The sequence below is a fragment of the Marinobacter piscis genome (genome assembly GCF_007671655.1).
In the GTDB taxonomy this organism is placed as follows: Bacteria; Pseudomonadota; Gammaproteobacteria; order Pseudomonadales; family Oleiphilaceae; genus Marinobacter; species Marinobacter piscensis.
In genome coordinates this window covers 230,687-459,040 of record NZ_VCGX01000002.1, presented here as the reverse complement: position 1 = coordinate 459,040, position 228,354 = coordinate 230,687, and the positions used below count along the sequence as shown (strand labels likewise).

The window sequence follows — 228,354 nt, the reverse complement described above, 5'->3', positions numbered from 1 at the left end:
CTGGTTGCTGCCTCCTTCGAATTTGGCTTTATGGGTGGGTCCATGGGGCAGGTGGTCGGCGAAAAGTTTGTACAGGCCGCCAACGTTGCGCTTGCAGAGCGAATTCCTCTGGTTTGTTTTTCAGCCAGTGGTGGCGCTCGTATGCAGGAGGCCATTTTGTCCCTGATGCAGATGGCTAAAACTGCAGCCGTACTGGAGCGTATGAAACAGGAAGGCATTCCTTATGTTTCTGTGATGACCGACCCGGTCTTTGGCGGGGTCTCCGCAAGCCTGGCAATGCTGGGCGATCTCAATATTGCTGAACCGAACGCGCTGATCGGCTTTGCCGGCCCGCGTGTTATCGAACAAACTGTGCGTGAAAAGTTGCCAGAGGGTTTCCAGCGTAGTGAGTTTCTGCTGGAGCATGGGGCAATTGATATGATTCTGCATCGGCATCAGATGCGTGAACGCATTGCGCACCTGCTGGCGAAGTTTAACGGCCAGGAGCGTCCCGGCACCGATGAGCCCATTGAGTTTGAAATAACGGAAAAACCAGACGTTGACACACCTACCGAGTAATACGGGGTTGCAAGCCCCCGCAGCCCCGGAGGCGGGGGCCACTGTCGGGCAATGGCTGTCGTGGCTTGAGTCCATTCACCCGGCCGAGATAGACCTGGGACTTGAAAGGGTACTCGAGGTTTTTCAACGGCTGTTCCCCCGCAGGCCGACCGCCCGGGTCGTAACTGTTGCCGGCACGAACGGCAAGGGCAGCACCGTTGCGGCCCTTGAAGCGCTTTTGCGAGCTTCCGGTCGCCAGACAGGTGCTTACACCTCTCCCCATCTGGTGAATTACAACGAACGCATTCGCATTGACGGTACGGATGTGAGTGATGCAGCGCTCATTGCTGCGTTTGAAGAAGTTGAGGCCGCCCGTGGCTCAATTACGCTTACCTATTTCGAGTTCGGCACCCTGGCGGCCTTTGTTGTGCTCGCAAACGCGGGTGTGCAGGACTGGATTCTGGAGGTGGGGCTTGGTGGTCGGCTCGATGCAGTTAATGTGATTGACGCTGATCTGGCGGTTATCACGTCGGTGGATGTTGACCATGTGGCTTTTCTTGGTACTAACCGCGAGATAATCGGACTGGAGAAAGCCGGTATTCTTCGTCCCGGTATGCCGGCGATTGTTGCCGATACAGATCCGCCCCGCTCAGTGCTTCAGGAAGCGGTTGCCCGACAAGCGAATCTTACCCGTGCGGGTCGGGACTATACCATTGAGGAATCTTCCGATGCCTTATCGGCGACGCTGAATTTTCAGGACCGGACCATCCGGCTGCCCGCCGGGCCCTTGCCCGTACAGAGTGTAGCCGCAGCTGTTGTAGCCGCCCAGATACTAGAACCGGCTACAACGGATGCAGACACTGAGGCGGCTCTGGCAGGGGTTAGTGCGCCCGGCCGTTTCGAGCTTCTGGCGCGCCACCCCGATGTATATGCAGACGTCGGCCATAACCCCCATGCCGCACGTTGGCTGTGCGAGCGCCTGCAGAGCCTGGAAACCAGGGGTCGGAAGGTTCATGCAGTGTATGCTGCGCTGGCCGACAAGGATGTGCAGGGTGTTGCCCGGGCTATGGCCCCGGTTGTGGATTGCTGGTACCTGTCAGGACTGGACGCACCCAGAGGCCTGACCCCGGAAGCTCTTGAAACCCGACTCGCACCCTGCAAATTGAATCAGGTGCAGAGCTGCAATTCGGTTGCGGAGGCTATCACTGCCGCTAAGGGGCAGGCCGGGGTGGATGATATCCTGATTGTGTTTGGCTCGTTTTTTACGGTTGCTGAGGCGCGCACCCTGCTTTTGTAAACCTGTGGCGAGGGCCTTAAACTTTGTTCATAGCGGGGTCCGGAGCTTTGAGTTCTGTCAGGCTGGCAGTTAGTATGTTTCAGTACAAACGAACGAGGAGCCAAGAAACGTGGATGGACTGAAACAAAGAATCATTGGAGCCCTGGTTCTGATTTCACTGGCTGTTATTTTTGTGCCCATGGTGTTCGATGAGCCGCATTCCGAACGCACATCCACGTCTATAAATCTCCCTGAAGAGCCACCCTTTCCTGAGGTGGATGCTCCTGAATCAGCCGCTGCAGTTTCGCCTGAGAATCAGCAGGATAAGGCAGAGAGTTCAGGCTCGGATGTACCGGATTTCCGTATCCGTGAAGAAGACTCACCGCAGCCCGAGGCGTCGCCCGAACCTCAGGAAAATAACGTCGTCGGCGATGCAAAGCCTGCTGCAACCGAAAGCACTGAACCAACGTCAGCGGTTACCACACCGGCCAAACCTGAACCGGTTGCAGCTGAGGAACCAGCACCAGAGAAAACCGCGCCCGTTGCAGAGCCCGAACCGGAAAGCACCGAGTTTACCCGTTCGCTGAAGGGTGCATGGGTGGTTCAGCTTGGAAGTTTCGGTGATGGTGATAACGCCCGGAGGCTTCGGGACAAGGTGCGCGAAAAGGGTTACAACTCCCATCTTCAGGAGGTTGTTCGTGGTGGTAAGACCTTAACCCGGGTATTCAGTGGACCCTTCGCGGAAAAGTCCAAGGCCGAGGCTGCCAAAAAGACCCTGGACGAGACGTTCAGCCTGAACAGCCTGGTGGCCTCCGGCGATAAATAGCGCTTTTTCTGCTTTATATCATTCTGGCAGTTTGGCCCGGCGGGGTTTCCTGATAGAATCCCCGCTTCCTTTTCTCTACCGGGATTTCCATGGAAGCGCTGATCTGGATTGACTGGGTCATCATCGCCCTCATTACAGTATCTACACTTATCAGTCTTAAACGCGGCTTCGTTAAGGAAGCCTTGTCTCTGGTCACCTGGATAGGTGCCTTTATACTTGCCCGTACCTTTCATCCCCAGATGCAGGCCCTGCTTGAAAACACGGTTGAAACGCCACTGGTGCGGCTTATCGCCGCCTTCGCGATTCTCTTTTTTGGAACCCTGATTGTAGGTGCCATCATTAATAATATGATCGGGCACCTGGTTCGCGCCACCGGGCTTTCTGCGACGGATCGCGTTCTGGGCATGGGCTTTGGTCTGGTAAGAGGTCTTGTTGTGGTTGTTGTAGCAATTGCGTTCATTCGTTACACCCCACTGTCTCAGGATACCTGGTGGAGAACCTCTGTCATGATTGACCGCCTGGCAGTGGTAGAAGACTGGTCCCGTCGAACATTCGGTGATGAATTCGCCCGTTTTCTTGAACCCGAACCCCAAAAAGGCGCGGAACCCGCCTCCGCGTCTCGTTAACATTCAGACCTAACCCCCGGAGATCTCGTTATCCATGTGTGGCATTGTCGGCATCGTCAGTACTTCCAACGTCAATCAGTCGCTTTATGATGCGCTGACTGTACTTCAGCACAGGGGGCAGGATGCAGCAGGTATTGTAACCTTTCAGGATAACCGGTTTTATCTTCGTAAAGATAACGGCCTGGTGCGGGATGTCTTCCATACCCGGCATATGCGCCGGCTGGTTGGTAACGTGGGCATCGGGCATGTGCGTTACCCGACGGCAGGTAGTTCAAGCTCGGCTGAATCCCAGCCGTTTTATGTCAACAGCCCTTACGGTATAACGCTGGCCCATAATGGTAACCTGACCAACGCTGACGAACTGAGCCGTGACCTGTTTCGTACAGACTTGCGCCACATCAATACGAATTCCGATTCGGAAGTGTTGCTCAACGTATTTGCTCACGAGTTACAAAAACTGGGCAAACTTGATCCGACCAAAGAAGAAATATTCTCGGCCGTGCGCGCCGTACACAAACGATGTCGTGGTGCCTATGCAGTGATTGCCATGATCACCGGGTACGGGATTATCGGCTTTCGTGATCCCAACGGGATTCGCCCGGTCTGTTACGGCGAAAGAGTGTCCGAGAGCGGGGATAAAGAGTACATGATTGCCTCGGAAAGCGTTGCCCTGAGTGCGGCAGGCTATACTCTGGTTAGAGACATAGCCCCGGGTGAAGCTGTGTATATCGAGACAGACGGCACCCTATACACACAGCAGTGCGCCCGCGCCCCGAAGCTGCTTCCCTGTATTTTTGAACATGTTTATTTTGCCCGCCCTGATTCCATTATGGATGGCGTTTCAGTTTATAAAGCACGGTTACGCATGGGGGAAACACTGGCCGACAAAGTGCTGCGGGAGCGCCCGGATCACGATATTGATGTTGTTATGCCCATTCCGGATACCAGTCGCACATCGGCTATGCAGATGGCACACAGGTTAGGGCTGAAATTCCGTGAAGGGTTTATCAAAAACCGCTACATCGGGCGCACCTTCATCATGCCCGGCCAGAAAATGCGCAAAAAGTCTGTACGCCAGAAACTGAACCCGATCGATCTGGAATTCCGTGGAAAAAACGTCATGCTGGTGGACGATTCCATTGTGCGTGGTACGACGTGTAAGGAAATTGTGCAGATGGCCAGGGATGCCGGAGCAGAAAACGTCTATTTTGCGTCGGCGGCTCCCCCGGTCCGCTACCCGAACGTATACGGTATCGACATGCCATCCGCTACTGAGCTGATTGCCCACGACAGAACGGTCGAGGAGATTCGGGAGCTGATTGGTGCTGACTGGTTGCTGTATCAGGATCTTGAAGATCTGGTCGCCAGTGTCAGCGATGTTAATGACAACATTGAAGGCTGGGAGTGCTCGGTATTCACCGGAAATTATGTAACGGGTGATATAGACCCGGGTTACCTTGAGCGCCTTGATCAGGCGAGAAATGAGACCATCCGCACAGGTGCAGAGGATGTCGACTCTGACGACAATGGTGTTATTGATCTGCATAACGACGAAGATTGACTAAGGAGCCTGCAAGGAGACGCCCATGACTCATCACCGCGAAGAATTTGTCCGGATTCCCGAATCGGACCTTGAGGGCATGTTGCCCGATACACTGGCGGTGAGGGCAGGGCAGCTCCGTACTGCCCAGCTTGAGCACAGCGACGCCATTTTCCCCACTTCCAGCTTTGTGTATGGCAGCGCCGCACAGGCAGCCGCCCGGTTTGGGGGTGAAGAGCCCGGCAACATCTACTCCCGGTTTACCAACCCGACGGTGCAGGCGTTTGAAAGACGGATCGCTGCCATGGAGGGCGGTGAACGGGCGGTTGCGACAGCATCCGGCATGGCTGCCATTCTGAGTACCTGTATGGCTCTTCTACAAAGTGGCGACCATGTTGTGTGCTCCCGGGGCGTGTTTGGCACCACCAGTGCCCTGTTCCACAAATACATGGCAAAGTTCGGTGTCACAACAACCTTTGTCAGCCTTGTTGATGGGGAAGAGTGGGCGTCCGCAGTGCGTCCGGAAACCCGTATGTTATTTGTGGAAACGCCTTCCAACCCGCTTTGTGAAGTGGCTGATATGGAGTCACTGGCGAAGCTTGCCCATGAAAATGATGCCCTGTTTATTGTCGACAACTGTTTCTGCACGCCGGTACTGCAGCGGCCACTGGATTACGGTGCCGATATAGTCATTCACTCCGCAACGAAATACCTTGATGGACAGGGGCGCTGCGTCGGGGGCGTGGTTGTGGGGCCGGATAAGCTGCTTGAGCCGGTTTATGGTTTTTTGAGGTCGGCCGGGCCTACCATGAGTCCGTTTAATGCCTGGGTATTTCATAAGGGATTGGAAACCTTACCAATTCGTATGCGAGCCCATTGTGAAAATGCGTTAGAGTTGGCGGAGTGGCTGGAACAGCAGCCTGAGGTAGAGCATGTATATTACACCGGGCTTGAAAGCCACCCGCAGCATGCTATTGCAAAAAAGCAGCAAAAAGGGTTTGGTGGCATGTTGTCGTTTTGCCTCAGAGGAGGTCGCAACGAAGCCTGGAGGTTTATTGATGCTACCCGGATGATTTCGATTACCGCCAACCTTGGGGATGTTAAAACCACGATTACGCATCCGGCCACGACAACCCATGGGCGGTTATCTCCGGAAGACAAATCGGCAGCAGGTATAACTGAAAGTCTCGTTCGCCTTTCTGTGGGCATAGAAGCGGTTGACGATCTGAAAACGGACCTACAAAGAGGCTTTCAGGCGCTGCAGAACGCAAGTAACACTTAATCTTTGAGCATTCATGGCTGAATCCGCAAAAGCGAATAAAACACCAAAAGAGCTGACGGAAAAGCAACTACGCTTTCGTCGTCTCGCCGCCCAGGGAGCCCGGGAAGGTGCTGTGATCGGGCTGGTCGCACTGAGCATTTATCTGTTTATGGCGCTGCTCACCTTCAACCCTGCAGATCCGGGTTGGGCCAGTATCGGGCATGACACCAGTGTGCACAACGCCGCAGGGCGTTCCGGTGCCTGGCTTGCGAGCCTGTTGATGGACTTCTTTGGCCACGTGGCTTATCTGTTTCCTTTAATGGTTGCAGGCTATGCCATTATGCTGATTCGTCGCCGCAATGACTCTCTGGACCTGCACTGGCCGTTGTTCCTGATGCGGTTCGGCGGTTTTTTATTGATTCTGTTATCAGCCACCAGTCTGCTTTCCCTGTACTCGGTTTTTGGTCTCAGCGCCTCCTCAGGCGGTGTTCTGGGCACATCAGTCGCCGAAGCCATGGTGCGCTTTTTCAACCTTCCTGCAACAACGCTTCTGTTGATTGCAATTTTCCTGTTTGCACTGACAGTGACCGTTGGTCTGTCCTGGTTCTGGCTGATGGATCAGTTAGGCGGGCTGGCCATGCAGCTGGGACAATCCGTAAAAAGCCTGGTAAAACCTGGCGAATCCCGGGCATCTTCTGCAGAAAAGCCTGCTGCCCAGGCGCAGAACCCGGTTGCTGCACCACAGAAACGTAAGACTGCTCCCGCCGGATCGGATACGCGCTGGTGGCACAAGATTCCCGGATTTGGGCCCGGCAGAGCAGCCGGGCGGAAAAAGAGACAGGAACAGCGGCTGGAGCCGGGAATGGAAGGTCTGTCCGCCACAGAAGACCGGGAACCGGCACAGCTTGAGAGTTTCAGTTCCCGGGATGATACGCCAGTTCCGCAGCCGGCCCCTTCGCAGGCTGCGGAGGGAGAAAAGCAAGCGCCTGCGAGCCGTTCTCTCAAAATCTCGCCTTTCAAAAAAGACGAGCAGCCCCCGAAGAAGAAGGAAGGGAAAAAGGCGCAGGGATCGTTACTGGAAGATGTTGAAAGTCCTATTCCTCCAGTTTCATTACTCGATCCCCCGGATGAAAACAAGGAAAGTGGTTATTCGGAAGAGTCTCTGGAGCATATGTCTCGCCTGCTGGAAGAGAAGCTTGCGGACTTTGGGGTTTCAGTGGAGGTGGTTGAGGTTAACCCGGGCCCGGTGATCACCCGCTTTGAGATTAAACCGGCGGCGGGTGTAAAGGTCAGCAAAATTTCCAACCTTGCCAAGGACCTGGCGCGCTCACTGGCTGTTCTTGCCGTCAGGGTTGTTGAGGTAATCCCCGGCAAGTCAGTGGTGGGCATCGAAATTCCCAACGAAAAGCGTGAAATTGTGCGCCTCAGTGAAGTGCTGGGCGCGAGAGTGTTCAGCGAATCCAAATCTGCGCTGACAATGGCGTTGGGGAACGATATCGGGGGTAACCCGATGGTGGCAAACCTTTCGAAAATGCCCCATTTGCTGGTAGCGGGTACCACAGGCTCGGGTAAGTCGGTGGGGGTTAATGCCATGCTGCTGAGCATGTTGCTGAAGGCCGGACCTGACGAAGTTCGCTTTATCATGGTTGACCCCAAGATGCTTGAGCTCAGCATCTACGATGGCATTCCACACCTGTTGGCACCGGTTGTGACCGATATGAAAGAAGCCGCCAATGCACTGCGTTGGTGCGTCGCCGAAATGGAGCGCAGGTATCGCCTGATGGCGACATTCGGTGTGCGGAATCTGGCCGGCTATAACCGCAAAGTGAGAGATGCCGCTGCCGCCGGAGAGCCGCTTCTTGACCCGTTCTGGAAACCTGAGGAACATCTCTCAAACGATGAACAGGAGCGTCCGGAACTGGAGCCCCTGCCGTATATTGTTGTTGTGATCGATGAGTTTGCCGACATGATGATGATTGTCGGCAAGAAGGTAGAAGAGCTGATTGCCCGTATTGCCCAGAAAGCCAGGGCTGCAGGTATTCACCTGATCCTTGCAACTCAGCGGCCATCTGTGGATGTAATCACCGGTCTGATCAAAGCCAACATTCCTACCCGAATGTCGTTTCAGGTATCTTCCAAGGTTGACTCCCGCACAGTTCTGGATCAGGGCGGGGCCGAGCAGCTTCTGGGGCATGGTGACATGCTGTACCTGCCGCCCGGGTCGGGCTTGCCGGTTCGAGTCCATGGCGCGTTTGTGGATGACGATGAAGTACACCGGGTCGTCAGTGCCTGGAAAGCCCGTGGCGAGCCTGTGTACGTAGACGATGTACTTACCGGCGCTGAAAGTGAAAACCTCCCCGGCGTTCCCAAGCTATCGGATGACGGTGATAACGAAAATGATGCATTGTTTGATGAGGTTGTGGTGTTTGTAACAGAAGGGCGCCGGGTGTCCATTTCTTCTGTACAGCGAAAATTCAAAATAGGTTATAACCGGGCGGCCAACCTGGTTGACGCCATGGAAGCTGCCGGAGTAGTCAGCGCAGCCGGCCATAACGGCGCCCGTGAAGTACTGGCCCCGCCCCCACCAAGAGATTAGGAGTTGTTCTCTATGCAACAATTATTGGTTAAGCGCTTGCTGACGCTTCTTGTCATGCTGGTGTTCAGTAGTGTTCTGGTTGCTGATGAAAGCCAGGATGCGGCAGCCAGCCTGGCGTCGCTGCTGAAAAGTTATGAGACTTATCAGGCCGACTTCATCCAGATAGTGGTTAATGAAAACGGTAACAAGGTCCAGGAGACCCGTGGGTCCCTCAAGGCGAAAAGACCTGGCTTGTTTTACTGGGAAACCCGTGCTCCTTTGTCACAGTTCATTGTCAGCAATGGGGATCAGGTAGAGGTATACGACCCCGACCTTGAGCAGGTAACCGTGCATAACCTGGACGAACAGGTTCAGACCACGCCTGCACTGCTGCTTAGTGGGGAAGTTGACAACCTGGAGGAAACCTATCGGGTTTCCACTCGGGAAATGGAGGGGGAGATCCGGGAGTTCACACTGAAACCCCGAAGTGAAGATTCATTATTTGTGTCTCTGCGCCTGAGATTTGACGGCAACGAATTGCAGGAGATGCGAATGCAGGACTCCCTGGCCCAGCTTAGTGTGCTTAGTTTTGACAACATTCAGCTAAACCAGGCTGTGAAAGATACCGCATTTACTCTGGACTATCCGGAGGGCGTAGACGTTATCCGGGACGAAAACTGAAATGCAGAACAACCTGTTTGCTGAACAGACCGGTTTCCGGCCTCTGGCTGCGCGTATGCGGCCGGAAAGCCTTGACGATTACGTCGGACAGACGCACCTGGTCGGGCCAGGGAAGCCGCTGCGCCGGGCTGTAGAGCAGGGTCAGCTCCACTCGATGATTTTGTGGGGACCGCCGGGGGTGGGCAAAACGACGTTCGCCCGGCTTCTGGCGACAGTGGGAGATCTCAGCTTTGAAACCGTATCGGCGGTTCTGAGCGGCGTGAAGGACATACGCGCCATTGTTGAGCGGGCTCACAACCGCAAGGTTGCCCAGGGCCAGGATACGCTGTTATTTGTGGACGAGGTGCACCGGTTCAACAAAAGCCAGCAGGACGCTTTTCTTCCGCACATTGAAGATGGCACGTTTATATTTGTGGGTGCGACCACAGAGAACCCCTCGTTCGAGCTGAACAGTGCGCTTCTTTCCCGTAGCCGTGTGTATGTGCTGAAAAACCTGGAAGAGGACGATATTCTTCGTTTGCTGAACCGGGCATTGAGTACCCCTGAAGGTTTTGACGGGGAGCTTCTGGTCGCAGATGACGTATTGCAGGTTATGGCAGCGGCATCAGGTGGCGATGCCCGCAAAGCCCTGAATATTCTTGAGGTATCGGCGGATCTGGCGGAGCCGGACAGTGACGGAAAAAACCGGGTCACCGCCGAACACCTTGAGCAGGTGATGCAAACCAGTCTGCGTCGTTTTGACAAAGGCGGCGATGTTTTTTATGACCAGATCTCCGCGCTACACAAATCTGTCCGGGGGTCGGACCCGGATGGTTCGCTGTACTGGCTGTGCCGCATGCTCGATGGCGGTTGCGATCCCTTGTACGTTGCCCGCCGCCTGGTGCGTATCGCCAGCGAAGATATAGGTAACGCCGACCCGCGCGCGCTGCACCTGAGTATGGATGCCTGGGAAGCGCTGGAGCGCCTGGGGAGCCCGGAAGGCGAACTGGCCCTGGCTCAGGCGGCCACCTATCTCGCGCTGGCGCCCAAAAGTGACGCCGTTTATAAGGCGTTCAACCAGTGCATGGCCGACATCAGGAAAGATCCCGACTACGAAGTGCCTGTGCACTTGCGAAATGCGCCCACAAAACTGCTCAAAAGCATGGGCCATGGGGATACCTACCGATATGCTCACCATGAGCCGGAAGCGTTTGCGGCAGGGGAGTCGTACCTGCCCGAGGCTATCCATGAGCGCCGGTACTATGAACCCGTCAGGCGCGGTCTGGAAATCAAACTTGCCGACAAGCGCCAGCGCCTTGATGCGCTTAACGAACAAAGCCCCAGAAAACGCCATACCTGAAAACCGGACACAGACCGGAGGCGCTAGCCAGACGTGCCGCTACAAGTATAATGGCGTGTTATTCTACATACATCGTAAACCGGAAAATCCAGGATAATCATGCTCGACCCCAAACTCGTCCGTAGCCAGACTGAAGACATTGCCCGCAAACTGGCGATCAAGAATTTTGTGTTTGATACAGCTGCCTTTGAAACGCTTGAGGAGCGTCGCCGCGCACTTCAGGTGAGCACAGAGTCTTTGCAAAGCGAGCAGAACCAGAAATCCAGATCTATCGGAAAAGCCAAGGCCGCTGGCGAAGATATTCAGCCGCTGCTGGACGAAGTAGAGAGCCTGAAATCCCGCAAGTCCGAAGCTGAAGAGGAATTGCGCACCCTCCAGCATGAGCTGAACAGTTTCCTGGCCGGCATTCCGAATCTGCCGGATGAAGACGTTCCGGCGGGCGATAGTGACGAAGATAATGTTGAAGTGCGTACCTGGGGCACACCCAAACACTTCGACTTTGAGCCGGCAGATCACGTGACTCTGGGTGAAAAGCTAGCTGGCCTGGATTTTGAAACAGCGACCCGGCTGGCGCACTCTCGGTTTGCGGTGATGCGCGGACAGGTGGCACGCCTGCACCGGGCGTTGGCGCAGTTCATGCTGAACCTGCACACCGGCGAACACAATTACTCCGAAGTCTATGTACCTTATCTGGTTAACCCTGATGCACTGTACGGTACAGGTCAGCTGCCAAAGTTTGAGCATGACTTGTTCAGAATGGATGGAGAGCATCCGCTTTACCTGATTCCGACGGCCGAGGTACCGGTGACTAATCTGGTGTCCGACACGATTCTGGATGCCGGTGAATTGCCCCTGAAAATGGTAAGCCATACGCCGTGCTTCCGCAGTGAAGCTGGCTCATACGGTCGTGATACCCGGGGCATGATTCGTCAGCATCAGTTCGATAAGGTAGAGCTGGTGCAGATTGTTCGCCCGCAGGATTCCGAGGCAGCACTGGAAGCATTAACAGGTCATGCGGAGAAGGTTCTGCAGCTGCTTGAGCTTCCCTATCGACTGGTAACTCTTTGCGGTGGCGACATGGGCTTTTCTGCCGCGAAAACTTACGACCTTGAGGTCTGGTTGCCGGGTCAGAACAAGTACCGGGAGATTTCATCCTGCTCCAACACACGCGACTTTCAGGCGCGGCGCATGGGTGCCCGCTGGAGAAACCCGGAAACCGGTAAGCCGGAGCCGGTGCATACCCTCAATGGCTCCGGCCTTGCGGTCGGCCGGGCTCTGGTTGCCGTAATGGAGAACTATCAGCAGGAAGATGGCAGCATTGTGGTTCCGGAAGTGCTGAGGCCCTACATGGGCGGTGTTGAGCGTATTCAATGAGTGCCACGACCTCCCAGAGCACAGGCGCCGGAATAGCTGCCACACCGGCGCCTGTGAGATACAGAAAAAACCCGGTGACATCCAACCCGAACAGCTCCGCCGGCGAGGTTGCTCTTGTAGGGGCAGGCCCCGGAGATCCGGAGCTGCTCACACTGAAAGCCTGGCGCCTCATCACCTCTGCTGAAATCGTACTTTACGATCGCCTGGTTTCGCCCGACATTCTTGGCCTGGTTCCAGACACTGCAGAAATGGTGCATGTGGGTAAACAGCGGGCGAATCATGCGCTACCGCAGGATCAGATTAACCAGAGACTGGTAGACCTGGCCAGACAAGGCTACAAAGTGGTTCGGCTGAAGGGGGGAGATCCGTTTATCTTTGGCCGTGGCGGCGAAGAAATTGAAACACTGGCCAGTGCCGGCGTCCGCTTCCAGGTTGTACCAGGAATCACTGCTGCCTCCGGTTGTGCCGCCTACGCCGGAATCCCGTTAACCCATCGTGATTACGCTCAGTCGGTACGGTTTGTGACCGGGCACCTGAAGAACAATACCTGTGATTTACCCTGGAAGGATTTTGTTCAGAATAACCAGACCCTCGTGTTTTACATGGGGCTGATTGGTCTGCCCATTATTTGCGAGCAACTTGTCAAGCACGGTATGGCCGCGGATATGCCGGTAGCCCTGATTTCCAAAGGGACCACTCCGGAGCAGCAGGTCGTTACCGGCAATCTGACAACCATTGTTCAGAAAGTGAATGAAGAGAAGGTTCAGGCACCGACCCTTGTTATTGTGGGTCATGTGGTTGCACTGCGAGACCGGCTGGACTGGGTCGCGGGACTGCCAACCCAGCCGGTCTGATCTGGGCTATCCGGTTCAGCCGGCTACGCGTTCGGGCAGTACGTTTTTGAGCTTGCCGTGCATTTCGCGAATGGCCGTTTCGGTGGCCTCCCAGTCAATACAGGCGTCCGTCAGAGACACACCGTATTTCAGGTCTTCCAGGTTTTCCGGGATTGACTGGTTGCCCCAGTTAATATTGCTTTCAATCATCAGGCTCTGAATGGACTTGTTGCCTTCCATAATCTGCAGGCTGACATCGTTCATAACCAGAGGCTGAATGGACGGGTCTTTGCTGGAGTTGGCATGACTGCAATCCACCATGATGGATTTGCGTAAGCCGGCCTTTTCCAGCGCCTGCTCGCAAAGCGCGACGTTCACCGAATCATAGTTGGGCTTGCCGCCTCCGCCGCGCAGGACAACATGCCCGTAGCGGTTGCCTTTGGTACGGATAATGGCCCCTTTACCCTGCTGATCAATCCCCAGAAAACTGTGGGGGTAAGAGACTGATTTCATCGCATTGACTGCGACATCCAGGTTGCCATCTGTGCCGTTTTTAAAGCCGATCGCGGTGGACAGGCCACTGCTCATCTCCCGGTGAGTCTGGGACTCTGTGGTGCGGGCCCCAATTGCTGACCAGGAAATTGTATCCTGCAGATACTGGGGTGAGATCGGATCCAGAGCTTCGGTGGCGGCCGGAAGCCCGAGTTCGTTAATGTCGAGCAAAAGGCGGCGCCCGAGATGCAGACCACGTTCAATATCGAAGGTGTCGTTAAGGTGCGGATCGTTGATCAGCCCTTTCCAGCCTACGGTTGTTCTGGGTTTTTCAAAGTACACCCGCATAATAATAAGCAGCGTATCACTGACTTCATCAGCTAGCTTCTTCAGGCGCCTGGCGTAATCGAGAGCGGCTTCCGGGTCATGGATAGAGCAGGGGCCAACGACCAGGAATAAGCGATGATCTTTGCCATCAAGAATGTCGTATATGGCCTGACGGCCTTCAGCGACGGTTTTTGCTGCTTTATCCGAGAGCGGCATGCTGTTTTTGAGCTGCTCAGGCGTGATCAGTGTTTCCTGACTTGCGACGTTCAGGTTTTCAAGACTATTGCCGGACATGTTTTGTTACTTCCCCGATTCCTACCTTTGCGCCCAGCTGTACGGTTAAAAGATTCAACAAGGCCGCAGGTTAATGCGAATAGCACCGGGCCCGGTTATGTAACCGGTTCCGGTGAATTTTGCTGTTTCAGGCTGTTACTCTTCCAATTCGCCCATGCCGGTAATATTGAACCCGGCATCTACGTACATGATTTCACCCGTAATACCGCTGGCCATGTCAGAGTTCAGGAACGCTGCGGCGTTACCAACTTCATCAATGGTGACGTTGCGACGCAGCGGTGCACGCCTGGCGTTTTCCGCGAGCATTTTCCGGAAGCTTTTGATTCCGGATGCCGCCAGTGTGCGGATAGGCCCGGCAGAAATGCCATTCACCCGTATGCCATCACGGCCCAGGCTGGCAGCCATATAGCGGACGTTTGCTTCCAGGGAGGCTTTTGCCAGTCCCATCACGTTGTAATTCTGCAGAACCTTTTCAGCACCCAGGTAAGTCAGCGTGAGCAGTGAGCTGCCTTCGTGCATCATTGACCGGGCCCCTTTGGCCAGGGCAACAAAACTGTAGGAGCTGATGTCATGAGCGGTTCTGAAGCCTTCACGAGTGGTGACATCCACGTAGTTGCCGTCAAGTTCATGACCCGGCGCGAAGCCAACAGCGTGGACTATGATATCAATGTTGTCCCAGTGTTGGCCAAGCTCTTTGAACACATTGTCGATTTCTTCATCACTGGCAACATCACAGGGGAAAATGAGGTTGCTGCCCCAGCCCTCGGCAAACTTTTCAACTCTCGGCTTCAGCTTTTCGTTCTGGTAGGTAAAGGCCAGTTCGGCGCCTTCGCGGGCAAAGGCGTCCGCAATGCCATATGCGATGGATAGTTTACTGGCTACGCCAACAATCAGCGCTTTCTTGCCACTGAGTATTCCCATGATATTCTCCGTGTGTTCCTGATTTTAATGCATTATCCCCGAAACCTTCTGGCCGGGGTAACGCTCAAATAGTCGTAGTATCAGCGGTGCTGTCCTGCCGATAGAAAAATGCTGCTTCAAGCAGATTCCGAGTGTATTCCTGCGCAGGCGCCCTGAAAATATCAGCAGCGTCTCCGTACTCCACCACCGTTCCGTGTCTCAGAACCAGAAGCTGATGGCTCAGCGCCCGGACAACGGCCAGGTCATGGCTGATAAAGATATAGCTTAAACCATAGCGAGCCTGAATATCACGAAGCAGTTCGATCACCTGTTTTTGCACCGTGCGATCAAGGGCCGATGTGGGCTCATCCAGGATAATCAGATCCGGTTGTAACACCAGAGCTCTGGCAATGGCGATGCGTTGACGTTGTCCCCCTGAAAACTCGTGGGGGTAACGGTGTCTTGCCTCAGGGTCCAGGCCCACGTCTTCAAGTGCGGTAATTACCTGTCGGTCATGGCTCCCGGGATTGTCCGGGCTGTGTATCTCCAGGCCTTCGCAAACGATTTCCGCCACCGACATGCGAGGGCTCAGGCTACCAAAGGGATCCTGAAAAACAATCTGTATGCGGCGGCGCCAGGGGCGGAATGCCCGTTGGTCCAGTGCTGACAGCTCCTGATTGTCTATCTTTATGCTACCGGTGCAGGCTGTCAGTTTTAGCAGGGCATGGCCAATGGTTGTCTTGCCGCTGCCGCTTTCGCCTACAATACCGAGCGTCTGCCCTTTATCCAGGGTAAACCCCACCTGCCGGACTGCGTGAAAGTATTCTTTTACCTTACCAAACAGCCCTTTGCGTGTGGGAAACCGGACATCGAGGTTACTCACATTCAGAAGCGGCCGGGAAGCCTCCGACTGACTCAGAGGTGCCGGCGGTGGCTCAGCACCGAGCAGTCGACGAGTGTATGGGTGCTCCGGTGAGGCGAACAGGGTTTGTGTGCGGTTCTGCTCAACCAGTTGCCCATGCTCGAGAACGGCAACGCGGCTGGCGTACCGCTGCACAATGCTCAGGTCGTGGGTGATCAGCAAAATTGCCATACCCAGTTTTTTCTGCAGACTCTGAAGCAACTCCAGAACCTGCTTTTGCACAGTGACATCCAGCGCAGTGGTCGGCTCGTCAGCGATCAGCAGCTCGGGCTCGTTTGCCAGCGCCATGGCGATCATCACCCGCTGTTTCTGACCGCCCGAGAGTTGATGTGGATACGATGTAAGGCGGGTTTCGGGGTTTTCGATACCAACCAGCTCCAGAAGCTCAAGGCAGCGCTTCCGGGCCTGTTCTGCGCGCATGCCCTTATGCAGTTCCAGAGTTTCACCAATCTGCCTCTCAACGCTGTGAAGTGGGTTCAGAGAGGTCATGGGCTCCTGAAAGATCATGCTGATCTTACGCCCACGAACCTGGCGCAAACGCTTGTCTGATGCCTGCAGGAGGTCTTCGCCATGGTAGCGGATCTCACCGCTGGGGTAGGTCGCCTGGCGCTCATCCAGAAGACGCAGAATCGACAGGGCTGTGATTGACTTGCCGGAGCCGCTTTCTCCCACCAGCGCCAGAGTTTCACCCGCCTTCAGGCTGAGCGACAACGAGTCCACGGCTTTTGTGCCCGGACTGAAGCTGATTGAGAGATTGGATATCTGCAGGAATTCAGTCATATCAACTCGCTCTTAACCGTTCTTGCGGGGATCAAAGGCATCCCGCACGGCTTCGCCCACAAAGACGAGCAGGGTCAGCATCAATGACAGGGACACGAATGCCGAAATGCCCAGCCAGGGAGCATGGAGGTTGGCCTTGCCCTGGGCAATCAGCTCTCCGAGGGAGGGGGAGCCGGAGGGCAGACCAAAACCAAGGAAGTCCAGAGAGGTCAGGCCGGTGATGGCGCCCGTAAGAATAAATGGCAAAAAGGTAAGTGTCGCCACCATGGCATTGGGCAAAATATGCCGGAACATGATTTTGCGATTACCAAGCCCGAGCGCGCGAGCCGCTTTCACATATTCAAAGTTGCGTGCACGCAGAAACTCTGCACGCACAACATCGACCAGTCCCATCCAGCTGAACAGCAGCATAATTCCCAGCAGCCACCAGAAATTTGGCTGTACTATGCCGGAGAGAATAATCAGGAGGTAAAGAACGGGCAGGCCTGACCATATTTCAATAAAGCGCTGTCCGAACAAATCGGTTTTGCCACCGTAAAACCCCTGTATGGCGCCGACCGTCACACCGACAATGCAGCTTGCAATCGTGAGTGTCAGCCCGAACAGGACCGAGATACGAAATCCATAAATAACCCTTGCTGCCACATCCCGTCCCTGGTCGTCGGTGCCCAGCCAGTTTTCACTGCTGGGCGGGGCAGGTGAGGGCACATCCAGGTCGTAATTTATGGTGTCATAGCTGAAACGGATAGGAGGCCAGAGCATCCAGCCATTGGCCCGGATCTCATCCGCGATAAAAGGGTCCCGGTAATCTGCAGCGGTTGGCAGGAAACCGCCAAAGGTTTCTTCCGGCACATTTTCGATCACCGGAAAATAGAGACTGTCCTGATAGTACACAACCAGTGGCCGATCGTTGGCAATCAGCTCCGCGGCAAGAGTCAGGCCGAAAATAAACAGGAAGAGCCACAGAGCCCAGAAGCCCCGGCGGTTATTGCGAAAATTCCGTAAACGACGTTGCTGAATCGGGGTGAGGGTTTTCATGCTACGCCCCCTCCCGGCTTTCAAAATCGATTCGTGGATCAACCAGTACGTAGGTGATGTCGGAAATCAGTTTGAGGATCAGTCCCATCAGGGTAAAGATGAAGAGGGTGCCGAAGATCACAGGGTAATCCCGGTTAAGTGCCGCTTCAAAACCCAGCAGCCCAAGACCGTCCAGGGAGAAAATGACTTCTATCAGCAGAGAACCGGTAAAAAACAGGGAAACGAGTACCCCGGGCAAGCTGGCAATTACAATCAGCATGGCATTACGGAATACGTGGCCGTACAGCACCTGTTTTTCATCCAGGCCTTTGGCCCTGGCCGTGACGACATACTGTTTGCCGATTTCATCCAGAAATGAGTTTTTGGTCAGCAGTGTCAGGGTGGCAAAGCCACCGATAACGTTTGCGGTTACCGGTAACGCGAGGTGCCAGAAGTAGTCGGCAACTTTCTGATACCAGTTGAGTTGTTCGAAGTTGGCAGAGGTGAGCCCGCGCAGGGGGAACCAATCAAAATAACTGCCTCCAGCAAACAGGACAATCAGCAGAATAGCAAACAGGAAGCCGGGAATGGCGTAGCCGATCACGATTGCAGAGCTGCTCCAGACATCGAAACGGGAGCCGTCTGAGACGGCTTTGCGGATACCCAGAGGGATGGAGATGAAGTAGATAATCAGGGTTGACCAGAGGCCCAGGGAAACAGATACCGGCATCTTGTCCAGAATCAGTTCGGTCACGCTTTTTTCACGAAAAAAGGAGTCCCCGAAATTGAACGTGGCGTAATCCCTGAGCATTTTGAAGAAACGCTCATGCGCCGGTTTGTCAAAACCGTACAGCGTTTCGATCTCTTTCAGCATTTCGTCCGGAATGCCCCGGGAACCGCGGCTGTCACCCGATGAGCTGGAAACCTCGCCTCCGGCCCCACCGCCCGATGCCCGGGCCAGGGCGCTGCCCCCATGGCCTTCCATCTCCGCAATCAGCTGTTCCACCGGGCCACCGGGTGCTGCCTGAACGATTACGAAATTGAGCAGCAGGATACCGATCAGGGTAGGAATAATCAGCGCCAGGCGCCGTAATATGTAGATCCCCATTCAGCGGTAACTCCCTCAGGGCTCAGCCCACCAGTTATCCAGGTCGGTACCGTTTTTGGGTGTGTCTTCCGGGTGCTTCAGGTGGCTCCAATAGGCAACGCGGTCTTTTGCAAGGTGCCAGTGGGGCACAACATAGTGACCGTTGAGTAAGACTCTGTCGAGGGCCCGCGTGCGCTGGACCAGTTCTTCCCGGTCCGGAGCCTGTATAACCAGCCTGACCAGCTTATCGACGACAGGATCGTTTACACCGGCGTAGTTACGGGAGCCATTCACATCGACCGTCGATGAATGCCAGTACTCACGCTGCTCGTTGCCCGGAGAGTCTGACTGACCAATGGCCTGGGTAATCATATCGTAATCGAACTGGCGTACACGCTGGACGTATTGATTGCTGTCCACAAGGCGCACGGACACATCGATACCCAGCCGGGCCAGGTTGTTTTTGAAGGGCAGTACAACTCTCTCAAAGGTTTTCTGGAACAGCAGGATTTCGAAGCTGAGTGGCTTTCCGGTCTCTGAGTGAACCATTTTGCCATCACGGATTTCGTATCCGGCCGAGCGCAACAGCTCCATGGCGGTTCGCAGGTTTTGTCGGAGACCGTGCCTGCCGCTGGTGGACGGTGCTTCAAAAGGCTCAGTGAAGACACGCTCGCTGAGCTGATCCCGGAATTGATTCAGTATTTCCAGCTCCCGGCCCTCCGGCAGGCCAGTGGACGCCAGTTCGCTGTTTTCGAAATAACTGTTTGTACGGGCATACTGACCGTAGAACAGGTTTTTGTTGGTCCACTCAAAATCAAATGCATACGAAAGTGCTTCGCGAACTTTGGGGTCACTGAAGACCTGTTTGCGGGTATTGAATACAAAACCCTGCATTCCCGTCGGGCGGTGGTGTTCAATGGCTTCCTTGGTAATGGTGCCGTTATCAAACTTGTCGCCGGTGTAGGCCGTTGCCCAGTTTTTTGCGGAGCTTTCCAGCCGGAAGTCGAAGCTGCCCGCCTTGAAGGCCTCGAGCGCAACCGTGTCATCTGTGTAGTAATCGTATCGGATTTCGTCGAAATTAAAGCGGCCTTTGCGGACGGCCAGGTCTTTCGCCCAATAATCCTCAATCCGTTCATAGACAACAGAACGCCCGGCCTCAAAATCAGAAATCCGGTAGGCACCACTGCCCACGGGCGGGGTCAGACCGTTCTTGTCAAAGTCGCGGTCTGCCCAGTAATGAGCGGGCAGAATGGGCATTTGCCCGAGAATCAGCGGCAATTCCCGATTACTGCTCTGCTGAAAATCAAAGCGAACCCGGCGCGGACCTTCCACCGTTACTTTGCTGACGTCTGCATAATAGTTCCGGTAAAACGGATGTCCCTTGGTGGTCAGTATCTCAAATGAAAACTTGACGTCTTTTGCAGTGATGAGCTCGCCATCCTGAAAGCGGGCGGACGGTCTGAGGTTGAAGGTGACATAGCTGCGATCTTCAGGTGTTTCTACTGATTCAGCAATCAGGCCATACATGGAAAACGGCTCATCGGCAGAGTATTCAAGAAGGGTGTCGTAAAGGTAGTTGCTGATACCGGCCGCGGCTACACCACGAACGCTGAACGGGTTGAAAGAGTCGAAGCCGTTAGCGACTACGGCCATCTTCAGCGCGCCGCCTTTAGGGGCATCCTTGTTGACATAATCGAAGTGGCTGAAACCTTCGGGGTAGCGAGGCTCCCCGTGCATGGCCAGTCCGTGAACGGCTTCGGTTTGTTCAGAGGAACTATCAGGGCTGGCGTCAGCTGCTGACACAAAGCCGGGAAGGCCCAGCAGAGCCAGAAAGGAAAGGGTGCTTACAAGGCGTGGGACGATTCGGGTTGTTGTCATGGGTCTCGCACATTCTGAATGTTTCAGGCCGGCGCGCCGGGCTTCCTGCCAGGCGCCGGACCCGGCAGCCCTCAGGGGCTGTTCCGGATATCAACGTAGAGTACCAGACTTTGCCCTGGTTGCAGATAACGTGCTGTATTGAGATCGTTCCAGCTTGCGATATCCCGCACATTTACAGCAAAGCGGTTCGCTATACGTGCAAGTGAGTCGCCTTTACGAACCTGATACCCGACTTTACGAACCATGGCTTTACCACGGCTGTTATCTGCGGAAGTGGCCGCAGGTTGGGCGGTTGCTGACCAGATGACCAGCTCCTTCCCGGGAATAAGCGGGTCGCCGGGCGCCATATTGTTCCAGGCTGCAACCTGGCGCACAGACACCCGGTGCTCGCGGGCGATATCCCAGAAGGTATCACCACGACGTACCCGGTAGCGCACTTTGGTGCCGTCCCGTTTTTTGCCCTGTTTGCGTTCAAGCCGCCTGGAAGCACTCAGGGCGTATGCATCAGATGCTTTTGACGCCGAGGGTATCAGCAGGCGCTGACCAACGCGGATCAGGTCACTGTTAAGGTTGTTGACCTGCTGCAGCACAGCCGGGGTGGTAGAGAACTTGCGGGAGATGGTACTCAGACTGTCGCCGGAACGGACCGCATAATTGCGCCAGGACACCCGTTCTTTTTGTGGAAGTTCAGCCAGAGCCGTGCGGAACTGTTCAGCATTTGGCCGTGGCACAAGCAAGCGGTGTGGGCCATCCGGGGCAGTTGCCCAGCGGTTATAGGAGGGGTTGAGCAGGTAAATTTCATCGATATCAACGCCCGCCAGTTCGGCAGCCTGTGCCAGGTCGAGCTGCCCTCCGGTTTCTACAATTTCAAAGTAAGGCTCGTCTGTCAGGCTCGGGAGTTCAACGCCGTAAGCTTCAGGGTCATCGAATATCTTCGCCAGAGCGATCAGTTTAGGAACGTAATGCCGGGTTTCCTTTGGCAGCTGCAACGACCAGAAATCCTGGGGTTTGTTGCTTTGCCGGTTTCGGCGCATGGCCTTGGAGACTGTGCCACCGCCGGCATTGTAGGCCGCAAGGGCCAGTGTATAGTCGCCGTCAAAACGCTGTGTGAGCCGGTCGAGATACGTCAGTGCCGCATCTGTGGCAGCAATAACATCGCGACGCTCATCATGCCACCAGCTTTGGGTAAGGCCAAAGTATTTGCCGGTAGAGGGGATGAACTGCCAAAGTCCGGCGGCCTGGCCGTGGGAGTAGGCGAAAGGGTCAAAGGCACTTTCTACAATGGGCAACAGGGCAAACTCTGCAGGCAAGCCACGATTTTCGGTTTCGTTAACAATATAGTGCAGGTAGCGGCCCCCACGCTCAACAACCCGGTTGATATAGTTCGGGTGCTTTGAATACCGGTTTACCAGACTGCTGACCCTGGGGTTGTCAATCGTATGGTCAAGGGCGAAGCCGGCCCGCAGGCGGTCCCATAAATCCCTTGGCTGCTCGCTTTCTTCGGCTGCATCATCCTTTGGGGTGTCCAGTTTCTCCCGGGCTTCTCTGGCGGCGGCCTTGAGCTCTGGCGATATGGATTCGTCGAGGGGCTGGTCACGCACAGCCTCGAGGTTATCGTCACCAACGGCGACGGTTACCCTGTCAGATTCAAGAGGGTTTGCAGTTTTTGTTTCAGTGGCCGGAAACAATGAGGTGCAGCCACCTGCCAGTAAACTGAAGAAGAACAGCAGGGGCAGTCTTTCAACCGACATAGGCACGTCCGGGTGGTGGCCGGGTCTGATCTTGAAAACCCGGCGTATTTAACAGGTTACGCGAATAAAGTTGGGCAATTCTATGGGAGTCGCTTTCTTCTGGTCAATATGCCTCTGGTTACGACAGTGACAGGAAACGCTTACCCATCAGAAATTGTCTTTGCCATGGCGTATAGCCGCAAATATGGCGCTGTCTGAATCTGCTGGCAGGCCATGTTTTGCGCAGTAGGCTTTTGCAACACTCACAACCGCCGGATCGTCCCAGCGCAGAAAAGGGTTGAGCTGTTTTTCATCTTCAAGGACGGATGGCACGGTTGGCTCACCGGCGTCCCGTTTTTCCTGACACTTGCGCTCAAAGGCTTCAAGGTCCGGGTCATCAGGAAGCCAGCTGCGGGCGAATTTCAGGTTTGCCAGCGTATATTCGTGGGCACAGTACACAGCCGTCTCGCCTGGCAAGTCCCGAAGGGATCTGAGTGACTCAAGCATCTGGGCGGGCGTGCCCTCAAACAGACGACCGCAGCCACACACAAAAAGCGTGTCGCCGCAAAACAGCACTGGCCGGCCATCAACATTCACATCGGAGTAAAACGCGATATGGTCAAGGGTATGACCCGGGACTCCCAGTACTTTAAACGTAATGTCCTCCCATACGACTTCATCCCCCGGGTGGACTTTATTGGTGCTCTCGGTAAAGGGAGACTCAGCCGGACCGGTTATCCGGCAGTCAGGAGTGTCCTGTACCAGGGTCTTTATACCGCCTACATGGTCAGGGTGGTGGTGGGTAACCAGAATGGTGTCGAGTGTCAGTCCGTTTGCATGCAGGTGTTCCTGAACCGGCTTCGCCTGGCCGGGATCCACAATCAAAGCTTTACCCGTGTCTGAATCTGCAAGACACCAGATGTAGTTATCATTGAAGGCCGGGATGGCAGAGATAGTAAGCATCAGATATCCCCGTGTATGCTTGGCATGTGTGGCTGGTATAATAGAACATAATGATCAGGGTCCCAACAACTCTCCCTTAGAGAGGCGCCACCAAAACCGTTGAACGTGGGAGTGGAAGCAGTGTGAAACAGGGTCAGGCCATTGATTACTCATCCCGGAACAAAAGTTTTGAGAACTGGTTCCAGACCCCGTTAGGGCGCCACCTCCTGGCAAACCAGCGCGCACATCTGGAGCGCAGTCTGGCGCATCTGACCGGGGCAAGGCAGCTTCAGGTGGGTGTGAGTCACCGGCTTCCTTTAACGAACAGCACAGACTTTACCCAGAAGATAATAAGCACACCTGAGCACTGTGCCGGCATACCGGACGGTGTGGTCGTTTGTGATGCTGACGAACTGCCTTTCCCCGGAGACTCCATGGATCTGGTGTTGCTTCACCATACGGCCGACTTTTCCCCTTACCCGCACCAGGTGCTGCGTGAGGCCGCCCGGGTTCTTCGGGGAGAGGGCACAATCGTACTTATAGGGTTTAACCCGCTGAGTACATGGGGTGTGCGCAAGGCAGTGTCGCAACGCAAAGCAGGTCCGTGGGGCGCGCGGTTTCTGTGGCGCCGGCGAATGGAAGACTGGCTGTACTTGCTGAACTTTAAAATTGAAGCCTCAGGTACGCACTTTTTCCGGTTACCTGTTCAGCGTGTCGGTGGCCGCTCGTCTGGCGGGCTTTGCGAGAAATTATCAGGCTATGGGGTTCTCCCTGTGGGCGCATATTACTGTATCCTAGCGAAAAAACGCGTATGTGCCCGAATCCCGCAAAGGACCGTCTGGCGCAGAAACAAGGTGATTGGATTGGTTCACACACGGGAGTATGAATGTCCGGAAAGGTAATTGTTTATACCGATGGGGCCTGCAAAGGCAATCCCGGTCGTGGCGGCTGGGGTGTGGTTTTGCGTTACGGTGAGGCCGTGAAGACCATGCACGGTGGTGAGCGCCACACTACAAATAACAGGATGGAATTACTGGCCGCTATTAAAGGGTTAAAGGCCCTGAAACGCAGCTGTGAGGTGGAGTTGTATACTGACTCCCAGTATGTACGCAAAGGTATTACAGAGTGGATGGCAGGCTGGAAGCGCAATGGCTGGAAAACCTCTGCAAAAAAGCCGGTCAAAAATGAAGACCTGTGGCGTGAGCTGGACTCGGAAACAGCCAGGCACACCGTAAACTGGCACTGGGTCAAAGGCCATGCGGGCATTCCGGATAATGAGTTGGCAGACGAGCTTGCAAACAAGGGCGTTGCCGAAATGACAGAAAGCTGAGTGCAGATCGGAATCGGATCAGTGTGGAGAATATGAGACAAGTTGTACTGGATACGGAAACAACAGGTATAGACCCGGCAGAAGGGCACCGGATTATCGAGATAGGTTGTGTGGAAATGGTGGAGCGCCGGCTGACCGGGCGAAACTACCATGTCTATATTAATCCTGAGCGGGAAGTTGAAGCAGAGGCTATCACTATCCACGGGATTACCAACGAGTTCCTTGCAGACAAACCAAAGTTTGCGGATGTTGCTGACGAGTTCTTTGAGTTCATAAAAGGTGCTGAGCTTGTCATCCATAATGCTGCCTTTGATATAGGCTTTATGGATTCGGAGTTCGGTCGGCTGAAACCGGTTCGCAAAACCGAGGATTACTGCGGTGTGGTCGACTCACTGGCAGTCGCCAGGGCGAGACACCCCGGCCAGAAAAATAACCTGGACGCCCTGTGCAAGCGTTACGGGGTGGACAACAGCAACCGGGAACTTCATGGCGCGCTGTTGGACGCGGAGATTCTGGCAGAAGTATACCTTCTGCTTACCGGCGGCCAGACGGCTCTGTCTCTGGACGCTGGCTCGGACAATGAAGGCCTTAACGGTGGTCTCCGCAGGTTGAGCGCAGATCGGCCAGCGTTACCGGTCATTTCCGCTACGAAAGCAGAGCACGAAGCCCATCAGAGCTTTATGTCAGCGCTGGAAAAGCAGGCGGGAACAACCGTCTGGAGTAAGCTGGAGGAAAGCGTGTAAGTGTAACTGTGCTTTAACCAACTGTTACACTACGGGTTTGCCGGGGCTCCGGAGTTCTATGGTATAAGGAACGCTGGCCAACCCTGCCTCACCAGGAAGGTGGGAGGTTACCGCAATTTGACAGGAAAAGTTTATGGTTCAGTCGTCTCTGGCCACAAAGTCGCAATCGTTTGACCTTGTAAAAAGTGAAATTGAGCAGACGATTAAGCAGGCAGAAACCAGTCTGGAGCGATTTCAGGAAGATCGGGAAAGCGGGCAGGATTTACAAAACTGTCTCGATTTCCTGAACCAGCTCCGCGGAATTTTTACGCTTGTAGAGCTGCGTGGCGGCACATTGTTATGCCAGGAAGCGGTTGCTATCGCTAACGATGTACCGGTTGGTGCGAGTGATGACAAAGACATTCTTCTGATTAAACTGAACAATGCGCTGTTCATTCTGCAACGCTATGTCGAGTATCACCAGCAGCAGCGTGCAGACCATCCCGAACTGCTGCTGCCGCTCATTAACGAGCTGCGCGAAGCACGTGGGGAAAGGCCTTATCCTGAATCCTGCTTCTTTGATCTGGATATAAAACAGCAGCCTGACTTTTGCGCCGGCTTGCCGGAGTCTGACGCTGTGCGCACGAACAGTGACTACGATACAACCAGCCGGCGCATGCGCCTGACGATGCAGGTAGCATTACTGGGCATGCTGCGCGACCGTGACCCGGTGATCAGCCTGAAGCTCATTGGCCGCGCAGCCAGAGGCTTTGCCCGCTTGTGTGAAGGCGCTCCTCTGGGGCAAATGTGGTGTCTGGTTGCAGTTACCGCCAACACCATGCTCGATCGGTCGATGGCTATCACCAGGGCTCGAAAGCGCATGTTCATGCGCGTTGAGAAGTATGCCCGGGAAATGGTCTACGTGGGCAGGGTGGCAACCACCAAGAACGCCCCGGACTCCCTGGTTCGCGACCTTGTTTACCTGTTGTACTTCAGTGGGTCCACTGACTCTGATGTTACCCGGATACTCTCAACTTACCAGCTAGCCCCGGCCGAATTCACCGACGATGTGATGGAAGCGCATGCGCAGCGTCTGTATGGGCCAGGTACAGATGTGCTGACTTCCTTGTCAGAGGCATTGCAGGATGAACTGAACCAACTTAAAGACAAGCTTGATATTATCGAGCGAGGTATTGAGCCGGATCTGGCCGAGTTCGCTGCCATAGCTGATTCCCTCGAACGCCTCGGAAAAACACTGATCATGCTGGATTTGAATCGCCTGGCTGCCAGTGCGCAGGAAGAGGCAGGACGGCTACGGCAGTGGGAGGCTGAGTCGCGCTTGCCAGACAGCGACGAGATTTCGCAGCTTGCTGACTCCCTGCTCGGGATCGAAGATGCTGCTATGCAGCTGGTCAGTCGTGGCATTACAGCTGAAACCGATACGCTGGCGGCAACCGGGCAGGCACCCCGGGAATCTGTGTATCTGCAGGAGGCTTTATATGTAGTGGCTGAAGAGGCTCGTAATGCGCTTGTACTTGCCAAACGTGCCATCACGGCCTTTGTAGAGTCCGGTTACGATAAACTCAACCTGGCAAACCTGCCCACAACGCTGCACAGCATATGGGGAGGGTTGCAAATGGTGAATCATTCGGGGGCGGCCAGCATACTGGAACGGGTTGCCAGCTCTATACAGGACCGTCTGCTGGATGCCGGAGGCGACCCTGAACCCCAGGTCCTTGAGGCGGTTGCAGATGCGCTGACCTCTCTTGAATACTATATCGAGAATATTGGTAAACGTGATGAAGACAGTGGGGACCTGCTCAGGCTGGCGCAGGCGTCACTGGACGATATTGGGCTGTAATCAGACCTGAAAGATCCGGGCTGAAAATAAAAAACCGCGCCAAATGATTCATGGGCGCGGTTTTTTTGAGCTCATTAAATGGGGGGGACACTCAGCCCATATTGAACAGCTCACCCAGCTTGGTTGCCAGCATCATGTCGCCTTCAGCGCGCAGCTGCCCGGCCATGAAAGCCTGCATACCGTCGGTTTCGCCAGAAACGATACCCTGCAAGGTTTCAGAGTTCATAATCAGCGTTACGGAAGGATCGTCGTGAGGGCCTTCATGCAGTTTGCATGTGCCGTCGTTGATAACCAGGTGATAGGTTTTGTCGTCTTCTATATCAAACTGAAAGACCAGATCCAGGCCCTGAGCTGCGTCTGCGTTGAAATTCTGTTCGAGTTTTTCAAAGATTTGATCTACAGACATTATTTTACCCTTTTAAAAGATTGTCTTGTCTTGATTACGGCGTTACATGCCTGGCTATGCAAGCTCAGGCGGCAGCCGGGTGGAGCCGACTTCAAGCTCCGACTTTATGGTGAGATGTGTAGGCTGTCAAGGTCGATCGAACGCTTGTTTTAATTTTTTGCTCTGCTTATCACAAGAGTTTCGGTAAGTTACACTCTCGTGCTTGCAAAACTGGCTGGAGAAGCGAATTGGAGTTCCTGACTGAGTACGGTTTATTTTTGGCCAAAGTGATCACTTTTGTGGTTGCTGCAGTGGTCGTTATTTCTATGGTTGTTTCTGCAACCCAGAAAGAAAAAGGGGAGGCTGAAGACGATGGTGAACTGCAGGTTCGTAAACTGAATGAAACCTATCGGAAGCTGAAAGAATCCATTCAGTCACGCCTCATGTCGGATCAGGAGCGCAAAGCCTGGAGCAAGGTTAAAAAGAAGAAAGACAAGCTCAAGAAAAAAGCTGGCAAAGCAAAGAAGGCAGAAGGCGAGGGCGCCGGGGCCAGTCCTGCCCGGATCTATGTTCTGGATTTTGATGGCGACATAAAAGCAAGCGATACTGAGCCTTTGCGGCGGGCTGTTTCCGCGGTATTGAGTGTCGCAGAACCCGGGAAGGATGAAGTGGTTATTCGTCTGGAAAGTGGTGGCGGGCTGGTGCATTCCTACGGCCTGGCTGCTGCGCAACTGGATCGCATACGTAATAAAGGCATTCACCTGACCGCTTGTGTCGATAAAGTGGCGGCCAGTGGTGGTTACATGATGGCCTGCGTTGCAGATCGCATTGTTGCGTCTCCTTTTGCAATCCTGGGCTCCATCGGCGTGGTAGCACAACTGCCCAACTTCCATCGTCTGCTGAAGAAGAACAGTGTGGACTTTGAAGTGCTGACCGCGGGCGAGCACAAGCGCACCATGACAGTTTTTGGGGAAAATACAGATAAAGGTCGCCAGAAGTTCCTCGAAGATCTGGATGATACTCACAACCTGTTCAAGGACTATGTCAGTGAGCGTCGCCCGAACGTTGATATAAACGCAGTCGCCACCGGCGATATCTGGTTTGGGCAGCGGGCTCTGGAGGTGAACCTGATTGACGAGATTAAAACGTCGGATGAATACCTCATAGAGGCCTGTGATAAAGCAGATGTGGTGTCTGTAACCTTCCAGCGCAAGAAGAAACTGCCGGAGAAGCTGGGGCTGGCAACCAGTTCTGCGCTCGAGCACACTGTATGGAAAGTGCTGAGTGCTTTTCGTAACCAGAAAATCCAATAGTCGATAATAAAAGGGGAAAAGGCCATGAACAATACTCAATTCAAAGCCTGGCGGGTGGAAGAAGTTGATGGGGGATATGAAGGCTCCGAACAAACGCTGGCCATCAGCGATCTTCCGTCGGGTGACGTGCTGATCAGGGTCAGTCATTCCTCTCTTAACTATAAAGACGCAATGTCCGCTTCGGGGAACAAGGGGGTGAGCCGTTCCTTTCCCCACACGCCCGGCATTGACGCGGCAGGTGAAGTGGTTGAGTCGGCCACCGGAGATCCGGCCATAGGCACTCAGGTATTAGTCACGGGCTATGATCTGGGTATGAATACAGATGGTGGTTTCGGCGAATACATTCGTGTTCCATCCGACTGGTGCATCCCTATGCCCGCTGGCTGGAGCGCAGAGACATCCATGATCTACGGTACTGCAGGTCTTACTGCCGGACTGTGTGTACAGAAACTCCTGGCTATGGGTGCACAGCCGGAGCAGGGCCGTGTTGCCGTTTCCGGCGCCTCCGGAGCGGTTGGCAGTGTTGCTGTGGAACTGTTGGCAAATCTCGGATTTGAGGTGGTAGCGATCAGTGGTAAAGCAGACCAGGCTGAACACCTCAAAGCCCTGGGCGCTGCAGATGTGGTGGGGCGTGATGCACTGGATCATGATAAAAAGCCGGTGCTGAAGCCGGCTTTCGCCAATGCCGTGGATACGGTTGGTGGCTCGCCTCTGGCTGAGCTATTAAAGCAGATTCAACCCGGCGGTTCCGTGTCGTGCTGCGGCCTGGCTGCCGGGCCGAAGCTGGATACCACTGTCTTGCCTTTCATTCTGCGCGGTATAAATCTGCTGGGTGTGGATTCGGTAGAGATTCCGCGGAACGAGAAAGAAGCCGTCTGGAAAAAGCTTGCCGGGGACTGGAAATGCCCGAAAACCGAAGCTTCGGTTAAAAAGATCGGCCGGGCAGATCTCGACAGTGCGCTCAAGGCCTTCCTGAAAGGTGAGTCCGCAGGAAAAATTGTTCTGGACCACGCCATCTGATAAAGTCGCGTCCGGAGACCTGCCACCGCAGGTCTCCTAAGACGCCCGTCGGCGGAACAGTGGCACGTCCGTGTCCGTAGCCGCCTGATACCCCTGACTGAAAAAGTTCAGGGATCTTGCCGCCTTACCAATATCCTTATCCGGGCGCAGTTCATAAGAGTCAAACCCACAGCGCTTCATGAACTGCAGCTGGTCCAGCAAAACGTCGCCAATAGCCCTCAGCTCCTTCCTGTAACCAAAACGCTCCCGTAACAAACGGGCTATGCTATATCCCCGGCCATCACTGAACCTGGGGAAGTTAACCGCAATCAGAGGCAGATCATTGGCGTACTGCGCCAACATTCCGGGTTCATCATGGCTGTCGAGCCACACCCCCACGTTGGCTTTACCCGCAAAGGTTTCTTTATCCGCAACCCAGAGGTCGGCCGGGATCAGTGTGTGCTGGTCTGTGGGCAGGCTCAGTGATTCGCCGTTTTCCGGCCGGGCCTGTATTACCCATGGGTTCTTTCGGATGTTGCCATCACGGTCGATAATGTCAGGCATAAACCCGCTCCTTGAAAGGCTGGATTCCAATACGGCGATAGGTGTCGACGAAAGATTCCTCTTCCGTGCGCGTATTGACGTACACATCAACAATTTTTGAGATCACATCAGGCATTTCAGCCCCGGCAAACGATGGTCCAAGAATCTTGCCGATTGAAGCATCATGCTGGGATGAGCCACCAAGGCTCACCTGATAGAATTCCTGGCCTTTCTTGTCTACCCCCAGAACCCCGATGCTGCCAACATGGTGATGTCCACAGGCGTTCATGCAACCGGATATGTTCAGGTTGATATTGCCCAGATCATAAAGAAAGTCGAGGTCGTCAAAACGTTGCTGGATAGCGTCTGCGATCGGGATCGACTTGGCATTGGCAAGGGCGCAGAAGTCCCCGCCGGGGCAGCAGATAATGTCTGTAAGCGTATTCAGGTTGGCTGTACCAAAGCCCATCGGGCCGAGTTGTTGCCACAGTTCCAGCAGGCGGTCCTGACGCACATCTGCCAGCACGACGTTTTGGTGGTGTGTTACCCGGGCTTCCCCGAAACTGTATTCATCGGCCAGGTCGGCAATCTGTTCCAGTTGCTGGTCGGTTACATCACCTGGCGGAGTTCCGGTCTTTTTCAGGGTCAGTGAGACTATGGCGTACCCGGGTTTTTTGTGAACATCAACATTGTGCTTCAGCCACAGGTCGAAATCCCGTTGCTCAAACCGCTGCCGGGCCAGAAGCTCCGTTGCATTATCCAGGTCCGCATAATCGGGCTCGGTGAAGTGCGCCTGAATACGCGCTATGGCTTCCGGTGTCAGTCGGCTCGGAGAATCTTTAATGTGTGCCCACTCTGCTTCAACTTTTTCCGCAAACCCTTCCGGGGTCAGTGCTTTGACCAGAATCTTTATCCGGGCTTTGAACTTGTTGTCACGGCGGCCGTAGCGATTATAGGTTCTCAGGATTGCTTCCAGATAAGTCAGCAGGTCCAGTTCCGGCAGGAACTCGCGGATGACCGGGGCCACCATGGGTGTGCGCCCGAGCCCGCCGCCCACGTGTACACGAAAACCCAGTTCGCCGGCCTGGTTACGTACAATCTGCAGGCCTATATCGTGTACACGGATGGCGGCCCTGTCTGTTTTTTCAGAGGCATTTACGGCCACTTTGAACTTTCTCGGAAGGTAAGCAAATTCCGGGTGAAAAGTGGACCATTGGCGGATGATCTCACAGTAAGGCCGGGGATCCGTCACTTCGTCTGCCTGCACGCCGGCAAACTGGTCTGTTGTTGTGTTCCGGATGCAGTTGCCGCTGGTCTGGTTCGCGTGCATTTCCACTTCCGCAAGCTCGGCCAGAATGTCCGGCACGCTCTCAAGAGCAGGCCAGTTGAGCTGCACATTCTGACGGGTTGTGAAATGCGCGTAGCTCTTGTCGTAATCCCGGGTGATCCGGGCCAGGCGTCTTAACTGGGCAGACCGGAGCATGCCGTAGGGAATACAGATGCGAAGCATGGGTGCGTGGCGCTGAATATAAAGTCCGTTCTGGAGACGCAGGGGCAGAAACTCGTCTTCTGTCAGCTCTCCGTCCAGTGCGCGTCTGGTCTGGTCCCGGAATTGTGCAACCCGCTCGACGGCCATTTGCCGGTCGTGCCTGTCGTATACGTACATAAGCAGATCCTGGATAGTGTCGTTCTGATACCAGCTCCGGGTAACGGAGCCTTATAGCTAAAAGTAAGGCTATCAGTAACCTGTTATTCCGTTTAACGATTAATTTGAAATAGGCTTATCGATTCAGGCGATAACGGGGCGGCCCGGAATGGACGAATAGAAAATGTCTGCTTAACTGAAAGAAGATATAAGGGTGGGGTGGCCTGATGTCAGGTACCGGAAACGATAAAGGAGCGGGCAATGAAGAAAAAAATGGAGTCCTCCGATAGCCGTGCCGATGCGATTGCGGCTGTGGCCGTTATTGCGCTTGTTGTTATTTTTGCAGTGATCTGGGTCTCTGGCCAGTAAACCTACTGGCCAGAGAGTACGGCTTGCACAATCAGAAGGAGGGTGCCCACAAAAAGGGCAGTAAACAGCAGACCGCCCACTATATACGGCCAGGGGCTATGGCTGCCGAAGTCTTCTTCCCGGCGCTTACTGGACTGAACTCCGAGCGCCCCGGCGGCTATGCCTTGCATGACTTTCAGTAAGCCAGGGCTTCCGGGCTTTCCATTTTTATTGTTTTCGGGTGTTTTCGCCATAATACCCCTCTCTTCAATGCATGCGTGGGGCCTTTACTCCGCCGGATCATAGGCAAGGCTTGGGGCCAGCCACCGTTCAGCTTCCGCTTTCGTCAGGCCTTTGCGTTCAGCATAGTCTTCCACCTGGTCTACGCCAATTTTACCCACAGAGAAAAACTTGGACTCTGGGTGTGCAAAGTACCAGCCGGAAACGGCGGCGGTCGGAAACATGGCGTAGTGCTCGGTCAGCTCAATGCCGGTTTTTTCTGTGGCATCCAGAAGCTCAAAGAGAGTCGATTTCTCAGTATGGTCCGGGCAGGCAGGGTAGCCAGGTGCGGGGCGAATACCGCGATAACGTTCTTTGATAAGGTCCTCGTTTTCCAGCTGTTCGCCTGCGTCATAACTCCAGAACTCCTTACGCACCCGCTCATGCATGTGCTCGGCAAAGGCTTCTGCAAGACGGTCGGCCAGCGCCTTCACCATAATGGCGTTATAGTCGTCGTTGGCATTTTTATATTCCATCGACATTTCTTCTGCACCAATACCCGTGGTTACGGCAAAGCCGCCCACATAGTCACAGTGCTCAGAACCTTCTTCTGCCACAAAATCGGACAGTGCCATCATCGCCTTGCCAGGGGCTTTATCATCCTGCTGACGCAAATGGTGCAGCGTGGTGAGCTCTTCTGTGCGGGACTCGTCTGTGTACACCACAATATCATCACCCCGACGATGGGCCGGCCAGAAACCGATGATACCTGAGGCAGTTACGCGCTTTTCATCAACCATTTTCTTCAGAATAATCTGGGCGTCATCGAACAGGTTGCGGGCTGCTTCCCCGCGCTTGGGGTCGTCGAAAACCTGCGGGTATTTTCCGGCAATGTCCCAGGAAATAAAGAAGGGCGTCCAGTCTATATAGGGCACTAATTCGTTCAGGTCGTATTCTTTGAAAACACGGGTGCCGGTGAATGCCGGTTTGGGTGGAACATAGTCTTCAAAGCTGATTTCCGGTGCCCGTGCACGGGCCTCGGCAAGGCTGACCAGTTTGGTGCGGTCACCACGCTTTTTACGACGTTCGCGGATTTGGTCGTACTCAGTCCGGGCGGCTTCTACCAGTCCGGATTTTGCGGTTTTGCTCAAAAGCTGAGAGGCAACGTTAACGCAGCGCGACGCATCAGAGACATAAAGCGCAATGTCGTTTTTATAGTGAGGTTCAATTTTAACCGCCGTATGGGCTTTGGAGGTGGTCGCACCACCAATCATCAGCGGCAGCTGGAAATCCAGGCGCTGCATTTCCCGGGCTACATGGACCATTTCGTCCAGCGACGGTGTAATCAGTCCACTGAGGCCGATAATATCCACGTTATGCTCTTTGGCGGCCGCAAGAATCTTGTCGCTGGGCACCATTACGCCAAGATCAATCACGTCATAGTTATTGCACTGCAGTACAACACCGACGATGTTCTTGCCGATATCGTGGACATCGCCCTTCACGGTGGCCATAAGGATTTTGCCCTTGGCCTGCTGATCCTCGGACTTTTCCGCCTCAATGTAGGGGATAAGGTGTGCCACAGCCTGCTTCATGACCCGGGCACTTTTAACCACCTGGGGCAGGAACATTTTACCGTCGCCAAACAGGTCGCCAACCACGTTCATGCCGTCCATAAGAGGGCCTTCAATCACATGGATAGGGCGTTCAGCCTGTTGCCGGCACTCCTCGGTGTCTTCGATGATATAGGTGGTAATGCCTTTGACCAGAGAGTGCTCAAGCCGTTTGATAACCGGCCACTCCCGCCAGGCCAGGTCTTCTTCCTGGGTCTTCCCGCCTTTACCTTTGTAGCGCTCGGCTATTTCCAGCAGGCGGTCGGTGGAATCCTCACGACGGTTGAGCACCACGTCTTCAACCAGCTCTTTCAGTTCCGGGTCTATCTCATCATAAATCACCAATTGACCGGGATTTACGATACCCATGTTCATACCTGCCTTAATGGCGTGGTAAAGAAAGACTGAGTGAATGGCTTCACGTACAACATCGTTGCCCCGGAAGGAAAAAGACACGTTGCTTACGCCGCCGGATATTGACGCGTGGGGGAGGTTTTCCCGGATCCAGCGGGCAGCGTTGATGAAGTCAACCGCGTAGTTGTTGTGCTCTTCAATACCCGTGGCAATGGCAAACACGTTCGGGTCGAAGATAATGTCGCCAGGGTTGAAACCAATGCTGAGCAGGATGTCATAGGAGCGTTTACAGATCTCGGTTTTACGCTCAAAGGTGTCAGCCTGACCCTGCTCATCAAACGCCATAACGACAACCGCGGCGCCGTAACGCATGCAGTCCCGGGCTTGCTTGATAAACGCTTCCTCGCCTTCTTTCAGGGAGATGGAGTTCACCACCGCTTTGCCCTGGATGCAGCGCAGGCCTGCCTCAATCACTTCCCACTTCGAGGAGTCGAGCATGATGGGCACACGGGAGATATCCGGCTCTGAGGCGACCAGGTTCAGAAAGGTAACCATCACCTCCCTGGAATCCAGCATGCCCTCATCCATATTGATATCGATAATCTGGGCGCCGTTTTCCACCTGGTCCCGCGCCACGCTCAGGGCTTCCTCGTACTGTTCTTCTTTGATCAGACGCAGAAAGCGTTTGGAGCCGGTTACGTTGGTGCGCTCACCGACGTTGATAAACAGGCTGTTTTCATCCGCTGTGAACGCTTCCAGGCCGGACAGTCGCAGTGCTTCCGGGCGCTCGGGTATTTTCCGTGGCGGGTACTTGGACACAGCTTTGGCAACTGCTTCAATGTGATCCGGACGGGACCCGCAGCAGCCGCCGATAATGTTGAGAAAGCCGTCCCGGGCAAAGCCTTCAATAACCTCTGCCATTTCTTCCGGCGTCTGGTCGTACTCACCAAACTCGTTGGGTAGCCCGGCGTTCGGGTGTGCGCTGACGTAGGTGTTGGCCTTGCTTGCCAGTTCTTCTACATACGGGCGCAGGGCATCTGCACCCAGAGCGCAGTTCAGGCCCACGGAAATCGGGCGGGAGTGGGCAACAGAGTTCCAGAACGCTTCCGTTGTCTGGCCCGACAGGGTGCGACCGGAGGCGTCTGTAATGGTGCCGGAGATCATCAGAGGCAGCTCTGTACCACTGTCTTCGAAATACTGTTGTACTGCGTAGATTGCCGCTTTTGCGTTAAGAGTGTCGAAAATGGTTTCGATGAGGATAATGTCGCAACCACCTTCAGTCAGACCGGCAACGGCTTCGTAATAATTATCGACCAGCGCCTGAAAATCGACGTTACGATAACCCGGATTGTTTACATCGGGTGAGAGGGACGCTGTGCGGGAGGTCGGTCCCACCGCACCGGCCACAAACCGGGGCTTTTCCGGGTTCTTTGCTGTAAACTCATCGGCCACCTGCCGCGCCAGTTGTGCGGCAGCGACGTTCAGCTCTTTGGCGATATCTTCCAGTCCGTAGTCGGCCTGGGACAAACGTGTTGAGTTAAAGGTGTTGGTTTCGATGATGTCTGCACCGGCATCCAGATACTCCGCGTGAATATTGCGCAGAAGGGCCGGTTGGGTAAGGTTCAGCAGGTCGTTGTTGCCCTGAACTTCCCGTTCGTAGTCGGCAAACCGATCGCCCCGGAACGCTTGCTCATCCAGCTTCTGGTTCTGGATCATGGTTCCCATACCGCCATCAAGAATCACAATGCGATCTTGCAGAGCTTTGTGAAGTTGTTCCAGGCGAGTGTTGCGATCAGTCATAGTCAGTATTCCGGATGTCTATTTTAACGGCGTGTTTGTTTAACTTGTGCGGGATAATAGCAAAAATGCCCGGGCGCGTCGTAACTGCGACAGAAATTCCCTTAACTTACATCAAGTACGGTTCGCGCCCGAGTGTAGGGGAAACTCATTACGAATCGAAAGACCCAGTAACGCACTTGGTCTTTCATGTTAGCGCAAACTCCCTTAAACTGAAGCTAAACTTAACAAACGGGTTGAAAACATGGCATCGGTTACTGTGACAGATCCCGCACGGGATTACCTTGCACAACTTATTGAAAAACAGGATGTGGAAGGCATGGGTGTGCGTATTTTCGTCACCCAGCCAGGCACCAGGAACGCTGAAACCTGTCTGGCTTACTGCCCACCTAATGAGATCGTTCCGACAGATGAACAGGTGGATCTCGAGAAATTTACGCTGTATCTGGACCATAACTCCACCCCTTTCCTTGAAGATGCATACGTGGATTACTCCAAGGATCAGATGGGCGGGCAGTTGACTATCAAGGCCCCGAACGCAAAAGTTCCGGCTGTTGATGAAAATGCGCCTTTGCCCGACCGGGTGAACTATATTCTGGCTTCGGAAATTAACCCGAACCTGGCCGCTCACGGGGGCGATGTGTCGCTGGTGGAAGTTGTCGATGGTTCAGTGGCAGTGCTGCGCTTTGGCGGCGGTTGCCAGGGCTGCTCTGCGGTCAGCCTCACTCTTAAACAGGGTGTTGAAGCGACGCTTAAAGAGCAGGTTCCGGAAATCACTGCAGTTCGCGACGTAACAGACCACACCTACACTGAAAACGCTTACTACCAGTAAGCCTGTACCGCCCTTTTCAGGGCGGTTACCTGCCGCACATGGTCAAAGGCAGTTTGTCGGACGGGGCAATCCCGCTATCCGGCAAGCTGTTTTTGCCGGCGTGCCAGTGAACAGCTGCATCAGATAAATACTGTTCCCCCGCTCTTCACCCAACGCCTCCTTCACAGCTTTCACAAACAGCCGATTTGACGGCGGTGACATGTCATGCTGTTTATAGAAATTGCGTAGAAACTCGATGATTTCCCAGTGGTTTTCATCAAGTTGTATGTTCTCATCTGCGGCAATAACCATCGCAATATCAGGCGACCAGTCATTCGCATTTTCAAGAAAACCTTCATTGTTTCTCGCAGGCATTACAGGGCGTGTCATAGATCACCAGCTTATTACGTTCTGAGCGGATGCTGTCAGGTTCACCATCACGGGAAAATCCACCAGCGATGCCGATGCCCCGCGAGGGCTCTGACCAAGGCCGCGGGCAACCACGTCCGGTGCCAGTGCGAAAACGGGAACAGCGACTTCTGCCTCAACTGACATTGTAATAGCCAGCACCGCATTTTCGATCAGCAGCAGTGCATCTCCGGGATTAAGCGCTTCCAGACATTGCTGGGTCCGAGGGTGTTCGGGAGGCTTGTTGAGTATGTGTAGAGTCTTGATATCGCTCATAACAGATCCTGGATATAAGAGAGGGCAGCACAGTCGGGTGGTCAGCCCGCAAAGGCCACATGAGAGTGCTGTCTCAGAAGGGCTGCACGGTCTTTTATCACGGTTACCCCTGCCATTGTATTGTCTGGCATAAGCCGATAAAGACGGCTCGCTGCTTCATCTGCATAAATTGCTTCAACCCCGAAAACAGACGCAGCTGCGAGGTTTCGTTCAACTGATTTCTGTTGGATTTCCTGTGTGTCCTGGTAGGTTCGTAACCAGTTAACGCCTGCCCCGGTAAACAGCAGTGATACAGATTGATCGAATGCCGCTAGTGAGAAAGCCATATCAAGGGCTTCACGGCCGGCCCAGCTCCCATAGGGTGGCTGGTCAATCACGATTAATGTACTCACCCTCAGCCTCCACTATGAAAATAAAGCGTGCGTGATGTCATTGTGCCTTCCACCCATTCGCCCAACCCGGCGATGACAAAGGGGCTAAGCGTGTTGCTGGCCGATAATTCATAACGCGCCTGCTCGGATTCATTAACCAGTCCGCGCCTCAGAGCCGAGGCAATGCAGGCAACGCCCGGAATGTTATTTTCATTGAGGAATGCTGCCCACTCAGTCGACCAGTGAGCCTCATCGGATGGCGGTGCTGACAGTGCAGAAGCCAGATGAACGCCGTCACCGTAGAGAAATACCCGGTCTACTGTATGACCCGCCGCAATTGCTGCACGAGCAAAGAACAGGGCGGTTTGCGGTGCCTGTGAAGAGTAGGGCGCTCCGGTAATGACCAGAGTGTAGTGTTGCGGAGGTGTAGCGGCCATGATTGCGACTCCTGCCTGAGTTGAGAGCAGTGTACCAATAGCAAAACCCCGGCAAAGGCCGGGGTTTTGCAAACTGGCTGGTGTGAACTGCCGGGTATTAATCGTTGCCTGAGAAGGCTCCGATAATATGCAGCAGGCTCACGAACAGGTTATAGATGTTCAGGTACAGGCCGGTGGTTGCCAGAATGTAGTTGGTTTCGCCACCGTTTACGATACGGCTGGTGTCGTACAGGATGAAGCCGGACATCAGAAACACGATCGCGGCGCTGATGGCCAGGCTGAAGGCGGTTGTCTCAACACCGAACATAGCGGCCACAATAGACCCCAGTGCGGCCACAAGGACAACAACCAGGCCAGCAACCAGCATGCCACGCATGAAGCTGAAGTCTTTCTTGGTTGTCAGCACATAGCCGGACAGGGCAAAGAACACCAGTGCGGTGCCACCAAGGGCCTGTGTAACAATCTGACCACCGTTAGAGAACTGCAGGTAGTACAGCAGGATTGGCCCCAGGGACAATCCAAGCAACCCGGTGAACGCGAATACGACGGCGATCCCGGCGGAACTGTTGGCGGTACGTGGCAGAACCAGCCACACCAGCGCGAGAGCGCCAAGGCTGCATACAAGGCTGGCGCCCTGGCTGAGCCCGATGGACATGGACACAGCTGCCATAACAGCACTGAACATCAGAGTCATTGCAAGCAAGGTATAGGTGTTGCGCAAGACCTTGGTCGCTGAGCCGCTGATAGGTGCCGTCGCCGAGCCACGGGCAATCATGCCTTTGTGGTTCTGCTGAGCGTTGTAATGTCTGTTTTGCATTCTGATCTCCGCTTTGATGCAGCTTATTTGACGAAGACATACATACTACAGTATTAAGTATGTGTTCATCATCTGGAATTAAACTTTATAATAATATCGAATTCCCAACTTTCAATGCCTTATGACTGCAAAAAGCTGACTGAATTCCATTAAAAGCAGTTAATGTGACGGTCTTGCACTGAATTTTATTCCGGGCGTTGACAGCGCAGGCAATTCCGGTATGATGCACACCGCTGTCGCAAGACAGTAATGGAAAAGGTGGGCTGGCTGAGTGGCTTAAAGCAGCGGTCTTGAAAACCGCCGACGGTTTGTAGCCGTCCCGGGGTTCGAATCCCTGGCCCACCGCCATTTTCCATGCCTTCCGGCAATGCCGCATTTATTCAAAGGACTTCATCAGCTAACTTTCGTCAGGAATCAAAAAGCTCGTTTTCTATTTTCGATAGTAACCAGCTATAGCCCTGATACCTCCCTTTAAGTTTCACCGCGATACCCCCATTATGTACTTAGTGATAAATAATCAGACGCTGTGTTGTGTGCGTCTTGGTGAGGGAATAGGTTATGCCAGAAGAGAAAGCACCCACTAAAAAAGACATCGACGTTATCGAACGTGGCGATCGCAAGCTGTCTGTGTCGAGTAACCGTGGCAAGGCGAGCCACAGAGTTCGCTATGTTGAGGTAGGCGGTGCAGCAGTGGATGTTGATGAATGCACGTTTTGTGAGTCTGTGCCAGACCTTTCGGATACAGCCGGCACAGCCAAAAAATAGTAAGGGTTTAGGCTCAGCGGTATGCCACCGCTGAGCCCTTCTTATTACAGGTCTCTGCCGGGGTAGACAGCCTCTTTCTGCGCATCTGCCCGTTCCTGCCGGCTGGCCAGGGTTTCTGGCTGATTGTCAGGCAGCGCCCAACCCTGAAGATTCTCTTCAATCAGCTGTACCAGAGCGTCGATGTGGTCAGGTGTCGCATTCAGTGCACTGATATAGCTGAATCCTTCACCACCCGCTTCCATGAAGTACCCGCGGTTTTCTTCATCAATCTCTTCGATGGTTTCCAGGCAGTCTGCAGAAAAGCCCGGACAAAAGACATCAATGGATTTTACACCCTGACCGGGTAACGCCTTAAGGGTTTCATCCGTGTAGGGCTTCAGCCATTCCTCTTTACCAAAGCGAGACTGGAAGGTGGTCATGTAATCGTCTTTTGCCAGCCCCAGACGTTCGGCCAGAAGCCTGGAGGTCTTATGGCACTCGCAGTGGTAGGGGTCGCCTTTGGTCAGATATTTTAATGGCACCCCATGGTAGGATAAAACAAGCTTCGCGTTACGCCCGTGCTCGGCCCAGTGATTTTCAATATGCCGGGCCATCGCCTCAATATAGGGTGGATAGTCCGGATAATGGGAGATAAAGCGGAAGTCGGGCAACCAGCGGCGTTTTGCGAAGTTTGCCGAAATCGCATCGAAAGTGGACGCAGAAGTGGAGGCAGAATACTGGGGGTAAAGTGGCAAAACCAGTAACTTTCTGACGCCTCGCTCGTGCATCTGATCCAGAACTTTGGGGATTGAGGGGTTGCCATAGCGCATAGCAAACCCGACAACCACGTCGTTGCCATATTTCACTTTCAGCGCCTTTTCTATACCTTCCGCCTGTCTGGCTGTATGCAGTAACAAAGGAGACCCTTCCGGTTGCCACACACCCGCGTAAGCCGCTGCGCTGCGTTTGGGCCGGATGCGCAGAATGACACCATGCAGAATCAGCCACCATAAGGGGCGGGGGAGTTCCACAACCCTGGGGTCGGAGAGAAACTCTCCGAGGTATCGCCGTAAAGCAGGCGGTGTCGGAGCGTCGGGAGTGCCAAGGTTGGTTACCAGAACACCTATACGTTCCGGCTGATTATGCCGGAAGTTCTCTGAGCCAATATATTGCATGGAAGGGGAAGTCCTGAGTGTTGATGTCTGTAACTGGAGAAATTATTGGTTCGTGGACTGTTGCGCCATACGTGGGGCCAGGCCGCTTATATCGTAACCTGCGTTACGGGCCTTGGTGAAAATTTCCCGGGCAGGTGTGGTTCGCGCCGCATCCAGGGCCCACAATACGGTGCAACGGGTGCCGCTGCGGCAAAATGCCAGGACTGGTTTTTCTGCCTCCTGGAATGTGGCACTGAAGTGCTGCACATCTGTATCTCTTACATTTCCCGACTCTACGGGCATGTACACCCACGTCATGCCGTTCTCGCGTGCAGCCGCCTCAATATCAGCCATGGCAGGCTGGCCGGGCTCTTCCTGATCGGGGCGGTTGGCTACAAGGGTTTTAAATCCCAGTCTGGCAGCTTCTGCTACATCATCGCGGGTTATCTGGGGGGCAACGGAAATATCGTCATCAATTTTTCGGATGTCCATGGGGGCTCCAGAGTTGGGTAAAAAAGACAGACGCCATCATCTCATAGCTGATGGCGTCTGTCAGAGGGGTGCCAATTTTATCAGCTTATTTGTGAGCCGGCAGAGCCCTCGTAACCTGTGCCTTTTCGTGCGCCTGCACGCGCACGCTCAATCAATTCAAAGATACCCATCCCCGCGACCATCGCGGCGACAAAAACAACGGACTGAATTTTACCAGCGCCCAGCCCGACAATTCCCGGACCGGGACAGATTCCGGCAATCCCCCAGCCAACACCGAACAACAGGCCGCCAATAATTAACCGTTTATCAATCTGCGACTGACCGGGGATTTTCATGGTAAATCCGAGCAGGGATAGGGTTCTTTTCCGGGCTATGGAAAACGCCAGGATGCCAACAAGTATTGCGCCGCCCATAACGAGCGCGAGGGAGGGGTCCCAGGGACCGGCGAGATCAAGAAAGCCAAGAACTTTCTCCGGGTTTGCCAGCCCCGAAATAAGCAAACCAAAGCCAAACAGCAAGCCTGCAGCAAATGAAGCGATAACCGATCTCATGGCATTAAACTCCCAATACGTGACGGATGACAAATACGGTGACAAAGCCGGCAAACATAAAACTCAGTGTCGCCATCAACGACCTGGGGGAAAACCGGGATAAGCCGCATACGCCGTGACCACTTGTGCATCCTGAACCATAGCGGGAACCTATCCCCACGAGGAGGCCCGCAATAATAATGGCAGGGTAGCCAGCTTTAATTTCGATTGGGGGCACTTGTCCCACCAGCATCCATAAAACCGGAGCGCCAACGAGGCCTGCCAGAAAGGCTACTCGCCAGCTGATGTCCCCACCAGAAGGCGTCAGTAAACCGCCAAGAATTCCACTGATGCCGGCAATTCTTCCATTTAAAAGTAAAAAACACGCAGCCGCCAGGCCGACAAGCACGCCGCCAAAGAGCGCGGACCAGGGAGTAAAATTACTCCAGGCAATATCAATCATTCGGACATTCCTCCATTACACGGTGTTTTGAGCTGGATAACAGACATTTTCTGATTATACAGTCATTTTGGAATAAGCATATAATAAAACGAGATAGCGCCAAAAAAAAGCCCGACGGGAAAGCCGGGCAAAAGCGTGCGAGTCGTATCCATGAAAGACTTCCAGACAAACCGGCGTCAGCAGAGACCCCGGTATCTTCAAGTATTGTCTAAAATTTGCACAGTTCAAGTTTTTGACAGCTGTATCTGGAAACCTTTTCTCATATTAAAAGAATCTTTATGCCTCAGCTGGATTGTGCAGGCAGCGTTATAGCCACTGAAATTGCCAGCCAGCTGTCATATACTATGGCCATAGTGAACTTACGGCTTTTCAGAGGATGCTGCATGTCTGACGAGAACGACAAAAAGCCCGAAAACGATCCACAGCTGGCTGCAAAAATTAAAGGCTCCGCCCGACAGATCTGGCTTGCCGGCCTGGGCGCGTATACCAAGGCGGAAGAAGACACGGGGCGTTTTTTTGAGCGACTGGTGCAGGAAGGCGAACAACTGGAAAACAAAACCCGCGGAGTTGTGGAGAAACAGATCCGGTCGGTAGAGGGTCGTGTAGAAGGGGTGCGCGAGCGTGCTACCGGCACATGGGACAGGCTCGAGCACCTGTTCGACGAGCGAGTGTCCGGGGCTCTGCGTCGGCTCGGCATTCACCGGCGGGAAGATATTGAAGCCCTGGAGTCGAGAATCGCTGCTCTGGAGGCGGAAGTGTCAGAGTTGAGGGCAAATCACTCCCGGGACGAAGAAGAGTAACATCAAAGGTAGGTCAGGCTCGTCAGCCTCATGCGCTCCTGAATCTCGGGCATGTAATAGGGCAGCATCAGGTGCAACATCTGGTACACGCCACGTCCGGGGTCCACGGCTTCCCGGTCATCAAGGTGAGACAGGGTATCGTATGCGCTCCAGTAACATGCGGTCAGTGTGAGCTGCTCGCACAGAGAATCCAGTTCTTCGGGGCTGATCACCATCATCTCCTGGCGCTGAAGACTTTCACAAATACCCCTGAAAGCCGCTGTTTTCTTTTTCAGAACCCGTCTGAATCGGGTCTGCAAGCGTTCATAACGGGTCAGAACATTAACCAGGTCCTGATATAAAAACCGGTAGCGAGCGACCGCCTCAAACAAAAGGTGCAGAAAAAAATCCTGCTGCTCCAGGCTGACTGTCACATCGTCCGGTACTGCCAGCAGGTCCAGCATTTCGGCTTCAAACGCCGAAAACAGCTCTTCGACAATATCGCCTTTGCTTTTGAAGTGGTAATACAGGTTGCCGGGGCTGATCTCCAGCTCATCGGAGATCAGCAGGGTCGTTACATTGGGCTCTCCCAGACTGTTGAATAACACCAGGCTGGTATCAAGAATGCGGTCGCGGGTTTTTACTTTTGTCATGTCGCGCCATCTCGTTTTCAGAGGTCGAAAGCTGCCCATACCGGACAGTGGTCTGATGGCCGCTCCATTCCCCGGAAGCCCAGGGAAATTCCTGCCTCACGGGCTTTGGGAAGCAGGCTGTCGCTGGCAAGGATGTGGTCAATGCGCAGGCCGCGTTTTGGGTCTTTATCAAAACCTTTACTACGGTAATCAAACCAGCTGTAGGTCATGTCTTCCGGGTTGAGATGCCTGAAGACATCAGTATAGCCACGGCTTTCAACCTGGCTGAACCATTCCCGCTCTTCCGGCAGGAAGGCGCACTTTCCTGTACGCAGCCACCGCTTGGCGTTCTCCGGACCTATGCCGACGTCATGATCCGTAGGTGCAATATTCATATCGCCCATTACCAGGACGTGGCCGCTCCGGGACTTCAGCCCGTCGAGGCATTTCATCAGATCTGCGTAGAATTTCTTTTTGGCCGGAAACTTGATCGGATGGGTGCGGGCTTCGCCCTGGGGGAAGTAGCCATTGATGACGGTGATCTGCTCGTCGCCTACCGTGAACTGGCCGGTAATCAGCCGTCGCTGGGCGGTCTCGTCATCTCCGGAGTAGCCCTTCATTATCTGATCCGGCTCTGTGCGGGAAAGCAGGGCGACCCCATAATGGGTTTTCTGGCCGTGAAAGGAAACGTGGTAGCCGAGCTTGTGGATGGCATCCACCGGAAACTCTTCATCTCTTACTTTGGTTTCCTGCAGCCCGATCACATCCGGTGAATGGCTTTCTATCAGTGCTTCAAGCTGGTGCAGGCGGGTGCGTATGCTATTAACGTTAAAAGACACAAACATCATAACAGTGTAGCTCTCCGGTGTTGGGTGCCGCAGAAGTCTACCACACTGCAGCTGAACGGCTCCCGGAACGGGTTATAAAACCGTTGTCTTTGTGCTTTCAGGACGTGTGTAAAAATGCGTGATAGTCCCATCGCTGAACTTGCTGAAAAAAGCGCTGACATCGGTGATTTTTTTCAGTGAGCGCGTCCGGTTTACCGGATCCCGGATCAATACTTTGATACCACTGAAGTTATCCTGGATATTGGAAAAGCGGGCATGCATGGAACAGGCCACCACGTGGGCCGGGTCCAGCTCCATTTGCTCAGCCAGCCAGGCGCTGTGGCGGCTGATAGCATTGTCGGAAAGGTCTTCCCGGGTATCCAGATAGTTCAGTTTTATCCGGTTCACGATGCAGTATGAAAAGCTCTCCGGACGTCGCCGGGCTACTTTCCGGAAGGCTTCCCAGAAAAAGTTATCTGTAAGTTCTGCAAAATACTGCATGTTGCTCAGACAGGTATCTATCCATTCAAAGCTTTCCGGATCTTCCAGAACCTCATTGATAGCTTCCCGCAGCAACCAGTCAAAGCCCAGTGCGGTTTTGTGGGCATAGACCTTGCGATACATCTGATAGCGGCTGTAAACAAAATCTTCAAGAGCGCCCAGGCCTTTCTGTGTGATGGCAAGCCCGAGCCAGGGCTCGGATTTGTCCCAGCCGAAACGCAGGTTGCTGAGAAGGTGGTCAAGGTTGAACCCGCCGATGGTTACCGAGGAGTGAAAACCATCCCGCAGCATGTAGTCGGCACGGTCAGCGTCAATTTCTCCGGATACAATGGAGGAGAGCAGATCCAGCACCAGACGGGGAATGTTCTCGCTGATCAGTTCACCGGCTTCTGCATCTGCACCTGCAATAAACTCCCAGAATGTGCGAGCGTGGCGGCAGAATATCTCGCTCGGAGCCACATCGGTGGTCTCCATGATGCCGATAACATCCCGGGCATGGAGTCCTGCGCTGTCCAGGTCTATCGCCGATAAGACCTCGTGAGCCACCCGAACTGAATAATGCTCATGCTCGAGCTCTTCTGGCTCCGCGTTATGGTAAGCGGAGTAGTCTACGCCTTCCCATAAATCTGCAAACCGGCCAGGCCGGCTCATAAGGTCGCGAATTCGCCGGGCCTGGGTGAACTGGTGTGAGAAGCTGGAGTGGCCGCTGTCATGGAGAAGGCAGCCAAGGCGGATGGTTTTGGCTAGATAATCAATGGCGTCCAGCTGATCCAGGCTCAGCTCAGTTTGTTCATTCAGCTGGCGTTCCCGAAGATACGCGTTGATCATTGACCGGAACATCCGCGTGCCCACATGCATTACACCAATGCTGTGTAAAAAACGGGAGTGGGTTGCACCCGGGAACACCAGGCTGAGAATATCGTTCTGGCAAATGTTGCGCAGTCGCTGGAAAAGCGGGTGGTCAATGACCTGAATTTCGTGGTGGTAGAGTGGAATTGCACCATGGACCGGGTCCATAATCAGCTTGTCGTAACCGCCTAGCAGGTCATTTACGGCTCTTCTCATTTGCAGGAATCTCCGGATTTTGTCAGACCGCCCTTGTTATATCACAAGGGCGTGCCAAAATAGCTGTTAAAACATTGATTTTCTTCTACCGATGGTAGTTTAGGGCAACAGCCATGACTTCGCGCACCGGGCACTTACTCATTCGAGTATTGATTATTGACGCAGACGAGCAGGCTTGCACGGAGCTGGCGCGTTACCTGGAAACCAAAGGGTTTTATATCTCCGGCTACCGTGATTTTGCCACGGCTTGTGCAGCAATTGACGATAACATGCCGGATGTGATCTTTGCAGATCTTGCGCCTTCCCTGATTGAGAGCCTTGCAGACCGGCTGGAGGAAGCCGAGTCTCTTACCCCCATTGTTGCGTTTTCATCGACCGACTCCAGTGCCGATGTTGTGAATGCCCTCCGTGCCGGGGCCGCGGATTTTGTACTCAAACCTTTCAGTTCCGACAAAAAAGCACTGAGCAATGTCATACGAAAGCTGCTCGACCGGGTACGGCTGGGTCGTCTTAACCAGTTGTACCGGCAGGAGCTAGAGGATGCCAACAGCGATCTGCGCGACGGGATTGCGGAATTACGCGCAGACCAGAAAGCCGGGCGCGAAGTGCAGTTAAGGATGTTGCCAGAGAAAGAGCAGTATACCGGCGGTCTGTTTGTGGACCACCTGGTAAAGCCTTCGCTTTTTCTCAGTGGCGACTTTCTGGATTATTTTCCTTTGAATGAGGACAAAACACTGGTTTATATTGCCGATGTTTCCGGCCATGGAGCCAGTTCCGCGTTTGTCACCGTATTACTGAAAAACCTCACCAACCGTTTGCAGCGTAACCTGCGCCGAGGGTCCAGTGACGATGTCTTTTACCCGGATCGGTTTCTCCAGCGCATAAACACCGAACTGCTGGATACCGGCCTTGGTAAACATGTAACCGTGTTTGTCGGGATTTTTTCCCGTAGCGAGCGTAAGCTAAGGTACTCGGTAGGGGCTCATTTCCCCATGCCGGTGCTTTCATTCGAAGGGGGTGAGACCCTCTTTCTTGAAGGCAACGGGTTGCCCGTAGGGCTGTTTGAATCACCCGAATGGGAGGTGTATGAAGTCCGGCTCGACCGGCCTTTTCATCTGATTCTGTTTTCAGACGGTATTCTTGAGGTTATTCACAACACAAGCCTGGATGAAAAGGAACACAGACTACTTGAACTCGTATCTGGAGGTAGTCACACTGTCGCATCTCTTAGCAGGGCGCTTAACCTTGAAGAGATAACAGAGTTACCGGATGACATCGGTATTGTGACGGTTACTGATGCAATGAACGTATCAGGCAATGCGTCGTCGACATAGTGGCAGTATAAAACATGGCTGGTTATAAAATCCTACAGGCTGAGAAACAGGGTGTTTATATCCTGAAGTTTATTGGGGAAATCCGGCTGAGCCTTTGCTGTACGCTGGATAACCTGGTGGACTCCATCACTCTGGATCCGCAGTTTAAAACGGTGATGATTGACCTCAGTGAAACCGAAGTCATCGATAGCACCACACTTGGCTTGCTTGCCAAAATTGCGATGGCTGCCCGAAAGCAGAGCCATTTTCTACCTACGCTGATATCCACCAGACCGGATATTGATCGGATAATCACCTCAATGGGCTTCGATAAGATTTTCATTATTGTGCGCGAGCCCGCCTCCCGCATCGAAGATCTCGAGGAAATTCCGGTGCTGATGGCCAGCGAGCAGGAAGTTCGCGATAAAGTACTGGAGGCTCACAAGGTACTGATGGGGCTGAGCAAAAAAAACCAGGAAGAGTTCAAGAATCTGGTGCGCGCCCTGGAATGCGAAGAGCCAGGCTGAGATACCCGGGTTGTGCAGCTTGCGGGTAAAGCGCTCAGCCCTGATTCATGACAAACGGAAGATCTATGCCAGAAAGCAACAAACCTGTGGCTGAAGTAGCCGTTCTTGGGGGTGGCAGTTTCGGCACCGCCATGGCGAAAGTGCTGGGGGAAAACGGGCACCGCGTTCATTTCTGGATGCGTGACGAGGCCCAGGCCGAAGAAGTCCGCACAACCCGCATAAACAGCCGCTACATGCCGGGTATAGAGATTACCGGCGATATCCTGCCCACCACCGATCTTGCAGACGCTGTAAGCAAGGCAGAGCTTGTCTTTGTGGCCATCCCGAGTAAGGCCTTTCGCACGGTTATCCGGGAAAACAGCGAGAAATTCCGGGAAGGGCAGGTTGTTGTCAGCCTGACCAAGGGGATAGAAGCCCATGGCTTCAAGCTCATGAGTGAAATCCTCCAGGAAGAGATCCCCCGTTGCCGCATTGGCGTACTGAGCGGCCCCAATCTCGCCAGCGAGATTGTTAATCATGACCTCACGGCTACGGTTATTGCTGCCAAAGACCCCGATGTACGTCACAAGGTTCAGCAGCTGCTGGGGTGTGAGTACTTCCGGGTCTATGCAAACGTCGATATTTACGGCGTTGAGCTGGCCGGGGCACTCAAAAACATTTATGCGATTGTTGCCGGTCTTGCCGCCGCCATGAATATGGGGGAGAACGCTAATGCCATGCTGATTACCCGTGGCCTGGCGGAAATGAGTCGCTTTGCAGTCAGTCTGGGTGCTAACCCGATGACTTTCATGGGGTTGGCCGGCGTAGGTGACCTTATCGTTACCTGCACATCGTCAAAGAGCCGTAACTATCGCATTGGTTACGCCGTTGGCCAGGGGCAGAACCTGGAGGATGCTGTGGCCGAGCTGGGGCAGGTAGCAGAAGGCATTTATACGCTCGAGCTGGTAAAGAAAAAAGCCGAGGCCATTGGAATCTACATGCCACTTGTGCGCGGCCTTTATGAGATTCTGTATGGAAACTCATCCATTAACGCCGTGATCAAAAGCCTGATGACATCTGTGCAGAACTCCGATGTGGAGTTTATTTTGCCCCGTACTATCGTTGAATAAACACTTACTTCCGGAGGTGAACTGTGCAACTGCTTATTATGCGCCATGGCGAAGCGGCTTCGCACTCTGTGGATCAGGAGCGGACACTCACTGACTTTGGCCGGCAACAGGCTGCCGAAACTGCAGCCAGAATTGCCGATTCCTCCTGGCGGCCCGCAAAAATCTGGAGCAGTCCTTATGTGCGGGCACGGCAAACCGCAGCGATTGTTTCAGAAATCCTGAACTGCCCTGTGGAAGAGAAAGCCTTCATTACGCCAGAAGACGACCCCGGGCTTTGCCTGAATGCGCTCCTCGAACATCAACAGTGGCCGCTGCTGTTGGTTTCCCACATGCCACTGGTTGGCACTCTCTCTACTTTGCTGATTGATGGGCACCGTGAAGGTGTTGCGTTTGCAACTGCTCAGGCCACAGTTCTGGACATGCCTGTGGTTGGCCCCGGCTGTGCAGACTTGAAAACCCGCTTTGTGCCCTGATGTGCAGTGTATGGCATAACAAACTTATTGACTGAGTCAGGCTATGTACAGCTTTCCTATTGATTATGTTGAGCCGGTTTTCCGTCCGCCCAGTGAAGCAAAATCGCTGATTTTACCGGTGACTAACGGGTGCTCGTGGAATAAATGTACGTTCTGTGAAATGTATACCCAGCCACAGAAAAAGTTCCGGGCCCGAAAGCCGGATGATGTTCGCACAGACATTGCAAACGCTGCTAAAAGCCTCGGAGGCGTCAGGCGTGTGTTTCTGGCAGATGGTGATGCCATGGTGCTGCCAACCCGCCGGTTGCTGGAAATCATGGGGGAGCTGAACGCAGCGTTTCCGGATTTACAAAGAGTCTCCAGTTACTGCCTGCCGCGAAATCTTGCCAAAAAGACGGTCGAGGATCTTGTACAGCTGCGCGAAGCCGGTTTGAAAATTCTCTATGTTGGCATGGAGTCGGGGGACGATGAAGTCCTGAAGCGGATCAACAAGGGTGAGACCTGGGAGTCAACACGGTCTGCACTGCAGAAAATCCGCGAGGCCGGGCTGACCAGTTCGGTTATGGTGCTTAATGGCCTGGGCGGCGAAACCCTTTCCCGTCAACACGCGATAAACACAGCAACATTGTGTAATGAGACCCAGCCGGATTATCTGTCTACACTAGTAGTAAGCTTCCCTCAGGGCGAAGAGAGGTTCCGCGCAGGTTTTGGTGAAGATTTTATTCCGCTTTCCCAGCAGGGATTGTTCGAGGAGATCCGAATGTTTCTGGAGCACCTTGAGCTTGAGCGAACGGTGTTCCGGAGTGATCACGCCTCGAACTACCTGGTTTTGAAAGGGACGCTCGGGCGGGACAAGCAGACGCTGCTTGACCAGGTTAATCTTGCCATTACCAGCCCGGGTGCGGTGCCGTTACGGCCTGAATGGCAGCGTGGTTTATAAAAGCCGGTTTGCGGAGAACAGACATGAGTCAGAATCCGGAACATCTTGTTGAGCAAGTTGAGAAAACTGTCAAAAAACCGGGCTTGCCCCCACTCGATAAGTGGAGCCCGGATCTTTCAGGTGATATGGACCTGCGTATCAACCGGGACGGCCAGTGGATTCACAAAGGCGAACCTCTGGGGCGCGAAGCCATCGTCAGGTTGTTCTCAACGATACTTCGTCGCGAGGAAGATGGTCAGTATTACCTGGTAACGCCGGTGGAAAAGTGGCGGATACAGGTAGAAGATGCGCCACTGCTGGCTCACTCCCTCGAGAAAGAGGGCAGTGGCGAGCAGCAGATACTCAGGCTGACTACCAACATGGGAGAAACTCTGGAAGTTGGCAGGGAGCACCCTCTTGAGGTGGGTCAGTATGAAGAGTCCGGGCAGCCCCGGCCCGTTGTTTACGTGCGACACGGAGTGGAAGCGCGCCTGACGACCTCTGCGTATTACGACCTGGCCGAGCATGTTGTAGAACAGGAAGTCGACGGAAAAACCGTCCTGGGCGTCTTCAGCAATAAAGTTTTCTACAAAATCGGTCAGGGCGGTTGAAAAGCCGGGGGGCACCCCCACAATTGTCGGTAGAAAACATATAAAGCCACTTGCTAAACTGTGTTTTCGTTCTTGTTGCGAGCCCGGCTCTCGAACGAGGCCCGGTGGTCGTCAGTCCCTCTGTTCAGTCTGGCTGTTCATGATTACTTGCGATTACCCTCAATCAATCAAACAGTCATAGCGACACTCAAGGAGATCACATGGCCCAACCTCGCGTTGTCACCATTCATTATACGCTCACCAACAACCAGGGCGAAGAGCTGGACTCTTCCCGTGGCGAAGGCCGTGAGCCTCTCGCTTATCTGGAAGGCGCGCAGAACATCATTGGTGGACTGGAAAGCGCCCTGAACGACAAGAGCGCAGGCGACCAGGTAAAAGTGTCTGTAGAGCCCGCCGAAGGCTACGGCGAAGTCAACGAAGAGCTGGTGCAGCCAGTCCCGCGTACCGCGTTTGAAGGCGTAGAAACCATCGAGCCGGGTATGCAGTTCCAGGCACAGACACCGGGCGGCCCTCAGGTTGTTCGCGTTGTCGAAGTGGGTGAAGAGACAGTTACCATTGATGCTAACCACCCACTGGCTGGCGAAACCCTGCACTTTGATGTTGAAGTTGTTGAAGCACGCGAAGCAACTGATGAAGAGCAGGAGCACGGCCACGCCCACTAAGGGTGCAAACCGGCTTTTACAGGTTCTGTTGATGTGGTGCCTGTTACCGATGTAACAGCTCTGCACAATAGACCCCGAAAAGCGCCATACATCTGGGTGACCAGACGGTATGGCGCTTTTTTTTGGCATACGGACTTTAGGTCAGTGTGGATATAAAGGAATCTGAACGAATGAACTTACCTGTACTGGCCGCCGTGCTTGCGGCCGTTTTTATGGGCACCATCGGTGCAATTTCTGTTTATGCCGGTGTCAGCGCCGAAACAGTGACATTTTACCGACTGTTCATTGGTGCTGTGCTAATGGGCGGATTCCTTCTGTTTACCGGTCAGAAAGACAAGTTGCTGACCTGGCCAGGCATAAAAGTTTTACTGACCGGGGCCTTCCTCGCAGGCTTTGTAGTTTTTTACGTTATGGCTATGAACCATACCAGTATGGCTAACGCTGTCATGTTGCTGTACCTGGCGCCGGTAACCGCGTCGGTGATTGCCCACTTTTTTATGGGCGAGCGATTGTCAGCCGCCAGCGCATGCCTCATCGGCGTCGCACTGTTTGGTTTCGCGATGATGATGGAGTTCAACTTCAACCTCTCCGGGCAAACAGCGGAAGCACTCGGGCTCTTTTACGCCTTGTGTGCCATGTTGTGCTATGCGGCGTTTATTCTGACCAACCGGCTGATTCATGAGCGGGTGCATGTGCTGACTCGAAGCGGTTATCAAATGCTGGCCGGTGCGTTATGCATGCTGCCATTCATGCTGCAACAAAGTGAGAGTATTGATGGAGCTCAGTGGGGCTGGCTGATTTCAGCAGGCATTTTCCCGGGGTTCCTGGCAATTATGTTTGCGGTCATTGCCTTGAGAGCACTCCCAGCGGCTACCTACGGCACCCTTGCTTACCTGGAACCGATCACCGTGGTTGCGTTGGCCTGGGTGCTTTTCGGCCAGAGTCTGAGCATATTGCAAATGGCTGGGAGTGCGTTGATTATTATGTCCGGCGTGTTTCAGGCAGTACTGTCGCAGCGGGAATCACGCCTGAGCGAGGCCAGTCTTTGTCCTGAGTAATGGGCTTCTGCGCTTATCAGGTCAATCACGCATATACGCGTTGCAACTTTGCGCTACCATAGCGCGCCAGTTTTCTATTACCAACCAGCGCACACAAAACGCGAGGTTTTCATGTTTTCTGCTTTAAGTGCTGTTTTCAGACCGGTTATGCGGCTGGGGCTTGTGTCGCAGATAGTAATAGGCATTATTGCAGGCGTGTTGCTGGTGGTTGTTTCGCCAGAGACAGCTGAGTCGGTTGCGTTGCTTGGGCAGCTGTTTGTAAAAGCTCTGAAGGCAGTAGCGCCCGTGCTGGTTTTTGTGTTGGTGGCCGCGGCAATTGCCGGCCATACGAAAGGGCAGCCCACGCACATCCGTGGCGTATTGCTTCTCTACATCATCGGAACACTGGCAGCGGCAATGGTTGCCGTGGTAGCCAGTTTCTTGATTCCCACCGAATTGTCTCTGGATCTGAAAGGGGTGAGTGGTAATCCACCCTCGAATATCGGAGAGATTATGCAAAACCTGGTGCTTAATGCCGTGAGCAACCCGGTTACGGCGCTGATGGAGGCTAACTTTATCGCCATACTGGTCTGGGCGGTGGGTCTGGGTTTCATGTTGCGTAATGCCAGTGGTCCCACCCGCCAGGTGTTTGAAGATCTTTCAGAGGCAGTGTCCGGGATTGTGCGTGGGGTGATCCGGCTTGCACCTTTAGGCATATTCGGGCTGGTCGCCAATACCCTGGCTGAGTCCGGTATCGGGGCTCTTCTTGGCTATGGCCAGCTGCTCGCGGTTATTGTTGGCTGTATGCTGTTTGTGGCACTGGTAACAAATCCGCTTATCGTATTCTGGCAGACGCGCCGGAACCCTTACCCTCTGGTGTTTGAATGCCTGCGTAGCAGTGCCATTACCGCCTTCTTTACTCGCAGCTCCGCAGCCAACATCCCGGTTAACCTGGCGCTGTGCGAACGCCTGAAACTGGACCCGGATACCTATTCAATCTCTATTCCTCTGGGCGCGACCATCAATATGGCGGGGGCCGCCGTCACCATCTCTGTGATTACGCTGGCTGCTGCCCATACCCTGGGCATCCCCGTGGACTTCGCAACTGCGTTACTGCTGTGTGTGGTTTCTGCGCTTGCTGCCTGCGGTGTTTCTGGCGTTGCCGGTGGTTCGTTGCTTTTGATCCCCCTGGCAACGAGCCTTTTTGGTATACCCGCAGAGGTGGCCATGCAAGTGGTTGCCATCGGGTTTGTGATCAGTGTGGTGCAGGACTCAACTGAAACTGCACTCAATTCTTCTACCGATGTGCTTTTTACAGCAGCCGCCTGTCGTCGCGCCGAAGCTGTTTCGGAGAAATGACATGAGTTTAGGCTCGCAAAACCTTGTTTTTGTTGGGATGCCTGGCAGTGGCAAAAGCACGGTGGGCGTTCTGGTCGCGAAACGACTCGGGCTGGGTTTTATCGATACAGACTTGTTGATACAGCAACACACCGGCCAGACATTGCAGGAAACGGTGAATCAGGAAGGTTACCTGGCGCTTCGGAAAATTGAGGAGCAGGTTCTTTTACAGCTGGATGTGCAGCAGCATGTTATCAGTACGGGTGGAAGCGCTGTATACAGCGACGCCGCCATGAGTCATCTTAAAAGCGGAGCTAAGGTGATATTTCTCGACATCACCCTGAATACAGTGCTCAGGCGGATTGGCGATTACAGCCTCAGAGGAATCTCCAAGAGACCGGATCAAACCCTGGTTGAGCTCTATGAAGAGCGCTCCGGGCTGTACGCCCGTTATGCTGACTATACAGTTCAGGGTGATACCCTGAACCAAGAGCAGGCGTGTGAAGCTGTGGTACAGTACTGTAAACATCTCTGAATAAAATTTACCGGCCGGGCCTGTATGGCGTCGGCCGGAATGCGGGGTTCAGAAGAAGCCTATGCTGACCACAGTCTCTGTTCTGACGGCTTTCATCGTTTTGGCTACACTCTTACCTTTGTGGCGCAACCCTCACTGGAGCGTTCGCAGCTTCGATTTCCCGCGTTTGCAGTTGTGCATACTGGCGCTGTTTTTAATTATTGCACAGCTGGTGTTTCTGGACCTGACCCGACCCTTGAGCCAGATGCTTGTCGCTGTGACTGTGCTGGCACTGGCCGTGCAACTCTGGTGGATCCTGCCGTACACAATGATCTGGCCGAAAGAGGTCAAAGATGCGCGGGTGTCCATCAGTCCTGATCAGACCCTGACCATTCTCACCTCCAATGTGCTGACCCCGAACCGCAATGCCGCCGCGCTCATAGCCCTGGTCCGGGAGTACAAACCGGATATTCTGGTAACACTGGAATCCGATCAGTGGTGGGAGGACCAACTCGCGGTTCTTCAGAGTGATATGCCGTACACCATCAAGTGTCCGCTGGATAACCTGTATGAAATGCATGTCTTTTCACGGTTGCCATTGCATGAGTCCGAAGTGCAGTTCCTGATCGAGGAGAAGGTTCCCTCAATGCATGCACTGGTGGAGCTGCGTTCCGGGGATACGGTGCGGGCTCACTTTGTACATCCTGCACCACCCAGCCCTACGGAAAATGATGAATCCAAAGAGCGAGATGCAGAGCTTGTAGTGGTCGGGCGAAGCGTGGCAGACAGTGACGAGCCGGTGATTGTGACCGGCGACCTGAACGATGTAGCCTGGTCTCCCACTACACGCCTGTTCCGCAAAGTCAGTGGTTTGCTGGACCCAAGGGTAGGGCGTGGTTTTTTCAGTACGTTCCATGCAGATTACTGGTTTCTACGGTGGCCTCTGGATCACCTGTTTCATAGCCAGGAATTCACAGTCGTGTCTGTCGCGCGGCTTCCGTCGATCGGCTCTGATCACTTTCCATTTCTGACGTGTCTGGCTTTTGCCCCCCTGAGAGGGCGGGATCAGGAACCACTGAAACCTGATGCTGATGATCAGGATCGTGCAACAGAGCTTGCCCGGGAGCAGCGGGCGAGTAAGCACGATGTGCCAGAGCCGGGAGAGTCGGATCCACACTGATTTATCCGCAACCAAAAGGATTCTCTCAATGAAAGTGCCCAGCCTGCTTGCATTCGCGATAGCAACAGCACCCCTGGTAGCTTATGGAGATATTACCTCAGCCACTCTGTACCCCTCCCACGCTCAGCTTACCTGGGCACATACGGCGCAGATAAACGCTGGCGCCGGCACTGTAGAAATCTCCGGGTTGCCTGTCAGTCTGCAGAACCAGAGTCTGTACGTGGTCGTTGACGGCGTTGCAGATGCACAGATCCGGCAGGTGCAGGTTCAGCGCGTGGAACAGAGTGAGTTTGTTGCTGAAGAAACCCGCGAGCTCCGGGATAAACTGGCGAAGGTCACCTTGCGTATTCAGGAGCAGGAGGATGAAATCCGGGCCTGGAATCAGCAGCTTACCTTGATGAGCAGCGCGGCCGAATCACCGCGGGACGTTCCGGTCTCGGAGCTGAACACTATGGCGCAGACTCTGAGGGAGAGCACCCGGGGCGCACTGACGGAAATACGCAATATTCGTGAGCAGATGGCTGATGATCAGGCCTTGAAGGACCGTCTGGAGCGGGAGCTGACCGCGGCAAAACAGAAAGCTCGTGCTACAAAAACAGTGCAGGTGCGGTATCAGGCATCAGAGGGAGGACAGCTCCAGGTGCACCTGAAATTTCAGACGCCGGAAGCACGCTGGTTCAGTGAGTATACAGCTCGCCTGAACACAGACCCGGAAAACCCGGCCAGCGGTAACGTGGCCCTTGAACACATTGCCGTTGTGGAGCAGTCCAGTGGTCTGGACTGGGAAAACATTGAACTGCAGCTGTCGACGGCCAGCGCCCGGAGTGGTACCGAAATTCCGCCGGTTAACGCCTGGATTGTCAGCCCGGAACAGCCTCAGGCCTATCGCGCCAAAGCCTCAGCGCCGGCCGCGGACTCGGAGTCGGCTTCGCTGATGGGGAACGTTGCGACTGTAGAGCAGCAGAGCATCTTTGCGCAGCAGTACCGGTTACACCAAGCGACGGATATACCCAGCGGCGCATCCGCGCAGCGATTAACCGTATCCACGCATCAGGTGCCAGTAAACGTGGCTACCTGGACAGTACCGGTTATGGATACAGCGGGTTATGTGCAGGCTACCGGTTTATTTGAGACCGGTATGACCCTGCCTTCCGGACGTGTAACCCTGTTCAGGGATGGTCAGAGTGTGGGCGAAAACCGGTTGCCCAGCCTGGCTGATGGTGAAGAACTCACCCTCGGGTTCGGGGTCGATCAGGGTGTGCGTGTTGAAGTGATCAACGAACTTGAGCGTAGTGGCGAAGAGGGAATCTGGAAGAGCGAAAATGTGCAGCGTCGCCAGAACCGGTTTGAGGTTACCAACCACCACAAGCAGGCTGTTCAGGTGCGAATCCTTGATCGCCTTCCTGTATCACAGGAAGACATTCTTACGGTTAAACCTCTGGATATCAGCGAGCCGGTACGCCGGGATGTGGAAAACAAAAAGGGCGTACTGGCATGGGATCGCAAAGTGCCGGCGGGAGAAACGGTGAGCGTACAATCCGGATTTGAAGTGCGCGTGCCTGAAGGTACGTCTCTGCCACGTCTGTAACCCTGTTACTCGGGATAACCGGTAATGTCCCGGATTTTCTGATACAGCGGTTGCAGTTGTGGGTACATGCGCAGGTATACCTCTGAGTACAGTCGCTCGTACAGGGCACTGGCGTCTGGATCGGGCTGGAATACATCGCCAACCCGCGTCATGGCGGCGACTGCGGTTTCAAAATCCGGGTGCAGTCCCAGGCCCACAGCGGCATCAATAGCGGCGCCCAGACCAGACGTTTCATAGGTATGAGGGCGTTCTGCCGGCAAACCAAAAACGTCAGCCGTCAGCTGCATGGCGGCATCACTCTGGGAGCCACCGCCAGCGACCCGAAGTCTGGTAATTTTTGTGCCGCTGCGTTTTTCGATCTTTTCCTTGCCTTCACGCAGGGCATAGGCCAGGCCTTCCAGGATAGCGCGATAAATATGAGAGCGGGTGTGAACGTCGCCAAAACCGATAATCGACCCTTTAGCCTCGGGACCTGGCTGCCGCACGCCGGGAGACCAATAGGGTTGAAGCATCAGCCCCATAGACCCTGCAGGTACGTCCTTGACCAGCTCATCAAACAACTCTTCCGGCGCTATGCCTCGCTCATCGGCTATTTTTTGCTCCCTTAAACCAAACTCACGTTTGAACCAGCTCACCATCCAGAAACCCCGGTAAATCATCACCTCTGTGGAGTAACGGCCCGGCAAAGCAGAAGGATAGGGCGGCATCAGCCTGATGGGTTCAACATAGCGCTTATTGGTGGTGTTGATGGTCGCTGTGGTGCCGTAGCTCATGCAGGCGGTCTCGGGGGTCAGTCCGCCGGAACCCAGTATTTCGCAGGCTTTATCAGAAGCGGCGGCGATGACCGGCAAGCCTTTCCTCACACCCAGGTGGCTGGCTGCCTCGGGCGTGAGGTGCCCCAGCGTAGCGCCGGGGCTGACCAGTTCGGGCAGCATGGACTTTTTAACGGGCATGGCTTTCCATTTAAAGTCCCGTTTATTTTCCCAGCGATGTCGCTTGTAACTGAATGGCAGGTACCCTACCTGGCTCCCGATGGAATCCCGGAGCTGGCCGGTAAGACGGTAATTCAGATAGCCGGAAAGCAACACAAAGTGCCGGGTTTTGCGCCAGATCTCAGGCTGGTTCTGAGCAATCCAGTTGGCCTGGGTTTTCTCCCGGAAACGCTTGATTGTGTCTTCCAGCCTTGCCACTTTGAATAACCAGCCCCAGGGCCCTTTTATCGGCCCATCTACGCGGGCATGGCGCTGGTCCAGCCAGATAATGGCAGGGCGCAGAGGGTTGCCGTGTTTGTCGAGGTTGATCACCGTGCCACGCTGCGTGGTAACGGTTACGCCTGCAATCCGGTCTGGCGTTACGTCGGTTGATGCCCAAAGCCGGGAACAGGCTGTACCGAGATTTTTCCAGAAATACTCGGGGTGCTGTTCAGCCCAGCCCGGGTGCTCGGAGAAATAGGGCTGGATCTCCTGCTTGCCTTTGGCAACCAGGTTACCCCGGGTATCGAACAGCAGGGCACGCACACTCTGGGTACCGTTATCGATGGCAAGAACAAGCGGATCAGAGGACATTGCCCGACTCCCGATCAATCGGCAGAGCGTAGGCTTCCTTCCAGAGTGTAAGGTATCTGCGCTCTTCCTGATGCCATTGTTCATCCGTCCAGTTCAGAGCCGACTGACAGTGTTGCTTCAGGGTCGGCAGCAATGCTTTTCCCCCGTGCGGGAGGGTCAGGCCAAGACGGGTGCGGCGGAGCATCAGATCGTCCAGATGTTGCACGTCTTCCTGCTCGCAGGCCCATATCACCTCGGCCCAGAGTAAGGTTCCCGGGTTTGCCTCGCTATCACGGACAGGTTCTGTTGGTCCGGCCGTCAGTACGTCGTTTACGAAAGAACCGTAAAATCCGGTGAGCCGTTCGCGGTTCTGGTGGCTCAGCTGCCCGGGCTGCTGTAAAGGGGGCGGAGGCTGGAATACCGGGTCGGAATCCGGCCGCAACCGGTCTGCACCCTTCAAGCCCCGGGTGAGGGCTTCACGGGCAATCAGACGAAAAGTGGTCAGCTTGCCTCCGGAGACACTGATCAGGCCGTTGTCTTCATGAAACTCATGTTCCCGGCTTTCTTTGGAGGGGGAACGGGTACTGTTGGTGGGCTTTTGCGCGGTAACCACCGGGCGTACACCGGCCCAGCTGGAAAGTATGTCGTGGTGCGAAACCTCAGCGGCAGGAAACAGGTTGCTGGCTATTTTCAGCAGATAGTCCACCTCTTCCTGAGCAATCCGGGGTTCGTTGTCCAGGCTGTCAGTATGGTCCAGATCTGTGGTTCCAAGCACGGTTGTGCCTGACCAGGGAAACGCAAAAACCGGCCGCTTATCGTCCGGGTGAAGCAGGGAAACCGAACAGGACACGGGCAATTTGTGCCAGGGGAGAACCAGGTGGCTTCCGCGCAGTGGCCGGATGCTCATGGTCTGTTTTCCGTCTCCCGGGTCCTGAAGCCGGTCGGCCCATACCCCGGTTGCATTGATCACCAGCGATGTATTGACGGTAAAGCATTCGGCATCTTCTTCAGCCTGCAATTCAAGACCGCTGACCCTGCCTTCTGTGCGTTGGACGCTTACCGCCTTGAGGTAGTTGAGGCACCAGGCTCCGTCCTGACGTGCCTCGGCTATAACCCGTTGTAACAGTCGGGCATCGTCGGTTACCGCGTCGGTAAAACCACTGGCGCCCGTGAGCCGGGTTGGATTCAGACCGGGCACCCATTGCATTAGCTGGGCCGGGGTTAAAAACTGACGGGAGCGGGAACCGGAAATCCGGTCGTAAACCCGTAACAGGGTCTGGAAAAGCAGTGGCCCGGGAAACTGACGCTTAAAGTGGGGCATAATAAAACACAGAGGGTCAATCAGCCCGGGTGCTTCGGACATCAGACGCTGGCGCTCGCTGACGGCATCCCGGGTGAGCCGGTATTGCCCACTGCCCAGGTACCGCAGGCCTCCGTGCACCATTTTTGAGGAACGGCCGGAGGTGCCCCAGGCGAAATCTTTCTGTTCAACCAGTAAGGTTTCAAGACCACTGCCAGCTGCCTCACGGGCTATCCCGGCACCGGTAATACCACCACCGATCACGACAACATCAAAGGTCCGCGGGGTGTCCTTCAGCTGTTGGAGCAGTCTGTTGCGACGACGCATTGTATTCACTCCAGCAGGGTTCCGGGGTTAAGTAGACCTTCCGGGTCGAACGTATTGCTGAGAGCATGGATGGCGAGCATTCCCAGCTCACCTTTCTCGACCGGCAGAAACGGAGCGTGATCTTTGCCCACACCGTGCTGATGGCTGATGGTGCCGCGATTGTTAACAATCAGCTCGGAGGTTGTGTTTTTCAGGTGTTGCCAGCGGGCCAGGGTTTCGGAGTAGCTGTCTGCAACGCGAAAAACATAGGTGGTGTAGATGCTGCAACCCTGGCTGTAAAAATGCGACAAGTGAGTGAACACATGGGTGCGCTCATCCCGGCTTTCCGCCCGGGATTGAAGGGCGGTACGCAGGTTGTTTTCCATCAGGTCCAGGAGGTTATCCACGTTGTCCCAGTCGGTGGCGGTTTCCAGAGTGTCCACCGCGTAACCCAGGTGCCAGAGTGCTTCGCGCAAATAGGGCATGGTAAAGCGTTTCTCTGCCCATTTTTTGCCCAGTCGTGTGCCGGTATAGACACCTTTGTGTTCCGAGCAAATGCGCTTTGCTTCTTGTCTGGCGCTGGCGCACTGGTGCTTACTGCCGGTAAGGCCGAAGGTCATCATGCACTTGCCGTCGCTGGCCCCGCGCCAGGAAAGCAGCTTTTCCATCAGGCCAATCAGGTGTGGCTGACCCGCCAGAGCCAGCTGGGTTTCTGTTTCGATGGCGTTGCTGAGTCTGAGCATGGAAAGCTGAACACGGTTTTGAACCAGTTTGCGGCATGCCGTCCGGGCACTATCCCAGTCAGGAAAAAAGACGACGTGGAAGCTTTCCTGTTCCGGTAAAGGCGTCACCCGTACCTTAACGTCGGTCACCATTCCAAGACGCCCTTCCGATCCGAGAATCATTTCGCGAACATCAGGACCGGCACTGGAGGCGGGTATGGTCGGAATATTCAGGGTACCTTTGAGGGTTTCGATACGGCCCCCGGCAAACAGCTGCTCAATCCGGCCATAGCGCAGTGACTGCTGACCACTGGAGCGGGATGCCACCCAACCTCCGATGGTGGAAAGTTCGAAGGACTGGGGGAAATGGCCAAGGGTGTAGCCATGAGCCCGCAACTGGGATTCCACAAGAGGGCCGGGAGTGCCTGCGCCGAAGGTGGCGATCTGACTGTCCTTATCCAGATCGATCAGGCGGTTCATTTTCCCCATATCGATGGTAAGAACCGGCCTGTCGCCGGCAACGGGGTTTATATGTCCGGCAACGCTGGTGCCACCACCATAAGGAATCAGTTCGACATTGTGGTTGCGGGCGTAGTGCAGCAGGCTCTGCACCTCCAGACTGCTGTCAGGGTTGGCGACGCCATCAGGAAAGACGTCAGGCTCACCACTGCGCAACGCCAGCCAGTCGGCGAGACTCTGACCACGAGCGTGGCGTACCCGTGTTTCGGGGCTGGTATCAATCAAGGCGTCTACCTGGGTGTCCGCTGGCAGCCTTGTTTCGGGCACCTTTGCGCAGACACTCTCCAGGGTTGCGTCGGTCAGTGGTTTGGCAGCCCCTACGCGCTCGGAAAGAAAGCTTTGTCCCTGTGCCGGCAACTCCAGATTAAACTGTTCGTCGCCCCAACCATTCCAGCGTCGCATCAACATACACTCCCGATTTTAGGTGAATGCAACGCACCTTACCGGGTTGTGCGTACATTACCTATGTCTCATGGCGCCATTCGCAGTGTCATTTGCCGCCATGAGACATGGCTAGCCGTTGGTGCGTAACCGGTTGCGGAGTTGTTCCAGGCGTTTGCGGATTTCTTCGCGGCGCTGTTGCTGGTTTCCATTATCCCGTTGGGTGCTCCCGGCAGATTTCCGGGCATTCCGTTCAGGTTTTGGCGCTCTGCTTGCGCGGGAGGATAGAGCCGTGGAGGCATAGTCATCCGGTTCCGGGAAAAACAGGTTTTCCAGCTTTCCGGAGCGATCAAGAATAATACGATTGGGTTGTACGGAATGCAGTGTGGCATTACCGGGCAGTTCATCGCCTACCAGGAAAACGTCTGTATTGTTTTTGCCATCTTCCACCAGCGCACTGCCCGGAAAATCACCGTCTGCGGCTAGTACGCCCCTGAGAACGAGCTTGAGGTTGGTTTCTGGCAGGTTTTCAGTGTTTTCTTCCGTTTCGGTTTCATTGGCATCAGCGGCGCCAAAAAAGTCCAGAGAGGCAAGAGGTATGGCAGGAGCACCGGGCTTTTCTGCCAGTGTCCGGGGACCATCGTGGGGCGCGCGGACCGTCTGGCGATTTTCATTTTGCCAGAAGCTGTAACCCTGCCAGGTGACGGCACCCACCATGGCGCTCCCGACTATAAATGCCAGAATAACAGGGACCTTTGGATTTATTGAAAGCATTAACGGTCTCGAGTGCTGCAAGGAAAGGTTCACAGGTTAGCAGAATCGGATCTTTTATTGGGAGTATAGTGTGGAGGTTATTCAGCAGACAGGCCTCCTGTGATAGCCTTCCCGCGTAAATCTGAACAAGAACGAGGATAACCTTGGCCACTGATACCGACCAACATTCGCAGGATGCTCCCCTGGGCCGCCTTCCTTTCACATTTGCTAAGCGCAACGGTGTCATACTGACCCGTTCTGAAGAAGGCACTCCGGTTATCCTGGTCCGGTCTGACGCGCCACATTCGGCCCTGGCAGAAGCCAACCGCATCAGCGGTGGCAGGGCGCAGTTTACCCGGATTGAAGCAGAAGACTTCGATCAGGCGTTAAACTCCGCCTATCAGAACGATTCCGCCGAAGCCATGCAGATGGTTGAAGGCATTGGTGATGATATGGATCTGGCTTCCCTGGCAGAGTCAGTCCCAGAAACCGAAGACCTTCTGGAGCAGGAAGACGATGCACCGATTATTCGTCTGATCAATGCGATTCTCACAGAAGCTGTTAAAACCAGCGCCTCCGATGTGCATATCGAAACTTACGAGAAACGCCTGGTTGTACGTTTTCGTGTGGATGGTGTACTGCGTGAAGTGGTGCAGCCCAAGCGGGCGCTGGCGCCATTGCTGGTGTCGCGGATCAAGGTTATGGCCAAGCTGGATATTGCCGAGAAGCGGGTGCCGCAGGACGGCAGGATTGCCCTCAGGGTAGCGGGGCGCGAAGTTGATATCCGGGTATCGACCATGCCGTCGTCCAGTGGTGAGAGAGTGGTGTTACGGTTGCTGGACAAGCAGGCCGGAGCCATACGTCTGGAATCACTGGGCATGGCACCGGACGATCTCAGCATTCTTCGCAAGCTGATTTACCGGCCTTATGGCATATTGCTGGTTACCGGGCCAACCGGCTCTGGTAAGTCCACCACTCTGTACGCTTCGTTACAGGAAATAAACGACCGCACCCGTAACATTCTCACGGTCGAAGACCCGATTGAGTACAACCTGCCGGGCATTGGCCAGACACAGGTAAACCCGAAAGTAGAAATGACGTTTGCGCGCGGGTTGCGGGCCATTCTGCGCCAGGATCCGGATGTTGTCATGATTGGTGAAATCCGCGATCTTGAGACGGCAGAAATTGCGGTACAAGCCAGCCTTACCGGTCACCTTGTGTTATCCACTCTGCACACCAACACCGCTGTCGGGGCCATTACCCGTCTGATGGATATGGGGATCGAACCCTTCCTGATTTCGTCAAGCCTGGTAGGGATTGTTGCCCAGCGACTCGTGCGGGTGTTGTGCAAGGAATGCTGTGAACCCTATACACCCTCAGAAGAGCACTGCGAATTTCTGCAGCAGGATATTGCAGACCCACCCACGATCTACCGTGCCAAAGGGTGCGAGCACTGTAACCATCTTGGCTATCGCGGCCGGATAGGCATCTATGAGGTAGTTGAAGTAACCGAGGAGCTGGGCGCTTTGATTCACAAACGGGCAGGGGAGCTTGACCTGGAAAAAGAAGCGCGGCTCAAGGGGCCAAGTATACACGCAGACGGTGTGCGCAAGATTCTTGAAGGGGTTACCACCGTGGAAGAGGTGCTCCGGGTAACGCACCGGGGCCAGTAAGCCATGCCTGCATACGAGTACAAAGCGCTGGATGCCAGGGGCAAACAAAAGCAGGGTGTGGTGGAAGCGGATGCGCCCCGGGCCGTTCGGCAGCAGCTTCGCGAAAAAAGGCTGACACCTCTGGCCGTTGAGCCTGCAACTCAAAAACGGACAGCTACCAACCCATTGAGCCGTGGTGGTTCCCTGGCCGCTGCGGACCTGGCACTGGTAACCCGTCAGCTCGCAACGCTGATCCAGTCGGGTATCCCTATTGAGCAGGCCCTGTCAGCCACAGCCCAGCAAACGGTGAAACCCCGCATCCGCAGCATGCTGATCGCTATCCGCGCAAAGGTCATGGAAGGGTATACCCTGGCAGACAGCCTGGGTGAGTTTCCCAGAGCCTTTCCCCGCCTGTACCGCTCCACAGTTGCCGCCGGGGAGCATGCCGGACACCTGGATCTGGTGCTTAATCGCCTGGCGGACTACACCGAAAGCCGGCAAGAGGCGCGGCAGAAAATCCAGCTTGCAGCGATTTATCCGATTATTCTCAGCTTTGTGGCGATTGCCATTGTTGTCTTCTTGCTGACTTATGTCGTACCGGACATCATTGAGGTGTTTGTTAAGCAGGGGCAGGAGTTGCCTGGGCTGACGGTTGCCATGCTGGCGGTGTCGGAATTCCTGTCCGGCTATGGTATTTATCTTTTAATCCTGATTGTTGCAGGCGTTCTGGCGTTCCGCTTTGCCCTGACCAAGCCTCCTGTACGGCTGCGCTTCCATAAGCGTCTGCTGCACTTACCCCTGTTGTCCGGGATGGTGAGAGGCGTAAACACGGCCCGCTACGCCAGTACACTGAGTATACTGACAACCAGTGGTGTTCCCCTGGTCGAGGCCATGAAGATTGCCGGCGAGGTGCTTTCCAACGACTACCTGCGCCAGGAGCTCAGGGATGCGGCACGCAAGGTCAGTGAGGGCGGCTCTCTGCACCGGGCCCTGGATCAGTCAGGGTATTTTCCGCCGATGATGCTGCATATGATTGCCAGTGGAGAGGCCAGCGGCGAACTGGACAATATGCTGGAGCGCACGGCGACCATGCAGGAGAATACCCTGCAGTCGAAAATCGCTGCCATTGTCGGGCTTTTTGAGCCCTTGATGCTCCTCGTTATGGGCGTGGTCGTACTGATTATTGTGATGGCTATCATGCTTCCCATACTGAACATGAGTAACCTTGTCGGTTAACCTCTCTACCCGGATACCCGTAAGCCAACGTTCAAAGCCAATGATGAGTAATACAATGACGATGAAATCTATGAAAACACTGCAGTCCACCCGGGGCTTTACCCTGATCGAAATTATGGTGGTCATGGTGATCCTTGGCCTGCTGGTGGCCGTAGTGGCGCCAAACATTATGGGCCGGAGCGACCAGGCGAAGGTTACTGTGGCAGAAACTCAGCTCACAAATATTACCAAGGCGCTGGACCTTTATCGGCTGGATAACAGCCACTACCCCTCGACTCAGCAAGGTCTGGAAGCTCTGGTATCCCGTCCAAGTGGCACTCCCGAGCCCAGGAACTGGAATCCGGATGGCTACATGAAAAGCATACCTGAAGACCCCTGGGGAAATGATTTCCAGTATGTAAGCCCGGGCATCGAGGGTCCTTATGATCTTTACTCCTACGGCTCCGATGGTCAGGAAGGCGGCGATGGAGATGCAGCAGACATCAGCGCCCGGAACGTCGGCAACTGATTGATGGTGCACCCCGGACCGAACCTGAATAACAGGGGATTTACGCTGATTGAGATACTGGTTGTCCTGGTTCTTGTGGGGCTGCTGGCCTCTCTGGCGGTGTTCACAATGGGTGGAAACAGCCAGCAGCGAGCGCTGAAGAACCAGGTGCGGGAGCTGTATCTGTTGATGCAGACTGCGTCGGATCAGGCGGTGCTGAACAACCTGGAACTGGGGCTTGTGCTTGAGGAAACCGGATACAGATTTGTTGCTTATGCGAATGAAACCGGCAAATGGACAGCCTCAGGAGAGCGAATATTCCAGGCCCGGGAGTTTCCGGAATGGTTGGTTGCTACCCGGTTTATTGAAAGTGAGGCCCCCCGACTGGCCACCGCAGAGGACGAATTAAAACCGGATGTGGTGTTTTTCTCCAGTGGTGAAACCACCCCGTTTGAGCTGGAGTTTACAGTTGGCAGCGAGACGGACTATACCCATGTTCTCGCTGCGGACGGTGTGTCCGCCATTGAATGGCGTCGCCCCGGCGACGATGGAGGGGGCTGGTGAGGTTACCTGACTCCGCCAGACCTGTGGGGTCGTCCAGAGGTTTCACCCTGATTGAGGTGATGATTGCGTTACTGGTGTTTGGCCTGATTGCCACGGCGGCGGCGGAGGTGGGCAGCCAGTATATTTCCAGCTATGAACGGGTTCGCGACAAAACCCTTGCCGCCTGGATTGCTGACAATCGTATAGCCGAAATACGACTGCAGAAAAAACTGCCCGCCATCTCTGAGAACGCGAAAGATGCCGACTATGGCCCCTACCGCTGGCAGGTAACCACAAAAGTGCTTGCGACGGCTGAATCGAAAATGCGACGTGTGGAGGTGGAGGTTGCCCGCTACCGTGAAGGTCGCACGAAACCTTACCCGGTGCATACGCTTTCTGCGTTTGTAGGAGGAAGCTGAGCATGCCGGTTAGCCAGCGGGGTTTTACGCTTCTTGAGGTTCTGGTTGCTATAACCATCACTGCGGTTATCGGACTCGGCGTGTGGCAGGTTTTAAGTGGCGTGATTATGTCCCGCGACCGGGTTGATGAACTTGCGGAACAATTTGAAGGCCTGCAACGTACCATGTTGCTTCTGGAGCGGGATATTACCCAGATCGTAAACCGGCCGGCCCGGGATATATACGGGGATTTTCAGCCGGCGCTGACCAGCCGCGAGACGGACTTTTCCCTGATGCTCACACGCCAGGGCTGGCGCAACCCTCTGGGTATCCGGCGCAGCCGTTTGCAAAGGGTGGCCTGGGAGTACACAGGCAGCGAATTACGGCGCCGTTACTGGCCGGTTCTGGATCAGGGCCAGGAAGAAAATAGTCGCGACGTACTACTGCTTGAAGGGGTAACTGCTTTTGACGTGCGTTTTTTAAACGAGCAGAACGATTGGGCCGCCGAGTGGCCAACTGAGAATGCCATGACCTCCCTGAGCCCCGGCAAACGACCCGATATTGTGTTACCGCAAGGAATAGAAATTACTTTGGAACATGAACGGTTCGGCGATCTGGTGCGCACATTTGTGTTTCCTGACTTCGATCCGGGCGATGCCCAACGTCTGGTTAACCAGACAAATGAGGCTCGTCGCAGTGCTGCTGAAGATGCTGACGAGGATGCAGCAGAGCAGGGAGGTGAATAATGCATAAGCAGCAGGGTGTTGCCCTGATCATGGTGCTGCTGGCCATGACACTGATCGTTATGCTGGCCTCGGGGATGACACAACAGCAGAATATAAGAGTGTTCAAGGCCGGGCACTATCTGGCACAACAGCAGGGGCAGAGCATAGCTCTGGGTGCCGAAGCCTTTGCCCGCCTGATCCTGCTCCAGGATTTTGAAAAAGACAAAGAAGATAATCTGATGGTAGACAGCCCGGACGAGTTCTGGGCCATGAATGCCGCTATCCTGCCGCTGGAAGACAATGGGGTGGCTGAAGTACAAATCGACGATCTGGGTGGCCGGATTAACCTGAACGACCTGGTGACTGGCAGTGGTCAGGTCGATCCGGTGACCAAAGACCGCGTAAAGCGTTTGTTGATTGCGCTCGGGATCACCGGCCTCTCGGTGGATGCACTGGTGGACTGGATAGATGCTGACGACCAGACCATCAGTGCCTATGGCGCGGAAGACGGGCAGTACCTGATGGCGGACCCTGGATTCCGTGCGGCAAATCAACCGTTTGTGAGTGTCTCGGAATTGCGGCTGATTGAAGGTATGACCGAAGAAATATATACCGCTTTGCGGCCACATGTCACCGCACTGCCGGTGAGTGGGCTGGGCATCAATGTGAATACGGCCACAGCGGAAGTTCTGATGTCATTACATGATGAGCTGACTGCGGTGCAGGCTGCATCCATTATAGAGAACCGCGAGGAAGAGCGGTTTGAAAGCCTGCAGGATTTTCTGGCGCTGCCGGAATTTGCGGGGCTGGGTCTGAAACCTGTAGGTCTGGGACTGCAGACCCGTTTTTTTGAAGTTGTTTCACGGATTACCTACGATAATCGTGTTGTTAATATGGTGAGTAAGGTATTCCGGAATCAGGACGGTAATGTCCAAACGATACACAGAGATACCGGACAGAAAAACCGCATAACCAAAGAGCCTTACGCCATCTCGGAAGGATAGCCATGTCTTATCGCCTCTATGTGCGACCCCTGCCGCCTTACGCGGATTCGGAAGAAAACCGGGAAAACTGCCTTTTCAACTGGGTACTGTATGATGCCGGAGGCGATACTCAGGCTCAGGGAAACAATGATAGCCGGAGTACCGTGGAGCAGACACTCAGCCAGAACGGACTTGAGGATGTTTTGCTTACAGGCCTGATTCCGGGGGACGAAGCCGTATTCTGCCTGGCTGATATTCCAGCCAGACAAAGCCGGTTTATCAATCAGGCGTTGCCTTACGCCGTTGAAGAGCAGGTTGCCCAGGACATCGATGATGTGCATCTGGCGCTTGGCCAGCATAGCCAGGAAGGCTACCGGGTGGCTGCCGTTGACCGGAGCCGGATGGCGCACTGGTGGGCACTGTTCAATGGCTGGCAACACACCAGACTGGACGCCCTTTACCCGGACGCCGCATTGCTTCCGGTAACAGAGGGCGGTTGGACAATATGCCTGGACGGTGACTCGGCAATGATGATCAGCGACCGGGGTGAGTGGCTGAGCATGCAGTCTGCCAATCTTGAGATGTTTGCCCATACTCTGGCAACACCATCGTCGGAGGATGTGACAGCAGAGGTACCCGTAGTTATTTACGGCACAGAGGCCGGGCTGGAAGAACACCAGACCATACTGAGTCAGCTGATGGTCCCGGGTCGGCTTTCGGTTCGCCAGGAAGCACTGCAACTGATGCCTCTGGAACTGTTGGCTCACGCTCACCACCACCATCTTTGCCAACCGATCAACCTGTGTCAGCGAAGCTTTTCCGTCAACGGCGGAAAAGCCAGCCCACTGAAACCCTGGAAGCCGCTGATTGCAGTGGCAGCGGTATGGTTTGTGGTTCAGATTGCACTGGAGGCCGGTATGGGTTTTTACTACAAGCAACAGGCTGAAACGCTGAAACAAGAGGCAATGTCGGTATATCGCGGCGCTTTCCCGGAGGATCAGCGAACCCATGCGGGCAACGTAAGGCGCGTTATCGAAGGCCAGCTGCGGGTGGCAGGTACACAGGGGCCGGACGCAGATTTTGTTGCGCTGATGAAATATACCGGGCAGCAGTATGCGAAAGTGTCCAGCACGGGCTCGGTGAGATTTAACTCCATCAACTATAGTCAGTCCCGTGGAGAACTGGTTGTTGATGTGCGTGCACAGAACTACGACAGCCTGAGTGCGCTACGCAACGGCCTGACAGGCCAGGGACTGAATGCCAGAATTGGCTCTGTGGTTAACGAATCCAGCGGCGCTCGCGGGCGTCTGACAGTATCCGGAGGCTAAGCTGATGTTAACCAGACTGAAACAACAACCGGCGGCGGGTAAGCTGATCGCCCAGTACGACCAGCTACCGAGGCGTGACCAGCAAGCCCTGACTATACTGGCTATTGCTGTCTTTCTCGGTTTTCTCTATTTTGCAGTATGGAGACCGGTAACAGACTTTCACAATCGGGCCGAGACCAGCAAGCAAAGTGCTTCTGAACTTGTAGCCTGGATGCAGGCCAACAGGCCGGCTATCAGACGCCTGGCCAGCAATGGGGGCGGGCCGGCATCGGTCTCTGCTGAAGTGCCTGCCGATGGCCGTGAATTGATGGGGCTGGTCACCCGCTCGGCACGAGAGTCTGGCCTGACATTGCAGCGTTTTGAACCCAGTGGTGACAATGCCATCCGGGTATGGGTTGATTCTGCTGTTTATGCGGAAGTTGCGGCCTGGCTGGAGATGCTGAGCGATCAGCATGGTGTGACGATTGACCAGGCTGCTCTGGATCGTGCAAACAAGCCAGGCCGGGTATCGGCGCGGTTAACGCTGGCTATCTGACACTGAATTACCGGGCTCCGGGGTCGCTGCCCCGGACAATCGCAGGAGCGAAATCATGAGTAGCACTACAAACAACAAACCGGAACCGATCATTGTCCGGCTGGATGTCAGCGCCCTGAATGAAGTGAAGTCAATTCTCTATGATGCCTACCGGAATGAGCCCACCTTCCGATACCTTTTTAATCACCGTCAGCCCGGCTATGATCAGCGCGTGCGGGCTACCATCCGAGAGCTGGCCAGATTGTACTTTGATCTGGATCAGGAAGCGGTGGGTGTACTGGTTGATGATACACTGGTTGCAGTGGCACTTATCGGCGACCCGGATCTGCGGCTGAATCTGGCGAATCAGGCAGGCTGGCGCCTGCGTATGGTGCTGACGGCAGGTTTTGCTTCAACCCGCAGGTACCTGGAGTATCATCGGAGGCTGCGTGCCATGCTTCCACAGCCACTTGCCCACCAATTGCCCTTGATGGGGGTTAACCCGAAATATCAGAACCGGGGATATGGGCGGCTTTTGCTTAAAGCGGTTCAGCGTCTCTGTGCAGATAACCCACGGGGAGGCGGCCTGGTGCTGGATACTGGCAATAACCGCTATCTGCCATTTTATGAATCAGAAGGCTTTCGCAGCCTTGGAAAAATGCGTGTAGGGGATTCACTGGACCATATTCTTTACCGTGAGATGCATTCCAGCCCCTGACTAACACTAACATTGTAAAAGCAACAGGAGACTCTGTGTCTGACAGCCAGGATTTCGATCTGATCATTATTGGTGCCGGCTCCGGCGGTGTTCGCCTTGCGCGCACCTCAGCTGCGCGTGGTGCACGGGTAGCCGTTGTGGAGTCCCGCTACCTGGGCGGTACATGCGTCAACGTTGGCTGTGTACCCAAAAAGCTTTTTGTATACGGGGCCAGCGTCAATGACGAACTGGAGGATGCATCGGGTTATGGCTGGAACGTACCGGTGGACGATGTCAGTTTTGATTGGCCCACACTTGTTACCAATAAAACCGCAGAGATAGAACGACTTAACGGCATTTATGGCCGCATGCTCGAGAATGCCGGCGTAACCGTCATTGAAGGCACAGCATCCATCAAAGACCCGAATACGATTGTTGTGGGTGACAAGCAATACACTACCGCACACATTACAGTGGCCACAGGCAGCTGGCCTGTGGTGCCCGACATTCCTGGCAAAGACCTGGTTCTTACCTCTAATGAAATGTTCTATCTGCCACAGTTGCCCGAAAAGGCCATTGTGTGGGGTGGCGGGTATATTGCTGTGGAGTTTGCCGGCATTCTTGCAGGCTTGGGTGTCGACACCACGCTACTGTACCGGGGCGACCTGTTCCTGCGTGGATTTGATGATGATGTGCGCCGGTTTACAGAGCAGGAAATGCGCAAAAAAGGCGTGCACCTGGAGTTTGGTGTAACCATCGAGTCAGTACGCGAGGAAGGCGCTCACTATCAGGTTCAACTGAGCAACGGCGATGTAAGAGAAACCGGTCTTGTTATGGCTGCAACCGGCAGAAGGGCGCTGGTAGATGGTCTTGGCCTGACCGAACTGGGTATTGAACTTAGTGCCTCAGGGCATGTCGTTGTCGATGATTACTTCCAGACATCTGTTCCTTCAATAACCGCGTTGGGCGATGTGATTGGTACCCCGCAACTGACCCCGGTAGCGCTGGCGCAGGCTATGGTGCTGTCCCGCCGCCTGTTCGGTGATGGCAAGGGTGAAATGGATTATACCGCCATACCGACCGCCGTGTTCTGCCAGCCACCTATCGGAACCGTCGGGTTAACGGAAGAAGAAGCGCGGGAAGCTGGACACAGTCTGAAAATATACCGCACTGAATTCCGGCCAATGAAGTACACGCTGAGCGGCCGCGATGAGCGCTGCATGATGAAGCTTGTTGTTGATGAGCCAACAGACCGTGTACTCGGTGCACATATGGTAGGTCTGGATGCCGGTGAAATCACTCAGGGCTTGGCTGTGGCCATCAAGGCAGGTGCCACCAAGGCCCAGTTTGACGCGACTATGGGGATACATCCGACCTCAGCCGAGGAGTTTGTAACCATGAGGGAACCGGTTCGCTGAGAGATATGCGGCGCCCAGGGAAGGGCGCTGTCTTCAGACACTGTCTTTTTGCGATACGTGTTTCAGCGGTAGCTCGAAACAGAAAGATGCGCTCTTCCCGGGGCCGGTATCGACCTGAACACGCCCGCCCAGAAGCTCAACAAGGCGCTGTACAAGTGACAGCCCCATGCCGGAATTGTAAGTCCGGTGAGTTTCATCAGAGGCTGACTGCTCCTCGTTACTGACTACATCTGTAACCTGTTCGTGGGCAAGGCCACTTCCGGAATCACTGATAGCGCACCTGAGCCATAGACCGTTATCATCAACCCCAAGGCAGCCTACCTCAACGCTCACCATCTCGTTACTGGTAAATTTAATCGCATTATCAATCAGGAACGCAATAATCTGCCGGATCCGGGGACCATCACCAGAAACAAGCGGAACCTCTGGCCAGTCGCCATAAAACTGCAGCCTGAGAGTCAGTTTGTGCTTCTCGGCCACGTGACGATATGAGGCGACACAGTTGGTGATCAGTGTACGCAGATTGAAGGGCTGGTATTCTCTTATCAATCCATCACTGTCCAGGCTGGCGTAATCAAGAATATCGCTTATCACAGTGAGAAGGTCTTCCGTGGATTGACGGGCTGTTTGCAGGTGTTGCTGTTGTTCCTGGCTGAGTGGTTCCTGTTCTGTCTGGTCAATCATGGCCAGCACCCCGGTTAAGGGGATGCGCAGTTCCTGACTCATGGTGGCCAGAAAGTCCGACTTGGCGTTGCTGGCACTCTCGGCTTTATCCCGCGCCTGCTCCGAAACTGCCAGTGTCTGGTCTCTTGATGCTCTCAGGTTCTCAAGGTGCTGCGCCAGTTCGTTGAGTTGTTGTTCAATCGCAATGATCTCACGGGTGTTGCCTCGTTGATTGACCGTGTTGACCTGATAGTCGCCCTCGATCAGTCGACCGATACGCCCGGATACTGCCTTAATGGGGGAGAGGACCGGCTTCAGGGTGTACTTGATAACCACGATGGTGCATACCAGTAGGAAAAGGCCCATGGCCACGGACGACCAGAAGATTTCGTTACGTCGTTCATCAAGAACACTATTGCTCACACCAACCTGCACCATACCTACACGCAGTACCCCCAGGCCCATGCCTTGTTCGGGCTGAAACCACAGCGTTTTCTGGTTGTGATCCCCCAGCGTTACAGGCTTTTGGAGGATTTCCGCCTCATAGACCTGAAACCCGTCAGCCTTGGGAGCCGGAGTGGCACCACCGGCGGACGCCATTCCAACCTGCTCCCCGGCCACGTCAATAACGCGGATCCAGTTAGCCTTACTGGAGCGGACAGACCCGGAAAGTATGTCCTGCAGAGCGGAGGTATTGCCAGAGACGACGGTGTACTCAAGCGATGGGGCCAGGCTGTCCGCCAGTAACTGGTGAGTGTCTGAAAGATCCCGCTGGGCATCGTCAAGCCGTGCTGAGGTAAAAAAGCCCATAAGCGCAACGAACATTACGATAGAAGGTACGGCACCCAGGTATAAAAGCCGGCGTGACATCGACGGAGCTTTGTAACGCTTACTCATTGCCTGCTCTCCCCTGATTGCGTCAACCAGAGTTCTACGGTTTTCTGGATGTGTTCCCGGGTTGCGATAGGTATATTCAGTGAGCGCGCAACCTGTCGGTTAACTGAAACCCGGAACTCTGCTGGATAATCCGGCTCAGGGAATTGCCCGGTTTCATTAAAAACGTTCAGGTAGGTTGCAGCCATTCGGGCCATGGCAGGATAAGGTGCATAGCCTGAGGCGAGGGCTCCGGCTTTCACGTATGCCTGGCTCGGGCCGATAACAATGCGGTTCCGGCGATACGTGGTCAGCAAAACATGCTTTATGGTTTGTGGGTTGTAGGTACTGGTATCCGGTGCTGCCAATAGAAAATCGCCGTAACTTAACGCTCTGTTGAGTGCGGGAATAAGCTGCTGCGGCGTGTCTGCGACGAACAGCCGGGCCTCCAGGCTATATTCCGCAAGCTGATCAAGGAGCGCGCTGTAAAGATCGGCACTGGCAGTTGTTGAAACCAGTGCAATCCGCGTTGCCTGAGGCAGAATAGCTTTACCGATCAACGCCTGGTGCAGGAGTGGTACGTTATGGTAAACCCCGGAAACCCGGCCCGGGGAACGGTAAATGAACTCCTCCAGGAAGTCCTGATCCACCAGTAGAGCGAGTACAGGGGCGTTGCGGCTGATTTTCTGAATTCGTGAAAACGCTCCCGCTCCTATCGTGACAATAGGAATGTCTTCAGTAAGGCTTGCCTGTTTATCTTCAATGGGAATCAGGATGCTGCTGTTACCCAACTCTTGTTCCAGCAGTGTCTGTACATGTTGATCGAGAATAAGGTTACCAGAGCCAACGACGTACACAGGGGTGGGCTTACCGTCCTTCGCCAGGGCGGCGGGGTATCCGCCGGGCATGATTGCTGTGATAATCATGCAGATTATGAAAACGGTAATATTTTTCATACCATCCCGGGTCCGAAACCTTCCTTGATCAGAGTTCAGAAGCGAACGCCCGCTTCCAGAAAGAACTGGTTTTGGTCTTTAATGTTATTATCACGACTCATAAAAGGGTCGGTATCAAGATAATGCTGCAGGGTTGCGGCCAGTTCCACCGTGTACCGTGGCTGAAAAATACGTTTCGCCAGACGAAGATCCAGTCGCTCAAAGCGGGTATCTTTAAGCTGATCCACCCAGTAGTAAGCCGTTGATGCTTTCACACCCAAGGGCAGGTCCTTAATAACAACCAGACTGCCAGAGTGCCTTGCTGAGAGGCGTGCCAGAAGGTCCACTTTTTTCTGTTGATCCGCAGCTGAATCGACACCTGTGTACCAGCCTTCCTGGTCAAGATAGCCATAACTGGCTCTGACGGTGGTTCCCGGATATTCCAGGGCAGCTTCAACTTCAGCGCCTTGCTGATCCACGCCCACGTTGTTATCAATTGTCCAGCGATCAAAGCGGATAATGCCGCTGATCATATCCCTGAGTTCGTCTTTGAACGCCCGCACCTCCAGAGTGAACTGGCCGCGGCTCATGGGGAACTGGCCAAAATAACTGATTTCACGAGATGTTATGGTTTCTTTTTCAAGTGTTCTGTTAAGCGTGTGGTAAGTGCCGGGCGGCATGATGTCTTCGCTGTTCACCCTTAAGCCTTCATGTTTTTTGTACTGGGCCGGGCGTATATTACGCAGGGTGTAGCCGTAGTCCGGGTTTTGTTCAAATTCATCGGGCGTTCTGACTGCGCGGGAATAGACAAATCGTACGGCGTGGTTTCTGGTGAAAATAACATTGGCTGCAACGCGGGGGGAGAAGTATCCTTCATCTGTTGTTGTCGTTTGTTCCCAGTTACCACCGCCATTGAGCGTAAGCCAGTTAACAGGGGAGTATTCAATATTGCCGAATAACCGGGACTGGTAACTGTTATCCCGGCCATTAAAATAGGTCTCGGAGCGAAAGGTGTTTTCCCGATAGCCCAGTCCACTCACCAGTTTCAGGTCTTCGCTTATCAACAGTGTGTCCTGTAATTCGAACTCCAGCCGTGAGTCCTCATAGTCAGCATTCACGTCAATAATAACGGGTGCTCCACCACTGTTATTGCAGGCCTGTGGGTCTTCCAGACAATGAATCGCCGATTCCGGAACAGAAATGGGCCAGCGCTGTCTGCGATCGTAGTTTTTGAAGCTCACCTGCAGGTGAAAAAAATGGGTTTTTGACGGGGTAAAGTTCAGTTGTGTCTGCAGATAATAATCCCGGACATCAATGTCGGGGTTTTCAATGGCCGGGGGCTCACTGCTTTTGTATGGGTCCTCCTCATCTGTGCCATCCACAACACCTGCACGGATATCAGCATCAATTCCGGGTTTGATCCTCAGGTTGGAGTCATAATTAAAGGTGTTTATGTCGTGACCATTGTGGAAGGGAATCTCGCGGCCATCTTTAATCTGAAAGTCGAACCCATCAAACTGTCGCTTTTCATAAGCCAGGCGCCAATCATGGTGTTCGCTGGTATTGCCAACGGATCCAAAGGTACGCAGGTAACCCCTGGAGCCAGTGGCAACCCGAACCTCTGCACCTGCAGTATCTGCAGGGTGACGGGTAATAATATTGATGGTCCCCAGAAAAGCGTTGATCCCGTAAGCTGCCGAGTTAGGCCCCCGGCTGACTTCGATTCGTTCAATGGTTTCCAGAGGCACCGGCATGGTGTGCCAGTCCATGTCAGACAAGGTTGTACGATAGGCTGTGCGACCATCCACCAGCACCTGCATGCGGCGCTGCTCATAGTGTACCGTGCCGTGATAGGTCGTCACCGGTTTATTACTGCCAACATTTGCCACAACCATCCCCGGAACCAGACGAAATACTTCAACGAGGCTCATGACACCCAGATCCCGGATCATTTCGCCTTCAATAATGGTCGTTGTTCCGGGGACGCGGGTTTTCGACTGCCGGAGGCGGGCAGTGGTAAGTACTTCCGGTACGTCAGCAGTGGCGCCATACAATTCCACAGCTTCCTGGCCCGGGGCGGAAGCCGGCGTGGCGTCGGCTGCGGGGGTAAATATTACCCATACACATAAAACAGCGCTCAGAGCGGCGGTGCAGCAGGAGCGGACAACAGGCAGATTCACAGCAAAATTCGTAACTGGCATGGGTGTCGTTCTATAATCAACGCATAACGGTTGAAACAGTTGTTGTTTTTGATGTCCTTACTATCGTAGTTGACTACATGCCGTTTGTCTCTCAAAAATGTAATGAATGCACGGGGGAGTACGCCTGATATGACAAACTCCACAGAGAGGGAGCTTGATACGACTGAGAACCAGGTTGTCCGGGAGGTAATAATTCAGGTTAAAGCGCTTCTGAATGATTCTGGCAGAAGCAAAGATGCGGGAATCTGGAAAGCAATCCTCTGCGAGCCACCCGCCGATAAGCCGCCTTTACGCCAGGAAATTGCCCGGCAACTGGAGCCACGCCTGCGACCCATGGCAGAAAATGGCAGTTTGCCGGGGCCGGTTACCGGTTTTCTGGGGGAGTGGTTTGACTGGCACAGCCTGCAAGATGTCACATTCCAGGAAGAAGAACAGGATATGTCTGGTGCAGACAAGGACAGTGAGCCTCTGGATTCCGAAGCACCGCAAATTGTTAATTTCTGGCCTGCGGTCATAGGCTGGATTGTCGGCCTTATTATACTGGCCATTCTTTTTGGTGGCATGGGAGGAGGCTGACCGGCGCGGTGCTTATTACCGGAGAGTGGTTATTCTGTCCCGGTATTTCTCGGCCAGCACAGCGCCTACAATAATCTGAACCTGGTTGTAGCACATGATTGGCAGGACGATCATGCCAAACCCCGGATGCCCGGAAAAAAGCACCTTGGCCATAGGCAACCCGGAGGCCAGACTCTTCTTGGAGCCACAGAAAACAACCGCTGCTTCATCTTCCAGGCTGAACCCGAACCTGCGTACCAGAAACCTCGCAAAGAACATGAATACCGCCAGCAGCCCGATACACAGAACAATGGTGAGCACAATAGCTCTGACAGGCAGGTTCTGCCAGAGACCACTTTCAACTGAGTGTGAAAACGCAGAGTATACAATCAGCCAGATCACCCCTTTGTCGTACCGTGTCATCAGGTTCTCGTTTCGCGCAAGATAACCTCCGATCAGTGGGCGCATGGCGTGTCCGATCCCGAATGGCAGTAATAACTGCAACACAATGTCTTTCAATGCCTCGCCTACGGCGAAGTTCCCGTCGCCCGCGGAACTGACCAGCAACAACAACAGAAAGGGCGTCAGCATCATTCCAAAGACGTTGGAGGCCGCGGCGCTGCAAATAGCAGCCGGTACGTTACCGCGGGCGACGGCCGTATAAGCTATGGAAGAAGAGACTGCAGAGGGCAGCACCCCGAGATAGAGAAATCCAAGCCCCAGATCCGCCGGCATCCATGAGGGCGCAAGGCTGCTGATGCCATTAATGGGAAGAACAATGAGCGGGAAGAAGCCGAAGGTGAGCGCTGTGATCAGTATGTGCAGCTGCCAGTGAGAAGCTCCGGCAACAATTTGCTCCCGTGAGAGTGCGGCGCCGTGGAAAAAGAAGAGCAGGGCAACCGCGACCGTTCCCGCAGTTGCCAGTGCGTTGCCTGCCGTGCCTGTGGCCGGCAGAAAGGAAGCCAGGGCAATAGCGCCAAGCAGAAGAAGTGTAAAGGTGTCAGGACGGAACCGCATTGCTCAGGGCTCTCTTTTACGCAGGGCAATAAGGCTGGGGGCAAGAAGATCCCGGGCCAGTTTTTCTGCTTTTTCCGGATCCTGGCGGCGGATAGCCGCGAGCAAAAGCTCATGGTCTTCCTGTGAGGGCTCCGGTAAATCCGCGTCGTTTTCAGTGCGCTCGATTGTTTCCGTAATGGCATGGGAAAAATAATCATACAACTCAGTCAGCGCTGAGTTGTGGGAGGCAGCGACGAGAGCATGATGAAACGTCTCGTCGTGACGAACGCGTTCGGCAAGTGAGTTATCGGCTCTGCCCCGGGCATCCAGCGCCGCCGTCATGGCGCGAATGTTCGGATCGGTTCGCCGCAGTGCAGCCAGTTTTGCCGCTTCGGTTTCCAGCATGATGCGCACCTCCAGCTGATCTGTAAGCTGTGTGCGGGCTATGCGCCTGAGGGTCTCGCCGGCATCACGGGTCGCTCTCACATAAGTGCCGTCTCCCTGCCGGGTTTCCAGCATGCCTGCGTGTGCCAGTACCCGCACCGCCTCCCGCACAGTATTACGACTTACTCCCAACGCGTCGGAAAGCTCAGATTCCACGGGTAATCTGTCGCCAACCTGCCACTGCTGGTTTTCTATTGCGTGTCTCAGGCTTTCTATGGCGGTTTCTACCAGCGAGCCTTTCTGAATTCGCTTGAGCATTGGTTTTCACCCGGTTAACCGATCATCCACTTAAATGGTCATCCAATCATCCTATGATTTTAGGCGAATAAGAAAATTAAATACAGTAACAAAGTGAGAAGGTCAGATTGTCCGGGCCGAAGGCCCGCTGCCCGGATTATTCCTGAGCAGCGTTCAGAAGCCCCGGTTTTTTGAGCGCTTTGTGGAAGAGGTCTTTGTCTTCGGCAATGGCCATGGCACATTTTTCCGCCATATCTTCGCCCAGCCCCTCAACTTCACGAATGAGGTAAACCTGAATTTCTTCCGCCAGCTCCAGTACTTTATCGCGGGCATCGGCCTCTGCTTTTGATGTGAAAAGCATGGTATCCGGATTTTTTAATGCCATATCCAGGCCGTCCCTATCAGAAAAATAAACTGCTTGTACTGCCATGGTTGTTCCTCGCAGTGAATGCTTGCTTTACTGTATAAAAAAACAGTATAGCGAATTCGCACAGAGAAATACACCCGAATGCAGGCAAAGCAGTGTTACGGGACAGTGCGGAAAGGGCGTCAGTCAGTAACGCAGCAGCGCCGAGCCCCAGGTAAAGCCACCACCAAAAGCTTCAAGCAGGACGACATCGTTGCGTTGGATACGTTCATCCCGCACCGCCACGTCGAGTGCCAACGGAATAGACGCGGCAGATGTGTTGCCGTGCTTATTGACCGTCACCACAACCTGATCCATTGCCATGTTCAGTTTTCTGGCAGTAGCGGAAATAATGCGCAAGTTCGCCTGGTGGGGAACCAACCAGTCGATGTCAGACTTTTCCATCTGGTTGGCGCTAAGGGTTTCATCAACAATCTTTCCCAGAGTGTTTACGGCAACCTTGAACACTTCGTTACCCTTCATCTCCACAAAGGCTTCTCCGGCTTTAACCCGGTCAAACCCATCCGCAATGCCGCAGGGCACATGAAGCAGTTCTTCGTATTGGCCGTCGGCATGAATATGGGTAGAAAGAATTCCGGTTTCTTCAGAGGCTTCAAGCACAACGGCGCCGGCCCCGTCTCCGAACAGCACACAGGTGCCCCGGTCTGACCAGTCAATAATCCTGGAGAAAACCTCGGCACCTATCACCAGTGCCTTTTTGCTGCTTCCGGTTTTTATGAACTTGTCGGCCACTGAAAGGGCATAGACAAAACCACTACACACCGCCTGTATGTCAAAAGCGGGACAGCCCTGAATACCCAGTCGGGCCTGGAGAATGCAGGCGGAGCTCGGGAATATTTTGTCTGGAGTGGAGGTTGCGAAAATAATCAGATCAATCTCGCTGGTATCAATGCCCGCCGCTGCAATCGCTTTTCGTGCAGCGGGCTCTGCCAGATCAACTGTTGTCTGGCCATCCACGGCAATATGTCGTTGCTCAATGCCGGTGCGTTCACGGATCCAGGCATCCGTGGTATCCACCGTCTTTTCAAGGTCTTTGTTGGTAACAATATTGTCTGGTAAATAAGAGCCGGTGCCGGCAATGCGTGCAAAGGTCATTCGCAAAAATCCCACGGTGTGTCCGATTGAGGAGCTGTATCTACTCCCTGGCTTTAGACCATGCTATACCTCTGAACCATTGTCTGTTATTAGCTGTTTGTCAAAGACGCTGTCTAAAACACTTGAAGCACCGGCTTTTTTCCGACAATGTTTGGGCCAGAACCGGGGTATTACAGGAGTTACTATGCCGTCATCCGACTCTATGCTGAAGCGTACAGGTATTCGTTATCCCATCATTCAGGCGCCTATGGCCGGGGTCTCCACACCCGGGCTGGCAGCGGCTGTAACCAATGCAGGCGGGCTGGGCTCGTTAGGGATAGGCGCCAGCTCTGCCGCAAAGGCCCGGGACATGATTGAACAGACCCGGGCACTTACAGCCGGGCCGTTCAATGTGAATGTGTTCTGCCACAAGCCGGCGCGCCGTGATGAAAGCGCAGAAGCGTCATGGCTGCGGTATCTGTCTCCGTTGTTTGAGGAAGCAGGTACTGTACCCCCGGATTCGCTTAGTGAAATCTACACATCATTTGTAGAAGACACTGAAACTCTGAACATGTTGCTTGAAGCAAAGCCTGCGGTTGTCAGCTTCCATTTCGGCCTTCCCTCCGCCCAATGCATTGCACGCCTGCAGGAGGCCGGGATCTATACATTGGCAGCAGCAACATGTCCGGCTGAGGCTGCGATGATTGAAGCCGCTGGCGTTGATGCCATTGTGGCGCAGGGTATTGAGGCCGGCGGGCACCGGGGAGTGTTCAACCCGGATGCTCCGGATGAAGGCTGGAGCACGATGGTGCTTGTTCGGGCTCTTTCAGGTCAGACAAAGCTTCCGATCATCGCCGCAGGTGGAATCATGGATGGTTTTGCAATGAAAGCCGCTCTGGAGGCAGGCGCAGCAGCCGTACAGCTCGGCACCGCGTTTGTGTTGTGCCCGGAGTCATCCGCAAACGCTGCCTACCGGGACGCACTGAAAAGTGAGAAAGCTGCGCAGACCCGTTTAACCAAGGCACTGTCCGGCAGGCCGGCACGTGGGATAGTCAACCGGCTGATCTCATTCGGCGAGGCAAACGATAGCCCGGGGCCTGCAGATTACCCGGTGGCATACGATGCGGCCAAACGCCTTAATGCTGCTGCTTCAAAAAAGGGTAATCACGAATTTGCAGCCCACTGGGCAGGCCAGGGGGCGCCTCTGGCACGGGAGCTGCCAGCGGCCGAACTGGTTTCATTGATTATGCAGGAAAGCGGTATGCAAAGGGGCGGCTAGCGACCGCCCGTCAGGCCAGCCATTCGAGAACCTGATCATGGACCACTTTGTTGTCGAGCAGGTCCAGGTGATTCAGGTTCTCGAACACCCGGCAGTCTTGCGGGCGTATGGAGAGCCTTTTTAGCTCATCACGATGATGGCCTTTGGCGCTGTCCAGCCGCACCAGGAGATCACCTATTATAGCACTGGTGAAATCGGTTGTTTTATTGCCAACGGCAGCGGCAATGAAGAAGTGGCGGGTGCCTGCAGGCAATGGCACAGGCTTGCGAGCGTCCGGAGAAAAATCGTCCGGGTTGATACCTTCCCAGTCTTCGTCCAGAAGGTTACCGTGGCGCAGGTCTTTGATGCCGGCGCTGGTATGCTGTCCCAGGGCGAAAGGACGGGCATAGCGGAACTTTTTCATGGTGGATGTCAGCAAATGACTCGCTTTCGCCAGAGCTGCGCCATGGTGCGGAGAGCCAAGGTAAACCGCTTTCTTCAAATGGTCGATCCAAGACAATTCAGGTTCACTGGCATACCAGCAGGCACTGCGGATAACCAGCCCACCCATGCTATGGCCGACCAGAATTAATTCCTCAACATCTACCGGCCAGGCTTCAATCATATTCTGAAGTTGTTGGCTTAACTCCCTGCCATTAATGGAAATATGCTTTCCGGTATTGTAAGTCAGGTACAGCGGGGTGATGCCGTGCGCACGCTCCAGTTCGGTCCCCAGATTGCCCTCATTATGGCCTTTCCAGTAGTCATGCGAGAGGCACAGGCCATGGACCAACACCACGAGACGGGAGCTGGCACCGGGTAATCTGGCACGGATATGTTCTGAATCAGACTGTACTATTTCCCCCCGGCTGTTCCGGAAGTGCATGTTTATTGCCAGGGGGTTATTGCTCGCTTCGAGATGATCCCCGCACACTCCGTTCAATGCAGCCGCAACGTTCATGTTTTGCGGTGCGGGTGAACGCGTATCCTCCACAGCAACTGTATCAAAGGACATATCCACCCCTTTCTGTAGCAAGGACAGGGTCGATTGAATAACCCGATACGTGTGCCCTTGCGGTCCCTGAGGCTCTTCAGGTGTCACGCCTACAATATCCCGCAACCGGTTCAGAGGGTTAACCTCGCGGACAATCGTGCGATGAGTCTGTTCCGTAATCCGGGTAACACCACGGGTAACATCCAGAAGCAGCCTGGCGGAGCCGTGCACCGACCTGATGGATACCATTTTGACGTACTCCCCAATAAAGACTCAGGGCGCATTAACCACGCGCTGCACCCATTATCCGGCAAAACCGGGCTTTCGCCTATGGCTGCCGCTACATCAGAGCCGGGCAGATCAGCAGTGTCAATTTTGATCGAATGATTCTATATTGTTCATATGTGAACATCGTTAAGCAGTGGGGTGCGTCATGACAGCGGTTATTGAGCGAAAGAGTGCAGAGAGTGATCGCGAGGCCGAGAAAGGCCGCGTCGCGCTTAAAGGGTTCTTTCGGATTACGGACGAATGGGGCTGTACCACTGAGGAGCGGAGCAGACTGCTTGGAGGTCCCTCCAGAACTACACTCTATAACTACGCAAAGCTCAAGCCGGTCAAGCTTTCCCGGGATACAATGGAACGCATCAGTTATATCCTGGGCATCTACAAGGCTTTACAGCTGTTGTATCCGACCCATGAACGAGCAAACCGAAGAATTCGCCTGAAAACGTCGGATATACCTTTTTGTGGCAAATCAGCCATGGAGTTCATGACCCAAGGCTCCATGATGAACCTGATGCTGACCCGTCAGTATTTCGATGCCAAACGAGGGTGGTAATGTTCGCCACCCCGCCGTTACATCGTCCCGAATGGGAAACCTACCGAATCATTCCCAGTCATTACCCGCCGATTGATCTTTTCGAGCGCATCTATGAGCCAGACGAATTTGAACTGGCGTTTGAGATTGAAAGCATGACCAACCCCCGACTGCTCGACGAAGCAGGGGATATCCGGTTGGTGCAACCCGGCGACCGGATCAGTGGCCCTGGCAGCTCACCTGTCATGGCATCGTTCACGCATATTGGGTTTGGAAGCCGTTTTGCAGATCGGCACTTTGGAGTGTACTACGCTGCCAGTTCGCTGGAAGGTGCTATTCGCGAGACGGTTTTTCACAAGGAGCGGGAAATGGCAGCCGCCAACGAAGATTCGATTGCGCTGACTATGAGGGCTTACATAGGCTCCGTAACCATGAGTATGCACGATATCCGCGGACCTGAGTTCAACGATCTGCATAATCCGGATGCGGACGATTACAGCTTAAGCCAGACGTTTGCGAGCCGATGGCGAAAAAAAGGTTCAAATGGACTGGTGTACAACAGCGTTCGCCATCCCGGCGACGAATGTATCGCAGCTTTTAAGCCGAAAGCGGTTTCCATACCCGTACAAGGACCGCACCTGAAGTACTTCTGGGATGGTGACAAGCAACGTATCACTCATTGGGCGGAAATAGGGGAGGCGCATTCCCTGCGCTAAACTGAAATCAGCCTGATTGATAAATACTCCGGGATTTTCAGCAAGAATTCAGTTTGGTGCGCGATAGTATCAAACGTTATAGCGATATATCCGCGTAGTTTCGGCTAGTCAGGCTGGCTTCAAATTCAGTTATTTTACAGGGGAAGGTTCCGACGTTAGAGTCGAGTGAAAGTGACGAAATCATCTGGAAATTCACCCAGGAAAGCATTGAGTTTGCCTACAACGTACCGGGCCACTATCAGGCAGGTATGCATGGAAATGTTAAATTTAAGTAATACTGTAAAGAGAGGTTCGCAATGAAGCGCTTTACCAAAATAATTGCAATATCTTTAGTTATGGCCACACCTGTCGCCCTGGCACAGGGAGCAGGAAATCAGCGGGGGCCTGGCGCTATGATGTCGCCGGAACAAATGCAGCAAATGCATCAGAACATGTCTCGTATGCAGGAAATGGGACCCAGGATGCATGAAAGTTCCGGGAAAAACCGACAAAAACTCATGTATCAGCATATGGGGCAAATGCAAGAACATATGCAGATGATGCGTGGCGGAATGATGAATCACCGGGGGTCGGGCCATCACCAGGGGATGATGAGTGGCCAGGGCATGCAGGGGAATTCAGGCCAGGGCCAATCCACCCGCAACTCAGGGGATCGTATTGAGCTAATGGAAGAGCGGATGGATCAGATGCAGCTGATGATGGAGCAAATGCTGAAACATCAGCAGGAGCTGCAAAAGTCACTGGAATAATTCACTGACCATACCCGGGGACCTGATCACGGTCCCCGGTCAATACACATCTTCCAGGTATCGCCCGTTGGTTTTCAGTGTTTCTACATCCAGGCCCAGCGGTTTGAGAATTGATTCAAATACCTGTTTTACTCCTGCGGCCATGTCCCGGCCGCCGCACACCAGAACCTGGGCACCTTTCATAACCAGCTGTTGCAGTGCGATTTCATCAGCAATAATGGCATCTTGCACATACGCTTGTTCCGACGATCGGGAAAAGGCAGTATTCAGCCGGGTAAGCCGTTGATCATTCAAATATCGGCCAAGCTCTGGCTGATAGAGAAAATCCGATTGCCGGTTACGACCGCCCCAATAAAGGTACATGGGGTTGCGCTCGGTATTTTTCCGGATGAAGCCGGCAAGTGGCCCGATTCCAGCGCCAGCGCCCACGAGAATAATGGGGGTTGCGCCGCCCGCAGGACGAAAGCCCGGGTTTTTCTGGATAAAGCCGCGAATCCGGTCGCCTGGTTCAAGGCTGTGCAGGTAGCCTGAACAAAGGCCATTTGTCTGTTTACGGACACAGATTTCCAGTACCCCATCCGTTGCTGAGGATGCCAGGGAATAGAACCGGGCTGCGTGATCCCCGGGAGGGGCAACTCCGAGCAGATCACCCGCCTCAAAATCCGGCAGATTTTTACGATTTCGGACCATCAGTCTCTGCAGAAAACCTGTGTTATCCTGCACCGGTTTGAACCGTAATATAGTAGTGGGTGCATTTACTGCAACGCCGTAGTCCACGCGCTCGATAAGCTTAAACCCGAAAGCGACAGCGGGTGCAGGGTTATGGGTCAGCTCCAGTGAAATACCCATATGCTCACTGATGGACTCACCCCATTCCCGGAATTGCTGCGCGGAACCGCAATTAATCCGGGTAACGGGTTGCATTTGTTTTAACCCCTTCTTGCAGAGAGCCGCATCCACATCCTGCGCGTACTGGCAGAATTTCGGGAATTGCCGGTCGCCAAATCCGAGAACCACAAATTCCAATCCGTCATTCGCCTTGAACGATTCAAGCCGGGTCATAAACTGGCTGGCAGAGGAGGGCGCATCACCGTCACCATAGGTGGATGTGAGAACGAAAAGTACGGAAGCTTGCGGATAGCATTCCGCCAGGTCATTCATTGGCGCGCAGTACACTTTCTTTCCTGCCTGGTTGAGCTTGTCCTTAAGGTCTTTCGCGAACCCCCAGGTGGAGTTGCTTTCAGAACCCACGAGCACAACAACATCTGCCGCGTCTACAGGGGCATTTTTACCCAGGTGTACGGCTGAGGAGCGTCGTTTCCACCAGATCTGCAGGCCGGTAAATGATAGCGCCGGCACGGTCAGTGCTGCTATTCCGAGGATCAGACCTAACCACCACAAGCCTTCACCCGTATGCAGGCGAACCATCCAATGCTGAAACTGGTTGCCAGCCGAGCGTGACTCATACTGCAGCAGTTCTCCGGTTGACTGATCAATGAACCCGGAGCCTCGAGTGGTGCTCAGCGAATAGACATCTTTGGGGTCATCCGGATAGGGAAAGACCAGCTCACGCAGTTCATTGACATCTACGCTCTTTAGCGCGCTCAAAGAGTCCGCCGGCGCCGGTGTGCCGCCTGAGACTTGCGCCGGAAACGATGGCTCTGTATTGGCACCTTCCGGCAACAAGCCAAACCTGATGGCAGACATGTAGGTGCCAGTCAGTGCCGACAGTAGTAAGCCAATTATCGCAAACCGTGCCAGTTCAGCATGAATCCGCGGACTACCTGAACCTGAAATGGGCCGTAACACAGACTTCCAGCCCCCCAGACGCCGGGCCAAAAGGAACATGCCAGACAGACAGATCAAGACCATCAGCGCTGCGAGGATTCCTGCCAATACCCGCCCGGTATCATCAAACAGAAATGACCGATGCAAGTTCTTTACCCAGCGCAACCAGGCCGCTGGCTGATAGGGGGCAACGCCTTCTCCAGTCAGGGGATTAACTTTATCCGCACCTGGCTGGCCATTGCGGCTGTAATAAACGACGACTTCGCCGGAAAGAGAGCGGGAGATTTGTTCGGTATCCGGGTAATGCTCCAGTACGCGGCCGGCGAGCTCGGCCGCGTTCAATTCGCCCGCTGCGGGGACAATCGAGGCCGACCGCTCAAGTGCCGGCACTATGGACAAGACAGCTCCGGAGGTCGCCAGCACCACTAATAACAATGCGGCAACCAATCCAGGCAAACCATGGAGTTTACGCAACATTAATGTGTCTCCCGTCGGTTACTTGAGGTTATAGACAAAGGACTGGACATAGCCACGGCCAGAAACCGTCTTGCCAGAGCCCTCAGTGGTCAGAGGTACAACCACATCCGAACGGTTGTCACGCATGTCTTCAACAGCGGTATCAACACGAACCTGGTAACCGGAATCAATCAGTGCGTCATCAAGTTCCAGGGTCACTTTCAGGGCGCGGCCGCTGGTTACACTGGCGCCGGTCAAGCCGTCGTATTCAGCTCGATTCAGACCACTGCCTCGCGCCCAGTCCCGCAGGTGCTTGTAATATTTGTTTTTCTCACCAGCAATCCAGAGGGTGCCCTGGTAAGTGCCATTGGCATCGGTGAGGTAGAGCGCCAGGTAAGCTCCATCACCACCATAGCTTTTCAACTGCGTGTTAAAGGTGACTTCCCGGGCCTGCGCATAAGCCGGTAACGCCATTACCGTCGCAAGTCCCAGTGCAAACAGAATCTTTTTCATGATGTAATCTCCTCGTCGTCGTCTTCCCGCTCTATGTCCATCAGCTCAAAGGTTGCCGGAGAGTACTCGGCTTCCACGCGATACCCATTCGGGTGCCTCCCTTTAACCTCGTAACAACCGTCATCCACCTTGATGCGGAACACCTTCCATCCTTCGGCTTCCAGTTGCTTTCGCAGATTTTCCCGGGGTTGCCATTGGGCAACCGGGTCATCACAGTCATCATCAGCCAGGACGTTTCCACTCATAAGCAGTAATGAAACGCTGATAACAATGGGTTTGAGTTTCATAGCGTGTCTCCAATTGAATCCGTTCAATCAACCTTAAGACTCTTACCTGACACTGACCTGAACGAGTTGTCAGGTGACAGATTGGCAGGAAGGTTATCTAGGGCATTCAGGCTGCTGTCAGGTGCGGCCTGTAGTATCTTTGAGTCGTGATCAGTTAAAGGTGACAACATGCGGATACTGTTGGTTGAAGATACAACCGGGCTGGGCGAGGCCGTGCGGGATCAGATCAGTGAAGATGGTCATGCAGTTGACTGGGTAGAGAGCCTCGGTTTTGCTGAAAGCAGCGTAAAAACCACCGAATACAACCTGATTCTGCTCGATTTGATGCTGCCGGATGGCCACGGTTTTGATTTTCTGAAGAAGCTACGCGCCGCCGGTGATGTAACTCCCGTCATTATTCTGACGGCCAGAGATCAGGTGTCAGACAGGATTGCAGGGCTGAATGCCGGTGCCGACGATTATCTGATTAAACCGTTTGATTTGTCGGAGTTGTCAGCAAGAGTGGCAGCAGTAGCACGGCGGTACCGAGGCAACCCGAATCCCGTTGTGCAGGTTGGCGACTTTGATGTGGACCTTCGTGATCATCGCATCAACCGTAACGGCCAGCCCGTGGAGCTCACCGCCCGGGAGTGGGCGCTCTTTGAGGGCTTTTTGCAGCGACCGGGAATCCTTTTATCGCGCGCTCAGCTTGAAGACCGTCTGTACCAATTCGGAGCCGAAATTGAGAGTAATACCATAGAAGTTTATATCAGTCGCTTGCGCAAAAAGCTGGGACGGGATGCCATCGTTACCGTCAGAGGTATGGGATATCGTTTAGAGTCTTATGACCACTAGAACCAGCTTACAGAAAACACTTGGCACCTGGCTGACCCTCGGGGTGACGTTACTCTGGTTGCTGGGCGTTATTGCTTCCGGAGTCATTGCGCGACATGAAATGAATGAAGTTTTTGACAGCGCCCTGGAAGAGACCGCGCAGCGTATCCTGCCATTTGCGGTGACTGATATTCTGAACAGAGAAAGCGAGACAGGCAGTCAGCGGGCATTGACGCTGAAAGAACACGACGAGTACCTCACCTACCTGGTCCGCGACGCATCCGGCGAGCTACTGCTGCAATCCCACGATGCAGACCCCCACGTTTTTGGTGCCAAACCTCAAGAAGGGTTCACCGATACGCCAACTCACCGTATATATGGGGAGGGGGCGATCAGCGATACTCTGTTCATTGAGGTAGCCGAGCCCCTGGACCACCGTCGTGAAGCCATACTGGATACCACCCTTGCATTGCTTACGCCACTGATACCTCTGATCCCTATCAGCCTGATTGGGGTGTGGTGGGTGATAAAGCGCTCGCTTCGTCAGGTGGTTGTACTGCAGCAATCAATAGAAACCCGTGGTGGTAGCGACCTTTCTCCGGTAGTGGTAGAGCGCCTGCCAAAAGAGTTTGAGCCTACCATGGTTTCGGTTAACCGCTTATTGGAACGCTTGCGCAGGGCACTTGAAACAGAGCGAAGTTTTACCGCAAACAGCGCCCATGAGTTGCGAACACCACTGGCAACGGCGTTGGCCAAGCTCCAGCGATTAAGGACCGAAACCCGGGATGCCGGAGTTAGAGCACGAGCCGGCGAAATAGAAGAATCGCTTCGCGCTTTGTCCAGGTTGTCGGAGAAGTTGCTGGAACTGGCGAAGGCCGAAGGGGCCAGTACACTGTCCGAACAGGACAACGACCTTGTGCCCATCCTGCAAATGATCGCCGACGACTACGAGCGTGAGGCACCCGGTCGCCTCCGACTGCAATTGCCAGACAGTCGCGTAATGTCATTACTCGATCCTGATGCCTTTGCCATCCTGGCAAGAAACCTGATAGAGAACGCACTCCGGCACGGTGATGCCGGCCGGCCAGTCAATATCAGCCTGACAGGTGTGGGTACCCTGAGAGTAGCCAATGCAGGTGAGATTGTACCGCCGGAAAAACTCGCCATGTTGCGCCACCGCTTTGTCCGCTCCGATACAAAAACACTGGGCTCTGGCATCGGGCTTGCCATAGTGGAAGCCATTGCCAGCGGCGCGGGTATGACTCTGAACCTCCGCTCACCCGCGTCAGGCCAAAGCGACGGTTTTGAAGCAGAAGTAAATATTGTCGTGCCGCACACAGACGTTTAAGGCTGGTGTCAGGTTAACCCTGCAGAATTCAAACAAACCCAAAACCGGAGTTTGTTTGTGCCTAACCTACGAACCAGTGTCACTCTTCTCTTACTTTTGGCGGCCCAGGTCAGCTTCTGGACGCCGGGGCTGAGCTATGAGCTGTTTCTGACACTCAGTGGCTATCTTGCCATCAACTTTATGTCCATCACCATGTTGCTGGCGACCCGGCCTCCATGGCTGGAGTCGCCGCTGGGTGGTCTGGACAGAATGTACCAACTGCATAAGTGGACCGGCATTCTGGCCGTTACTTTTGCGCTCTCACACTGGCTGATCGAAATGGCGGACGATAGCCTCGAAGCGCTGTTTGGCACCGATCGAAGCTTAAAAGAAGCTGATTTTTCGGGCCTGCTGGACAGCCTGCAGGATGGCGCTGAAGACCTGGGCGAGCCCGGACTGTATCTTCTCGCGTTTCTGGTAGTTATTACTCTCGTCCGATGGGTCCCGTATGGTTTCTGGCGGTACCTGCATCGGGTAATGCCACTGATTTATCTGGTACTGGCCGCCCATGCACTGTTGCTGGCCCCGCTCAAATGGTGGCAACAACCCACCGGTTGGCTGATGGCGTTATTGATAACGGGCGGTGCCGTCGCCAGCCTGCAATCGTTGACGGGGCAGATAGGAAAGAGTAGACGCTATAAAGGTCTGGTTCAGGCCGTGAAGCAGACATCGGCCAACATTACGGAAGTTGTGTGTGATATCGGCAACCAATGGCCTGGCCATAAGCCCGGACAGTTTGCCCTGGTAACGTTCAACCGCATTGAAGGAGCCCATCCTTTCACTCTCTCCAGTGCTGACACTGGCAGCGGACAAGTTGGCTTTCAGATCAAGGCATTGGGAGATTACACTCGCAAGATTCCGCAGCGGCTACGGAGTGGGCAGGCGGTTACGCTTGAAGGCCCTTATGGGCGTTTCGATCCCGGCCGTGGCCGAAAAAATGCACAGCAGATCTGGGTCGCCGGAGGTATTGGTATCACACCCTTTCTGGCTGCAATGGAAAGCCGGCTGACCACAACTGACCCGGAGTCTTCACCGGTTGCTCTTCATTATTGCACGTCGGGAGCGACGGAAGATCCGGTGGTGGCTCGCCTGCAGGATCTTGAGAAGCAACTTCCGGAACTGGCCCTACATATCCATGACAGTCGGCAAGGCCAGCGATTGAATGCAGACGGACTGCAAATCCAGAGCCAGAAAGTCGACATCTGGTTCTGTGGGCCGCAGGGCCTCGCCAAAGCCTTACGACGTGGACTGAAGAACCGTTCACTCTCGTTACAATTCCATCAGGAGGTTTTTGAGTTTCGTTGAGATCAGGTCAGCCATGAACAGGCTGTTTCTTTAGCTGATGTTGCGCTACCAGAAATATAATCAGGCCACCCACCGCGGTGGCCGAACCCACGTAACCGGTGACCTGCCAGCCCATGCCAGCGCTGATGGCCATGCCACCCAACCAGGGCCCGAGCGCATTGGCCAGGTTAAAAGCGGCATGGTGTGACGCTGCAGCCAGGGTTTGGGCACCGTGTGCCACATCCATCAGGTGAGTTTGCAGGGCAGGGCCCATGGCCACCATGAGTGCGACCAGAAAGCAGGCGATCAGGATGCTCCAGATAGAGCCTGTGGCCAGTGGAAACAGGGCCAGCATAACGGCGGCCCACAAAAGTATCAGCCCCACGCTTCGGAACTGGAACCGGTCAAACAGCCAGCCACCAAGCATGTTGCCAAAAAAACCGCCCAGGCCGAATACAAACAGGGCCACAGGAATCCAGAGAGGTTCTGCCTGAGTCACATTCAGCAGTGTTGGCGCCAGATAACTGAAAACACAAAACATGCCGGCAAAGCCAATGGAGCCAATCGCCAGTGGGTACCAGATTTGCGGCCGGTTAAACGCACGCAGCTCGCTCAGGGAGCTGTGGCGCACTTCGTCGCGGTTCAGAGGAAGAAAAACAGACACAAGAACCGTCGTCAAAGTGGCGATCAGTGCGACAAAAGCAAATGCATACCGCCACTCAAGGCTCTGCCCCATAATGGTGGCCAGCGGGTTACCGAACAATAGTGCCAATGCCAGCCCCATCATAATAAAGCTCACCGCCTTGGCTCGCTTATTGAGTGGCACCAGCGAAGCCGCCATCAGCGCCGCAACCCCGAAGTAGGCTCCGTGGGGCAGCCCGGCAACGAACCGTGAAATCATCAGTGTTTCGTAACTTCCGGCTACAGCGCTGGCAAAATTACCCACGGCGTAAAAGGCCATAAGCGCAATAAGCAGGTGTTTGCGAAACAGTTGGGCGCCAAACACCGCAAGCAGTGGGGCGCCAATGACAACGCCCAGTGCGTAGGCACTGATGAGGTGGCCAACCTGGGGTTCGGTAACGCCGAAATCCTGAGCCACATTGGGCATCAGCCCCATAATGGCGAACTCACCCGTGCCAATCCCGAAGCCACCCATGGCCAGGGAAAATATAATCAGGATGACTTTTTGCGGTGAATAATCCACGTCGGATGAGCGGGCAGACATGCAGCGACAGGCCTCGAGGGTGAAACTAAAGCCGGCCATTGTAGCTTAAGGCTGCCCCACATACGACCAGGTAAGGGTTACAGCGCACTTATCCGGACTCCACCTCGAAGTCCTGCAAATCCAGATTGGCAGTGGCCTTGCGGTAACTGAACGTGAACCCCGGCCAGTTGTTGGTGTTCTTTCCCGACGCTGTTTTATACCAGGAGCTACACCCGGCATCCCAGACACTTCCCTTGAGCTTCTCCTGTATACGTACCGAAAAGTCATCCTGACGTTCCGCTTTTACATGCAGATAGCGTCGTTCGGAACCCAACACCGCTTGTATGCCCTGAACGACGTACCGGAACTGCGACTCCAGCATGAAAAGAATCGAGTTATGGGCGAGGTTGGTGTTCGGCCCATAAAGAATAAACAGATTCGGAAAACCATTCACGCAGACGCCTTTATACGCTTCTGCGCCTTCAGCCCACACCTGGTTGAGCTCCCGCCCGTTGAGCCCGGTGATGTTCATGGGCGCAAGAAAATCAGTGGCTTTAAAACCGGTTGCATAAATAATGGTATCGACGTCATAACGAGTACCGTCTTTGGTAATAATGGCGTCTGGCTCAATGTGGTCGATGTCATTGGTAATCAGGTCGAGGTTATCCCGGTTAATGGCTTCATACCAGTCATTGGAGATGAGGATACGCTTACACCCAATAGGGTAGTCGGGGATGATGTTCTGGCGTTTTTCCGGGTCCTGGATTGTCCTGCGGGCAATCCACTGTGCCTGCCACTTGAAAATATTCAATATGAAGCTGAAGCGTGTGAATGCCAGCGCCCGGCTTTCGTTTTTCCAGTAAATTAACGCCCGGTACAGACGATCTGCTAGCGGGATCGCTTCAAAAACCCGCTTCTCCAGTCGGGTGAATGGCCGGTCTGGCTTCGGGATCACCCAGGCGCCGGAGCGCTGAAACAGCTTCAGTTCTTTTACGGAGGAAACAATCCGGGGCACAAACTGAATGGCGCTGGCGCCGGTTCCGACCACCGCGACCTTATCGCCGGTCAAATCATAGTCATGATCCCAGCGGGCGGAGTGAAAGACCTTACCTTTAAAACGCTCCATTCCTGCAAACCGGGGATAGGCAGGCTGGTTTAACTGGCCGGTTGCCGTGACCAGCGCACGTGTATAGACGGTGGTTCCATTCTTTGTTTTGACGGTCCACTGGGCATCCGCCTCGTTAAACGCGGCGGATGCCACTTCCTCTTTGAAGCGGATATGCTCGTGCAGTCTGTACTTGTGGGCACAGCGTTCAATGTACGCATGAATTTCCGGCTGGGCGCCAAATTTACGGCTCCAGTCACTCTTCGGCTCAAAAGAATAAGAGTAAAGGTGCGATTGCACATCGCAGGCGGCTCCCGGGTAGGTGTTGTCGCGCCAGGTGCCCCCAATGCTGCCTGCTTTTTCCAGAATGATGAAAGATCCAATGCCGGCCTTTTTCAGCTGAATAGCCATGCCCAGGCCGCCAAAGCCCGCTCCGATAATAACAACATCGATTAGCGGCGAACTGAGTGTCTTGTTATCTTTGTTGCTCACGCACACATCTCCGATACATAAATTATTCAATGTCAGACTGTTACACTTTACGACTCCGTCCCTCAATGCGTTTACGGGCCTGATCCGAGTTAACGTACACAGATTCTGTAAAAGCAGCACTGGCGTGGCCCAGTTCTTCACTGATATGCCGGATATCCGCACCGGATTCGATGGCCTGACTGGCACCGGTATGGCGCAGGTAGTGTGTTTCCGACCTGATAGCTTCTAACTGGTCGGCTTCTTCAGTGAAATCCTGATCACGCATCCGATCCACCGCAAACATGACCGCCTGTTCGTAAAGTCTCTGAATCTGCCGTTTGCCTAGTGCGTTGCCGTGGCTTGAAGGAATGATGGGATTGCGTTCGTTTTGTTCCGGCATGGCGCCAGACAAACCCAGATAGCTGCGCCAGCGCCGCAGGTAGGGCAGGTAGGCGTCCGGCAGGGTAACCGAGCGCGCTTTGTCGCCTTTACCAAAAACAAAACAGGACCAGTATTCTTCTCCCTGAATGACCTTGCGCCGGAAATCCCCGAAAACAGGCGTACGCAACACCCCATCTTCAAGCGGTCTTGGCGCAAGCTCGCCAACCCGCAGAAACAACGATTTCATGGTGACAATGATAAATAAATGCCGCTCATACCGCGGGTTTTGCGCAGCGGCGTCAGTCAGGGTTTCCAATATAAAAGACCATTGCCAGTCCGTCAGCCGGCGCACTTCGGTCTCTACATCGCTGGCCAGGCTGGCCTTTGCCTTACGGTCCCGCTTGCGCACTTCTTCAAGAGGGTTGGAAAGCAGGACGTTCCGCGATACCAGGAACCTGAAAAATGTCTGCAGTGCCGTGCGACTGGCATTCAGGCTTGCTTGGCTTGCGCTATACCGCGCATTCTTCTCCTTTGACCGCAGGGCAAAAGGGCGCCAGGCTTCATTGGGCGTGCGCAAAGTGCCTGAACCCCTGAAAGCCGCGAAAACTCCCGGGCTTATCCAGGATTCCGGCGGGGTTTTCAGGGTTTTAAAGTAGGCTGAAACCACCTCAGTATCTGTTTGCGAGAGGGTGCGCCCGGCGATCACCCAGAGGTAGTTGAGAAACCGCTGGATTTCGCTTCGAAATCGCGTAAACGTGCCTGCAACGTCACAATACCGCAGAAGAAACTGGCGACTGACTTCGTAGTCCTGCCGTAAAGTGGTCGCGGGCAGGGGCAGAGACTCGATAAAGCGTGGCACCGATGGATGGCAGTGAAAGTCGGACAGATCTTCGAGATACCGGGAGGTATCAAATAGCGGATGACCGGTAAACGCTCTGGACACGTGGATCCTTGATTAATCGGGACTTTGCAAAGAGAGTATAGTTTCAGATCAAAAATGTCCAATACTCTTAAATATTGGACATTATAGAGAGGGCGTTACTAAGGCATCTGGCGCCCGTTTTGGTTTTATTGCATGCACCGCCTGTGCCGGACGATTTGCGCATTAGCAACGCCATGCTGACCACTTTGTTGGATGTGTGCACCTGGAACTATCGTATCGGCTGCATAAAAATGAAGGACCGTTCGAGCTGCTACTTCGGGAATGTTCCAGATCGCTCGCCATTCGCAACGCTTGCTGCAAATACAACGGTACGATAGAGCCCGTCACATCACGCTGCCGCAATCATTTTGAGTACGGCTCCTTATATATGAAGAAAAGAGAACACAGGGTGTTGGTTTAATGAAGTATGCCAGCAGGACTGCCGTAGCTGTGGGCAGTATCGGTATACTGAGCTAGCCGCTTGTACGCACAGATGGTTGGAAGTTCAGACGCGTTGTAGCGAGCCTCGCTCCAGGGTTAACAGGCAAGTGCCGGATGGCAGACGGGCACACCTCTTATCTGAATATACTGCAACACCGCACTGCGCATAATGTATATTATGTTAAATATGGTATTTAATTATACAAAACACGCGGGTTCAGCCCCAGGCTTACATGGAACAGCTGGCCCTTGGGTGCTAGTCTCAAAGCTCAACTAAACGGGAAAAGGATAGCGTTTATGAAGCTGACCATCGTACTCACCAGCACTCGTCCTGGCCGTATTGGTAAATCCGTCGCCGACTGGTTTCATGAGTATGCCAAGTCGAACCCTGCCGGGTTTGAAGTCGGTTTTGCTGATCTCCAGGAGCTTAACTTGCCACTACTGGATGAGCCCAATCACCCGGCCATGCAGAAATACGAGCATGCGCACACAAAACGCTGGTCAGAGATCGTCGACGGTTCGGACGCGTTTATCTTTGTACTACCGGAATACAACTTCAGCGCGCCGCCCTCTTTCGTTAATGCCGTTGATTACCTCTACAACGAATGGAATTACAAACCAGCCGGTTTTGTGAGCTATGGCGGAGTTTCTGGCGGTATTCGTTCAACTGAAACTGCCAAGCACCTGCTGACGACAGTGGAAATGGTGCCGGTCAAGCAGCAGGTTATGATTCCGATGGTGGCGGAGCATGTGTCGGATGGCACCTTCACACCGGCGGAAATTCACGAAAAGAGCGCGCAGACGTTGCTGGAAACCCTGGCTCGCTGGGCGCAAGCGCTGCAAACCATGCGCTAGTCAGCCAAAGGCTGACCGCACGCTGATTGTTTTCCCTTTAGCCGGATCATTCCGGCAAAGGGATAAACTCTCTTTCATCGCCGATTACTTTCGGAAAAGTCCGGGCCTTCCAGTCCTTTTTCGCTTGTTCTATACGCTCGCGGCGGCTGGACACGAAATTCCATTCCACATAACGCTTGCCCAGGTTTTCACCACCAACGATGGCAATGCGGGACTCCCGTGTTGCTGTCAGCTCGATATCGGGTTTGTCTGATAAAACAGCCATCGCATGTTCGGGGATCTGTGCATCGCCTGTGCTTAGCTCGCCCTCAGCAATATAGATTGCCCGTTCATCGGCACCCGGCACAGTGATCTTTTGGCCGGGGTGCAAGTGAGCTTCTACGTAAAGTGTGTCTGCAAACGTTTTTACGGGCGATGTTACCCCATAAGCGCTGCCCATGATGACACGGATCGGAACTCCATCGACGTCAACGGCGGGTATATCAGCACTCGGGTAGTGATGAAAGGCCGGATCGGTTTCTTCATCGGCCTCAGGCAGCGCCAACCAGAGCTGAAGGCCGTTCAGCCGGTGTGCAGTCTCGGTCACTTCCGGGCGTTCACGCTCGGAATGGGTGATTCCACTGCCTGCCACCATAAGGTTTACATCACCAGGGCGAATTGGCTGAAGGCTCCCGAGAGAGTCCCTGTGTAGTATTTCGCCTTCAAACAGGTAGGTAACCGTAGCAAGATTGATATGCGGGTGTGGCCGCACGTTAATACCGTCACCAGCGGCGAAGTCCGCCGGACCCATATGATCAAAGAAAATCCAGGGCCCGACCATGCGGCGCTGCCTGGTTGGCAGCACACGCCTTACCGAAAAGCCACCCAGGTCCTTGTCGCGTGGCTCAATCAAAAGCTCAACCGTTTTGCACCCGGCTGGCTTTGCACAGTCCTGGTAAAAGGCTTCATCGGGTTTGAGAGTCTCGGTGCTCATTATGTGTCTCCGCTGTGCTGTGCATTACTTTATAATCGAAGCGCGCCTTCTATGGCGTTCAGGAATCCTGCCATATCCACCACCTGCTCCGAGTCCGGGTCAACGGTTTTTCCTTTCAGATCAGCAGTAACAACACCACTGTCGACAGTCTCTGTTAACGCTGCCTTAAGGTTAACGGCATATTGCGTCAGTGGCGCATTACCCTCGCGGTGGCCCAGAGTTTCCAGGGCGTTGGCAACGGCAAAAATCAACGCCGAGGGGTTAAAGTGGGCTTCGCGCCCTTCACTCTCCAGGTACGTCAGGTACAGATCATGGGCTGTGCCATGGGGTGCCTCAAACAGCATGGTGCCGTCTTTACTCTCAATGATAGAACTGGCTGTGGCCAGGCTGCCACCCAGAGCCGCCGAGATGTCGGAGAAGATATCGCCATCCAGGTTCTGGGATGGGTAAAGCGCATTTCTCGGGGGGTCCGAAATCATTTTCTTCAGCTGACTTGAAGGCCGCATAATCATGAACGACGGCGGTGGAGTATCTTCCAGAGCCAGTTTCCGGCGCACCTCAGTGATAACATCACTGAACACCTCGTCGTACTCCATGTATTCGCGCTTCAGGCCGAAGTAAACCTCTTTATCCTTGCGGGATGCGTCACGGAAGACCTGAGTGACCCAGTCTTTGATGGCCTGGCGGTCATTGGACATGAGCAGTATGGGGTCGCCCTTGCGCACGCGCCGTGCATGCTTTTCTTCACCATCAACGACAACCTTGAGCAGGCCGTCTTCCTGTGCCGGCATATTAAAGCTGCCGTACTGGTCACCACCGCCGGCGCTCATCCGCGAGATAGACACATGAGCACTGCGTGTCGGAATACCAAACCTGCGCAGCTCATTCACAAGCTTAAACAGTTTACGTCCGGTATTGTTATCGGGCACACCCCAAAGCGCGCGCTCTGGAGGATTAGCAACGATACGCGCAGCCTGGGCATCGATGAGTTCGTAGTTATAGCTAAGCCCCAGGTCCCCGACCTGTTTGCTATAGTGGTTCCGGTATACCTCTTCAATCACGGCACGCATAGCGCCATCGTAACCAGGGATAACCGTATCCTTGAGACCCAGGTAAATATCCCGCTTTTCATCGATCGCACGCTTAAAAAAATTGTGCGCCCAGGCTCTGATATCGTCCAGATCATTCGTCGCCAGCAGCCAGGGATCTCCTTTCCAGACACTACGGCGGTGGAGCTCAACCGGATCACCGCTGCTGCCAACAAACATGAGTTTCACCACGCCGGATGCATGTGCAAGCTGATTAAAGCTGCTTTTAATACCGCCAAACTCCATGGTTTCAACCTCAATATCCCGGTTAACCCATTCAGGCCGGCGGATCTTCAGGTTGCGAAACTGGATGTCTTCACGGGTAATGTTGCCACTGATACCTTTACGAATAGCGCCGTTCGGGGAGTTTATAGCCAGAGGATGAAGGGAGTCAGAGTCTACATCCGGATGCTTACGCAGCAACTCTTCCAGTTGCTGGCTATTGACGGTCATCCCGGCGTTTTTTACACCTACACCGTGGCGCTGGAGCGCATCAATTGCATCCGTCACAGCCTGACCATTGGTTAGCAACCGGTTTTCGGCAGACAGATCAATTTCCTCAAGCTTGATATCCAGGTGTGCGTTCACAAACTTCTCAAGTATCTGCTCAAATGCTACCTGAGCCATTTCATCGCCATGAAGGATAACCAGTGGCGACGTTACATTTATTCTGCTGTCCATAAATTACTCTCCCCCTATATAGATCGTATTGTGCGTTCCGATTAGGCCTGTGGCTCAGTGATTCCCAGCTGTTTGTTCACGGCATCGCGAATTTCCCGGTAGCGATCCGGGTTGTTAATCAAGGTGTCCAGGTCATCTTCGGGGAACATCTGGCGTTTCTTTTCGCGGGCGTCTTCTGTCACAAAAGCTGAAGGTAACAACTGTTCCAGGCAGCGCAGCATCACCTCGGGCGAAACTGAAGCGCCTGGTGATGCCCCCAGCAACGTCCCATAGGTTTTATCCTTGGACACAAGGATTTCTGTGCCCATCTGCAAATGCCGGTCTTTGATAATCTGTACCCGCTGGCCGGCATCGATCGGTTTCCAGTCAAAACGCTTACTTAACCCCGGAGCAAACTTTTCGAGTTCTTCAAACATGCTTTTTTCGCCCTTGAAGGTCTCTGAAATCAGGTATCTGACCAGGTCGGCATTCTGCAGGGCGACATTGAGCAGGCCGGGAATGTCGTGAAGACGGACCGAGCTCAGGTAATCGAAAAATCCACGGCCTTTCTCAAGAAGTGGCCTGAATGATGCAAAAGGACCAAACAGTAAATAATGCTTGCCATTCACCGCTCGCAAATCAAGATGCGGAACCGACATGGGAGGGGCGCCAACTTCGGCTTTGCCGTAGGTTTTGGCTTTGTAGTGGCGGGCCTGCTCTTCACTGATGGGCGCCTGCAGGAATCGTCCGCCCACGGGGAAACCAGTATACCGGTTCCGGAACGGCAAGTGACTTCGTTTCAGTATCGGGAAAGCACCGCCGCCGGCACCTACAAAGAGCACATCCGCTTTGTACTGTGCCGGCCCTTCTTTGCCATCTGTGCTGACAACCCATTGCCCGGTGGGGCTTCGGTGTGCCCTTTTTACGTGTGTGTCGTATTTAATAGTAACCCCGAGGCTTCGGGTTGCGTAGAGCGCCATCTGCTCTGTTAATGCGCCGAAATTTACGTCGGTACCGGTTTCAATCGAGGTGGCTGCCATTTTGTCATGGCGGGGTCGCTCATCCATGGCAAGGGAAATCCAGCGTTTGATTTCGTCGTAGTCTTCTGAAAACTGCATGTTTTCAAAAAAATGGTGCGCGGACATCTCCTCAAACCGCAACCTGAGTTCATCAATCGACGGCTCGTTAACAAGGGTGCAGTGTCGGGTCTGATTGATAAACGTGGACGGCTGTTTGATGGCGCCCTTTTCGATCAGATACGCCCAGAACTGCTTGGCAACGTTAAACTGTGCGTGAATTTTCAGGGCCTTATCAACGGAAATAACTTCGCCGTCGACGGGCGTATAGTTCAGCTCGCAGTTTGCTTCATGGCCTGTACCCGCGTTGTTAAATGCCCATGAGTTGCCTTCCCCGGCACCGCTCAGCCTCTCCAGAATGGTGATCTCCAGATCCGGGGCCAGCTCTTTTGCCAATGTGGCAAACGTGGTTCCCATAATGCCAGCGCCGATGATAACGATTTTCATAAAGCCCGCTCACCAATGTCAGATTTCTGATAGATGCCCCATAGAATAGCTCAACTCTGCATTCAGGGCTGTTATAAGATCATAACATATATAGAGTCAGGCACTTGCAGCCACAGTCAGTCCTGGCTTATCTTGCCTGCTGATTTCTGACCCTGACAGGAACCAAATTCCATGCCTTCAATCGACACCAACGAGCGCTACGTCGCAACCCCCGCCGGCAGTGTTTACGTTAAGAGGTGGGCACCAGCGACCGGATCTACTGCGTCTGACCAGAGCACCAAAAAATACCATGGCGAAAAGGCGGAATAGGTACTTCAGGCCTGGACGGGCACCTGGCTTTCAGGCGATCTTGATTCCAGAGGTGGTGATCGGGTTGGCTGTAGAAGTCCTGAGAAGTGCCCGGGCGGCACAGCGTTGCTGCATAGCCACCCGGCCCTGGCAGATTAATCCTCAGGCATTGGGGCGTGAGTTGCCCTGGACTGTCTTCCAAACTCGGCTGCGAGGTTGATCGCCATATTCAGACCACGCCGGGCATCCTCATCTTTGCTCAGTCGACGCAGGCTTTGCCAGATGGTGGGAGGAGTATCGTCTTGTGCGGCCTGGGCTGCCGCGTAACGCATGGCATTGCTGATTGCCCAGGCACCACCAATCCCTTCTTCATACAGTGCCATCAGTTTTTGCACCATTGCGTCGTCGGCCATCTCAATGACATCGGAGGTGGCTGCCAGCAGGTCAATGATGTTGTGCAAGCGCCTGCCCTGAATTAAGGGTGCTGCTTTCGTGATCAGATCCGACAAGCCGTCCAGTGTCGCCTGGTCCTGAAGTGCCGGAACGGTTTCCAGTAGCTGTTCAAGTGACTGGGTTTCTGCTGTTGTCATGGATTCGTTGCTCATCTTGTTATTCTCCTTACACCAGACCACGGGCGACTGACCAGTAAACGCCACGGTTAAAACCCTTGCGCATCAACCCACCGATTTTGGTTGGCGGGGTTGGGATGACGTCTACGTCGTAGTCGTACCAGAGCGGCATGCCAACCTCCATGCCCATTTGTGCAATTGCCTGTACTCTGCCGTCGTACTCAGCCGGTGTTTCACCAAAACGCATCAGACCGGCGATGTTGTTACAGATAACGGGCGACTGGTTGTGGCAGCTTCCACCTGCCTTACTGATGGGCAGATCGACCGTGTCGCCCATCACGAAAACGTTCTCATAGCCATCAAGCTGCAGGGACTCCCGGTCGGTTGGCAGCCAGCCTTCGTTGTTTGGCGCTTCGGAAACACCGGAATTAAGTACCGCATCCACGGCACGAATGGGCGGGGTCTGCATCAGGATGTCAAAATCTTCCTCTTCGCCCTCCTCCGAAATTGCCACCTTGCGTTCAGGGTCAACACTGGCGAGGGTGAAGCCACGCTTGTACTTGATGTCTTTGGATTCAAAAATAGACGGCAGTACTTCACCTGTATCTTTCTGTAAAAAGAGGCAGTTACGGACAAGTTGTGAAATGGTGGGATAGGTGTAAACAATCTCTACCTGGTCTCTGACACCTCGCTGACGCAGGAAGTCATCCAGCATTAATGTGGTTTCCATGGGCGCGATACCACACTGGTGCGGAACGTTCGGTGTTGTTGGGAAAGTGACCCCGATAAATATCCGCCCTTTCTCGATGGTCGAGATCTTTTTATAAAGCTCCCGGGCAGGGTCATGCTGGTAAAAATGATCGCCGGCCTCTTTGAGGCCGCTGATGCGTTCAGGTGACGGGATGCAACCGGTTGAAACAACCAGGTAGTCATAGTTATAGGTTTTCCCTGAAGACATCCTCAGACGGCTTTCTTTAAACTCGAACCCTTCCACTTCATCAAGGACGAAGTCAATCTCCGGGCGTAGCAGTGATGCCTGGGGGCGGCGCAGTTCGTTTTTGTAAAATGCGCCGAAGGCAACGTACATAAAGGCAGGCTTGTAGTAATGCCAGGGGCTGTTGGATATCAGGGTAACCTTTGCCTTGCCCCGGCTTATCTCCGGGTACAGTTTTGCGACCAGGTTATTTGCAGTCATGGTACCGCCGATACCGCCGCCAACAACGATAATATTCTGAATCATCTTTTATCTCCTACCAGGATATGGGTATCCTTTACTTGTTGTTATTCGGGGTTTGCTTTATTCCTCCTCTGCAAAAAGTTCCTGTAGTGCACGAAAGGGCAGCAACGCGGAGTCATGCCGTGATGGCATAGGCGCCGCATGCTGGAAAATGGCTAACTCGGGCCAGATTAATTCGGCTTCCGGGGGAACATCATTTTTCAGAATCCGTTCCAGCTGGTCCTGAACCGGCTGAAGCTCCCGGGAATTCATTCCGGGCGCGCGTTCATAAACAATAGCCGTAGTCGCCTGCCCCAGCGAGCAGGCCCTGACCCTGAACCCCAGCGCCTGAACTCTACCTGCCTCAAAGGTCGCATCCAGGGTCAGACGACTGCCGCACAATTGCCGGCTGTGTACGGTGGTTGTCCGTACATTGTCACCTGATAGCCTGCGATCACGCCGCACTCTGGTAATGTACTGTTTCAGGCTGAGCACGAACTCTTCGGCGCTGAGAGCGCCTTGCACACTCTCTGGATTTGCCAATGTCTGACCTCACCCGTTTGTTAGTCACCTTACTAATACACTAGCAAACCGCGCAAAATTTAGACAACTATTCGTTATATCTTAAATCAGTCTGATTTCCCGTCTTTTTGAATTTGCGCCCCGTGCTGCTCGGCAAGCTCTTCCAGACTAATGTATTCACATTCTTTCTCGGCAATAAAACTGTTCGCGGAGTCGATCAGAATGTTGTCGTCTCTCATAAAGCGGCGCCCGAGCAGCACCGGGTAGGAAAAGTTGCCGCGATCGGTCAGTGAAAACTGGGTTTCATGGCTGGTTCCGGCAATGCAGAAGTCCATCATAACCACATATCGCCTCTGGGACGGGGCACCTTTACGCTTGATTAAAACGGTGCGCTCTACCGGACGCTCCAGCTCAATAATGACCTCCTCATGGTCGATGTCACCTTCGGCCGGATGGTCCTTGTGATCCGCCAGAGGGATCTGGAACTTCACCCATTTCTGGTCGTCTTTTTTGAATTCTTCTACGTTTACAGCGTGAAGCGATGATGTTTTGGCGCCCGTGTCCATGCGTGCTTTCAGTTGCAGCCCTGTATCATTCATCACCACCCACTCTACGAAACCAAGGGTTTCTGGAACGGAGGCTTTCGTTGTTGCCGGCGATTCTGCACGTGCACCAACAGGTAGAAGGAGCGTTGTCACCAGTAATGCGGCCGTCAGTCTTTTCATTCAATCTCTCCTGCAAAGTCCTGTAAATCAGGGAAAAATGATAAAAAATGTGCTTCAAGTTCTGAGTGTAACGGTCGGATTTCTTCAATAATTCCGGCGAATGCATTCGGAAACCGGATGCGTGCTGCCACCCTGTCCAGAGCGTAGCCGATGTTCTCAAGGTCGCGGTAAGAACCAAACCAGTCGTAGACCACCAGGTGCCGGGTTGTTTTGCACATGTCAGGTGTCATCAGATTTTCATTTGTCTGCAGTTCCATATAAACGGTGTTGATAAAGGCGTGCTGATCCGCATCAGTGAACTGACTCCAGTGGCGCAACAAAAAATGGTCATAGAGAATATCCAGGGCCACGCCTGCAAACCGGCGACGCTGAGGGGAGAAAAGGCGTTTACTGGCCAGCACATCCGGGTGTTTGTCGGTGTAACTGTCTACGGCCAGGTGATGACGTACCCCCAGCCGTACCGAAGGCGGAAGTGCTTTCAGGTCCAGCCCCCGGGTAAAGTCGCCCAGCAGGCTACCCACGCGAGCTTCAGGCGAGTCGGGAGCAAGAAAAAGGTGGGCGAGATGATTCAATGTCGGGCTTCCACTTGAGTTCAGAGTTGTTAAACAGTCAGGTTGCATTAATATGCGCTACTTTTCCACACAGAGCAGCGCTTGCTGACGGTCTTTTAATGGGCAGGAAACCTGTCGCAGGCCAGCTGTTTTCTTGCGGTAGGAGCGCCTCACAGGTATTCTGTCGCCCTCTCTCGGTTCAGCTGGCGCGAGCATCCATTGAGAAACCTTTATCCAGTCGTATTTATTGTCAGCATCATGTTTGTGCTTCTGAGCATATTCATGACGTTGCCCATGCTATTGATGTTCCGTTCAGAAGCGCCCAATGCGGCAACGTTTCTGGAGTCGGCGGCCATCGTATTCAGCATCGGCCTGCTCGGTATTGCCCTCACCTACCGCAAGCCCCGGGACCTGAAGCCAAGGTTCATGTTTGTGCTGACTGTGTCGTCCTGGTTTATTGTTTCCCTGCTTGCATCGCTTCCGTTTTATCTCAGTAATGACGGTATTTCGGCAGCGGACGCATTTTTTGAGGGTGTCTCCGGTATTACCACTACCGGCGCCACGGTGTTCAGTGGCCTGGACACCATGGACCGGGACCTGCTTCTCTGGCGCTCGATTCTGCAGTGGATAGGTGGCGTCGGAATAATCGGCATGTTTGTGGCTGTACTTCCGTTTCTTCGGGTCGGGGGCATGCGGCTGTTTGCGACTGAGTCGTCGGAGTGGACCGATAAAGCACTCCCCAGAATGAAAACACTGAGCCGCGGGCTGCTGTTTGTGTATGTGACTTTTTCCGCCACTGCGGTGCTGGTGTACTGGCTGTCGGGCATGTCACTGTTTAATGCCTTCAACCATGGGCTCACAAGCATCGCGACCGGTGGCTTTTCTACGTCAGACCTGAGTATGGGTCAGTTTGACGACCTCATACTGTTAGAAGCCTCGTTTTTCATGATGCTTGGCAGTCTGCCTTTCTTTCTCTTTGTGAGGGAACTGCACGGCCAGCGTGGTGTGCTTTTCAGGGATCAGCAGGTCCGGCTGTTCCTGACCATTTTGCTGATTATTCCAGCTCTGTTGACACTCTATCGCTGGGCCGTTTCGCCTGTACCCTTTGATCCGGTTCACAACTATATTGCCACGTTATTTAACGTTACCTCGGTGGTAACAACGACAGGGTATGCATCAGAAGACTATTCAGCCTGGGGCCCCTTAGCCTTTGTGGTGTTCTTCTTTCTGATGTTTATGGGCGGGTGTTCCGGTTCGACGTCCGGTGGTATGAAGGTCTTCCGCTTTCAATTGTCGCTTATGGTGCTGCGGGAGCAAATGATCCGCCTTCTCCATCCTCGCGCCGTCCTGACTCGTAACTATAATGGACGTGCCGTCGGCGATGACATTATTGCATCAGTGATCGCGTATACCTTTATATTTTTCCTGTGCCTGGCACTGATCACTGTTGCCCTGGCTGCCATGCAGCTGGATTTTATTACGTCTTTATCGGGAGCGCTGACCGCGCTTACGAACGTTGGGCCCGGGCTGGGGCCTATTATTGGCCCGGCCGGGAATTTTGCACCCCTGCCGGACCCTGCCAAGTGGGTCCTGGCTGTGGGTATGCTTATGGGCCGGCTGGAGATTCTGAGTGTGGTGATTGTGCTTTCACCAGCCTTCTGGCGTAGCTGATTACTGATTCAGCGCAGGACCACCATGGGTTTTTTCGCCGTTTGCAGCATCTTCGTTGTGGTGCTGCCGACCAGAAAGCGACGAATCCGGGAGTGCCCATAGGCTCCCATAATCAGTATATCGATATCATGCTCTTCCTGATAAGCATGCAGTGTCTGCTCCACATTGCCATCACGAATAGCGACATGAACATCCAGGCCCTGGGGGGCAAGCGCATCCTTTGCCTGCTGAAGCTGAGTCCTGTGTTTTTCCGTATCAGCGCCAACCAATAGCAGGTGAAAAGGCATACCCTTGAACACCGGGGTACCTGCCAGTAACTCGATACTCCTGAAAGCGGTCGGGCTGCCATCAAACGCAAGCATGGCACTGCGGGGGGCAGTAAACTCATCCGGCACAAGAAACACCGGCCGATGCACGCTGCGAATCACTGTTTCCAACTGACTGCCAACGCGCCTGCCTGCCGCGGCACTGCTTTCGCCCGACAGGCCCAGCACAAACATTCTGGCATCCGGCTCCAGCTCCACCAAAGAACTCGCCAGCTCACCATGGCGCTGGTGTTTGCTGGCATCCTCAATGCCTGACTCCCGGACACGCTTTTCTGCTTCATCCAGCATCACACGGCTGTGCTCTAATGCCAGCTTACTGCGCTTTGCATCCAGGTTAACCAGCTCTTCCTGAAGTTGTTCACGGCTGCCAAGCCCGATATTGCCTGACATGTCTGTTCTGACCGGGTATTTCTCCTTGTCCAGTACATGCAGAAGCAGCAAGGGGTCACCCATGCGGCGACTTGCCCAGACAGAATAATCGCATACTGCCAGTGCTGCGCTGGAGCCGTCGATACAGGCGACCACCTGGAGAGGGCTCTGGACTTTGTTTTCCCGTGTATTAGGCGTCATTGCATTAACTCCGTCGCCCTGATTAGCGGAGGGCATACTTACGAATAAACTTCCCGATATCCTGAACTTCTTCAAGACACACGCTGTGCTCCATCGGGAAAGTCATATAGGTTGGTTCGTACCCCATCTGTTTCAGGGTTTCTGCGCTGCGTTTCCCCAGTACTTCCGGGACCATCGGGTCTCTGGTGCCGTGATAGATGCTGATCGGAATCCCGGCGTTTGCTTCCGAGGGCTGCACAGTCTTCTCTGTGGCAAAGTAAGTAGACAGTGCCACAATGCCGGCAAGACGCTTCGGGTAAGTCAGGCCAATTTCGTAAGCAACCGCCCCACCCTGAGAGAAACCTGCAATGACAATGTTCTCGGGCGGAATACCGCGTTCGATTTCCCGGTCAATCAGTTTTCCCACGGCCTGAGCCGAGTTCATCAGCTGGTCAATATCCACGGACCGGTCTATATCCATCGCTTTAATGTCGTACCAGGCGGGCATGGTCATGCCGCCGTTAACGGTAACGGGCAGGTTAGGCGCATGGGGGAAGATAAAACGCACCGCAGCGTCGTCCGGCAAACCGAGTTCTGGCACCACCGGCTCAAAATCGTGACCGCTGGCGCCCAGGCCATGCAGCCAGATAACGGCCGCTGTTGGGTTGGGTCGGGTTTCCAGTTCAATATACTGAAGATCCTGCACGCAGTACCTCGTTTATCAGTAAAAAGGGATTATCCGGATTAATGCGGTGTGCTTTGTTTGTGGTTCGCATCCAGCGCAGTTTTTACCGGGTTGGCATACATATCTAATAAATAGGGCCGAATAGCCGGATCACAAGCTTCCAGCCTTTTTTCCATCTCCGTACGGGCGGCCAGTAATTCGGCGTCTGTGTAGCGCCCGGCTGTTTCTACAGAGTCGGGAACCAGGTCTGTAGTCTCGTCAGTTGCACCAGCCAGGGCTGCGCGTTTCTCATGAGCCACCAGGTTGGATGGATGCAGATGGTAGTTGGCATGCACCTCGTTGTCGATCCGCGCAGCCAACTCCTTGGCGTTATCCGGCGCGTCAGTAATCGGCGTACCAAAGTGAACATGTACATGGCCTTTGAACTCGGTGAGGCCCTTCATGATTTGCTCTGTATCTTCCGTTTCCGCTTTTTTGTAGCCACCCGAGCGGGCTTTTGTTTCCAGCTCCCGGGCCTTGTCAGTGTCGCAGGGATCGTATTCGTAGGAAATGGAAACAGGCACAATGCGCAGTTTATTCATGGCCTCGGCAAAGCTCAGGCCACCTTTTTTGCAGCTCATATAGAACATCTTGATGATTGCTGCATCTGTTAAATCCAGGCCATCTTTGGCGCGCCCCTCACGCTGGGCAATCCAGATGTTTTCATTATTGGCAATGCTGTGGTTAATAAACCCCGAGAGTGTAATGTACGCATCACGCATTTCACGGGGGCTGGTCATGTCACGGCGAACAATAAAACTTTTGTTCAGCCGCATCATTTCAGCAAATACCCGGTTGGCGAGCAGGTTATCACCAATCGCTATACGGGTCGTACGCAACCCATTGCGGAACAACAGGTAGTTGACCACCATAGGGTCGAACACAATGTCCCGATGGTTGGAAATAAAAAGATACGCTCCCTCATTGCTCAGGTTTTCTATACCGCTGGTTGTCACCCGGGAGGTCGTGTTTTCTATAAGATCGCCGATGTAGCCGGATAACCCGGCCTGCAAGTCATCGGCGCACGTAAAGTGGCCAAAACGCCGGCTTAACCAACGACGTGTAAAAAAACGTAAAAGTGCCGGGGCCCACCGGGAAAGCACAGGCGACTTGAAGCGCCCGACCATGTCCAGAAACTCGTTGTCGTTAAGCAACCGCTGTATAGCCGGGCCGGTTTCCTCATCCGAATAGGGACGAATGGCGTCAAAATCCTGCATGTCTGCCCTGTTCTTGTGTGTAACGTCTATAGTTTTGCCGTTAAACGGTAGTTTGAAAACCGCGGCATTGTATCGTTTTTCCCTTTGGTTTGCCTCCTGAAAAACCGCCGTCCGGGCCATTACTTTTGTGGGATCTGGTATGATCCGCACACTGATACGCCTCCAGATTCGCGAGCAACCGGTTATTCTATGTATCCCGATCAGCACTTTGAACAGCTTTCTGCCGAGAGGCCTGCCACCTCGGGCAAAACTCCTGAGCAGGTTTTGCATGAGGTGTTTGGCTATGACGCCTTTCGGCCATTGCAGGGCGATGTTATTCATGAGGTAACGTCCGGTGGAGACGCCCTGGTCCTGATGCCCACGGGAGGTGGTAAGTCTCTCTGTTATCAGGTTCCGGCTCTGGTTCGCACTGGTACAGCCATCGTTATCTCACCTCTCATTGCTTTGATGCAGGACCAGGTTGCAGCACTTCGTGAACTGGGGGTTAAAGCGGCGTTTTTGAACTCAACGATGGATTTTGAGCAGGCCCGCCAGACAGAGTACGCACTGAGCACCGGCGAACTTGATCTGCTGTACTGCGCTCCGGAGCGGCTGATACAACCTCGTACTCTTGAGCTTTTGCACAATGCATCTATTGCTCTGTTTGCCATAGATGAGGCTCACTGTGTTTCCCAGTGGGGACATGACTTCCGTTCCGATTATCTGCAGTTGGCTGTTCTGGCAGACGAGTTCCCGGGCATCCCCCGGATCGCTCTCACCGCAACAGCGGATGAGCGCACCCGAAAAGAAATTGCAGAGCGGTTGTCTCTGACGGAGGCGCGGCACTTCATAAGCGGGTTTGACCGACCTAACATTCAATATCAGATATCGCCGAAAACGAATGCAAACAAGCAGCTACTGGAATTTATTAAAGCAAAACATGAAGGTGAATGCGGCATTGTTTACTGCCTCTCCCGCAACAAGGTAGATGCGACCGCGAAGATGCTCGCGCAAAAGGGCTACACGGCTCTGCCCTACCATGCCGGACTGCCGGCTGTTGACCGGGCACGCCATCAGGAGCGCTTTCTGCGTGAAGACGGCGTTATTATCGTAGCGACAATCGCTTTCGGGATGGGCATAGACAAACCCGATGTACGTTTTGTCGCGCACCTCGATTTGCCGAAAAGCCTGGAAGCCTATTACCAGGAAACAGGCCGAGCAGGCCGTGACGGCAAACCATCAACAGCCTGGATGGTTTACGGGCTTCAGGATGTCATCAAGCTCAGACAAATGCTTGAAGCCTCTCAGGGCAATGAGCACTTCAAGCGTATTGAACGACAAAAACTGGACGCTATGCTGGGTCTGTGTGAGGTCACAAAATGCCGGCGTCAGGTTTTGCTGGCCTATTTCGGCGATAAGCTTGAGACACCCTGTGGTAACTGCGATACGTGCCTCGCGCCTCCCGAAACCTGGGACGCCACGGTTGCCGTGCAAAAAGCATTGTCTTGCGTTTATCGCACCGGTCAGCGCTTTGGCGTCACCCACCTGATTGATGTTCTTCGGGGTTCAGAGAATAACCGGGTTGTAGAGCTAGGACATCAACAGGTATCCACCTACGGTATTGGTACCGAGTTGAATGCAAATGAGTGGAAATCCCTTTTTCGGCAGCTGGTTGCCAACGGTTACCTTCGGACCGATCCGGATGGTTATGGTGCACTGCAGCTGACAGAGCAGTGCAGACCCTTGCTGAAAGGCCAACAGACCATTGAATTGCGCAAAGACCCTGTTCCTCAAAAATCAGCCAGCCGGTCCCCGGGTGGAAAATCCGGAAGTTCCGTAAAAGACCTGATAACAGATCATGCCGGGTGGGAAGCACTGCGGGCGTGCCGCAAAGAGTTGGCAGACAAGCAGGGAGTGCCGCCCTACGTTATTTTTCACGACACCACCCTGTTTGACATGCTCGAACGCAAGCCGCAAACACTGGAGGAACTCGCAGGCGTAAGCGGCGTTGGCGCGGCGAAGCTGGAAAAATATGGCGAAATATTTCTCGCCACTTTGGCCCGGCTTGATCCAGCCTGAGTTAAAAGCCCGCCGGCAACAAGTCAGACCCGAAACCGGGAGACGTTCTCGTTGAGGGTATGGCCTATTTCCTCAATCTGCCCGCTGTAAACATCGTTCTCGCTTGTGGCTTCCGACGCTTCCTGGCCTTGATCCGCAATACGTGTAATTGAGGCGTTCAGCTCTTCAGTTACAGACGTCTGCTCTTCAGATGCGGTTGCGATCTGTGAGGTCATCTGACTGATGGAAGTGATGGCTTCAGCAATACGGTTCAGAGAATCCATAGCGTCCTGCGCCTTTTCCATACTGACGTTGGAAACCGCCGTTGAGGCTTTCATCACTTCCACTGCGTCATGGGCGCCCGTCTGCAGACGCTCGATCATATTGTTGATTTCTTCAGTGCTTGATTGCGTGCGCTGGGCCAGATTTCTCACCTCATCCGCCACAACCGCAAACCCGCGCCCCGCATCGCCTGCGCGCGCTGCTTCAATAGCGGCGTTAAGCGCTAACAGGTTGGTCTGTTCAGCAATGCCCTGAATCACCTCCAGAACGGAGGTAATCGAAGCAACATCTTTACCTAGTGTATCGATCACTTCGGCAGCTGCACTGACCTCATGGGACAGCTTCTGCACCGCATCACGGGAAGCCGAGACCGTGCTCAGAGACTCACGACTATCCTCATCGGCTGTATTGGCGGCATCTGCGGTTTGCTGAGCGTTTTGGGCAATCTCGTTGGCCGCAGCCGACATCTCATTAATCGCCGTCGCCACCATATCCACTTCTGCCTGCTGTTTCTCAACACTGGTGCGGCTTGTTTTTGAAGTGTTTCTGAGATCAGCTACATTCGTAGCGAGCTCCGTGCTTCCCTCCCGCACTTCGCTAACCACCTCATGGATTTTTTCGACAAACTTGTTGAAGTTCGCAGCCAGCTCACCAAACTCATCCTTCGCACTGTCATCAAGGCGTTGGGTGAGATCTGCCTCATTTGATGAGCCAATGTCCGCCATAGCAATATTCAGCCGGCGTACCGGGGCCATGAGAATACGAATCCCGAGATGCAGAACAACAAGGGAAACCAGGAGCCCAATGATTGCAATCACGATCCCCGTGATAACGGCTGTACGTACCGGCGCATTTATTTTGTCTTCATTCACAAAGGTTCCCAGGTACCAGTCTACGCCCCGTGCATCACTGATCCCATGAAAGCTGGCCGTCCAGGGCATCTCTCCGTCCTGAAAACTGTGCACTTCGCCATTAAGGTCGGGGGCTGCGCCAAGCAGATTGTTGATATTTTCACCAATCAGGCTTTCCCGTGGGTGGTATAGCACTTCTCCGTCACGGCTGATCAGTGCAGCGTAACCATTGCCCCCCAGGTCGATAACCGAAAGCATATCTTCAATGGTGTTCAGAGTGATATCTGCACCTGCGACCCCCTGGTTTTCTCCGCGCCTGACCGGTGCAAGCGCTGTAATCAGCAGTTCACCGGTGTTCGCATCGCGGTAGGGCTCAGTAAATGATGAGTGACCCAGCTCCATCGACCGTTTATACCAGGGCCGTGATCGCGGATCATAATCCGATTGCAGACTCTGCTCATCTTCTGCCGTTTCCATCAGCATATAGCCATCACTGCGCCCCACATAGACATCCTTGAACCTGCCACCGGTGGACGCTGCCTGTAAGAGTGTGCGCGCCTGACGGTCACTGGTTGATTGCTCCAGAGCTTTGGCGGTTGCTTCGGTCATGTTGAGCCGAGTATTAAGCCAGTCGGCAATACTGGCCGTATTCTGTGCAGCCGTATTTTTGATTAAAGAATCAACATAACGCTCAGTTGTGTTTTGCAGGCGAAGATTGCCCGCGATAGTAAACGCGGCCATCACCAGAATGAGCAGAACACTGAAGGCGATCAACAGTTTTTTCCCGAATGTAAGGTGCACGATGAACTCCCGGCATTGATTTACACCTGTTTACGGCCACCGCTACGAACTCTTTAATATCATCTGATAAACTGGGGTATCTATTCACCCCTACGCCATACTGGAGTCCTGCCTGATGGCCCATGAAGAACTGTATCTGAACCTCCGGAATCTCACCCTTGATGACTATGACCAGCTCCGGGTGCTCATGGACCAGGTGTATGATGACATTGGCGGCGCCTGGCCAAGGGATACAATTAAAGCCCTGGTGGAACAGTTTCCGGATGGCCAGATCTGCATTGAGGACAATGATCAACTGGTTGCGGTTGCCCTCACCGTATCGGTTAAGTATGAGCGGTTCAGCAACCCTCACACCTACGATGATTTGATTCTGCGCAATGAGCAGATCTGGCACAATCCGAAGGGTGATTCGCTGTATGGCCTGGATGTATTCATTCATCCGGAATACCGCGGCTACCGGCTGGGACGCCGTTTGTATGAAGCTCGTAAGGAGCTTTGCCGCTCGATCAATCTGCGCGCGATACTTGCCGGCGGGCGTATACCCGGTTACCACAAGTATTCGGATCAGTACTCACCGGCGGAGTACATTGACCGGGTCGACCGCAAGGATATCTACGACCCGATTCTGAGCTTCCAGCTTTCCAATGATTTCCAGGTAACCCGGCTGATGCACAAATACCTGCCGGAGGATGAGAAATCACTGGGGTACGCAACCTTGCTGGAATGGCGCAACATCCTTTATACGCCCCCCTCCTCCGTACTCAATGAGAAGAAAACCCAGGTACGCATGGGCGCTGTACAATGGCAGATGCGCGAGTTTGCTTCGGTTGAGGAGGTGCTTGAGCAAGTTGAGTACTTTGTAGACGCCCTCTCCGATTACAAAAGTGACTTCGCCCTGTTCCCCGAGTTCTTCAACGCTCCGCTAATGGGCCTCACTGACCAACTGGACCAGACCCGTGCCATTCGCTTTCTCGCAGGCTTTACAGAGCAGTTCCGGGATCGAATGTCGGAGATGGCCGTAAGCTATAATATCAATATCATCACCGGCTCCATGCCCTTGCTGGAAAATGACCGGGTGTATAACGTGTCGTACCTCTGCCATCGTGACGGCCGGGTGGATGAACAGCGCAAAATCCATATTACCCCCCACGAACGTCGCGACTGGGTCGTAGAAGGCGGTGATCAGTTTGAAGTGTTTGATACAGACGCAGGGCGTGTTGCAATCCTGATCTGTTACGACATTGAATTCCCCGAACTGGGACGCATTGCGGCCAGCAAGGAAGTGGATATTATCTGTGTGCCTTTCTGGACAGACACAAAGAACGGCTACCTGAGAGTCCGCCACTGCGCCCAGGCGCGGGCCATCGAAAATGAATGTTATGTGGTGATCACCGGCAGTGTTGGCAACCTGCCGAAAGTGGAAAACCTGGACGTGCAGTACGCTCAGTCCTCAGTGTTTTCTCCTTCGGACTTCTCATTCCCTCACGACGCTGTGATGGCAGAAACAACACCCAACACCGAGATGATTATGTTTTCTGACATGGACCTGGAAAAACTCACCCTGGTGCGCAACGAGGGTTCGGTAACCAATATTAAAGATCGCAGAACAGACCTTTATAAACTCAGCACCTTAAAGGAAACACCTCATGGCGAGAAAATTAACTGATGCAAGCGCCTGACCAGCCTGTTTTAAGGGATATCGTCTTGATTGGCGGGGGGCACAGTCATGTCGGGGTACTTAAACGGTTTGCCATGAAACCTGTTCCCGGTGTGCGTCTGACCCTGATCTGCCGTGACACTCACACCCCCTACTCCGGAATGCTGCCAGGTTATGTGGCAGGACACTACAGCTACGACGAAGTTCACATAGACCTGAGCCGCCTGGCAGAATTTGCCGGCGCCAGGTTCTATCGCACGGAAGCAATCGGTCTTGACCGGCACAACAAGCGGGTAATCTGTAAAGGCCGACCGGATGTCCCATACGATACCCTGTCCATCAATATCGGATCCTCACCCAGGGTGAATGAGGTAGAAGGCGCCTCCCGTTACTCAGTCCCGGTAAAACCCATAACCGGATTTAACAACCGCTGGCTGGCCTTGTTGTCGCGCATTGAGAATCACGACGGCCCATTAACCGTCGCGGTTGTGGGCGCAGGCGCCGGAGGTGTTGAGCTGACACTGGCAATGCAATACCGTCTGAAAAACGAACTGGCACAGCGCGGCCGGGATCCCGGGCAACTGCACTTCCATTTACTGGATGCGGCCAGTGAGATCCTGCCCACCCACAATCGCAAAGTTCAGGATGTGTTTCGCAGGACCCTTACTGAACGAGGCGTTAAATTGCACCTGGGGTCGCCCGTGCAAAAAGTCAGTGAGGGGGTGCTCCAGACTGCAGGGGGCGAATCCCTGCAAGCCGATGAGGTTCTCTGGGTAACCAAAGCCGGCGGCCCGGCCTGGCTGAAAGACACAGGGCTGGCGCTGGACGAAGGGTTATTTTTACGAGTCCGAGACACTCTGCAGGCAGAAAATGACGATGACATTTATGCGGCAGGGGATATCGCCAACATGATCAATCACCCCAGAGAAAAAGCCGGGGTGTTTGCTGTACGTCAGGGGCCTCCCCTTGCGGATAATCTGAAACGATCAGCATTGGGCAAAGCACCCAGGGATTTCCACCCCCAGAAATCCTGGCTGGCCCTGATCACTACAGGCGATAAATTTGCAGTCGCCTCCCGAAGCGACAGGTTTTTCCAGGGGGCTCTGGTCTGGCGCTGGAAAGACTGGATCGACCGTCGATTCATGAAAAAATTTACGGATCTTCCTGCCATGGAAGAATCAGCAAACCTGCCCGACACGTCCGCCGCCCAGAACCCCGAGGAAGCGTCGCAAGCCATCTCAGCTGTTGCCATGCGCTGTGGAGGATGTGGTGCCAAAGTCGGCAGTACGGTTCTTTCCAGGGCCCTGGGTGAACTCCGGCCCATTGAGCGCGATGATATTCTTGTGGGGCTGCACGCGCCGGATGATGCCGCGGTTCTGCAGGTACCACCAGGCAAAGCCGTGGTGCATACCGTCGATTTTTTCCGGTCGTTTATTGATGACCCCTATACATTTGGCCGTGTTGCTGCCAACCACAGCCTGGGCGATGTTTTTGCCATGGGAGCGGAGGCGCAAAGCGCAACGGCGGTCGCGACTGTTCCTTATGGCATTGAGTCCAAGGTGGAAGACGTGGTCTACCAGATGATGTCCGGTGCCGTTGAAGTGCTTAATGAAGCCGGCTGTGCACTGGTGGGTGGACATACCGGCGAAGGCCGCGAACTGGCTTTGGGCTTCGCAGTAAACGGACTGATTGACCCGGATGAGGTAATGAGCAAAGGCGGCTTACGGGCCGGAGATGCTCTGATACTCACCAAACCCGTGGGCACCGGAACCTTGTTTGCAGCTCATGCCCGGTTAGCGGCAAAAGGCCGCTGGATAGACAGCGCCCTCGCATCAATGATCCAGTCCAATAAAAAAGCAGCAGACTGCCTGCGATACTTCGGCTCCAGAGCCTGCACAGATGTAACCGGTTTTGGACTGCTGGGCCATCTCGTTGAAATGACCCGGCCCTCCGGCGTAGACGCCGAGCTTGATCTGTCTGCTATCCCGATTCTTCCCGGCGCAGAAGAAACGGCAGCCGAAGGTATCCTGAGCTCTTTGCAACCGGCCAACGTGCGGCTGCGCCGCGGCATCCGGAACCAGGAAAAGTGGGTAAAGCATCCACGGTACCCGCTGATTTTTGACCCCCAGACAGCGGGTGGTTTGCTGGCAAGTGTGGCTGCAGACAAAGCCGAGGCCTGTGTCCGTGAACTCAAAGCACTGGGTTACCCCCACACGACGATTATCGGGCGGATAACACCACAGGATGAAACCGGGCCAATTGAGCCGATTACCTTGAGAGACTAGGTTCAAAAAGCCTTCCCGGAGCAGCGTTTGAGGGCCAGGGAAACCGCCTGCTCCAGCGAAGCCTGTTCGTTTTCCGGTGTAAACAGGCCGGCCAGCTGATCAACCTGGCGACGCAAGAGCTGGAGAAACCCATTGTCCTGTTCAGTGCGCTCCATAAGCGCTGCAAGTGAGTGAGTGTCACCCACGGGGTAATAACCTGCATAGTCCTCACCCAGCAACCCGATGTTGCCGGGAATATCCGAGGCAATAACCGGCAGGCCTGCCCTGCATGCCTCGGATATTACATTGGCTCCGCCTTCCATAACCGAACTCATAACCAGAACCTGGCTCCGCACCATTAACTGCAGAGCTTCTGCCTTTTCCAGTTCGCCAAGCCAGCGGAACCTCGGGTTACTCTGCATTTCCTGCTCCGCAAGGGTTTGCCAATTGCGGTTGTGTGGCTTTCCCGCACAGGACACCCGGATGCGCGAGCCAGGCGATAACAATCTGGAAGCAAACGCTGCCCGCAATGAATCCTTTTCGTCCCGGAGATGCCCGATCACGCATACTTCGAAAGTATCAGCACTGGTTTCGGCGTTACCAGGGGGCTTCCTGTAACCGGCAGGTGGTTCAGCAGACTGATACAGGGTTAACAGTTTTTCCCGAAAACGCTCCGGTATATCATCACCAACGTTCGCATGAAGGCCTATGAGTGCGTCTGCGGCCTGCATGGAATGCAGGGTTTGCTCCGGGTACTCTTGTTGGTGCCGGTATATGTCCGTTCCTGTAAGAGCAACAATCAGGGGTTTATCGGGCCAGAACTTTTCAAAGATGCGTATTGCCTCATGACTTCGCCAGGCATGAAGTGCCAGGAGCAGATCACAGTGCTCACCTTTGTACTCTGTAACAACCGATACACAGTACCCTGCCTGCACAAGGAGCCGCTGCCAACGCTCAGCTGTCGCCCTGTTGCCGGCTTTGGAGCCCTGGCCGGCAGGCGTTATTATAGTGATATACATAGTCTGATTTAGTATAAAAAGCCCGTGCAGCCCTGTCTGTCCCCTGCTTATACTTGATCTGTCTGAACTTGCAACCCAACACAGCGGTTCAGGCCTGTGCAGAATCAGAGTATCCTGTTTGCCACTAGTGCAGCCCGTCTGTCTATTTTGCCTTTTCAACAAGACAACCGACAAAGGATTTCAAATGGCGTTTAATACTATACGGAAGTTGGCGCTTGCTGGCGTGTTATGTTTCACCGCTGCCTCTGCGGTTGCCGAAACGTTTGTGTTCACAGCGATTCCTGATGAAGACGAAACAAAGCTGGTGGAGCGTTTTCGGGGCGTGGCAGATTACCTCTCCGGGCAACTGGATGTCGATGTACGTTATGTTCCGGTTAAATCCTACGCGGCTGCCATCTCAGCATTCCGTAACAACCAGGTCCAGCTGGCCTGGTTTGGCGGCCTTTCCGGTGTGCAGGCCCGCAGGCTGGTTCCGGGCTCTGAAGCCATCGCCCAGGGCGTGGAAGACGAGGCCTTTCAGACCTATTTTATCGCCAACACCCATACAGGAATTGAACCGTCGGACACATTGGCAGAGTTACGAGAGCCGCTAAAGGGTAAAACCTTCACATTTGGCTCCAAGGGCTCAACGTCCGGTCGTCTCATGCCCGAGTTTTATGTGCGTGACACGTTCGACAGTAAACCTGCCGACTTTTTTAAACGAGTAGGGTTCAGCGGTAATCACACTCGAACACTTCGTCTTGTGGAAGCCGGCACCTATGACGCTGGCGCATTAAACTTCAAAGTCTGGGAAAAAGAACAGGCCGATGGAAACATTGACACAGAAGCCGTTCAGGTGGTGTGGAAAACACCCGCCTACCCGGATTATCAGTGGACCATTCGCGGTGATGTCAACGATCGTTTTGGCGATGGGTTCAAACAGCGCGTGACCCAGGCTCTGCTTGATCTGAAGGATCCTGAATTGCTTGAAAGCTTTCCGCGCTCTGGATTCATCCCGGCATCCAATGAGGACTACGAGCCCATTCGCAAAACAGCGGAAGAGATCGGAATCCTCGATTGATGTCAGGCTTTGATCTTTCTCATCTTACGGCTTCATTCAGCGGCAAGCGGGTTATTGGTCCGTTGTCGCTGCAGGTCAGCCCGGGTGACAAGGTGGCGCTGGTGGGTAAAAGCGGGGCGGGAAAATCTACGCTGATCCGGCTGATCCACGAACGTGTTAACCGTGACGCGTCACTCATTCCGCAGGAGCTTGGGCTGGTCAACGCCTTGTCTGTGTTCCATAACGTGTTTATGGGGCAGCTGGATCAGCATGCTACATGGTACAACACGCTAACGCTTGCCCGCCCGTTCGCCCGGGACCGCACCGACGTGCAGGAACTGCTTCAGGCTCTGGGTATGGCCGAAAAACTCCGGTTACCTGCAAGCTCTTTGTCTGGCGGACAGCGTCAACGGGTTGCCATTGCCCGGGCAATCTACCGTAACGCCCCGGTATTATTAGCGGATGAGCCTGTTTCGGCACTGGACGGACCTATGGCGAACTCGGTCATGACTCTCCTTCGGGATCGCTTTACCACCAGTATTATCGCCTTGCACGATGTAGAACTGGCATTGAACTACTGCACCCGGATCGTCGGGATACAGAATGGTCAGGTGGCACTGGACCAGCCCCGGGAAAACCTCGTGGCGTCTGACATCATGTCTCTTTACTAGGTAAGCCGGCCAGCTTCATGTTTACTTCCCCGACCGTTCGAGTCAGCTTTATTTTTTTAGCCATTGCACTGGCCGGGCTTCTGTTTGCCGATATTGCCATCACGGCCTCTAATCCATGGCGAGATCTGGGCAACTTCTTTCTGGGTATTATAACTCCCAGCTTTTTCAGCACCGAAGGGTTGCTTACGGCGCTTTTGCGAACCGTTGCGTTTGCGTTCGTCGGGGTTGTGCTTGGAGGCGTCGCCGGCTTCCTGCTGGCTTTGGTGTACCGGTCTCTGCCTGTGCGAATTTTCTGCGCGTTCGTCAGGGCTATTCATGAGCTGTTCTGGGCACTGATCTTTCTGCAGTTCTTTGGTTTTCATCCCCTCACCGGTGTACTGGCCATTGCCATTCCTTATGCCGGAATTTTCGCCAAAGTATATTCGGAAATTCTGGATGAAGCCGACCCGGACCCGGGCCGTGCCCTGCCTCCCGGAACCGGAATCGTCACCACATTTCTTTATACCCGGATTCCCGATTGCTGGGTGAAGATGCGCACATACACAGCATACCGGCTCGAATGCGGGCTGCGTTCCAGTGCCATCCTTGGTTTCGTTGGTTTGCCGACACTTGGTTTTTATCTGGAATCGTCCTTTTCCCAGGGCATGTATTCCGATGCCGGCGCCATGCTCATTCTGTTCTACGTGCTGATAGCCACAATGCCGCTGTGGGTACGACCTAAGCTGCTGCCGGTCTACATCATCGGGGCGCCTTTCTTTCTTGGTGAGGGCATGCCCATTATCTGGGGCAATGTGCAGCGGTTCTTCACGGAAGACATTGTGCCGGCCCCCTTGCGCAGCGGCGAAGGCGTGACCGGCCTTATGCCCTGGCTGAACGATCTGATGATTAACGAGGCCCTGCCGGGAGTCTGGAATACCATTGTACTGACCCAGATTGCCCTGGCGGCCACAGGGATTCTGACCCTGCTCGCGTTTCCTCTGATCTCAAATCATTTCGGTGGCCCCGTCCGGAGAACGGCAGGGCATGTGTTTCTGGTGATTGCGCGCTCCACCCCGGAATACATTCTGGCGTACATTCTTCTACAGCTTTGGGGACCCTCAATGCTACCGGCGGTTGTGGCTCTGGCATTGCACAATGGCGGCATTATTGGCCACCTGATTGGCCGGCAAACCAACACCATCCAACTCCGTGCCGACGCAACCACCGGGTTTAACCGATACAGCTGGGAACTGGTGCCTCGTGTATACCATTCATTTCTGGCATTTTTGTTTTACCGGTGGGAAATCATCATGCGCGAGACTGCAATTCTCGGCATATTGGGGATCTACACCCTCGGGTTTTATGTAGACAGTGCAATCCAGAACATCCGCTTTGACCGGGCTATGGTGCTGATTCTGATCACCGCCCTGCTTAACATCGGTGTGGATGCGCTCGGGCGATATATCCGTCGCAAACTGGCCCTGCAAACCATGCCTACCTGCTAAGACGTCAATGTATTTTCTTCAACGCTTACATTCGATGTGACCGGTCACCATATCCGAGCCGCCCGAGACGTTACCCAGAATGTCTGACTTGGCAAATATGCCGGAGCGATGCAACAACGACAGACCCACGTAACAGTTTCTCACGGCTTTGTTATCAAACATAAGCCGGAGTGGCACATCAAACTGCCCTTCAAGGTAGTTAAGAAAATGGGAGGTGTTACGCTCCCGCTCAGCTTGCTTCACCTTTTCTATATAGGGAACCCGGGAGGCATAGGAAAAGCCGAAACCAATGCCAAAGCGAAACCATTCTTCGTGGCTCCATGGAGAATGTGCAGTGGTCATGGCCATTACATAAGCGTTGTATTCACCAAAATCACTCTGGTTGCCATTTTCGAAGCGACGGTTCAGAGACAGCCTTCCCCAGTAGTCAATATACTTGCCATCGGAAATCAATTTACCGAACGTCAGCCCGCCCACATAAGCCTCAACGTCGTCACTGTTTCGCAGATCGCCAGTCAGCGTTCGGGTAAAGGGGCCCTCTGCCTGGTACCCATAATTCAGGCGCCATGACCACTCTCCAGAGCGTTCTGAGCTTGGCTGTTTGGTTGAATCGTTCAAGGCGTTACCAAACATATAAGCAAAGCCGAGGGTCGCAGAGTTTATCTGGGGCTCATCCACCAGCGGGCTGTTCGAGATTTCGCTATCAACATGCTCAGAGGCCATGTTAGCGAACAGCATCAGTCTGGGGGTGGCGCGGTAGGAGACATTCAGGCCAGAGCGCCAGAATTCCGCTGAGCCAGCCTGATAAAGAGGCCGGTTATCAAGCGCCTCATGCTCCTCCACTCCGTAATAGTAATCGGTCAGATCACTGTCCTGGTATATATAGCTGACAAACGGCGTCAGTGACCAGCGTCCGGATTTCCAGGAGTAGCGATAAGTGAGATCCAGCTCATAGCCGTTATGAGTGCCAAAGATGTCATTTACCCAGGTAGCAGACAGCGCGCCCCAGTTGCCGTTAACCGTGGCGGAAAAGCCTGCATCCACGGTCTGGTCCCGGTCACGCAGGCCATTAAAGTAGGTGTTCGCATCGGCTTCGAGGCGATCAAACCGATACTTTGCCAACAGGTCAACTTCCAGCCAGTCATGCTTTAAAAGGTGCGCCCCCAATGATGTACCGCGCACAAACAGATGCTTACCTTCATAGAGGTAAAGCGGAACCAGATCTGCCTTTTCACTACTGAGCACACCGGAAATATTGTTAACCCCAACGTATGGACTGGATCCTTTGCGCACAGCCGCGCCCAGCCCCACCGTACCTTCCGGTACACTATTAACATGGACGAGGGTATCGGGAAGGCTGGCAAAGCCCTCCCCGGCAACCAGAGACAGCGCCAAAAGCACACTGCCTGTTGTTAAACTTCTTCGCATTAAGCACTTCCAGTGTTTTGTACCACAGTTTTACAGAACCGGGCCGATGGTTGCGATCACGTTATGCCAGATCCGCCTGTGGTAGTGCCAGCGAAGAACAGTGGACAGTTCAACGACCTCGGAACGGCTGATGTAAGTCTGCTGACGACCGGCAATGGCCTGGGTTGTGGCCTCATCCTGTAGCAGGATGTTGTTTTCGTAATTCAGGTCAAAGCTGCGCAAATCCAGATTTGACGAGCCAATCAGACTGATTTTTCCGTCAATGGTCAGTGTTTTTGCGTGCAGCAGCCCTTCCCCGAACTCATAGATTATGCAGCCGGCATCAAGCAGCCGGTGATAATAACTATGGCTGGCCGCGGCCACAATCCAGCTGTCATTCTTTTTGGGAAAAATCAGCGACACGTTAACCCCGCGAAAGGCAGCTGCGCAGAGCGCTTCCAGTACCGTTGCATCCGGAACAAAGTAAGGGGTGGTCAGGGTCAGCTCGCTCTGAGCGCAAGCAATCAGGTTGGCAAAGAGATGTGGCGTGGCGCCGTGGCGCTCGGTCGGGCCAACTCCCATAACTTGCGCAGGAAACCCGCCTTCGACCGGTCCCCGGGATAACGCAATACCATCCAGGGATTCACTGGTGGCGTGCATCCAGTCACTGGCGAACAAAAGCTGGTTCTGCACAACAACCGGCCCGGTAAACCGGAGCATAATATCCACCCAGGGCGCATACTTGGCTTTAACTTCGAATTCCGGATCCGCCGAATTCCGGCTGCCGCAATAGGTGATACGGGAATCGATCACAGTGATTTTTCGGTGATTACGAAGGTCCAGGCGGCTGGTGAGAATGGTACGAATGGGGTGCTTCAGCGACAAAGCTACAGCCAGCTGCACCCCCGCCTGTTGCATGCGCTGCCAGAGTTCCGACTTGATCAGTTTGCGCGAGCCCAACCCATCAGCCATAGCCCGGCAGGTAACACCCCGACGCGCCGCCCTCATCAGAGCTTCCGCAAGCGCCCGCCCCGTGCGGTCATCCAGCCAGATGTAATACAAAACATGAACATGGTCTGTCGCTGCATCAATATCGGCAACCATCCGGGTCAGGGTTTCGTCGCCATCACTCATCAGTTCCGCCCGGTTCCCGGCAGATGGGTGGAAGCCATTGATAGAGGCTGCATACCGGAAACCCGGCTGATACGTAGGCTCAATCAGGCTATCTGTATTGTCCGGCTCCCCCATAAACCAGGACGCTTTAGCCCGGATTTCACGGAATATTTCCTTGTGACGCACGTCCGCCCGGTTACCGATATCGGTTTCACCGAACAGGAAATAAATCGCGCTGCCAAAATAAGGCAAAAGGTTAAGCACAACAAACCAGGCGAGGCGACCCGGAGGTGACAGGTCATCACGAAGCAGAATCCGGATGGTAAACGTGAGAACCAGAAGTGTATGCAGTGTCAGAATAATGGTCATCAGATTTCCTGTAAGGAAACGAGCGTCTTAATGCTGCGCCTGGAATATCAGTTTGATTGGTGAAGGTTCAGGTAGAGGCTCCTGCCCGTTCTGAAGCTCGATACGCCAGATCATCGCTGCATCTTCCGTGCACAGGGGCGCCGAGAATCTGGCAGAATACTGTCCATCCGCTCCTGGCTTTAAAGGCACAGGGTATTCGCCCATATACATAGACTCACCACGCAGGACCGCGAGAAAGCGCGACTGTGACGCAGGCGCATCAACCGTAAGCTGGTAGTCTGCTTCCGCGCTGCTACCGCCAACCATCTCCAGACGGACTTGCCAGGCCCCGGAGGCGGTTTCCCATTCGCAAGGCCCTGCGAGCAGGTCACAGGCGTGCTTGCTGGTCTCCGTCGTATGTTCTTGATCATTACGGAGCCCTTCGGCGCCGAAAAAGGCGATCAGGATGAGCCCTGCAATCACTCCCACTACTGCGATGGTGCGAAACATAACGATACCCAGTTGAATCCCGTATTGAAAACACAGGGCATTATGGACACTATCCCGCTCAAGGCAAAGATTTCTAAATCGGCGCCATACATGAGAAAATGCCACGCTTTATCGCTGACCCACTTCAGAAACAGGACACGGTCGTGCAGCCGGACATATCCGTTAAGAACCTGAACAAGGTTTACGAGGGTGGTTTTCAGGCCCTTAAAAATATCAACCTGGAAATAAAGCGCGGCGAGATTTTCGCCCTGCTCGGCCCTAATGGAGCCGGAAAAACCACAATGATCAGTATCATATGTGGCCTGGCGAACATGTCGTCCGGTGAAGTAAAGGCGGGCGGTCACGATATAGTAAAAGACTACCGCAAAGCCCGTGAGTTAATCGGGCTGGTGCCGCAGGAGCTTAACACCGACGCCTTTGAGACCGTGTGGAAGGCAGTGTCTTTCAGCCGGGGCCTGTTCGGAAAAGCACCCAACCCCGGCCATATCGAGAAGGTATTGCGGGCCCTTTCGCTATGGGACAAGCGCAATAACCGCATCATGACCCTTTCCGGGGGCATGAAGCGCCGCCTGATGATTGCCAAGGCCCTCTCCCACGAACCCCAGATCCTGTTTCTGGATGAGCCGACCGCGGGCGTAGACGTAGAGTTGCGCCGGGATATGTGGGAAATGGTACGCAAGCTCCGTGAAAACGGCGTCACCATCATCCTGACCACCCACTACATTGAAGAAGCCGAAGAAATGGCTGACCGTATTGGTGTTATACGCCAGGGGGAAATCATTCTGGTGGAAGACAAGGCTCAGCTGATGAGTAAGCTGGGTAAAAAAGAGCTTCGTCTGCAACTGCAGAACCGGCTGGAGCAAATCCCGGGACAGCTCATGCTGGAGCCGGTGGAGCTTTCCGAAGACGGCCATGAGCTAATCTACACGTTCGACTCCCAGCAGGAACAAGCTGGCGTGGCTCGCTTACTGCGAACCCTCGGAGACCTTGGCATAGATTATCGCGACCTGCGCACCCGGGAGAGCTCACTGGAAGAAATTTTTGTAGGGCTGGTTCATGAGTGAGGTTGCGGTTAACGGGAGAAAGGCATGAATTTTTACGGCATTAAAGCCATCTACAATTTTGAAATGTCCCGCATGGGACGCACTCTGATGCAAAGCGTGCTCTCTCCGGTCATCTCCACCTGCCTGTATTTTGTTGTTTTCGGTTCCGCCATTGGTTCGCGCATGGGTAATATCGATAACATCGAATACGGTGCCTATATCATTCCCGGGCTGGTGATGCTGTCACTGCTGATGCAAAGCATCTCCAATGCGTCATTCGGCATCTACATGCCGAAATTCTCCGGCACTATCTACGAGGTTTTATCCGCCCCCGTATCCTACGTTGAAGTGGTACTCGGGTACGTGGGTGCAGCCGCCTCCAAATCGGTCATACTGGGCCTGATCATACTGGCAACCGCACGCCTGTTTGTGGACTACAGCGTACTGCACCCTGTGTGGATGCTTTCCTTTCTGGTACTCACGGCCGTGACCTTCAGTCTGTTCGGGTTCATCATCGGGATCTGGGCCGACGGTTTTGAAAAACTGCAGATTGTGCCCATGATGATTGTGACCCCGCTGACCTTTCTCGGTGGCACTTTCTACTCCATCGATATGCTCCCGGAAATCTGGCAGGCCATCAGCTATTTTAATCCGGTGGTGTATCTGATCAGTGGGTTTCGGTGGGCATTCTATGGTGTTTCTGACGTGCATATCGGAATCAGTGTCGGTATGACCCTTATGTTCCTGCTGGCCTGCATGGCAGGTATCTGGTGGATCTTCAAAACCGGTTACCGGTTGCGCCCCTGATGCGAAACCACTGCATCTTCCTTTATTTTTCGGCATTACTGGCAGGCTGTACTGCCGGCTCCGGGGCCGCAGAAACGGCTTCCGGACTGCCGGTTGTCGCCGGATGCTTTGTAACGGATTCAGATGCAGTCAACGTCAGTCTGGAACTCGCACAGACGCCACAGGAGCGCCGTAAAGGCCTGATGGGTAGAGACTCATTGGCCCGTGATTCGGGCATGTTGTTTCAGTATCAGCAACTGCAAAGCCCGAACCATGGCTTCTGGATGTACCAGACCCTCATTCCACTGGATATCGCCTATCTGGATGAGAGCGGGGTCATTGGTAACATCCGGCACATGAAGCCTTGTGCATCCTCTAGCGGGGCAGATTGCCCGAGCTACCCTGCCGGAGTCGAGTTTATAATCGCGGTCGAAATGAACGCAGGCTTTTTTGCGGCAAATGGAATTGAATCCGGAGACCGCCTCACGCTGGGGGAACAGAACTGCATCGAGCCAACGCCTGGCCGGGATACACTTTAAGGAATCAGGGTTGTGCTTGCTGCACACTGGATTTGTAACAGCAAGCACAGGTGGCTAATGCCTTATACCTTCGAACATCCACGCTACTTTTTCGTTGTCGTTGCGAGTATAAAATATGAGTTTGTTGGTATGCTCGTCAAATGTGCCAAGACCAGAATATTCACCCTTTAGGTCATCGCCCAACACTTCTTCACTGGGAAGCCCACTACAATTAAAAGCTTCAGCTTTGTAGGTCACTTTAAAAACATTAATACTTGTATCAGGTATGACAACTTCTCCCAGGATGTTGCTGCAGGAATGAGCGTCTCCTGTGATTTCGCCATTTTCAGTTATCGTTATAGCTGACGTGCTATCGGGTGTAGAATATGTGGCAGAGAGTTTCTCTAAGGTTATTCCCGAGTCACTAACTCCCGACCTTCGCAGAAGCACACTAATCGAATTCACTTTTCCATTCTTTGAGGCGATCAGATCTGCCCTTTCAGAAGACACAACGTCTCCGGATAGAGTACCCTCGATTAGCTTCCATGGGCTAGGGGTTGCTTTGTATTCCACGATGGAACCTGAAATTTTTCCGGAGGAAAACTTTATATTACCGAAAGCAAAGGCTTTAACCTCCGAACCTTCTACATTGTCGACAAAGCCCGAGACAAACTCGCCCGTTGTCGGACTAATCAGGCTAAGCCCTTCCCTAAGGACCCCACCCATGTCCGTGCCAATGTCGTATACACCTGGCTTCAGCTCAGTCGACGGACCGCCCGAACCACCGCTATCGCTATCATCGCCGCCGCCGCACGCGCTGAGCATAAGCGCAAATGATACAACGACTATCCCACCAGTACTGGCTTGCCTTAGTCCCTTAAGCATTTGCCTGCTCCATGCAAGGTTTATTGTTGTTGTCTTAAATCATAGCCCTGTCTTAACGATAATCAAGAAAAACCGCCTCAGGTTGGTAAAACACTAAAGCAACGACTGTTAACTGTCTTTCCACTCAGGCTCGCGTTTATCGAGAAACGCACAGATGCCTTCCCGCGCGTCGTCAGCGCGCATGTTTTCTGCCATAACCCTTGCCGTGTAGGCGTAGGCTTCGTTCAGTGGCATTTCAAGCTGTTTGTAGAACGCGCCCTTTCCTATCTTCAGCGTATGCCCGGATTTCCCGGCAATCGTGCGGGCCATGGTAAAGACAGCCTCATCCAGTTCGGATTCATCTACACAACGGTTGATCAGGCCCAGCTGTTCCGCACGGGTTGCACTGATCATGTCGCCGGTAAGCAGCATTTCCATCGCATGCTTACGGGAGACATTGCGGGATAAGGCCACCATAGGGGTTGAGCAGAACAAACCAATGTTGACGCCAGGGGTTGCAAAGCGTGCTGTATCCGCCGCCACGGCCAGATCACAACTGGCCACAAGCTGGCAGCCTGCTGCGGTCGCCACGCCTGCCACACGGGCAATAACCGGCCTGGAGAGATTTACAACCTGCTGCATCACCTCACTGCACCGGTTAAACAGCGCCAACTGGAAGGCCTGGCTATCCAGCTGGTCGCGTATTTCTTTCAGATCGTGGCCGGCGCTGAATACTTTACCAGAGGCAGCAAGAACCACGACTCGCGTGGCGCCATCGGCTTCAATATCTGTAAGCGCTTGCGATAACGCATCAAGCATGTCCATGGAGAGGCTGTTGCGCCGCTCAGGCTGATTGAGCGTCAGTGTCGTGATACCGTTGTCGTCAGTGTTACGCGTTAGCAGGTCAGACATGTTTAACTACCTTGTATGACAGGAACCGGAAATTAAATGAAGAAGCATCAGTATCGGACAGGATATCCGGGTTGTCGAACCTGAGGAAGATTCAATCATTTCAGACGCAGGAGGAGCCAATGCTGAACTCCAGAATACTGAAAGCACTTGTTGCCATTGCCATCATCGTAGGTGGGATTTACGTCATCATGGGTGATGATCCGGCGGTCCCGACAGGCGACATTAATAGCATCCAGCCATTACCTGAACAGGACGCTCCCTGAAAACAACGCAGGAAAACTTGAGATTAATGGTGCTCCGGGCCGGAATTGAACCGGCACGCCATACGGCAGGGGATTTTAAATCCCCAGTGTCTACCTATTCCACCACCGGAGCATGCAGGAAGGATTTAACGGTCGGGATTGTATAAGGCCCTGGCTGATAACGCAATTCAAAACTGCCGCCAGACCAAAAAACTGGCGGCAGTCCAAAGCTACTCAGCGGTAAAACTGCGTGAACGCAAAACTTCCGGCTTCAGAAAGTCTTTTTCCCCGCCCAGGTTTTCGTGATCCCCCAGCAACCTGCCGTTCACCTCCAGGCCATAATTTGTGTGCTTATGAAAGGTCTCAAGGTACTTTTCCCGCGTTTCCTTCACATCGCCGGTATAGCGTGGATCCTGGGGCCGCTCATGACTGTTGATATAATAGGCAACATCCCAGGACTGCTGATCTGTCAGCTTGTTTGGCTGACCCAGCGGCATGTTGTGCTTCACGAACGAGGCCAGGGTAAAATGACGGGTAATGCCCGCTCCCCAGTTATAGGAGTCATCACCCCACACCGCCGGAAATACAACCTCACCGTTCTGGACCAGCCCGCTGCCGTCTTCCCCGTGGCAGATAGCGCAGCTTTCCTGATACACCTGCTCACCCCGCTCAAAGCTCATGCCCTCTTCCGGCTCAGGAAGCCTGGGGTAGCCACGGCCATACATAGTGCTGCCGTCCTGATAGCGTGGCACGCCTTTGGCCAGCCATTGGTGATAGGCGGCCAGCGCAACCATGTCATCGCTGCCATATTCAGGAGGCTTGCCGTTCATCGAGAATGAAAAGCAACCGGCAATCCGCTCTTCCAGGTTGTTTACATGGTCATTCTTGCCACGATAATTCGGCAATACAACAGCGGCCGGCCAGACAGGTGCTGAGAATGGCAAGCGCCCTTCTCCCATATGGCAACTGTTGCAGTTCATGTTGTTGAATACGTTTTTACCACGCAATTGTTGAGTATTTACAAACAGATCGCGCCCACGCCTGATAACGCGCTTTAACTCCGGGTGCATGTCATTGTTTTCAAGATCGTCCATGGTTGGCGGAACATGGACAAATTGACCTTCTTCAGGCTGCGGTACATTCGTTGGTACCCGCGGGCTGGTCTCGGTTCCATAAACCCCTGGAGCCAGCACACCGGCTACAAGAGCCACCAGAAGTCGGCGCATGCTCAATAAGCTAGCCATTATTTTTCTCCTCCCTGCACCGCTGGCTGACGGGACAGCCACTGTGAAACCGCAAGTATGTCTTCATCGTTCATGCGCTCGGCAATCGCCAGCATAAGGTGCTGCGGGTCATTATCACGCCTGCCACTTTTCCAGGCCTGTAACTGATCGGCAATATAACCTGCATGCTGGCCTGCAATTGCCGGGAAATGATCACCGGCCCCCTGGTTGTCCGGGCCATGACAACTACTGCACGGCACAATATAGCGATCCCAGTCTCCCTCGGTGGCCAGTTTTTTCCCCAGGGCCAGCTGCTCTTCCGTTGCATCTGTATCACCCTTGCCTTCAGTTGATTCAAGCTGACTGTAATACAGGGACACATCTTTCATCTGCTGGTCATCCAGCATGCTGACAAAGGGCTGCATGGTTGGGCTTGTGCGCGTACCCTCTTTTACATCCACTAATTGTTTGTAAAGATAATTGGCATTGAGCCCTGCAAGCTTTGGCCAGGACTCACCACCCGGTACGTTAACCCCAGAGCCATCAGGCTGGTGACAGGCTACGCATACCGCCGCTGTTGCCTCGCCGGATGCAACGTCACCCTCTAGTCCGTACACAGTACCCGTGCCTAAAAGCAAGGTTGCAAAAGCAGTACTAACTCGACTTTTCCACCTCATCTAACCTCTCCCTTTGTTTATTTTAATACAGCTGTTTCGGCCATAACCTGTTTGCGCGCCACACCGGTATAGATATAACCGGCTATCCGGGGTGCCCGGGGCATATAAAACGTCTCCAGCGTCTCCAGCTCAAATCCGGCCTGACTGATAAGGCTTGCGATATTGCGGTTCAGGTTGCACCCGCCCGCAATTTTCTTCCAGCCAGGGTTGATCCGGTTTTGCCATTTACGGACAGTGTTATCCGGTGACTCGCCATGCTCCAGAAAAAGCAGTTCGCCACCGGGCTTGAGCACCCGTTTCATTTCCTCAAGCGCCGTATGCCAGTCGGGAATTGTGCACAGCGTAAACGTCAGCAAAACCGTATCAACGCTTTCATCTTCAAGAGGAATTGTTTCACCGGGCAGCCCCAGCCACTCGACCGGCACCGGTGAGTAACTCAGGTTGTGCTGCGCTTTTCGTCGCATACCTTCGGAAGGCTCAAGGCCATAAACCAGTTCTACGGCTTCCGGGTTATACAGCGCCAGGTTAATCCCGGAGCCCATACCAACTTCCAGTACGCGCCCCCGGGCGCGCGGTACAAGCTGACGTCTCAGCTTCATGACCTGGCCGACGGAACAGGCACGATCTATGATGTGCGGCAGGACCCTCTCTTGATAGATGCGCATTCTTCCAGCCTTATTGTGTTTTATCAATGTATGCGACAATTTGTCCTTTCTGCTTTGCTATCATATCAGGTAGCATACTTACCACCTGCCAGTACTAACAATATAGCTGTTAGTTCTATGGCGGCGAATGAACGGGTGTGCTGTCCTCGCTTGTTGTAACGATACCTTACCGGAGGGTTCCTATGGAGCTTGATCCTCTCATCCTCTCGCGAATACAGTTCGCGTTTGTGGTGTCATTTCACGCACTTTTCCCGGTGTTTACCATCGGACTTGCTTCTTATATCGCCGTACTTGAGGGGCTTTCGTACAAAACGAAAAACCCGGTATGGATGAAGCTATCGTCGTTCTGGACCACAGTGTTTGCGGTGGTTTTCTCAATGGGCGTAGTCTCTGGCATCGTTATGTCGTTCCAGTTTGGCACCAACTGGAGTAACTTCTCCCAGGCATCTGCAAACTTCCTGGGCCCGATGCTGAGCTATGAGGTTATTACTGCCTTCTTCCTTGAAGCGGTCTTCCTTGGCATATTGTTATTCGGGCGAGACCGCGTTCCGCCGGGCGTACACCTGTTTTCTGCAATTATGATAGCCATTGGCACCTTCCTGTCTGCCTTCTGGATTCTTTCTGCCAACAGCTGGATGCAAACACCGGCCGGCGCAGAACTGAGAGACGGTGTGTTTCACGTTACCTCCTGGAGTGAAGCAATTTTTAACCCATCCTTTCAGTTGCGCTTCTTTCATAAAGTCACGGCTTCGTTCCTCACCGGTGGATTTGTTGTAGCCGGCGTCAGCGCCTGGTATCTGCTCAAAGGCCGGGAAGTAGAAGCCAACCGCAAGGCATTATCAATGTGCCTCTGGCTGCTGCTGATTCTTGCTCCTGCCCAGCTGGTCATCGGAGACTTCCACGGGCTGAACACCCTTGAGCATCAGCCAACAAAAGTGGCGGCAATGGAAGGTAACTGGGAAACCTCCCGCAACGTACCGCTGCTGCTGTTTGCCATTCCGGACCAGGAAAGCCAGTCAAACCTGTTTGAAATCGGGGTCCCGGGGCTTGCCAGTCTTATCCTTACCCACGAGTGGGATGGTGAGGTTCCTGGTCTGAAGGAAGTTTCAGTCGACGAGCAACCGCCTGTCGGTATTGTATTCTGGTCGTTCAGAATCATGGTTGGCCTGGGGCTGTTGATGATCCTGTTTGCTGTCGCCGGCCTTATTTTGCGCTCCGGTGGCCGCTACTGGCGCTCTGGTTGGTTCCTGCAAGGTATGCGCTTTATGAGCGTCGCCCCCTTTGTAGCTGTGCTGACTGGCTGGTTTGTGACCGAATTCGGCCGCGCGCCCTGGCTGGTTTACGGCCTGATGACTCAGGCTGAGTCGGTCACCCCTTCACTGACGGGCGGCATGGCTCTGTTCACACTGATCGGTTATATCGTGGTGTACTCGCTCGTGTTCTCTGCCGGGGTGTATTACCTCATGCGGGTTCTGTATGAAGGGATGGAGAGCTCTGAGGCCGAGCCTGATACCCAGTCCGAGCGTCCCAAGCGCCCGCTTTCTGCCGCACACACATCGTTTGAGCTCCACGATCCCAATGAGCAGCCGACCAAACAGGGAGGGCACTGATTATGGAACTGCTTGATCTTGCATTGATCTGGGCATTTATTATCGGTTTTGGCGTCATCATGTATGTGTTGATGGACGGCTTTGATCTGGGGGTGGGAATTCTGTTCCCCTTCGCCCCATCGGAGCCGGACCGGGATATCATGATGAACTCGGTTGCACCGGTATGGGACGGTAACGAAACCTGGCTTGTCCTTGGCGGCGCCGGGCTCTTGGGCGCCTTTCCCCTGGTGTACAGCATTGTGATTCCGGCGCTGTATATTGGCGTGTTCCTGATGCTGGCCGGCTTGATTTTCCGTGGCATAGCCTTTGAGTTCCGCTTCAAGGCACGCAGCTCCCGTTACCTCTGGAACTGGGCGTTTGCCGGTGGCTCTACGGTGGCAGCCTTCGCCCAGGGTGTGGTTGTCGGCACCTATATTCAGGGGTATGAAACAGCCAATGGTGTCTTTACAGGCGGTGCCCTGGACTGGCTTACACCCTTCACCGTCCTGACAGGCCTGGGCCTGCTGGCAGGCTATGCACTGCTCGGTTCTACCTGGCTGATTATGAAGACTGAAGGTCAGCTACAGGAGTGGGCCTATAAAATCACCCTGCCCCTGCTGATTGCTGTACTCGTCGTATTCGGCATTATCGGTATATGGACACCGTTTGTTGACGATATGGTTCGTGAACGCTGGTTCAGCAACCTGGGCATTATCTGGGTATTGCCTGCGCTGACGCTGCTGTGTGCATTCCAGGTGTTCCGGTCTGTGCGCAACCGGTCCGAAGGCATGCCGTTTGTGGCCACTATGGGGCTGTTTATAACCACTTATCTCGGCCTGGTAGCCAGCCGCTGGCCATATCTGGTGCCACCTGAGTACACACTGTGGGATGCAGCATCTGCGTATGATTCACAACTGTTCCTGTTGATAGGCCTGCTGATTGTGATTCCCTTTGTGCTGGTGTACACCGCCTGGACCTACTGGGTATTCCGGGGCAAAGTGCGCGCTGGCGAGGGTTATCACTAAGTGACAGCGCCTGTACCTGATCAGCGCTCAGTCAGGCGCTGGCTTTCAGGGCTTACACGCGGCAACCGACACTGGATTCAGGGTACGGTTGTCGCGGGTACCCTGGCCGGCGTTGCAACCATCGTCCAGATGGGCTTCCTGGCGAAGATTGTTCACTTGGGCGTTGTCGAAAAAGAACCAGCCTCCGGGCTGGTTCCCCTGTTTATCGGGCTGATTGTAGCCGTTATATTCAGAGCACTGGCACAAGGCGTTCAGACCCACCTGGCAGCAAGATGCAGCGAACAGGTACGGCACACTGCGCGCAATCAGATCCATCAGCACTGGCGCAAAAGCGGCCCGGTTATTCTGGGGCAAGACTCTGCGGGCAGCCTCGCCCGGGAGTGGATTGACCATGTCGATGCTCTGCACGGTTACTTCGCCCGTTTTTTGCCCCAGATGGTGCTGTCCCTGATCGTTCCCCTGCTTATTCTGATACTGGTCTTCTATCTTGACTGGCTTGCCGGAATTTTCCTGCTGCTTTCCGCGCCCCTGATCCCGATATTTATGGCTCTGGTGGGTATGGGGGCAGAAAAACTTAACCAGCAACATTTCGAAATTATAAGCCGGCTTTCGGGTCAGTTCCTGGACAAGGTCCGGGGACTGACCACACTGCAACTGTTCGGTCAGACTGAGAACGCGGCAACAGTTATCCAACAGAGATCTGACCAGTACCGCAGAATTACCCTCAAAACCCTGCGCGTTGCATTTTTATCGTCGGCCGTTCTGGAGTTTTTCGCTTCGGTTGCGATTGCTGTCATTGCAATTTACATCGGGTTCGGACTGCTTGGATACATAAGTTACGGCCCCTCTCCCGACTTAACCCTGTTTTCGGGGTTGCTGATTCTGCTTCTGGCGCCAGAATTCTTTCAGCCGCTGCGAACACTGTCCCAGCACTACCACGATCGGGCCGAAGCGCTGGGTGCTGGTGCCGAAATCCTGGCGCGACTGAGTGAGGAGTCGCCCAGGCGCCCAACCCGGGCCGCCTGCAGCCAGAATGGCACACAGCGCACGACAAACACGATAAAACTGGACGCCGTATCACTTGCGTTCCGGCCGGAACACAGTGTCCTGAACAAGGTTTCTCTGGATATTGCCAAAGGAGATATTGTGGCTCTCACCGGCCCTTCAGGCGGAGGGAAGTCCACACTTTTACACCTTCTGGCAGGCTTTCTTGTGCCAGACAGCGGCAGTATTCGAATTTTTGGCAACCCGCCGGGCGCCGCTCCTTTTGGCTGGCTGGGGCAAGGGCGTTTTTTTGTACAAGGCACCTGGGCCGACAACCTGCGACTCACCAGCCCCGGGGTGTCTGATGCTGTTATCGAGCAGGCACTCCGCATCGTCGGTCTCGGCCCGCTTTTGGATAGCCGGAATGAAGGCATCTACAGCAAGGTTTCGGAAGGCGGACAGGGTTTATCCGGAGGTCAGGCGCGACGCCTGAGCCTGGCGCGGATTTTTGTCGCGGATTACGATCTGATACTGCTGGATGAGCCAACGGCGGGTCTGGACCGTGAAAGCGAAAGGATCGTACTGGAAGCTCTGCGCGAGCTTACCCGCAGGGGCAAAACCCTGATCTATTCCACACACCACCAGAGCTTGCTGGCACTGGCAAAACGGCATCTCGTGGTCCGCGATGGCGAGGTAAACGATGTCTGAGCTGAAACCCTGGCTAAAACTGATTTTTGCCCGGCCGGGGCGCTTGCTGGCCGGAGGCCTGCTGTTGCTGGCTGCCCTGCTCTCAGGGCTGGGGCTGCTGTCGCTTTCCGGGTGGTTCATTACTGAAACGGCACTGGTCGGTATTCTGCTGGCAGCAGGGTTACCCGCCACTATTAACCTGTACGTACCTGGCAGTGGCATTCGTTTTTTTGCGGTGTCGCGCACGGTCTCCCGGTACTTTGAACGCTTGTATAACCACGATACAGTACTACGGCTGTTAACCGACATTCGTGTTGCATTATTCCGTAAGCTGGCCGCGGCCGGGCGCAACCAGCGGCATGAGCTCTCCGGTGCTCAGTGGTTATCAAGACTGACCAATGATGTGGATGCGCTGGACACCCTCTATCTACGCCTGATTGCCCCAGCTGCACTGGCAGCGTTGGTGACCTTGCTTCTCTTCGGGCTATCTGCCCTGTTGTTTGATTTGTGGATAGCCACACTGATTGCCATCATACTTGTGGCGGCGTTTTTAGTGGCAACCCTTGCCGTTTATCTGCAAACCGCAACCCTTGCCTCACGCCAGAGTGATCAACAGGAAGCATTAAGAACCGCGGTTATTGAGCACCTTGAAGGCTTCGCAGAAATCACCGCCGCAGGCCGTACCGGGCAACACGGTGACTGGCTTCTGGGCCAGGCGTCTGAGGCCTCAGCAGAGCAGGTTAAAGCTGATTCCCGGATGGGTTGGTACCAGGCAGGTTCGCACTTGCTGATTAACCTCTCTGCGGTGTTTGCCCTCTGGGCCGGATTTGAACTGTTTCACTCCGGGGCCATTTCCGGCCCGGTTCTGGTTTTACTGCCCATCGCCCTGCTTGGTCTGGCCGAGGTTTATGGAATGCTGCCTGAAGCGTTTGGAAAACTGGGCGCCACAAGAGCCTCGGCTGCCCGTCTGAACCGGGACTGCAGGAATCCTGATCCTGGTAACAACGCCTCTACAGTTGTAAGCCTGCCGGAACCCCTGGCCTTGTCCGTGCACGACCTGACTATTAAACACTCTGATAACGCGCCTTTGTTTACCGACTTTAACCTGCAAGTGAAAGTCGGTGAGCGAGTAGGCATTCTTGGGCAATCCGGCAGCGGTAAATCCTCCCTTGCGGATGTTTTTACGGGACTTCTGGCGCCAACTCAGGGTGCCGTTAGCGCCCGGCCCTGTGCCTACCTTACCCAGGAAACCGTGTTGTTTGAGGACACCTTGCGGGCCAATCTTCTGCTGGGCGCGCCCGATGCAAGCGATGCCGAACTCTGGCGTACTCTGGAAGTGGTGGATCTGGCAGAACGGTTCAGTACCGAACCTGATCAACTGGATACCTGGCTGGGAAGTTCAGGCAGCCGGCTTTCTGGCGGTGAGGCAAGGCGTGTTGCGCTGGCAAGGGTACTGATAAACCCGGCGCCAGTACTGATACTGGATGAGCCTTTTACCGGTGTCGATGCAACAACCCGGGCAAGAATAGCCAGACAAATCGACGCCTTGCTTGAAGGCCGCACAGTGATCAGCCTGGCCCATGGGCCGGAAGCCCTTCCGGGCACCGACCGCATCATTCAGGTTGGAGGTTAAAACTGGCTATTAGCGGGTTTCAACCACTTCAAAAGTCAGCCCGGCTCTGCTGGTTAAACGTTCCAACAGCTGACTGTTCAGAACCGAGGCAGGCGTCCAGAAACCACCCGGCTGTTCTGCCGGGATATCGAACGCCAGGCACATGCCGGCTTCACCCAGCATTTTACTGGTAGAACCATACCCCGGATCGGCATCACCAGTGACCTTTGTAATCATGGTTTTACCGCTCCCGGTGCGCCCCACAAAGCGCATATCATAGAAACCTGCCTTCTGATCTTCCGGGCTCGGCCCCTCCCCCGGCTGAGGTACAAGCTTTTCGACAAACCAGCGGCTGGGTTTGATAGCCGATGCCGTCAGAAACCCTGCCAGTGCTGCAGTAATGCCGTAAGCGGTAAGCCGGCCTTTGGCGCCTCTGCCGGTCATCATGGCTTCATCGTAGGTAAACTCCTTACCATAGCGCGCATTCTGCATGGCGTTGGAGCGGTGCACGATACGGGTATTGATAGCACCCATTACAAAGGGCGCCAGCCAGACATTAAAGGTTTTATCAAATTCAGCGCCTTTGAGGTTAGGCTGGCGCACCTTTGAGCGATGCTCAGGCGGGCAAATGGAGAATGGATTCGCCAGTTGCTTGCGTAATTTCGGGTCTGCAGCCGCCTCTTTGGCAACGTTGATCATGGACGCAACCGTTCCGCCGGAGAGACCGCCCTTTGCAACTTTCACGCGCATACGCACGTCCTGGCACACCTCGCCAAAGATTTTTTCCGCCTGCTGCTGCAAGAACCAGACACCCATATCCGACGGAATCGAGTCAAAACCGCAGCAATGCACAATCCTGGCGCCAGATGCTTTTGCCTGATCCTCATAACGCTCAATCATGCGGCGGATCCACTGCACTTCACCCGCCAGGTCGCAGTAGTCGGTCCCGGTTTCCACGCAGGCTTTTACCAGAGGCTCGCCATACAACGCGTAAGGGCCCACAGTAGATATAACCACGCGGGTCTGCTCACACATGGTTTTCAGTGCCTGTTCATCTGTGGCATCCGCGAGAATAACCGGTAACTCACCGGCGCCTTCTCCCAGCCTGGATTTAAGGGTGCTGAGCTTGCTTTCTGAACGCCCGGCAATCGCCCACGTTACCTCACCATTTACACCATACGTGTTAAACAGATAATCCGTGAGTATCTGACCGACGAAGCTGGTCGCACCAAAAATAACCAGGTCGTAGGTGGTTTCTGTTGATTTGGTCATTGATTGTCCTTTTGTCAGTTTTTTTCCAATCTCCGGATAGTAGCTTCCACTGTAACACTGAGTGATTCAAGTTCTTGTATACGGGCCAACCCTTTTGTACTGCCCCGATAAAAATGAGGTGTCATGGCCAGAAGGTCGGCAATGGCGTTTTGATCAGGAAGTTCCAGGCTGAAACACACGGCAGACTTTTCCAGAACTGAAAACCCTTCCGGCGCTGTATCCGGAACCTGTCTGGACTCCTTCAACTCCGGGTAAATGATTTCCCGCAGCTCGCGCAGATGATCTGAGCCAGACTCTACCTCAATCAGCTCACCACCAGCCCGAAGCACACGGGAAAACTCCTGATAAACCGGGAAACCAAACAGACAAAGAATACGATCCAGAGTTTCTGGCAACACCGGTAAGTTGGCGTTACTTCCTACCACCCATGTCGGGTTTTTGTCTTGCCTGGCTGCGGCCAACACTGCCGATTTGGAGATATCCAGCCCGAGCAGCGTCAAGCCAGTACCTTCCGGCGCACTGTCTGAAAGGCACCGCAGGTAATAGCCTTCACCACATCCCGCATCAAGGCAGCTCAGGCTGCGGATGCTGGCATCATCCTGGAATACTGCCCGGCAAACAGCGTCGGCTATGGGTTGGTAATACCCGGCATTGAGAAAACGCTGGCGGGCGGCAACCATCTCTTTATTATCGCCAGGGTCTTTCGAGCGTTTGTTCTGTACCGGCAATAGATGAACATAACCCTGGCGGGCAATATCAAAATTATGACCGGCACTGCAGTGCCAGCTTTTCCCGTTGCAATGAAGCGCGCCCCCATCGATGGGACAGGCTAAAGAGGTAAACGGGCTTGAGGCCATAGTATGCAACCGGGCAGCAGCGGGTTATGGGTAACAAACTTACAGTTTATGGTGCCCCAACAAAAAAGACACCCGAAGGTGTCTTTTTTGAGGACTGGATAGAGTTAAAGAACTTTCTTCAGCTCTTCTTCCAGTTGCGGCACTGCTTCAAACAGATCCGCTACCAGGCCGTAATCGGCAACCTGGAAAATCGGTGCTTCTTCGTCCTTGTTGATCGCAACGATCACTTTGGAGTCAGACATACCCGCCAGGTGCTGAATGGCACCGGAGATACCCACTGCAATATACAGCTGTGGCGCAACAATTTTACCGGTCTGGCCTACCTGCATGTCGTTCGGCACAAAGCCGGCGTCAACAGCGGCACGGGACGCACCGATACCAGCGCCCAGCAGATCAGCAACCTGCTCCAGCATCTTGAAGTTTTCGCCATTCTGCATGCCGCGACCACCGGAGATAACAATCCCGGCGCTGGCCAGATCCGGACGATCAGACTCAGCCATCTGCTCGCTGACAAAGGCAGAAACGCCGGCGTCTTTCACTACGTCGACCTGCTCAACGGCGGCAGAACCGCCTTCAGCGGCAACCGGATCAAACGCTGTCGGACGTACCGTGACAACCTTGATGCTATCGCTTGCCTTGACCGTCGCAATTGCGTTACCGGCATAGATCGGACGCGCGAAGGTATCTTCAGATTCAACACGGATAATGTCAGAGACCTGAGCAACGTCCAGCAGCGCCGCAACGCGGGGCATGAAATCTTTACCATTGGTTCCGGCGGCAGCCAGAACGTGGCTGTAACCTTTACCCAGCTCTGCGATCAGCTCGCCCAGGTTTTCAGCCAGGAAGTGGCCGTACGCAGCGTTGTCAGCAACCAATACCTTTGCAACGCCGTCTGCCTTGGCAGCAGCTTCGCCTACAGCACCACAGTTTTCACCGGCAACCAGCACATCAATATCGCCGCCGATAGCCTTGGCAGCCGCTACAACGTTCAAAGTAGCCTGATTCAGGGTGCTGTTGTCGTGTTCAGCAATTACAAGGATGCTCATTTAGATCACCTTCGCTTCGTTCTTCAGTTTGTCGACCAGCTCAGCAACGTCTTCCACTTTCACACCCGCCTGACGCGTTGCAGGTGCTTCTACTTTCAATGTGGACAGGCGCGGCGCCACTTCAACACCCAGGTCTGCCGGGCTCATTGCATCAAGCGGCTTCTTCTTGGCCTTCATGATGTTTGGCAGAGACGCGTAACGTGGCTCGTTCAGACGCAGGTCGGTGGTTACGACCGCCGGCAGGTTCAGCGCAACGGTCATCAGACCGCCGTCTACCTCACGGGTAACATTCACTTTTTCGCCTTCAACAACAACTTCTGAAGCGAAGGTGCCCTGCCCCATGCCAGTCAGTGCAGCAAGCATCTGACCCGTCTGGTTGTTATCTGTATCGATGGACTGCTTACCCAGAATAACAAGCTTGGGCTCTTCTTTCTCAACAACCGCTTTCAGAAGCTTGGCTGCGTCGAGAGACTGAACATCATCCTCGGTTTCAACGTGGATACCACGGTCTGCACCCAGCGCCAGAGCAGTACGGATTTGCTCCTGGCAAGCCTTGGGGCCCATAGACACCACTACAATTTCACTGGCAACACCCTTTTCTTTCAGGCGAACCGCTTCTTCAACAGCGATTTCGCAAAACGGGTTCATTGCCATTTTGACGTTGGCGAGATCAACACCAGTGTTATCCGGCTTGACACGTACCTTTACGTTGTAATCGATTACTCGTTTTACAGCGACCAGAACCTTCATAGATTCCTCGTTCTTCTACGATGGGTTAATGACTCTCAATCAAAAACACTCCACAGCAGGCCCGGATAAGGGCGGGCAACAAAGCGTTCTCAATTGCTTCATTTCGGCTGCATACCCGTAAACCGGTATACAGACCGAACGTTACAAACAGCGGCCTCGCACTGGGGCCATCCGTCACGGCGAACTAATACTGAAGGCAAAGAGTAAGCGGGTCAATAGCCTGATCAGCCGTGTCGCGCGTGATTTCCAGACCAGTCCGCTGCGCTTGTCGCCGCTTCATACAAGAAGTACATACGCAATAACCGGCCCAGAGTGCTGAAATACAGCACAAAACTACCTTGCCAAAGCGCCCGCTACATTTCAAACAAACGTTTGTTTGAAATGGTAAATACGGTATGATTTATATGTAAAAAGCTGGATTATCAGGCTTCAGGTAGTCGTCTGGGGATACTTTTAACGGTATGATGGCACTCCGGAATTCAAAAGCCTGCGGGCATACAATATCCATTAAAGATGTTTGAGGAGACCAACGTGGAACGCGAATCGATGGAGTTTGATGTTCTTATCGTCGGCGGTGGGCCGGCTGGCCTGTCGGCAGCCTGCCGTGTCAAGCAGCTGGCGCAGGAAGCCGGCGAAGAGCTGGAAGTGTGTGTAGTAGAGAAAGGCTCCGAGATTGGTGCGCACATATTGGCCGGTACCGTTTTCGAACCAACCGCCCTCAATGAGCTTTTCCCCGACTGGAAAGAAAGAGGCGCCCCGCTGAACACGCCGGTGACCCGTGACGACATTTTTCTGCTGAAGAACCAGGAAAAGGCCACCAAGGTCCCGAATGCGTTTGTGCCCAAAAACATGCATAACCAGGGCAACTACATTATCAGCCTGGGCAACCTTTGCCGCTGGCTCGGAGAACAGGCAGAAGAACTGGGTGTCGAAGTCTATCCTGGCTTTGCCGCGGATCAGACCATTGTTGAGGATGGTCAGGTCAAAGGCATCATTACCGGCGACATGGGCGTAGCCGCCGACGGCTCTGAAAAAGATGGCTACATGCCAGGCATGGAGCTGCGCGCCAAGTATACCCTGTTCACAGAAGGCAGCCGCGGCCATCTTGGCAAGCGCCTGATCAAGGACTTTAAACTGGATGAGGGCAAAGACGCCCAACACTATGGCATTGGCATCAAGGAGCTGTGGGACATAGACCCGGCCAAACACGAGCCCGGTCTGGTTGTTCACACAACAGGCTGGCCTCTGAGCGAAACCGGCACAACCGGTGGCTCCTTCCTTTACCATCTGGAAAATGGTCAGGTGTATGTCGGCCTGATTACAGATCTCTCCTACAGCAACCCGCACCTGAGCCCGTTCGATGAATTCCAGCGCCTGAAGCTGCATACGGAATTCCGGAAGTATCTTGAAGGTGGCAAGCGTGTATCCTACGGTGCCCGCGCACTGACCAAAGGCGGATATAACGCCCTGCCGAAGATGAGCTTTCCGGGTGGCCTGCTCCTTGGGTGCGATGCAGGTACGCTGAACAGCTCCAAGATTAAAGGCTCTCACACCGCGATGAAGTCCGGCCTGCTTGGCGCAGAAGCCGTGTTTGAGGCGCTGAAGAGTGGCCAGACGGGCGAAGAGATCACCAGCTTCGCTGACCGCTATGAAAACAGCTGGCTATACAAAGAGCTGTACGACGAGCGTAACTTCGGCCCGGCCATGCATAAGTTCGGTAACTTCATCGGGGGTGCAATTGCCTTCTTTGAGCAGAACATTCTGCGCAGAAGCCTGCCGTTCACCTTCCGCGATCTGACGCCGGACTACGCGACCATGAAGCCCGCGGCTGAGAGTAAAAAGGTGGAGTATCCGAAGCCGGACAACAAGCTGACCTTTGACAAGCTATCCTCGGTGTTTATTTCCAACACCAACCACGCGGAAAACCAGCCGGTTCATCTTAAACTGACCGACCCGGACATTCCGATCAAAGAAAACCTGCCGAAGTACAATGAGCCTGCTCAGCGTTACTGCCCGGCGGGGGTTTACGAAGTTGTGGAAGCCGAAGACGGCAGTGGGAAGAAATTCCAGATCAACGCTCAGAACTGTGTTCACTGCAAGACCTGTGACATCAAGGACCCTGCACAGAACATTACCTGGGTACCACCGGAAGGTGGTGGCGGGCCAACTTACCCGAACATGTAAGTTAGCCGTGCAATGTGAGCACCAGCCTGGCTGGTGCTCAGGAAGGCGGGAATGTGGCTCTGCGGCATTCCCGTTTTTTTATTTCCGCTCCACCCCGGGCATCGCCATGGGCATGATCGTCTGCAGTATTTTTCCTACCGGACCCTGAGCGTCGAACATTGTTGTTTCTACCAGCCCGACACCCACCTCTTGCATACGGCTGCGGGCATCCACGCCCAGCCACTCGCCCACCGGTCGGCGGTGGAGATACAGACTTACATCAGCATTGATGCAGCCGGTATCGTCGCTCAGCCTGAGCTGACCTACCCCGTTCCCGAAGTCACAGAGCGTCGCGGCCATTACAGTGGGGCTCGTTTCAATCCCTTCAACCAATGGCACCGGTAATTTCATCCAGGCCAGGCCATGCCCTTCGCCTTTAATACCGTCAACAATCACTGCTTTGGCAGTACTATGCAGACCCACCGGGCTGTACTGGTTTTGCCAACCCGCCACCCCGGACAGAGTGGTTTCAACCGACCCGGTCGGTGGCGCAAGCTCTGATGCCGGAAAGCGCCCATGATCCGGAACCGGGACAGATGTGTTCTCCAGAAAAAGGGCGCTGGCCCGGGCAACCTCTGTATCACCGGCTAATAACGAAGCTTCCATAACCTGAATACGCTTACCTCCGCGCACCAGCCGAGTCGACAGTGACAAGGGTGCCGAAGGGGCTGGCCGCAGCAAATCCACCGTGAGCCGCGCCATATGTAAACTTGCATTATCGGTCGCCTGTTCCACGGCATGGGCCATCAGGCCCACCACCGGACCGCCATGCAAATGCTTAGGGCTCCAGGGGCTGCCACTTGCCGGCGTTGGCACAAAAAATTCCCCATCCCGCTGAAAGAGTGCTTTAGTCATGAACCTTCCTTATTGATATTGTAGTCGTACCAGACTCAGGATATTGGACAATGCGCGGCTCGCCTGCAACAACTAACCCGGGGCCGAACAACTCGCACCGTACCGGTAACAGGAAAAACACCGGTGGTGCCGCAACATGACACGCTCATCCATACTCTGCGCCAGTGATCCGCCCAGATCATACTGAGGGTCGTCATCCACCAGAGTACACGCATAAACCCGGACGTCGTCGCCTTTCTTCACCAGCATCCGTGTATAGGTGCACATGAAATGTGATCGGCTCTGAGGGGTCGGGTATTTCTCCATGCAGTTTTCGGTGATCTCGGGGCTGCCATCTTCCGACCCCGGCGTTCCCAGATCCGGGAATGCCGTAAACGCCAGATTCTCCGGAATCTGCCACTCGCGGAATATACTCCGAAAGGCAGCTTCCACCTCTGCTGGCACTTCATTGGAATCTGTCTGGCGGGCAACCGATACCTTAAAGCCCTGCTCCAGTAACCAGTGAATCCCCTCCAACGCCTGATCAAAACTGCCCTCCCCCCGGTCCTTGTCGTGACGGGCACGGTCTGGAAAGTCCAGGCTTACACGGAAGTGAATCGGGTACGGGTTGTTCAGCAATGGCAACACCTGGTGCCGGCGCTTGAGCAAAGGTTCTGTCGCGTTCGTCAGCACAAAGCACGGGCGGTGCTGGCTGGCATAATCAAGGATGTTTACGAAGTCGCGAATCACGAACGGTTCACCGCCTGTAAATGAAAACTGCTCTACCCCCATCTCCAGTGCTTCGTGGAGAAATGGCTTCACATCACTCAGTTTCATACCGGAAATACGGCCATCGCCGGGGTGACTGCCTTCCAGACAGAACGGACAAGCCAGATTGCAGGCGGTACCAGTATGAATCCACAGTTCTTTCAGCGTGTCCGCATCAATGTAGCCTCTGGGGGCACCATTGCGGGTGTGGGTCCAGCTATCGAACGCTCTGGACCCCAGCACTTCCACCGCCGGAATGCGCTTTCCGGCAGGTCGGGTTTCGGTCAGGGGCATGGATGCTCCTTGCTGGTTCATGAATCATGATGCTCTGACACAGATTGCACCGTTTGGTTTCCGTTATGGGTCCGGGGTTTACCCCGGCGCCAGCCATGCAATGTCTCGAGCAACTTCAAAATACTTTCAGGGGCGTTCGCACGTTTCCACTCACCGGCTGCGAACCTGGCCGACTCATTCCAGGTCGGGTACGGATGAACGGTACCGAGGATCTTGTTCAGGCCCAGACCGTGTTTCATGGCCAGTGTAAACTCTGCAAGAATTTCACCCGCGTGAGAGCCTACAACAACGGCTCCCAGAATTTTATCTTTGCGCGGTGGCGTAAGGACTTTTATAAAGCCATAGTCTTCGCTTTCCGCAATGGCCCGGTCCAGGTCATCAAGGCCGTACCGGGTCACTTCAAAGGCAATACCTTGTGCCCGGGCCTCCGTCTCACTGAGACCGACACGAGCCACTTCCGGCGAGGTGAATGTTACCCAGGGCATCACCCGGTAATCCACCCGGAAGCGTCTGAACGAGCCAAACAGGCCGTTCACCGCCGCATACCACGCCTGGTGAGACGCTGCGTGAGTAAGCTGATAGGGGCCGGCCACATCGCCACAGGCATACACATTAGGATAACGAACGCTCATATCCGCGTCAGCCGGAACCACACCGTTAGGAAGGGTTTCCACACCTATACATTCCAGATTCAGGCCTGTAGTATTTGCCGCGCGACCAACAGCCACCAGCACCTGATCAAAGGGAATCCGGACCCGATCACCACCCTGCTCGCAGTAGGCAACTTTTTCCCCTTCCTCCATACAAAACTCAACTGCAGAATGTTGCAGGCGTACGTCGATACCATCCGCCTCAAACTGCTTAAGTACCAATGCGGCAACATCCTCGTCTTCTTTTGTCAGCAAACGCTTATCACGCTCAATCTGAGTAACCCGGCTGCCCAGCCGTGCGAAGGCCTGGGCGAGTTCAGAGCCGATGGGGCCACCCCCAAGAACCAGCAACCGCTCCGGTTGCTCCTGAAGCGCCCAAAGGTTTTCAGAGGTGAGCGGTTGCATGTCTTCCAGGCCTGGAATAGCGGGCAGAGCCGGCTTGCCTCCCGTGGCGATTATAATGCTTCGCGCAGTCAGGCGTTCGCTGCTGCCGTCAGTGTGCTTTATTTCCACCTCCCAGGGAGACACGAAACTCGCTTCACCGGCAATGCAGTCCACGCCCAGTTTGCGATAACGTTCCGGCGAGTCATGTGGTTCAACTCTGGCAATCACCTCTTTTACCCGGCTCATAATCTTCCTGAAAGAGCCAGTCACGGGTACAGATTCTAGTCCATAACGATTGGCGTTGCGCATGGTATCTGCGACGTTAGCACTACGAATCAGCGCCTTGGATGGCATACAGCCCGTGTTCAGGCAGTCACCCCCCATTTTGTCCTTTTCGACCAAAGCCACTCTGGCTTTCACCGCGGCGGCAATATAGGCCGACACCAGCCCGGCAGAGCCCCCGCCTATCACAAGCAGGTTATAGTCAAAGCGCTCCGGCTTCTGCCAACCCGCATAGACTTTTCGGCGGCGGACAAAGCCCACCACAAACCTGGCAATCAAAGGGAACATCCCCAGTAGTACAAAGGACAGCAGTACATCGGAAGAGACGATGTCCGCCGTTGAGCTAATCTGTCCCAACTGGGTACCCGCGTTCACATACACAAAGGTACCCGGTAACATGGCAGCCCAGCTTACAAGCGCGTAGGTACGCAGTTTCATGCCCGTCAACCCCATGGCCAGATTGATCAGGAAAAAAGGAAATACCGGCACCAGCCTCAATGTGGCCAGGTAAAATACACCGTCTTTTGAGATGCCCCGATCTATCTTCGCCACAGTCTCCCTGTACCGTTTACGAAGTGTGTCACGCAGTAAATACCGGGCCACCAGAAACGCCACAGACGCCCCGACCGTCGAGGCAATGGACACCGCAACCAGTCCGAACAGGTTGCCAAAAAAAGCACCGCCTGCCAGAGTCATTATCGCGGCGCCGGGCAAAGAAAGGGCCGTTACAACAACATAAATCGCAGCATACCCGGCAATCGCAATGAACAGGTTCTGATCAATCCACGTAGCCAGAGCTTCCTGATGCGCCTGCAGGTTTTCCAGTGTAAGCAGTGTGTGCCCATCAAACCCCAGAAAAAGGCTCACAATTACAACGATGAGCACCACAAGAAAAAACTTTTTACGATTCATATTGAAACTGTTTTTTTGAGAGTGAGAGTAATTCCTGCAGAATACCGGAACTTATCCGGATTCTGAAACTGAGCCCGTCATTGCCCAATTGTCACGTCCGGCTATGCTTCAGGTACGGGCTCGCTAAAACGGAGGCTTTATGAAAACGCTATTGATCAATACAGTGCTTGCTATTTCTCTACTTGCAGGCGCGCCTGCACTTGCACAGGAGAAACCATTAAAAGTCGGGATGTCCGGCCAGTATTTTCCGTTTACCTTTGTGGAACAGGATGAGATCAAAGGTTTTGAAGTGGATATCATGGACGCTCTGGGCAAGGAGATGGGGCGCGATATTCAATACGAAACCGCGAATTTTTCCGGTCTTTTCGGCATGCTGCAATCCGGTCGTATCGACACAGTAGCCAACCAGATCACCATCACCGACGAGCGGCAAAAAGCGTATATCTTCAGCGAACCCTACGTTTACGATGGTGCGCAGGTTGTCACAAAAAAAGGCAACACTGAGGTTGAGAGCGTGGAAGATCTGAAGGGAAAAACCGTCGCGGTGAACCTGGGGTCCAACTTTGAAGCACTGCTGAAAGAGCTTCCTTATGCGGATCAGATTAACATCAAAACCTATGAAAGCAATCTGGAGCGGGACACAGCGCTAGGGCGCGTGGATGCGTTCGTAATGGACAGGGTCAGTGCCAGCCAGATCATTAAAGAGAAGCCTCTGCCCCTCGAGCTGGCAGGCCCCACCTTCTCACAGATCACCAACGCCAACCCCTTCCATGACACAGAAGAAGGACGGGCCCTGCGGGATGAGGTGAACCAAGCTCTGGCAACTCTGCGGGAAGATGGCACACTGGCATCCATTTCAGAAAAATGGTTCGGTACCGATATCACCCAACCCTGACAGGCGCGCTGAGGGCTGACTAATATGGACGTGTTGAACGTCGAATACATGCTTGGCCTGGTACCTGTTCTGCTCAGGTACCTGCCTCTTACCCTTCAGCTGGCGGGCATCGGAATGGTGCTTGCGTTGATTCTTGCCTGCCTGTTTGCGGTTGTGCGAGTGCTGCGCATTCCGGTGCTCAATCAGCTGACCATTGTGTTTATTTCCTTCTTCAGGGGCACGCCGTTACTCGTACAGTTGTTTCTGTTCTATTACGGCTTGCCGCAACTGTTCAGTGCCTTAACGGTGATTGATGGCATCACAGCGACAATCATGGGCCTGACCATGCACTTTTCCGCGTACATGGCGGAGTCTATCCGTGCCGCGATCGTTGGGGTTGATCGTAGCCAGACGGAAGCTGCCTTGTCGATCGGTATGACCAATGGCCAGTTGATGCGGCGAGTGGTCCTGCCCCAGGCAACACGGGTAGCCCTGCCGACTCTGATGAACTACTTCATCGATATGATCAAAGCCACGTCCCTTGCCTTTACTCTTGGAGTCACCGAACTGATGGGCGCCACCCAGAAAGAAGCAGCCGGCAGCTTTCTGTACTTCGAAGCGTTTATTGTTGCCGCCATCATGTACTGGATTGTGGTTGAACTGCTGTCCAAGCTTCAGAACTATCTGGAGACCCGTCTGAACAAGGCTTATAACCGATGATCAAACTGTCGTCACTGAGTAAACATTTTGGCGAGACCGTAGTTCTTGACGAAATAGACCTTGCTATTGAAGAAGGTGAGATTGTGGTGATCATCGGTCCTTCGGGAACCGGCAAATCCACCCTGTTACGCTGTATCAATTTCCTGGAACAACCAACGGCAGGCACCATGACCGTGGGCGACCTCACAGTGGATGTAAACCGTGCCAGCCGGGCGGATATTCTCTCGATGCGCCGGCGTACCGCCTTCGTCTTCCAGAACTACGCGTTGTTTGCCAACAAAACTGCACTGCAGAACATTGCTGAGCGCTTATTGGTGGTGGATAAATGGCCCAAAGAAAAGGCTTACCAGAGGGCTCGCGAGATTCTGGATCAAATTGGTCTGGCTGATAAAGCAGATGCGTACCCCGCTTCCATGTCGGGTGGCCAGCAGCAGCGGGTGGGTATTGGCCGGGCCATGGCTGCCGGCGCTGACGTCATCCTGTTTGACGAGCCTACATCCTCACTGGACCCCGAGTGGGTGGAAGAGGTGCTGGGGCTGATGAAGCAGCTGGCGTCGGAGCGACAGACCATGATGGTGGTTACCCATGAAATGTCTTTTGCACGGGACGTAGCAGACCGGGTGATCTTTATCGACGGTGGTCATATAGTAGAACAAGGGCCGCCCGGCGATATCTTTCACAACCCGAAAGATCCCCGGACAAAAGCCTTTCTGAAGAAGATTCTGGCCACCAGCCCGGTGTAGCTACTGCAGAAAACGAGTCAGCCAGGAATTGGGCCGCCGGCTCAGGTACAGCGGCAACGTGCTCATTACCACAAGAATTATGCCAGCCGCTGTTACCGTTAACAGCGGGCTCAGCTCAAAGCTTTGGCCCAGTCCTGCAAATACGAAGGTCATAGGAAGCATGCCGACGGTGGTTGCAAGTGCATAGCGCCAGAGCGTAATCGCTGTCACCCCGGCGGCGTAACTGACCAGGGCAAATGAAAACACTGGAATCAGGCGCGTAAGCGTTACCGCTATAAATAAAAACCGCTGGGACCCGGAGGTCGAGAACACCGGGTGGTCGCCCAGCCTGCGTTGGACCGCCTCACGACCCAGAACCCGCGCAAGATAAAAAGCGATAATAGCCCCCACCAGGGCGCCTGCCACTGCGATTACAGTTCCGGTAGAGACACCGTAGACCAGCCCGGCGGCCGCACTGATGGGCAGTGTCGGAATGGGCCCGACAACCACAGCAAGAATCATCAGCAGCATCAGAAGTGCCGGCCCGTATATACCCTGCCCATGAAACCATTCGGCCAGGACTGCCGGCGCAATACTGGCAGGCATTCCCAGTTGCCGAAGGACCAGCCAGATACCTGCCATTACAAAAGCAACAGCGATCAGAACAGTAACGCGAAAAGTCCATTGTGAGCGGTTCATCCGCGCATTCTACCGGGCACACCAGGAGCAGCAACTATTTGGGTGGACCAGGAAGACGGCCTTGTTGTCTTTTACGCATCCGCCTAAAAGGACTGTATATCGGAGCCCATCGCCTCTTTCGCTTCCTTCTGCTGTTCAAGGCTCGCGCAATGTGCAACCACCGTCCAGCGGCCCGCTTTGTTAGCCATACGTGTCTTTTCTATGACGGGATCATGGTCAGGACGTATGGATATCGCCCCCGCAAGCAGAAGCGCCACTATGGGGCATAAAAAACCCAGAGCAATGAAGGTCATCACCGGACTTGACTGGGTTAGTGTTGGGCCGACCGCCACCAGCAAGGCCGCAAGCACGAGACCAAAAACAAGTCCCGCCACCCCGAGTACCACATGGGTTTTCGCAAGGGACCTCGCGACACCCTGAACTTCAGGCTCTACTTTTATGGCCATGTCTGGATCATCAGGCCGTACAATTTCCGTTTGAGAAGCGGGTATGCCGGCCCGCACCAGAACGTCCACTGCATTGTTGGCCGCAGATTCACTGTCAAACTCTGCACTGATTTTATGGGAGTAATTTTCGCCTAGCACTGAATCAGACATTGTGTCACCTCTCATAACCGTGAAACTTTCACTGTTTCACCTTGTGTCCGCTGTGCCGTGTATTTTTTCCATCTTCAGGCCTGAATTTATACGTTTCAAGTTAGTAGGCAGCAGAGGTTTATGCAATCTATAATTCAATGGCGTTGCTGATTCCCTGTGTTGACCCTACCAAGGCCCGTACATGATAAAACATGCTAATGAACATAAGCTGAAATGGTTCGCGCGACTGGGGTACGGAGCTCGGGGACTCATTTATACTGTCATCGGCGGGCTGGCGGTTATGTCAGCAATTGGCGTCGGCGGTGGTACAGTGGACAGCAAGGGCGCGATTCAGAAGGTAATGCAGCAACCTCTGGGCCAGACACTGTTGGTTATCCTTTTAATTGGCCTGCTGGGCAATGTGAGCTGGCGCGCAGCCCCTATGGCAACTGGCTTCTTGGCATTGTGGCTTTGGGGCTGTTTGCTTTCGGGGTATACAGCTTTCTGGAAGCAGCCTGGCGACGGATTGATGCCTGAAGCCTCCTAACCGGCTCTGACATTACGAAGAACAACTGTAATGGGATGCACCCCCAACGCCAAACAACTCCAACGGCTTCAACCGATAATATTTTTCTTCAATCTGCTGTGACTGCTCTGCGTAAGGCTGTGTCATGACACTTTGCAGTTCTCGCAACAACTCATAGTCTCCGGCCTCCGCCTGTTCGTAGGCGGGCACCACCAGCCAGTCCCGCAGACTGTATTTCGGATTCACTCGCTTCATAGAGTTGGAGATCTCTTCGCCGGAACGCGCCGCAGAGCTGTCAACGCCCACCAGAGTTCGCCACTGGTTAAGCCAGGCAGACCAGCGTTTATCAAAGCTTTCCGGGTCTTCTGCGTAAGCCGGGCTTTTGTAAAAGCTCTTTTTCAGCGGGCCTATAGTGTCCGGCAGCGCGGAGAGCTCGCGGAAAAACAGCGTGTAGTCCACGGCTGTTTGCATCATCAATCCTGCCAGATCACGAAACAAATCTGAGTGAAACGTATCCAGTCCGAGCTTTTCAGCCCACATTTTCTCCATTTCAGCCTGCATCACTCCGGCAAAGCCTTGTTCAACTTCATCAAGCTGCTGCAGGCAGTCGGGGTGCCCTGCCAACAACGGCCGCAGCGCCACACAGAACATGTGGAAGTTGGCCTCGGCGGCCACGGGCTGGTTCAGAAACGCATAGTGATCTCCCCCACCCGTCCATGGCTGAAAGCGCGGATTGAACAGATCACAGAAGCCGAACGGGCCATAGTCCAGCGTATAGCCACCGGCAGCACAGTTGTCACTGTTAAAGTTGCCCTGGCAGTAGCCGACACGAATCCAGTTCGCCACGAGAGAGGTCAACCTGCCCCGAAACGCCTGAGCCAGCGCCACGACTTTGTCCTGCAGCGCCAGTTCGGGTTTAATCTCCGTGTCGTACTCGCGATCAATCAGATGCAGCACAATCTGTTCAAGCTCTGCCATCGCTTGCGGGTGTTCATTCTTGCGTGCACGACGCCCGAACAGCTCAAGCTGGCCCACTCTGATAAACGAGGGCGCCACCCGGGTCGTAATCGCCACCGGCTCCTGGACCAATGTATCCGGATCTCTCGAACGCGAGCCCTCGGAGTACCAGGGCCGCCGGACTTTCTCGGTTTTCGACACGTACAGGCTTAAAGACCGGGAGGTAGGCACACCCAGTGCGTGCATGTGTTCCTGTGCCAGAAACTCCCGCACGCTGGATCGTAAAACCGCGCGCCCGTCGGCCCCACGGCAGTAAGGCGTGGGGCCGCCACCTTTTAACTGCATTTCCCAGCGCTGACCGTTGATGACGGCTTCCAGCACCGACATAGCACGGCCATCGCCGTACCCGTTGCCGGTCTGAAACGGGCACTGCTGTACGAACTCGGTGCCCATAATGGACAGCGCGTAGCCGCAGGCCCAACCTACCTGACGCATGGGCTCAGGGAGGCGCGACAGGTCACCGGAGAAGAGGCGCATAAAGTCATCAGACTGTGCCAGATCATCGGCAAACCCCAGGTCGCGGAACAGGTTGAAGCTGTGCGCTATATACTCGGGACTTTCAATCGGCGTCGGGGCTACAGGCACATAGTGCCCGCTGAAGACTTGTCGTGGCGCGTGGTCGCGGCCATCAACGGTTCCATCCGGATCGCAGTTCAGGGAATCCATCAGTGAATAGTCAGCCAGTTCGGCCAGCTCGTTAAGGGTTTCAACCTTTGCGGTGACAGTGTGTGGCTGGTTTTTCATCATGGCGCTTCTCTCAGGGCCGGGTTCACAAAGCGTGAACGTGATATGTGTCAGTGTGTCGGGCAGCACCTATTACTATCATAAATGACAGAAAAGGGTTGAGTAAGGAGGAATTCCGGAATAACCTTCTATTTTGTAGGAGTAACTGAATCCGCGTAGTATAACCCTACTATCCCGTACCCATGTGGTTGCAAGCCCGCGAAGAGACACTTTACCAATGATTCGTTCAGGAACGCATACGTCGATCCATGCAGCTTTACTAGCTGGTGCAATTTCCCTGATTTTAGCCGCCGGCGTCTGGTCTGCTAAGAGTGAGTCATCGACCAACATCAAGAACATCAAGCCTCTGATCAAACAGCAGCAAGGCCCCGCGGCGACAGATCCAGCATTACAACCAGACTCGGTGAAGCCGGCTCAGGCAACGCCTGTTGTGCACCATACCGTGCAGGCGGGGGATTCACTCAGCAGTATTTTTAGCCAAGCCGGAGCATCGCAGGCGGACCTGAACCGGATCATGAAGGCCGATGTGGAATATCTGGCACTGGAAACATTGCAGCCGGGAACGGAACTGAAGCTTACCTTCAATGAGCAGGGTCAGTTCCGACAACTGGCACTGGATCTCGACCCTGCCCGTTCGATTACCTACACCAGGGTGGGTGAGGATACATTTGAGTACCAGAAAACGGTACAGGACACGCACTGGGTGTCAGAAGTCCTGAAGGGTTCCATTCATGGCAGCTTTTATCAATCAGCCATGAATGCCGGGTTGTCCAGGGCACAGATTGCATCGATCCAGCAGCTCCTCGAGCATCAGCTTAATTTCCGTCGGGAATTAAGAGCTGGCGACACCTTTTCCGTGATCATCGGCCATGAAAGAACAGCCTCGGACAGTACCGGAAACACTCGTATTGAAGCTGTCTCGCTTGAGCGACACAACCGGACTCACACGGCGTTCCTGTTCGAAGACGGCAATTATTATGATCAGAATGGCAAAAGTGTATTGCCTGCATTCCGGCGCCTGCCTACGGCCAACTCCTTCCGGGTGAGCTCACACTTCAACCCGAACCGGCTTCACCCTGTTACTGGCCGCACCTCGCCCCACAACGGTGTCGATCTGGCCACACCTGTGGGTACGCCCGTGATGAGCACCGGGGACGGGGTTATTGAACGCGTGGGCAATCACCCCTACGCAGGTAAATACGTTGATATTAACCATGGCAACACCTACAAAACCCGCTACCTGCACCTGAATAAAATCTTTGTGCGCAAGGGGCAGCAGGTCCGCCGTGGTGAAAAAATTGCCCATTCCGGCCAGACTGGCCGCATCACCGGCCCTCACCTGCACTTCGAACTGCATGCGAACCGCCGACCGGTAAATCCGTTGAAAGCGGATATTCCAACCGCCGCCGATGTACCTGAAACGGCTCTCAAGCGATTCGAACAAGTTGCCCAGTACAAGCTGGCGGTGATGAGCGATGCCGCCAGCCGTTCTAATCTGATGCTGGCGGGCGTCGATACCAAATTCGATTAAGGCACTGGGTGGTAAGGAGCCAGTAACACCCGGGCAAGCTCAATCAACCCATTGGCCCCAAGCCCCAGAGCCAGAACCAACAGCCCGGTGACAATCATGGTGGTGCCAGCCGCCCAGCCCATATCTGCCGAGTGCTGGTGCTCGCGGGGCAGCACCAGCACGGCAATCACCCGCAGATAGTAAAATAGTGACACCACCGTGTTGATCACCGCAACAACGGCAAGCCAGGCATAACCGCCTTCAATCACGACGCTGAATAACAGGAACTTGCCAAAGAAGCCCACCAGCGGTGGCAGCCCCAGGAAGGACAGCAACACCAGTATGATCACCGCCGCTGTCCATGGGCGCTGACGGGCCAGCCCGCGGTAGTCGGATAAGTCGGTGCGCCCTCGCAAATACACCACCGCTGAAAATGCCGCCAGATTGGCCACGGCGTAGCTGGCGAGAAATACCAGCAACGCCGCCAGAGCCTGATCCACCACGCCGATAACCACAATGGCCATGAGCGCGTACCCCGACTGGGACACAGCCGACCACCCCAACAGCCGGCGCAGATTGGTTTGCCACAGCGCCGCCAGGTTACCCCAGATCATGGTGACTGTAGCCATGAGGGCTATGGCCCACGGCCAGGCTATGTTTTCGGGCAATAACAGAGTAAACCGCGCTAGTGCAACGGCGGCCCCAACCTTGGTAATGATGGTAACCAGAGCCGCGACCGGGGCCGGGGCAGCCTGGGCCACATCCGGTACCCACATGTGCACGGGCGTAGCCCCCAGTTTGAACGCCAGGCCAACCAGTATGAATACAAACGCAACGGTCACTACCCATGGGTCAGGGTTGGCCGCTAACCCGGCACTCAGTTCGCGATAACCTGTGGCCCCGGTCAGACCGAACAGCAGCACGACCCCGACCACCAATAAGGCATTGGCCAATGCGCCGATCAGGAAATATTTCATCGCCGCTTCCTGCGCCGGACTCCATTGGCGGTGATAGCCTACCAGCGCATAACTCGTCACCGACGACAGCAAGACCCCGATAATCAGCTCCATGGTGTCGGCCGCAGCGGCCATCATCACAGCGCCCAGAGCTACGAATAGCAGAAGGCCATAATACTCACCGTGGCGGCGATCGGTGGCCATCCATTGCGGGGAAAGCGCTGAGGCGGCAATGGCACTGCCAAAAATCACCAGTTTGGCAAACCCGGCCCCGCCGTCCAGCGCCCAGATGCCTGAAAATGTCAGCTGAGCTGGGTCATTCCAGCGCAGGCAAACCACGACGGAGCTGGCGAGTAACACTGCGATTGCTGCGACAGCACACAGCCAGTGCAGCCGGTGCGGTAAAAATGACGCACTGACGACAATGGCCGCCGCACCTATCAATACCATCAGCTCCGGTAGCAGGTCGGAAACGGGCATTACTGGCCTCCTACCAGCCAGACGATGGAGGTTTCGACCAGATCAATCAGAACGGCAGGATAAACGCCAATCAGCACCACCAGCCCCAACAGAACCCCCAGTACGGAAACCTCTATGGCATTCAGGTCCGGCATGGACTTCCAGCGGTCAGGGAGTTCTCCGAAGAACAACGATTGCAATATGCGTAAGAACAATGCAGCGGAAATCAGAAGCCCCAACAAGGCAACGCCAGCGAGCCATAAATAACGGAAATCAGCGCCAGAATACCGAGAGGCAAGGCCCACCGGGTGAAGGTGTCGGCCATCATGCTGTACGGGATCCGGATCAGGCCATAGGTCCCCATTTTCAACAACACGCCGGCCAGAATGGCGGAAGCTGGCGCCGGCGCGTCTACGTGGGCAGCGGGCAGCGGGCAGCCAGGTATGAAAACGCGCCAGTGGTGTTTTTATCAAGAATCCCAGAAGGAAAGCCGCCATCACCACACTGGCGATGACGCCGGCACCGGCCAGCGGCTGTTGGGCAATCAGTTCGCGCATATCGAAGGTGAGCGGATCGGCTGCAAGGTACAGACCTAAAATCGCCAGCAACAAAAAGAGCGACCCGAACAGCGTATAGATAAAGAACTTGAGCGCAGCCCTTTCCGGTTTCCCGTGGCCCCAGCCGGCAATGAGGAAATACATACCCACCAGGGTAAGGTCGAAAAACACGTAGAACAGCAACAGATCCAGCGTCAGAAACACCCCTAATGAGGCCGCCTCCAGAAACAACAGCCAGGCATAATACTGGCGTGCGGAACCACGGGTATCCACCGGATAAGCTATAGCTGCCGTGAACAGCAACGCCGACATGGCGGCGACAGCCAAGGCAATACCGTCCACCCCGAGGCGAAAGCCCATACCCAGGGTGGGCACCCACTCCACCTCCTCCACAAGCTGGAACATGGCGCCGTTATTATCAAAGCGCCACCAGGCTAATGCCATCAGAGCCAATGGAATGATACTGACTGCAACAGCCCAACGCCGGGCTGCAGATTGCGACCAGCCGGTCCAGAGTGCCAGCGCCAGTGCGCCCAGTAAGGGAATGGCCAGTGCGGCAGTGAGTATCACAATAACCCTCCTTTAATAATAGCGAATAGCAGTGTGAGCACAAAAACGCCCACGCCGGCGGCCATCAGACTGTAATAGTGGTGCAACATGCCCGATTGCAGCCGTCGTATCTGGTGTCCGGCCAGGCCGGACAAACGGGATGGCGCTTCGGGCAGTTGGTCAGATAACCATTCCAGACAGCGGCTGCTGGTCGCGGCGAGGGCCAGGCCAAACCTGGCACCTCCCCTGGGCAACAGATCAGACAGTGACTCCCCTGAGCGCACACCAACACTGGCCAGCCAAAGAGCAAAACGGGCGCCAGCGCGAACAACGGCATCCACGGCTTTATCATCAAGGGTCGCCAAACGCCGTGATAACGCGTCCACCGGCATAACAACAAAACGCTGAGCAAGTTGCGGCAGAAACAGCCAGCGAGCCAAAAAGTCGCGCCCGGCGCTGAGCCTGCGCCCGCCCTGCCCCAGCTCAGTCGTCACCATGCGATAACCTGCGAACAGGCCTAGCAATACCAAAACCATTGAGACGACAAACTCCCACAGCCTGATCCCCGGAAACGAAGATGCCAGCCAGGCACCCAGCTCGCGATTGACCGTCGGCAACCATAGAACACTGCCTGATAACACCAGGACGGCGAGCACATATAGCGGCCCGTGCTGTTGCCAAGCAGGACCGGATGTAGATGAGTTACCCGGTTGCTTTTCTTTATGGCGGAGGAACAGACTCCACTGAAAACGCGCTGCATAAACTGCACTCAGCCCGCCCGCGAGCATCACCACGATTGCCAGCCATGGCGCTACGACTCCTGCGGCAGACACCACGCCCTCTTTTGTCCAGGCAGCACCCAGTGGAAACAAACCGGCCAGCGCCAGGGCCGCGATAGCGCTGGTGTATATCAGGCTGTCAGGCAAACGAACACGGGCGATATTCGCAAGGTTATAACTACCGGCCTGATGACCCGCAATGCCCGCCACCATGAACAGCGGCGCTTTCATGAGTGCGTGCAAGGCAAAATGCAGCAACGCAACCACGGGATAACCTGCACCTATAGCCACAAACATCAAACCATAATGGGCTGAAGTAGAGCCCGCCAACAGGCGTTTTGCGTGGGGTGATGCCGCCGCCACCAGCCCCCCGGCCAACGCCGTAGCCAGCCCGACGGTCATCAGCACAGGCCCGAACCAGCTGACATCCGCCAGCATTGGCTGCAACTGCATCAGCAGCACCACACCCGCGGCGACCATGGTTGCGGCGTGCAGCAGCGCCGATACCGAAGCGGGGCCAGACATGGCAGCGAACAGCCAGGGCGAAAACGGCAGTTGAGCCGACTTGCTGAATGCGGCGACCGTAACGCCTGCGGCGAACAGACTGGCCGCCACAGGGCTCATCTGATCAAGGCCGGCATAGGCCAGGTTTCCGGCTTGTTGAAAGGCTACAAAGGCAGCCAGGTATAAACCAAGATCCCCTGCACGGGTCACCAGAAACGCCTGGGACGCGTTGCGGCCGCGCTCCGGATCCTGAAACCGGTGGCCAATTAATAACCATGAGAAAGCACCGGCAATTTCCCAGGCAATCAGCAGGCTGAGCAAATCCCGCGCGAGAATAATCAGCTGCATTACGCCGACAAAACCCACCAGCAAGGCGATTAAACGTCCCAGCCTCTCAGGCTCTTCATGGGCAGCGGCGAAGAACACAATAGGCGCAGCCACCACAGGTACCACCAAGGCGGCTAAAAACGTCAGCGGCGTAAAACCTATGCCAAGTTGCAGATGGCGATTCCAGTTGAGCACGCCGCTCCAGCCCGAAGCTTCTGCAAACCACACAATTGCCAGCTCTAAAAACACCACGGCCGCAGCGGACCAGGCAATGGCTAACCGGGATGGGCTTGTTGCCCAGAAACGGTACAGCAACAGCGCGGCGATAATGGGAAAAAGCGGGGCCAGCCAAAGCATCAGTGTTTCAGCCCGTCCAGCGCTTCCGTGGTATCTGCCTGTTTGGCGCGGAACACGGCCACCACCAGCGCAAAGCCCATGGCCATCTCGATGGCCATCACTGCCATCGCAACAATCGTCAGCAGCTGGCCTTCAGGGGCACCGGCAGCGCTCAGAGCCCAGAAACTGACCGCCGCGAGCATGGCACCATTCACTATTAACTCCAGGCCCATCATCAACATTACGAACGACTGCTGTGACAGTGTGCCGTAAATACCAATGCCGATCAGAGCGGCCGCCACAATCAGAAGTGTTGTCAGCGTCATACGTCTCTCCTTATGACAGAACCATTCACACTCATTTAATGGTGGTGGTGATGATGGTGGTGATGCCCACCCTCTTCTGTTTCTTCCGGTTTATCTGCAGGGTCACCCCCCGGCTCCAGACCCGGTGGCTGCGAGCCATGATTGGCGTCGCCATAGCGACCGCGATGACTGGTCAGCATAACCACAGCAATCATCGTCGCCAGCAGGGTAACGCCGGCGGACTCGAACACCAGCATGGACTTCCCCAATAACTCATGGCCAAGAGAGACCACTGGTTGTAACCCTTCCGGTACCGGTCGTGAGGGAAACTCCCCGAAAACCGCCACGGCACTCAGCGCTGCAAACACCACCACGCCCACGCCAATGGCTACCTTCTCCTGGTGCACCATTTTCATCGGGTTCAGCCCTGCGGGGTTCATCATGAACATCACCATAAACAGCGCCATCACCATCATCTCAACCGCCATCATGAAAAACAGTGCCACCCCCAGATACACCGCGGCCAAAAGCAGCATGATCACGCCCACCGCCAGAAAGGAAATAAGCAGAAAAAACGAGGCCCGCACCATGGAATCGGTGACGAACACGCGCCAACCCGCAAAGATGGCAACCGCGGCATTAATGAAAAAGGTAATATCAACAGCGCTCATAACAAGGCCTCCACACCCGCCCAGGCAAGATCCAGAAACGCCAGCGGCAGCAAAATCACCCAGGCGATGGTCAGGAACCGTTCCGGCGATACCCGAGGAACGTAATGCCCCAAAGCAACCAGCATCCACACCACCGCCAGGGTTTTAACCATCAGCCACACCGGGCCGGGCAGCCAGGGGCCGTGCCAGCCACCCAGAAAAGCCGACGCGGCGATGGCCGAGAACGCGAATAACATCGCCGCGCGGCCCAGGCCCCATAACAGCTGAACCCGCCCCGCCTCTTCCGAGGCTGCACCGCCGTGCAGGTCCTCGGCGTCAACAAAATTCAGCGGGCCCCAGAAACTCACGCCCAGTCCCACAATTAAAAACAGCGGCAGGCCCAGCGGCTGGCGAACCACATTCCACAGTTCCGATTGCGCTTCAACAACGGCACTCACCTGCAACGATTCGGCAGGCAGCGCAACACCAATCAGCACGAACATGCTGACCAGAATGTATGATAAACCCAGAGACACATAGCGGTAGCCGCCCAGCAGAGGGAAATGAGCGTTGGACGCCCATCCTTTGAGAAAAATCAGCACCGTTGCCAAAGGTTCTATGGCACCCCAGAACACAATGCCGGTGGTCAGGTCGACCGGCACAAAGTCACGGCTCCAGGGCACCAGCGCCAGGCCCATGGCCGCCAGCACCAGATACAGTACCGGCGCCAGTCGCCAGGCGGACCGGTCCGGGGTTTCAGTTTCATTATGGGGGGCGTGCCACAGGCGCGCAGCGGTGTGCAAGGGAGCCAGCAACAAGGGGCTGCGTGGCTCACCCGTAATGCGCGCAGCTACCGCACGATCAACCGCTGTCACACAGTAGACACCGACCAGCAGCGCCAGCAAAACGGTTCCGACAGAAGCCAGTAACAGCGTTATCGTCATAGAGCGCCGCCTCCTTGTACTTGCATGACATCCGCATAACGCACAGCCGGGACATCAAGGCTGGCAAGTACAGACATGGCCTCACTCCACTCCAGACCGATCAGCATCGAAGGCAGAAGGTCGCTGATATCCGCCGGTGGTGTAGATGTTGTCAGCTCTCCCACCGGCGACTCCACTGCTCCATAGGGCGAGCTCATGGCTTGAGTTTCAGCCGCCGCTGCAGCTAATGCCAACGCCTGGCCGGCTTCGTCCCGCCACTGTTTCCAGCGCGCTGCACAGTTGCCCTGTTGCTGAACCACTGGCTCAAAACCAAGTGCTGCATACGCGGGATCATTCAGCCGTGCATCCCGAGGGTCTCCGGTGGCACGCGCGGCCGGCCCACGCAAACGGACCTGGCTTTCATGGTGAACTACACCTTTGTCGGCCCCCGCCACCCAACGTAATGACTCCAGAATATGGGCGTTAGCTACCTCAGTAAGGGTCTGACCGCACGTCAGTCCAGCCACCTTGTGCCGAAGGCGCCGGGCATGGGCGCCCAAGCCATTTACCTGGAGAGCACCAGCCAATCGGCGCAAATGAAAAGCCGCCCGGGCAAGTTCCAGTTCTTCAATGGCGACCGGTTGCTCAAGGGCTTGAAAAAATACAGACGGCAGTGTCAGTTCGTAGGGCTGTGAGGCTATCTCCCAGCCTGCGATAACATCCCCATGCAGCCTAACCTTAGCCACCATGCCCGGGGGTAACAGTGACGAAAATGGCCCGAATGAGAACGCCAGCGGATCAAGTTGCAGGCCATCGCGAAGGTCATCTTCTGGCATGGCCATGGGCCGGCCATAAGGTTTACCGCCCATCATGCCCTCGCCGCCATGGCCGTCGCCTACGCCTTTCCACGGCGCTGGCGGCTCATCGGGACACAGGTTCGGATCAGAACGCCGTTGGCCAGCATCCAGTGCGTGAACGGCTTGCTGAACTTGTGTCCCTAACTGATCGGCAGACGCCACTACAACCGCGGTATCTGATAATTCCTTCGGCAGGGCCATCGTACTGCACCAGCCGGTGACCCTCGGGGCAGGTACCTGGTCGTGGACGCGACGGAACGCCGGCTGATCTTGGTGGTCGATACAACCTAACACAGCCAGAGCGCGCGCCTGCTTAGGTGATTGCACGATCGTTACTGCTGGCGACAAGTGCAAAGCCTCAAGCGCGGCTTCACCGTTTTTGCCTACCAACGGAAAAACCGGAACGGGGGCCTGATTCCCGAGCTTGCGAAACCAGGTTACTGCCACTTGAACGCCCCTTCACGCCAGCCATAAAGAATGCCAATCGAAAGAATGCCCAGAAACATGCCCATCTCAGCCAGTGCGATGATGCCTTCAGAAACATAGACCACCGCCCACGGGTACATGAACATCATCTCCATCTCAAAGGCGATGAGCAGTAGCGTCATAGGGTAGTAACGAACGTGGAACCGCGACCAGGCATGGGCTTCTGGCTGGCCGCCACCAAGAAAAGGGGCTCGTTGAGGCCAGGGAATGATTTTGTTCGGCCGCCCCGGAATGTATTGAAACCACACTCCAAATCCGGCAGTAATAAGAGCGATGAGCGCCAATACTGTGAGCTGTTGTAACTCCATGGCGTGGCGATGGGTCTCCTGAGAGCTTCAGTATGTTCCCTTAAAGTAGTTCAAAGAAGGCCACAACGAAAATGACTGCTTTTTAATATGAGCCCCCAACTAAAAAGGGTTTCAAACATGACGCACACGTTCTATACCGTAGGACACTCGACGCGCACACTCGATGAGTTCTTCACGCTCTTACAGGCCGGGAATATCGATCACATTGTTGATGTTCGGGCTATGCCGCGCTCGCGCAGTAATCCGCAATTCAATTACGATACGCTACCCGGAAAGCTGGAAGCGGTTGGTGTCGGCTACACCCACTGCGCAGCGCTCGCCGGACTGCGTAAGCGGTCTAAAGATGTAGGTGATGAAGTGAACGGGAACTGGAGAAACCGAAGTTTTCACAACTATGCGGATTATGCATTGTCGACTCCATTTCAGGATGGGCTCAATTCGCTCGTTCAGCTCAGCCACCAGCATACCTGCGCCATTATGTGTGCAGAGGCAGTATGGTGGCGTTGTCATCGACGAATAATCGCCGACCATTTACTTCACCATGGCCACACAGTCTGTCACCTAATGAATAAAGACCAAGTCGTACCTGCGAAGATGACTGACGGAGCCGCCACTCGTGAAGATGGTGCGCTGATCTACCCCAGCGCCCGCTCTCTGAAATGAAATGCCTCTGGCGGTGAACGAAGGAAGCGCCCTGCGAGAGGGCACTTCCTGGCGGGCGTGAGTTACTTAGTCGCCTCCTTGGCTTTGTCGCCCATTTTTTCCGCACCCTGCTTGACGTTATACCAAGCTGAAGAAGTGGCTTCTTTTGTGTTCTCCCAGGCACTCTCACTGATGTCCTTGGTGTTTTCCCAAGCCTGTTGCAAGCTTTTGCTTGTTTTATTCCACCAATCCTCGCTGTACTCGGGTAATGCCTTCAATTCATCCTGAGTCATTTCCATGTGCACTTCGTACTCAACATTGTCGAAGCGGGAGTTATCAGACGCTGTCTTAACGGTAAAAGTGCCGCGCTCCGCAACAACTTCACTGCCTCCCAGACCAAGCACCTCCCCGGTCTCGATAACCAGCGAATGCACCGACATATCGTTGCTCATCAGAATGTCTTCAACTTCACCGACCTCTTCACCATTACTATCGAAAACATTCGCATCCGCCAGATCGTCCAGGGAATACAGCCCTTCTGCCGCAAATGCTGAAAGGCTCATTGCCATTCCGCCTGCCAGCAATGAGGCCCCCATTGTGCGAGTAATAAGGTTACGCATTGTCGTACTCCTGTAGATCGTTACTTTTTGCGACCGCCCAAAGTAAAAATGCAACTGGGCGCTCTTGTGGGTAAACACGATCAATGCCCGGACCTGATGATCCGGCACAAACTACGTCGCACTTTAAACTTAGCAAAGGATATGGTGCTGTCCAAATGACCTTCAATTAATGCACCTCCCGGATGCCCATGCTTTTTCAGGACTTAGTGAGCCAGGCCAATAGGTTTAACAGACTTAAGAAGGGGCGAGAATGCTGTGCGCTCCCTTTTCGGCAATCATCACCATTGGTGCATGAATGTTGCTGCCAGTGATGGTGGGCATCACAGACGAATCGATAACCCGCAACTGCTGTACACCATGTACCCGTAGCTGTGCATCCACCACTGCCATGGTGCCCTGCCCCATCGCACAAGTGCTTCCGGCTCAGTGTGATAACGCCAGTTATATCTGCGGCTGTTCATCAACATCAACATGTTGAGGGGATTGCAATTGCGTATCCAGCGGGTGCGATCGCTGGGCCCAGCCTCCAACAGGCAGACCCGGTTAGCCGGGTCGGCAGACAGCCGGTTGGCTAAAACACAGCCGGCAGAGCCGGCCCCGATGATGATGTAGTCGTACATTGCAGTTCCTGTTTTTGTTGGCTATTTTGGTAGCGATGCGTTACTGAACGACGATGACACAGTGCCCAAGCCATAAACAGCGATAACCAACCAACGACGCTACACGGGAGAGCCCTATGAGCCAAAAATTCAAAGTTGGCGATCACGTCAGCTGGAATTCAGAAGCAGGCCGTGTCAGCGGCAAAATCACGAAAGTTCATACTCAGGATTTCGATTACAAAGGCCATACACGGCGTGCGTCATCGGATGAGCCGCAATATGAAATCAAGAGCGACAAAACGGACCATATTGCGGCGCACAAGGAGAGCGCTTTGTCACTGATTAAGTAATCAGCGTGGCTTGCTGAAGAAGATCCGATTGTTGGGATGAATCAGGCGCTGCAGCTTCAAACTGCAAAATCCCATCATCTACCGGGTCTTTAACCAGCATTTTCTTATCCTTGCCATAGTGCATGGTTATCCTCCAGGGATCAGCCTTACCCTGACGGGGCATTTTATCGATTGCCCGTGCGATGTAACCCGGTGTAAATCCATCAAGTATGCTGGCATCCGTCGCGCTGTTTTTTGTATCGACGGGCGTTGCGACCGAAACGCCGGTATTCTCCATATGGGCAAACAAGCGGCACAAATAACGCCCGCCAATATCGCACTTGAGAGTCCATGGCGCGTTGGTATACCCGAAAATCCATGCGTAATTGGGCACGTCCTGAATAAGAATACCTTTGTACGCCATTTTCCTGGGCAGGTTCACTTCTTCATTGTCGATACTGAGCGACGACCCGCCCATCAACTGAATCTCCAGCCCTGTTGCTGCAATAACAGTATCGGCTTCGAGATGCTGACCGGACTTCAACACAATACCCGTTTCATCAAAGCGTTCGATGTGGTCAGTTACAATTTCCGCTTTGCCCGAGCGCAAGCTCTCAAAAAAGTCTCCATCCGGTGCAGCGCACAGACGCTGATCCCAGGGCATGTACTTAGGTGTAAAGTGGCGTTTATCGACGGTTGGGGCATTCTTGTACATATGGGACAAAAGCAACTTTCGCATCACCTTGGGCCAGCGCTGGCACGCCAGGTAAAGCGCGCGCTGGATGAGAATATTGCGCCGGCGTGCCATTTGAAACACCCAGGATTCGGGCAATATTTTACTCAGCACCTTTGATGCTTTGTCGGTATCGGGCAGGGACATAACGTAGCTGGGTGAGCGCTGTAGCATCGTGACCTTTTCAGCTTTATCCACCATCGCCGGCACCAGGGTTATTGCTGTTGCACCACTGCCGATAACCACCACTTTTTTGCCGCCGTAGTCGAAATCTTCCGGCAGTTTCTGCGGGTGCAGGATATCTCCGGTAAACACTTCTTCCTCAGGGAAGGCTGGGCGGTAACCCTGATCAAAGTTGTAGTACCCCGCACAGTTGATCAGAAAATTGCAGTTAAACAATTGGGTTTCGCCGGATGCTTCCTGCATACAAGAGACGGTCCACTTTTGGTCCTTGCTTGACCAGTCAGAGTTGGTAAGTTTCAGGCCAAACCTGATTTTCTCATATAGCCCGAACTCTTCTGCGGTTTCGCGCACATAGTTACGGATAGCACCACCCTGGGCTAAGACTTTGTCCGAGAGCCAGGGTTTAAAATTAAACCCGAAACTCGCCATGTCCGAATCGGAACGTATGCCGGGATAACGGAAAAGGTCCCAGGTGCCACCCACATTCTCACGACGCTCCAGTATCGCCAGGGACTTTCCGGGGTATTCCCGGGCAATATGGCATGCAGTGCCAATGCCGGAAAGCCCGGCACCAATAATAATGATGTCGTAGTGTTTGATGGCCATGTGGACGTCCTTTTGTTGTTAGTGACCTACAGACATAACCGATTATCACAGAGACTTTCTTAATATGATTGACCAAAGAGGCCAATTATTTTCACCCATTTAACTGACAGCAAGCAGGACGATGCCGCAGCCTGGTGCTAACATAAACCACAGTCTATCAAAGGCGCGCTTTTCAGAACCCCGAAGAACACTCATAAAAAAAAGGAAAGCAGTATGAATATTCAGAATCGCATCGTTGTCGTCACTGGCGCGGCCGGCGGCATTGGCAAGGCCCTCGCCCTTCGTTTCGCGAAGGCTGGAGCCAAAACCGTAATCTGTGCCGACCGGAATCAGGAAGGTGCAGAAGCCACAGCAGCAGAGATTAAAGGCGTAGCCCGCAAGGTCGATGTGGCCTCAGAAGAACAGATCAAGATCCTGATCGATGAGGTCGAAGGGGAGTACGGCCCTATTGACCTGTTCTGCTCCAACGCCGGCATTATGGTACCGGGTGGCCCGGAAGCCTCCAACGATGACTGGCAGAAGATATGGGATGTGAACGTTATGTCCCACGTCTTTGCCGCTCGCCACCTGGCACCACGAATGAAAAGTCGCGGCTTCGGTTACTTTCTGAATACTGCCTCTGCTGCCGGCCTACTCTCTCAAGTAGGGTCCGCGCCCTATGCGGTGACCAAGCATGCAGCTGTAGCATTGGCTGAGTGGCTGGCGTTCACCTACGGCGACGACGGCATCAAGGTATCGGTACTCTGTCCCCAGGCAGTGCGTTCTGCCATGACCAAAGGACACGAGGACGGCGTTGCCAGTCTTGATGGCATGCTGGAGCCGGAACCAGTTGCCGACGCCTGTCTCAAAGCTATTGAGGAAGAAACCTTCCTCGTACTGCCCCACTCACAGGTGCTGAATTACTTCCGCAACAAGGCAGAGAACTATGACCGCTGGATCGGCGGCATGAAAAAACTCAACCGCGCCTACAAATAAACTCGACAGCGATAGTTTGCTTTGAGTAAGCCGGGTGTCTCCAATGAACCGCAAGTGTGATTACGGGCAACAGTTGATATGAAACCCAGCATTGCCATCATTGGTGCCGGCTTAGCCGGCTTGACCTTAGCCCGTGAGCTGAACCTTCACGCCGACATTACTGTATTTGAAAAAGCGCGCGGCATTGGGGGACGAATCTCTACCCGGCGCAATGAACCCCATCAGTGGGACCATGGCGCCCAGTTTTTTACGGCGCGAACCAAACCGTTTCAGAGGTTACTGGCGCCACTTATTAGCAGCGGGATTGTTGCAGAATGGTGGCCAACGATTATCAGCTTGGAGACAGGAGAAATGCCAGTCAAACGTCCGTGGTTTGAAGCGCATTACGTTGCCGTGCCCGGAATGAACCAATTACTCAAGGCTATGGCGACAGACCTGAACATACAGCTCAATACCCGCGTTGTGGAAGTGCAGCGACGACGAGATAAATGGCAATTACTGAACGAACACGCGGAGTTACTGGGCGAGTATGACTGGGTCGTAAGCTCAGCACCTTTACCGCAAACCCGGGCTCTACTATCGGCAGAATTACCCGACGAACAGTTTTCTCACTATCGCATGTTGCCCTGCTACGCGCTTTTACTTGCTGTTGATGATGCCGTTTTACCTGACTGGGATGCAGCTAAAGTGAACGGAACTCCTATTCGCTGGATTTCTCTTAACCACCGATTACCAGGTCGCAATCCACAAGCAGGAGCGGTTGTCGTGCATAGCACACCCGAATGGGCAACAGCTCATCTGGAAGGTGATCAGGAAGAAGTAAAGCAGCAGCTCATGACAGCGTTTTGTGAACTCAGTGATGTTACACCTCAGTCCATCACCAAGTCCCAACTGCACCGCTGGCGATACGCTTTAAGCGCTGAGGTAACTGAGCCAGAAAATGAATTCGTATTGGATCAACAACAGTGCCTTGCGGCCTGTGGCGATTGGTGCGTGGGCGGGCGTGTAGAGGCAGCCTTTACCAGTGCATTCCAGTTGGCCAAGGCCATTCGCAAGCAACTGACTTAAAGCTGAAAAGGGAAATAATGGAGGCGCGGGTCGGAATCGAACCGGCGTACGCGGAGTTGCAGTCCGCTGCATGACCACTCTGCCACCGCGCCTTTAAAGACCGAAGGAATCGGACCTTTTTGCTCTCAGGTGGATTGAGAGACTTGAAGTAATTGGAGCGGGAAACGAGATTCGAACTCGCGACCCCAACCTTGGCAAGGTTGTGCTCTACCAACTGAGCTATTCCCGCTCTTTGTTTTCGAAGCATTGCCTCGACAACGGATGCGTATTCTACGGATTCCGGGAGTTTCGTCAACACTTTTTTTAAGTTTTTGTTTTTTGTGGCATTTCTGAGCATTTTTTAAGCAGTATGACTTTCCAGCTTTAGTGCTTCCAGATCCCGGGGCTCTACGCCCAGATCGCGCCATTTTTCCGGGTGGCAGGTAAACAACAGGATCTGGTGGCGTTTTGCCGCATCAAACAGGATACGCTTCATACCATCCAGACGGTCGGCGTCACTGTGCACCAGGGTATCGTCGAGAATGATCAACGTCGGGCGCCCGGCTTCCTGTAACAGGTCGGCATAGGCCAGGCGGCTGATGAGCCCCATTTGCTCCCTGGCCCCGAAGCTCAGCTCTGCCATCTGGCCCAGCTCAGTTCCCCGGGAGAACTTGCCGGGTATCAGGTTTTCATCCACCTCAAGGCTGGCGTCCGGGAACAGTACGGTAAGGTAATGGTCCAGGTGTTTCTGCAGTGGTGCCTGCAATCGGCGCGTCAGCGCCTGGCGTTTTTCTTTCAACAGATTCAGCAGCAGGTCCAGCGCTTTTGCGCGCCGGTCGAGCTCCAGGTAGCGACGATTCGCGTGCTCCAGTTCTGTAGACTTTTCGTTGTACTGCTCTTCCAGACCTTCCGCCCCCCAGGCTTGCAGCCTGGCGCGGATTTCACTCAGTTCCAAAGCCCGCTTCTGGCGAGCATTTTCCTGGTGCTCTGCGGTGGCCCGGTAACGCTCTATATCCTGCTTCAACAGTTCCGGGCGTGCCTGGCTGATCCTGGCTTCACGCTCTTTAAGATTCGTTTCCAGCTCAGCCTGCTGTTTGCTTACGCTGGCAATTTCCCGGGCCAGTTCTTCCATTTGCTGCTGGCGTTCGGGGTTCTTCAGCTCATCCTGCATTCGCTGCCATTCGCTGTGGGCGGTATTACAGGCGTGCCTGGCCTGTAGCAATTCCGTTTCCTGTTGATGCTGTCGGGACTCGGCCTCGGCCAGCCTGGCTTCAGCCTGTTTCAGTGCGGCTTCTGCAAGGCTGAGAGATGGTATCTCTGTGTCCGAATCCATCGCGGGGAGGGCTTCCAGTTCGCTATTACGGGCCAGCAGTTCGGATTCTGCTTCAGTTTTCAGAGACTCCAACTGCCCGACTCCATTGGGAGCCAGAGACTTCAGCAATTCATCAAAGCGCTGTATTTGTGCCTCGGCATTCTGCAGGCGGGCTAATTTCTGTTCCCCGGCCTCAACAGATTCAACCGCCAGGTCTGTCAGCTGCTGGGCAACAGACTGCTCCAGCCGCTCAAGCGTACGGCGAAGACTGGCGAGGTCATCGCCGCCAGGCTGTATACCAATGCTCCCTAAACCGGGAACCGTGAGTGTGCCGGACTCCAGAAGCAGCTTTTCGCCCTGCCCCTCAATGCGGTCTCCGTCCAGAGACAGGCTTTTTCCGGACTCAAGACTCCAGCTCACCCGGGTTGCAACGGTCTGAAGACGAATGCGTGCATCATCAAGTTCACGCTGATTTTGACGAAGTTGTCTTAATGCGTTGATGTCAATCAGGTTATTGCTTTTAACCTTGCGGGCACTCTCCAGATGGGTCTGGGTCTCTACGGCCTTTTTCTGGTTTTGCGTGAGTGTCGCAAGCTCAGTTTCCAGGCGGGCGTGTTCTTTCTGTAAACGCTCGCGCTTTTCCCTCAGATGCGCCGTTTGCACGGCCTTGCTGGCACTTTCGTATTGATGACGTGCAGTCTCTACGGCTTTCAGACGTTCAGGGCTTGTGCGCTCTTTGTGTTCCAGTTCACTTCTGGCTTGCTGGTAGTTTCGATGACGCACATCCAGCTGTTCGTTCTGGCTGTGCCAGTGAGCCTGGCTTTGCTGCAGCAGAGCCAGGTTTTGCTGTAACTGTTCCAAAGAACTCCGGCCCCGGGACTGCTGCTCCTGCAGGGCCTCGACCTCCCGGTATTTTTCTTCAGCGCGCTGCATGCCGCGTCTGGCCTCTTCCCAGGGGCGGTCCAGCTCTGCCTGTTCGTGTTCCGTGGTCAGGCTACCCAGGCGATCAACCTGAGCCCTGTATTGCTCAATGCGGGTTTGCAGGTCGGCTACTTGTTGCTGAAGCTCCTCCCGTGTATTGGCAAGGGTCTGGTAATCACCTCTGGGCCTGCCGGTGGCGGTCAGCAATTCCTTGCGTTGCTGCTCCACCGCCTGGATAACTTCGTCACCTCCACTGCTGGCAACCTCACCCACCAGGTTGTTCAAAGCGGATTTCAAGTGACCGCCTGCGTGCTGGACCGCTTTTTCGATGTCCTGTCCGGAGCCTTGCTCAACCCACAGCAGGCCGGGTATTCCCCAGTGTTCTTCTTTACTGGCGCCCTTTTTAGGGAACTGGTAACCCAACAGTTCTGCCAGCTTTTCTTCGGCTTCTTCACCACTGAACGTGGTGTCGCCCACCTGTAAATCACAGCGGTGACGTTTCAGGAAACGCTTGTCCAGTTGCCAGTGCTGCTGGTTATGCACAAACACCAGTTCAACCGTAGGCGCAGCGGAGGAATCACCCCAAGGTGCCAGATCCTCAGCGGATTTCGACCGGTAGCGCTCAAAAAATGCGGCCCGAATAGCGCGTACCAGAGTACTTTTACCGGATTCGTTGGGGCCGTGAATAAGATTAATGCCCGGCTGCAGACTATCCAGTTCCAGACCCTGCCTGAACTGGCGAAACTGCTCGACTCGTAACCGTTGAAGTTTCATCGGGCGGCCTCCGGGTCTTTGGATGTGAGCAGACCCGCAAGAATAGCGAGTGCGTCCCGGGCGATCTCTGCGCCCTCACTATTGTCTGTTTCCTGCTGGCTCTGGCGCAATTCCTGGACCACTTCCCCCAGATAGCCGTCGGCCTGCAGCGCGGCTATGTCATCGTCTGTTGGTTCCAGCTGCAGCCCGCTGCGGTCGCAGGTCACACTGCGAAAGCGGGCTTCCGCAATGGATAGTGCTTCAGTCAGCTTCTGCTCGCCCGCAAGTGTCAGGGTGCCATTGAGTTTCAGGTCCAGAACCGATGCTTCAGGCAGCTGGTTTATGCGCTGTATCAGCTCATCCAGATCTGAAGCTACAGACAGAGTCTCCCGCCACTGATGCCAGCGATAGCGCGCGGTCTCGTGGGGAGTCACTCGAGGTGCTGCACCCGGCTCTTCAATATCAACAACTAATACGTAACCGGCCTCGTTATTTCGAAAACGTTCCGGTTCGGGGGTGCCGCTGTACCAGGTTCGTTCGTTGATTTCCTTGAGGCCATGCCAGTCACCCAGGGCCAGGTAATCCAGGTTTGCGGTTTCTGTCCGGTCGGGGGCGATCGGGTTGGTGGAGTCTATGTCATCCGGCAATACGCCCTGCACACTGCCGTGGGCCAAGCCTATGCGTAGCAGTCCCGGCGGGGTTGTCATCTGCTCGAAAGGTTGTGTGAGGTCACCGTAAGTATGGCGCTGGGTCAAAGGCGCCGCCAGCACGGCAAGGCCCTGTTCCGGCAGCGGGGTCGTGCCGGACTTCAGAGCGAGGTGCACATTCTCTGGCACAGCATCCAGTCGCTTTGCCCGGGTCCATACGCTTTCTGCCAGAGCTGCATCGTGGTTGCCGGGCAGCATTACCCAGGGGCCGGAAAAACCTTGTGTTGCATTGAAAACGCGCCGGATGGTGCGATCAGACACGGTTTGTGCATCGAACACATCACCGGCGACCAGCACCGCGTCACACTGGTGTTCGGTCGCCAGTGCCGCCAGCCGCTCTATGGCCTGGTAACGGGCTTCAGACAATGCCGCGCTGTCTTCTGTCTCAAATCGGCTGTATGTGCGGCCCATCTGCCAGTCTGCTGTGTGTAAAAATCTCGGCACCTGCGTTCTCCTTGCTTCACTTACCCTGACTATCCGTGGGCATGGTACACTTTATTCAACTCAACGGGGTGCCAGGCAAATGCCGGGCTGAGACCATACCCGCGGAACCTGATCCGGATTATACCGGCGAAGGGATTGAGCACTCACCAGCACACACTGGTGCGCCCCGCGACCTGGCAGCCCTGACTGACGTCCCTGATCCGTTGCGGAGGTTACAACATCATGCTCACTCGGGCATTCACACTGCTCTTCCTTACCCTGATCGCTGTGCCTGCGTTTGCGCAAAGCACACCCACGCTCACCATTTATACTCACCCCTCATTTGCCGCTGATTGGGGCCCGGGCCCGGCGGTTAAAGACGCTTTTGAGAAAACCTGTGATTGCCAGGTAAGGTACGTGGTTCTGAGCAGCGGCGGCGATATTCTCCAGCGCTTACGCCTTGAAGGCAAAAGCACGCAGGCAGATCTGGTGCTTGGCCTGGATACAGGCACCATGGAAAACTCCCGGCAAACGGGTTTACTCGGCCACCACGAGACTGATCTGTCGGCGCTCGATTTGCCCATAAACTGGCAGGACCCGGTATTTGTGCCTTACGACTGGGGCTACTTTGCCTTTGTGTACGATACGGAACAGTTACCCAACCCGCCCGAAAGCCTCGACGCCCTGATTGCCGCACCGGATGACCTGAAGATCATTATTCAGGACCCCAGAACCAGCACGCCGGGCCTGGGTTTGCTGCTCTGGATGCGCCATGTCTACGGTGATCAGGCTTCAGCCATGTGGCAGCAGCTTAAAGACAAGATACTTACGACCACCAAAAGCTGGAGCGACGGCTATTATTCGCTATTCATGAGTGGCGAAGCGCCACTGATTCTCTCCTACAGTACGTCACCTGCTTACCATATGGCGGTGGACAATACCGACCGTTACCAGGCCGTTGCCTTTGAGGAAGGTCATTACCTGCAGGTTGAGGTTGCGGCGCTGGTGCAGTCGTCTGATCATAAGGAACTGGCCCGGGACTTCCTGGAATTTATGTTAACCCCGGATTTTCAGCGCCACATCCCTTTAAAGAATGTGATGTACCCTGCCACCGACCTGGGTGACGAACTTCCGGAAGTATTCAGCCACCTGATTCAGCCTTCAGAAGCCCGTTACTTTGACCCGAAAACGGTGACCGACAACCGGCGCCAGTGGCTGAATGAGTGGCTGGATGCCATGACCCGCTAAACAGGCATGGGCAGTTTCATGAAGCTTCGGCCTACGGCACCTTTCAGTCACCCGGCCTGGCGGCTGCTGCCAGGTCTGGGCATTGCCAGTGCGCTGTTATTACTGGCAACCGCGGGCCTTGGCGCCCTGCTCTGGGAAGCATCGTTACCGGATGTCAGCCAGCTCTGGGGCAGCCGCTATTTGCGCACCGTGATTACATTTACAGTGTGGCAGGCATTTCTCTCGGTTCTGCTTAGCCTGTTAGTGGCTGTTCCGGTTGCGCGGATGCTTGCCAGGCAACCTGCGTTTCCGGGTCGCGGCGGGCTGCTGCGACTGATGGAGCTGAGCCTGGTGCTGCCTTCGATTGTCGCCGTTTCCGGCCTGGTCAGTGTATACGGACGCCAGGGCTGGTTTACCGGTATTGCCAGCGACTGGCTGAATGTTTCCTGGAACATTTACGGCATTAACGGCATTGTTCTGGCCCATGTATTTTTTAACGCTCCACTTGCCGCACGCATCCTGTTGCAGGCCATTGAAAGCGCCCCTGCTTCACAGCGGCGGGCGGCAGCTCAGCTTGGCCTTGGTCGCTGGTGGTATTGGCGCGCCGTGGAATGGCCGGCCGTCCGGCCAGTGTTACCCGGCCTTGCGGCTTTGGTATTCACCCTGTGTTTTACCAGCTTTGCGATTGTGATGACACTCGGCGGCGGCCCGTCAGCCACAACCATTGAGGTTGCCATTTACCAGGCCCTGCGTTTTGAGTTTGATGGCAGTCAGGCGGCACTTCTTGCCGTGGTGCAGCTGTTGATCTGTGGTTTTCTCTGGTGGCTGGCCGCCCGTTACGGACTCACTGCGTCACTGCTCCCGGACAGACGGGTTGCGTCCCACAGCAGTCGGGCCGGGCGTTCGTTCTGGTCGCGGCTAACCGATGGTCTGGCTCTCGGCGTATTTGCGCTGTTTCTGGTCATGCCTCTGGCGGCCATTTTACTCAGAGGGCTTCCGGGCATGGGATCGGCTTTCTTCCCCCAGGGCAGTTTCTCGGTGAACCCTGCGTTGCTTGATGCCACCCTGAGAAGTCTGGCCATTGCCCTCCCCGCCGGTCTGATGTCTGTGGGTGCTGCCCTGCTGATACTGGCCTCGGGTACGGCAACATCGCGGTCGACCATACGTCGGGTTACAGATGTGACCGCTTACCTGCCATTGATGATTCCCCCCCTGGTTCTTGGTACCGGGTTGTTCTTGCTTTTCCGCCCGAGTCTGGGCAACTCCAGTGAAGGACTGGTGCTGGTGACGTTGATCAACGCGATGATGGCCCTGCCCTTTGTGTTGCAAATGCTGAGAGGGCCGCTGGGGCGTCTGGATTCTGCCAGCCGTCAACAAGCGGACCAACTGGGGATACTGGGCTGGTATCGCTGGCGCTGGCTGCACTGGCCTCGAATGCGCCGGCCTCTGGCACTGTCGATGGCCTACGGCACCGGGTTGTCGTTGGGGGATTTTGGCGTTATCGCCCTGTTCGGCAGCCCGGGCCAGCCAACGCTGCCGGTACTGTTGTATCAACAACTGGGCAGTTACCGGGTCGATGCTGCGGCCGCAACCGGCCTGTGGCTGGTTCTTTTGCTGTTGCTGCTGTTCAGCGTGTTTAACCTGCTGGGCGCCTCCCGGCTCAGCCTCCGCCGCACAGCAAACTCACCCCGCACAGTTCAGGAGCCTGAGCATGCTTGAGGTAAAAAATCTGGTCTTTGCCTACTCTGGTCAGACAGACCCCTGGTCGTTTCAATTCGCAGCTGCACCCGGACAATGCATTGCGATTCACGGGGCCAGCGGGTCGGGTAAATCCACCCTGCTGAATCTGCTGGCGGGTTTTCTCGAACCTCGCTCCGGTGACATCCTCTGGCAGCAAGAAAGCCTTCGCAACTGCCCGCCCTGGCACCGCCCCATGACCAGTGTGTTCCAGGAACACAATCTGTTTGAGCATCTGAACGTAGAAACAAACATTGGTCTGGGGATTCACCCCGGACTGAAGCTCACACCGCAGGACCGCCAGGCGATCCGCGAAGCATTGCAAAGCGTGGGTCTTGAGGGTTTCAGCAAGCGCTTGCCCGGCGACCTTTCCGGGGGCCAGAGGCAGCGTGTCGCACTACTGCGCGCAATACTTCGTCGCCAGCCCATTCTGCTTCTGGATGAGCCACTGACCGGGCTTGATCGCGAGGCGCGAGACACCCTCAGACAACTGTTACTGGAGCAAAAAGCCAAGGGTGTGTTGATGGTGCTTGCCAGCCATGACGAAGATGACCGGCGTATACTGGCAGACAGCACCTATAATCTTTAAGCTAGTGAGCTAATGGACCATACGAACCAACAGCACCCAGATCCGCTCATGGCCCGCCGACAAGCTGGCTCTCTGGAAAACGACAACGGAACCCTCGCTATCCGGGGCGACTGGACGCTGGCTGATTATAAATCGCTCAGACAGACGATCGAGGCCTGGCCCGAGCAGCACACGAGCAGCGACAACGTTGATCTGCAGGATCTGGGTCGGGTAGATACCGCAGGCGCCTCGCTTCTGGTGAACCTGTTGGGGCCGGACACCCTCAGTGCTCTGGTGAAAGATGAGAGCACCCTGCCCCGGGAACAGAGCGCGCTACTCCACACCGTTGCACAATCCATGGTGGAAAAACCCGCCGAGGAACCGGAACAGCTGGCCCCGGTTGCACGCTTTCTCACTGAAACCGGTAAGAAAGTGGAAGCCATCTGGCACCTGTCTTACCTGCTGGCCGGGTTTGTTGGTCAGGTTATCGCAACCCTGTTTGCTATCCTGGCCAGACCCGGGCGCTGGCGGATGACACCGTTTGTAGCCGCCATTCACAACACCGGGCTCAACGCACTTCCGATTGTCGCCTTGCTCACATTTCTGGTGGGCGCCGTCGTGGCCTTTCTTGGCGCCACGGTTCTCAAGGACTTTGGCGCCACTATCTATACAGTCAACCTGGTGGCGTTTTCATTTTTACGGGAGTTTGGTGTTCTGCTTGCGGCTATTTTGCTTGCAGGGCGCACAGCCAGTGCCTTCACCGCACAGATCGGGGCCATGAAGGTAAATGAAGAGCTGGATGCCATACGTACACTGGGGCTGGACCCGGTTGAACTGCTGGTGATTCCCCGGGTTCTGGCCATGATGGTCAGCCTGCCCATTCTGACGTTTGTCGGGATGCTTGCAGGGCTGATTGGCGGTGGCCTCGTCTGTGCCGTTGCTCTGGATATTTCACCGTCTCAGTTCATGGCCATCGTAGAACGGGATATTGCGCTCAAGCACTTTCTCGTGGGCATATCAAAAGCCCCTGTGTTTGCTTTTCTGATTGCCGCCATTGGCTGTCTGGAAGGTTTCAAAGTCGGCGGTAGCGCTCAGTCTGTGGGTGTACACACAACATCAAGCGTGGTTCAGTCCATTTTTATGGTCATTCTGCTGGACGCCGTCGCGGCACTCTTTTTTATGGAAATGGGCTGGTAACGGATGAAAAACTCAGCACCTGTTATTGAAGTACGCGGCCTTGATAACCGGTTTGGCAGCCACGTTGTCCACCAGAACCTGGATCTTGATCTGTTCAAGGGGGAGATTCTGGGTGTTGTGGGTGGCTCAGGCAGCGGCAAGTCAGTGTTACTGAGAAGCATTGTCGGGCTGCTGCGGCCTTCCGGTGGACAAATACGGGTGTTCGGGCAGGATCTTGACGAGCTCACCAGCCAGGAACGCTCACAAGTAGAGCAACGCTTTGGCGTTCTGTTCCAGAGGGGCGCACTGTTCACTTCTCTGGACCTGCTACAGAATATCTCCCTGCCATTAATTGAGCACTGCGGTCTGGCCCGCTCTGATGCGGAAGAGATTGCCCGTATGAAACTGGCTCTGGCCGGCTTGCCGCCTGATTCCGCACTTAAGTACCCGTCGGAGCTCTCCGGCGGTATGGTCAAACGCGCGGCTCTGGCGCGGGCGCTGGCACTGGACCCGGAAGTGCTGTTCCTTGATGAACCTACAGCCGGGCTCGACCCCATTGGTGCCGCGGCTTTTGATAGACTGATTGTTACCCTGCGGGACGCACTGGGGTTTACCGTATTTCTGATTACGCACGATCTGGATACGCTGTATACAACCTGCGATCGTATTGCGGTGCTGTCGCAAAAGAAAGTTCTGGTCGCAGACCGGATTGACAAGGTGGCCGCAACTGAGGACCCCTGGATTCAGGATTACTTTCAGGGGCCGCGCGGCCGGGCGGCCAGCTACGCATTCCAGGCCCTGGAACACAGCCGGTTACAGGAGTAAGAGTTTATGGAACCAAAGGCACATCATCTGCTCATTGGCCTGTTTACACTGGTTGCGGTGGTGGCAGCGTTATTGTTTGCGCTGTGGCTTGGCAAATCATCTGCAGACCGCGAGTGGGCCTATTATGAGATTGTATTTGATCGTGCAGTCGGTGGGCTGGCCAAGGGCAACCCGGTGCTATACAGCGGTGTAACTGTGGGCGACGTACTCGATCTGCAGCTGGATCTTGATAACCCGGGCCAGGTGCGGGTTCTCGTGCGGGTTGAGCAGTCTGTTCCGGTACGGAATAACACCCGGGCAGGCCTGGTTCTGACCAACATTACCGGTAGTATGAGTGTTCAGTTCAGTGGAGGCACCAGGGACAGCCCGGTTCTGAAAGGCACAAAAGATGAGCCAGCCCGGATTACTGCAGAGCCCTCGGCGTTCAACAGCCTTCTGAGCAATGGTGAAATATTGCTGACCAAGGCTGAACAACTGCTGACCAACGCCAACAATCTTCTGTCTGCCGAGAACGCAGAGAATCTCACGGCTCTTTTGCGCAACGCCAGAGACGCAAGCAACGCCCTGATAAGCCGGCGTGAACAACTGGCGGCGCTTCTGGATCGTATGGATGAGGCCGGCCAGCATACCTCAGAAGCCGCCCTTAAAGTGGCTGAGGTCTCAGACAGCGCTAACTCTCTGCTACAGAACGAAGGCAAATCGGTGCTGACCAGCATGAACGCAACCATGAACCGGGTCGAGCAGACCGCCGCCCGCATTGATGATTTAACCCGGGATAATCAGGGTGCTCTGGACTCCGGACTTCAGGGCATGAGCGAACTGGCGCCGGCACTGAGAGAGCTGCGTAACACGCTCAGAAACCTGAACCAGTTTACCCGTCGCCTGGAAGAAGACCCCACGGGCACCCTGTGGGGTGGCCCGACCATCAAGGAGGTTCCCCAGTGAGCAAGCCATTCGCAAAGACTTTCAGTTTGGTGGCCATAGCGCTGGTGGCTTCCGGGGCAATCACCGCCTGTACGGTGTTCCCCACTCCGGAGGCTCCAAGGGTGATGGATTTCCCCGTCTCTCCAGCCCTGGAGGCTTATGAAAACCGCCGCTCCGAAAGCCTTCGGGTGGATACGCCCATTGCCTCCGAGCCCTATAACAGTACGCGAATTCTGGCCAAGCCAGAGCCCTGGGAATTTCAGGCTTACGGCGGGGTCCGGTGGCGGGATACGGTTCCGGTCCTGCTGCGGGATATGCTGGTGGGCGCCTTCAGAACCAGTGCCGGCTTTGAGAATGTGACGGCCGATACAGGACCAGGGAACGCGGACCTTTCGCTGTCAACGGAAGTGACTGCATTCCACGCTGCCACCCAGGGCGATCGCACCCGGGTTACCATTGCGGTCTACGGGCAACTGATTGATAACCGCTCACAGGTAACGCTGTGTTCGGAAAATTTTGTGGTGTCTGAACCTGCCTTGGACCAGGCAATAGATTCGGTTGTGCAGGCCTTCGGCAAGGCCGGGGAAAGTCTTGCCGACGACGTGATCGGCTGGGCTCTGCAGTGTGATAATACCAGCCCGGACTAATCCTTCCGGGGAAACAGGTCCGGCCAGGCTGCCTTGAGGTAAAGCCCCATCGACCAGAGCGTCAGTATGGCCGCCACATACAACAACCCGATAGACAGGTCCGACAGAAACTGCCCCGGAGGGAACGCCAGCAGGCCAACAATGGCGGCCATTTGCGCAGTGGTTTTGATTTTACCTATGTAGGAGACTGCCACACTTGCACGGCTGCCGATTTCTGCCATCCACTCACGCAATGCGGAAATCACAATCTCCCGGCCGATAATCACGGTCGCAGGAATGGTCAGCAAAATCGCCGAATATTCCTGAATCAGAACCGCCAGTGCGACTGCAACCATCAATTTATCGGCGACCGGGTCAAGGAAGGCGCCGAACGGTGTACTCTGATCAAGCTTGCGGGCCAGATACCCATCCAGCCAGTCGGTTAACGCCGCCAGCCCGAAGATGCCCGCACTGACCATATAACTCCATTTCATGGGGAGAAAAAACACCACCACGAAAACCGGGATCATCAGGATACGGGAGAGTGTGAGCAGGTTCGGTAAGTTCATAGGTTTGTTACTCGTTGTGCAAAGCTGCGTATATATTTTCAGCCAGCGCCTTGCTGATGCCCTGAACCTTGGCCATCTCGTCAATGCTGGCTTTGCGTAGTTCCTGAATACCACCAAAGTACCGTATAAGTTCCCGGCGGCGTTTGGGGCCGACCCCTTCTATGCCCTCCAGCGTCGACTGGCGGCGCTTTTTGTCCCGCCCGGCACGGTGGCCGGCAATCGCAAAGCGGTGGGATTCATCCCTTATATGCTGGATCAGGTGCAATGCCGGCGAGTCGGCTGGTACCCGAAACACGTCGCCGGTCATGGCATCAATCAGTTGCTCCATGCCGGCACGGCGGGTAACGCCTTTGGCCACACCTATCAGCGGAATATCCGAAATTCCTAATTCGTCAAACACTTCCCGGGCAATGTTGAGCTGGCCCTTGCCCCCATCAATAAAAACAAGATCCGGGCGCTTGCCCTCACCGGTCACCATTCGACGGTAACGGCGGGTGAGCACCTGGCGCATAGCGCCGTAATCATCCCCGGCGGTTACGTCGTTGATATTATAAAGCCGGTAGTCGCTTTTTCTGGGGCCATTTTCATCGAAAACCACACAGGATGCGACCGTGTGTTCACCATGACTGTGACTGATGTCGAAACACTCCATTCGCGAGGGTGTTTCCACCAGCTCCAACATATCACGCAGCGCCAGCAAGCGACGATACACGGTTTCTTTGCTGGCAATGTGGGTAAGCAGCGTTTGCCGGGCGTTCGTCATGGCCAGTTCCAGCCACCGCCGACGCTCGCCCCGAACATTTTTACGTATGCGCACCTCGCGGTTTGCGGCATCGGACAACGCCTGGGACAGCAACGCCTGCCCCTCTACATCCACCGGAACCAGAATATCTCTGGGAATCTCACGACGGGTGTTGCCCCCAAAATAGTACTGCCCCAGAAACGCGCTTAACAGATCCCCTTCTGACTGCTCAAGCGAGTATCTGGGAAAATAATCTTTCGTGCCCAACACTCTGCCGCCACGCACAATAATTACTACGATGCAGACAACGCCGGCATCCTGGGCAATGGCGACGACATCGGCATCTCCGCCCTCACCCTCAATCGACTGCTGCTCCTGAACATGGCGCAGATGATTAATCTGATCCCTGTAGGCTGCGGCTTTTTCAAACTGCAGATTTTGGGAGGCGGCTTCCATGGCGTCCATCAAATCGCGAATGATAGCCGGGTTTTTGCCTTCGAGAAACATGGTGGCGTGGCGTATATCCTGCTGGTAATCCTCAGGAGAGATAAACCCCACGCAGGGCGCAGTACAGCGGTTGATCTGGTACTGCAGGCATGGGCGAGACCGGTTTCTGAAAAAGCTTTCACTACAGGATCTTATACGGAAAACCTTCTGTAATACATTAAGGCTTTCCTTTACCGCTCCCGAGCTTGGAAACGGGCCGTACCAGGTTCCCCCACCTTTTTTTGTGCGCCCACGACGGAACGTCAGTGATGGATAGTCCTTGTGGGAGGATACATAAATATAAGGGTAGGATTTATCGTCCCGGAGCAGAATGTTGTAGGGAGGTCGTAACGATTTAATCAGGTTCTGCTCCAGCAGCAGAGCCTCGGTCTCGCTGCCGGTAATCGTGACTTCAATGGATGCAATCTTCGCAACCAGGGCTTCTGTTTTCGGCGCCAGGCCGCTCTTGCGGAAGTAACTGCTGACCCGCTTTTTCAGGTTTCCGGCTTTACCTACATACAGGATGGCGCCGCCGTCGTCATACATACGGTAGACGCCTGGACGTTCTGTAAGCTGTTTCAGAAAGTTTTTGCTATCAAACTCTCTGCGGCTCTCATCGGTGCTGGGGTCAGACTTGGTGGGCATCGAGCAATCCAAGCCGGACAGCCATCAAGGCCAACTCAACATCACTGGAAATGTCCAGCTTCTCAAAGATGCGGTAGCGATAGCTGTTCACGGTTTTCGGGCTCAGGCATAATTTATCGGAAATATCCTGAACCTTCTGGCATTCGACCACCATCATGGCAATCTGCATCTCGCGCTCAGACAGCCGGTCAAATAGGGTCAGTTCGCCATCTTCTTCCGGTTCACCGGACAGTTGTTTAAGTGCCATTTTCTGGGCGATTTCCGGGCTGACGTACCTCTGCCCCGAGTGGGCCATGCGAATAGCCCGAACCATCTCACAGATATCCGCCCCTTTGGTGATATAGGCGGAGGCGCCGGTTTGCATAACGCGAACCGGGTATGGATCGTCATCGCAGACAGTCACCACAATAACCCGGATACTGTCATCAATACGCAGGATTCGACGAGTGGCTTCAAGGCCGCCAATGCCAGGCATCCGGATGTCCATCAGAACAATATCCGGGCGCTCATTGCGCACGAAGTCGATGGCGTCTTCACCAGAGGAGCACTGGCCCACGACATCAATATCGGGATTATCAGCCAGCATCCGCGTTATGCCGGAACGAACCAGCTCATGATCATCAACTACCAGTACTCTGATCAAATTCTACCTCGCCCACCGCTTTGAAAAGTCAGCGCGATTGTACCGCTTACTGCTGCGCCCGTGTAGGTGTAAACCGCAATCTCTGTCAGGGTTTACGACTGCTCAGGCACCCCCAGGCTTGCTGTATTTTCAACCGGGTCAAACCAGACCACCAGATCGCCCCGCGTTACCGCTGCCAGCACCCGGCTGCGCTCATCCATGGGGTTTTCCGTATCGTTCAGACCATGGTAGCGGGTACAGTACTCTTCAGCCAATCCCAATAGCTGATCTTCGGACAGTAAATCCTTGTCTACAATAAATTTTTCTTCCCGGGGGTCTGGTTGCGGCTGGTGCCCCGCTTCGTGATTCATAGTGTCTCCTTTCTATAGATGTATCTTAAGGATTATGCTGCCTCAGGAGAAGTCTTTCCCACTTTCAAAAACCCGAGTGATTCTTTATTATTGCCGGTTTTCAAACTGTTTGGATGCTAATGAACTCTCAGGTCTTTCGCCTCACACTGCCTATTCTGTTCGGCTATATCCCCCTGGGCATGGCCTTCGGGGTTTTGTTTACCACGCAACTGGATTATGCATGGTGGGCCGCCCCGCTTATGGGCCTGGTCATTTATGCGGGGGCCGGTCAGATTCTGGCGGTGAGCCTGCTGGCAGCCAGTGCCGGCATGCTGGAAGTATTCATTGCCATGTTTGTACTCAATGCCCGCCACCTGTTTTTTGGACTGTCGCTGCTCGGGCAGTTCCGCGGTGCCGGTTGGCGTAAGCTGTATCTGATTTTCGGCCTCACTGATGAGACCTACTCCATGCTTACCACCCGCATTCGGTCGCATGATAAGGCCCATGAACAGGATATTGATTTTCGCATAACCGCATTCAACCAGGTTTACTGGGTGATTGGCTGTACCCTGGGAGCGGTTTTAGGCCGCAATGTAGTATTCGACAGTACCGGGATTGAATTTGCGCTGGTGGCACTGTTCATCGTTCTGACCATCGAACAACTCAAGGCTCTGGGCGACGCTTTTCCGGTCTGGACCGGGGCGGCGGCAGCCGGCGTTGCCATGATTCTGTTGCCAGCCGCGCATCAGCTGATCGGTGCCATAGCCATTGTTACGGCGGTACTCCTGCTTCAATACCGTAGCATGCGAAGCAGATCCGGTACGGAGAGCAGCCATGTCTGATACCACCTACCTCATCGCTTTTATTACGGTGTCTGCAGTTGCCACGTTTGCAACCCGGATCATACCGTTTCTGTTTTTTGAGCGTCATACCGAGCACCCGCTGATCAAGCATCTGGGCCGGTACCTGCCCGCTGCGGTTATGGCACTGTTGGCCACTGTGTTTTTACAGCGTTCGGCAGACTGGTCGGCAACAGTGCCAGGGCTGGATGCCATTCTGGCAGGCGCACTTGTGGTAATTGTTCACCTCTGGCGCCGCAACGCCCTGCTCTCTATAGCCGCAGGCACGGCTGCCTATATGCTGATACGCCAGACTGGCATTCTTGAGTCTGGCGTCGTCGGATGAAAGTTTCTTCAGCCTGGATGCCTAAAAGTAATTATATCAATATATTATGAACTACTTTTAGCAATACTTTTTAACTCTGAAAAGCCACGCCGGCATTCTTCCAGATACCCGGAGCCAAACAGATTCAAGTGGTTCAGATAATGGTACAGGTTGTAGATTTCCCGCTTCTGCCGGTATACCCCTGAACGGGGGTATACCCGGTCATACGCCTCATAGAACGCCGGCCCGAATCCGCCGAACATCTCAGTCATTGCGATGTCGGCCTCCCGGTCGCCACAGTACACCGCCGGATCAATCAGCCAGGGGTTCCGGGTATCAAACAGCGCATTGCCACTCCATAGATCACCGTGCAACAAACTGGGGTGGGCACAATGCTCTGTCAGCCAGCGGGCCAGAGCGTCCCCGTAATTGTTAAGAATGTCACCAAACAGCGTTCTCAGGGAAGGCTCCCGGAGCAGAGAAACCTGGTAGCCCAGGCGGTCCTGCACAAAAAACTCACCCCAGTTCCGGGACCAGCGATTTGGCTGCACAGACAGCCCAATGTAATTGTCCCGATCCCAGCCATAGTGTGACCAGGCCGCTTTGTGCATATGCGCAAGCCCCTCACCCAGCATCTCAAGCGTGGCGCGGGAAGCAGGCCCGGACGCAATCGCAGTAATCTCCATCTCCGATTCAGTTACACTCAACACCTCGGGAACCCGGATGTCGCATACTGCGGCATCGTGAAGGGCCGATCTCAACGCCTCCAGCCCCTGCGCCTCACAGGTCAACGCATCCGCATGCCCGGTATGATTGTGTTTGGTAAAGACACCCACCATGATTCTCCTTGGACACTAAGGCCTGCAAAGGTTAGATTCCTGTACAGTCTGTTTTCTCAAGCGCTCAGCAACAATGAGGATCACCCATGTCTGAAAATAAACCCTACTCCCAAGCCTGTGAGAATAACAAACAGGTGATTCTCGAAAAACTCACGGCCGTATTCACCAGCCCGGGTACCGTGCTGGAGATAGGCACAGGCACCGGTCAGCACGCGGTGCACTTTGCCCGGCACCTGCCCCACCTGACCTGGCAGCCCAGTGATCATCCGGATAATTACCAGTTGTGCCTGCCCTGGATTGAAGACTCCGGCCTCGACAATATTAATACACCCCTGGCTCTGGATGTTAATCAGAGCAACTGGAACCTGCCGCCCATCAATGGTGTGTTTTCTGCAAATACAGCCCACATCATGTCATGGGAGGATGTTAAGGCAATGTTCAGGGGCGTATCTGCACACCTGCAGCAAGGAGAAGCCTTCTGCCTGTACGGCCCCTTCAATTACAACGGGCAGTTCACCAGCGCCAGCAACCAGCAATTCAATAGGTATCTGAAGCAACAGAATCCGGCTATGGGAATCCGGGACATCGAAGATCTGAAGGAAGTCGCTGATCAGAACGAGCTGGTGCTGGAGGCCGATTTTGAGATGCCGGCGAATAACCGGGTGCTGATCTGGAGGCGACTCTGACGGCATAAAACGAGCCCTGGCTGACACCCCGAAAGCGTCAGGCCGGGCTCTACCCCTGAGCCCAGAGCTACTTCAGACAGCGGAGGCTATTCCGGACACTCGTCGCTGAATAAGTTTCACACCAATAAGGGCAGGCAAAATAAGAGCCGCACTTATAAGTGACAGTTGTACATTACTCAGAGGGACAGGATCACCACCCGGGACAGCCAATAATAACCCTCCAAAGATCAGAGCAATTCGGACAAGCCACTGCAATGCCCCGCCTCTGGCCAGAGTGCCTATTCCAAGCAGCCAGCCCTGCATAGAACCGGCAATCAGGAATACGCCCAACAAAGCCTGAACCATAACAATGGAAATTTCGGCCCAGCTGCCCTGGAAAATCAGCGCAGGGTTCAGTACAAACAAGAAAGGTATAAAATAAATAACGCTGCCCAGACGCATTGCGTGAAACCCGGTTTCCATGGGTTTGGCACCGGCAACGGTTGCAGCGGCAAAGGCGCCAAGCGCCACAGGCGGCGTAATAAAACTCAGCATACCCCAGTAAAGTATAAACAGGTGAACGGCCAGGGGTTCCATACCTCCGCCATTGATAAGCGCAGGCGCCAGCGCTACGGCCAGAAAGATATAAGCGGCCGTTACCGTCATCCCAATCCCAAGAATGAAGCTTGTCAGCGCCCCCATCAATAACAGTACTAAAGTATTGCCACCCGCCAGGTAGATCAGATCATTAGCGATTGTGCCTGAGAGCCCTGTTACCGACAAAGCGCCCACTAAAAGACCGACCCCCGCAAGGATTGCAATAAGTTCCGCAAACAACTTTCCGGAATCAAAGAAGAAGTCTTTAACGTCCTGAAAAGCCCAGCGTTCATAAGGTAAAACCTGATTGATGATAAGCAAGAGCGCCGTTGCATAGAAAGGTGCGGTTGCCTCCTGACGCAGGAAAAAGAGCATCCAGATCAACAAACCGAATACAAAAATAAAGTACCACCCTTCTTTGAGGGTGCGACTTAATGAAGGCAGCTCTTCTGCTGACAGCCCTTGAAGATTATAGCGAGCAGCATAGGCATCGATCTGAATAAACAATCCCAGAAAATACAGCACCGAAGGCACAACGGCGGCGAGCGCAATGGTTCCATAGGGTATGTTCAAAAACGCAGCCATAATGAAAGCTGTCGCCCCCATGACCGGCGGCATCAGTACGCCCCCCGTTGAGGCACACGCTTCCACGCCTGCAGCATACGACTTGCTAAACCCCACACGGCGCATTGCCGGAATGGACATTACCCCGGTAGTCATGACGTTCGTAATGACACTGCCGCTCATAGACCCCATTAATCCACTGGAAAAAACCGCCACTTTCGCCGGTCCGCCACGTACATGTCCCAGCAGCGCAAAAGCCAGATTAATAAAAAACTTCCCCCCACCGGTTTTTTGTAAAGCAACGCCAAACAGTAGAAATCCGATAACCAGGTTGGCAAAAGCCTGAAGCGGGATCCCCATGATGCCTTCGCGGCTCATGGCCAAATAAACGGCTGTCTGTTCCGGGTTTGATGGAAAGCCCTGTATCGGGCCGGGGACCACATCTGCAAAAATAGGGTAAAGACTCGCTAACCCGACAATAATCGCGATAGGCAATCCGCCCGCACGTCGAATTGCTTCCACAACTGTAAGCCAGAACAAGAAGCTCATTACGACAGCATACTGCGGCGCACTGTACTCCCATCCGCGGTCAAGTATTTGCCCTGCATTAAGAACAAAAAAACTACAGATCGCGAAGGACGTAACAAACAGTAAAATGTCGTACCAGGGGACCTTGTGTGTTGCTGCAAAGCGGTTCATCGGCCACAAGAGAAAAACCAGCGGCAGCATCAGCGCTACTACAACATAAAAAAACTGACTTTCAAGCTGCGTCACCAGGTTTATCAGCTGCAGATTGAAAAGATAGTCGATTGCCAGCAGGGTCAGGACAAGGGTAAAAACACGGGGCACCCAGAGCCAGCCCTCTGGTAATTGCCGAATGCCGGAGACTTTCTGTTTCGCCTGTGCAGATGCATGCGTCATTATGCGGAACTCCAGTGAAAATAATGGCAGGGACGCGGCTGCGCCCCCGCCAGAGTTAGAATCAAACTCAGGTAAAGATTGGATCCAACCCTTCCGCTTTCAGAGCTGCTGCTCTCGCTTTCATCCACGCATCCCGAAATGCATCTTCCGAATCGGGAGTGTCGCCGGAAGTAAACTCCGCCCACGCATCCAGTAACGTGTTTTGCCTGTGTACAAGCTTGTCCTGGTGCGCCTGCATTTCCTCAGTCCAATGACCTATTTCCTTGTAATACTCGACAACCGCATCATGGAAAGGCACAACCCATTCCATATTCTGGCTTTCAAGCGCATAGCCACTATTACCCGGCGCCGCATCTTTGTATTTGTCATAGTCTTCTGTAAAAACCTTTACAAGACTTTTTGCCAGTGCTTTGTCGGTATCTGCGTTAGCAACCACGATAGGGTACGGATAACTGGAGCCTGTCCAGGGATTGTCCTCATCTATCCCCGCACCCTGGGTAACCTGGTGCGGCTGAAAATAAGGAGCAACTTTTTGTAACCGTGCCCAGCCCTCTTTGTCTTCCGGGTCAAGAGTGAGCCAGGTGATGCCACGGGGGCTGGCAGCAAGTTTCTGAGGGCCACCAGCAACGGTTACGGTAAAAGCGGTATCACTTTGATCAGCAACCATGCCATCAAAGGAGCGTCCGTAGCCCGGGAACTCGACGCGCTCGACGTCATCCCAGGTCAGGTCACCAAATGCCAGCATGGCTTCAGTGCCCAGGTTGTTAGCATCATCACCACGCAGATAACTAACGCGCTTACCTCTCAGATCATAGGGCGTTTCTGCCTCTACATCACCTGCTACGGCGATGCTCAGGCCAAAATCAGCTATCGACGTGGTAATCACGCGCAAAGGCTGAGGCCCCCAGTTTTCATCGGCAAATAACAGAACCCCCTCTGCGCCATAAAAAGCGGCAATACCACACGCACAAAACGGAACGCGGCCCAACTTCAGAGGCGTCATCCGTGAAACATCATTCTCGCCGGGCAATATCCTCAGGGAAACGTCGTACTCATTTTTCAGCAAATTGCCTATCGACACCATCTGGCTATAGCCGGCGGAGTTTGTGCCGTACGCCGTCATGCCCAGCGTGTCGGGAAGCTCAACTCCTTCTGCTCCGTGCGCAAAAGCAACGGGCATAGCGACAGAAACAGCAAGGATTGCTCTTTTAAGGTTAAGCATTGTTATCGCTCTCTTTTATTGTTGATATATGAGATTTCACGGTGCAAAACTTAGTTTTGTTATTCAATTAAACTTTAGTTTACGTTCAGAGAGCGTGTCAATTAAAGGCCTTACCGGAGCTATTCACTTCACTAACAGATCGGTATTGATTTCAGCAACACTCCGGGCCCCGGTCAGCACCATGGCAACCCGCATTTCTTTTTCGATCAGCTCCAACAGGTTGTGCACACCGGCCTCGCCACCGGCAGCCAGAGCGTATATGTAGGCACGGCCCAGCATGGCGCAGTCTGCGCCCAGTGCGAGCATGCGAACAACGTCCAGACCGGTACGAATACCCGAGTCTGAAAAAATCCTGATCTGGTCTTTCACCGCGTCGGCAATGGCCGGCAACGCCTGGGCAGTGGATAATGCACCATCCAGCTGGCGACCGCCGTGGTTTGATACCACAATGCCATCGGCTCCGAAGGTAACGGCATCCCTGGCGTTGTCAGGATCAAGAATACCCTTGATCACCATAGGGCCATCCCAGAACTCACGAATCCATTCCAGATCTTTCCAGCTGATTGAGGGATCAAAGTTGTCGCCCAGCCAGCCAATATAATCTGCCAGCCCTGTTGGGCTTCCACGGTATTCGGAAATATTGCCAAGATCGTGCGGCTTACCCAAAAGGCCCACATCCCAGGCCCAGCGCGGATGGGTCAGCGCCTGAAGCAACCGCCTCTGCGCAGCATAGGGGCCACTCATGCCGGAGTGCGCATCACGGTACCTGGCCCCGGGCACGGGCATGTCCACGGTAAAAACCAGAGTGGTTACGCCTGCTGCCTTAGCCCTTTCAAGTACATTGCGCATGAAGCCGCGGTCTTTCAAAACGTACAGTTGAAACCACATGGGGCGCTGTATTACAGGTGCAACTTCCTCAATCGGGCAAACAGATACGGTCGATAAGGTGAAAGGAATACCTTTGGCGTCTGCCGCCTGTGCCGCTTTTACCTCTCCCCGCCGTGAATACATACCTGTGAGCCCCACCGGAGACAGGGCCACCGGCATCGACAGGGTTTCATCGAACACACGGGTTTCCAGGCTAAGCGCCGACATGTCATTCAACACACGCTGACGCAGGGCGATGTTGGATAAATCTTCTACGTTGCGCCGCAATGTGTGCTCGGCATAAGCACCACCATCGATATAATGAAACAGAAAGGGAGGCAGCCGGCGCCGGGCAGCTTTACGGTAATCAGTCGAGGCAGAAATAATCATCGCGCAGTTCCAGGGTTAATACAGGCGGGTTCCCGGCTCGGATGCGGAAACCACCTAAGTCTCGCCAGACAAAGTATCAATAATCCGGCAGTCCATAATGACTCCACCTTCGCAACAGGCACTCAGCCTTTCCAGCTCTTTCTCCATGGCATGCAGGTCTTTCAGCCGGGAGCGCACCTGTTCTAACTGCTGTTCAACTTTGGCGTCCACGCCAGCGCAGGACTCCTGCTGCCTATCAGCTAGCGAGAGCAGCTCACGGATATCATCAAGGCTGAATCCGAGCCTTCGGCTTCGCCGTATAAACAGCAGTCGCAGATGATCCGCTTCCGAGTACAAGCGATAGCCGGACTCCGAGCGGGTTGCTTCAGGCAACAGGCCAATTTTCTCATAATAGCGGATGGTTACGGATTTGATATCCGTATGCGCGGCCAGTTGCCCAACCGTATAGATTTTCTCGCTCATTGCCATTGACCTTATAGTAACTACAACCTTTAGTGTATCGCTATATTATGAGTTTTAGGAGGGTCCATCGTGGATAGCTGCTGCGAAGACAAGGCAGGTGAACTGGCACAACTCAGAGCAAGCCAAAGCCGGGTGCTTTACATTGCGCTTGCCATTAATGCGGTGATGTTTTTTGTAGAATTCACCGCCGGCTGGATTGCAGGCTCAACCGCCCTGCTCGGCGATTCGCTGGATATGTTTGGCGACGCCTCTGTCTATGCGCTGACGCTTTTTGTTCTCGACAGAAGCCGTCGCGCCCGAGCCGGCGCAGCCCTGATTAAAGGCGGCTTTATGCTGCTATTTGGTATTGTCGTTGTTAGCGATGCGGTACGTAAGCTATTAATTCAGGAGGTACCTGATGCTCAATGGATGGGAGTTATCGGTGTTCTGGCCCTGATCGCCAATGGTATTTGCTTCGTGTTGCTCTATCGGCACCGTGCAGACGACCTCAATATGCGCTCTACCTGGCTTTGCTCCAGGAACGACCTGGTCGCCAATACCAGTGTGATCATTGCGGCAGGACTGGTCGCCCTCACCAATACCCTGTGGCCGGATATTATTGTAGGTGTCGCTATTGCCGCCCTTTTCCTGCACTCAGCCTGGCAGGTGATCCGTGAGAGTATCGAAGAATGGCGTGCGGGCGGTGAGAGTTCTGACGGGGACGGTTGCTGCTGAGCACGCGCTTTTGCAGCGGAATCAAAAACGCCCTGGTTTTAAGGAAAAGCCAGGGCGTTAAATTGGCGGAGAGGGAGGGATTCGAACCCTCGATACGCTATTAACGTATACACGCTTTCCAGGCGAGCGCCTTCAGCCACTCGGCCACCTCTCCAATAAACTGTTCCAAATCAGCGATATCGTCGCTCATTTGAGGGCGCAAACTTTAATGCTTTTGTGGGCGTTTGGCAACTCCCCTGGCCCGATTCACGGCAATTTTTTTATTTTGGATCCATAATAGCTTTAAGGCATTCATTTCTTTGGGGGCAATATCGTGCCTGTCTGGCCCGCTGAGCCTGAAAAACTACTTGTGGAGGCTATTCATGCTTATAAAATCAGAACAATCAACGCTGTTATTAATCGATGTTCAGGAAAAGCTGATGCCTGCCATTACTCATGGCCGGGAGGTTGTAGCCAGATGCGTTACGTTGGGTAAAGTTGCCGGACTTCTGGATATACCCGTTGTTGCTACCGAGCAGTTACCGGAAAAGCTGGGGCCCAACGTTGAGGCCGTGAAAGAACTTTGCGATCACACCTTCGCCAAGCATCACTTTGACGCCTGCCCCGACGGCCTGGTTGAGAACCTTCCCGGGGCCCGGCAACACATTGTTATTGCCGGATGCGAAACCCATGTGTGCATGATGCAAACGGCGCTCAGTCTGGTCGATGCCGGCTATAAGGTCTGGGTGGTTGCGGACGCAACGGGTTCCCGCAATGAATTTGACCGGGATGTGGCCCTTGACCGCCTCAATGACAGTGGTGCCCGCATAGTTACCGCTGAGATGGTGGCTTTTGAATGGATGCGCCACAGCAAACATCCCGCCTTCCGGGATATCCAGCAGCTTATAAAGTGAGCAAGTTACGGCTCTCTGATCAGGGCTTTACCGCGTGTAAGCCATAGCGCCATCAATACACCATGAACAACCAGCAGTGGCACGGCCACCATGACAAGCGAGGACCAGCCAAGCCAGGAAAGAATGACCCCGGCTGACAAAGCTGCAATGGCCTGTGAACCAAAAACGAACAGGTCGTTCAGCCCCTGAACCCGGAAGCGCTCTGCGTCTGTATAGCCCCGGGGTAACAGTGTGGTTCCGCCCACAAACAGGAAGTTCCAGCCAATACCCAACAATAACAGTGCTGACAAATAATGCTGGAAACTGACACCGCTGGCCGCGAGAATAATGCACCCCAGGTATGCGAGAAGGCCGGCGGCCATCATCAGGGGTATACCAACAACCCGGGTCAGCCAGCCACTGATCAGGGACGGCAGGTACATGGCCACAATGTGCAGTTGAATAACACGCTTTGCCGCATTTAGATCATGGCCGGCCATTTCTGTCATGCTCAGGGGCGTTGCCGTCATGATAAAACTCATTACCGCGTAGCCAATTGCCGCCGCGCTCATTGCTGCCCACACCAACGGGTTGCCCAGAATTTGCCGCAGCGGCCGGCCACCGCCGGTGTGGATTTCACGCGCCCGCTCAGCTTTTGCCCGATAGCCCAGGGCAAGAACCAGAAGGGCAAGAAACTGCACCGCTATTAAACCAACCCAGCTCAGAAGAAACGGATACTCTTCTGCGGTGCCACTGCCCAGAGCAGCTATTTCAGGGCCCAGCCAGGCTGCAACAAGACCTCCCAGCAGTACCCGGGCTGCTGCGGAACCGGCCATGTTATCGGGAACCGATTCCATGGCAGCAAAGCGGTACTGGTGCACAACCGCTAACCCTGTGCCTCCAACAATGGCAGCCAGGCACAATAATGGGAATAAGCCCAGCCAGGACGCCAGTGCGCCAAAGCTACCAGCAAGCATTCCCATGCAAACACCCAGCAGCATGACACGCTTACGGCCCAACCTCTCCATCAGCCAGGTAGCAGGTTTTATGGCAAGTACGGTGCCCACAACCACAAGCCCGACCGGCAGCGTGGCATACTCAGGCGCCGGAGCAAGAAGGCGCCCCTGAATACTCCCGATAAACACAATGAACGGCGCTGTGCACATGGCCAGCGACTGCGCAGCCACCAGAACCCAGACGTTAAGCGGCATAACCTATTTTTTCCTGTAGATGATTCCAGGGCTACACTGAACCATCTCGTAAAGGTCGGATAACCCATTGAGTGACTCAGATGCACCGAGAATCAGGTAACCGCCGGGGTTCAGAGTCGCGTGAATTCGGGTAAGAATATCTTTCTTGAGGTCGGCGGAAAAATAAATCAGCACATTTCGGCACAACACAATATCAAACCTGCCGAACATGAAGCGGTCAAGAAGGTTGTGCTCCCTGAATTCCACCATATCTTTTATCTGAGGCCGGATTTGCCAGCTACCACTGGCCGAGGCCGAGAAAAAATGTTTCTGACGCTCTGGTGACAAGCCACGGCCAATGGCAATCATTTCGTACTCACCACGCCGGGCGACGTCCAGAACGCTTTTTGAGATATCCGTTGCCACGATCTGGACATCTCTCAGAGATCCGGGCTTCTGGCGCCTGAATTCATCAACAGCCATAGCAACAGAGTACGGTTCCTGCCCTGTAGAGCAGGCCGCTGACCAGACGCGCAAAGGCGCAATGCCGGGACGCTCTACAAACTCGGGAAACAGTTTTTCGCGCAGAATACGGAAAGGATGGTTATCGCGAAACCACAGGGTCTCATTTGTGGTCATTGCATCAATGACCACTTCCCTGAGGCGCGCCTTACCGGGTCGGCTCATCAGCCCGTTCAACTCCCCCAGAGACTTGAGCTCATTCTCTTCCAGTATGCGACGCAACCGGCTTTTCACGAGATATTGTTTGTTATCACCCAACAATATACCACTTGCATCCAGCAAGAATGATTTGAAAGCCTCATACTCCTGTGGCGCTATTTCCGCTTTCATTTGATCCCGGTACTGGTTAGAAGGTTGATTGCTGCTTAAACGTTGGCTGTATCAATAATTTCCATCACCCGCTCAGCAAGCTCATCGGCACTGAATTTCGCCATAAAATCGTCTGCACCGACCTTTTCAATCATGGCATTATTGAAAACGCCACTCAGTGAGGTGTGGAGCATGACGAAAAGCTCGCTGAGCGCAGGGTTATCCTTGATATGTGTAACCAGGGTATACCCATCCATCTCCGGCATTTCCACATCTGAAATAACCATCGAGAGATGATCGATTGCGCGGGAACCATCCTGTATCAAACCCCGAAGATATTCCAGTGCCTGCTTGCCATCATTTCGTATGACAACTTCCATACCAATTGCTTCAAGGCAGCGGGCTATCTGGCGGCGGGCAACAGATGAGTCATCAACAACAAGAATGGGCAGATTTCCTCGAACCCTACTCGCACTTTCCTTCAGAACCGACTCAGTTACATCTTCCCGTAACGGAGAAACCTCTGAAAGAACCTTTTCTACATCGATGATTTCGGCCAGTTTATCATCTATTTTGGTAACCGCTGTCAGGTATATATCCTTACCTGTTCCTTTTGGAGGAGGCAGAATGTCTTCCCAGTTCATATTCATGATCCGGTCGACACCGGCAACCAGAAACCCCTGAGTTTTGCGATTGTACTCAGTAATAATTACAAAGCTACTGGCCAGGCTTTCCGGGGAAACTCCAGGCAGCCCGATTGCCATACCCAAGTCGATGATAGGTATGGTTTCTCCGCGGATATGCGCAACCCCCCGAACAACCGCAAGACTGTTGGGCAGAGAAGACAGCCTGGGACAAGGCAATACTTCCTTTACTTTGAACACGTTAATTCCGTAAACCTGCCTTCCTCGCAAACGAAAAAGAAGGAGCTCCAGGCGGTTTTGCCCCACCAGCTGCGTACGCCGGTTAACGCTGTCCATTACCCCTGCCATATATTCACTCCTGACGCGCCGGGCCTGCCGGCATAGATTTTGCTTAGTATTCAGGCAAGCTTTCAAGTGACGTAACAAGATCGCCTGCAATCATACACTGCCTGTTTAACGGCCGGAGAGTGAATAACCTTAGCCCAGGTCATAGGCAGATTTGCAGCGCCGGCAACAGCATAGGACAAAACAGCATATATGCGTACCCAGCTTTTAGTCGCGCTCTTCCTTATAATTCAGACATTCGCCAGCCTGGCGCAGGAAAACACTACGGCTGACGAGATAGCGGCGGCGACCACCCGTTTTCTTGAGACATTTGCGGCAACACAGGATGAGCAAGGTTATAAAGTGACATTCAAGACCGGCAATATTGACAGCCGGCTGGCACTTGCGTCCTGTTCTGATGAGCTTTCAGTGGAGTTTACGGGCGACCCCTGGAAAAGTGAGCACCCCTCCATTCAAGTGTCTTGCCAGGGTCAGCGGCCCTGGCGCATGTTTGTGACCACTACAGTTACTATAGAAGGGCCAGCGGTAGTAGCGGCTCGTCCATTGGGGCGAGGCGAGAGGGTAACCGGCAGCATGCTGGAAATGCGTCCGGTTACAGTGAACGCCAGTCGGCGCGGCATCATAACCGATGCGACGCTTGCCGAAGGAATGACCGTACGCCGGCCGGTAAATGCGGGCTCTGTGCTTACTCCGGATCACCTGGAGGCGCCAGATGCTGTTGTACGTGGCGATCATGTTATTATTACTGCACGTAATGGTACTTTTTCGGTTCGTACTCGCGGCAAAGCGCTGGCAAACGCATCCGTTGGAGAGCAGGTGTTAGTGGAAAACCTGGGCTCATCCCGTACACTGAGAGCAAATGTTGTTGGTCCGGGACATGTAGAGGTGCCCATGTAACCAACCCGGCCAGGCAAGGGCTTTCCGCCGGCAATAAGCTGCCGGACAAATAGTCTTTGCCGGCAACGCATCACCTGGAACAGTTACAGAAAATTTATTGTTCCTGTTTTCCCTAAAGTATGTAAACAGCGCGCCGTTAAATAGGTATAAACCCAAGATTCTCCGCAAACATGCGGCCTAACAGTAAAGCAGGTATTGATATGGCAGTTGACTTAAATGGAATTGGCCAGGGCCAGGTCAACACTCACAGGTCCACGGCTGAAAAGCCCTCCAGCAGCCAAAGCGCCCGGCAAACAGCACCTGAACAAACAAATGCCAGAGCCGAAAAGTCTCAAGGGGATAAGGTAAACCTGAGCAGCCAGGCCAGGAACCTTAAGCAGCTTGAAGAAAAGCTCGGAAGCTACCCCGAAGTGGACGATAACCGGGTGGCGGAAATTCGGTCAGCCCTGGAAAACGGCACTTACAAAGTCGATGCTGAAAAGCTGGCCCAGAAAATGCTTGATATGGATGAAAGCATTTTCGGATGAGAAAACTATGGCTGCAATCGATGAACTAAGAAACCTGCTGGGGCTGGACATTCAGCAACTCGAGGTGTTGGCTGACGTTCTGCAAAAAGAAAAAGACTGTCTGACCGACCCGGATTCCAGGGTTCTGGAAAGTCTGACTCAGGAAAAAAATGAGTTGCTTGGGGGAATCCGGGAACGAGCGAAACAAAAGATCCATGCTTTGGTTGCCATGGGCTATCAACAAAACAGTGGCGACCCATCGCGGTTTATTCGCAGTGCCGGTCTGGATGATCTTTATGCTCTATGGCAAGAAGCTGACACAAAGCTTCGAGAGTGCCATGCCCTCAACGAAAACAATGGTCGCATTATAAGCCACCTGCAAAAACGCCTGACCAGGCTTGCAGACATTTTCCGCGGTGCTTCTGGCCAACAAAAGCTTTACGGGGCATCAGGCCAGCAAACAACGGTTTCATCCCGTACAGTTCTCGCCAGCGCCTGACTAATACGCCCTGATTCTGGCAGAATGGCCCTTTACGGCTAACAGAACAGACAGAGAGCCAGACAATGATAGATCTTCCGAAAAAGTCAGGGCGTATAATTCAGACCACACTTCTTGTGTGCAGCCTGGCGCTTCTACCCTTTCAGGTACACGCCCAAAACGGTAACGATACCACCAATGCTGACTTACCCAAGGTGCGGGTACTAACCAGCGAAGGGGCTATCACAATGCAGCTGCGACCGGATGTGGCTCCCAAAACCGTTGAAAACTTTTTGCAGTATGCTCGTAACGGTTTCTATGAGGGAACAATTTTTCATCGCGTTATTCCCGGCTTTATGATTCAGGGCGGTGGTTTCACAAAAGGCATGAAACGCAAGGAAACCCGCTCTCCCATTGATAATGAGGCATCCCCCACTCTTCCTAACCTGCGGGGCACCATTGCCATGGCCCGCACTCAGGCGCCCGATTCTGCAACCTCCCAGTTTTTTATTAACGTTGCGGACAATGATTTCCTGAACGCAGGCGTACGCGGAGCCGGGTACGCCGTTTTCGGGAAGGTTACTTCGGGTATGGGCGTGGTAGACGAGATTGCCGGCGTAAAAACAGCCCACGCCAAGGGAATGGCTGATGTACCGGTAACCCCCATTCTCATTGAAAGCATTACTGTGCTTGATTAATCACCCGATGCAACCTGCAAATACGCTGCCTTCCTCCCCCCTTCCCTCGATAGAACCGGCGGATCTGGAGTGGCATGAGGGTGTACCCGAATCAAAACAGTTCGGTGATATTTATTTCAGCCGGGAAAACGGTCTGGAAGAGTCCCGCTACGTGTTTATCGACCATAATAACCTTCCGGTACGCTTTGCGACGGTTCCGGAAGCGGGTGCGTTTGTGGTGGCAGAGAATGGGTTTGGCACAGGCCTGAACTTTCTCGCGACGTGGCAAGCCTGGAGTTCCTATGGGCCATCTCACGCGGCGACCCTGCACTTCATTTCAGCAGAGCGCTTCCCACTCACACCGCAAGACCTGGAAAAAGCCCTTTCATTCTGGCCTGAACTCAAAGAACTTGCGCACGAGTTGATTGCCAACTACCCGCCCCTGGTCCGGGGGGCTCATCGTTTGGTTCTGGGTAGTGGCAGAGTACGGCTGACCCTGTATTTTGGTGACCTGAACGACGCCTGGAGCAATCTCAGATTCAAAGCTGACGCCTGGTTTCTGGACGGGTTTGCACCCGCAGTTAACCCGGGCGCCTGGCAGGAAACAGCAGTGGAGCACATCCGCCAGCACAGCAAGCCGGGTACCACGCTGGCCACTTTTACGGCTGTTGGCTATATCCGCCGCCTTTTGCAAGGTGCCGGTGCTCAGATGCAAAAAACCAAGGGCTATGGGCGCAAGCGGGATATGCTCAGTGGGGTTTTCTGGCCGGATAGCCTGCCGTCTTCAAAAGCCACAGAGACCGTCACGCCATCTGTAACGATTGTCGGAGCCGGAATTGCCGGCTGCCTGCTTGCAAACAACCTGGCTCAGCGGGGCTACCCGGTTACGCTCATCGACTCTGCCAGTCAGGCAGGTGCAGCTGCCTCAGGCAACCTGCAGGGCGCCCTGTACGTTAAGCTCGGTGTTGAGTTTAATGCTCAGACTGAGTTTGCACTGTCTGCATTGACGTTCAGCCAGCGTTACTATGAGACTAATGGCGGTGAGTTCTGGCATCGGACGGGCCTGTTACAGTTGGCGTGGAACAGCAGCGAGGAGGATCGCCAACGCCGTTTTATCAGCCGCAACCAGTATCCGGAAGACATCCTGTACCCGGTCACCAAAAAAGCAGCTGAAATACAGGCCGGGATACCCCTGAGCAGTGGCGGGCTCTGGTTTCCCCGCAGTGGCTGGCTGGAACCGGCTGAGCTTTGCAGAATGCTTAGCACCCATCCGGCCATTCAAATGGTCTATAACTTCCCTGTCACACAGATGAGCCAGTCTGATGGCCAATGGCGTCTGTCTGGAGATACACCCGAACATGCACCTGTTTACACAGATTCCGTGGTGATCTGCGCTGGCCACAAGACGCCCGAAGTCATACCCGGCCAGAACCGTCTCCGCTTCAAGGCCATTCGCGGACAGGTAACTCATCTCCCGGACATATTATCCGCCAACCCGCGGGCCGTTATCTGTGGCGCACGCTACCTGAATCCTTTTTACACTATCGAGAACCAGCGGCAGGCGGTTATGGGCGCCACGTTCGACCTGCACGATAACACCCCTGAGCCAACGGCTGAGAGCCATCAGGAAAACCTGCATGCTCTTTCGGCCATGGTTCCGGCAGTGCTGCCTTCGGACAAAGCAGCGGCTATCGAGCCAGAACAGCTAGAGGGGCGCGCAGGGTTCCGTTGCACAACCCACGATTATCAACCTGTTGCCGGGCAGTTTTACGATAGCGAAGGAACACCGACGGACGGCCTATATTTGCTGACCGGGCTGGGCAGCAAAGGTCTTACCTATGCGCCACTGCTTGCAGAGTTTCTGGCTGATAAAATCTCGGGGCAACCCCTCGCCTTGCCGGCTTCCCTGATTAAACGGGTAGCAACCCGACGTATGCACCGGCTGCGAACAGCAAACAAATAGCCAATTATTGTTAATGTTTTTGGCCCAGATGCCGATAGCCTGTCTGATAACAATGTTTACTGAGGGTATGCCAAGTGTCCATTCATGTCAGCGAGCCGGGCCGGCCGGTCGGCACACGAATGCCGGAAGTACACGGCAGGCGCCGCGTGGGCGATGTCAGTCAGCTTGTTGGGTCTGCGCCGGTTAATCCGGAATATAGTGAAGCAACGGATGCAGAGCTTCAGTCAGCCCTTCATTCTGAGCGAACCCGGGCTCTTGAAGAATATGGTGCGGCCGCAGGCGAGCGTAAGGCTCAGCGACCCTACTTGCCAATTTCGTCGATCTACTCGCCAACGCTCCAGGTTGTGCAGGCCACTGCAACCATTGCAGACGCGATCACTTTAATGAAGGAGCATGACACCAACCATCTGGTGGTGATGGCTGAAGACAATGTCGCCGGGCTTTTGTCACAGCAGTGGTTGTTAGGCTGGCTCTATGAGCATACGGCCAATCCCTATACATCCATACTGACTCACATTGAATTACCGGCATTTTTAACCGCAACCCCTGAAACCGATGCGCATCAGCTTGCCAGACTGATGCTGGCCCACCAGCTTAATGCCGCTCTGGTTATGGATGCCCAGGCCTTCCCGGCAGGCGTTGTCACAAGCACAGATTATCTGCGGCTTTATGCCAGGTCGGAACAGCAAGGCCGTGTTTAAGAGCGGCTGGTATTAATTTGGCGAGTTTAAAAGCCGGCCTTCCGGGCTGAACAGGAGGATTTTCCAGCTTTCGCCTTCGCGAGCCAAGGCCACCACTTTGTCGTCCCGATAGTTACCAAGGCGGATGATGTCTGTCTCGCCGTCCAACTGGTAACGCCACTGATTCCGGAACACGGGCTCTTGTGCGTCCGGCTCGACATCTGGTGTCAGTGATATCCGAGTGACTATGCCTGAAATGGAACCATCGGCAACCCCATTAGCGGTAAACGCTCCATCCGTACTGCCGGCAGCAATCAAATCACCGGCAAAACTGGTAAGCGCTGCAAATGTTTCCCTGGAGCTGTCCGCCGCGTCGTCCAGATTCAATGCCCTGATAACCTTGCCGCCGGCTGTGTAGCCCAGAACAAATCCGCCCTGGCTGTCACTGCCTGAACTTGTCAGCGCAAGATTGTCATCGGGACCTGCCGTTACTGTATAAGTATGCGTACTGTTGCCCAATAACCACAGCGTACTGCCTTTTACCAACCCATCGGTGATCTGTTCATCCCCCTCTGTGCCGCGCTGGTACACAGTCAAAGGCCCACTCCCCGATGCAGTGGTGTAAAAATAGGCATCTTCACCTCCCAAGGAAGGTTCACCGTTAACCTGCCCTGCGGCGGAGCCAAACAGTAACGGGCTGGTACCTGTCGTGCTGGCACCTGCAACATGGTCATCACTGGAAGAGCCGGTCTGGCGCGTCCATTTTATTTCTGGCTCAACTCCCTCTCCGTCAGTATCCTTTTCAGGCAGTGAGTCAATGCGTTGGAGGAAACTGTCGACACCACCGGCTGACCTTTGCCCGGGCCAGGTGCCATTAGTCTCACCTGCAAGCACCACATATCCGCTTGCTGCTATGCCCGCCCAGCGAACAACATCCTTGCCCGCTGTGCCGGTGCGTAACGGCGAAGACCAGGTTTCGACATAGCGCTCTGCATCTCCATAGTGGTACAGAGCAGCAGCAATGTTCTGAGCACCTGCCTCGGTGCTGCCGGTAACTGGCTCATCCGTGTTATAAGCTACCACCAACTCGAAGCGATGGTGTGTAACCCTCCCTTCTGCAATCTCGCGCTTTGTGAAACCAACAACAGGATCAGGCTCGGATAAAGTCTCGCCCCCTGACGATACCTTCAGCGTCTGAACCGACTCTCCTTTTTGATTGAAAATGCGTAGCTGGACGCTATTATTCTCACTCGGGAGGTAACCGGCTACAAACAGTCTGCCGTCATGACCCACGGCGAGGTCTGTTACCTTAAAATCCTCTTGCCCCGCCACATCCAGCGGATGGGTCATTTCATTAATGCTTATTCTCAGCGGGTCACCGTCCCCTGCCCTGGCATAATTTTCACGACCCAGTTGATAGCTTTCATTCAAGCCCAACAAAATAACGCGGTCGTTCAGCCCCGTATTGGAATAGGAAGCTTTATCTATTCTGACCTCGAACTTAACTTCGTCGACCCCCTCAGGAAATATTAACTCGTTGCTGTTATTTGTCTGACCGCTGTCATCCGGCAACCCGATGCGGAACTCCTGGCCAATGGAGGCTGTGGAACCTTCCACCTCTCCTAGCTTTGCCCTGATTTCTCCATCACGCTTTCCTGTCAATCGGGCAGCATACAAAGGGGCATCGCCTATAGTCTGAGCAGCCCGGGTTCCACCGTTAATGGTTTCAAACCTCACCCGTGGCTCATTATCATTAATGACCAACCGCGTACTTGCCCCGGTATCATTTTCCCCCAGTGAGGCCAGACCAGATCGCACTTCCGTAAGGTTCAGGAAGGCTGCCTCCGCAGGTTCGGGGAAGCTGTCGTCCACCACTTCCAGGCGGATGTAGCACTCTGTGATACCCGGCTCGAGGGTAATAACACCACCCAGGCCGTCATCGCGATAGGTCAGATAGGAGGGAGCCTGAAGGGTGGAAACACCTTGCTCTTCATCACCACTTGCCAGTGCCACTATGTCCTTCCCAGGTATTGCCAAACCTGCATTGCCTTCACTGTGGTCACACTTTTGACTTCCCTCGCTCTCACCCGGATCACAGTTCCGGGGGTCATAGTCCGAGGTGAGCTCAAACGCAACGGCTACCCGGGTGACCGATGGCTGATCCAGCACCACTTTCACAAAAACCGGCCGCGTAGGAAAAGAAACTACCTTGGTCCCTGAGTTTTTTCCTTCGTTATCGTATTCGTTGATGCTGAAGCTGTGTTGCCCCTGGGTTTCCAGATCAGGCAATTCACATTGCGTCCTGCGGGAGTTGGGTATGGTTGAGGATGCACCTTCGATAAAGGTGTCTGCTTCAAGCGAAAGAGGGTTGCGCTTAACTTTAATATCGAAGGACTGGAACCCGGCCATGTCACCGTCGGTGGTGACAATATTGATGTCTGTGTACTCGCCCAGATCAGCATCACCGCGTGCGCCGCCGGTCAAACCTGGTACGCCCCGCATAATGATACCCTGGCGGGCTTTATTGCTGGTGTCTTCCAGTGCCAGCCAGGGTGGCGCATTGGTCAGACTGTAGTCGAGGATGCTCTCGCCACCATAAGCACCAAAATTATAGTAATATTCTACGCCCAGATACGCTGTGCCTGGCGTCGCGCCCAGAATGGTTGGCTGGTCCGGATCTTTCTCGGTTTTACAGCCGGCTATAATAAAGGTGAACAGTAACACCGTGGCTGTAGCCAGGTGTCTGGAAATGGCGGGACGAAAAACCAGCTTGGCACGCATGAAATAATCCGTTTCAGAACATTGTTGTTATGGCAATGGATGCCATGTTAACCAGTTTCGAAAACGGGGTATCTGCGCGAGTTCGCAGATTCGCCGGCCCGCCCGACGTTACATCAGGTTATGCTCCGCCAGCATCTCCAGTAACGCCGGCTCGTCGAGAACCCTGATACCCAGCTGCTCAGCTTTTGCCAGTTTGGAGCCGGCAGCTTCGCCGGCCACCACACAGGCTGTCTTTTTGGACACACTGCCGGCCACTTTGGCCCCCAGGGCTTCCAGTTTTTCCCGGGCATCACTGCGGGTCAGCTCCGCTAATGTACCGGTCAGTACCCAGGTTTGGCCCTGAAGCGGCCTGTCACCCGCAACTCGCTCCTCTTCTTGCCAACGCACTCCTGCTTCTTGTAAGGCTTCGAGAGTTTCCCGGTTATGGGGCTGCTCGAAAAAGCTGCGAATGTGCCCGGCCACAATCGGGCCAACATCAGTTACTTCCATGAGCGCGTCTTCATCTGCTTCCGCGACGGCTTCAAGGGTGCCAAAATGGCTCGCCAGAGATTTCGCCGTCGCTTCACCAACTTCCCGGATACCCAGTGCGTACAGAAAACGCCACAGTACGGGTTCGCGCGCGCCATCAATCGCGTCAAGCAAGTTACCCGCGGATTTTTCACCCATACGCTCCAGGCGCAGCAGGTGTTTTTTGGTCAACCGGTAAATATCCGCTACGGTTTTTACCAGGCCCTCATCGACAAGAATATCAATCCACTTGTCTCCCAGACCTTCGATATCCATCGCTTTCCGGGACGCATAATGGCGGATCGCCTCTTTTCTCTGGGCCGGGCAAAACAAACCACCGGAGCAGCGGGCGACAACTTCGCCCTCAATCTGGATGACGTCTGAACCACAGACCGGGCACTGCCCGGGAAGCTCCACCTGTTGCGCGTGTTCCGGGCGCTTTTCTGTCACCACTTTCACAACTTTCGGAATCACATCACCGGCCCGGCGAATAAAGACGGTGTCGCCAATACGGGCGTCCAGACGGCGGATTTCATCCATGTTATGAAGTGTTGCATTACTTACCGTAACGCCACCGACAAAGACGGGTTTAAGGCGGGCAACCGGGGTTACAGCGCCTGTGCGCCCAACCTGAAACTCCACATCTTCAATCACCGTCATCTCTTCCTTGGCAGGAAACTTCTGGGCAATTGCCCAGCGTGGCGCCCGGGACACAAAGCCCAGCGCCTGCTGCTGATCCAGACGGTTAACCTTGAAAACAATGCCGTCAATTTCATAGGGCAGGGACTCACGTTTTTCCATGAGTTCCTGGTAGGCCTGCAAGCACTCTGTTGCCCCATGGGCTATACGCATCTCCGGGTTTATCCGGAACCCCCAGCGTTCAACCTGCTTCAGGTTTTCCCACTGGGTGTCCGGCAACAGGCTTTCGTCTGTGACTGCGACACTGTATGCGCACATTTCCAGAGGGCGTCGTGCGGTAACCGTAGACTTTTTCTGCCGCAGGCTTCCGGCCGCCGCATTCCTGGGGTTTACAAAGGTTTTTTCACCTTGCCCTGCGAGTCGGGTATTCAATGACTCAAAACCGGCTCTGGGCATATATACTTCGCCCCGGATTTCTACCAGGTCAGGCACATCCTCACCCCGAAGCTGCAAGGGTACTGACGGAATGGTACGGATGTTTGCTGTAATGTCTTCACCGGAATAGCCGTCGCCCCGGGTCGCCGCGCGTGTCAGTGCACCCTGCTCATAATGCAGACTGACGGCCAGCCCATCGAGTTTGGGCTCACACACGTATTCAACATCTGTCTCAACGTTAAGGCGGTCTTTCACCCGGCGGTCAAAATCACGGAGTTCTTCGTCGCTGAAGGCGTTATCCAGCGACAGCATGGGCAGCCGGTGTACCACTTTTTCAAAACTGGTTTCTGCCTTGGTTCCCACTCTTTGCGTGGGCGAGTTAGCCGATGCCAGCTCCGGGTTCTCTGCCTCCAGTTCCTGCAATTCCCGGAACAGCCGGTCATACTCAGCATCCGGAATCCCCGGATCATCGAGCACATAATACCGGTAGTTATGTTCATCAAGGGCAGTTCGCAGCTCGGTTACCCGCCTGACGATATCCGGTGATGTTTCACTCATAAACCTGTGCTCTCAGCTATCAAAAAAATGCCCGGAATGATCCGGGCATTGCTGTTTCAGTCCTGATCCCGGTGGCCTCAGTAGCGCGGGGACCGCTGTTTGCGTTCAAACTCACGTATACGTTGCCGGCAATGTTCAACTGTCTGGGCTGTCATAACGCTGCGGCGTTCATCCTTCAGCTCGCCGCCCAGGTTGCGCACAACACACTGTGCTGTCTCATACATGAAATCAAACGCCTGCATGGCGTTGGTGGGCCCGGGCAGGCTCATAAAGAAGCTGATCCCCGGTGTTGTCATAGCGGCAACATTATCCGGCACAAATGTGCCTGGTTCCACAGCATTAGCAACGCTGAACTGTACCGGTGTTGTGGTGTCCTCGGCTTCATGGCGATGGTAAATCTTCATATCACCGTGTTCCAGACCACAGGCTTCAAACAGCTTCTGTAATGCTGTTCCACTGAACTCTTCTCCCTGGCGGGCAAGCACGTTAATCACAATGACTTCCCGGGCTTCGGGACGGTTAGCGCCAGCTAATGGTTGTTCCCGGCCTGTTTCCAGGGGCTCGCGCCGGGCGGTATCTTCTTCAACATTTACCGGCTCGTCCGAATTTTCTTCCGGGAACTCCGGGTCCTCACTTTCTGCGCCCCAGCCGGTATCGGCGATGGGTTCGTTCTCCTGGAAAGAAGAAAGGCCCGTTTCTTCAGTTTCAACCTCGTCATCAAAGCCAGTTGCTCCGCCCTCTTCTTCGACAAAAGAGGGGGCGCGGGCAGGCTCGTGCACGGGTCGGGTCGGCTTCTGTTGCGGCGTGCGGGCAGAAGATTTTTCTGCACGTCGAACGTAGCCACGCTCCTCCAGAGAATCTTTTGATATGCTCCTCGCTCCACCGTTCGGAAGCTCAGGGTTATGGTCGTCATCCAGTGGCGACGACTCTTGCAGATCATCGGCACCCATTCCGGAAGAAATCGCACTGGACTCCTTGCGGGCACGATGCATACGTCTTAAACCGTCAATGACAATACCGATGATAACCAGGGTACCGATGGCTATTAACCATTCCCTTAGTGACATAATTCTGCTGTCCTGTTTACAGATCAGATCCGGGAGCGAATTGGGGGCTCCGCGTGATACTCTAAAAAAAGCACGGCCTGAATACAACGCAAAGCCGCTTCACATGGCCTTTTTGTCATGGTTGATGATTTTCTGAGCCGTTGTTTTTTACGCCTCGGCCAGTGCTGCGGCTTCCTCCACATCGACCGTTACCAAGCGCGAACATCCGGGCTCGTGCATCGTAACCCCCATCAGTTGATCGGCCATTTCCATGGCGATCTTGTTATGGGTTATATAAATAAATTGTACCTGTTTTGACATTTCCTTAACCAGGTTGGCGTAGCGGCCTACGTTCGCATCATCCAGAGGCGCATCAACCTCATCAAGCATACAGAAGGGCGCCGGGTTAAGCTGAAAAATGGAGAATACCAGTGCGATGGCAGTCAGCGCTTTCTCGCCACCGGACAACAGATGAATGGTGCTGTTCTTTTTCCCCGGGGGGCGGGCCATAATGGCGACACCGGTTTCCAGAAGGTCTTCGCCGGTCAGTTCCAGTGACGCGTTACCCCCACCAAACACTTTCGGGAACAGTGCCTGAAGGCCGCTGTTTACCTGATCAAAGGTTTCGCGGAAGCGCTGGCGGGTCTCACGGTCGATTTTCCGGATGGCCGCATCCAGGGTTTCAAGCGCCTCGGTCAGGTCATCGTACTGACTGTCGAGATAGGTTTTCCGCTCACTCTGAACCTGGTACTCCTCAATCGCGGCCAGGTTAATGGCGCCCAGTCGCTGAACCCTTCTTCCAATTTTTTCCAGCTCGTCAGCCCATTCTTCCTGACTGGCATTGTCAGGCAACTGTGATAACACGTCCTGTAGTTTTACATCGAGCTCTTCAAGCTGCTCAAGATGATTACCAGAACGGATCTCGAGCGCCTGAGATTCCATTTTCAGTTTTTCCAGGGTTGCACGGACTTCCTGAATCCGTTGATCTGTGCGGCTTCTGCCCTGCTCTTTTTCCCGCACATCACGGTCAATTTCCTCCAGAGCATCCCGGGCCTGGCCAAGCTTCTCCTCTTCCGCTACACGGCGATCAAGCAGCCCTTCAAGCTGCATCTGAAGATCTTCAATGGGTTCTTCAGCACTTTCACGCGATTCTCTGAGCATTTCCAGGCGCTCTTCCAGTCGCTCTTTCTGCAACCGGGAGCGGTCGAGGGTCTGACTCAGAGCCTCCCGCTGACTGGTGAGTGTCTGCAACTGTAACTGCAACTGATGTGCGTGATCCCGGTCGTGACGGGCTTGCTGGCGCAGGCCATCCAGCCTCTCTCTCAGCGTGTCCCGCTGTTCGAGCAAGCGCTCTTTTTCCTCATCACTGTCTTCGGTCAACGCCAGTGCCTGCTGCCATTCCTCCCGGGTAATGCCAAGATCTTCCTGATGGGTCTCCAGGCGCTGTGTTATGTCTGATACATCTTCGTGAATCTGTGCAAGCCGTGCCTCTATCTGCTCGGCACGGGCACTGAGACCACTGATGTCGGAGGCCAGTTTGCTGAGCTTGCGGTCTGTTTCGCTTAATCGGGCCTGAGCGTCCTCTTTATCTGCCTCAGCCCTTTCAGTTCGCTCCTGAAGTGTTTCGCTAACGGCTTTCACTTCTTCCAGATTTTCTTCTGCCAGCGCCAGCTGCCCGGTCAGCTCAGAGACTTTTTTCTGTCGCTCGATAACGCCAACCTGGCCGGTATCAGAATCCGGCATCAGCACCCAGCCCCGTGCAACCCAGACTCCTTCACGGGTAATCAGGCTCTGGCCTTCTTCCAGATACTCCCGCTGTGCCATGGCTTCGTGCACAGACTCCGCCGTATCGATCCCCGCCAGCAAGGACCTGAGCGGACCGATCCCGGTTACCTTGGCTGCCAGCTCCCCGGCTGCCGACTCTGTTTCTGCATCCGTAGGTGATGCAACCAGAACCAGCCCTTCAGGTGCTGTCTGCACAGCCCGGGAAAGCGCCCCCAGGTCCGGAGCCAGAAGCCCCTGGCTGAAACGGCCGATCACCTGCTCCAGCGCAAACTCCCATCCGGACTCTATTTCCAGCTCGCCTGCAAGACGGGGAAGCTCGCCAAGCCCATGTTCCGCGAGCCAGGACTGCAGAGCGTTATTGTGTCCGCCCATCTGCTCGGATAACAGGGATTGCTGGGATTCCAGTGCTGCTTGCAGGCTCTGCACTCGCTGCTGAGCCTGCGCCAGCTTATGTTCGGTTTCACGCTGACTATGCCGCGCATTCCGGAGTTCCTCCTGAACCCTCTCAATGCGTTCGGATGCCTCTTCCCGTTGCAGATTGAGAACTTCCTCCTGCTCTCGCAGATCTTCCAGTTCCGAGCGGTCTACCTGAGCGTTCAGCTGCGTTTGCTCCTCGTTGAGCTTACGCTGGCGTGTCATTAACTGTTCTATCGCTTCCTCCAATGACCGGATACGCGATTGTGCAAGCTCAGCCTCGCGGCGGGCATCAGCAGAGCGTGAGCTGAATTCTTCCCAGTGCTGCTGCCATTCCGCCATGGCTTCTTCCGCCAGCTGGAGTTTTTCGCCTGATTCTTCAGTCTGAAGAGTCAGCGACTCCTGCTCAGGCTCAAGCATTTCCAGCTCTTCCTGAATGTGCTCTAGCTTGTCCTGATCCAGACTCAGCTCCCGCGCCAACTCCTTTTCGCTGGCCATTGCCTGGTCGAGCTCTGCTGCTGTCTGCCGGCTACGTTCCTGTTGATGCTCAAGGCTCTGCTCAATACGGGCGATGTCGGCACCGGCTTCATAATAGCGGGCCTGGGCCCGGTTGAAATGTTCGGTACGCTCGTGATGACTGTCCCGCAGGGACTCGAGGCCGGTTTCAAGGCTGATTCGCTCGGTGAGCAGCTTTTCAAGCTCAAGCTCGGTTTCACGAATACGACTGCGCCAGCTATGAAGATCGTTGTCGAGTGACTGCCAACGCAAAACCGTCAGTTCGGCCTTCTTCTGGCGTTCCTCTTGTTTCAGGGTCTTGTACTTTTCTGCCGCAGCGGCTTGCCGTTCCAGGTGTTGCAACTGGCGCCCCAGCTCTTCCCGGAGGTCCGTCAGGCGCTCGAGGTTTTCCTGGGTGCGGCGCATCCGGTTTTCTGTCTCCCGCCGCCGTTCCTTGTACTTGGATATCCCCGCGGCTTCCTCAATATAAACCCGCAGTTCTTCCGGCTTGGCTTCAATCAGCCGTGAAATCATCCCCTGTTCGATAATGGCATAGCTGCGCGGGCCCAGGCCGGTGCCCAGGAACAGGCCGGTAATGTCCCGACGACGGCACTTGGCACCGTTAAGAAAGTAGTCAGACTGCCCTTCACGGGACACCCGGCGGCGCACGGAAATTTCGTTGAACTGCACAAACTCACCGGGTGCCGACCCATCACTGTTATCAAAGACCAGCTCGATAGAAGCCTGCCCCACCGGCTTGCGAGCGCTGGAGCCATTAAAGATAACATCGGTCATGGACTCGCCACGCAGGTATTTCGCGGAACTTTCACCCATGACCCAGCGCACGGCATCAATAATATTGGATTTGCCGCAACCATTAGGGCCCACCACGGCAGTCATATTGGTGGGGAATGGAACGGTGGTAGGGTCAACAAAGGACTTGAACCCTGCAAGTTTGATGGACTTCAGGCGCATATCATGCGCTCTCCTCCATAAGAGTGCTTAGCACCTGCTGGCGCTGATATTCGCCGAATGCCTGTATGGCTGACTGTAGACATTTTGCGTCGCCGCTTTGCGCGGCTGCACCCAGGCGTTGAAAAAAGACGGCGGTTTCGTCTATGCCTTCCTGAAAATTTTCCAGGGCAAGAAAGCAGGTACGGCTGATTGCCGGCCGGAAGTTTTCCAGGGTTTCTTCGAGAAACGGGTTCTCAACCAGGCCGTAAGCGTAACGCACAACACCAAAACCGGCATCAATCACTCGCTCAGCTGCATCCGGGCCGGTTGAGTTTAACGCCTGAATGACGGCCTCTACTTCGCGAACCCGACTCAGTACGCCGCCCAGCTCATCACTTGCCCAACGCTCAAGCACCTTACGGGCAAGCATGCACAGCAGGTTAATGTAGACGTCATACAGGTTGTTAACGCTGGCAACCGTCAAACTGGATACAACAGCCCCCCGACGCGGAAAAATATCCACCAGATGCCGGCGTTTGAGAATTAACAAAGCTTCTCGCACAGAACCCCGACTCACATTGAGATCGCCGGCAACCTTCAGTTCCTGAACCCGGACTCCGGGCTCCAGTTCCCGGGTGACAATCCTGTGACCCAGATGCTGAGCGATTTGTTCAGAAAGGCTTTCCGGGGCCTGAAATGTCATAGGGTGTCATGCTCACTTTTACGGTGGTGTAAATACAAGTTCCGGAGTTTACCACAGGGATTCGTCAGCCCCAGCCCCTGCACCCCGGGAAGGCACCGTCAGTATTCTGTCAGTTACGACCTGTCCCGGGCCGCCGGAACCTTAGAACCCCGTCAATTATACACAAGCTATTGATAAGATGAATAATTTTCGTTTCCGGCATGAGCCTTGCAAAGGTTATTGCAATTTTGACCAACTTGCCAAAGAGACAATCTCAGTGAAACACACTCCATCGACTCCACGAACCATCAGCCAACCAAACGATCTGGCAATACTACGGCAGGCTCACCAGGAGTGGACGCATAGCACTGACCCATTCACCCGACTTACACGCCGCCTTTCCAGCAGCCTTTCTCTGGAAACGCTGACGGGCATCCTCGCTGAAGAGCTGGGTAATGTTATCCCGTTTGATTCCCTCACCTATCGCCATCAGATTGCAGACCGGGATTTTATTTATGCTACCGGACTCGGTGGGCCTCACAGTTGTGAATACCGTCTGAACCTGGAAGGCGTCAATTATGGAATCCTGACACTCAAGCGCCGCAAGGCTTTTTCAGAAGACGAGCTGGAGGGCATTGAGATGGTCATCAGTGCTGCCATCCTTCCATTGCGCAACGCCTGCCATTACATGACCATAGAGCAGGCAGCTCTTACTGACGCCCTGACCTCTGTCCCCAATAAGCGGGCTATGGATGAACAATTACAACGGGCAAGCATGCTGGCAAACAGGCATGGCGGAGACTACTCGTTAATTCTGTGCGATCTTGACCGTTTCAAAAACGTAAATGACCAGCATGGTCATGTGGTGGGCGATCACCTTTTGCGACTGACCGCAGAAGCGCTTGAAGGTGCGGTCAGGAATTCTGATACAGTTTATCGATTCGGAGGTGAAGAGTTTGCCGTTCTGCTTCCCCATACGGGTGAGCGGGAAGCGAAAGCCGTAGCCGAGCGGATACGGACAGCGGTGGCTGCCATATCCATAGACTGCGGCGACAGCAAGCTTTCCGTAACGATTAGTTGCGGTGTTGCCCGGTACTTGCCGGATGAAGGCGCTGATCAATGGAAAACACGCGCCGATCAAGCTCTCTACATTGCAAAACGCGAAGGCAGAAACTGCACCAGAGTCTTTGCTGGTATTCGTTAAGCAGCCAGGCCAAACCCTTGCCCCGGCCACCCACTTTGAGCCTGTTACTTGCGAGGTGAACCCTTTCTTTTTTGGGGTCTGTCACTGCCACCGCGCGACTTGTCGGCCCCCTTTTTACGGGCGGGCCCGGTGTCACTGACATCCCAGCGCCGGGCGCCAGGCTTTCTGCCGCCTCCCGGGCTTTTCTTTCGCTGCCGCTCCTGGGAGGCACGCTCATCCGGCGTTTTTTGCGGTATATCCAGGGTTGCCAGACCTACAGTACGGCTGAGAGTATTAACCGCCTTCTGGTCCAGCTCCTCCCATTTGCCCAGCGTCAGGCGGCTGGGTAAAAACACCGGCCCGTACCTTACCCGTTTGAGGCGACTCACACGCACCCCCTGCGATTCCCACAAACGCCGCACTTCACGGTTACGACCTTCAAGCAAGGTAACGTGGAACCAGCGGTTCATTCCGCTACCGCCTGCAGGGCTGATATCGCTGAATTTGGCCATACCATCTTCAAGCAATACACCGGCTTTCAGGCGTTCAATCATGGCTTCGTCCACCTCCCCGAATACCCTGACTGCGTATTCGCGGTCAATCTGACTTGAGGGGTGCATGAGGCGGTTGGCAAGCTCGCCATCTGTGGTGAACAGAACCAGGCCCGTAGTGTTGATATCCAGGCGGCCAATGGAAATCCAGCGGTTGTCTTTCAGCCTTGGCAGTCGGTCAAATACCGTGGGACGCCCTTCCGGGTCTTTGCGGGTGTTCACCTCACCTTCGGGCTTGTTATAAATGAGAACCCGACGCACGGTTACCGCTGCAGACGCAACGTCCAGCTGCTTGCCATCCAGCTCAAACCTGTCACTGACCGTTGCTTTCTGTCCCGGTGAAACCGTGTGACCATTAACGGTAAGGCGCCCTGCTTCCATCCAGCCTTCAACCTCCCGGCGCGAACCCACTCCTGCACGGGCAAGAAGTTTTTGAACCCTTTCAGGGCCCTCATTAGTGGCTGTATCCGCCATATACCTGATCCTTAAATGCTAACTGATACCAGAACGGTGTCAGTGAATTGTCTGAGCTGATGATTGAATATTTTTTTCTATCTCCCGCCCGATTTCTTCCAGATCCCGGATTTCCGAGAGAGGAGGAAGCTGATCCAGACCGGACAAATTGAAGTAATCGAGAAATTTCCGGGTGGTTGCATACATGGCCGGCCGTCCCGGAACATCACGGTGGCCGACGATCCGTACCCACTCTCGCTCAACAAGGGTGCGGATGATATTGCTGCTTACCGCAACACCCCGAACTTCTTCTATTTCGCCTCGCGTAATCGGCTGCCGATAGGCAATCAAAGCCAGGGTCTCGAGCAACGCCCTTGAGTATTTCTGGGGCTTCTCTTCAAACAAACGACTGACCCAGGGCGTAAACTCTTCACGCACCTGAAGACGATAACCGCTGGCCACTTTAACCAACTCAAATCCACGCCCCAAGCAGGCTTTTTCCAGCAGCACCATCACATGCTCCATGTCCTTCCGGGCGGGGCGCTCATCCTCGGTAAACACACTCCTGATTTCATCAAGGGAAAGGGGTTTACCCGCTGCCAACAAGGCAGCCTCGACAATCATCCGAATCTTCTCAAGCTGTTCTTCACTCATGATGGCTCCCCATCAGCCTGAGCAGAAGCCTCGTGATGTGCTGTTCTTGCACGCACATGGATCGGGCCCATTACGTCTGTCTGAACCACGTCGATCAGTTGTTCTTTTACCAGTTCCAGTGTCGCCAGAAACGTGACGACTACCCCCAGGCGCCCTTCCTCATAAGAGAAGAGGCTCTGAAACGTAACAAACGCCTCGCCCTGTAACTGCGATAAAATGGCGGACATTCGCTCGCGGGTGGACAACCGCTCTTTTTCCACCTGATGACTGGTGAACAGATCGGCACGCTTGAGCACGCCCTGCAGAGCAAGCAGCAGGTCCCGCATATCAACGTCCGGGTGAACCTGTGTTGACGGCAACCGGGGCAGGTCTGCAGAGGCAGAAAACGTGTCGCGCTCCATACGCGGTAAACTGTCAATATCTTCTGCAGCTTGCTTAAAACGCTCATATTGTTGCAGACGGCGAATCAGCTCGGCCCGGGGATCCACTTCGTCCTCATCCTCGGACTCATGGCTTGGCAACAACATACGGGATTTGATTTCCGCAAGCGTTGCCGCCATAACCAGGTATTCCGCAGCCAACTCAAAGCGCATGGCCTCAACAGCCCCGATGTATTCCATGTACTGTTGGGTTATTTCACTCACGTCTATATCCAGAATGTCCATATTCTGGCGCCGTATCAGATACAACAACAGATCCAGAGGCCCCTCAAAGGCCTCCAGGAATACCGCAAGTGCATCCGGTGGGATGTACAGGTCACTGGGAAGGTCGACAACCTCTTTCCCGGAAACCCGCGCCACCGGCACTTCTTCCTGCTTATCGATAGTTCAGACCCATTGCTGACCGAACTTCTTCCAGTGTATCCCGTGCTGCGTCTCTGGCGCGTTCACGCCCCTCCTGAAGAATGGAGTACACCAGATCGGGGCTGTTTTCGTATTCAACCGCCCGCTCACGTAGTGGACGCTGTTCTTCCAGCACCGAATCAATCAACGGTTTTTTGCACTCAAGACAGCCAATGCCGGCGTTACGGCAGCCAGTTTCTACCCAGTCCCTGGTTTCTTTATCAGAGTACACCTGATGCAGTCCCCACACCGGGCACTTCTCCGGCTCCCCCGGATCAGTCCGGCGAATGCGCTGGGGGTCTGTCTGCATGGTACGGATTTTCTGCACCACGCTATCCGGTTCTTCCCGCAAGCCTATGTAGTTGTTATAGGACTTGGACATCTTGTGACCATCAAGCCCCGGCATTTTCGAGTCGGGCGTAAGCAGTGGGTGTGGCTCGGGTAATATGATCTTGCCGCCACCTTCTATATAGCCGTACAGGCGCTCACGATCCCCAATAGAGATATTTTGTTGCTCCATCAGAAGGGCACGGGCTGTCTCCAGCGCGTCCATATCGCCTTCTTCCTGGTAGCGCTTTTTGAGCGTGCGATACAGTTTGGCGTTTTTCTTGCCCATTTTTACAATCGCAGCTTCTGACTGTTCTTCAAACCCGGGTTCCCGGCCATATACATGATTGAAACGGCGGGCAATCTCCCGGGTAATTTCTACGTGCGAGACCTGGTCTGCGCCGACAGGCACCCTACCCGCCCGATACATCAGGATGTCTGAAGACATCAGCAGCGGATACCCCAGAAAGCCGTAGGTTGCCAGGTCCTTTTCCCGCAGTTTTTCCTGCTGGTCCTTATAGGTAGGCGTGCGCTCAAGCCAGCCCAAAGGCGTAATCATGGACAATAAAAGGTGCAGCTCCGCGTGCTCAGGTACCTGCGACTGTATGAACATGGTGGACGAGCCCGGGTTTACGCCTGAGGCAAGCCAGTCGATGACCATGTCCCAGACACTGTCTTTAATACCGGACGGATCATCATACTGGGTGGTCAGCGCATGCCAGTCGGCGATAAAAAAGAAGCACTCGAATTCGTGCTGGAGTTTCACCCAGTTTTTCAGCACACCGTGATAATGACCTAGGTGCAGCTTGCCGGTTGGACGCATACCGGACAAAACCCGTTGCTGGGAATCTACAGAACTCAAAGCACAAACTCCTTCTATTGAATAGGGACTCGCCTATGATAGATCAGGCGAACAGGCATTATAAATAAAAAACCCCCGCTCTGCAGAACAGAAGCGGGGGTTTCCGGAAAGAAACCAGCTTACCAGCCGGTTACTTCCTTCAGAGCCTTGCCAATTTCGGCCAGACTGCGCACGGTTTTAACACCGGCGTCGTTCAAAGCAGCAAACTTTTCGTCTGCGGTGCCTTTACCACCAGAGATAATGGCACCTGCGTGTCCCATACGTTTGCCCGGAGGTGCGGTAACACCGGCAATGTAGGCAACCACAGGCTTGGTAACATTCTCTTTGATGAAGGCTGCGGCTTCTTCTTCCGCAGTACCGCCAATTTCACCAATCATTACGATCGCTTCGGTCTGGGCGTCGTCCTGCAGCAACTGCAGGATGTCGATAAAGCTGGAGCCCGGGATCGGGTCGCCGCCAATACCAACACACGTCGACTGGCCGTAACCAAAGTCTGTTGTCTGCTTAACCGCTTCGTAAGTCAGGGTGCCCGAACGGGATACGATGCCGACCTTGCCTGGCTTGTGAATATGGCCCGGCTGAATGCCGATCTTTGTTTCTCCCGGAGTGATAACACCCGGGCAGTTGGGCCCGATCATGCGCACGCCTTTGCTGTCAACATACTCTTTGGCGTACAGCATATCGATGGTCGGAATACCTTCAGTGATACAGACGATCAGCTCGATACCGGCATCGGCCGCTTCAATGATGGCGTCCTTACAGAACGGAGCCGGAACGTAAATGACTGAGGCTTCCGCGCCCGTCTGCTCCACGGCTTCCCGTACTGTGTTAAACACGGGCAGACCAAGGTGTTCAGTTCCACCTTTGCCCGGGCTCACGCCACCGACCATTTTGGTGCCGTATTCGATAGCCTGCTCAGAGTGGAATGTACCCTGCGCGCCGGTAAAGCCCTGGCAGATTACCTTCGTGTCTTTATTAATCAGGATGCTCATTATTTACCCCCTGCGGCTTTAACGACTTGCTCTGCAGCATCAGCCAGACTGCTGGCCGCAATGATGTTCAGGTCACTGTCAGCCAATACCTTTGAACCCACGTCAGCGTTGTTACCTTCAAGACGCACAACCACGGGCACTTTTACACCAACTTCTTTGACTGCACCGATGATGCCTTCTGCAATCATGTCGCAGCGGACGATACCACCGAAGATGTTAACCAGTACCGCCTGCACTGCATCGTCAGACAGGATAATCTTGAACGCTTCCGATACGCGCTCTTTGGTCGCACCGCCACCAACGTCCAGGAAGTTGGCAGGTTCACCGCCGGACAGTTTGATAATGTCCATGGTGCCCATGGCCAGACCTGCGCCGTTTACCATGCAGCCGATATTGCCATCCAGCGCAACGTAGTTGAGCTCCCAGGCTGCTGCTTCCGCTTCACGGGCATCTTCCTGCGAAGGATCACGCATTTCCTGCAATTTCTTCTGGCGGTACAGGGCGTTGCTGTCTGCGCCAATCTTGGCGTCCAGGCAGTGCAGATCACCTTCCGGAGTGATGACCAGCGGGTTGATTTCCATCAGTGCCAGGTCATAGTCTTCGAACATTTTGGCCAGACCCAGAAAGATCTTCGTAAACTGACCAATCTGCTTGCCCTCAAGGCCCAGCTTGAACGCCAGTTCGCGGCCCTGGTATGGCTGCGGGCCGACCAGCGGGTCGATCTCAGCCTTCAGAATTTTTTCGGGTGTTTCTTCCGCAACTGTTTCAATTTCAACACCGCCTTCTGTAGACGCCATGAAAACAATGCGGCGAGTACCACGGTCAACAACAGCGCCCAGGTACAGCTCCTGATCGATATCCGTCAAAGACTCAACCAGAATTTTGCTGACCGGCTGACCGTTCTCATCAGTCTGGAAAGTGACCAGTTGCTTGCCCAGCCACTGTTCCGCAAAGGCGCGGATGTCGTCAGTGTTCTTGACCAGCTTTACGCCACCTGCCTTACCACGGCCACCGGCGTGTACCTGAGCTTTTACCACCCAGCCGTCACCACCGATTTTTTCTGCAGCGGCTACTGCTTCATCCGGAGTATCACAGGCAATGCCCTGGGATACAGGCAAGCCATATTCAGCAAAAAGCTGTTTGCCCTGATATTCATGCAAGTTCATAGTTTATGTCCCGCTATTTGATGGAGGATAACCACGTACGGAAGAGGACCCGCAGCTCCCCGAACGGAGAGCACAAGACGCGAATCCGGTTCTTTTAATGGCAAAGGGGCGCCATAGCGGGCGCCCCTGTATCCTGGTTTGCGTTACTTCTTTTTACGACGGTTCGCAATATGAATTGCACCGCCGTCAACGGCCAAAGCTGCTTCATGCACAGACTCAGAGAGAGTCGGGTGTGCAAAGCAGGTCAGTGCCAGGTCTTCTGCACTGGAGCCAAACTCCATGGCAATAACGCCCTGGGCGACAATTTCAGATGCCTGGGGCCCTACAACATGAAAACCGAGAATCCGATCGGTCTTCTCGTCTGCAATAATCTTCACCAGGCCAGCCGTCGAGTTTGCAGCCATGGCGCGCCCGTTAGCGGCAAACGGGAACGTGCCTACTTTATAGGCTTCGCCTTCCGTCTTCAGCTGCTCCTCGGTCTTGCCTACCCAGGCAACTTCCGGAGAGGTGTAAATCACGTTAGGTATGCAGTCGTAATTAACCTGGGGCTTCTTCCCGGCAATACGCTCCACAACCATAACGCCTTCTTCCATGGCCTTGTGTGCCAGCATAGGCCCACGAACCACGTCACCAACTGCCCAGACGCCAGGGGCTTCGGTTTTGCACTGATCATCAACAAAGATAAAGCCACGCTCGTCCAGGCTGACACCTGAATCCGCAGCCAGCAGATTGTCCGTTAATGGCCGGCGGCCAACGGCGACAATCAGCTTATCGACCTTCAGCTCTTGTTTGCCTTCGCTGTCTTCGTAGCTCACATTTACAAGCTTACGCTTGACCTCGGCACCGGTGACACGGCCACCGAGTACAATATCCAGGCCTTGTTTACGGTACTGCTTAAGCGCTTCTTTGGCCACCTGCTGGTCTACTGCAGGCAGGAAGGTATCCTGTGCCTCAAGCATCGTCACTTCAGCGCCCAGACGCGCCCAGACGCTGCCCAGCTCAAGTCCGATCACGCCGGCACCGATCACGCCCAGACGCTTGGGCACTTCTTCAAATTCCAGTGCCCCTTCGGAGTCGACAATGTGGCCTTCCGTCATCGGCGCGGGTGGTATCTCAATAGGCTTCGAGCCCGTTGCGATAACGACGTTTTCCGCCTCGTATGTCTTGGTCTTACCGTCTTTGTCCGTTACTTCCACCTGACGGTTAGCCAGCAGCTTGCCATGGCCGTGAATGGAGGTAACGCCATTGGCCTTGAACAGTCCGGCAATACCACCGGTCAGCTGTTTAACCATGCCAAGCTTACGCTCCATCATCTTCGCTACATCAATTTTTACATCTTTAGCGATGATGCCCTGCATCTCATAATCGTTACTCGCTTCCTCAAATTTATGAGAAATCTCCAGTAACGCTTTGGACGGAATACAACCTACGTTAAGACAGGTGCCACCCAGCACCTGACTTTTGCCATCCTCGGAGGTCCACGATTCGACACACGCGGTTTTCAGGCCCAACTGCGCTGCCTTGATGGCTGCAACATAGCCACCTGGCCCTGCGCCAATAACAATTACGTCGTACTTATCAGACATATTTGATCCTGTTTTCCGGTTCGGTAAATATCAGCTCAGACATCCAGCAGAATACGCGCCGGGTCTTCAAGCATCTCCTTGATGGCCACAAGGAACTGAACCGCTTCCTTGCCGTCGACCATGCGGTGGTCATAAGACAAGGCAAGGTACATCATCGGACGAATTTCAACCTTGCCATTCACCGCCATGGGACGCTCCTGGATTTTATGCATACCCAGAATAGCCGTTTGTGGCGGGTTCAGTATCGGTGTAGACAGAAGCGATCCAAAAATACCGCCGTTGGTGATGGTGAAGGTACCGCCGGTCATGTCTTCAATAGCCAGCTTGCCATCTTTCGCTTTTGTACCGTACTCAACAATACTCTTTTCAATATCGGCAAGGCCGAGGGCGTCTACATCACGCACGACGGGTACCACCAGCCCACGGTCTGTGGAGACTGCAACACCGATGTCCTGGTAACCATGATAAACCATGTCGTTACCGTCGATAGAGGCGTTCACCGCAGGGAAGCGCTTCAGGGCTTCGGTGGCTGCCTTGGCAAAGAAGGACATAAAGCCCAGCTTGATATCATGGCGCTTCACGAAGCTTTCCTGGTATTGCTTACGCATCTCCATAATCGGCCCCATGTCGACCTCATTGAAGGTCGTGAGCATGGCGGCTGTCTGCTGCGCATTGACAAGTCGCTTGGCAATACTGGCGCGCAGGCGGGTCATGGGGACGCGCTTTTCCGGGCGCTCGCCTGCAGCCACATTCACTTCAGGCATGCCGGATGCAGAAGACTCTTTTGAGGAACCGCCTGAAGACTTGGCGCTATCAATATGATTCTGAACGTCTTCTTTGGTGACTCGCCCATCTTTACCCGTGCCTTTTACAGCGCTGGGCTCGACATCATTCTCATCGGCCAACTTGCGCGCAGCAGGGCTGAGAATCGGTTCGTCAGAACCTTTCTTTTCCTTCTCTTCTTTGGCTTCACTGTCTTCAGAGCTGGATTCCGCACTGTCTTCCTTGCTTTCCGCAGCAGGAGCTTCGCCTTTGGCGCCTTCTTTGAAGGTGCCAACGACCTCACCACTTTCTACAGTGTCGCCTTCGTTTTTAACGATTTCTTCAATCACACCGTCGGCCGGTGCAACAACTTCCAGAACGACTTTGTCGGTTTCAATATCGACAATCAGGTCATCACGTGAGCACGCCTCGCCCGGCTGTTTGTGCCAGGTTGCTACGGTCCCTTCTGCGACCGACTCAGGGAAAACGGGGGCTTTTATCTCAGTTGACATCTCAATTCCTTAGCTCGGTAGCTCGTCAGACTTCAAACGCGTCGTTAACAAGTTTTTTCTGCTCTTCAATATGCACAGACATATGCCCGGTGGCCGGAGAGGCGGAAGCCGCACGACCGGCGTACTGAAGCTGCAGCTTGGGGTTCAGGCGATGCAGCGCATTGTGCATGTGGTGCTGACTGCAATACCAGGCGCCCTGGTTCATGGGTTCTTCCTGACACCATACTACGTGTTTGACTTTGGAGTATTGAGCCAGAAGTTCATCAAGGTCCTGCGAAGGGAACGGATACAGTTGCTCAATACGAATAATGGCAACATCTTCGCGCTCGTCGACCTTCTTTTTCTCCAGCAGGTCAAAATAAACCTTGCCACTGCAGAGAATAACCTTTGTTACTTTCTTTGCATCCGGTGCTTCTTTTTCAGGAAGTACCGTTTTAAACGTGCCCGACGTCAGATCTTCCAGGTCGGAAGTCGCTTCTTTGTGACGCAACAGACTTTTCGGCGTAAGGGCAATCAGGGGCTTACGCAGTGGGCGCTTCACCTGACGACGCAACATATGGAATACCTGTGACGGCGTTGTCGGCACGCACACCTGTATGTTCTGCTCGGCACAGAGTTGCAGGTAACGCTCAAGACGCGCAGAGCTGTGCTCCGGGCCCTGGCCTTCATAGCCGTGAGGCAACAGCAGAGTAAGACCGCACAGGCGTCCCCACTTGTGCTCACCGCTGGTTAAAAACTGGTCAATAACAACCTGGGCGCCGTTCGCAAAGTCACCGAACTGTGCCTCCCAGACAACCAACGCATCCGGAGTTGTGGTCGCAACGCCATACTCGAAGGCCATTGCTGCTTCTTCGGAAAGCAGTGAGTCGTAAATCTCAAACTTTGGCTGATCGTCCGAAAGCTGCGCCAGTGCAATGTGCTGACTGCCGTCCTTCTGGTTATGCAACACAGCGTGGCGGTGAGAGAACGTCCCGCGGCCAACATCCTGACCGGTAATCCGGATTGGATGGCCTTCTTCCAGCAATGTGGCGTAGGCCATAATCTCACCGTACCCCCAGTTGATCGGGAGTGCGCCGGCGGTCATCTTTTCGCGATCGCTGACGATTTTTGAAACCTGACGCTGAACAACGAACCCTTCCGGTACATCGGTAAGCTTCTTGCCCAGCGACTTGATGCTTTTCAGTGTCACACTGGTTTTACACTTGGCCGTCCACTTGTGCCCCAGATACGGAGCCCAGTCGACATACAGTTCTTTGTTCGGCTCTTTAACCAGTGATTTGACCACGTGATCCCCTTTGTCCAAGGCATCCCGATAGTCGTCTTCCATTTCCTTGACTTCGTCTTCGGTTACAACACCGGCAGCGAGAAGCTGTTCCGCATACAGAGTGCGTGTTGTTTTACGCTTGCGAATCTTCTCATACATCATTGGCTGGGTTGCAGCCGGCTCATCTGCTTCGTTGTGTCCCCGGCGACGGTAACAGACCAGGTCGATCACCACGTCGCCTTTAAATTCATTGCGATAATCCATCGCCATTTGGGTGACAAACACGACGGCTTCCGGATCATCCGCGTTCACATGCAGGATTGGCGCCTGAACCATCTTGGCGACATCGGTGCAATACTCAGTAGAGCGCGCATCTTCCCGCTTACTCGTGGTAAAGCCCACCTGGTTGTTAATAACAATATGGACCGTTCCACCTACGCCATAACCACGGGTCTGGGACATCTGGAAGGTTTCCATAACCACACCCTGCCCCGCAAAGGCGGCATCCCCGTGCATGATAACCGGCACGACCTGGTTGCGATCGGTATCAGCGCGGCGCGTCTGGCGGGCACGGACGGAGCCTTCCACTACGGGTGATACGATTTCCAGGTGGGACGGGTTAAAGGCCATCGCCAGATGTACTTCACCACCGGGCGTCATGACGTTGGATGAAAAGCCCTGGTGGTATTTGACGTCGCCGGAACCATAGTCGGCAAGTTTCTTCCCTTCAAACTCGTCAAACAGTTCTCTCGGGTTCTTGCCAAAGGTATTAATCAGTACGTTCAGGCGGCCCCGGTGGGCCATGCCAAGAACGATTTCCTTGGCGCCGTAAGAGCCGGCACGCTGAATCAGTTCGTCAACACAAGCGATCAGGCTTTCGCCGCCTTCAAGGCCAAAGCGCTTAACGCCCGGATAGCGGGCACCCAGGTATTTCTCAAGGCCTTCTGCGGCAATCAAACGTTCCAGGATGTGCTTACGTGTTTCAACCTCAAACCCGGGCTCGGAGCGTACGGGCTCCATACGCTGCTGGAACCAGCGCTTAACGCGGGTATCAACTACATGCATGTACTCGGCGCCAATGCTGCCGCAGTAGGTTTGCCGGAGGCCGTCAACAATATCGCCAAGTTTCATGGTCTCAGCACCGAAGCTCAAAGAGCCTGTCTGAAACTCAACTTCGCGATCGGCTTCTGTTAAATCATGAAAAGACGGGTCCAGATCCTCTACGTCGGGACGATTCCAGACGCCGAGCGGGTCCAGTTTTGCTTCCTGATGTCCACGGAAGCGATAGGCATTGATTAGCTGGAGAACCCTGATCTGTTTCTTGTCGCCTCCCGACGTAGCACTGGCAGGTACGCCATTGCTGGCGAGGAAACGCTGATTGCGGGAAATATGCTCGAACTGCTCCCGGATTGCTGCGTGACTCACATCGCGACCATGCTGGCCGTCAACACTGGGAAGCTTGTCAAAATAGCTGCGCCATTCTTCAGGAACGGCGTTAGGGTCTGTCAGGTAGGTTTCAAAAAGCTCTTCAACATAGGCTAGATTTCCACCTTGTAAGTGGGATGTCTGCCATAACTGCTCCATGATGCTCTCTTGCATTTTGAATAACTCACCTTGGGCTGGTGCGGGGGAGCCTCGTATCGTCGGTCAGGCGCATTTCCCAGTCAATACGGGTTTTTACGGGATCGACTATGGCAGCCTCACCTGACGCCCGGGCATTTTCCCCATTGATGTTTTTACTCAGCAATGCCGCAAGAAAACACAGTGAGTTCCCGCTACGGCTTGCCGTAGTGTGCACCCGGCTAAGACTTTTGACTATAAGCCTTTGGTTGAAGGCCCCGCATGATCGCGAGGCCTTCCGGGTTCCAACCTCTGCAGGTCAGTATAGCGTCTGTTTCTGGTTTTGCTGCTTATGTAGCCCTGTGCAGCAACAGATTGCGAATATGACCTATCGCCCTTGTCGGGTTGAGGCCTTTCGGACAGACACTGACACAGTTCATGATGCCACGGCAGCGGAACACACTGAACGGATCATCCAGATTGGCAAGCCGCTCTGCCTGGGCAGTATCGCGACTGTCCGCCAGAAACCGGTATGCCTGTAGCAGCCCTGCGGGACCGATAAACTTGTCCGGATTCCACCAGAAAGACGGGCATGATGTTGAACAGCAGGCACAGAGAATGCACTCGTACAGGCCATCCAGCTTTTCACGGTCTTCCGGGGTCTGCAGCCGCTCAATTGCGGGTGCCGGCTCGTCGTTCACAAGGTACGGCATTACTTTTTCATACTGCTTGTAGAACAGGCTCATATCCACAACCAGATCGCGGATAACCGGCAACCCGGGCAGCGGACGCAGTACCAGCTTGTCCTTTTTCACAACCTGCGAGACCGGTGTAATGCACGCCAGTCCGTTCTTACCGTTCATGTTCATGCCGTCTGAACCGCACACACCTTCACGGCATGAGCGGCGATAGGCCATGGACGGGTCGCCTTCTTTAATGAGATTGAGCACGTCAAGAACCATCAGATCCTTGCCCGCCGGAAGCTCAATTTCCACGTCCTGCATATAAGGGGCGTTGTCGGTTTCCGGGTTATAACGGTAAAGGCTTACCAGCATAGTGTACGTTCCCCTTTAGTAAGTCCGGATTTTGGGCTGGAATGTATCAACGGTTTTTGGCGCAAAGTTAACATCACGCTTGCCGATACGCTTTTCCAGCGGGAAATAAAGAGAGTGCTTCAGCCAGTTCTCATCATCACGCTCTGTGTAGTCATTGCGGGCGTGGGCGCCGCGACTCTCTTTACGCTCATGGGCTGCAATCGCGGTTGCCAGCGCCACCTCATACAGGTTGTCCAGCTCCAGCGCTTCAATACGGGCAGTATTGAATGCATTGCTGGTGTCGGCCAACTTGGTGTTACGCACACGCTTGCCAATCTCGTCCAGCTTTTTCAGCCCTTCTTCCATGCTCTTGCCGTCACGGAACACGCCGAAGTACAGCTGCATGCAATTCTGGAGATCTCTGCGCACGTCAGCCACGTCCTCACCATCTGAAGCACTGTTCAGACGATCCAGGCGCGCCATCGCTTGCTTGATATCTTCATCCGTTGCACTGTCTGTTTCAAATCCGCCGCGAAGCTGCTCTTCAATGTGCAGGCCAGCGGAACGACCAAAGACAACCAGGTCAAGCAACGAGTTACCGCCCAGACGGTTTGCACCGTGAACAGAAACACAGGCGGCTTCACCGCAGGCAAACAGACCCGGGATGGGCTGGTCGTTGCCGTTTTCGTCCTGAGTCAGCGCCTGACCACCCACGTTGGTCGGAATACCGCCCATCATGTAATGGCAGGTCGGAACCACCGGAATCGGCTCTTTTACCGGGTCTACGTGAGCAAACGTACGAGACAGTTCGCAGATGCCCGGCAAGCGCAGGTTCAGGGTTTCTTCACCCAGGTGATCCAGCTTCAGCAGCACATGGTCTTTTTCCGGGCCACAGCCACGACCTTCCAGAATTTCCAGAACCATGGAGCGCGCAACAACATCGCGCCCGGCCAGGTCTTTGGCGTTTGGTGCGTAGCGCTCCATGAAACGCTCGCCCTCGCCGTTGATCAGGTAACCACCTTCACCCCTGCAACCCTCGGTAACCAGAGTACCGGCGCCATAAATACCGGTTGGGTGGAACTGCCACATTTCCATGTCCTGCATCGGGAAGCCGGCACGCAGCGCCATACCTACGCCGTCGCCGGTATTGATCAGGGCGTTGGTCGTGGAGGCGTAAATCCGGCCCGCACCACCAGTCGCCAGAACCGTTGCCTTGGACTTAACGTAAACAACATCACCGGTTTCAATTTCGATAGCGACAACACCAACTACGTCGCCTTTGGCGTTCTTAACCAGGTCTACTGCATACCATTCGTTCAGGAACGTGGTGCCACCTTTAAGGTTTGCCTGATAAAGCGTGTGCAGAAGTGCATGCCCGGTACGGTCCGCTGCCGCACAGGTACGGGCTGCCTGAGTGGGGTCATCCGGCCCCTTGGACTGACCGCCGAACGGACGCTGATAAATGCGCCCCTGCTCGGTACGGGAGAATGGCAACCCCATGTGCTCCAGCTCAAACACTGCCTGAGGCCCGACAGAGCACATGTACTCAATCGCATCCTGGTCACCGATGTAGTCGGAACCTTTAACCGTATCGTACATGTGCCAGCGCCAA

At 54.4% G+C, this 228,354-nt stretch carries 208 protein-coding genes, 5 tRNA genes, 4 pseudogenes and 1 riboswitch (2 of these 218 only partly in view); of the genes and pseudogenes, 97 read left to right on the top strand and 120 right to left on the bottom strand.

Annotated features, from left to right (window positions below; translation table 11 throughout):
- From accD to cobA, 11 genes and pseudogenes are all read left to right on the top strand, one after another.
- On the top strand, positions 1-558 hold the 3' portion of the coding sequence (gene accD / locus FFI95_RS07865) for an acetyl-CoA carboxylase, carboxyltransferase subunit beta (RefSeq protein WP_144821874.1). 369 nt of this gene lie to the left of the window's left edge; only the last 558 of its 927 coding nucleotides appear in the window; its start codon lies beyond the left edge, outside the window; its stop codon occupies positions 556-558.
- Positions 539-1,834 carry a bifunctional tetrahydrofolate synthase/dihydrofolate synthase gene (folC, locus tag FFI95_RS07860; protein WP_144821873.1) on the top strand — a complete coding sequence of 432 codons (1,296 nt, stop codon included), beginning with the start codon at positions 539-541 and terminating at the stop codon, positions 1,832-1,834. The genes accD and folC overlap by 20 nt, the downstream gene beginning before the upstream one ends.
- 109 nt (positions 1,835-1,943) lie before the next feature.
- Complete coding sequence (locus tag FFI95_RS07855) at positions 1,944-2,639, top strand: SPOR domain-containing protein (protein WP_178974730.1); 696 nt, start codon at positions 1,944-1,946, stop codon at positions 2,637-2,639.
- Between the two features lie 89 nt (positions 2,640-2,728).
- Complete coding sequence (locus FFI95_RS07850) at positions 2,729-3,265, top strand: CvpA family protein (RefSeq protein WP_144821872.1); 537 nt, start codon at positions 2,729-2,731, stop codon at positions 3,263-3,265.
- A gap of 34 nt (positions 3,266-3,299) precedes the next feature.
- Positions 3,300-4,826: an amidophosphoribosyltransferase gene (gene purF, locus FFI95_RS07845; RefSeq protein WP_144821871.1), complete on the top strand. Its 1,527-nt coding sequence runs from the start codon at positions 3,300-3,302 to the stop codon at positions 4,824-4,826.
- Between the two features lie 25 nt (positions 4,827-4,851).
- Positions 4,852-6,087, top strand: a complete 1,236-nt coding sequence (locus tag FFI95_RS07840) for an O-succinylhomoserine sulfhydrylase (RefSeq protein WP_144821870.1) — start codon at positions 4,852-4,854, stop codon at positions 6,085-6,087.
- Between the two features lie 13 nt (positions 6,088-6,100).
- A complete protein-coding gene (locus FFI95_RS07835; RefSeq protein WP_144821869.1) occupies positions 6,101-8,662 on the top strand; it encodes a DNA translocase FtsK in 2,562 nt (853 codons plus the stop codon).
- Positions 8,663-8,674: 12 nt separating this feature from the next.
- The gene (gene lolA, locus FFI95_RS07830) at positions 8,675-9,322 is read left to right on the top strand and encodes an outer membrane lipoprotein periplasmic chaperone LolA (RefSeq protein ID WP_144821868.1); all 648 of its coding nucleotides are present in this window, start codon (positions 8,675-8,677) and stop codon (positions 9,320-9,322) included.
- Between the two features lies 1 nt (position 9,323).
- Positions 9,324-10,661, top strand: coding sequence for a replication-associated recombination protein A (locus FFI95_RS07825; RefSeq protein WP_144821867.1), 1,338 nt, complete (start codon positions 9,324-9,326; stop codon positions 10,659-10,661).
- Between the two features lie 99 nt (positions 10,662-10,760).
- Positions 10,761-12,035, top strand: coding sequence for a serine--tRNA ligase (gene serS / locus FFI95_RS07820; RefSeq protein WP_144821866.1), 1,275 nt, complete (start codon positions 10,761-10,763; stop codon positions 12,033-12,035).
- 95 nt (positions 12,036-12,130) lie between these two features.
- A pseudogene (gene cobA, locus FFI95_RS07815) lies at positions 12,131-12,889 on the top strand (uroporphyrinogen-III C-methyltransferase); the annotation flags it as partial.
- Positions 12,890-12,904: 15 nt separating this feature from the next.
- On the opposite strand, the gene FFI95_RS07810 reads toward cobA, so the two are convergent.
- The 8 genes from FFI95_RS07810 to gloB all read right to left on the bottom strand — a co-directional run bounded on the left by FFI95_RS07810 (position 12,905) and on the right by gloB (position 23,258).
- Positions 12,905-13,981: a 3-deoxy-7-phosphoheptulonate synthase gene (locus FFI95_RS07810; protein WP_144821864.1), complete on the bottom strand. Its 1,077-nt coding sequence runs from the start codon at positions 13,979-13,981 to the stop codon at positions 12,905-12,907.
- 135 nt (positions 13,982-14,116) lie between these two features.
- Positions 14,117-14,902, bottom strand: a complete 786-nt coding sequence (locus tag FFI95_RS07805) for an enoyl-ACP reductase FabI (protein ID WP_144821863.1) — start codon at positions 14,900-14,902, stop codon at positions 14,117-14,119.
- Positions 14,903-14,966: 64 nt separating this feature from the next.
- Complete coding sequence (locus FFI95_RS07800) at positions 14,967-16,583, bottom strand: ABC transporter ATP-binding protein (protein WP_144821862.1); 1,617 nt, start codon at positions 16,581-16,583, stop codon at positions 14,967-14,969.
- A gap of 12 nt (positions 16,584-16,595) precedes the next feature.
- Positions 16,596-17,621, bottom strand: coding sequence for an ABC transporter permease (locus FFI95_RS07795; protein ID WP_144821861.1), 1,026 nt, complete (start codon positions 17,619-17,621; stop codon positions 16,596-16,598).
- Position 17,622: 1 nt separating this feature from the next.
- Positions 17,623-18,708, bottom strand: coding sequence for a microcin C ABC transporter permease YejB (locus FFI95_RS07790; RefSeq protein WP_144821860.1), 1,086 nt, complete (start codon positions 18,706-18,708; stop codon positions 17,623-17,625).
- A 15-nt stretch (positions 18,709-18,723) separates the two neighbouring features.
- Positions 18,724-20,565: an extracellular solute-binding protein gene (locus FFI95_RS07785; protein ID WP_144821859.1), complete on the bottom strand. Its 1,842-nt coding sequence runs from the start codon at positions 20,563-20,565 to the stop codon at positions 18,724-18,726.
- Between the two features lie 71 nt (positions 20,566-20,636).
- The gene (locus tag FFI95_RS07780; protein WP_144821858.1) at positions 20,637-22,316 is read right to left on the bottom strand and encodes a lytic transglycosylase; all 1,680 of its coding nucleotides are present in this window, start codon (positions 22,314-22,316) and stop codon (positions 20,637-20,639) included.
- A 147-nt stretch (positions 22,317-22,463) separates the two neighbouring features.
- Entirely contained in the window at positions 22,464-23,258 is a 795-nt protein-coding gene (gloB, locus tag FFI95_RS07775; protein ID WP_144821857.1) for a hydroxyacylglutathione hydrolase, read from the bottom strand.
- A gap of 122 nt (positions 23,259-23,380) precedes the next feature.
- Between gloB and FFI95_RS07770 the strand changes: the two genes are divergently transcribed.
- The 4 genes from FFI95_RS07770 (at position 23,381) to FFI95_RS07755 (ending at position 27,150) form a co-directional block, all read left to right on the top strand.
- A complete protein-coding gene (locus FFI95_RS07770) occupies positions 23,381-24,139 on the top strand; it encodes a class I SAM-dependent methyltransferase (RefSeq protein WP_144821856.1) in 759 nt (252 codons plus the stop codon).
- Positions 24,124-24,567, top strand: coding sequence for a ribonuclease HI (gene rnhA, locus FFI95_RS07765; RefSeq protein WP_144821855.1), 444 nt, complete (start codon positions 24,124-24,126; stop codon positions 24,565-24,567). The genes FFI95_RS07770 and rnhA overlap by 16 nt, the downstream gene beginning before the upstream one ends.
- Before the next feature lie 32 nt (positions 24,568-24,599).
- Positions 24,600-25,310, top strand: a complete 711-nt coding sequence (gene dnaQ, locus FFI95_RS07760; RefSeq protein ID WP_144821854.1) for a DNA polymerase III subunit epsilon — start codon at positions 24,600-24,602, stop codon at positions 25,308-25,310.
- Between the two features lie 133 nt (positions 25,311-25,443).
- Positions 25,444-27,150 carry a FimL-related protein gene (locus FFI95_RS07755; protein WP_144821853.1) on the top strand — a complete coding sequence of 569 codons (1,707 nt, stop codon included), beginning with the start codon at positions 25,444-25,446 and terminating at the stop codon, positions 27,148-27,150.
- Positions 27,151-27,241: 91 nt separating this feature from the next.
- Here the strand turns inward: FFI95_RS07755 and FFI95_RS07750 are convergent, their stop codons facing one another.
- Positions 27,242-27,556 (bottom strand): SCP2 sterol-binding domain-containing protein, encoded by a 315-nt coding sequence (locus FFI95_RS07750; protein WP_144821852.1) that lies wholly within the window; start codon positions 27,554-27,556, stop codon positions 27,242-27,244.
- A gap of 227 nt (positions 27,557-27,783) precedes the next feature.
- On the opposite strand from FFI95_RS07750, the gene sohB reads away from it, so the two are divergent.
- Both sohB and FFI95_RS07740 read left to right on the top strand, forming a co-directional pair.
- Positions 27,784-28,848, top strand: coding sequence for a protease SohB (gene sohB / locus FFI95_RS07745; RefSeq protein ID WP_144821851.1), 1,065 nt, complete (start codon positions 27,784-27,786; stop codon positions 28,846-28,848).
- A 24-nt stretch (positions 28,849-28,872) separates the two neighbouring features.
- The gene (locus FFI95_RS07740) at positions 28,873-29,868 is read left to right on the top strand and encodes a YhdH/YhfP family quinone oxidoreductase (RefSeq protein ID WP_144821850.1); all 996 of its coding nucleotides are present in this window, start codon (positions 28,873-28,875) and stop codon (positions 29,866-29,868) included.
- Positions 29,869-29,904: 36 nt separating this feature from the next.
- Here FFI95_RS07740 and FFI95_RS07735 read toward each other — a convergent pair whose 3' ends face one another.
- From FFI95_RS07735 to metH, 4 genes are all read right to left on the bottom strand, one after another.
- The gene (locus FFI95_RS07735; protein ID WP_144821849.1) at positions 29,905-30,411 is read right to left on the bottom strand and encodes a DUF934 domain-containing protein; all 507 of its coding nucleotides are present in this window, start codon (positions 30,409-30,411) and stop codon (positions 29,905-29,907) included.
- Complete coding sequence (locus tag FFI95_RS07730) at positions 30,404-32,056, bottom strand: nitrite/sulfite reductase (RefSeq protein WP_144821848.1); 1,653 nt, start codon at positions 32,054-32,056, stop codon at positions 30,404-30,406. The genes FFI95_RS07735 and FFI95_RS07730 overlap by 8 nt, the downstream gene beginning before the upstream one ends.
- A 350-nt stretch (positions 32,057-32,406) precedes the next feature.
- Complete coding sequence (locus FFI95_RS07725; protein ID WP_144821847.1) at positions 32,407-32,637, bottom strand: DUF2970 domain-containing protein; 231 nt, start codon at positions 32,635-32,637, stop codon at positions 32,407-32,409.
- Positions 32,638-32,670: 33 nt separating this feature from the next.
- Positions 32,671-36,369, bottom strand: coding sequence for a methionine synthase (gene metH / locus FFI95_RS07720; RefSeq protein ID WP_144821846.1), 3,699 nt, complete (start codon positions 36,367-36,369; stop codon positions 32,671-32,673).
- A 241-nt stretch (positions 36,370-36,610) separates the two neighbouring features.
- Between metH and nfuA the strand changes: the two genes are divergently transcribed.
- Positions 36,611-37,198 carry a Fe-S biogenesis protein NfuA gene (gene nfuA, locus FFI95_RS07715; RefSeq protein WP_144821845.1) on the top strand — a complete coding sequence of 196 codons (588 nt, stop codon included), beginning with the start codon at positions 36,611-36,613 and terminating at the stop codon, positions 37,196-37,198.
- A gap of 42 nt (positions 37,199-37,240) precedes the next feature.
- Here nfuA and FFI95_RS07710 read toward each other — a convergent pair whose 3' ends face one another.
- The 5 genes from FFI95_RS07710 to FFI95_RS07690 form a co-directional block, all read right to left on the bottom strand.
- A complete protein-coding gene (locus FFI95_RS07710; protein WP_144821844.1) occupies positions 37,241-37,567 on the bottom strand; it encodes a TusE/DsrC/DsvC family sulfur relay protein in 327 nt (108 codons plus the stop codon).
- A 3-nt stretch (positions 37,568-37,570) separates the two neighbouring features.
- Positions 37,571-37,861, bottom strand: coding sequence for a sulfurtransferase complex subunit TusB (tusB, locus tag FFI95_RS07705; RefSeq protein WP_144821843.1), 291 nt, complete (start codon positions 37,859-37,861; stop codon positions 37,571-37,573).
- Positions 37,862-37,902: 41 nt separating this feature from the next.
- On the bottom strand, positions 37,903-38,253 hold the full coding sequence (locus FFI95_RS07700; RefSeq protein ID WP_144821842.1) for a DsrE family protein: 351 nt from the start codon (positions 38,251-38,253) through the stop codon (positions 37,903-37,905).
- A 2-nt stretch (positions 38,254-38,255) separates the two neighbouring features.
- Entirely contained in the window at positions 38,256-38,669 is a 414-nt protein-coding gene (tusD, locus tag FFI95_RS07695; protein ID WP_144821841.1) for a sulfurtransferase complex subunit TusD, read from the bottom strand.
- A 97-nt stretch (positions 38,670-38,766) separates the two neighbouring features.
- Positions 38,767-39,486: a Bax inhibitor-1/YccA family protein gene (locus tag FFI95_RS07690; protein ID WP_144821840.1), complete on the bottom strand. Its 720-nt coding sequence runs from the start codon at positions 39,484-39,486 to the stop codon at positions 38,767-38,769.
- 257 nt (positions 39,487-39,743) lie between these two features.
- Between FFI95_RS07690 and FFI95_RS07685 the strand changes: the two genes are divergently transcribed.
- Together FFI95_RS07685 and FFI95_RS07680 are read left to right on the top strand one after the other, a co-directional pair.
- Positions 39,744-39,834, top strand: a tRNA-Ser gene (locus tag FFI95_RS07685).
- Positions 39,835-40,044: 210 nt separating this feature from the next.
- Positions 40,045-40,251 carry a hypothetical protein gene (locus tag FFI95_RS07680; protein WP_144821839.1) on the top strand — a complete coding sequence of 69 codons (207 nt, stop codon included), beginning with the start codon at positions 40,045-40,047 and terminating at the stop codon, positions 40,249-40,251.
- A 44-nt stretch (positions 40,252-40,295) separates the two neighbouring features.
- Here the strand turns inward: FFI95_RS07680 and hemH are convergent, their stop codons facing one another.
- From hemH to FFI95_RS07660, 4 genes are all read right to left on the bottom strand, one after another.
- Positions 40,296-41,405 carry a ferrochelatase gene (gene hemH, locus FFI95_RS07675; RefSeq protein WP_144821838.1) on the bottom strand — a complete coding sequence of 370 codons (1,110 nt, stop codon included), beginning with the start codon at positions 41,403-41,405 and terminating at the stop codon, positions 40,296-40,298.
- Positions 41,406-41,447: 42 nt separating this feature from the next.
- A complete protein-coding gene (locus FFI95_RS07670; RefSeq protein WP_144821837.1) occupies positions 41,448-41,876 on the bottom strand; it encodes a TIGR01244 family sulfur transferase in 429 nt (142 codons plus the stop codon).
- Between the two features lie 80 nt (positions 41,877-41,956).
- Entirely contained in the window at positions 41,957-42,427 is a 471-nt protein-coding gene (locus FFI95_RS07665; RefSeq protein ID WP_144821836.1) for a YeeE/YedE family protein, read from the bottom strand.
- A gap of 4 nt (positions 42,428-42,431) precedes the next feature.
- Complete coding sequence (locus tag FFI95_RS07660; RefSeq protein WP_144821835.1) at positions 42,432-42,869, bottom strand: YeeE/YedE family protein; 438 nt, start codon at positions 42,867-42,869, stop codon at positions 42,432-42,434.
- Between the two features lie 383 nt (positions 42,870-43,252).
- Here FFI95_RS07660 and FFI95_RS07655 point away from each other — a divergent pair, with 383 nt between their 5' ends.
- A complete protein-coding gene (locus FFI95_RS07655) occupies positions 43,253-43,669 on the top strand; it encodes a phasin family protein (protein WP_144821834.1) in 417 nt (138 codons plus the stop codon).
- Positions 43,670-43,671: 2 nt separating this feature from the next.
- On the opposite strand, the gene FFI95_RS07650 is transcribed toward FFI95_RS07655, so the two are convergent.
- The 3 genes from FFI95_RS07650 to FFI95_RS07640 form a co-directional block, all read right to left on the bottom strand.
- The gene (locus FFI95_RS07650; protein WP_144821833.1) at positions 43,672-44,301 is read right to left on the bottom strand and encodes a TetR/AcrR family transcriptional regulator; all 630 of its coding nucleotides are present in this window, start codon (positions 44,299-44,301) and stop codon (positions 43,672-43,674) included.
- A 17-nt stretch (positions 44,302-44,318) separates the two neighbouring features.
- Positions 44,319-45,128 (bottom strand): exodeoxyribonuclease III, encoded by an 810-nt coding sequence (gene xthA, locus FFI95_RS07645; protein WP_144821832.1) that lies wholly within the window; start codon positions 45,126-45,128, stop codon positions 44,319-44,321.
- Positions 45,129-45,200: 72 nt separating this feature from the next.
- Entirely contained in the window at positions 45,201-46,673 is a 1,473-nt protein-coding gene (locus tag FFI95_RS07640) for an HD domain-containing protein (RefSeq protein ID WP_144821831.1), read from the bottom strand.
- Between the two features lie 113 nt (positions 46,674-46,786).
- On the opposite strand from FFI95_RS07640, the gene FFI95_RS07635 reads away from it, so the two are divergent.
- The 12 genes from FFI95_RS07635 to FFI95_RS07580 all read left to right on the top strand — a co-directional run bounded on the left by FFI95_RS07635 (position 46,787) and on the right by FFI95_RS07580 (position 57,944).
- Positions 46,787-48,007: a PP2C family protein-serine/threonine phosphatase gene (locus tag FFI95_RS07635; RefSeq protein WP_144821830.1), complete on the top strand. Its 1,221-nt coding sequence runs from the start codon at positions 46,787-46,789 to the stop codon at positions 48,005-48,007.
- Between the two features lie 14 nt (positions 48,008-48,021).
- On the top strand, positions 48,022-48,513 hold the full coding sequence (locus FFI95_RS07630; protein WP_144821829.1) for an STAS domain-containing protein: 492 nt from the start codon (positions 48,022-48,024) through the stop codon (positions 48,511-48,513).
- Positions 48,514-48,578: 65 nt separating this feature from the next.
- Positions 48,579-49,622: an NAD(P)H-dependent glycerol-3-phosphate dehydrogenase gene (locus FFI95_RS07625; protein ID WP_246069450.1), complete on the top strand. Its 1,044-nt coding sequence runs from the start codon at positions 48,579-48,581 to the stop codon at positions 49,620-49,622.
- Between the two features lie 23 nt (positions 49,623-49,645).
- A complete protein-coding gene (gene sixA, locus FFI95_RS07620; RefSeq protein ID WP_144821827.1) occupies positions 49,646-50,095 on the top strand; it encodes a phosphohistidine phosphatase SixA in 450 nt (149 codons plus the stop codon).
- Between the two features lie 43 nt (positions 50,096-50,138).
- Entirely contained in the window at positions 50,139-51,035 is an 897-nt protein-coding gene (locus tag FFI95_RS07615) for a radical SAM protein (RefSeq protein ID WP_144821826.1), read from the top strand.
- A 23-nt stretch (positions 51,036-51,058) separates the two neighbouring features.
- The gene (locus FFI95_RS07610; protein ID WP_144821825.1) at positions 51,059-51,625 is read left to right on the top strand and encodes a DUF1285 domain-containing protein; all 567 of its coding nucleotides are present in this window, start codon (positions 51,059-51,061) and stop codon (positions 51,623-51,625) included.
- 200 nt (positions 51,626-51,825) lie between these two features.
- A complete protein-coding gene (locus FFI95_RS07605; RefSeq protein WP_144821824.1) occupies positions 51,826-52,287 on the top strand; it encodes an FKBP-type peptidyl-prolyl cis-trans isomerase in 462 nt (153 codons plus the stop codon).
- A 170-nt stretch (positions 52,288-52,457) separates the two neighbouring features.
- Positions 52,458-53,345, top strand: coding sequence for a DMT family transporter (locus FFI95_RS07600; RefSeq protein WP_144821823.1), 888 nt, complete (start codon positions 52,458-52,460; stop codon positions 53,343-53,345).
- A 111-nt stretch (positions 53,346-53,456) separates the two neighbouring features.
- Positions 53,457-54,683: a serine/threonine transporter SstT gene (sstT, locus tag FFI95_RS07595; protein WP_144821822.1), complete on the top strand. Its 1,227-nt coding sequence runs from the start codon at positions 53,457-53,459 to the stop codon at positions 54,681-54,683.
- A 1-nt stretch (position 54,684) separates the two neighbouring features.
- Positions 54,685-55,197 (top strand): shikimate kinase, encoded by a 513-nt coding sequence (locus tag FFI95_RS07590; protein WP_144821821.1) that lies wholly within the window; start codon positions 54,685-54,687, stop codon positions 55,195-55,197.
- A gap of 61 nt (positions 55,198-55,258) precedes the next feature.
- Positions 55,259-56,356 carry an endonuclease/exonuclease/phosphatase family protein gene (locus FFI95_RS07585; RefSeq protein ID WP_144821820.1) on the top strand — a complete coding sequence of 366 codons (1,098 nt, stop codon included), beginning with the start codon at positions 55,259-55,261 and terminating at the stop codon, positions 56,354-56,356.
- A gap of 28 nt (positions 56,357-56,384) precedes the next feature.
- Positions 56,385-57,944 carry a DUF4139 domain-containing protein gene (locus tag FFI95_RS07580; RefSeq protein ID WP_144821819.1) on the top strand — a complete coding sequence of 520 codons (1,560 nt, stop codon included), beginning with the start codon at positions 56,385-56,387 and terminating at the stop codon, positions 57,942-57,944.
- Positions 57,945-57,949: 5 nt separating this feature from the next.
- On the opposite strand, the gene FFI95_RS07575 is transcribed toward FFI95_RS07580, so the two are convergent.
- The 4 genes from FFI95_RS07575 to FFI95_RS07560 all read right to left on the bottom strand — a co-directional run bounded on the left by FFI95_RS07575 (position 57,950) and on the right by FFI95_RS07560 (position 63,490).
- Complete coding sequence (locus FFI95_RS07575) at positions 57,950-59,509, bottom strand: FGGY-family carbohydrate kinase (protein WP_144821818.1); 1,560 nt, start codon at positions 59,507-59,509, stop codon at positions 57,950-57,952.
- Entirely contained in the window at positions 59,499-61,115 is a 1,617-nt protein-coding gene (locus FFI95_RS07570; protein WP_144821817.1) for a glycerol-3-phosphate dehydrogenase/oxidase, read from the bottom strand. Before FFI95_RS07570 ends, FFI95_RS07575 begins: the two co-directional genes overlap by 11 nt.
- Positions 61,116-61,120: 5 nt before the next feature.
- Positions 61,121-62,737, bottom strand: a complete 1,617-nt coding sequence (locus FFI95_RS07565) for an FAD-binding oxidoreductase (protein ID WP_144821816.1) — start codon at positions 62,735-62,737, stop codon at positions 61,121-61,123.
- Positions 62,738-62,848: 111 nt separating this feature from the next.
- A complete protein-coding gene (locus FFI95_RS07560; protein ID WP_144821815.1) occupies positions 62,849-63,490 on the bottom strand; it encodes a type II secretion system protein N in 642 nt (213 codons plus the stop codon).
- A 143-nt stretch (positions 63,491-63,633) separates the two neighbouring features.
- Here FFI95_RS07560 and gspE point away from each other — a divergent pair, with 143 nt between their 5' ends.
- Genes gspE through gorA form a run of 11 tightly spaced genes read left to right on the top strand, consistent with a single transcriptional unit; the run spans position 63,634 to position 73,450 of the window.
- Positions 63,634-65,142 (top strand): type II secretion system ATPase GspE, encoded by a 1,509-nt coding sequence (gspE, locus tag FFI95_RS07555; RefSeq protein ID WP_144821814.1) that lies wholly within the window; start codon positions 63,634-63,636, stop codon positions 65,140-65,142.
- Between the two features lie 3 nt (positions 65,143-65,145).
- Positions 65,146-66,357, top strand: a complete 1,212-nt coding sequence (gene gspF, locus FFI95_RS07550; protein WP_144821813.1) for a type II secretion system inner membrane protein GspF — start codon at positions 65,146-65,148, stop codon at positions 66,355-66,357.
- Between the two features lie 55 nt (positions 66,358-66,412).
- A complete protein-coding gene (gspG, locus tag FFI95_RS07545) occupies positions 66,413-66,865 on the top strand; it encodes a type II secretion system major pseudopilin GspG (RefSeq protein ID WP_144821812.1) in 453 nt (150 codons plus the stop codon).
- A gap of 3 nt (positions 66,866-66,868) precedes the next feature.
- Positions 66,869-67,408 carry a type II secretion system minor pseudopilin GspH gene (gene gspH, locus FFI95_RS07540; RefSeq protein ID WP_144821811.1) on the top strand — a complete coding sequence of 180 codons (540 nt, stop codon included), beginning with the start codon at positions 66,869-66,871 and terminating at the stop codon, positions 67,406-67,408.
- Positions 67,409-67,431: 23 nt separating this feature from the next.
- Positions 67,432-67,806: a type II secretion system minor pseudopilin GspI gene (gspI, locus tag FFI95_RS07535; protein ID WP_144822428.1), complete on the top strand. Its 375-nt coding sequence runs from the start codon at positions 67,432-67,434 to the stop codon at positions 67,804-67,806.
- A 2-nt stretch (positions 67,807-67,808) separates the two neighbouring features.
- On the top strand, positions 67,809-68,531 hold the full coding sequence (gene gspJ, locus FFI95_RS07530; protein ID WP_144821810.1) for a type II secretion system minor pseudopilin GspJ: 723 nt from the start codon (positions 67,809-67,811) through the stop codon (positions 68,529-68,531).
- Positions 68,531-69,514 carry a type II secretion system minor pseudopilin GspK gene (gspK, locus tag FFI95_RS07525; RefSeq protein WP_186311977.1) on the top strand — a complete coding sequence of 328 codons (984 nt, stop codon included), beginning with the start codon at positions 68,531-68,533 and terminating at the stop codon, positions 69,512-69,514. The genes gspJ and gspK overlap by 1 nt, the downstream gene beginning before the upstream one ends.
- Positions 69,515-69,516: 2 nt before the next feature.
- Entirely contained in the window at positions 69,517-70,821 is a 1,305-nt protein-coding gene (gene gspL, locus FFI95_RS07520) for a type II secretion system protein GspL (protein WP_144821809.1), read from the top strand.
- A 4-nt stretch (positions 70,822-70,825) separates the two neighbouring features.
- Positions 70,826-71,356: a type II secretion system protein GspM gene (gene gspM, locus FFI95_RS07515; RefSeq protein WP_144821808.1), complete on the top strand. Its 531-nt coding sequence runs from the start codon at positions 70,826-70,828 to the stop codon at positions 71,354-71,356.
- Between the two features lie 55 nt (positions 71,357-71,411).
- On the top strand, positions 71,412-72,053 hold the full coding sequence (locus FFI95_RS07510) for a GNAT family N-acetyltransferase (RefSeq protein WP_144821807.1): 642 nt from the start codon (positions 71,412-71,414) through the stop codon (positions 72,051-72,053).
- Between the two features lie 35 nt (positions 72,054-72,088).
- Positions 72,089-73,450 (top strand): glutathione-disulfide reductase, encoded by a 1,362-nt coding sequence (gene gorA / locus FFI95_RS07505; protein WP_144821806.1) that lies wholly within the window; start codon positions 72,089-72,091, stop codon positions 73,448-73,450.
- Between the two features lie 33 nt (positions 73,451-73,483).
- Here the strand turns inward: gorA and FFI95_RS07500 are convergent, their stop codons facing one another.
- From FFI95_RS07500 to FFI95_RS07490, 3 genes are read right to left on the bottom strand one after another with little or no spacing between them, the layout of a single operon-like run.
- Entirely contained in the window at positions 73,484-75,010 is a 1,527-nt protein-coding gene (locus tag FFI95_RS07500; RefSeq protein WP_144821805.1) for a sensor histidine kinase, read from the bottom strand.
- Positions 75,007-75,942 carry a type 1 periplasmic-binding domain-containing protein gene (locus FFI95_RS07495; RefSeq protein ID WP_246069449.1) on the bottom strand — a complete coding sequence of 312 codons (936 nt, stop codon included), beginning with the start codon at positions 75,940-75,942 and terminating at the stop codon, positions 75,007-75,009. Before FFI95_RS07495 ends, FFI95_RS07500 begins: the two co-directional genes overlap by 4 nt.
- A 35-nt stretch (positions 75,943-75,977) precedes the next feature.
- Complete coding sequence (locus FFI95_RS07490) at positions 75,978-78,122, bottom strand: TonB-dependent receptor plug domain-containing protein (RefSeq protein ID WP_144821804.1); 2,145 nt, start codon at positions 78,120-78,122, stop codon at positions 75,978-75,980.
- 153 nt (positions 78,123-78,275) lie between these two features.
- On the opposite strand from FFI95_RS07490, the pseudogene FFI95_RS07485 reads away from it, so the two are divergent.
- Positions 78,276-78,698: pseudogene (locus FFI95_RS07485) on the top strand (J domain-containing protein); the annotation flags it as partial.
- A 15-nt stretch (positions 78,699-78,713) separates the two neighbouring features.
- Here FFI95_RS07485 and FFI95_RS07480 read toward each other — a convergent pair.
- The 4 genes from FFI95_RS07480 to FFI95_RS07465 all read right to left on the bottom strand — a co-directional run bounded on the left by FFI95_RS07480 (position 78,714) and on the right by FFI95_RS07465 (position 81,876).
- Positions 78,714-79,694: a bile acid:sodium symporter family protein gene (locus FFI95_RS07480; protein WP_144821802.1), complete on the bottom strand. Its 981-nt coding sequence runs from the start codon at positions 79,692-79,694 to the stop codon at positions 78,714-78,716.
- A 3-nt stretch (positions 79,695-79,697) separates the two neighbouring features.
- Positions 79,698-80,375: a FadR/GntR family transcriptional regulator gene (locus FFI95_RS07475; RefSeq protein ID WP_144821801.1), complete on the bottom strand. Its 678-nt coding sequence runs from the start codon at positions 80,373-80,375 to the stop codon at positions 79,698-79,700.
- A 136-nt stretch (positions 80,376-80,511) separates the two neighbouring features.
- Positions 80,512-80,784 carry a YebG family protein gene (locus FFI95_RS07470; protein ID WP_144821800.1) on the bottom strand — a complete coding sequence of 91 codons (273 nt, stop codon included), beginning with the start codon at positions 80,782-80,784 and terminating at the stop codon, positions 80,512-80,514.
- Between the two features lie 123 nt (positions 80,785-80,907).
- Positions 80,908-81,876, bottom strand: coding sequence for a beta-ketoacyl-ACP synthase III (locus FFI95_RS07465; RefSeq protein WP_144821799.1), 969 nt, complete (start codon positions 81,874-81,876; stop codon positions 80,908-80,910).
- 184 nt (positions 81,877-82,060) lie between these two features.
- Here FFI95_RS07465 and FFI95_RS07460 point away from each other — a divergent pair, with 184 nt between their 5' ends.
- On the top strand, positions 82,061-83,134 hold the full coding sequence (locus tag FFI95_RS07460) for an NAD(P)H-dependent flavin oxidoreductase (protein ID WP_144821798.1): 1,074 nt from the start codon (positions 82,061-82,063) through the stop codon (positions 83,132-83,134).
- A 10-nt stretch (positions 83,135-83,144) separates the two neighbouring features.
- Here FFI95_RS07460 and FFI95_RS07455 read toward each other — a convergent pair whose 3' ends face one another.
- Complete coding sequence (locus FFI95_RS07455; protein ID WP_144821797.1) at positions 83,145-84,356, bottom strand: esterase/lipase family protein; 1,212 nt, start codon at positions 84,354-84,356, stop codon at positions 83,145-83,147.
- A gap of 184 nt (positions 84,357-84,540) precedes the next feature.
- On the opposite strand from FFI95_RS07455, the gene FFI95_RS07450 reads away from it, so the two are divergent.
- The 3 genes from FFI95_RS07450 to FFI95_RS07435 all read left to right on the top strand — a co-directional run bounded on the left by FFI95_RS07450 (position 84,541) and on the right by FFI95_RS07435 (position 86,389).
- Positions 84,541-84,945 (top strand): antitoxin Xre-like helix-turn-helix domain-containing protein, encoded by a 405-nt coding sequence (locus tag FFI95_RS07450; RefSeq protein ID WP_144821796.1) that lies wholly within the window; start codon positions 84,541-84,543, stop codon positions 84,943-84,945.
- Positions 84,945-85,640, top strand: a complete 696-nt coding sequence (locus FFI95_RS07445; RefSeq protein ID WP_144821795.1) for an RES family NAD+ phosphorylase — start codon at positions 84,945-84,947, stop codon at positions 85,638-85,640. Before FFI95_RS07450 ends, FFI95_RS07445 begins: the two co-directional genes overlap by 1 nt.
- Before the next feature lie 296 nt (positions 85,641-85,936).
- Positions 85,937-86,389, top strand: coding sequence for a DUF4175 domain-containing protein (locus FFI95_RS07435; protein WP_144821794.1), 453 nt, complete (start codon positions 85,937-85,939; stop codon positions 86,387-86,389).
- A gap of 39 nt (positions 86,390-86,428) precedes the next feature.
- Here the strand turns inward: FFI95_RS07435 and FFI95_RS07430 are convergent, their stop codons facing one another.
- The 3 genes from FFI95_RS07430 to FFI95_RS07420 are packed head-to-tail and all read right to left on the bottom strand — an operon-like array spanning position 86,429 to position 89,433.
- Entirely contained in the window at positions 86,429-88,654 is a 2,226-nt protein-coding gene (locus FFI95_RS07430; protein WP_144821793.1) for a PepSY domain-containing protein, read from the bottom strand.
- An 18-nt stretch (positions 88,655-88,672) separates the two neighbouring features.
- Positions 88,673-89,146 carry a DUF2271 domain-containing protein gene (locus FFI95_RS07425; RefSeq protein WP_144821792.1) on the bottom strand — a complete coding sequence of 158 codons (474 nt, stop codon included), beginning with the start codon at positions 89,144-89,146 and terminating at the stop codon, positions 88,673-88,675.
- A complete protein-coding gene (locus tag FFI95_RS07420) occupies positions 89,143-89,433 on the bottom strand; it encodes a PepSY domain-containing protein (RefSeq protein ID WP_144821791.1) in 291 nt (96 codons plus the stop codon). Before FFI95_RS07420 ends, FFI95_RS07425 begins: the two co-directional genes overlap by 4 nt.
- 168 nt (positions 89,434-89,601) lie before the next feature.
- Between FFI95_RS07420 and FFI95_RS07415 the strand changes: the two genes are divergently transcribed.
- Genes FFI95_RS07415 through FFI95_RS07405 form a run of 3 tightly spaced genes read left to right on the top strand, consistent with a single transcriptional unit; the run spans position 89,602 to position 92,938 of the window.
- A complete protein-coding gene (locus FFI95_RS07415; RefSeq protein ID WP_144821790.1) occupies positions 89,602-90,267 on the top strand; it encodes a response regulator in 666 nt (221 codons plus the stop codon).
- The gene (locus tag FFI95_RS07410; RefSeq protein WP_144821789.1) at positions 90,257-91,594 is read left to right on the top strand and encodes an ATP-binding protein; all 1,338 of its coding nucleotides are present in this window, start codon (positions 90,257-90,259) and stop codon (positions 91,592-91,594) included. The genes FFI95_RS07415 and FFI95_RS07410 overlap by 11 nt, the downstream gene beginning before the upstream one ends.
- Positions 91,595-91,651: 57 nt before the next feature.
- On the top strand, positions 91,652-92,938 hold the full coding sequence (locus FFI95_RS07405) for a ferredoxin reductase family protein (RefSeq protein WP_144821788.1): 1,287 nt from the start codon (positions 91,652-91,654) through the stop codon (positions 92,936-92,938).
- 7 nt (positions 92,939-92,945) lie between these two features.
- Here FFI95_RS07405 and FFI95_RS07400 read toward each other — a convergent pair whose 3' ends face one another.
- The 3 genes from FFI95_RS07400 to FFI95_RS07390 all read right to left on the bottom strand — a co-directional run bounded on the left by FFI95_RS07400 (position 92,946) and on the right by FFI95_RS07390 (position 97,021).
- Positions 92,946-94,142, bottom strand: coding sequence for an MFS transporter (locus tag FFI95_RS07400; protein WP_246069448.1), 1,197 nt, complete (start codon positions 94,140-94,142; stop codon positions 92,946-92,948).
- An 88-nt stretch (positions 94,143-94,230) separates the two neighbouring features.
- Positions 94,231-95,718 carry a flavin-containing monooxygenase gene (locus FFI95_RS07395; RefSeq protein ID WP_281288515.1) on the bottom strand — a complete coding sequence of 496 codons (1,488 nt, stop codon included), beginning with the start codon at positions 95,716-95,718 and terminating at the stop codon, positions 94,231-94,233.
- A 40-nt stretch (positions 95,719-95,758) separates the two neighbouring features.
- The gene (locus FFI95_RS07390) at positions 95,759-97,021 is read right to left on the bottom strand and encodes a tyrosine-type recombinase/integrase (protein WP_144821786.1); all 1,263 of its coding nucleotides are present in this window, start codon (positions 97,019-97,021) and stop codon (positions 95,759-95,761) included.
- A 717-nt stretch (positions 97,022-97,738) separates the two neighbouring features.
- On the opposite strand from FFI95_RS07390, the gene FFI95_RS07385 reads away from it, so the two are divergent.
- Positions 97,739-98,296, top strand: a complete 558-nt coding sequence (locus FFI95_RS07385) for an NADPH-dependent FMN reductase (protein WP_144821785.1) — start codon at positions 97,739-97,741, stop codon at positions 98,294-98,296.
- Between the two features lie 46 nt (positions 98,297-98,342).
- On the opposite strand, the gene FFI95_RS07380 is transcribed toward FFI95_RS07385, so the two are convergent.
- The 8 genes from FFI95_RS07380 to FFI95_RS07345 form a co-directional block, all read right to left on the bottom strand.
- Positions 98,343-99,269, bottom strand: coding sequence for a pirin family protein (locus FFI95_RS07380; RefSeq protein ID WP_144821784.1), 927 nt, complete (start codon positions 99,267-99,269; stop codon positions 98,343-98,345).
- A gap of 29 nt (positions 99,270-99,298) precedes the next feature.
- Positions 99,299-101,038: an isocitrate/isopropylmalate family dehydrogenase gene (locus FFI95_RS07375; RefSeq protein ID WP_144821783.1), complete on the bottom strand. Its 1,740-nt coding sequence runs from the start codon at positions 101,036-101,038 to the stop codon at positions 99,299-99,301.
- Positions 101,039-101,079: 41 nt separating this feature from the next.
- Positions 101,080-102,540, bottom strand: a complete 1,461-nt coding sequence (locus FFI95_RS07370; RefSeq protein ID WP_144821782.1) for a malate:quinone oxidoreductase — start codon at positions 102,538-102,540, stop codon at positions 101,080-101,082.
- Between the two features lie 443 nt (positions 102,541-102,983).
- Positions 102,984-103,433, bottom strand: a complete 450-nt coding sequence (locus tag FFI95_RS07365) for a helical membrane plugin domain-containing protein (RefSeq protein ID WP_218975807.1) — start codon at positions 103,431-103,433, stop codon at positions 102,984-102,986.
- Between the two features lie 13 nt (positions 103,434-103,446).
- A complete protein-coding gene (locus FFI95_RS07360; protein ID WP_144821781.1) occupies positions 103,447-104,637 on the bottom strand; it encodes an NAD(P)/FAD-dependent oxidoreductase in 1,191 nt (396 codons plus the stop codon).
- A gap of 57 nt (positions 104,638-104,694) precedes the next feature.
- Positions 104,695-105,156 (bottom strand): iron-sulfur cluster assembly scaffold protein, encoded by a 462-nt coding sequence (locus tag FFI95_RS07355; RefSeq protein ID WP_144821780.1) that lies wholly within the window; start codon positions 105,154-105,156, stop codon positions 104,695-104,697.
- Positions 105,157-105,242: 86 nt separating this feature from the next.
- Positions 105,243-105,860, bottom strand: coding sequence for an ATP-dependent zinc protease family protein (locus FFI95_RS07350; protein WP_144821779.1), 618 nt, complete (start codon positions 105,858-105,860; stop codon positions 105,243-105,245).
- Entirely contained in the window at positions 105,857-106,432 is a 576-nt protein-coding gene (locus FFI95_RS07345; RefSeq protein WP_144821778.1) for an acyl carrier protein phosphodiesterase, read from the bottom strand. The genes FFI95_RS07350 and FFI95_RS07345 overlap by 4 nt, the downstream gene beginning before the upstream one ends.
- 237 nt (positions 106,433-106,669) lie before the next feature.
- Here FFI95_RS07345 and FFI95_RS07340 point away from each other — a divergent pair, with 237 nt between their 5' ends.
- Complete coding sequence (locus FFI95_RS07340; RefSeq protein WP_144822423.1) at positions 106,670-108,082, top strand: TrkH family potassium uptake protein; 1,413 nt, start codon at positions 106,670-106,672, stop codon at positions 108,080-108,082.
- A gap of 8 nt (positions 108,083-108,090) precedes the next feature.
- On the opposite strand, the gene FFI95_RS07335 is transcribed toward FFI95_RS07340, so the two are convergent.
- The 3 genes from FFI95_RS07335 to FFI95_RS07325 are packed head-to-tail and all read right to left on the bottom strand — an operon-like array spanning position 108,091 to position 110,898.
- Positions 108,091-108,978, bottom strand: coding sequence for a universal stress protein (locus FFI95_RS07335; RefSeq protein WP_178974785.1), 888 nt, complete (start codon positions 108,976-108,978; stop codon positions 108,091-108,093).
- Positions 108,979-109,000: 22 nt separating this feature from the next.
- Positions 109,001-109,663 carry an alpha/beta hydrolase gene (locus FFI95_RS07330; RefSeq protein ID WP_144821776.1) on the bottom strand — a complete coding sequence of 221 codons (663 nt, stop codon included), beginning with the start codon at positions 109,661-109,663 and terminating at the stop codon, positions 109,001-109,003.
- Positions 109,664-109,701: 38 nt separating this feature from the next.
- Complete coding sequence (locus tag FFI95_RS07325) at positions 109,702-110,898, bottom strand: lysophospholipid acyltransferase family protein (protein ID WP_144821775.1); 1,197 nt, start codon at positions 110,896-110,898, stop codon at positions 109,702-109,704.
- A 189-nt stretch (positions 110,899-111,087) separates the two neighbouring features.
- On the opposite strand from FFI95_RS07325, the gene recQ reads away from it, so the two are divergent.
- A complete protein-coding gene (recQ, locus tag FFI95_RS07320; protein ID WP_144821774.1) occupies positions 111,088-112,956 on the top strand; it encodes a DNA helicase RecQ in 1,869 nt (622 codons plus the stop codon).
- A gap of 23 nt (positions 112,957-112,979) precedes the next feature.
- On the opposite strand, the gene FFI95_RS07315 is transcribed toward recQ, so the two are convergent.
- A complete protein-coding gene (locus tag FFI95_RS07315) occupies positions 112,980-114,869 on the bottom strand; it encodes a methyl-accepting chemotaxis protein (RefSeq protein WP_144821773.1) in 1,890 nt (629 codons plus the stop codon).
- A gap of 115 nt (positions 114,870-114,984) precedes the next feature.
- On the opposite strand from FFI95_RS07315, the gene FFI95_RS07310 reads away from it, so the two are divergent.
- Complete coding sequence (locus FFI95_RS07310) at positions 114,985-116,535, top strand: bifunctional GNAT family N-acetyltransferase/carbon-nitrogen hydrolase family protein (protein WP_144821772.1); 1,551 nt, start codon at positions 114,985-114,987, stop codon at positions 116,533-116,535.
- A complete protein-coding gene (selD, locus tag FFI95_RS07305; RefSeq protein WP_144821771.1) occupies positions 116,535-118,811 on the top strand; it encodes a selenide, water dikinase SelD in 2,277 nt (758 codons plus the stop codon). Before FFI95_RS07310 ends, selD begins: the two co-directional genes overlap by 1 nt.
- Positions 118,812-118,813: 2 nt before the next feature.
- Here the strand turns inward: selD and senB are convergent, their stop codons facing one another.
- Positions 118,814-119,809, bottom strand: a complete 996-nt coding sequence (gene senB, locus FFI95_RS07300; RefSeq protein WP_144821770.1) for a selenoneine biosynthesis selenosugar synthase SenB — start codon at positions 119,807-119,809, stop codon at positions 118,814-118,816.
- A gap of 184 nt (positions 119,810-119,993) precedes the next feature.
- Between senB and FFI95_RS07295 the strand changes: the two genes are divergently transcribed.
- From FFI95_RS07295 to FFI95_RS07285, 3 genes are read left to right on the top strand one after another with little or no spacing between them, the layout of a single operon-like run.
- Positions 119,994-120,869 carry a putative selenate ABC transporter substrate-binding protein gene (locus FFI95_RS07295; protein ID WP_144821769.1) on the top strand — a complete coding sequence of 292 codons (876 nt, stop codon included), beginning with the start codon at positions 119,994-119,996 and terminating at the stop codon, positions 120,867-120,869.
- A complete protein-coding gene (locus FFI95_RS07290; protein ID WP_144821768.1) occupies positions 120,869-121,519 on the top strand; it encodes an ATP-binding cassette domain-containing protein in 651 nt (216 codons plus the stop codon). Before FFI95_RS07295 ends, FFI95_RS07290 begins: the two co-directional genes overlap by 1 nt.
- Positions 121,520-121,536: 17 nt before the next feature.
- Positions 121,537-123,003 carry a PhnE/PtxC family ABC transporter permease gene (locus FFI95_RS07285; protein WP_144821767.1) on the top strand — a complete coding sequence of 489 codons (1,467 nt, stop codon included), beginning with the start codon at positions 121,537-121,539 and terminating at the stop codon, positions 123,001-123,003.
- 18 nt (positions 123,004-123,021) lie between these two features.
- Here the strand turns inward: FFI95_RS07285 and FFI95_RS07280 are convergent, their stop codons facing one another.
- The 3 genes from FFI95_RS07280 to FFI95_RS07270 are packed head-to-tail and all read right to left on the bottom strand — an operon-like array spanning position 123,022 to position 126,381.
- Entirely contained in the window at positions 123,022-124,431 is a 1,410-nt protein-coding gene (locus FFI95_RS07280) for a MipA/OmpV family protein (protein ID WP_144821766.1), read from the bottom strand.
- A gap of 30 nt (positions 124,432-124,461) precedes the next feature.
- Positions 124,462-125,892 carry a cardiolipin synthase gene (gene cls / locus FFI95_RS07275; protein ID WP_144821765.1) on the bottom strand — a complete coding sequence of 477 codons (1,431 nt, stop codon included), beginning with the start codon at positions 125,890-125,892 and terminating at the stop codon, positions 124,462-124,464.
- Between the two features lie 27 nt (positions 125,893-125,919).
- Positions 125,920-126,381: a hypothetical protein gene (locus tag FFI95_RS07270; protein WP_144821764.1), complete on the bottom strand. Its 462-nt coding sequence runs from the start codon at positions 126,379-126,381 to the stop codon at positions 125,920-125,922.
- 143 nt (positions 126,382-126,524) lie between these two features.
- Between FFI95_RS07270 and FFI95_RS07265 the strand changes: the two genes are divergently transcribed.
- Genes FFI95_RS07265 through FFI95_RS07255 form a run of 3 tightly spaced genes read left to right on the top strand, consistent with a single transcriptional unit; the run spans position 126,525 to position 128,749 of the window.
- A complete protein-coding gene (locus tag FFI95_RS07265) occupies positions 126,525-127,445 on the top strand; it encodes an ABC transporter ATP-binding protein (protein WP_144822422.1) in 921 nt (306 codons plus the stop codon).
- A gap of 24 nt (positions 127,446-127,469) precedes the next feature.
- The gene (locus tag FFI95_RS07260) at positions 127,470-128,231 is read left to right on the top strand and encodes an ABC transporter permease (RefSeq protein ID WP_144821763.1); all 762 of its coding nucleotides are present in this window, start codon (positions 127,470-127,472) and stop codon (positions 128,229-128,231) included.
- Entirely contained in the window at positions 128,231-128,749 is a 519-nt protein-coding gene (locus tag FFI95_RS07255) for a DUF192 domain-containing protein (RefSeq protein ID WP_144822421.1), read from the top strand. Before FFI95_RS07260 ends, FFI95_RS07255 begins: the two co-directional genes overlap by 1 nt.
- 54 nt (positions 128,750-128,803) lie before the next feature.
- Here the strand turns inward: FFI95_RS07255 and FFI95_RS07250 are convergent, their stop codons facing one another.
- Both FFI95_RS07250 and FFI95_RS07245 read right to left on the bottom strand, forming a co-directional pair.
- Positions 128,804-129,613 (bottom strand): hypothetical protein, encoded by an 810-nt coding sequence (locus FFI95_RS07250; protein WP_144821762.1) that lies wholly within the window; start codon positions 129,611-129,613, stop codon positions 128,804-128,806.
- 108 nt (positions 129,614-129,721) lie between these two features.
- The gene (locus FFI95_RS07245; RefSeq protein ID WP_144821761.1) at positions 129,722-130,504 is read right to left on the bottom strand and encodes an enoyl-CoA hydratase; all 783 of its coding nucleotides are present in this window, start codon (positions 130,502-130,504) and stop codon (positions 129,722-129,724) included.
- 119 nt (positions 130,505-130,623) lie between these two features.
- Between FFI95_RS07245 and FFI95_RS15380 the strand changes: the two genes are divergently transcribed.
- The gene (locus FFI95_RS15380) at positions 130,624-130,767 is read left to right on the top strand and encodes a hypothetical protein (RefSeq protein ID WP_178974788.1); all 144 of its coding nucleotides are present in this window, start codon (positions 130,624-130,626) and stop codon (positions 130,765-130,767) included.
- Between the two features lie 27 nt (positions 130,768-130,794).
- On the opposite strand, the gene FFI95_RS07240 is transcribed toward FFI95_RS15380, so the two are convergent.
- From FFI95_RS07240 to FFI95_RS07225, 4 genes are all read right to left on the bottom strand, one after another.
- Positions 130,795-130,879, bottom strand: a tRNA-Leu gene (locus FFI95_RS07240).
- A 97-nt stretch (positions 130,880-130,976) separates the two neighbouring features.
- Positions 130,977-131,990: a c-type cytochrome gene (locus tag FFI95_RS07235; RefSeq protein WP_218975808.1), complete on the bottom strand. Its 1,014-nt coding sequence runs from the start codon at positions 131,988-131,990 to the stop codon at positions 130,977-130,979.
- Positions 131,990-132,646: a c-type cytochrome gene (locus FFI95_RS07230; protein WP_144821760.1), complete on the bottom strand. Its 657-nt coding sequence runs from the start codon at positions 132,644-132,646 to the stop codon at positions 131,990-131,992. Before FFI95_RS07230 ends, FFI95_RS07235 begins: the two co-directional genes overlap by 1 nt.
- Before the next feature lie 17 nt (positions 132,647-132,663).
- Entirely contained in the window at positions 132,664-133,311 is a 648-nt protein-coding gene (locus tag FFI95_RS07225) for a class I SAM-dependent methyltransferase (RefSeq protein WP_144821759.1), read from the bottom strand.
- Between the two features lie 182 nt (positions 133,312-133,493).
- On the opposite strand from FFI95_RS07225, the gene FFI95_RS07220 reads away from it, so the two are divergent.
- The 4 genes from FFI95_RS07220 to cydC are packed head-to-tail and all read left to right on the top strand — an operon-like array spanning position 133,494 to position 139,229.
- A complete protein-coding gene (locus tag FFI95_RS07220) occupies positions 133,494-134,921 on the top strand; it encodes a cytochrome ubiquinol oxidase subunit I (RefSeq protein ID WP_144821758.1) in 1,428 nt (475 codons plus the stop codon).
- A 2-nt stretch (positions 134,922-134,923) separates the two neighbouring features.
- Positions 134,924-135,925: a cytochrome d ubiquinol oxidase subunit II gene (gene cydB, locus FFI95_RS07215; protein ID WP_144821757.1), complete on the top strand. Its 1,002-nt coding sequence runs from the start codon at positions 134,924-134,926 to the stop codon at positions 135,923-135,925.
- Entirely contained in the window at positions 135,926-137,617 is a 1,692-nt protein-coding gene (cydD, locus tag FFI95_RS07210) for a thiol reductant ABC exporter subunit CydD (protein WP_144821756.1), read from the top strand.
- Entirely contained in the window at positions 137,610-139,229 is a 1,620-nt protein-coding gene (gene cydC / locus FFI95_RS07205) for a thiol reductant ABC exporter subunit CydC (RefSeq protein ID WP_144821755.1), read from the top strand. Before cydD ends, cydC begins: the two co-directional genes overlap by 8 nt.
- Positions 139,230-139,238: 9 nt before the next feature.
- On the opposite strand, the gene FFI95_RS07200 is transcribed toward cydC, so the two are convergent.
- The 4 genes from FFI95_RS07200 to FFI95_RS07185 form a co-directional block, all read right to left on the bottom strand.
- Positions 139,239-140,480, bottom strand: coding sequence for a saccharopine dehydrogenase family protein (locus FFI95_RS07200; protein ID WP_144821754.1), 1,242 nt, complete (start codon positions 140,478-140,480; stop codon positions 139,239-139,241).
- Between the two features lie 14 nt (positions 140,481-140,494).
- The gene (locus tag FFI95_RS07195) at positions 140,495-141,337 is read right to left on the bottom strand and encodes a putative RNA methyltransferase (protein ID WP_144821753.1); all 843 of its coding nucleotides are present in this window, start codon (positions 141,335-141,337) and stop codon (positions 140,495-140,497) included.
- 104 nt (positions 141,338-141,441) lie between these two features.
- Positions 141,442-142,383, bottom strand: coding sequence for an electron transfer flavoprotein subunit alpha/FixB family protein (locus FFI95_RS07190; RefSeq protein ID WP_144821752.1), 942 nt, complete (start codon positions 142,381-142,383; stop codon positions 141,442-141,444).
- Positions 142,384-143,133 (bottom strand): electron transfer flavoprotein subunit beta/FixA family protein, encoded by a 750-nt coding sequence (locus FFI95_RS07185; RefSeq protein WP_144821751.1) that lies wholly within the window; start codon positions 143,131-143,133, stop codon positions 142,384-142,386.
- A gap of 531 nt (positions 143,134-143,664) precedes the next feature.
- Here FFI95_RS07185 and FFI95_RS07180 point away from each other — a divergent pair.
- On the top strand, positions 143,665-145,317 hold the full coding sequence (locus FFI95_RS07180) for an electron transfer flavoprotein-ubiquinone oxidoreductase (RefSeq protein ID WP_144821750.1): 1,653 nt from the start codon (positions 143,665-143,667) through the stop codon (positions 145,315-145,317).
- A gap of 78 nt (positions 145,318-145,395) precedes the next feature.
- Here the strand turns inward: FFI95_RS07180 and FFI95_RS07175 are convergent, their stop codons facing one another.
- The 3 genes from FFI95_RS07175 to FFI95_RS07165 all read right to left on the bottom strand — a co-directional run bounded on the left by FFI95_RS07175 (position 145,396) and on the right by FFI95_RS07165 (position 149,480).
- The gene (locus tag FFI95_RS07175) at positions 145,396-146,211 is read right to left on the bottom strand and encodes a thioesterase family protein (protein ID WP_144821749.1); all 816 of its coding nucleotides are present in this window, start codon (positions 146,209-146,211) and stop codon (positions 145,396-145,398) included.
- A gap of 72 nt (positions 146,212-146,283) precedes the next feature.
- The gene (locus tag FFI95_RS07170) at positions 146,284-147,252 is read right to left on the bottom strand and encodes a radical SAM protein (protein ID WP_144821748.1); all 969 of its coding nucleotides are present in this window, start codon (positions 147,250-147,252) and stop codon (positions 146,284-146,286) included.
- 17 nt (positions 147,253-147,269) lie between these two features.
- The gene (locus FFI95_RS07165; RefSeq protein ID WP_144821747.1) at positions 147,270-149,480 is read right to left on the bottom strand and encodes an FAD-dependent oxidoreductase; all 2,211 of its coding nucleotides are present in this window, start codon (positions 149,478-149,480) and stop codon (positions 147,270-147,272) included.
- Between the two features lie 139 nt (positions 149,481-149,619).
- Here FFI95_RS07165 and FFI95_RS07160 point away from each other — a divergent pair, with 139 nt between their 5' ends.
- From FFI95_RS07160 to FFI95_RS07150, 3 genes are read left to right on the top strand one after another with little or no spacing between them, the layout of a single operon-like run.
- Positions 149,620-150,375, top strand: coding sequence for an amino acid ABC transporter substrate-binding protein (locus FFI95_RS07160; RefSeq protein ID WP_144821746.1), 756 nt, complete (start codon positions 149,620-149,622; stop codon positions 150,373-150,375).
- A 24-nt stretch (positions 150,376-150,399) separates the two neighbouring features.
- Positions 150,400-151,074: an amino acid ABC transporter permease gene (locus FFI95_RS07155; RefSeq protein WP_144821745.1), complete on the top strand. Its 675-nt coding sequence runs from the start codon at positions 150,400-150,402 to the stop codon at positions 151,072-151,074.
- A complete protein-coding gene (locus FFI95_RS07150) occupies positions 151,071-151,817 on the top strand; it encodes an amino acid ABC transporter ATP-binding protein (protein ID WP_144821744.1) in 747 nt (248 codons plus the stop codon). Before FFI95_RS07155 ends, FFI95_RS07150 begins: the two co-directional genes overlap by 4 nt.
- Here the strand turns inward: FFI95_RS07150 and FFI95_RS07145 are convergent, their stop codons facing one another.
- Both FFI95_RS07145 and FFI95_RS07140 read right to left on the bottom strand, forming a co-directional pair.
- Positions 151,818-152,495, bottom strand: coding sequence for a TVP38/TMEM64 family protein (locus FFI95_RS07145; RefSeq protein WP_144821743.1), 678 nt, complete (start codon positions 152,493-152,495; stop codon positions 151,818-151,820).
- A gap of 83 nt (positions 152,496-152,578) precedes the next feature.
- Positions 152,579-153,091: a hypothetical protein gene (locus FFI95_RS07140; RefSeq protein WP_144821742.1), complete on the bottom strand. Its 513-nt coding sequence runs from the start codon at positions 153,089-153,091 to the stop codon at positions 152,579-152,581.
- Between the two features lie 181 nt (positions 153,092-153,272).
- Between FFI95_RS07140 and FFI95_RS07135 the strand changes: the two genes are divergently transcribed.
- The gene (locus FFI95_RS07135) at positions 153,273-153,617 is read left to right on the top strand and encodes a DUF1206 domain-containing protein (RefSeq protein WP_144821741.1); all 345 of its coding nucleotides are present in this window, start codon (positions 153,273-153,275) and stop codon (positions 153,615-153,617) included.
- 12 nt (positions 153,618-153,629) lie between these two features.
- Here FFI95_RS07135 and FFI95_RS07130 read toward each other — a convergent pair whose 3' ends face one another.
- The gene (locus FFI95_RS07130; protein ID WP_144821740.1) at positions 153,630-155,360 is read right to left on the bottom strand and encodes a protein adenylyltransferase SelO; all 1,731 of its coding nucleotides are present in this window, start codon (positions 155,358-155,360) and stop codon (positions 153,630-153,632) included.
- Between the two features lie 214 nt (positions 155,361-155,574).
- Between FFI95_RS07130 and FFI95_RS07125 the strand changes: the two genes are divergently transcribed.
- Complete coding sequence (locus tag FFI95_RS07125) at positions 155,575-156,888, top strand: peptidoglycan DD-metalloendopeptidase family protein (protein WP_144821739.1); 1,314 nt, start codon at positions 155,575-155,577, stop codon at positions 156,886-156,888.
- Here FFI95_RS07125 and FFI95_RS07120 read toward each other — a convergent pair.
- Genes FFI95_RS07120 through FFI95_RS07085 form a run of 8 tightly spaced genes read right to left on the bottom strand, consistent with a single transcriptional unit; the run spans position 156,885 to position 164,803 of the window.
- Positions 156,885-158,303: an NADH-quinone oxidoreductase subunit N gene (locus FFI95_RS07120; protein ID WP_144821738.1), complete on the bottom strand. Its 1,419-nt coding sequence runs from the start codon at positions 158,301-158,303 to the stop codon at positions 156,885-156,887. The two genes, FFI95_RS07125 and FFI95_RS07120, sit on opposite strands and share 4 nt — an antisense overlap.
- Positions 158,303-159,409, bottom strand: coding sequence for a proton-conducting transporter transmembrane domain-containing protein (locus FFI95_RS07115; RefSeq protein ID WP_218975809.1), 1,107 nt, complete (start codon positions 159,407-159,409; stop codon positions 158,303-158,305). The genes FFI95_RS07120 and FFI95_RS07115 overlap by 1 nt, the downstream gene beginning before the upstream one ends.
- The gene (locus tag FFI95_RS07110) at positions 159,406-161,355 is read right to left on the bottom strand and encodes an NADH-quinone oxidoreductase subunit 5 family protein (RefSeq protein WP_144821737.1); all 1,950 of its coding nucleotides are present in this window, start codon (positions 161,353-161,355) and stop codon (positions 159,406-159,408) included. Before FFI95_RS07110 ends, FFI95_RS07115 begins: the two co-directional genes overlap by 4 nt.
- Positions 161,355-161,660 carry an NADH-quinone oxidoreductase subunit NuoK gene (nuoK, locus tag FFI95_RS07105; RefSeq protein ID WP_144821736.1) on the bottom strand — a complete coding sequence of 102 codons (306 nt, stop codon included), beginning with the start codon at positions 161,658-161,660 and terminating at the stop codon, positions 161,355-161,357. Before nuoK ends, FFI95_RS07110 begins: the two co-directional genes overlap by 1 nt.
- Positions 161,661-161,695: 35 nt before the next feature.
- A complete protein-coding gene (locus FFI95_RS07100; RefSeq protein WP_144821735.1) occupies positions 161,696-162,310 on the bottom strand; it encodes an NADH-quinone oxidoreductase subunit J family protein in 615 nt (204 codons plus the stop codon).
- Positions 162,307-163,233, bottom strand: a complete 927-nt coding sequence (locus FFI95_RS07095) for a complex I subunit 1 family protein (protein WP_144821734.1) — start codon at positions 163,231-163,233, stop codon at positions 162,307-162,309. Before FFI95_RS07095 ends, FFI95_RS07100 begins: the two co-directional genes overlap by 4 nt.
- Positions 163,230-164,516: a hypothetical protein gene (locus tag FFI95_RS07090; protein ID WP_144821733.1), complete on the bottom strand. Its 1,287-nt coding sequence runs from the start codon at positions 164,514-164,516 to the stop codon at positions 163,230-163,232. Before FFI95_RS07090 ends, FFI95_RS07095 begins: the two co-directional genes overlap by 4 nt.
- The gene (locus tag FFI95_RS07085) at positions 164,507-164,803 is read right to left on the bottom strand and encodes an NADH-quinone oxidoreductase subunit A (protein ID WP_246069447.1); all 297 of its coding nucleotides are present in this window, start codon (positions 164,801-164,803) and stop codon (positions 164,507-164,509) included. Before FFI95_RS07085 ends, FFI95_RS07090 begins: the two co-directional genes overlap by 10 nt.
- 177 nt (positions 164,804-164,980) lie before the next feature.
- On the opposite strand from FFI95_RS07085, the gene FFI95_RS07080 reads away from it, so the two are divergent.
- Positions 164,981-165,526: a DUF488 domain-containing protein gene (locus tag FFI95_RS07080; protein ID WP_144821731.1), complete on the top strand. Its 546-nt coding sequence runs from the start codon at positions 164,981-164,983 to the stop codon at positions 165,524-165,526.
- A 62-nt stretch (positions 165,527-165,588) separates the two neighbouring features.
- Here FFI95_RS07080 and FFI95_RS07075 read toward each other — a convergent pair whose 3' ends face one another.
- From FFI95_RS07075 to FFI95_RS15585, 3 genes and pseudogenes are all read right to left on the bottom strand, one after another.
- Positions 165,589-166,125, bottom strand: a complete 537-nt coding sequence (locus tag FFI95_RS07075; protein ID WP_144821730.1) for a PRC-barrel domain-containing protein — start codon at positions 166,123-166,125, stop codon at positions 165,589-165,591.
- 234 nt (positions 166,126-166,359) lie between these two features.
- Positions 166,360-166,539 (bottom strand): annotated as a pseudogene (locus FFI95_RS15460) (GMC oxidoreductase); the annotation flags it as partial.
- 94 nt (positions 166,540-166,633) lie between these two features.
- A pseudogene (locus tag FFI95_RS15585) lies at positions 166,634-166,745 on the bottom strand (lycopene cyclase family protein); the annotation flags it as partial.
- 116 nt (positions 166,746-166,861) lie between these two features.
- On the opposite strand from FFI95_RS15585, the gene FFI95_RS07060 reads away from it, so the two are divergent.
- Entirely contained in the window at positions 166,862-167,074 is a 213-nt protein-coding gene (locus tag FFI95_RS07060) for a hypervirulence associated TUDOR domain-containing protein (protein ID WP_144821727.1), read from the top strand.
- On the opposite strand, the gene FFI95_RS07055 is transcribed toward FFI95_RS07060, so the two are convergent.
- On the bottom strand, positions 167,067-168,575 hold the full coding sequence (locus FFI95_RS07055) for a flavin-containing monooxygenase (protein WP_144821726.1): 1,509 nt from the start codon (positions 168,573-168,575) through the stop codon (positions 167,067-167,069). The two genes, FFI95_RS07060 and FFI95_RS07055, sit on opposite strands and share 8 nt — an antisense overlap.
- Before the next feature lie 213 nt (positions 168,576-168,788).
- Here FFI95_RS07055 and FFI95_RS07050 point away from each other — a divergent pair, with 213 nt between their 5' ends.
- Positions 168,789-169,550 (top strand): SDR family oxidoreductase, encoded by a 762-nt coding sequence (locus tag FFI95_RS07050; protein WP_144821725.1) that lies wholly within the window; start codon positions 168,789-168,791, stop codon positions 169,548-169,550.
- Between the two features lie 78 nt (positions 169,551-169,628).
- Positions 169,629-170,618, top strand: a complete 990-nt coding sequence (locus FFI95_RS07045; protein WP_144821724.1) for an NAD(P)/FAD-dependent oxidoreductase — start codon at positions 169,629-169,631, stop codon at positions 170,616-170,618.
- An 18-nt stretch (positions 170,619-170,636) separates the two neighbouring features.
- Here FFI95_RS07045 and FFI95_RS07040 read toward each other — a convergent pair.
- The 4 genes from FFI95_RS07040 to FFI95_RS07025 form a co-directional block, all read right to left on the bottom strand.
- A tRNA-Cys gene (locus FFI95_RS07040) sits at positions 170,637-170,710 on the bottom strand.
- Between the two features lie 61 nt (positions 170,711-170,771).
- Positions 170,772-170,847, bottom strand: a tRNA-Gly gene (locus FFI95_RS07035).
- 111 nt (positions 170,848-170,958) lie between these two features.
- Positions 170,959-173,604 (bottom strand): AAA family ATPase, encoded by a 2,646-nt coding sequence (locus tag FFI95_RS07030; RefSeq protein ID WP_144821723.1) that lies wholly within the window; start codon positions 173,602-173,604, stop codon positions 170,959-170,961.
- Entirely contained in the window at positions 173,601-174,734 is a 1,134-nt protein-coding gene (locus FFI95_RS07025) for a metallophosphoesterase family protein (protein WP_144821722.1), read from the bottom strand. The genes FFI95_RS07030 and FFI95_RS07025 overlap by 4 nt, the downstream gene beginning before the upstream one ends.
- Before the next feature lie 54 nt (positions 174,735-174,788).
- Positions 174,789-174,886: riboswitch (TPP riboswitch) on the top strand.
- A gap of 70 nt (positions 174,887-174,956) precedes the next feature.
- Here FFI95_RS07025 and thiB point away from each other — a divergent pair.
- The 7 genes from thiB to FFI95_RS06990 are packed head-to-tail and all read left to right on the top strand — an operon-like array spanning position 174,957 to position 181,817.
- Positions 174,957-175,961: a thiamine ABC transporter substrate binding subunit gene (thiB, locus tag FFI95_RS07020; RefSeq protein ID WP_144821721.1), complete on the top strand. Its 1,005-nt coding sequence runs from the start codon at positions 174,957-174,959 to the stop codon at positions 175,959-175,961.
- 18 nt (positions 175,962-175,979) lie between these two features.
- Positions 175,980-177,659, top strand: a complete 1,680-nt coding sequence (gene thiP, locus FFI95_RS07015; protein ID WP_144821720.1) for a thiamine/thiamine pyrophosphate ABC transporter permease — start codon at positions 175,980-175,982, stop codon at positions 177,657-177,659.
- On the top strand, positions 177,652-178,266 hold the full coding sequence (locus FFI95_RS07010; RefSeq protein WP_144821719.1) for a thiamine ABC transporter ATP-binding protein: 615 nt from the start codon (positions 177,652-177,654) through the stop codon (positions 178,264-178,266). The genes thiP and FFI95_RS07010 overlap by 8 nt, the downstream gene beginning before the upstream one ends.
- Positions 178,267-178,314: 48 nt before the next feature.
- Complete coding sequence (locus FFI95_RS07005) at positions 178,315-179,442, top strand: ABC transporter permease (RefSeq protein WP_144821718.1); 1,128 nt, start codon at positions 178,315-178,317, stop codon at positions 179,440-179,442.
- A 3-nt stretch (positions 179,443-179,445) separates the two neighbouring features.
- Positions 179,446-180,246, top strand: a complete 801-nt coding sequence (locus FFI95_RS07000) for an ABC transporter ATP-binding protein (RefSeq protein ID WP_144821717.1) — start codon at positions 179,446-179,448, stop codon at positions 180,244-180,246.
- Between the two features lie 6 nt (positions 180,247-180,252).
- Entirely contained in the window at positions 180,253-181,191 is a 939-nt protein-coding gene (locus FFI95_RS06995; protein WP_144821716.1) for an MlaD family protein, read from the top strand.
- Entirely contained in the window at positions 181,188-181,817 is a 630-nt protein-coding gene (locus tag FFI95_RS06990; protein ID WP_144821715.1) for an ABC-type transport auxiliary lipoprotein family protein, read from the top strand. Before FFI95_RS06995 ends, FFI95_RS06990 begins: the two co-directional genes overlap by 4 nt.
- Here the strand turns inward: FFI95_RS06990 and pgsA are convergent.
- From pgsA to FFI95_RS06970, 4 genes are all read right to left on the bottom strand, one after another.
- The gene (gene pgsA, locus FFI95_RS06985) at positions 181,814-182,365 is read right to left on the bottom strand and encodes a CDP-diacylglycerol--glycerol-3-phosphate 3-phosphatidyltransferase (protein WP_144821714.1); all 552 of its coding nucleotides are present in this window, start codon (positions 182,363-182,365) and stop codon (positions 181,814-181,816) included. The genes FFI95_RS06990 and pgsA overlap by 4 nt on opposite strands.
- A 7-nt stretch (positions 182,366-182,372) precedes the next feature.
- Positions 182,373-184,238 (bottom strand): excinuclease ABC subunit UvrC, encoded by a 1,866-nt coding sequence (gene uvrC, locus FFI95_RS06980; protein ID WP_144821713.1) that lies wholly within the window; start codon positions 184,236-184,238, stop codon positions 182,373-182,375.
- Positions 184,222-184,881, bottom strand: coding sequence for a UvrY/SirA/GacA family response regulator transcription factor (gene uvrY / locus FFI95_RS06975; RefSeq protein WP_144821712.1), 660 nt, complete (start codon positions 184,879-184,881; stop codon positions 184,222-184,224). The genes uvrC and uvrY overlap by 17 nt, the downstream gene beginning before the upstream one ends.
- A gap of 92 nt (positions 184,882-184,973) precedes the next feature.
- Positions 184,974-185,231 carry a YheU family protein gene (locus tag FFI95_RS06970; RefSeq protein ID WP_144821711.1) on the bottom strand — a complete coding sequence of 86 codons (258 nt, stop codon included), beginning with the start codon at positions 185,229-185,231 and terminating at the stop codon, positions 184,974-184,976.
- 119 nt (positions 185,232-185,350) lie between these two features.
- On the opposite strand from FFI95_RS06970, the gene FFI95_RS06965 reads away from it, so the two are divergent.
- Both FFI95_RS06965 and FFI95_RS06960 read left to right on the top strand, forming a co-directional pair.
- Complete coding sequence (locus FFI95_RS06965; protein WP_144821710.1) at positions 185,351-186,052, top strand: AzlC family ABC transporter permease; 702 nt, start codon at positions 185,351-185,353, stop codon at positions 186,050-186,052.
- Complete coding sequence (locus FFI95_RS06960) at positions 186,045-186,395, top strand: branched-chain amino acid transporter permease (RefSeq protein ID WP_144821709.1); 351 nt, start codon at positions 186,045-186,047, stop codon at positions 186,393-186,395. Before FFI95_RS06965 ends, FFI95_RS06960 begins: the two co-directional genes overlap by 8 nt.
- A gap of 44 nt (positions 186,396-186,439) precedes the next feature.
- Here FFI95_RS06960 and FFI95_RS06955 read toward each other — a convergent pair whose 3' ends face one another.
- Positions 186,440-187,213, bottom strand: a complete 774-nt coding sequence (locus FFI95_RS06955) for a fructosamine kinase family protein (protein WP_144821708.1) — start codon at positions 187,211-187,213, stop codon at positions 186,440-186,442.
- Positions 187,214-187,299: 86 nt separating this feature from the next.
- Here FFI95_RS06955 and FFI95_RS06950 point away from each other — a divergent pair, with 86 nt between their 5' ends.
- Positions 187,300-187,899 carry a DUF938 domain-containing protein gene (locus FFI95_RS06950; protein ID WP_144821707.1) on the top strand — a complete coding sequence of 200 codons (600 nt, stop codon included), beginning with the start codon at positions 187,300-187,302 and terminating at the stop codon, positions 187,897-187,899.
- Between the two features lie 72 nt (positions 187,900-187,971).
- Here FFI95_RS06950 and FFI95_RS06945 read toward each other — a convergent pair whose 3' ends face one another.
- The 4 genes from FFI95_RS06945 to FFI95_RS06930 all read right to left on the bottom strand — a co-directional run bounded on the left by FFI95_RS06945 (position 187,972) and on the right by FFI95_RS06930 (position 192,901).
- Positions 187,972-189,960 (bottom strand): TRAP transporter permease, encoded by a 1,989-nt coding sequence (locus tag FFI95_RS06945; protein WP_144821706.1) that lies wholly within the window; start codon positions 189,958-189,960, stop codon positions 187,972-187,974.
- Positions 189,961-190,027: 67 nt separating this feature from the next.
- Positions 190,028-191,182, bottom strand: coding sequence for a TAXI family TRAP transporter solute-binding subunit (locus FFI95_RS06940; protein ID WP_144821705.1), 1,155 nt, complete (start codon positions 191,180-191,182; stop codon positions 190,028-190,030).
- Positions 191,183-191,305: 123 nt separating this feature from the next.
- The gene (lldD, locus tag FFI95_RS06935) at positions 191,306-192,439 is read right to left on the bottom strand and encodes an FMN-dependent L-lactate dehydrogenase LldD (protein ID WP_144821704.1); all 1,134 of its coding nucleotides are present in this window, start codon (positions 192,437-192,439) and stop codon (positions 191,306-191,308) included.
- Between the two features lie 54 nt (positions 192,440-192,493).
- A complete protein-coding gene (locus FFI95_RS06930) occupies positions 192,494-192,901 on the bottom strand; it encodes a MerR family transcriptional regulator (protein ID WP_144821703.1) in 408 nt (135 codons plus the stop codon).
- A gap of 69 nt (positions 192,902-192,970) precedes the next feature.
- Here FFI95_RS06930 and FFI95_RS06925 point away from each other — a divergent pair, with 69 nt between their 5' ends.
- Complete coding sequence (locus FFI95_RS06925; protein ID WP_144821702.1) at positions 192,971-193,615, top strand: cation diffusion facilitator family transporter; 645 nt, start codon at positions 192,971-192,973, stop codon at positions 193,613-193,615.
- A 63-nt stretch (positions 193,616-193,678) separates the two neighbouring features.
- Here the strand turns inward: FFI95_RS06925 and FFI95_RS06920 are convergent.
- A tRNA-Ser gene (locus FFI95_RS06920) sits at positions 193,679-193,769 on the bottom strand.
- 208 nt (positions 193,770-193,977) lie between these two features.
- On the opposite strand from FFI95_RS06920, the gene FFI95_RS06915 reads away from it, so the two are divergent.
- Entirely contained in the window at positions 193,978-194,508 is a 531-nt protein-coding gene (locus FFI95_RS06915) for an isochorismatase family protein (RefSeq protein WP_144821701.1), read from the top strand.
- A gap of 5 nt (positions 194,509-194,513) precedes the next feature.
- On the opposite strand, the gene FFI95_RS06910 is transcribed toward FFI95_RS06915, so the two are convergent.
- From FFI95_RS06910 to FFI95_RS06900, 3 genes are read right to left on the bottom strand one after another with little or no spacing between them, the layout of a single operon-like run.
- Positions 194,514-195,698 carry an MFS transporter gene (locus tag FFI95_RS06910; protein WP_144821700.1) on the bottom strand — a complete coding sequence of 395 codons (1,185 nt, stop codon included), beginning with the start codon at positions 195,696-195,698 and terminating at the stop codon, positions 194,514-194,516.
- A 3-nt stretch (positions 195,699-195,701) separates the two neighbouring features.
- A complete protein-coding gene (locus FFI95_RS06905) occupies positions 195,702-196,529 on the bottom strand; it encodes a CheR family methyltransferase (protein ID WP_144821699.1) in 828 nt (275 codons plus the stop codon).
- 35 nt (positions 196,530-196,564) lie between these two features.
- Entirely contained in the window at positions 196,565-197,500 is a 936-nt protein-coding gene (locus FFI95_RS06900; protein ID WP_144821698.1) for a chemotaxis protein CheV, read from the bottom strand.
- 189 nt (positions 197,501-197,689) lie between these two features.
- On the opposite strand from FFI95_RS06900, the gene flgA reads away from it, so the two are divergent.
- The 6 genes from flgA (at position 197,690) to FFI95_RS06870 (ending at position 202,719) form a co-directional block, all read left to right on the top strand.
- Positions 197,690-198,394, top strand: a complete 705-nt coding sequence (gene flgA / locus FFI95_RS06895; protein ID WP_144821697.1) for a flagellar basal body P-ring formation chaperone FlgA — start codon at positions 197,690-197,692, stop codon at positions 198,392-198,394.
- 200 nt (positions 198,395-198,594) lie between these two features.
- Positions 198,595-198,921: a flagellar biosynthesis anti-sigma factor FlgM gene (flgM, locus tag FFI95_RS06890; protein WP_144821696.1), complete on the top strand. Its 327-nt coding sequence runs from the start codon at positions 198,595-198,597 to the stop codon at positions 198,919-198,921.
- Positions 198,922-198,928: 7 nt separating this feature from the next.
- Positions 198,929-199,399, top strand: coding sequence for a flagella synthesis protein FlgN (locus tag FFI95_RS06885; protein WP_144821695.1), 471 nt, complete (start codon positions 198,929-198,931; stop codon positions 199,397-199,399).
- A gap of 65 nt (positions 199,400-199,464) precedes the next feature.
- Positions 199,465-200,076: a peptidylprolyl isomerase gene (locus FFI95_RS06880; protein WP_144821694.1), complete on the top strand. Its 612-nt coding sequence runs from the start codon at positions 199,465-199,467 to the stop codon at positions 200,074-200,076.
- A gap of 7 nt (positions 200,077-200,083) precedes the next feature.
- Entirely contained in the window at positions 200,084-202,018 is a 1,935-nt protein-coding gene (mnmC, locus tag FFI95_RS06875) for a bifunctional tRNA (5-methylaminomethyl-2-thiouridine)(34)-methyltransferase MnmC2/FAD-dependent 5-carboxymethylaminomethyl-2-thiouridine(34) oxidoreductase MnmC1 (RefSeq protein WP_186311975.1), read from the top strand.
- 74 nt (positions 202,019-202,092) lie between these two features.
- On the top strand, positions 202,093-202,719 hold the full coding sequence (locus tag FFI95_RS06870) for a CBS domain-containing protein (protein WP_144821693.1): 627 nt from the start codon (positions 202,093-202,095) through the stop codon (positions 202,717-202,719).
- A gap of 12 nt (positions 202,720-202,731) precedes the next feature.
- Here the strand turns inward: FFI95_RS06870 and FFI95_RS06865 are convergent, their stop codons facing one another.
- The 5 genes from FFI95_RS06865 to FFI95_RS06845 all read right to left on the bottom strand — a co-directional run bounded on the left by FFI95_RS06865 (position 202,732) and on the right by FFI95_RS06845 (position 213,015).
- A complete protein-coding gene (locus tag FFI95_RS06865; RefSeq protein ID WP_144821692.1) occupies positions 202,732-205,479 on the bottom strand; it encodes a hypothetical protein in 2,748 nt (915 codons plus the stop codon).
- Positions 205,480-205,587: 108 nt separating this feature from the next.
- The gene (ligA, locus tag FFI95_RS06860; protein ID WP_144821691.1) at positions 205,588-207,618 is read right to left on the bottom strand and encodes an NAD-dependent DNA ligase LigA; all 2,031 of its coding nucleotides are present in this window, start codon (positions 207,616-207,618) and stop codon (positions 205,588-205,590) included.
- 77 nt (positions 207,619-207,695) lie between these two features.
- Positions 207,696-208,685: a cell division protein ZipA gene (zipA, locus tag FFI95_RS06855; RefSeq protein ID WP_144821690.1), complete on the bottom strand. Its 990-nt coding sequence runs from the start codon at positions 208,683-208,685 to the stop codon at positions 207,696-207,698.
- 147 nt (positions 208,686-208,832) lie between these two features.
- Complete coding sequence (gene smc / locus FFI95_RS06850) at positions 208,833-212,333, bottom strand: chromosome segregation protein SMC (protein ID WP_144821689.1); 3,501 nt, start codon at positions 212,331-212,333, stop codon at positions 208,833-208,835.
- 1 nt (position 212,334) lies between these two features.
- Positions 212,335-213,015 carry a GntR family transcriptional regulator gene (locus FFI95_RS06845; protein WP_144821688.1) on the bottom strand — a complete coding sequence of 227 codons (681 nt, stop codon included), beginning with the start codon at positions 213,013-213,015 and terminating at the stop codon, positions 212,335-212,337.
- A 256-nt stretch (positions 213,016-213,271) separates the two neighbouring features.
- Here FFI95_RS06845 and FFI95_RS06840 point away from each other — a divergent pair, with 256 nt between their 5' ends.
- Positions 213,272-214,198, top strand: coding sequence for a GGDEF domain-containing protein (locus tag FFI95_RS06840; RefSeq protein WP_144821687.1), 927 nt, complete (start codon positions 213,272-213,274; stop codon positions 214,196-214,198).
- Positions 214,199-214,242: 44 nt separating this feature from the next.
- Here FFI95_RS06840 and rluB read toward each other — a convergent pair whose 3' ends face one another.
- From rluB to sdhA, 11 genes are all read right to left on the bottom strand, one after another.
- A complete protein-coding gene (gene rluB / locus FFI95_RS06835) occupies positions 214,243-215,202 on the bottom strand; it encodes a 23S rRNA pseudouridine(2605) synthase RluB (protein WP_144821686.1) in 960 nt (319 codons plus the stop codon).
- A gap of 39 nt (positions 215,203-215,241) precedes the next feature.
- Positions 215,242-215,835, bottom strand: a complete 594-nt coding sequence (gene scpB / locus FFI95_RS06830) for an SMC-Scp complex subunit ScpB (protein ID WP_144821685.1) — start codon at positions 215,833-215,835, stop codon at positions 215,242-215,244.
- Positions 215,832-216,659 (bottom strand): segregation/condensation protein A, encoded by an 828-nt coding sequence (locus FFI95_RS06825; RefSeq protein ID WP_144821684.1) that lies wholly within the window; start codon positions 216,657-216,659, stop codon positions 215,832-215,834. Before FFI95_RS06825 ends, scpB begins: the two co-directional genes overlap by 4 nt.
- Positions 216,652-217,866: a tryptophan--tRNA ligase gene (locus FFI95_RS06820; RefSeq protein WP_144821683.1), complete on the bottom strand. Its 1,215-nt coding sequence runs from the start codon at positions 217,864-217,866 to the stop codon at positions 216,652-216,654. The genes FFI95_RS06825 and FFI95_RS06820 overlap by 8 nt, the downstream gene beginning before the upstream one ends.
- Positions 217,867-217,985: 119 nt before the next feature.
- Positions 217,986-218,858, bottom strand: coding sequence for a succinate--CoA ligase subunit alpha (gene sucD / locus FFI95_RS06815; RefSeq protein WP_144821682.1), 873 nt, complete (start codon positions 218,856-218,858; stop codon positions 217,986-217,988).
- Positions 218,858-220,024, bottom strand: a complete 1,167-nt coding sequence (gene sucC, locus FFI95_RS06810) for an ADP-forming succinate--CoA ligase subunit beta (RefSeq protein WP_144821681.1) — start codon at positions 220,022-220,024, stop codon at positions 218,858-218,860. The genes sucD and sucC overlap by 1 nt, the downstream gene beginning before the upstream one ends.
- A gap of 143 nt (positions 220,025-220,167) precedes the next feature.
- Positions 220,168-221,610: a dihydrolipoyl dehydrogenase gene (lpdA, locus tag FFI95_RS06805; RefSeq protein ID WP_144821680.1), complete on the bottom strand. Its 1,443-nt coding sequence runs from the start codon at positions 221,608-221,610 to the stop codon at positions 220,168-220,170.
- Positions 221,611-221,645: 35 nt separating this feature from the next.
- On the bottom strand, positions 221,646-222,884 hold the full coding sequence (gene odhB, locus FFI95_RS06800; RefSeq protein ID WP_144821679.1) for a 2-oxoglutarate dehydrogenase complex dihydrolipoyllysine-residue succinyltransferase: 1,239 nt from the start codon (positions 222,882-222,884) through the stop codon (positions 221,646-221,648).
- A 25-nt stretch (positions 222,885-222,909) separates the two neighbouring features.
- Positions 222,910-225,747: a 2-oxoglutarate dehydrogenase E1 component gene (locus FFI95_RS06795; protein ID WP_144821678.1), complete on the bottom strand. Its 2,838-nt coding sequence runs from the start codon at positions 225,745-225,747 to the stop codon at positions 222,910-222,912.
- A gap of 311 nt (positions 225,748-226,058) precedes the next feature.
- Complete coding sequence (locus FFI95_RS06790) at positions 226,059-226,763, bottom strand: succinate dehydrogenase iron-sulfur subunit (RefSeq protein ID WP_144821677.1); 705 nt, start codon at positions 226,761-226,763, stop codon at positions 226,059-226,061.
- Positions 226,764-226,778: 15 nt separating this feature from the next.
- Positions 226,779-228,354: the 3' portion of a succinate dehydrogenase flavoprotein subunit gene (sdhA, locus tag FFI95_RS06785; protein WP_144821676.1), read on the bottom strand. It continues 197 nt past the right edge of the window; 1,576 of the gene's 1,773 nt are visible here — the last part of the coding sequence; its start codon lies off the right edge, out of view; it ends in the stop codon at positions 226,779-226,781.

What these genes read in the sequence shown, in the direction of transcription:
- FFI95_RS07045 (WP_144821724.1), top strand. Translation starts at nt 169,629, where the DNA reads ATGAAACCCAGCATTGCCATCATTGGTGCCGGCTTAGCCGGCTTGACC.
- FFI95_RS07500 (WP_144821805.1), bottom strand. Translation starts at nt 75,010, where the DNA reads ATGAGTAAGCGTTACAAAGCTCCGTCGATGTCACGCCGGCTTTTATAC.
- FFI95_RS07735 (WP_144821849.1), bottom strand. Translation starts at nt 30,411, where the DNA reads ATGCCTGACATTATCGACCGTGATGGCAACATCCGAAAGAACCCATGG.
- FFI95_RS07450 (WP_144821796.1), top strand. Translation starts at nt 84,541, where the DNA reads ATGACAGCGGTTATTGAGCGAAAGAGTGCAGAGAGTGATCGCGAGGCC.
- FFI95_RS06915 (WP_144821701.1), top strand. Translation starts at nt 193,978, where the DNA reads ATGCTTATAAAATCAGAACAATCAACGCTGTTATTAATCGATGTTCAG.
- FFI95_RS07625 (WP_246069450.1), top strand. Translation starts at nt 48,579, where the DNA reads ATGCCAGAAAGCAACAAACCTGTGGCTGAAGTAGCCGTTCTTGGGGGT.
- FFI95_RS07110 (WP_144821737.1), bottom strand. Translation starts at nt 161,355, where the DNA reads ATGCTTTGGCTGGCCCCGCTTTTTCCCATTATCGCCGCGCTGTTGCTG.
- FFI95_RS07245 (WP_144821761.1), bottom strand. Translation starts at nt 130,504, where the DNA reads ATGTCTGACCTGCTAACGCGTAACACTGACGACAACGGTATCACGACA.
- FFI95_RS07250 (WP_144821762.1), bottom strand. Translation starts at nt 129,613, where the DNA reads ATGCTTAAGGGACTAAGGCAAGCCAGTACTGGTGGGATAGTCGTTGTA.
- FFI95_RS06845 (WP_144821688.1), bottom strand. Translation starts at nt 213,015, where the DNA reads ATGACATTTCAGGCCCCGGAAAGCCTTTCTGAACAAATCGCTCAGCAT.
- FFI95_RS07425 (WP_144821792.1), bottom strand. Translation starts at nt 89,146, where the DNA reads ATGAAAAAGATTCTGTTTGCACTGGGACTTGCGACGGTAATGGCGTTA.
- nuoK (WP_144821736.1), bottom strand. Translation starts at nt 161,660, where the DNA reads ATGACGCTGACAACACTTCTGATTGTGGCGGCCGCTCTGATCGGCATT.
- recQ (WP_144821774.1), top strand. Translation starts at nt 111,088, where the DNA reads ATGTATCCCGATCAGCACTTTGAACAGCTTTCTGCCGAGAGGCCTGCC.
- FFI95_RS07310 (WP_144821772.1), top strand. Translation starts at nt 114,985, where the DNA reads ATGGCCCATGAAGAACTGTATCTGAACCTCCGGAATCTCACCCTTGAT.
- FFI95_RS07415 (WP_144821790.1), top strand. Translation starts at nt 89,602, where the DNA reads ATGCGGATACTGTTGGTTGAAGATACAACCGGGCTGGGCGAGGCCGTG.
- senB (WP_144821770.1), bottom strand. Translation starts at nt 119,809, where the DNA reads ATGTATATCACTATAATAACGCCTGCCGGCCAGGGCTCCAAAGCCGGC.
- FFI95_RS07580 (WP_144821819.1), top strand. Translation starts at nt 56,385, where the DNA reads ATGAAAGTGCCCAGCCTGCTTGCATTCGCGATAGCAACAGCACCCCTG.
- gspK (WP_186311977.1), top strand. Translation starts at nt 68,531, where the DNA reads ATGCATAAGCAGCAGGGTGTTGCCCTGATCATGGTGCTGCTGGCCATG.
- hemH (WP_144821838.1), bottom strand. Translation starts at nt 41,405, where the DNA reads ATGCAATATATTGGCTCAGAGAACTTCCGGCATAATCAGCCGGAACGT.
- FFI95_RS07565 (WP_144821816.1), bottom strand. Translation starts at nt 62,737, where the DNA reads ATGCGACGCTGGAATGGTTGGGGCGACGAACAGTTTAATCTGGAGTTG.
- FFI95_RS07260 (WP_144821763.1), top strand. Translation starts at nt 127,470, where the DNA reads ATGAATTTTTACGGCATTAAAGCCATCTACAATTTTGAAATGTCCCGC.
- FFI95_RS06790 (WP_144821677.1), bottom strand. Translation starts at nt 226,763, where the DNA reads ATGCTGGTAAGCCTTTACCGTTATAACCCGGAAACCGACAACGCCCCT.
- FFI95_RS07030 (WP_144821723.1), bottom strand. Translation starts at nt 173,604, where the DNA reads ATGAAACTTCAACGGTTACGAGTCGAGCAGTTTCGCCAGTTCAGGCAG.
- FFI95_RS07010 (WP_144821719.1), top strand. Translation starts at nt 177,652, where the DNA reads ATGCTTGAGGTAAAAAATCTGGTCTTTGCCTACTCTGGTCAGACAGAC.
- FFI95_RS07795 (WP_144821861.1), bottom strand. Translation starts at nt 17,621, where the DNA reads ATGAAAACCCTCACCCCGATTCAGCAACGTCGTTTACGGAATTTTCGC.
- FFI95_RS06880 (WP_144821694.1), top strand. Translation starts at nt 199,465, where the DNA reads ATGATAGATCTTCCGAAAAAGTCAGGGCGTATAATTCAGACCACACTT.
- FFI95_RS07635 (WP_144821830.1), top strand. Translation starts at nt 46,787, where the DNA reads ATGACTTCGCGCACCGGGCACTTACTCATTCGAGTATTGATTATTGAC.
- FFI95_RS07835 (WP_144821869.1), top strand. Translation starts at nt 6,101, where the DNA reads ATGGCTGAATCCGCAAAAGCGAATAAAACACCAAAAGAGCTGACGGAA.
- FFI95_RS07655 (WP_144821834.1), top strand. Translation starts at nt 43,253, where the DNA reads ATGTCTGACGAGAACGACAAAAAGCCCGAAAACGATCCACAGCTGGCT.
- FFI95_RS07680 (WP_144821839.1), top strand. Translation starts at nt 40,045, where the DNA reads ATGCCAGAAGAGAAAGCACCCACTAAAAAAGACATCGACGTTATCGAA.
- FFI95_RS07640 (WP_144821831.1), bottom strand. Translation starts at nt 46,673, where the DNA reads ATGAGAAGAGCCGTAAATGACCTGCTAGGCGGTTACGACAAGCTGATT.
- sucC (WP_144821681.1), bottom strand. Translation starts at nt 220,024, where the DNA reads ATGAACTTGCATGAATATCAGGGCAAACAGCTTTTTGCTGAATATGGC.
- FFI95_RS07660 (WP_144821835.1), bottom strand. Translation starts at nt 42,869, where the DNA reads ATGATTGATATTGCCTGGAGTAATTTTACTCCCTGGTCCGCGCTCTTT.
- rluB (WP_144821686.1), bottom strand. Translation starts at nt 215,202, where the DNA reads ATGGCGGATACAGCCACTAATGAGGGCCCTGAAAGGGTTCAAAAACTT.
- FFI95_RS07005 (WP_144821718.1), top strand. Translation starts at nt 178,315, where the DNA reads ATGGCCCGCCGACAAGCTGGCTCTCTGGAAAACGACAACGGAACCCTC.
- cydB (WP_144821757.1), top strand. Translation starts at nt 134,924, where the DNA reads ATGGAACTGCTTGATCTTGCATTGATCTGGGCATTTATTATCGGTTTT.
- FFI95_RS07165 (WP_144821747.1), bottom strand. Translation starts at nt 149,480, where the DNA reads ATGAATCGTAAAAAGTTTTTTCTTGTGGTGCTCATCGTTGTAATTGTG.
- thiB (WP_144821721.1), top strand. Translation starts at nt 174,957, where the DNA reads ATGCTCACTCGGGCATTCACACTGCTCTTCCTTACCCTGATCGCTGTG.
- thiP (WP_144821720.1), top strand. Translation starts at nt 175,980, where the DNA reads ATGAAGCTTCGGCCTACGGCACCTTTCAGTCACCCGGCCTGGCGGCTG.
- tusB (WP_144821843.1), bottom strand. Translation starts at nt 37,861, where the DNA reads ATGAGCGATATCAAGACTCTACACATACTCAACAAGCCTCCCGAACAC.
- FFI95_RS07255 (WP_144822421.1), top strand. Translation starts at nt 128,231, where the DNA reads ATGCGAAACCACTGCATCTTCCTTTATTTTTCGGCATTACTGGCAGGC.
- FFI95_RS07445 (WP_144821795.1), top strand. Translation starts at nt 84,945, where the DNA reads ATGTTCGCCACCCCGCCGTTACATCGTCCCGAATGGGAAACCTACCGA.
- FFI95_RS07195 (WP_144821753.1), bottom strand. Translation starts at nt 141,337, where the DNA reads ATGGCCTCAAGCCCGTTTACCTCTTTAGCCTGTCCCATCGATGGGGGC.
- FFI95_RS07235 (WP_218975808.1), bottom strand. Translation starts at nt 131,990, where the DNA reads ATGGCTAGCTTATTGAGCATGCGCCGACTTCTGGTGGCTCTTGTAGCC.
- FFI95_RS07435 (WP_144821794.1), top strand. Translation starts at nt 85,937, where the DNA reads ATGAAGCGCTTTACCAAAATAATTGCAATATCTTTAGTTATGGCCACA.
- FFI95_RS07420 (WP_144821791.1), bottom strand. Translation starts at nt 89,433, where the DNA reads ATGAAACTCAAACCCATTGTTATCAGCGTTTCATTACTGCTTATGAGT.
- FFI95_RS07225 (WP_144821759.1), bottom strand. Translation starts at nt 133,311, where the DNA reads ATGCGCATCTATCAAGAGAGGGTCCTGCCGCACATCATAGATCGTGCC.
- FFI95_RS07270 (WP_144821764.1), bottom strand. Translation starts at nt 126,381, where the DNA reads ATGTTTCGCACCATCGCAGTAGTGGGAGTGATTGCAGGGCTCATCCTG.
- FFI95_RS06910 (WP_144821700.1), bottom strand. Translation starts at nt 195,698, where the DNA reads ATGCCGCTTAACGTCTGGGTTCTGGTGGCTGCGCAGTCGCTGGCCATG.
- flgA (WP_144821697.1), top strand. Translation starts at nt 197,690, where the DNA reads ATGCGTACCCAGCTTTTAGTCGCGCTCTTCCTTATAATTCAGACATTC.
- FFI95_RS07730 (WP_144821848.1), bottom strand. Translation starts at nt 32,056, where the DNA reads ATGTACGTATACGACAGGCACGACCGGCAAATGGCCGTCGAGCGGGTT.
- FFI95_RS07475 (WP_144821801.1), bottom strand. Translation starts at nt 80,375, where the DNA reads ATGCTCAAGCGAATTCAGAAAGGCTCGCTGGTAGAAACCGCCATAGAA.
- FFI95_RS07780 (WP_144821858.1), bottom strand. Translation starts at nt 22,316, where the DNA reads ATGTCGGTTGAAAGACTGCCCCTGCTGTTCTTCTTCAGTTTACTGGCA.
- mnmC (WP_186311975.1), top strand. Translation starts at nt 200,084, where the DNA reads ATGCAACCTGCAAATACGCTGCCTTCCTCCCCCCTTCCCTCGATAGAA.
- tusD (WP_144821841.1), bottom strand. Translation starts at nt 38,669, where the DNA reads ATGGCCGCTACACCTCCGCAACACTACACTCTGGTCATTACCGGAGCG.
- FFI95_RS07365 (WP_218975807.1), bottom strand. Translation starts at nt 103,433, where the DNA reads ATGAGCAACGAATCCATGACAACAGCAGAAACCCAGTCACTTGAACAG.
- flgM (WP_144821696.1), top strand. Translation starts at nt 198,595, where the DNA reads ATGGCAGTTGACTTAAATGGAATTGGCCAGGGCCAGGTCAACACTCAC.
- FFI95_RS07560 (WP_144821815.1), bottom strand. Translation starts at nt 63,490, where the DNA reads ATGCTTTCAATAAATCCAAAGGTCCCTGTTATTCTGGCATTTATAGTC.
- FFI95_RS07400 (WP_246069448.1), bottom strand. Translation starts at nt 94,142, where the DNA reads ATGTCTGCCCGCTCATCCGACGTGGATTATTCACCGCAAAAAGTCATC.
- FFI95_RS07480 (WP_144821802.1), bottom strand. Translation starts at nt 79,694, where the DNA reads ATGCGGTTCCGTCCTGACACCTTTACACTTCTTCTGCTTGGCGCTATT.
- FFI95_RS07200 (WP_144821754.1), bottom strand. Translation starts at nt 140,480, where the DNA reads ATGACCAAATCAACAGAAACCACCTACGACCTGGTTATTTTTGGTGCG.
- FFI95_RS06930 (WP_144821703.1), bottom strand. Translation starts at nt 192,901, where the DNA reads ATGAGCGAGAAAATCTATACGGTTGGGCAACTGGCCGCGCATACGGAT.
- rnhA (WP_144821855.1), top strand. Translation starts at nt 24,124, where the DNA reads ATGTCCGGAAAGGTAATTGTTTATACCGATGGGGCCTGCAAAGGCAAT.
- sucD (WP_144821682.1), bottom strand. Translation starts at nt 218,858, where the DNA reads ATGAGCATCCTGATTAATAAAGACACGAAGGTAATCTGCCAGGGCTTT.
- FFI95_RS07805 (WP_144821863.1), bottom strand. Translation starts at nt 14,902, where the DNA reads ATGGGAATACTCAGTGGCAAGAAAGCGCTGATTGTTGGCGTAGCCAGT.
- FFI95_RS07785 (WP_144821859.1), bottom strand. Translation starts at nt 20,565, where the DNA reads ATGACAACAACCCGAATCGTCCCACGCCTTGTAAGCACCCTTTCCTTT.
- FFI95_RS07470 (WP_144821800.1), bottom strand. Translation starts at nt 80,784, where the DNA reads ATGGCAGTACAAGCAGTTTATTTTTCTGATAGGGACGGCCTGGATATG.
- FFI95_RS06900 (WP_144821698.1), bottom strand. Translation starts at nt 197,500, where the DNA reads ATGGCAGGGGTAATGGACAGCGTTAACCGGCGTACGCAGCTGGTGGGG.
- FFI95_RS07650 (WP_144821833.1), bottom strand. Translation starts at nt 44,301, where the DNA reads ATGACAAAAGTAAAAACCCGCGACCGCATTCTTGATACCAGCCTGGTG.
- FFI95_RS07220 (WP_144821758.1), top strand. Translation starts at nt 133,494, where the DNA reads ATGGAGCTTGATCCTCTCATCCTCTCGCGAATACAGTTCGCGTTTGTG.
- FFI95_RS07690 (WP_144821840.1), bottom strand. Translation starts at nt 39,486, where the DNA reads ATGCAAAACAGACATTACAACGCTCAGCAGAACCACAAAGGCATGATT.
- FFI95_RS07465 (WP_144821799.1), bottom strand. Translation starts at nt 81,876, where the DNA reads ATGACCTTTGCACGCATTGCCGGCACCGGCTCTTATTTACCAGACAAT.
- FFI95_RS07615 (WP_144821826.1), top strand. Translation starts at nt 50,139, where the DNA reads ATGTACAGCTTTCCTATTGATTATGTTGAGCCGGTTTTCCGTCCGCCC.
- nfuA (WP_144821845.1), top strand. Translation starts at nt 36,611, where the DNA reads ATGGCATCGGTTACTGTGACAGATCCCGCACGGGATTACCTTGCACAA.
- cls (WP_144821765.1), bottom strand. Translation starts at nt 125,892, where the DNA reads ATGACCATTATTCTGACACTGCATACACTTCTGGTTCTCACGTTTACC.
- FFI95_RS07360 (WP_144821781.1), bottom strand. Translation starts at nt 104,637, where the DNA reads ATGATTCAGAATATTATCGTTGTTGGCGGCGGTATCGGCGGTACCATG.
- FFI95_RS07095 (WP_144821734.1), bottom strand. Translation starts at nt 163,233, where the DNA reads ATGACGATAACGCTGTTACTGGCTTCTGTCGGAACCGTTTTGCTGGCG.
- lolA (WP_144821868.1), top strand. Translation starts at nt 8,675, where the DNA reads ATGCAACAATTATTGGTTAAGCGCTTGCTGACGCTTCTTGTCATGCTG.
- selD (WP_144821771.1), top strand. Translation starts at nt 116,535, where the DNA reads ATGCAAGCGCCTGACCAGCCTGTTTTAAGGGATATCGTCTTGATTGGC.
- gspH (WP_144821811.1), top strand. Translation starts at nt 66,869, where the DNA reads ATGGTGCACCCCGGACCGAACCTGAATAACAGGGGATTTACGCTGATT.
- FFI95_RS06965 (WP_144821710.1), top strand. Translation starts at nt 185,351, where the DNA reads ATGAACTCTCAGGTCTTTCGCCTCACACTGCCTATTCTGTTCGGCTAT.
- FFI95_RS07380 (WP_144821784.1), bottom strand. Translation starts at nt 99,269, where the DNA reads ATGAGCACCGAGACTCTCAAACCCGATGAAGCCTTTTACCAGGACTGT.
- FFI95_RS07630 (WP_144821829.1), top strand. Translation starts at nt 48,022, where the DNA reads ATGGCTGGTTATAAAATCCTACAGGCTGAGAAACAGGGTGTTTATATC.
- FFI95_RS07725 (WP_144821847.1), bottom strand. Translation starts at nt 32,637, where the DNA reads ATGGCGAAAACACCCGAAAACAATAAAAATGGAAAGCCCGGAAGCCCT.
- gspG (WP_144821812.1), top strand. Translation starts at nt 66,413, where the DNA reads ATGACGATGAAATCTATGAAAACACTGCAGTCCACCCGGGGCTTTACC.
- FFI95_RS07460 (WP_144821798.1), top strand. Translation starts at nt 82,061, where the DNA reads ATGCCGTCATCCGACTCTATGCTGAAGCGTACAGGTATTCGTTATCCC.
- FFI95_RS07150 (WP_144821744.1), top strand. Translation starts at nt 151,071, where the DNA reads ATGATCAAACTGTCGTCACTGAGTAAACATTTTGGCGAGACCGTAGTT.
- gspJ (WP_144821810.1), top strand. Translation starts at nt 67,809, where the DNA reads ATGCCGGTTAGCCAGCGGGGTTTTACGCTTCTTGAGGTTCTGGTTGCT.
- FFI95_RS07490 (WP_144821804.1), bottom strand. Translation starts at nt 78,122, where the DNA reads ATGCCAGTTACGAATTTTGCTGTGAATCTGCCTGTTGTCCGCTCCTGC.
- FFI95_RS07160 (WP_144821746.1), top strand. Translation starts at nt 149,620, where the DNA reads ATGAAAACGCTATTGATCAATACAGTGCTTGCTATTTCTCTACTTGCA.
- FFI95_RS07060 (WP_144821727.1), top strand. Translation starts at nt 166,862, where the DNA reads ATGAGCCAAAAATTCAAAGTTGGCGATCACGTCAGCTGGAATTCAGAA.
- FFI95_RS06955 (WP_144821708.1), bottom strand. Translation starts at nt 187,213, where the DNA reads ATGGTGGGTGTCTTTACCAAACACAATCATACCGGGCATGCGGATGCG.
- FFI95_RS07100 (WP_144821735.1), bottom strand. Translation starts at nt 162,310, where the DNA reads ATGAGCGCTGTTGATATTACCTTTTTCATTAATGCCGCGGTTGCCATC.
- FFI95_RS07600 (WP_144821823.1), top strand. Translation starts at nt 52,458, where the DNA reads ATGAACTTACCTGTACTGGCCGCCGTGCTTGCGGCCGTTTTTATGGGC.
- FFI95_RS07075 (WP_144821730.1), bottom strand. Translation starts at nt 166,125, where the DNA reads ATGCGTAACCTTATTACTCGCACAATGGGGGCCTCATTGCTGGCAGGC.
- FFI95_RS07290 (WP_144821768.1), top strand. Translation starts at nt 120,869, where the DNA reads ATGTCAGGCTTTGATCTTTCTCATCTTACGGCTTCATTCAGCGGCAAG.
- FFI95_RS07755 (WP_144821853.1), top strand. Translation starts at nt 25,444, where the DNA reads ATGGTTCAGTCGTCTCTGGCCACAAAGTCGCAATCGTTTGACCTTGTA.
- FFI95_RS07670 (WP_144821837.1), bottom strand. Translation starts at nt 41,876, where the DNA reads ATGGACATCCGAAAAATTGATGACGATATTTCCGTTGCCCCCCAGATA.
- FFI95_RS07055 (WP_144821726.1), bottom strand. Translation starts at nt 168,575, where the DNA reads ATGGCCATCAAACACTACGACATCATTATTATTGGTGCCGGGCTTTCC.
- odhB (WP_144821679.1), bottom strand. Translation starts at nt 222,884, where the DNA reads ATGTCAACTGAGATAAAAGCCCCCGTTTTCCCTGAGTCGGTCGCAGAA.
- FFI95_RS07605 (WP_144821824.1), top strand. Translation starts at nt 51,826, where the DNA reads ATGGCCCAACCTCGCGTTGTCACCATTCATTATACGCTCACCAACAAC.
- FFI95_RS07125 (WP_144821739.1), top strand. Translation starts at nt 155,575, where the DNA reads ATGATTCGTTCAGGAACGCATACGTCGATCCATGCAGCTTTACTAGCT.
- lpdA (WP_144821680.1), bottom strand. Translation starts at nt 221,610, where the DNA reads ATGTCTGATAAGTACGACGTAATTGTTATTGGCGCAGGGCCAGGTGGC.
- FFI95_RS07750 (WP_144821852.1), bottom strand. Translation starts at nt 27,556, where the DNA reads ATGTCTGTAGATCAAATCTTTGAAAAACTCGAACAGAATTTCAACGCA.
- FFI95_RS07295 (WP_144821769.1), top strand. Translation starts at nt 119,994, where the DNA reads ATGGCGTTTAATACTATACGGAAGTTGGCGCTTGCTGGCGTGTTATGT.
- gspL (WP_144821809.1), top strand. Translation starts at nt 69,517, where the DNA reads ATGTCTTATCGCCTCTATGTGCGACCCCTGCCGCCTTACGCGGATTCG.
- gspF (WP_144821813.1), top strand. Translation starts at nt 65,146, where the DNA reads ATGCCTGCATACGAGTACAAAGCGCTGGATGCCAGGGGCAAACAAAAG.
- FFI95_RS07185 (WP_144821751.1), bottom strand. Translation starts at nt 143,133, where the DNA reads ATGAAGGTTCTGGTCGCTGTAAAACGAGTAATCGATTACAACGTAAAG.
- FFI95_RS07155 (WP_144821745.1), top strand. Translation starts at nt 150,400, where the DNA reads ATGGACGTGTTGAACGTCGAATACATGCTTGGCCTGGTACCTGTTCTG.
- FFI95_RS06960 (WP_144821709.1), top strand. Translation starts at nt 186,045, where the DNA reads ATGTCTGATACCACCTACCTCATCGCTTTTATTACGGTGTCTGCAGTT.
- FFI95_RS15380 (WP_178974788.1), top strand. Translation starts at nt 130,624, where the DNA reads ATGCTGAACTCCAGAATACTGAAAGCACTTGTTGCCATTGCCATCATC.
- FFI95_RS07080 (WP_144821731.1), top strand. Translation starts at nt 164,981, where the DNA reads ATGACGCACACGTTCTATACCGTAGGACACTCGACGCGCACACTCGAT.
- FFI95_RS06795 (WP_144821678.1), bottom strand. Translation starts at nt 225,747, where the DNA reads ATGCAAGAGAGCATCATGGAGCAGTTATGGCAGACATCCCACTTACAA.
- FFI95_RS06950 (WP_144821707.1), top strand. Translation starts at nt 187,300, where the DNA reads ATGTCTGAAAATAAACCCTACTCCCAAGCCTGTGAGAATAACAAACAG.
- FFI95_RS07280 (WP_144821766.1), bottom strand. Translation starts at nt 124,431, where the DNA reads ATGCGAAGAAGTTTAACAACAGGCAGTGTGCTTTTGGCGCTGTCTCTG.
- metH (WP_144821846.1), bottom strand. Translation starts at nt 36,369, where the DNA reads ATGACTGATCGCAACACTCGCCTGGAACAACTTCACAAAGCTCTGCAA.
- ligA (WP_144821691.1), bottom strand. Translation starts at nt 207,618, where the DNA reads ATGAGTGAAACATCACCGGATATCGTCAGGCGGGTAACCGAGCTGCGA.
- FFI95_RS07140 (WP_144821742.1), bottom strand. Translation starts at nt 153,091, where the DNA reads ATGTCTGATTCAGTGCTAGGCGAAAATTACTCCCATAAAATCAGTGCA.
- FFI95_RS07590 (WP_144821821.1), top strand. Translation starts at nt 54,685, where the DNA reads ATGAGTTTAGGCTCGCAAAACCTTGTTTTTGTTGGGATGCCTGGCAGT.
- FFI95_RS07370 (WP_144821782.1), bottom strand. Translation starts at nt 102,540, where the DNA reads ATGAAAATCGTTATCATCGGCGCTGGCATTATGGGAACCACGTTTGCC.
- FFI95_RS07575 (WP_144821818.1), bottom strand. Translation starts at nt 59,509, where the DNA reads ATGTCCTCTGATCCGCTTGTTCTTGCCATCGATAACGGTACCCAGAGT.
- FFI95_RS07335 (WP_178974785.1), bottom strand. Translation starts at nt 108,978, where the DNA reads ATGACGCCTAATACACGGGAAAACAAAGTCCAGAGCCCTCTCCAGGTG.
- FFI95_RS07430 (WP_144821793.1), bottom strand. Translation starts at nt 88,654, where the DNA reads ATGTTGCGTAAACTCCATGGTTTGCCTGGATTGGTTGCCGCATTGTTA.
- FFI95_RS07810 (WP_144821864.1), bottom strand. Translation starts at nt 13,981, where the DNA reads ATGTCCGGCAATAGTCTTGAAAACCTGAACGTCGCAAGTCAGGAAACA.
- FFI95_RS07145 (WP_144821743.1), bottom strand. Translation starts at nt 152,495, where the DNA reads ATGAACCGCTCACAATGGACTTTTCGCGTTACTGTTCTGATCGCTGTT.
- FFI95_RS07455 (WP_144821797.1), bottom strand. Translation starts at nt 84,356, where the DNA reads ATGGTATCCATCAGGTCGGTGCACGGCTCCGCCAGGCTGCTTCTGGAT.
- FFI95_RS07710 (WP_144821844.1), bottom strand. Translation starts at nt 37,567, where the DNA reads ATGACACGCCCTGTAATGCCTGCGAGAAACAATGAAGGTTTTCTTGAA.
- FFI95_RS07170 (WP_144821748.1), bottom strand. Translation starts at nt 147,252, where the DNA reads ATGCCCCTGACCGAAACCCGACCTGCCGGAAAGCGCATTCCGGCGGTG.
- FFI95_RS06970 (WP_144821711.1), bottom strand. Translation starts at nt 185,231, where the DNA reads ATGAATCACGAAGCGGGGCACCAGCCGCAACCAGACCCCCGGGAAGAA.
- uvrC (WP_144821713.1), bottom strand. Translation starts at nt 184,238, where the DNA reads ATGCCCACCAAGTCTGACCCCAGCACCGATGAGAGCCGCAGAGAGTTT.
- FFI95_RS07585 (WP_144821820.1), top strand. Translation starts at nt 55,259, where the DNA reads ATGCTGACCACAGTCTCTGTTCTGACGGCTTTCATCGTTTTGGCTACA.
- FFI95_RS07385 (WP_144821785.1), top strand. Translation starts at nt 97,739, where the DNA reads ATGAAGCTGACCATCGTACTCACCAGCACTCGTCCTGGCCGTATTGGT.
- FFI95_RS07285 (WP_144821767.1), top strand. Translation starts at nt 121,537, where the DNA reads ATGTTTACTTCCCCGACCGTTCGAGTCAGCTTTATTTTTTTAGCCATT.
- FFI95_RS07510 (WP_144821807.1), top strand. Translation starts at nt 71,412, where the DNA reads ATGAGTAGCACTACAAACAACAAACCGGAACCGATCATTGTCCGGCTG.
- FFI95_RS07230 (WP_144821760.1), bottom strand. Translation starts at nt 132,646, where the DNA reads ATGAGGTGGAAAAGTCGAGTTAGTACTGCTTTTGCAACCTTGCTTTTA.
- FFI95_RS07800 (WP_144821862.1), bottom strand. Translation starts at nt 16,583, where the DNA reads ATGACTGAATTCCTGCAGATATCCAATCTCTCAATCAGCTTCAGTCCG.
- lldD (WP_144821704.1), bottom strand. Translation starts at nt 192,439, where the DNA reads ATGATTATTTCTGCCTCGACTGATTACCGTAAAGCTGCCCGGCGCCGG.
- FFI95_RS07135 (WP_144821741.1), top strand. Translation starts at nt 153,273, where the DNA reads ATGATAAAACATGCTAATGAACATAAGCTGAAATGGTTCGCGCGACTG.
- FFI95_RS06885 (WP_144821695.1), top strand. Translation starts at nt 198,929, where the DNA reads ATGGCTGCAATCGATGAACTAAGAAACCTGCTGGGGCTGGACATTCAG.
- purF (WP_144821871.1), top strand. Translation starts at nt 3,300, where the DNA reads ATGTGTGGCATTGTCGGCATCGTCAGTACTTCCAACGTCAATCAGTCG.
- FFI95_RS07570 (WP_144821817.1), bottom strand. Translation starts at nt 61,115, where the DNA reads ATGCGTCGTCGCAACAGACTGCTCCAACAGCTGAAGGACACCCCGCGG.
- xthA (WP_144821832.1), bottom strand. Translation starts at nt 45,128, where the DNA reads ATGATGTTTGTGTCTTTTAACGTTAATAGCATACGCACCCGCCTGCAC.
- FFI95_RS07665 (WP_144821836.1), bottom strand. Translation starts at nt 42,427, where the DNA reads ATGAGATCGGTTATCGCTTCATTTGCTGCAGGCTTGCTGTTTGGCTTT.
- FFI95_RS07850 (WP_144821872.1), top strand. Translation starts at nt 2,729, where the DNA reads ATGGAAGCGCTGATCTGGATTGACTGGGTCATCATCGCCCTCATTACA.
- FFI95_RS07000 (WP_144821717.1), top strand. Translation starts at nt 179,446, where the DNA reads ATGAAAAACTCAGCACCTGTTATTGAAGTACGCGGCCTTGATAACCGG.
- FFI95_RS07410 (WP_144821789.1), top strand. Translation starts at nt 90,257, where the DNA reads ATGACCACTAGAACCAGCTTACAGAAAACACTTGGCACCTGGCTGACC.
- gloB (WP_144821857.1), bottom strand. Translation starts at nt 23,258, where the DNA reads ATGCTTACTATCTCTGCCATCCCGGCCTTCAATGATAACTACATCTGG.
- zipA (WP_144821690.1), bottom strand. Translation starts at nt 208,685, where the DNA reads ATGTCACTAAGGGAATGGTTAATAGCCATCGGTACCCTGGTTATCATC.
- FFI95_RS06905 (WP_144821699.1), bottom strand. Translation starts at nt 196,529, where the DNA reads ATGAAAGCGGAAATAGCGCCACAGGAGTATGAGGCTTTCAAATCATTC.
- gspM (WP_144821808.1), top strand. Translation starts at nt 70,826, where the DNA reads ATGTTAACCAGACTGAAACAACAACCGGCGGCGGGTAAGCTGATCGCC.
- FFI95_RS07340 (WP_144822423.1), top strand. Translation starts at nt 106,670, where the DNA reads ATGTTTGTGCTTCTGAGCATATTCATGACGTTGCCCATGCTATTGATG.
- FFI95_RS06995 (WP_144821716.1), top strand. Translation starts at nt 180,253, where the DNA reads ATGGAACCAAAGGCACATCATCTGCTCATTGGCCTGTTTACACTGGTT.
- FFI95_RS06865 (WP_144821692.1), bottom strand. Translation starts at nt 205,479, where the DNA reads ATGCGTGCCAAGCTGGTTTTTCGTCCCGCCATTTCCAGACACCTGGCT.
- FFI95_RS07375 (WP_144821783.1), bottom strand. Translation starts at nt 101,038, where the DNA reads ATGGACAGCAGAATAAATGTAACGTCGCCACTGGTTATCCTTCATGGC.
- FFI95_RS07495 (WP_246069449.1), bottom strand. Translation starts at nt 75,942, where the DNA reads ATGAAAAATATTACCGTTTTCATAATCTGCATGATTATCACAGCAATC.
- FFI95_RS07610 (WP_144821825.1), top strand. Translation starts at nt 51,059, where the DNA reads ATGAGTCAGAATCCGGAACATCTTGTTGAGCAAGTTGAGAAAACTGTC.
- FFI95_RS06945 (WP_144821706.1), bottom strand. Translation starts at nt 189,960, where the DNA reads ATGACGCATGCATCTGCACAGGCGAAACAGAAAGTCTCCGGCATTCGG.
- FFI95_RS07325 (WP_144821775.1), bottom strand. Translation starts at nt 110,898, where the DNA reads ATGCAGGATTTTGACGCCATTCGTCCCTATTCGGATGAGGAAACCGGC.
- FFI95_RS07350 (WP_144821779.1), bottom strand. Translation starts at nt 105,860, where the DNA reads ATGAAAAGACTGACGGCCGCATTACTGGTGACAACGCTCCTTCTACCT.
- smc (WP_144821689.1), bottom strand. Translation starts at nt 212,333, where the DNA reads ATGCGCCTGAAGTCCATCAAACTTGCAGGGTTCAAGTCCTTTGTTGAC.
- FFI95_RS07050 (WP_144821725.1), top strand. Translation starts at nt 168,789, where the DNA reads ATGAATATTCAGAATCGCATCGTTGTCGTCACTGGCGCGGCCGGCGGC.
- FFI95_RS07740 (WP_144821850.1), top strand. Translation starts at nt 28,873, where the DNA reads ATGAACAATACTCAATTCAAAGCCTGGCGGGTGGAAGAAGTTGATGGG.
- FFI95_RS07790 (WP_144821860.1), bottom strand. Translation starts at nt 18,708, where the DNA reads ATGGGGATCTACATATTACGGCGCCTGGCGCTGATTATTCCTACCCTG.
- FFI95_RS06940 (WP_144821705.1), bottom strand. Translation starts at nt 191,182, where the DNA reads ATGCTTAACCTTAAAAGAGCAATCCTTGCTGTTTCTGTCGCTATGCCC.
- FFI95_RS07130 (WP_144821740.1), bottom strand. Translation starts at nt 155,360, where the DNA reads ATGATGAAAAACCAGCCACACACTGTCACCGCAAAGGTTGAAACCCTT.
- dnaQ (WP_144821854.1), top strand. Translation starts at nt 24,600, where the DNA reads ATGAGACAAGTTGTACTGGATACGGAAACAACAGGTATAGACCCGGCA.
- pgsA (WP_144821714.1), bottom strand. Translation starts at nt 182,365, where the DNA reads ATGAACTTACCGAACCTGCTCACACTCTCCCGTATCCTGATGATCCCG.
- scpB (WP_144821685.1), bottom strand. Translation starts at nt 215,835, where the DNA reads ATGAGTGAAGAACAGCTTGAGAAGATTCGGATGATTGTCGAGGCTGCC.
- FFI95_RS07175 (WP_144821749.1), bottom strand. Translation starts at nt 146,211, where the DNA reads ATGACTAAAGCACTCTTTCAGCGGGATGGGGAATTTTTTGTGCCAACG.
- FFI95_RS07120 (WP_144821738.1), bottom strand. Translation starts at nt 158,303, where the DNA reads ATGCCCGTTTCCGACCTGCTACCGGAGCTGATGGTATTGATAGGTGCG.
- sstT (WP_144821822.1), top strand. Translation starts at nt 53,457, where the DNA reads ATGTTTTCTGCTTTAAGTGCTGTTTTCAGACCGGTTATGCGGCTGGGG.
- FFI95_RS07190 (WP_144821752.1), bottom strand. Translation starts at nt 142,383, where the DNA reads ATGAGCATCCTTGTAATTGCTGAACACGACAACAGCACCCTGAATCAG.
- FFI95_RS07825 (WP_144821867.1), top strand. Translation starts at nt 9,324, where the DNA reads ATGCAGAACAACCTGTTTGCTGAACAGACCGGTTTCCGGCCTCTGGCT.
- cydC (WP_144821755.1), top strand. Translation starts at nt 137,610, where the DNA reads ATGTCTGAGCTGAAACCCTGGCTAAAACTGATTTTTGCCCGGCCGGGG.
- serS (WP_144821866.1), top strand. Translation starts at nt 10,761, where the DNA reads ATGCTCGACCCCAAACTCGTCCGTAGCCAGACTGAAGACATTGCCCGC.
- FFI95_RS07840 (WP_144821870.1), top strand. Translation starts at nt 4,852, where the DNA reads ATGACTCATCACCGCGAAGAATTTGTCCGGATTCCCGAATCGGACCTT.